At 43.1% G+C, this 230,686-nt stretch carries 173 protein-coding genes, 3 tRNA genes and 9 pseudogenes (2 of these 185 only partly in view); 86 read left to right on the forward strand and 99 right to left on the reverse strand.

From position 1 onward, the window contains the following. Positions 1–466: the 3' end of a diaminopimelate decarboxylase family protein gene (locus tag ACL6C3_RS15050; protein WP_413168029.1), read on the forward strand. The gene continues 761 nt to the left of window position 1, outside the view; 466 of the gene's 1,227 nt are visible here — the last part of the coding sequence; the start codon falls outside the window, past its left edge; the stop codon is at positions 464–466. Between the two features lie 39 nt (positions 467–505). After that, on the forward strand, positions 506–1,798 hold the full coding sequence (locus ACL6C3_RS15055; RefSeq protein ID WP_413168030.1) for a hypothetical protein: 1,293 nt from the start codon (positions 506–508) through the stop codon (positions 1,796–1,798). 15 nt (positions 1,799–1,813) lie between these two features. On the opposite strand, the gene ACL6C3_RS15060 is transcribed toward ACL6C3_RS15055, so the two are convergent. Further along, positions 1,814–3,580, reverse strand: coding sequence for an asparagine synthetase B family protein (locus ACL6C3_RS15060; protein WP_413168031.1), 1,767 nt, complete (start codon positions 3,578–3,580; stop codon positions 1,814–1,816). Positions 3,581–3,887: 307 nt separating this feature from the next. Here ACL6C3_RS15060 and ACL6C3_RS15065 point away from each other — a divergent pair, with 307 nt between their 5' ends. After that, entirely contained in the window at positions 3,888–6,863 is a 2,976-nt protein-coding gene (locus ACL6C3_RS15065) for a filamentous hemagglutinin N-terminal domain-containing protein (protein ID WP_413168032.1), read from the forward strand. Beyond that, positions 6,844–9,531, forward strand: coding sequence for a CHAT domain-containing protein (locus tag ACL6C3_RS15070; RefSeq protein ID WP_413168033.1), 2,688 nt, complete (start codon positions 6,844–6,846; stop codon positions 9,529–9,531). Before ACL6C3_RS15065 ends, ACL6C3_RS15070 begins: the two co-directional genes overlap by 20 nt. A gap of 50 nt (positions 9,532–9,581) precedes the next feature. On the opposite strand, the gene ACL6C3_RS15075 is transcribed toward ACL6C3_RS15070, so the two are convergent. From ACL6C3_RS15075 to ACL6C3_RS15100, 6 genes are all read right to left on the reverse strand, one after another. Continuing rightward, entirely contained in the window at positions 9,582–9,767 is a 186-nt protein-coding gene (locus ACL6C3_RS15075; protein ID WP_413168035.1) for a hypothetical protein, read from the reverse strand. A 106-nt stretch (positions 9,768–9,873) separates the two neighbouring features. Beyond that, positions 9,874–11,316: a lipase/acyltransferase domain-containing protein gene (locus ACL6C3_RS15080; protein WP_413168036.1), complete on the reverse strand. Its 1,443-nt coding sequence runs from the start codon at positions 11,314–11,316 to the stop codon at positions 9,874–9,876. Positions 11,317–11,469: 153 nt separating this feature from the next. Continuing rightward, positions 11,470–13,515, reverse strand: a complete 2,046-nt coding sequence (locus ACL6C3_RS15085) for a caspase family protein (protein WP_413168037.1) — start codon at positions 13,513–13,515, stop codon at positions 11,470–11,472. An 88-nt stretch (positions 13,516–13,603) separates the two neighbouring features. Next, the gene (locus tag ACL6C3_RS15090) at positions 13,604–15,124 is read right to left on the reverse strand and encodes a WD40 repeat domain-containing protein (protein ID WP_413168038.1); all 1,521 of its coding nucleotides are present in this window, start codon (positions 15,122–15,124) and stop codon (positions 13,604–13,606) included. Then, positions 15,099–16,886 (reverse strand): CHAT domain-containing protein, encoded by a 1,788-nt coding sequence (locus ACL6C3_RS15095; protein ID WP_413168040.1) that lies wholly within the window; start codon positions 16,884–16,886, stop codon positions 15,099–15,101. The genes ACL6C3_RS15090 and ACL6C3_RS15095 overlap by 26 nt, the downstream gene beginning before the upstream one ends. A 285-nt stretch (positions 16,887–17,171) precedes the next feature. After that, positions 17,172–17,897, reverse strand: coding sequence for a C39 family peptidase (locus tag ACL6C3_RS15100; RefSeq protein ID WP_413168041.1), 726 nt, complete (start codon positions 17,895–17,897; stop codon positions 17,172–17,174). A gap of 819 nt (positions 17,898–18,716) precedes the next feature. Here ACL6C3_RS15100 and ACL6C3_RS15105 point away from each other — a divergent pair. The 4 genes from ACL6C3_RS15105 (at position 18,717) to ACL6C3_RS15120 (ending at position 21,766) form a co-directional block, all read left to right on the forward strand. After that, positions 18,717–18,902 carry a hypothetical protein gene (locus tag ACL6C3_RS15105; protein ID WP_413168042.1) on the forward strand — a complete coding sequence of 62 codons (186 nt, stop codon included), beginning with the start codon at positions 18,717–18,719 and terminating at the stop codon, positions 18,900–18,902. Positions 18,903–18,941: 39 nt separating this feature from the next. Continuing rightward, complete coding sequence (locus tag ACL6C3_RS15110; RefSeq protein ID WP_413168043.1) at positions 18,942–19,529, forward strand: LemA family protein; 588 nt, start codon at positions 18,942–18,944, stop codon at positions 19,527–19,529. Between the two features lie 2 nt (positions 19,530–19,531). Continuing rightward, complete coding sequence (locus ACL6C3_RS15115) at positions 19,532–21,451, forward strand: M48 family metallopeptidase (protein WP_413168044.1); 1,920 nt, start codon at positions 19,532–19,534, stop codon at positions 21,449–21,451. A 123-nt stretch (positions 21,452–21,574) separates the two neighbouring features. Further along, the gene (locus ACL6C3_RS15120; protein ID WP_413168045.1) at positions 21,575–21,766 is read left to right on the forward strand and encodes a hypothetical protein; all 192 of its coding nucleotides are present in this window, start codon (positions 21,575–21,577) and stop codon (positions 21,764–21,766) included. Positions 21,767–22,004: 238 nt separating this feature from the next. Here ACL6C3_RS15120 and ACL6C3_RS15125 read toward each other — a convergent pair whose 3' ends face one another. The 7 genes from ACL6C3_RS15125 to ACL6C3_RS15155 form a co-directional block, all read right to left on the reverse strand. Then, complete coding sequence (locus ACL6C3_RS15125; RefSeq protein ID WP_413168046.1) at positions 22,005–22,586, reverse strand: nucleotidyltransferase family protein; 582 nt, start codon at positions 22,584–22,586, stop codon at positions 22,005–22,007. Beyond that, positions 22,565–23,725, reverse strand: coding sequence for an XdhC family protein (locus ACL6C3_RS15130; RefSeq protein ID WP_413168047.1), 1,161 nt, complete (start codon positions 23,723–23,725; stop codon positions 22,565–22,567). The genes ACL6C3_RS15125 and ACL6C3_RS15130 overlap by 22 nt, the downstream gene beginning before the upstream one ends. A gap of 201 nt (positions 23,726–23,926) precedes the next feature. Further along, positions 23,927–26,056, reverse strand: coding sequence for a xanthine dehydrogenase family protein molybdopterin-binding subunit (locus ACL6C3_RS15135; protein ID WP_413168048.1), 2,130 nt, complete (start codon positions 26,054–26,056; stop codon positions 23,927–23,929). After that, a complete protein-coding gene (locus ACL6C3_RS15140; RefSeq protein WP_413168049.1) occupies positions 26,053–27,048 on the reverse strand; it encodes an FAD binding domain-containing protein in 996 nt (331 codons plus the stop codon). The genes ACL6C3_RS15135 and ACL6C3_RS15140 overlap by 4 nt, the downstream gene beginning before the upstream one ends. Continuing rightward, positions 27,045–27,683 (reverse strand): 2Fe-2S iron-sulfur cluster-binding protein, encoded by a 639-nt coding sequence (locus ACL6C3_RS15145; RefSeq protein WP_413168051.1) that lies wholly within the window; start codon positions 27,681–27,683, stop codon positions 27,045–27,047. The genes ACL6C3_RS15140 and ACL6C3_RS15145 overlap by 4 nt, the downstream gene beginning before the upstream one ends. A gap of 243 nt (positions 27,684–27,926) precedes the next feature. Beyond that, positions 27,927–28,409: an SLOG family protein gene (locus ACL6C3_RS15150; protein WP_413168052.1), complete on the reverse strand. Its 483-nt coding sequence runs from the start codon at positions 28,407–28,409 to the stop codon at positions 27,927–27,929. A 192-nt stretch (positions 28,410–28,601) separates the two neighbouring features. Next, entirely contained in the window at positions 28,602–33,803 is a 5,202-nt protein-coding gene (locus ACL6C3_RS15155) for a transporter substrate-binding domain-containing protein (RefSeq protein ID WP_413168053.1), read from the reverse strand. A gap of 71 nt (positions 33,804–33,874) precedes the next feature. Here ACL6C3_RS15155 and ACL6C3_RS15160 point away from each other — a divergent pair. Continuing rightward, positions 33,875–34,324: pseudogene (locus ACL6C3_RS15160) on the forward strand (IS630 family transposase); the annotation flags it as partial. A gap of 2 nt (positions 34,325–34,326) precedes the next feature. Here ACL6C3_RS15160 and ACL6C3_RS15165 read toward each other — a convergent pair. After that, the gene (locus tag ACL6C3_RS15165) at positions 34,327–34,446 is read right to left on the reverse strand and encodes a helix-turn-helix domain-containing protein (protein ID WP_413168054.1); all 120 of its coding nucleotides are present in this window, start codon (positions 34,444–34,446) and stop codon (positions 34,327–34,329) included. A 97-nt stretch (positions 34,447–34,543) separates the two neighbouring features. On the opposite strand from ACL6C3_RS15165, the gene ACL6C3_RS15170 reads away from it, so the two are divergent. Further along, the gene (locus ACL6C3_RS15170; protein WP_413168055.1) at positions 34,544–34,783 is read left to right on the forward strand and encodes a hypothetical protein; all 240 of its coding nucleotides are present in this window, start codon (positions 34,544–34,546) and stop codon (positions 34,781–34,783) included. A 411-nt stretch (positions 34,784–35,194) separates the two neighbouring features. On the opposite strand, the gene ACL6C3_RS15175 is transcribed toward ACL6C3_RS15170, so the two are convergent. Beyond that, positions 35,195–35,797, reverse strand: coding sequence for a hypothetical protein (locus ACL6C3_RS15175; RefSeq protein ID WP_413168056.1), 603 nt, complete (start codon positions 35,795–35,797; stop codon positions 35,195–35,197). A 471-nt stretch (positions 35,798–36,268) separates the two neighbouring features. Here ACL6C3_RS15175 and ACL6C3_RS15180 point away from each other — a divergent pair, with 471 nt between their 5' ends. Beyond that, positions 36,269–40,729, forward strand: coding sequence for a filamentous hemagglutinin N-terminal domain-containing protein (locus tag ACL6C3_RS15180; protein WP_413168057.1), 4,461 nt, complete (start codon positions 36,269–36,271; stop codon positions 40,727–40,729). Positions 40,730–40,795: 66 nt separating this feature from the next. Here the strand turns inward: ACL6C3_RS15180 and ACL6C3_RS15185 are convergent, their stop codons facing one another. Both ACL6C3_RS15185 and ACL6C3_RS15190 read right to left on the reverse strand, forming a co-directional pair. Then, on the reverse strand, positions 40,796–41,167 hold the full coding sequence (locus ACL6C3_RS15185) for a PD-(D/E)XK nuclease family protein (protein ID WP_413168058.1): 372 nt from the start codon (positions 41,165–41,167) through the stop codon (positions 40,796–40,798). Continuing rightward, complete coding sequence (locus tag ACL6C3_RS15190; RefSeq protein WP_413168340.1) at positions 41,130–41,333, reverse strand: PD-(D/E)XK nuclease family protein; 204 nt, start codon at positions 41,331–41,333, stop codon at positions 41,130–41,132. Before ACL6C3_RS15190 ends, ACL6C3_RS15185 begins: the two co-directional genes overlap by 38 nt. A 290-nt stretch (positions 41,334–41,623) precedes the next feature. On the opposite strand from ACL6C3_RS15190, the gene ACL6C3_RS15195 reads away from it, so the two are divergent. After that, entirely contained in the window at positions 41,624–43,204 is a 1,581-nt protein-coding gene (locus ACL6C3_RS15195; RefSeq protein WP_413168059.1) for an MFS transporter, read from the forward strand. Positions 43,205–43,661: 457 nt separating this feature from the next. Beyond that, entirely contained in the window at positions 43,662–44,093 is a 432-nt protein-coding gene (locus ACL6C3_RS15200) for a hypothetical protein (RefSeq protein WP_413168060.1), read from the forward strand. Between the two features lie 218 nt (positions 44,094–44,311). On the opposite strand, the gene ACL6C3_RS15205 is transcribed toward ACL6C3_RS15200, so the two are convergent. The 4 genes and pseudogenes from ACL6C3_RS15205 to ACL6C3_RS15220 form a co-directional block, all read right to left on the reverse strand. Next, entirely contained in the window at positions 44,312–44,509 is a 198-nt protein-coding gene (locus ACL6C3_RS15205; RefSeq protein ID WP_413168061.1) for a hypothetical protein, read from the reverse strand. After that, on the reverse strand, positions 44,490–45,017 hold the full coding sequence (locus tag ACL6C3_RS15210) for a tetratricopeptide repeat protein (protein WP_413168062.1): 528 nt from the start codon (positions 45,015–45,017) through the stop codon (positions 44,490–44,492). Before ACL6C3_RS15210 ends, ACL6C3_RS15205 begins: the two co-directional genes overlap by 20 nt. A gap of 180 nt (positions 45,018–45,197) precedes the next feature. Beyond that, positions 45,198–46,910 (reverse strand): annotated as a pseudogene (locus tag ACL6C3_RS15215) (hypothetical protein). Between the two features lie 213 nt (positions 46,911–47,123). Further along, positions 47,124–47,471: a hypothetical protein gene (locus tag ACL6C3_RS15220; RefSeq protein WP_413168063.1), complete on the reverse strand. Its 348-nt coding sequence runs from the start codon at positions 47,469–47,471 to the stop codon at positions 47,124–47,126. Between the two features lie 178 nt (positions 47,472–47,649). Here ACL6C3_RS15220 and ACL6C3_RS15225 point away from each other — a divergent pair, with 178 nt between their 5' ends. The 11 genes and pseudogenes from ACL6C3_RS15225 (at position 47,650) to ACL6C3_RS15275 (ending at position 62,979) form a co-directional block, all read left to right on the forward strand. Next, on the forward strand, positions 47,650–48,255 hold the full coding sequence (locus tag ACL6C3_RS15225; RefSeq protein ID WP_413168064.1) for a calcium-binding protein: 606 nt from the start codon (positions 47,650–47,652) through the stop codon (positions 48,253–48,255). A 111-nt stretch (positions 48,256–48,366) separates the two neighbouring features. Further along, the gene (locus tag ACL6C3_RS15230) at positions 48,367–48,588 is read left to right on the forward strand and encodes a hypothetical protein (RefSeq protein ID WP_413168065.1); all 222 of its coding nucleotides are present in this window, start codon (positions 48,367–48,369) and stop codon (positions 48,586–48,588) included. A gap of 190 nt (positions 48,589–48,778) precedes the next feature. Next, positions 48,779–49,519, forward strand: coding sequence for an RNA-guided endonuclease InsQ/TnpB family protein (locus ACL6C3_RS15235; protein WP_413168066.1), 741 nt, complete (start codon positions 48,779–48,781; stop codon positions 49,517–49,519). Between the two features lie 623 nt (positions 49,520–50,142). After that, positions 50,143–51,930 (forward strand): annotated as a pseudogene (gene ltrA, locus ACL6C3_RS15240) (group II intron reverse transcriptase/maturase). A gap of 98 nt (positions 51,931–52,028) precedes the next feature. Then, positions 52,029–52,304: pseudogene (locus ACL6C3_RS15245) on the forward strand (RNA-guided endonuclease InsQ/TnpB family protein); the annotation flags it as partial. Between the two features lie 651 nt (positions 52,305–52,955). Beyond that, entirely contained in the window at positions 52,956–54,803 is a 1,848-nt protein-coding gene (ltrA, locus tag ACL6C3_RS15250) for a group II intron reverse transcriptase/maturase (RefSeq protein WP_413168067.1), read from the forward strand. Between the two features lie 1,270 nt (positions 54,804–56,073). Then, on the forward strand, positions 56,074–56,346 hold the full coding sequence (locus tag ACL6C3_RS15255) for a DUF4278 domain-containing protein (protein ID WP_413168068.1): 273 nt from the start codon (positions 56,074–56,076) through the stop codon (positions 56,344–56,346). Positions 56,347–56,396: 50 nt separating this feature from the next. Then, positions 56,397–58,733: a caspase family protein gene (locus tag ACL6C3_RS15260; RefSeq protein WP_413168069.1), complete on the forward strand. Its 2,337-nt coding sequence runs from the start codon at positions 56,397–56,399 to the stop codon at positions 58,731–58,733. An 89-nt stretch (positions 58,734–58,822) separates the two neighbouring features. Next, positions 58,823–60,091 (forward strand): caspase family protein, encoded by a 1,269-nt coding sequence (locus ACL6C3_RS15265; protein WP_413168070.1) that lies wholly within the window; start codon positions 58,823–58,825, stop codon positions 60,089–60,091. Beyond that, positions 60,088–62,682 carry a WD40 repeat domain-containing protein gene (locus ACL6C3_RS15270; protein WP_413168071.1) on the forward strand — a complete coding sequence of 865 codons (2,595 nt, stop codon included), beginning with the start codon at positions 60,088–60,090 and terminating at the stop codon, positions 62,680–62,682. The genes ACL6C3_RS15265 and ACL6C3_RS15270 overlap by 4 nt, the downstream gene beginning before the upstream one ends. Before the next feature lie 42 nt (positions 62,683–62,724). Beyond that, positions 62,725–62,979, forward strand: a complete 255-nt coding sequence (locus ACL6C3_RS15275) for a hypothetical protein (RefSeq protein ID WP_413168072.1) — start codon at positions 62,725–62,727, stop codon at positions 62,977–62,979. A 69-nt stretch (positions 62,980–63,048) separates the two neighbouring features. Here ACL6C3_RS15275 and ACL6C3_RS15280 read toward each other — a convergent pair whose 3' ends face one another. After that, on the reverse strand, positions 63,049–63,351 hold the full coding sequence (locus ACL6C3_RS15280; RefSeq protein ID WP_413168074.1) for a transposase: 303 nt from the start codon (positions 63,349–63,351) through the stop codon (positions 63,049–63,051). A gap of 966 nt (positions 63,352–64,317) precedes the next feature. On the opposite strand from ACL6C3_RS15280, the gene ACL6C3_RS15285 reads away from it, so the two are divergent. From ACL6C3_RS15285 to ACL6C3_RS15295, 3 genes are read left to right on the forward strand one after another with little or no spacing between them, the layout of a single operon-like run. After that, complete coding sequence (locus ACL6C3_RS15285; protein WP_413168075.1) at positions 64,318–65,679, forward strand: VWA domain-containing protein; 1,362 nt, start codon at positions 64,318–64,320, stop codon at positions 65,677–65,679. Beyond that, on the forward strand, positions 65,676–66,131 hold the full coding sequence (locus ACL6C3_RS15290) for a hypothetical protein (protein WP_413168076.1): 456 nt from the start codon (positions 65,676–65,678) through the stop codon (positions 66,129–66,131). Before ACL6C3_RS15285 ends, ACL6C3_RS15290 begins: the two co-directional genes overlap by 4 nt. Before the next feature lie 28 nt (positions 66,132–66,159). Further along, positions 66,160–66,330: a hypothetical protein gene (locus ACL6C3_RS15295; protein ID WP_413168077.1), complete on the forward strand. Its 171-nt coding sequence runs from the start codon at positions 66,160–66,162 to the stop codon at positions 66,328–66,330. Between the two features lie 85 nt (positions 66,331–66,415). Here ACL6C3_RS15295 and ACL6C3_RS15300 read toward each other — a convergent pair. Further along, a pseudogene (locus tag ACL6C3_RS15300) lies at positions 66,416–67,692 on the reverse strand (ISL3 family transposase). A gap of 167 nt (positions 67,693–67,859) precedes the next feature. Between ACL6C3_RS15300 and ACL6C3_RS15305 the strand changes: the two are divergent. The 7 genes and pseudogenes from ACL6C3_RS15305 to ACL6C3_RS15335 all read left to right on the forward strand — a co-directional run. Then, positions 67,860–67,919 (forward strand): annotated as a pseudogene (locus ACL6C3_RS15305) (hypothetical protein); the annotation flags it as partial. A gap of 186 nt (positions 67,920–68,105) precedes the next feature. Beyond that, on the forward strand, positions 68,106–68,642 hold the full coding sequence (locus ACL6C3_RS15310; protein WP_413168078.1) for a hypothetical protein: 537 nt from the start codon (positions 68,106–68,108) through the stop codon (positions 68,640–68,642). Beyond that, positions 68,603–69,655 (forward strand): calcium-binding protein, encoded by a 1,053-nt coding sequence (locus ACL6C3_RS15315; protein WP_413168079.1) that lies wholly within the window; start codon positions 68,603–68,605, stop codon positions 69,653–69,655. Before ACL6C3_RS15310 ends, ACL6C3_RS15315 begins: the two co-directional genes overlap by 40 nt. A gap of 741 nt (positions 69,656–70,396) precedes the next feature. After that, positions 70,397–71,512: a patatin-like phospholipase family protein gene (locus ACL6C3_RS15320; protein WP_413168080.1), complete on the forward strand. Its 1,116-nt coding sequence runs from the start codon at positions 70,397–70,399 to the stop codon at positions 71,510–71,512. Positions 71,513–71,690: 178 nt separating this feature from the next. After that, positions 71,691–72,503 carry a leucine-rich repeat domain-containing protein gene (locus tag ACL6C3_RS15325; protein WP_413168081.1) on the forward strand — a complete coding sequence of 271 codons (813 nt, stop codon included), beginning with the start codon at positions 71,691–71,693 and terminating at the stop codon, positions 72,501–72,503. Then, a complete protein-coding gene (locus ACL6C3_RS15330) occupies positions 72,463–72,861 on the forward strand; it encodes a hypothetical protein (protein WP_413168082.1) in 399 nt (132 codons plus the stop codon). The genes ACL6C3_RS15325 and ACL6C3_RS15330 overlap by 41 nt, the downstream gene beginning before the upstream one ends. 337 nt (positions 72,862–73,198) lie before the next feature. Beyond that, positions 73,199–73,341, forward strand: a pseudogene (locus ACL6C3_RS15335) (transposase domain-containing protein); the annotation flags it as partial. Positions 73,342–73,762: 421 nt separating this feature from the next. On the opposite strand, the gene ACL6C3_RS15340 reads toward ACL6C3_RS15335, so the two are convergent. The 3 genes from ACL6C3_RS15340 to ACL6C3_RS15350 are packed head-to-tail and all read right to left on the reverse strand — an operon-like array spanning position 73,763 to position 74,665. Beyond that, positions 73,763–73,879, reverse strand: a complete 117-nt coding sequence (locus ACL6C3_RS15340; protein ID WP_413168083.1) for a WD40 repeat domain-containing protein — start codon at positions 73,877–73,879, stop codon at positions 73,763–73,765. 24 nt (positions 73,880–73,903) lie between these two features. Next, on the reverse strand, positions 73,904–74,101 hold the full coding sequence (locus tag ACL6C3_RS15345) for a WD40 repeat domain-containing protein (RefSeq protein ID WP_413168084.1): 198 nt from the start codon (positions 74,099–74,101) through the stop codon (positions 73,904–73,906). A 6-nt stretch (positions 74,102–74,107) separates the two neighbouring features. Then, complete coding sequence (locus ACL6C3_RS15350) at positions 74,108–74,665, reverse strand: WD40 repeat domain-containing protein (protein ID WP_413168085.1); 558 nt, start codon at positions 74,663–74,665, stop codon at positions 74,108–74,110. A gap of 142 nt (positions 74,666–74,807) precedes the next feature. Between ACL6C3_RS15350 and ACL6C3_RS15355 the strand changes: the two are divergent. Both ACL6C3_RS15355 and ACL6C3_RS15360 read left to right on the forward strand, forming a co-directional pair. Beyond that, a pseudogene (locus ACL6C3_RS15355) lies at positions 74,808–75,328 on the forward strand (transposase); the annotation flags it as partial. A 410-nt stretch (positions 75,329–75,738) separates the two neighbouring features. Beyond that, positions 75,739–79,029 (forward strand): filamentous hemagglutinin N-terminal domain-containing protein, encoded by a 3,291-nt coding sequence (locus ACL6C3_RS15360; protein ID WP_413168087.1) that lies wholly within the window; start codon positions 75,739–75,741, stop codon positions 79,027–79,029. Between the two features lie 376 nt (positions 79,030–79,405). Here the strand turns inward: ACL6C3_RS15360 and ACL6C3_RS15365 are convergent, their stop codons facing one another. The 3 genes from ACL6C3_RS15365 to ACL6C3_RS15375 all read right to left on the reverse strand — a co-directional run bounded on the left by ACL6C3_RS15365 (position 79,406) and on the right by ACL6C3_RS15375 (position 84,128). Next, positions 79,406–80,875: a hypothetical protein gene (locus ACL6C3_RS15365; RefSeq protein WP_413168088.1), complete on the reverse strand. Its 1,470-nt coding sequence runs from the start codon at positions 80,873–80,875 to the stop codon at positions 79,406–79,408. A 4-nt stretch (positions 80,876–80,879) separates the two neighbouring features. Continuing rightward, on the reverse strand, positions 80,880–81,176 hold the full coding sequence (locus ACL6C3_RS15370; RefSeq protein ID WP_413168089.1) for a hypothetical protein: 297 nt from the start codon (positions 81,174–81,176) through the stop codon (positions 80,880–80,882). A 276-nt stretch (positions 81,177–81,452) separates the two neighbouring features. After that, entirely contained in the window at positions 81,453–84,128 is a 2,676-nt protein-coding gene (locus ACL6C3_RS15375) for an Ig-like domain-containing protein (protein ID WP_413168090.1), read from the reverse strand. 855 nt (positions 84,129–84,983) lie between these two features. Between ACL6C3_RS15375 and ACL6C3_RS15380 the strand changes: the two genes are divergently transcribed. Further along, positions 84,984–85,163, forward strand: a complete 180-nt coding sequence (locus tag ACL6C3_RS15380) for a hypothetical protein (protein ID WP_413168091.1) — start codon at positions 84,984–84,986, stop codon at positions 85,161–85,163. A 128-nt stretch (positions 85,164–85,291) separates the two neighbouring features. Here the strand turns inward: ACL6C3_RS15380 and ACL6C3_RS15385 are convergent, their stop codons facing one another. Beyond that, on the reverse strand, positions 85,292–85,909 hold the full coding sequence (locus ACL6C3_RS15385) for a PEP-CTERM sorting domain-containing protein (protein ID WP_413168092.1): 618 nt from the start codon (positions 85,907–85,909) through the stop codon (positions 85,292–85,294). 224 nt (positions 85,910–86,133) lie between these two features. On the opposite strand from ACL6C3_RS15385, the gene ACL6C3_RS15390 reads away from it, so the two are divergent. Both ACL6C3_RS15390 and ACL6C3_RS15395 read left to right on the forward strand, forming a co-directional pair. Next, on the forward strand, positions 86,134–86,403 hold the full coding sequence (locus ACL6C3_RS15390; protein WP_413168094.1) for a hypothetical protein: 270 nt from the start codon (positions 86,134–86,136) through the stop codon (positions 86,401–86,403). A 299-nt stretch (positions 86,404–86,702) separates the two neighbouring features. Continuing rightward, the gene (locus ACL6C3_RS15395) at positions 86,703–88,514 is read left to right on the forward strand and encodes a hypothetical protein (RefSeq protein WP_413168095.1); all 1,812 of its coding nucleotides are present in this window, start codon (positions 86,703–86,705) and stop codon (positions 88,512–88,514) included. Positions 88,515–88,533: 19 nt separating this feature from the next. On the opposite strand, the gene ACL6C3_RS15400 is transcribed toward ACL6C3_RS15395, so the two are convergent. Further along, complete coding sequence (locus ACL6C3_RS15400) at positions 88,534–88,920, reverse strand: DUF4189 domain-containing protein (RefSeq protein ID WP_413168096.1); 387 nt, start codon at positions 88,918–88,920, stop codon at positions 88,534–88,536. Between the two features lie 526 nt (positions 88,921–89,446). Between ACL6C3_RS15400 and ACL6C3_RS15405 the strand changes: the two genes are divergently transcribed. From ACL6C3_RS15405 to ACL6C3_RS15430, 6 genes are all read left to right on the forward strand, one after another. Then, positions 89,447–89,842: a hypothetical protein gene (locus ACL6C3_RS15405; protein ID WP_413168097.1), complete on the forward strand. Its 396-nt coding sequence runs from the start codon at positions 89,447–89,449 to the stop codon at positions 89,840–89,842. Positions 89,843–90,286: 444 nt separating this feature from the next. Beyond that, positions 90,287–92,335, forward strand: a complete 2,049-nt coding sequence (locus ACL6C3_RS15410) for a CHASE2 domain-containing protein (protein ID WP_413168098.1) — start codon at positions 90,287–90,289, stop codon at positions 92,333–92,335. A 42-nt stretch (positions 92,336–92,377) separates the two neighbouring features. Then, positions 92,378–92,584 (forward strand): hypothetical protein, encoded by a 207-nt coding sequence (locus ACL6C3_RS15415; protein WP_413168099.1) that lies wholly within the window; start codon positions 92,378–92,380, stop codon positions 92,582–92,584. A gap of 99 nt (positions 92,585–92,683) precedes the next feature. Beyond that, positions 92,684–93,403: a hypothetical protein gene (locus ACL6C3_RS15420; protein WP_413168100.1), complete on the forward strand. Its 720-nt coding sequence runs from the start codon at positions 92,684–92,686 to the stop codon at positions 93,401–93,403. Between the two features lie 337 nt (positions 93,404–93,740). Then, positions 93,741–98,093: an Ig-like domain-containing protein gene (locus tag ACL6C3_RS15425; RefSeq protein WP_413168102.1), complete on the forward strand. Its 4,353-nt coding sequence runs from the start codon at positions 93,741–93,743 to the stop codon at positions 98,091–98,093. A 66-nt stretch (positions 98,094–98,159) separates the two neighbouring features. Continuing rightward, positions 98,160–98,396: a DUF4351 domain-containing protein gene (locus ACL6C3_RS15430; protein WP_413168103.1), complete on the forward strand. Its 237-nt coding sequence runs from the start codon at positions 98,160–98,162 to the stop codon at positions 98,394–98,396. A 40-nt stretch (positions 98,397–98,436) separates the two neighbouring features. Here the strand turns inward: ACL6C3_RS15430 and ACL6C3_RS15435 are convergent, their stop codons facing one another. From ACL6C3_RS15435 to ACL6C3_RS15450, 4 genes are all read right to left on the reverse strand, one after another. Next, positions 98,437–102,036, reverse strand: a complete 3,600-nt coding sequence (locus ACL6C3_RS15435; RefSeq protein ID WP_413168104.1) for a filamentous hemagglutinin N-terminal domain-containing protein — start codon at positions 102,034–102,036, stop codon at positions 98,437–98,439. A 237-nt stretch (positions 102,037–102,273) separates the two neighbouring features. Further along, entirely contained in the window at positions 102,274–102,963 is a 690-nt protein-coding gene (locus tag ACL6C3_RS15440; RefSeq protein ID WP_413168105.1) for a calcium-binding protein, read from the reverse strand. 134 nt (positions 102,964–103,097) lie between these two features. Beyond that, the gene (locus ACL6C3_RS15445) at positions 103,098–105,977 is read right to left on the reverse strand and encodes a CHAT domain-containing protein (RefSeq protein ID WP_413168106.1); all 2,880 of its coding nucleotides are present in this window, start codon (positions 105,975–105,977) and stop codon (positions 103,098–103,100) included. Positions 105,978–106,083: 106 nt separating this feature from the next. Then, a complete protein-coding gene (locus tag ACL6C3_RS15450; RefSeq protein ID WP_413168108.1) occupies positions 106,084–108,210 on the reverse strand; it encodes a S8 family serine peptidase in 2,127 nt (708 codons plus the stop codon). Between the two features lie 76 nt (positions 108,211–108,286). On the opposite strand from ACL6C3_RS15450, the gene ACL6C3_RS15455 reads away from it, so the two are divergent. After that, entirely contained in the window at positions 108,287–108,724 is a 438-nt protein-coding gene (locus ACL6C3_RS15455) for a hypothetical protein (protein WP_413168109.1), read from the forward strand. A gap of 224 nt (positions 108,725–108,948) precedes the next feature. On the opposite strand, the gene ACL6C3_RS15460 is transcribed toward ACL6C3_RS15455, so the two are convergent. From ACL6C3_RS15460 to ACL6C3_RS15505, 10 genes are all read right to left on the reverse strand, one after another. Further along, positions 108,949–109,926, reverse strand: coding sequence for a tetratricopeptide repeat protein (locus ACL6C3_RS15460; RefSeq protein ID WP_413168110.1), 978 nt, complete (start codon positions 109,924–109,926; stop codon positions 108,949–108,951). A gap of 18 nt (positions 109,927–109,944) precedes the next feature. Then, entirely contained in the window at positions 109,945–110,109 is a 165-nt protein-coding gene (locus tag ACL6C3_RS15465; protein WP_413168112.1) for a tetratricopeptide repeat protein, read from the reverse strand. Between the two features lie 664 nt (positions 110,110–110,773). Beyond that, positions 110,774–111,565 carry a CPBP family intramembrane glutamic endopeptidase gene (locus ACL6C3_RS15470; RefSeq protein WP_413168113.1) on the reverse strand — a complete coding sequence of 264 codons (792 nt, stop codon included), beginning with the start codon at positions 111,563–111,565 and terminating at the stop codon, positions 110,774–110,776. After that, entirely contained in the window at positions 111,559–111,762 is a 204-nt protein-coding gene (locus tag ACL6C3_RS15475; RefSeq protein WP_413168114.1) for a hypothetical protein, read from the reverse strand. Before ACL6C3_RS15475 ends, ACL6C3_RS15470 begins: the two co-directional genes overlap by 7 nt. A 20-nt stretch (positions 111,763–111,782) precedes the next feature. Then, the gene (locus ACL6C3_RS15480; RefSeq protein WP_413168115.1) at positions 111,783–112,091 is read right to left on the reverse strand and encodes a hypothetical protein; all 309 of its coding nucleotides are present in this window, start codon (positions 112,089–112,091) and stop codon (positions 111,783–111,785) included. 88 nt (positions 112,092–112,179) lie between these two features. Further along, the gene (locus tag ACL6C3_RS15485) at positions 112,180–113,148 is read right to left on the reverse strand and encodes a zinc-dependent alcohol dehydrogenase family protein (RefSeq protein ID WP_413168116.1); all 969 of its coding nucleotides are present in this window, start codon (positions 113,146–113,148) and stop codon (positions 112,180–112,182) included. A 137-nt stretch (positions 113,149–113,285) separates the two neighbouring features. Then, the gene (locus ACL6C3_RS15490; protein ID WP_413168118.1) at positions 113,286–113,423 is read right to left on the reverse strand and encodes a hypothetical protein; all 138 of its coding nucleotides are present in this window, start codon (positions 113,421–113,423) and stop codon (positions 113,286–113,288) included. A 378-nt stretch (positions 113,424–113,801) separates the two neighbouring features. Next, the gene (locus tag ACL6C3_RS15495; protein ID WP_413168119.1) at positions 113,802–114,293 is read right to left on the reverse strand and encodes a DsbA family protein; all 492 of its coding nucleotides are present in this window, start codon (positions 114,291–114,293) and stop codon (positions 113,802–113,804) included. A 300-nt stretch (positions 114,294–114,593) separates the two neighbouring features. Further along, entirely contained in the window at positions 114,594–115,328 is a 735-nt protein-coding gene (locus tag ACL6C3_RS15500) for an SDR family oxidoreductase (RefSeq protein WP_413168120.1), read from the reverse strand. Between the two features lie 63 nt (positions 115,329–115,391). Then, positions 115,392–116,033: a nuclear transport factor 2 family protein gene (locus tag ACL6C3_RS15505; RefSeq protein ID WP_413168122.1), complete on the reverse strand. Its 642-nt coding sequence runs from the start codon at positions 116,031–116,033 to the stop codon at positions 115,392–115,394. A gap of 162 nt (positions 116,034–116,195) precedes the next feature. On the opposite strand from ACL6C3_RS15505, the gene ACL6C3_RS15510 reads away from it, so the two are divergent. Then, complete coding sequence (locus tag ACL6C3_RS15510; RefSeq protein ID WP_413168124.1) at positions 116,196–117,116, forward strand: AraC family transcriptional regulator N-terminal domain-containing protein; 921 nt, start codon at positions 116,196–116,198, stop codon at positions 117,114–117,116. A gap of 36 nt (positions 117,117–117,152) precedes the next feature. Here the strand turns inward: ACL6C3_RS15510 and ACL6C3_RS15515 are convergent, their stop codons facing one another. The 3 genes from ACL6C3_RS15515 to ACL6C3_RS15525 all read right to left on the reverse strand — a co-directional run bounded on the left by ACL6C3_RS15515 (position 117,153) and on the right by ACL6C3_RS15525 (position 120,794). Beyond that, positions 117,153–117,782, reverse strand: a complete 630-nt coding sequence (locus tag ACL6C3_RS15515; protein ID WP_413168125.1) for a response regulator — start codon at positions 117,780–117,782, stop codon at positions 117,153–117,155. A 7-nt stretch (positions 117,783–117,789) separates the two neighbouring features. Further along, positions 117,790–120,072 carry a PAS domain S-box protein gene (locus ACL6C3_RS15520; RefSeq protein ID WP_413168126.1) on the reverse strand — a complete coding sequence of 761 codons (2,283 nt, stop codon included), beginning with the start codon at positions 120,070–120,072 and terminating at the stop codon, positions 117,790–117,792. 68 nt (positions 120,073–120,140) lie between these two features. Beyond that, the gene (locus tag ACL6C3_RS15525) at positions 120,141–120,794 is read right to left on the reverse strand and encodes a tyrosine-type recombinase/integrase (RefSeq protein ID WP_413168127.1); all 654 of its coding nucleotides are present in this window, start codon (positions 120,792–120,794) and stop codon (positions 120,141–120,143) included. Between the two features lie 1,400 nt (positions 120,795–122,194). Between ACL6C3_RS15525 and ACL6C3_RS15530 the strand changes: the two are divergent. The 3 genes and pseudogenes from ACL6C3_RS15530 to ACL6C3_RS15540 all read left to right on the forward strand — a co-directional run. Next, a pseudogene (locus tag ACL6C3_RS15530) lies at positions 122,195–122,743 on the forward strand (reverse transcriptase N-terminal domain-containing protein); the annotation flags it as partial. Beyond that, the gene (locus ACL6C3_RS15535; protein WP_413168341.1) at positions 122,717–122,941 is read left to right on the forward strand and encodes an HNH endonuclease; all 225 of its coding nucleotides are present in this window, start codon (positions 122,717–122,719) and stop codon (positions 122,939–122,941) included. The pseudogene ACL6C3_RS15530 and the gene ACL6C3_RS15535, both read left to right, overlap by 27 nt. Positions 122,942–123,063: 122 nt before the next feature. Next, positions 123,064–123,897 carry a GIY-YIG nuclease family protein gene (locus ACL6C3_RS15540; protein ID WP_413168128.1) on the forward strand — a complete coding sequence of 278 codons (834 nt, stop codon included), beginning with the start codon at positions 123,064–123,066 and terminating at the stop codon, positions 123,895–123,897. A gap of 90 nt (positions 123,898–123,987) precedes the next feature. Here ACL6C3_RS15540 and ACL6C3_RS15545 read toward each other — a convergent pair whose 3' ends face one another. From ACL6C3_RS15545 to ACL6C3_RS15565, 5 genes are all read right to left on the reverse strand, one after another. After that, a complete protein-coding gene (locus ACL6C3_RS15545; protein ID WP_413168129.1) occupies positions 123,988–124,167 on the reverse strand; it encodes a hypothetical protein in 180 nt (59 codons plus the stop codon). Between the two features lie 36 nt (positions 124,168–124,203). Beyond that, positions 124,204–124,833, reverse strand: a complete 630-nt coding sequence (locus ACL6C3_RS15550) for a GIY-YIG nuclease family protein (RefSeq protein WP_413168130.1) — start codon at positions 124,831–124,833, stop codon at positions 124,204–124,206. A gap of 98 nt (positions 124,834–124,931) precedes the next feature. Next, on the reverse strand, positions 124,932–125,321 hold the full coding sequence (locus ACL6C3_RS15555; protein WP_413168131.1) for a hypothetical protein: 390 nt from the start codon (positions 125,319–125,321) through the stop codon (positions 124,932–124,934). Positions 125,322–125,475: 154 nt separating this feature from the next. Then, complete coding sequence (locus ACL6C3_RS15560) at positions 125,476–126,783, reverse strand: DEAD/DEAH box helicase (protein ID WP_413168132.1); 1,308 nt, start codon at positions 126,781–126,783, stop codon at positions 125,476–125,478. 89 nt (positions 126,784–126,872) lie between these two features. After that, the gene (locus ACL6C3_RS15565) at positions 126,873–127,127 is read right to left on the reverse strand and encodes a hypothetical protein (protein ID WP_413168133.1); all 255 of its coding nucleotides are present in this window, start codon (positions 127,125–127,127) and stop codon (positions 126,873–126,875) included. A 272-nt stretch (positions 127,128–127,399) separates the two neighbouring features. Here ACL6C3_RS15565 and ACL6C3_RS15570 point away from each other — a divergent pair, with 272 nt between their 5' ends. The 4 genes from ACL6C3_RS15570 to ACL6C3_RS15585 all read left to right on the forward strand — a co-directional run bounded on the left by ACL6C3_RS15570 (position 127,400) and on the right by ACL6C3_RS15585 (position 137,189). After that, the gene (locus ACL6C3_RS15570; RefSeq protein ID WP_413168134.1) at positions 127,400–128,908 is read left to right on the forward strand and encodes a hypothetical protein; all 1,509 of its coding nucleotides are present in this window, start codon (positions 127,400–127,402) and stop codon (positions 128,906–128,908) included. Next, entirely contained in the window at positions 128,898–132,311 is a 3,414-nt protein-coding gene (locus ACL6C3_RS15575; protein WP_413168135.1) for a hypothetical protein, read from the forward strand. The genes ACL6C3_RS15570 and ACL6C3_RS15575 overlap by 11 nt, the downstream gene beginning before the upstream one ends. Before the next feature lie 2 nt (positions 132,312–132,313). Beyond that, positions 132,314–135,532: an RNaseH domain-containing protein gene (locus tag ACL6C3_RS15580; RefSeq protein ID WP_413168136.1), complete on the forward strand. Its 3,219-nt coding sequence runs from the start codon at positions 132,314–132,316 to the stop codon at positions 135,530–135,532. A gap of 439 nt (positions 135,533–135,971) precedes the next feature. Continuing rightward, a complete protein-coding gene (locus tag ACL6C3_RS15585; RefSeq protein WP_413168137.1) occupies positions 135,972–137,189 on the forward strand; it encodes a CPBP family intramembrane glutamic endopeptidase in 1,218 nt (405 codons plus the stop codon). Positions 137,190–137,363: 174 nt separating this feature from the next. On the opposite strand, the gene ACL6C3_RS15590 is transcribed toward ACL6C3_RS15585, so the two are convergent. Then, the gene (locus ACL6C3_RS15590; RefSeq protein ID WP_413168138.1) at positions 137,364–137,699 is read right to left on the reverse strand and encodes a hypothetical protein; all 336 of its coding nucleotides are present in this window, start codon (positions 137,697–137,699) and stop codon (positions 137,364–137,366) included. Between the two features lie 187 nt (positions 137,700–137,886). On the opposite strand from ACL6C3_RS15590, the gene ACL6C3_RS15595 reads away from it, so the two are divergent. Next, a complete protein-coding gene (locus ACL6C3_RS15595) occupies positions 137,887–138,123 on the forward strand; it encodes a hypothetical protein (RefSeq protein WP_413168139.1) in 237 nt (78 codons plus the stop codon). Positions 138,124–138,331: 208 nt separating this feature from the next. Beyond that, on the forward strand, positions 138,332–138,961 hold the full coding sequence (locus ACL6C3_RS15600; protein WP_413168140.1) for a calcium-binding protein: 630 nt from the start codon (positions 138,332–138,334) through the stop codon (positions 138,959–138,961). Between the two features lie 152 nt (positions 138,962–139,113). Here the strand turns inward: ACL6C3_RS15600 and ACL6C3_RS15605 are convergent, their stop codons facing one another. After that, positions 139,114–140,316 (reverse strand): glutathione S-transferase family protein, encoded by a 1,203-nt coding sequence (locus ACL6C3_RS15605; protein ID WP_413168142.1) that lies wholly within the window; start codon positions 140,314–140,316, stop codon positions 139,114–139,116. Positions 140,317–140,491: 175 nt separating this feature from the next. Between ACL6C3_RS15605 and ACL6C3_RS15610 the strand changes: the two genes are divergently transcribed. Then, on the forward strand, positions 140,492–140,803 hold the full coding sequence (locus ACL6C3_RS15610; RefSeq protein ID WP_413168143.1) for a hypothetical protein: 312 nt from the start codon (positions 140,492–140,494) through the stop codon (positions 140,801–140,803). Between the two features lie 827 nt (positions 140,804–141,630). After that, a complete protein-coding gene (locus ACL6C3_RS15615) occupies positions 141,631–141,888 on the forward strand; it encodes a hypothetical protein (RefSeq protein WP_413168145.1) in 258 nt (85 codons plus the stop codon). Here the strand turns inward: ACL6C3_RS15615 and xerC are convergent. From xerC to ACL6C3_RS15630, 3 genes are all read right to left on the reverse strand, one after another. Beyond that, positions 141,885–142,475, reverse strand: a complete 591-nt coding sequence (xerC, locus tag ACL6C3_RS15620) for a tyrosine recombinase XerC (RefSeq protein ID WP_413168147.1) — start codon at positions 142,473–142,475, stop codon at positions 141,885–141,887. The two genes, ACL6C3_RS15615 and xerC, sit on opposite strands and share 4 nt — an antisense overlap. Before the next feature lie 171 nt (positions 142,476–142,646). Further along, positions 142,647–142,943 carry an Arm DNA-binding domain-containing protein gene (locus ACL6C3_RS15625; RefSeq protein WP_413168148.1) on the reverse strand — a complete coding sequence of 99 codons (297 nt, stop codon included), beginning with the start codon at positions 142,941–142,943 and terminating at the stop codon, positions 142,647–142,649. A 209-nt stretch (positions 142,944–143,152) separates the two neighbouring features. Beyond that, positions 143,153–143,226 (reverse strand) — tRNA-Val (locus ACL6C3_RS15630). Between the two features lie 254 nt (positions 143,227–143,480). Here ACL6C3_RS15630 and ACL6C3_RS15635 point away from each other — a divergent pair. Next, positions 143,481–144,134, forward strand: a complete 654-nt coding sequence (locus tag ACL6C3_RS15635; protein ID WP_413168150.1) for a hypothetical protein — start codon at positions 143,481–143,483, stop codon at positions 144,132–144,134. Positions 144,135–144,327: 193 nt separating this feature from the next. Here the strand turns inward: ACL6C3_RS15635 and ACL6C3_RS15640 are convergent, their stop codons facing one another. Beyond that, on the reverse strand, positions 144,328–146,439 hold the full coding sequence (locus ACL6C3_RS15640) for a UvrD-helicase domain-containing protein (RefSeq protein WP_413168151.1): 2,112 nt from the start codon (positions 146,437–146,439) through the stop codon (positions 144,328–144,330). A 493-nt stretch (positions 146,440–146,932) separates the two neighbouring features. Between ACL6C3_RS15640 and ACL6C3_RS15645 the strand changes: the two genes are divergently transcribed. Continuing rightward, complete coding sequence (locus ACL6C3_RS15645; RefSeq protein ID WP_413168152.1) at positions 146,933–148,363, forward strand: MFS transporter; 1,431 nt, start codon at positions 146,933–146,935, stop codon at positions 148,361–148,363. A gap of 166 nt (positions 148,364–148,529) precedes the next feature. On the opposite strand, the gene ACL6C3_RS15650 is transcribed toward ACL6C3_RS15645, so the two are convergent. The 4 genes from ACL6C3_RS15650 to ACL6C3_RS15665 form a co-directional block, all read right to left on the reverse strand. Next, positions 148,530–149,234, reverse strand: a complete 705-nt coding sequence (locus ACL6C3_RS15650; RefSeq protein ID WP_413168153.1) for a polysaccharide deacetylase family protein — start codon at positions 149,232–149,234, stop codon at positions 148,530–148,532. Between the two features lie 101 nt (positions 149,235–149,335). Beyond that, on the reverse strand, positions 149,336–149,875 hold the full coding sequence (locus tag ACL6C3_RS15655; protein WP_413168154.1) for a type II CAAX prenyl endopeptidase Rce1 family protein: 540 nt from the start codon (positions 149,873–149,875) through the stop codon (positions 149,336–149,338). 69 nt (positions 149,876–149,944) lie between these two features. Next, positions 149,945–151,414, reverse strand: a complete 1,470-nt coding sequence (locus tag ACL6C3_RS15660) for an alpha-amylase family glycosyl hydrolase (protein WP_413168155.1) — start codon at positions 151,412–151,414, stop codon at positions 149,945–149,947. 300 nt (positions 151,415–151,714) lie between these two features. Further along, positions 151,715–152,140: a hypothetical protein gene (locus tag ACL6C3_RS15665; RefSeq protein WP_413168156.1), complete on the reverse strand. Its 426-nt coding sequence runs from the start codon at positions 152,138–152,140 to the stop codon at positions 151,715–151,717. Positions 152,141–152,545: 405 nt separating this feature from the next. On the opposite strand from ACL6C3_RS15665, the gene ACL6C3_RS15670 reads away from it, so the two are divergent. Both ACL6C3_RS15670 and ACL6C3_RS15675 read left to right on the forward strand, forming a co-directional pair. After that, a complete protein-coding gene (locus tag ACL6C3_RS15670) occupies positions 152,546–153,046 on the forward strand; it encodes a DUF4168 domain-containing protein (RefSeq protein ID WP_413168157.1) in 501 nt (166 codons plus the stop codon). Positions 153,047–153,098: 52 nt separating this feature from the next. Continuing rightward, on the forward strand, positions 153,099–153,593 hold the full coding sequence (locus ACL6C3_RS15675) for a DUF4168 domain-containing protein (RefSeq protein WP_413168158.1): 495 nt from the start codon (positions 153,099–153,101) through the stop codon (positions 153,591–153,593). Positions 153,594–153,598: 5 nt separating this feature from the next. On the opposite strand, the gene folB is transcribed toward ACL6C3_RS15675, so the two are convergent. Continuing rightward, positions 153,599–153,958 (reverse strand): dihydroneopterin aldolase, encoded by a 360-nt coding sequence (gene folB / locus ACL6C3_RS15680; RefSeq protein WP_413168159.1) that lies wholly within the window; start codon positions 153,956–153,958, stop codon positions 153,599–153,601. Positions 153,959–154,017: 59 nt separating this feature from the next. Here folB and ACL6C3_RS15685 point away from each other — a divergent pair. Beyond that, positions 154,018–154,090: transfer RNA gene (locus ACL6C3_RS15685), tRNA-Arg, on the forward strand. A gap of 130 nt (positions 154,091–154,220) precedes the next feature. Here the strand turns inward: ACL6C3_RS15685 and ACL6C3_RS15690 are convergent. Continuing rightward, positions 154,221–154,302: transfer RNA gene (locus ACL6C3_RS15690), tRNA-Leu, on the reverse strand. Positions 154,303–154,735: 433 nt separating this feature from the next. Between ACL6C3_RS15690 and ACL6C3_RS15695 the strand changes: the two genes are divergently transcribed. The 4 genes from ACL6C3_RS15695 (at position 154,736) to ACL6C3_RS15710 (ending at position 159,580) form a co-directional block, all read left to right on the forward strand. Further along, the gene (locus tag ACL6C3_RS15695) at positions 154,736–156,013 is read left to right on the forward strand and encodes an NAD(P)/FAD-dependent oxidoreductase (protein ID WP_413168161.1); all 1,278 of its coding nucleotides are present in this window, start codon (positions 154,736–154,738) and stop codon (positions 156,011–156,013) included. Positions 156,014–156,070: 57 nt separating this feature from the next. Next, the gene (locus ACL6C3_RS15700) at positions 156,071–156,568 is read left to right on the forward strand and encodes a hypothetical protein (RefSeq protein WP_413168162.1); all 498 of its coding nucleotides are present in this window, start codon (positions 156,071–156,073) and stop codon (positions 156,566–156,568) included. 14 nt (positions 156,569–156,582) lie between these two features. Next, positions 156,583–157,938 (forward strand): DCC1-like thiol-disulfide oxidoreductase family protein, encoded by a 1,356-nt coding sequence (locus ACL6C3_RS15705; protein ID WP_413168163.1) that lies wholly within the window; start codon positions 156,583–156,585, stop codon positions 157,936–157,938. 673 nt (positions 157,939–158,611) lie between these two features. Next, a complete protein-coding gene (locus ACL6C3_RS15710) occupies positions 158,612–159,580 on the forward strand; it encodes a protochlorophyllide reductase (RefSeq protein WP_413168165.1) in 969 nt (322 codons plus the stop codon). Positions 159,581–159,865: 285 nt separating this feature from the next. Here ACL6C3_RS15710 and ACL6C3_RS15715 read toward each other — a convergent pair whose 3' ends face one another. From ACL6C3_RS15715 to rppA, 3 genes are all read right to left on the reverse strand, one after another. After that, entirely contained in the window at positions 159,866–160,285 is a 420-nt protein-coding gene (locus ACL6C3_RS15715; RefSeq protein WP_413168166.1) for a DNA-binding protein, read from the reverse strand. Between the two features lie 229 nt (positions 160,286–160,514). Then, complete coding sequence (rppB, locus tag ACL6C3_RS15720) at positions 160,515–161,909, reverse strand: two-component system sensor histidine kinase RppB (protein ID WP_413168167.1); 1,395 nt, start codon at positions 161,907–161,909, stop codon at positions 160,515–160,517. 153 nt (positions 161,910–162,062) lie between these two features. After that, on the reverse strand, positions 162,063–162,764 hold the full coding sequence (rppA, locus tag ACL6C3_RS15725) for a two-component system response regulator RppA (protein ID WP_413168168.1): 702 nt from the start codon (positions 162,762–162,764) through the stop codon (positions 162,063–162,065). Positions 162,765–162,898: 134 nt separating this feature from the next. Here rppA and ACL6C3_RS15730 point away from each other — a divergent pair, with 134 nt between their 5' ends. Both ACL6C3_RS15730 and ACL6C3_RS15735 read left to right on the forward strand, forming a co-directional pair. Continuing rightward, positions 162,899–163,543 carry a cobalt transporter gene (locus ACL6C3_RS15730; protein WP_413168169.1) on the forward strand — a complete coding sequence of 215 codons (645 nt, stop codon included), beginning with the start codon at positions 162,899–162,901 and terminating at the stop codon, positions 163,541–163,543. Between the two features lie 241 nt (positions 163,544–163,784). Continuing rightward, positions 163,785–166,937, forward strand: a complete 3,153-nt coding sequence (locus ACL6C3_RS15735; RefSeq protein WP_413168170.1) for an efflux RND transporter permease subunit — start codon at positions 163,785–163,787, stop codon at positions 166,935–166,937. A gap of 277 nt (positions 166,938–167,214) precedes the next feature. Here the strand turns inward: ACL6C3_RS15735 and ACL6C3_RS15740 are convergent, their stop codons facing one another. Both ACL6C3_RS15740 and ACL6C3_RS15745 read right to left on the reverse strand, forming a co-directional pair. After that, positions 167,215–168,264: a DMT family transporter gene (locus ACL6C3_RS15740; protein ID WP_413168171.1), complete on the reverse strand. Its 1,050-nt coding sequence runs from the start codon at positions 168,262–168,264 to the stop codon at positions 167,215–167,217. 468 nt (positions 168,265–168,732) lie between these two features. Then, a complete protein-coding gene (locus tag ACL6C3_RS15745) occupies positions 168,733–170,385 on the reverse strand; it encodes an ABC1 kinase family protein (RefSeq protein WP_413168172.1) in 1,653 nt (550 codons plus the stop codon). Positions 170,386–170,553: 168 nt separating this feature from the next. Here ACL6C3_RS15745 and ACL6C3_RS15750 point away from each other — a divergent pair, with 168 nt between their 5' ends. Beyond that, the gene (locus ACL6C3_RS15750; RefSeq protein ID WP_413168174.1) at positions 170,554–171,750 is read left to right on the forward strand and encodes an FtsW/RodA/SpoVE family cell cycle protein; all 1,197 of its coding nucleotides are present in this window, start codon (positions 170,554–170,556) and stop codon (positions 171,748–171,750) included. Here ACL6C3_RS15750 and ACL6C3_RS15755 read toward each other — a convergent pair. From ACL6C3_RS15755 to ACL6C3_RS15780, 6 genes are all read right to left on the reverse strand, one after another. Continuing rightward, a complete protein-coding gene (locus tag ACL6C3_RS15755; protein ID WP_413168175.1) occupies positions 171,747–174,938 on the reverse strand; it encodes a PAS domain S-box protein in 3,192 nt (1,063 codons plus the stop codon). The two genes, ACL6C3_RS15750 and ACL6C3_RS15755, sit on opposite strands and share 4 nt — an antisense overlap. Positions 174,939–175,131: 193 nt before the next feature. Next, positions 175,132–175,497: a DUF2237 family protein gene (locus tag ACL6C3_RS15760; RefSeq protein ID WP_413168176.1), complete on the reverse strand. Its 366-nt coding sequence runs from the start codon at positions 175,495–175,497 to the stop codon at positions 175,132–175,134. 209 nt (positions 175,498–175,706) lie between these two features. Then, entirely contained in the window at positions 175,707–176,273 is a 567-nt protein-coding gene (locus tag ACL6C3_RS15765; RefSeq protein WP_413168177.1) for a hypothetical protein, read from the reverse strand. 579 nt (positions 176,274–176,852) lie between these two features. After that, on the reverse strand, positions 176,853–181,760 hold the full coding sequence (locus tag ACL6C3_RS15770; protein ID WP_413168179.1) for an Ig-like domain-containing protein: 4,908 nt from the start codon (positions 181,758–181,760) through the stop codon (positions 176,853–176,855). Positions 181,761–182,278: 518 nt separating this feature from the next. Next, positions 182,279–186,112, reverse strand: coding sequence for an Ig-like domain-containing protein (locus tag ACL6C3_RS15775; protein ID WP_413168180.1), 3,834 nt, complete (start codon positions 186,110–186,112; stop codon positions 182,279–182,281). A 590-nt stretch (positions 186,113–186,702) separates the two neighbouring features. After that, positions 186,703–188,814, reverse strand: a complete 2,112-nt coding sequence (locus ACL6C3_RS15780; protein WP_413168181.1) for a recombinase family protein — start codon at positions 188,812–188,814, stop codon at positions 186,703–186,705. A gap of 87 nt (positions 188,815–188,901) precedes the next feature. Here ACL6C3_RS15780 and ACL6C3_RS15785 point away from each other — a divergent pair, with 87 nt between their 5' ends. Beyond that, positions 188,902–190,323 (forward strand): proton extrusion protein PcxA, encoded by a 1,422-nt coding sequence (locus tag ACL6C3_RS15785; protein WP_413168182.1) that lies wholly within the window; start codon positions 188,902–188,904, stop codon positions 190,321–190,323. A 152-nt stretch (positions 190,324–190,475) separates the two neighbouring features. Here ACL6C3_RS15785 and ACL6C3_RS15790 read toward each other — a convergent pair whose 3' ends face one another. The 6 genes from ACL6C3_RS15790 to ACL6C3_RS15815 all read right to left on the reverse strand — a co-directional run bounded on the left by ACL6C3_RS15790 (position 190,476) and on the right by ACL6C3_RS15815 (position 196,398). Beyond that, complete coding sequence (locus ACL6C3_RS15790; RefSeq protein WP_413168183.1) at positions 190,476–190,973, reverse strand: BON domain-containing protein; 498 nt, start codon at positions 190,971–190,973, stop codon at positions 190,476–190,478. Positions 190,974–191,119: 146 nt separating this feature from the next. Further along, positions 191,120–192,571, reverse strand: coding sequence for a general stress protein (locus ACL6C3_RS15795; protein WP_413168184.1), 1,452 nt, complete (start codon positions 192,569–192,571; stop codon positions 191,120–191,122). A gap of 380 nt (positions 192,572–192,951) precedes the next feature. Beyond that, positions 192,952–193,524 carry a hormogonium polysaccharide biosynthesis acetyltransferase HpsU gene (gene hpsU, locus ACL6C3_RS15800; protein ID WP_413168185.1) on the reverse strand — a complete coding sequence of 191 codons (573 nt, stop codon included), beginning with the start codon at positions 193,522–193,524 and terminating at the stop codon, positions 192,952–192,954. Between the two features lie 49 nt (positions 193,525–193,573). After that, complete coding sequence (locus ACL6C3_RS15805) at positions 193,574–194,536, reverse strand: glycosyltransferase family 2 protein (RefSeq protein WP_413168187.1); 963 nt, start codon at positions 194,534–194,536, stop codon at positions 193,574–193,576. Positions 194,537–194,763: 227 nt separating this feature from the next. Then, complete coding sequence (locus tag ACL6C3_RS15810) at positions 194,764–195,696, reverse strand: glycosyltransferase (RefSeq protein WP_413168188.1); 933 nt, start codon at positions 195,694–195,696, stop codon at positions 194,764–194,766. A gap of 42 nt (positions 195,697–195,738) precedes the next feature. After that, complete coding sequence (locus ACL6C3_RS15815) at positions 195,739–196,398, reverse strand: heme-binding protein (protein WP_413168189.1); 660 nt, start codon at positions 196,396–196,398, stop codon at positions 195,739–195,741. Between the two features lie 384 nt (positions 196,399–196,782). On the opposite strand from ACL6C3_RS15815, the gene ACL6C3_RS15820 reads away from it, so the two are divergent. After that, entirely contained in the window at positions 196,783–198,012 is a 1,230-nt protein-coding gene (locus tag ACL6C3_RS15820; RefSeq protein WP_413168190.1) for a retropepsin-like aspartic protease, read from the forward strand. Between the two features lie 407 nt (positions 198,013–198,419). On the opposite strand, the gene ACL6C3_RS15825 is transcribed toward ACL6C3_RS15820, so the two are convergent. The 4 genes from ACL6C3_RS15825 to ACL6C3_RS15840 form a co-directional block, all read right to left on the reverse strand. Next, positions 198,420–199,892, reverse strand: a complete 1,473-nt coding sequence (locus tag ACL6C3_RS15825; RefSeq protein ID WP_413168191.1) for an EH signature domain-containing protein — start codon at positions 199,890–199,892, stop codon at positions 198,420–198,422. 19 nt (positions 199,893–199,911) lie between these two features. Then, positions 199,912–200,640, reverse strand: coding sequence for an OmpA family protein (locus ACL6C3_RS15830; RefSeq protein ID WP_413168192.1), 729 nt, complete (start codon positions 200,638–200,640; stop codon positions 199,912–199,914). 10 nt (positions 200,641–200,650) lie between these two features. Further along, on the reverse strand, positions 200,651–202,858 hold the full coding sequence (locus ACL6C3_RS15835; RefSeq protein ID WP_413168194.1) for a hypothetical protein: 2,208 nt from the start codon (positions 202,856–202,858) through the stop codon (positions 200,651–200,653). Between the two features lie 385 nt (positions 202,859–203,243). Next, positions 203,244–203,729: a hypothetical protein gene (locus tag ACL6C3_RS15840; protein WP_413168196.1), complete on the reverse strand. Its 486-nt coding sequence runs from the start codon at positions 203,727–203,729 to the stop codon at positions 203,244–203,246. Between the two features lie 361 nt (positions 203,730–204,090). Between ACL6C3_RS15840 and ACL6C3_RS15845 the strand changes: the two genes are divergently transcribed. Beyond that, the gene (locus ACL6C3_RS15845; protein ID WP_413168197.1) at positions 204,091–204,393 is read left to right on the forward strand and encodes a hypothetical protein; all 303 of its coding nucleotides are present in this window, start codon (positions 204,091–204,093) and stop codon (positions 204,391–204,393) included. A 129-nt stretch (positions 204,394–204,522) separates the two neighbouring features. Here ACL6C3_RS15845 and ACL6C3_RS15850 read toward each other — a convergent pair whose 3' ends face one another. Further along, complete coding sequence (locus tag ACL6C3_RS15850; protein ID WP_413168198.1) at positions 204,523–205,350, reverse strand: calcium-binding protein; 828 nt, start codon at positions 205,348–205,350, stop codon at positions 204,523–204,525. Between the two features lie 256 nt (positions 205,351–205,606). Here ACL6C3_RS15850 and ACL6C3_RS15855 point away from each other — a divergent pair, with 256 nt between their 5' ends. Next, on the forward strand, positions 205,607–206,182 hold the full coding sequence (locus tag ACL6C3_RS15855; protein ID WP_413168199.1) for a GNAT family N-acetyltransferase: 576 nt from the start codon (positions 205,607–205,609) through the stop codon (positions 206,180–206,182). Positions 206,183–206,220: 38 nt separating this feature from the next. Here the strand turns inward: ACL6C3_RS15855 and ACL6C3_RS15860 are convergent, their stop codons facing one another. Then, positions 206,221–206,667, reverse strand: coding sequence for a T3SS (YopN, CesT) and YbjN peptide-binding chaperone 1 (locus ACL6C3_RS15860; protein WP_413168201.1), 447 nt, complete (start codon positions 206,665–206,667; stop codon positions 206,221–206,223). Further along, the gene (locus tag ACL6C3_RS15865) at positions 206,657–207,142 is read right to left on the reverse strand and encodes a CYTH domain-containing protein (RefSeq protein ID WP_413168203.1); all 486 of its coding nucleotides are present in this window, start codon (positions 207,140–207,142) and stop codon (positions 206,657–206,659) included. Before ACL6C3_RS15865 ends, ACL6C3_RS15860 begins: the two co-directional genes overlap by 11 nt. Before the next feature lie 158 nt (positions 207,143–207,300). Here ACL6C3_RS15865 and ACL6C3_RS15870 point away from each other — a divergent pair, with 158 nt between their 5' ends. Together ACL6C3_RS15870 and ACL6C3_RS15875 are read left to right on the forward strand one after the other, a co-directional pair. Continuing rightward, complete coding sequence (locus ACL6C3_RS15870; protein ID WP_413168204.1) at positions 207,301–208,122, forward strand: endonuclease/exonuclease/phosphatase family protein; 822 nt, start codon at positions 207,301–207,303, stop codon at positions 208,120–208,122. A gap of 37 nt (positions 208,123–208,159) precedes the next feature. Continuing rightward, positions 208,160–208,642, forward strand: coding sequence for a gluconokinase (locus ACL6C3_RS15875; protein WP_413168205.1), 483 nt, complete (start codon positions 208,160–208,162; stop codon positions 208,640–208,642). A gap of 422 nt (positions 208,643–209,064) precedes the next feature. Here the strand turns inward: ACL6C3_RS15875 and ACL6C3_RS15880 are convergent, their stop codons facing one another. Then, positions 209,065–210,033 carry a carbohydrate kinase family protein gene (locus ACL6C3_RS15880; protein WP_413168342.1) on the reverse strand — a complete coding sequence of 323 codons (969 nt, stop codon included), beginning with the start codon at positions 210,031–210,033 and terminating at the stop codon, positions 209,065–209,067. A 160-nt stretch (positions 210,034–210,193) separates the two neighbouring features. Between ACL6C3_RS15880 and ACL6C3_RS15885 the strand changes: the two genes are divergently transcribed. The 3 genes from ACL6C3_RS15885 to hisS all read left to right on the forward strand — a co-directional run bounded on the left by ACL6C3_RS15885 (position 210,194) and on the right by hisS (position 212,297). Further along, the gene (locus ACL6C3_RS15885; protein WP_413168206.1) at positions 210,194–210,496 is read left to right on the forward strand and encodes a helix-turn-helix domain-containing protein; all 303 of its coding nucleotides are present in this window, start codon (positions 210,194–210,196) and stop codon (positions 210,494–210,496) included. 16 nt (positions 210,497–210,512) lie between these two features. Further along, positions 210,513–210,842: a hypothetical protein gene (locus ACL6C3_RS15890; RefSeq protein WP_413168207.1), complete on the forward strand. Its 330-nt coding sequence runs from the start codon at positions 210,513–210,515 to the stop codon at positions 210,840–210,842. Between the two features lie 153 nt (positions 210,843–210,995). Further along, positions 210,996–212,297, forward strand: a complete 1,302-nt coding sequence (gene hisS, locus ACL6C3_RS15895; protein ID WP_413168208.1) for a histidine--tRNA ligase — start codon at positions 210,996–210,998, stop codon at positions 212,295–212,297. A gap of 364 nt (positions 212,298–212,661) precedes the next feature. Here the strand turns inward: hisS and ACL6C3_RS15900 are convergent, their stop codons facing one another. Next, positions 212,662–213,147, reverse strand: coding sequence for an N-acetyltransferase family protein (locus ACL6C3_RS15900; RefSeq protein ID WP_413168209.1), 486 nt, complete (start codon positions 213,145–213,147; stop codon positions 212,662–212,664). Positions 213,148–213,493: 346 nt separating this feature from the next. On the opposite strand from ACL6C3_RS15900, the gene ACL6C3_RS15905 reads away from it, so the two are divergent. From ACL6C3_RS15905 to ACL6C3_RS15915, 3 genes are all read left to right on the forward strand, one after another. Then, positions 213,494–214,336, forward strand: a complete 843-nt coding sequence (locus tag ACL6C3_RS15905) for a hypothetical protein (RefSeq protein WP_413168210.1) — start codon at positions 213,494–213,496, stop codon at positions 214,334–214,336. A 133-nt stretch (positions 214,337–214,469) separates the two neighbouring features. Further along, positions 214,470–214,949, forward strand: coding sequence for an ABA4-like family protein (locus tag ACL6C3_RS15910; protein WP_413168211.1), 480 nt, complete (start codon positions 214,470–214,472; stop codon positions 214,947–214,949). A 103-nt stretch (positions 214,950–215,052) separates the two neighbouring features. Then, positions 215,053–216,474 (forward strand): dihydrolipoyl dehydrogenase family protein, encoded by a 1,422-nt coding sequence (locus tag ACL6C3_RS15915; protein ID WP_413168212.1) that lies wholly within the window; start codon positions 215,053–215,055, stop codon positions 216,472–216,474. A gap of 38 nt (positions 216,475–216,512) precedes the next feature. Here ACL6C3_RS15915 and ACL6C3_RS15920 read toward each other — a convergent pair whose 3' ends face one another. The 3 genes from ACL6C3_RS15920 to ACL6C3_RS15930 all read right to left on the reverse strand — a co-directional run bounded on the left by ACL6C3_RS15920 (position 216,513) and on the right by ACL6C3_RS15930 (position 220,732). Further along, on the reverse strand, positions 216,513–217,115 hold the full coding sequence (locus tag ACL6C3_RS15920) for a DUF2059 domain-containing protein (protein ID WP_413168213.1): 603 nt from the start codon (positions 217,113–217,115) through the stop codon (positions 216,513–216,515). A gap of 58 nt (positions 217,116–217,173) precedes the next feature. Further along, on the reverse strand, positions 217,174–219,042 hold the full coding sequence (locus tag ACL6C3_RS15925; protein WP_413168214.1) for an ATP-binding protein: 1,869 nt from the start codon (positions 219,040–219,042) through the stop codon (positions 217,174–217,176). A gap of 292 nt (positions 219,043–219,334) precedes the next feature. Further along, a complete protein-coding gene (locus ACL6C3_RS15930; protein ID WP_413168215.1) occupies positions 219,335–220,732 on the reverse strand; it encodes a DUF1800 domain-containing protein in 1,398 nt (465 codons plus the stop codon). A 98-nt stretch (positions 220,733–220,830) separates the two neighbouring features. Here ACL6C3_RS15930 and ACL6C3_RS15935 point away from each other — a divergent pair, with 98 nt between their 5' ends. After that, a complete protein-coding gene (locus ACL6C3_RS15935; RefSeq protein ID WP_413168216.1) occupies positions 220,831–221,541 on the forward strand; it encodes a TenA family protein in 711 nt (236 codons plus the stop codon). 202 nt (positions 221,542–221,743) lie between these two features. Here ACL6C3_RS15935 and ACL6C3_RS15940 read toward each other — a convergent pair whose 3' ends face one another. Then, a complete protein-coding gene (locus ACL6C3_RS15940) occupies positions 221,744–223,051 on the reverse strand; it encodes a pentapeptide repeat-containing protein (RefSeq protein ID WP_413168217.1) in 1,308 nt (435 codons plus the stop codon). A 301-nt stretch (positions 223,052–223,352) separates the two neighbouring features. Between ACL6C3_RS15940 and ACL6C3_RS15945 the strand changes: the two genes are divergently transcribed. Next, positions 223,353–224,774: an adenylate/guanylate cyclase domain-containing protein gene (locus ACL6C3_RS15945; protein WP_413168218.1), complete on the forward strand. Its 1,422-nt coding sequence runs from the start codon at positions 223,353–223,355 to the stop codon at positions 224,772–224,774. Positions 224,775–225,279: 505 nt separating this feature from the next. Continuing rightward, entirely contained in the window at positions 225,280–225,492 is a 213-nt protein-coding gene (locus ACL6C3_RS15950) for a hypothetical protein (protein ID WP_413168220.1), read from the forward strand. Positions 225,493–225,569: 77 nt separating this feature from the next. On the opposite strand, the gene ACL6C3_RS15955 is transcribed toward ACL6C3_RS15950, so the two are convergent. Continuing rightward, positions 225,570–228,356 carry a CBS domain-containing protein gene (locus ACL6C3_RS15955; RefSeq protein ID WP_413168221.1) on the reverse strand — a complete coding sequence of 929 codons (2,787 nt, stop codon included), beginning with the start codon at positions 228,354–228,356 and terminating at the stop codon, positions 225,570–225,572. A 344-nt stretch (positions 228,357–228,700) separates the two neighbouring features. Between ACL6C3_RS15955 and ACL6C3_RS15960 the strand changes: the two genes are divergently transcribed. Beyond that, positions 228,701–228,889 (forward strand): hypothetical protein, encoded by a 189-nt coding sequence (locus tag ACL6C3_RS15960; RefSeq protein WP_413168222.1) that lies wholly within the window; start codon positions 228,701–228,703, stop codon positions 228,887–228,889. A 93-nt stretch (positions 228,890–228,982) separates the two neighbouring features. On the opposite strand, the gene ACL6C3_RS15965 is transcribed toward ACL6C3_RS15960, so the two are convergent. Together ACL6C3_RS15965 and ACL6C3_RS15970 are read right to left on the reverse strand one after the other, a co-directional pair. After that, a complete protein-coding gene (locus ACL6C3_RS15965) occupies positions 228,983–229,363 on the reverse strand; it encodes a hypothetical protein (RefSeq protein ID WP_413168223.1) in 381 nt (126 codons plus the stop codon). Positions 229,364–229,693: 330 nt separating this feature from the next. Next, positions 229,694–230,686, reverse strand: partial view of a GAF domain-containing protein gene (locus ACL6C3_RS15970; protein WP_413168224.1) — the 3' portion only. It continues 2,313 nt past the right edge of the window; the window shows 993 of its 3,306 coding nt (coding positions 2,314–3,306); the start codon falls outside the window, past its right edge — the gene reads right to left on this strand; it ends in the stop codon at positions 229,694–229,696.

Consider the following 230,686-nt stretch of genomic DNA (forward strand, 5'->3'; position numbering starts at 1 on the left):
CCAAGCTTTGCGTCCGCTTGCAGAACAAATTGAACTTATTATAGAACCGGGACGGGCGGCGTGCGCGCAATCGGGTACAATACTCGCCAAAGTTGTATCGGTTAAATGGCAAGAAAGTAAGCAAATTGTCGGCGTCGATACCACCGTTGCCAATTTATCGGTTCCCTCAGTTCATGGCGGTTATCGGGAAATTATCGCCTTTTCGTCGAATTCCAAACTCTACCAAACCGACGTGTGCGGAAATACGACCTATTCCCGGGATTATTTGGGCCGAAATTGTTCGCTTCCGGCTTTAAAACCCGGAGACATTTTGGCAATATTGGACTGCGGCGCCTACGGTTATGCAATGTCCTCTCATTTTCTACACCGCCCCCGTCCTGCGGAAGTGCTTGTCGTGGCGGGAAAACATCGATTAATTCGGAGGCGAGAAAATTATGATATATTGATGGCAAACCAAGTATTTTAGCTCAATTTTTTGGAGTTAAAATTCAAAAAAGGAGATGCCATGAAGTGCGTTGTTTGCGGTACTGATAATAATTTACAAGACCGCACTGCCAACCGGGGTCGCTGTAAAAACTGCAACCATCAATTTACTTTCGATCCCAAAAGTGGCAGTCGCTTCACCGATATATTTTTTAAAAACTGTCTCGATTTGATTTCGGCTAATGGCACTCTCTACTACACTCCCAAACAGTTGACCTATTTGTTAGAAAAACGGTTAAATCGCAAATCAATTCAGCCGGGCGTGTCGTTGTTTTTGTATATTATTTTATTAGCAATTTTTTCCTTTACCGGGCCTTTCTCTTTTGTGATTGTTTCGAGCTTATTTTGTTGGAACGCTTGGAGACAATCCAATTCGAGTCGAAATAATATTTCTTGGCGTCGATTTAATCTTCAAGCTTTAAGATTTGCCGGATTTTTCATTATAGGTATTGGGATTTTTCTCAGTTTCCAAGTTTCCCTACAACCTTTGGCAGCCTTCGGTTTGTTGGCGGCGAGTTCGGCTTTGGGATTGTTAGCAATCTATTTGGCAAATACAAGATTGTCGGGAAAAGAGATTTATACGGCTCAATCTTCACTATTATCTCAAAGACAAGTTGACGAATGGATGGAGCGCTGGACTCGCTATAATACAGTCGATAAAATGCTACCTCCATCGGTTCAACAACCAACAGCAGGAGAAATCAATTCGGAAATTACTTCCTATAGTTTTGATCGGGTTGTAATCTGCGATCATAACGAGATCGCCCACTTGTTAATTATGAACAATTTTCACTTTGAACATAACTGTGCTGTTTTGAGTATTCGGGGATATCCCCGAAGGATTTTTAACACGGTTTTAGAAATGCTCAAACGCAATCCCGATTTAAAAGTTTATGCTTTTCACGATGCGAGTCCTTCTGGTGTCAGTTTAGCCCATCTACTTCGCACCGATCCGTTGTGGTTTGGCGGAACTAATATAGTTGTTTATGATTTGGGATTGCTTCCCCGTCACGTTTTTCAAAGTCGCAATATGTTTATTAAACATGAATCCGATTTTAGTACCCAAGCAAAACAAATTATCGGCGAAGTTCGACGGAGTTTATCCGATGAAGAACTCGACTGGTTGGAAGCCGGAAATTATGTGGAATTGGAATCCTTTACGCCGCAACGGTTATTGAACATTTTATCGAACGGTATCGCCCGAAGCAGAACAACATTATCCGGTCAAATTGAAAGCGGCAGTTCTTCGATTTACGATCCCGACGAAGATATTAGAGTTGCCTCTACAATTACGTTTTCTGAGAGTTTTGGATAATTTATAAATTGAGGTTTAATATTTTTTGTTGACTTGCAACCACATTTCTAAACTGGTTAACAGCCAAAGCTTAACTCCGTAGCGATTGTATCGATCTCCGCGATAATTTAACCATTCTCTAATTATATTTTGATTGAAGTAAGGTGCAATTTCGGCTTTTTTATTCAGCAAAAGGCTTTGGGCGCGGCGTTTCCAACGGGAACGAAACCAATACCCGACCGGAACCATCATTCCACTCTTGGGACGGTTAATAATCACAGATGGAAGAAGATCTTCAACCGCTTTTTTTAAGACGGCTTTTTCATTGGCTCCCGAGAGTTTATATTTGGGTGGAATTTCCAAGCTAAGTTCTACAATTCGCCGATCAAATAATGGAGAATATCCAAGGATTCCGGCGGCAGCCGTTAGATTATTAACTTTAGTTAGAATATGGTCGGCTCCTTTAAATTTAATATTGAGCAGCATTAAACGATTCAAATAATCAATCCGGGCGGATAAATCCGATTCAAATACCGACGTTGCCGTTTTAATAGCATTCAAAACTTCCGGTTTAACGAGGTCAGGTAAATCCGAAAAACATTTTTTAAAAGAGTTTAAATAGGCGGCAATTAAATCGTCAGATTGGGGGGCAATATTTCCATAGAGTTGATTCAGCAGCATCGGTTTATTCTTCGGCCCGCCAAAGCAAGGATCGCCCCCTTCTCCATTCAAAATAATACCGACCGTTTGTTGTGCGAATTGTCCGAGAAGAAAGTTGGGAACGGTTAAAGGATCGCCAATGGGATCGTCCAAGTTTGCCAAAGTAATCGGTAGTTTTTCCCATAAATCATTCGGCGTAATTTCTAGGATATGATGTTGAGTTTGGCAGTGTTCGGCAACCTGGCTGGAAAATTCTAATTCGTTGGGATAATCGGAACCAAAATGAATGGAATAGGTATGAACTGGATCGCGATGAAATTGAGTTGTCAACGCGGTAATACAGCTAGAATCCAAGCCTCCAGACAGATAAACCCCTGCGGGTTGTCCGTTGGGGAGAGATTCTTGTACGACTTGATTGAGAAGCGATCTGAGTTTTTGAGCGTGCCACTCCGGGGATTGATCTGGGTTCTGAATTGTTTCTTTGGGTTGCCAATAAACTTCGGTTTTGGGATGCTTTAAAGAGGTTGAAAAGTTCAAAAGAGTTCCTGGACGCAACTCTTTTACCTCCCGCCAAAGTGTTCTTTCTCCCGGAACAAAAGCGCAGGATAAATAATCGCCCAATGCCACCAAATCTAATTCTCTAGAATGGTGAGGTAATAAAGTTTTTAATCGCGGGGCTATCCACATTGTGGGAGAGGGAAGCGTATAGTAAAGGGTTTTGCATCCCACCGGATCGCGGATTAAAGATAAATTTTGTTGCTGTCGATCCCAAACAACCATCTCAAACATTCCTTCTAATTGAGAAACTATAGACAAAATGCTGGCTTCATCGCAATGGCAGTCCAAGAGTTGAGCCACCAATTCATCATCTTTTTTGAAGCTTTGAGAATTGAGTTGCCACCGCCGACAAAGTTGAATTCGGTTGAGTAAATTTATTTCTCCAACCAGAACAAACCTTTGAGTGGGACTCAGCGTCGGTTGGGAGTGAAAGATAGCTACTTTTTCATCTTTCCAAGTTATTTTTGAATGGAAGTTCTGGATTTCTCCCCAACAAATTAACCAAGATGGATTTGTTGATAAGTTTTCATCTACTTTTTTTATTTTAAACTTAAAGGGTAAAGTCTTAAGCCAATCTGTTGACATAGTTAAAAACGGTTTAAAAATTTTGAATACTATCGATATTTTTTCAGGAAGTTGGGGTAAAACTAGGCTAAAAATCGTAGTTGCTGCCGCCACCCCCGAAAAGGTAAATAGACGCAAACCCATAAATTGATTTTAAAAACAACAAACGATTGATCGAGCCATCTTCGATTATAAACTCAAATTATCGAACCTCTCCAAATTAATTTTTGTTATGATCAAACCGGCTTAGGTCTACTACTCTGTAATACCAGGGATAGCATCAATAGGCTAGGGTACGCTAAATCCGTTCTACAACAAGGAAAATTCAATGCAAGTTAGTCTAAATCCCCTCGGATTGAAGCTTTTTTTAGCTGTAGTCAGTGTCTTTCTGTTTCCCATTTCTGCATCCTCTCAACCCATTACACCCGCTTCTGATGGTACTGGAACCCGTGTCAATACAGAAGGAAATCGCCATGATATTGAAGGGGGTTCTCTCAGTCAAGATGGTCGCAACCTATTCCACAGCTTTGAGAAATTTGGCTTGAGTGAAGGAGAAATAGCCAACTTTCTATCTAACCCCGATATTCGCAATATTCTCGGACGGGTTGTCGGTGGCGATGCTTCAATTATTCACGGTTTAATTCAAGTGACGGGGGGAAATTCTAATCTATTTTTAATGAACCCCGCAGGGATAGTTTTTGGTTCAAGCGCCAGTTTAAATGTTCCGGCTGACTTTACCGCTACAACCGCCACCGGAATTCAATTTAATGAAAATTGGTTTAATGCTGTTGGGAATAATGATTATCAAGCCTTGGTGGGGACTCCCAGTGGTTATGCTTTTGCAGTGTCCCAACCCGGAGTGATTTTAAACGAAGGAAATCTCATTCTAGAACCCGGAAGTCATCTCACTTTATTAGCCGGAACGGTTATTAATACGGGTCAATTATCCAGTCCTGGAGGTCAAATTACCCTGGCTTCAGTCGAAGGTGAAAATCTAGTTCGGATTTCCCAAGAAGGACAGCTATTAAACTTAGAAATATCTCCGATGGAAACAGCAAGCGGAGAATACCCCATTACACCCTTATCCCTTCCTCAACTGTTAACGGGAGGTGAAACGACAACTGAGGCTAATACAGTCATTGTCAGTGATAATGGTCAGATTATTTTACAAAATTCTAACACCGTAATTCCCGATGAAACCGGGACAGTAATTGTCTCAGGGAATTTAGATGTTTCTGACACTGAACAAGGCGGAAATATTAATATTTTTAGCAGGAATTTATTAATTATTGAAAGTGAAATTAATACAAATGGAGAGAATATTAGCGGGAATTTATTGATTAATTCGGACAATGATATTACCATTAATCAACTTCTAGCCGAAACAGAAGCCGTTGAAATCACAGCCGAACAAGATATTAACTTTAACCAGATGACCACAGAAGGGTCTCTAACCGCCACAACCACCAGAGGCAATATTAATCGGATTGATGATAACTCATTAATTACAGCCCCAACCGCCTTATTTAAAACCGGAGAAACAGGTAGCATTGGTAGAATTGAGAATCCTTTATTGTTAGATGTTGAAAACATTGAAGCTGTTGCTGGCAGTGGCGGAATATTTCTCAAAACGAACTCCCCGTTAACAGTTGGAAATGTTAGCGAAGAATTTACAGGATTTTCCACGACAGGAGGCGGTGAAATCAACCTCAATGTAGAGGGGGATTTAACAATTTTAGAAAATATTTCAACAGCCGTATATGATACAAATGCTGGAAACATTACTCTGAGTAGCAACAACGGTGAAATTAATACAACAGGTCTATTAGACTCTAGTTCCTCAACTGGAAATGGAGGAAATGTTAGTCTGACGGCTGAGGGGAATATTACCACAAATAATATTAGTTCCTATTCGTTGGGTACGGGTACGGGTGGAAACATTACTCTGAGTAGCAACAACGGTGAAATTAATACAACAGGTCTATTAGACTCTAGTTCCTCAACTGGAAATGGAGGAAATGTTAGTCTGACGGCGGAAAGCAATATTACCACAAATAATATTAGTTCCTATTCAGGGACTACAGGTACAGGTGGAAACATTACTCTGAGTAGCAATAACGGTGAAATTAATACAACAGGGGGTTGGTTAGACTCTTTTTCTTCAACCGAAGATACCGGAAATGTTAGTCTGACGGCTGAGAGGAATATTATCACAGGTGATATTACTTCTGGAGGTGGAGAAATTAGTCTTGAGAGTAGTAATGGTGATATTGATACAAAAAAAGGTAGGTTAGACTCTTTTTCCTCTAAGGAAAATACAGAAAATATTAGTTCTTCAAGCAGAAATGCAGGGAATGTTAGTCTGACGGCTGAGGGGAATATTACCACAGGTAATATTAGTTCTTTCTCAGAAGCAGGTAGAGGTGGAAATATCACTCTTGAAAGTGTTAGGGGTGAAATTAATACAACAGGTGGTTCGGCAACTCAAAGTCAAGTTTCACCGGGTGGTTCTTTTGAGGAAATTAAGGATACATTTGCATCTGACATAGCAAATCTTGATTCTTACTCTACCTCTGGTTCGGGTGGTAATATTACTCTAGAAGCTCAAGGTAATATTACTACTTATGATATCAGTTCTTGGGGCGGTCAAAATAGTGGTAATGTTAATATTACAACTCGTCAAGGTAATATTAATACCGCAGTTATTTTCTCAGTTCAAGGTATTGATACTGAAGTTGTTTCTTCAGTTTCAGAAACGAGTAGAGGCGGTCAGATTCGTTTAGATTCTCCTCAAGGAAATATCACCACTTCTCATTTACTATCCTCAGCCACACAGCAGGGAGGCGAGATTACAATTAATAGCGGTGGTCGTTTTAGTTTGGGTACTGCAACAATTAATTCTTTTGCGAGTGAAGGAGAAGCCGGAAATGTCACAATTAATGCTAATGATGGTGTAACTTTGGGCGGTGATGCTAACCGTAATTCAATTCGTTCTGATGGTTTACGACGAGGCGGTAACATTGAGATTACCAGTTCCGCAGGTGAAATTAATATTCCCGGTGAATTAAATTCTTTTTCCAGTGAAGGAGAAGCTGGAAATGTCACAATTGATGCTAATAACAGTGTAACTTTGGGTAACAACGATACTTCTGTTTATGCAATTCGTTCCTACGGTTCACAACAAGGCGGTAACATTGAGATTACCAGTTCCGTTGGTGAGATTAACATAGGGGGTAAACTAGATTCATATTCTGAACAAGGTAGAGCCGGAAATGTCACTTTAAATGCGGGCCGGACAGATTGAAATTCAAGGGATTTATTCAGATGGTTTGCAGCAAGGTGGTAATATCAGCATCACAAATGAGGGTGAAAATAATATTAATATTTTAAGTCCCTTACAAACCTTCTCCGAAGAAGGTATAGCCGGAGAAATTACACTCTCTTCTTCTGGAAATATAAACACTCAAAGCATGAATTCTGAGGGTTTACAGCAGGGTGGTAACATTAGTATTACCAGTTCCGCAGGTGAAATTAATACCATCGGTCAACTGAATTCTTTTTCTCTAGAAGGAACTGCGGGAAATGTAACTTTAAATGCGGCCGGACACATCGAAATTCAAGGGATTCGTTCTGAGGGTTTACAACATGGAGGTGATATTAGCATTACGAGTGATAGTCAAAATAGTATTAATATCTTAGGAAATTTAGATACATTTTCTCAACGGGGTGAAGCCGGAAAAATTACATTAGATTCTCCGGGAAATATTACAACTCAAAATGTTCGTTCTTATGGTCAAACAGAAAGTGGAGATTTAATAATTACCAGTCAAGGTAGTATTTCAACGGGTTCTGTGACAACTGAAGCGACTGGAGGTAGCAGTGGTAATATTATTATTAATGGTCAAGAAGTCGTCGCGGGAAATGTTAGTTCTATTGGAACGCTTAGTGCAGGAAAAATACAGATTGAGGCTACAGATGGTTCAATCCGAACGCTGGATCTGACTTCTCGTTCTACGGAGGGAAATGCAGGTGGAATTGATTTGGATGCTACAGAGGATATTAACACAGAAGATCAAATCGTATATTCCAAAAAAGGAAATGCAGAAATTGATATTAATGCGGGGAATGACATCAATATTAAAGGCGATCAAAGGGCTACTACTGAGGAGGGTAGTCCTAGTATTAGGAATAACGCAGAGAATAGGATCAATATTGACGGCGAACAAATGGCTACTACTAGAAATGGTAATGCTTTAATTCGTAATGTTGCACGTAATGGTATTAATGTTGGTGAACAAACAGCGATTGGTACAGAACGTGCTACCATTGAAAATATTACGACGGGTGGTTCAATCACAACAGGGCCGCAAAATGCCATAGAAAATGGACAACCCGGTACAATTATTAATCAAGAAGGAGACAGTAATCCCACGAATTTAGAACCGATACAGCCTACTTTTGATAATCCTGAAATAAACAGACCCGCGACACTTGCTGAGGACTCAAATCTGCCTAGACCAACTCCAGATCCTCCTGAAAATCCGCAGTTTAATTCAGAGAACCCCGGACTCATAAATAATGAAAATGTTGACAATCGTAACAATACTCTCGTTCAAAGAGCATCTGAAGAATTACGCACAGAGATATCTAACTCTCCAGAAGGAAATAACAGTGATGAAAAGCAAAGTTCTGATATTAGTTATTCTTCCTCAGAGGTTCTCAATGTCTTGAATTCCAATTCTGTTAGTCCTTTGGCGATCGCCTCTGCGGATATGGTAACAAATCTAGAATACAATCGGAATCAAGAATTTTCTAGGTATTTTGGTGATGATTTTGCAAATACTAATCTTTCTACTGAAAATGTTAGGACTGTATTAGATGATATTGCCCAACAAACTGGAATTCATTCGGCTGTTATTTACGTTACCGTACAAACTAATCAATTAGAATTAGTTGTCTTTACGGCGGAGGGTAAACCGAAGTTTCACCGAATTGAAGTGCCGCGAGAAGAGGTCTTGAAAGTGGCTAGAAATTTTTATAATGAAGTGGCCAGTCCGATCAGATCTAGACGTTATTTAAAGCCGGCTCAACAGCTTTATGACTGGTTAATTCGACCCCTTGAATCCCAACTACAAGCCGAAGGAATTGATACCATTTTATTGAGTTTAGATTCGGGTTTGCGAGGATTACCTCTGGCCGCATTGCACGATGGTCAACAGTTTTTAATTGAGAAATATAGCCTAAGTTTGATTCCCAGTATAAGTTTGATGGATACTCGTTATACTTCTCTGAAGAATAGTAAAGTCTTAGGGATGGGTGCGAGTGAATTTCTAGAACTTGATTCTTTACCTTCCGTCCCGGTAGAGTTGGAAACCGTCACCCAAAGATTATGGCAAGGTCAGCAATTTTTAAATCAAGAGTTTACCCGCGAAAATTTAATCAATCAGCGTAAAAAGTATCCTTATCAAATCATTCATTTAGCAACCCACAGTGATTTTACTGTTGGAAATCCCGCCGATTCTTATATCCAGTTGTGGGAGGATGACCAACTCAAGCTAGACGAATTAAGAACTTTGGGTTGGCAAAATCCCCCGGTTGAACTGTTAGTTCTCTCTAGTTGTAGAACGGGGGTTGGGGATGAACAAGCGGAAATTGGGTTTGCGGGATTAGCCATAAAAGCGGGAGTGAAATCGGCTTTGGCGAGTTTATGGTATGTTAATGATGTGGGAACTTTAGCCTTAATCACTGAATTTTATGCTCATCTGGATAACGTTGTGATTAAAGCGGATGCGTTGCGACAGGCACAATTAATGATGATTCAAGGACAGGTTAAAATTCAAGATAGTCAGTGGCAGGGTTCCGAACCGGATACTTCAATTGTGCTACCGCCTCAACTCAATTCTATAGGTAATTTCGACTTTTCTCATCCCTATTATTGGTCGGGTTTTACAATGATTGGCAGTCCGTGGTAAACTTATTTTTACATTAAATTTTTCTCTAAAACTAGATCAAATAATAAAATTCAAAGTCCGGCTTCCGTTCGTGCTTGTTGTAAATCTTGGGGAAATTCCCAACGATTCGACCAAGAGTTCAGATCATCAAAATCTATAGTTAAGCAAAAATAATACAAATAAACAACCAATAAAAATATTAAAATCACAAGAATATTAAAAAACGCTTCCTCTAATCGCCATGAGTTGGCAAACATTGACGTAAGAACCGGAAGCTTGGCTCAAAATCTGCGAATAGAAGGTGTTATCAAAGAACTCTCTCTACGAGGCGACAATCATTCATTGAGTCGAAAGTTCGTCTATCTATGGCTTGACCACTTCAAAGATATCGTGAACAGGACTGGGTGCTTGATCGCTGGTATTTTCAGTTTGTACACTGACTCGATATAATCCCGGTTTCAAGTCATCAATTGTTAACATCCATTCTTGTTCCTGTTCGTGAAAATCAAGATTTATCGGGGGTTGTTCGTGGGAAATTGATGTGATTTTTGCGTGAAGTTTTCCACTGATAAACCCTGGCGTACTGATGACTCTCGCACGCATGGCGATCGCTTCATCTGTCAAGTATAAATCATCTAAAGCGAGGCTAATTGCAGTTTGTGAGGCTCTAACACTCGCCAAATCTGATTGATTAAATTTAATTCGATTCTTCAAATCTTCTAGAATTTGATTCTGGTTTTGTAAGGAGCTATGACGTTCGGCAATAAAGCTATTATTAAAACTATTAGACAGTTCAATTGGAATCGCAGAAACTTGAGGAACGGTGCCGTCACCGTCGGCAAGATCGGGGCGATTTTGTAAGATTTTTGGTAATTTTTCGCTCACCGTGAGTTTTCCATTAATGAACTCAGCCGATTGAAAAGTAGCTTGCTGAATACCTGCAATGGGAATCGTTTTAAATGAATTGTGGTAAGTTTCATCTTGGCGATGTTTGTTAACTGCATCTTCAATTTCCCGATGAAATTTTAGGGCATCTTCAGCGCGACTTTTGACAATATTTGGCAGATTGTCGGCTTCGGCAATTCGCAGATAGTTATCGCCAATTTTAACCATTTCATAGATCGGAAGCAGTTGATAAACTGACGTAAAGGAGCGTAAAACTTCGGTTAAATCTCCGAATAGCATCTTGTAGCCATTGGCGAGAAAATTGACCGCATGAACCGAACCGCGATAGGGAGTACCAAAGGTAAATAAAGCCCTGCAATCTCGCCAACCTTCTAATACTTCCAAATAATAACGAGACACCAATCCCCCCATACTATGAGCCAATAAAATCACTTTGGCATCCTCCGCACCACTGGCTTCTCGCCATCGTTTTAAGCGTTTATCTAATAGTTTTTTGAGTAACTTTGCGGAAGCGCGATTATCCCGTCGCCAGTCATAAGGAAAGTGATAAAAATTGGCAGGTTTGTCATTGGAATCGGTGTAAATATTGCCCGAAGTTACATCGAAGTTATCGGTAATTAACCGTGCTGTTTTGGTATAGCCATCAATTTTCCATAAACCGGGAATCAGATGGGTGTCTTGAATGAGCGAAGTTGCTTGAATACCATCCCCCAAACTTTCCGCGTCTGGGTCATCTTGGTCTATTTTAAGTTGTTCAATAGTATCCCCTAAATTGGTTAGTGCTTGCCAAATTGCCTGACCTGAAACCGCCCAAATATCTTGACCATTTTTTTGTAAGACGCTCCCCGTAATTCCGGGGATAATTACAACCATGTCTTTCATTTTACTTTTTTCTGTCATCGTATTTTTCCTCAAATAATGTTGATGTAGTTTAGAAAAGGCTCTGATTTGTGTTTATTAGCCGAAAATGAGTTGGTTTTTCAGCTAAAGTATTTTTAGAACCGAGCCATTAACTTAAGTTGTGTGTTCAAGGCTGACTAATGCGATGATTATTTAGATATTTTTAAGCACAAATTCCACCTTTTCCGTCGTCCATTCATTACTCGCTTTAGTCACAATCTCCGCCTTTTTCAGATTTAAATCCCCGTCTAATGGCAGCAATTCCAACAAGTGATAATTCGTTGCATATACATTCGCAAATACTTTTATTACATTTACCCCTTCCTCATAATTTTTTTCCAGTGATAGTTTGAGGTCTTCTATTATTTCTTGTCCCGGTTCTACCACTTCATAATTCGCACCTTTGGGATAGATTTTTGTAATACTAAAATCTTCAGCAAAGAGCAAGGCAGTGATATTTAAAGTTTGGTTAGTTGATTGATTATGAATGTGAAAGGTAATATTTTCTTCGTCTACTTTCAGTTCAGGAACCTTATCATCAGTATTCAAAACTACAGGTTGCCGTTTTACTGATTTAACCAATTCTACCTTAAGTTTACCATTTAAGCGAGAGAAAGCATCTTCATTATCAATATTCAAATAATTTTGATAGATGGTCATATGGATTAAGCGATTAATCAACTTTTCGCTTGATTTGGCATCGTCGATATTGATCGGAAAAAGAATCTGTTTTATCGGTTCTTTATTAGCATCTAAGATCCAATATTCTCCTTCTGAATTCAACGAAACAAAATAATCTACATTCTCATCTGGTTCTTCCGGGGAACAGAATTCTATCCAGTAACGATTATTTCTCATAGTGTCTTTTATTTCCTTAATCTGAGTTGGTAACGATAACAAATCGATATCCGGAAATTTAGGCAATGAGTCAGGTAAAAGAACACGAACTTGTTTTACATCTAGACTTAAACATACAGCAGGTGAACCGATTTCAATCATTCTTTCTTCTAATTTAGGAATGGGTTCTCTGCGTATAAATTCGTTGTGTAGCTCCGTTGGTTCTGCCCAACAGTCCGATGCTCCCACTTCTACAACTTTAACGGTAGCAATTTTATTTTGGCTGTCTTGAAAATTTCGGGTTCCGAATTTAAAAACATCAAAACAGACACCTTTTTTGATACCGCTTGCTTCCCCCATTTGTAGTTTAACTCGATTCTTGGTAAGGTCTACATCCATTACCGCAGTGTTACGGTTAGCAGTAACAGCTTTCCCCCCAAAAAAAGTTCGTTCTATCTCTCCCATCAACATCGGGGTTTGTCGGTCAAATTTATTGTGAACGAAGTTAGAAATACGATTAAACAGTTCTTCAACAGCAATTTCTTTTCCGAAGTCTCGCAGAGATTTTAGTAAAAAATAAGTTAACGCGCCGTTGCGTTCTGTGCCTTCAAAGACATCTTCATAAGCAAATTCATTATCCCGACAAGCGGCTATTAACGTATAACCTTTAGGTTCGGGTAACAAACCATTAACAACGGTCATATTGCGGCTATTATTTCCTGTTGAATTTTGCCAATTTTGAGCTAATTCTTCAAGCGGTGCAACTAAACTATTAGTGGGTCGGGGAGTCTTATCAATAAAACCTTCACCGCGAATTCGGTCATCTCCGCTCATTTCTCGGGTGGCGCCACCGGAATGACAACTATCCAGTACCAATGTTATCACTAACTCTTTGTTCACCATTTCTTCGAGGAGTTTTGCGAATTCTATATCCCGCAAATACTGAGAATTTTGTTGACCGATATCGCAGGGAACTAACGCTTCATCGTTACCACCAGAACCTTTAATATCTTCAAAAATTGTTTTGGCTCGTCCGCCATGACCCGAATAGTGAATATAAACTTGATCTTGCGGTTGTGCTTTGGCGGTTAATTCTTGGAATTTGGCGACCATATTTTCATAAGTCGGTAACAGTTCGGGGGGTTCTTTGGGTTGAGTCGGATTATCGGAAGCCGTCGCCGTGAGTTTAATAATTTGTTCGGGAGTCAGGTTGAAAGTTTCTGTTAAATAGGTTTCAACGTGGTTAATATCTCGCACACATCCCCGCAAGTTTTTGTAGTAGTAACCTTCCGGTAAACGATGGGGAAAATAGAAATCAATTCCAATTAGGAGGGCGTAGAAGTTAGGAGTTGAGTTGGTCATGGTTAAATCCTCAATAAAGGGTTTGGGAAAATCTACATTTAGAGAAATCTGAACTCGAAGCGTTTATTCAGTTTTTCATGGAAAGTTGTCAAAGTTTCCTGCATAACTCCCTGTTAATTTTTAGGGCATCTTCATCCTCGGGATTGGGTTTGAGATAATTCTCTATATACTTGCATCCTTCCTGAACTAAATAATCAAAATCCAACCTCCACAGCCTGACTTTATTGTCAAAACTGGCTGTTGCCAATCTGTTACCATCGGGACTGAAACTCACCGCATAAACCCAGCCCGTATGGCCACTGAGGGTTTTGATTTCTTTGCCTGTAGCGATATCCCACAGTTTCACTGTGTTGTCACGACTACCTGTAACCAGCCACTTACCATTTTGGCTGAAACTGATGCTAAAAACCCAGTCTGCATGACCATTAAGGGTGTTGATTACTTTGCCTGTGGTTGCATCCCAGAGTTTCACAGTCTTATCACGACTGGCAGAAGCCAGTAGCTTGCCATCACGACTGAAACTGACTTCCAAAACCTCATCTTTGTGCTTATCTAAGGTGTTGATTACTTTGCCTGTGGTTGTATCCCAGAGTTTCACGGTGCTATCATCACTGCTAGTAGCCAGTAACTTGCCATCAAAACTGAAACTGACACCCCTAATCTGTTTCGCGTGTCCACCCAAGGTGTTTGGTACTGCAACATTGGAAACGGTATGTAATAACGACAGTTCGACCTGAGTGCGGGTATCGGCATCTACTAAGGGTATCCGTCGCATTTTTATAACTGCCTGCAAACTCGTTTTGAGTGCTTTCGACCCGTTTGAACTTAAAACTGCGTCGGAATATTGAGTTAGAGATTTTATTTCATTAATAGAAGCACGCCAAAAACCCCAACCTGCTATTCCTGCCAAGCCCAAAGTCACCAGAAAGCCGCCAGCCAGACCCCCAACAGCGAGTTGTCGTATCCGTTTCTGTCGGTTTTGGTCTTTGAGGCTTGCTTGAATAAAATCTCGTTCCTCCTGGGTCATCTCATCGGCTCGTTTTTGCAACCATTCTTCGGCTACCGTCAACGGCGCCCCCCGCAACAAATTCCCGGCGTCATGGTTATTCTTTTTCCACTCCCCTAACGCTATCTTTAACCGTTCTTGCCAGGTTCTAAACTCGCGGTTAGCATTCATCCACTCCCGCAGCGTTAACCATTCTCGAATGAGCGCTTCATGGATGACTTCTACGGTATCTTCTGCAAAAGTGACCTCTCCCCCAACCCCTCTCCTGCGAGGCGAGGGGCTTTGATGTTGTTCCTTCTCTTCTGCAAAAGTGACCTCTCCCCCAACCCCTCTCCTGCGAGGCGAGGGGCTTTGATGTTGTTCCTTCTCTTCTGCAAAAGTGACCTCTCCCCCAACCCCTCTCCTGCGAGGCGAGGGGCTTTGATGTTGTTCCTTCTCTTCTGCAAAAGTGACCTCTCCCCAAACCCCTCTCCTGCGAGGCGAGGGGCTTTGATGTTGTTCCTTATCTTCTTTAGAAGCAGAAACGCTTTCATTCTCCCCATTCCAAATAAAAAACTTTCTTTCTTTTCCCTCTCGACTAATAAATAGTCCCGCGAGGGACACCTTTCCCCTCTCCTTTTAGGAGAGGGCTGGGGAGAGGTAGGAGAGGGCTAGGGAGAGGTCGGGAAGGGGGCAGGGGGGTTAGGTCTTTTTGATGCCGTCCCGTTACCACCAACCGGGCTTGATATCCCGCTAAATAACTCACCAAATTCCAGTTTTCTTCCCCGACTTCTTCACGGGTCGCTACTCGTCGGGTGTCTTCGGTTCCTTCCCCCGGACGCACCAACTGCAAAAAGATTCGTTGGGCTTGTTGTTTCTCGGTTTCGGTCAGTTTTTGGTAAACTTGTTCTGCATGGTTGGCGATCGCTTTTTTAACGCCCCCAATTTCGCTATAGGCGGAGTGAGTTAACGTGCGGTGTTTCTGTTTTTCCCACAGGCGAGTTAGGGCAAATTCTAATAACGGTAAATTCCCCGGTTCTTGCCCGACATCATCGAGAATTCTTTCCGTTAATTGGTCTTCTAACTGCACGTCTAACTTTTGGGCGGGAAGTTCAATGGCCTGTTGTAATTCCTCCCGTTTCATCGAACTGAGTAACTTCGGAGTATAGGTTTCTAACGCATCCCGAAACGGGCGATAGGACAGCACATAACCGTAAAAATCAGCCCGTAACGTAAAAATCAATGTAATATTTTCTTGAGAAATTGCCGTTAGTAATTCATCGGCAAAGCGTTCCCGTTCTTCCTTGACTTGGCAAAGGGTATAGAGTTCTTCAAATTGGTCGGCAACTAACAGTAACCGTTTCCCCGGATTTCGTTCTAAAATCTGAGAAATGACCTGTTGCACCGTGATTCTACCCCGTTGAAAATCGCTGGCGAGTCCCATTGCTTCCCGCATTTTGTGAGTTTCTCCCGCTTCCGGTTCGAGTTGTCTCACCAAGGCAAAAGCCAAGGGTAAAAACGGGTCTTTTCCGGGCTTGAAAATTTCAATTAACCAGTTTCCTTCTTTTCTCAATTTCGGAATTAATCCCGCAAATACTACCGAAGATTTACCGCTCCCACTCGGCCCAATAACCCCCACTAACGGCTGTTGGTTGGTGGCTTCTACTAATTTATCAACAAAGTTTTCCTGTCCAAAAAAGAAGTCCGCATCTTCTTCTCCAAAAGCGGCTAATCCCTGATAAGGGTTCGGCGGAATGAAATCTTTAAAGGCGGTTAAATCGGGATTTTCCTCGGAATCAATCTCAGAATCTCTAGAGGGTTTTTTCTTGAAAACGGGAGTTTCATGTTCTAAGAAACTCATCATCTGCGAACAGCCCAACTGATAGGCTTCTTCGACTTCATATCCTGCGGCTAACCCATCATAAAAGGCGACGGAAAAGGCGAGGGCGGCTTTGTCTCCGACCGCTTTATTCATCCCCAATACATAATTTACATATTGACTGATGGCGTTAGCTTGAACTTCCGAATAACAAGCATTTAAAATAACGCACTCTACACCCTTTGTCGCAAATAATTTAAACATACTGGCGAGGGCATCGGTTGGCACCACCGCCATTTTCCCGGTATCATCTTCGAGAACAATTCCTTCCTGACCAACTCCGTGTCCGCAAAAGTGAACAATTGATGGTTTATAATCTAATATTGCCCGATAAAAATCACGAGAACGAACTGCTAACTTTTGTTCTAATTTATACTGATGTCGTTGATTGGCCCGTCGCAACCCCTCATCAATTTCCCGAATTTCTTCCTCCAGTCGCAACCGGGTGGTATTTTGGGGATTGGCCGCTAATATTAAAATCGTTTTGGGACTTGTTTGATTTGTCATAAATTAGCTTGCAGTTGCAATGGTGCTTTCTATTAAGTGGCCTATTTTTGAGTTTTGATGTCTCCAAAGCTTTTGACTTAATAATACAGTAATAAACTGCACCGAAGCCAATTGACAACTAAAAGCCTGAAATTCCCTTCAGCGTTGGGTTTGGGCATTGGGGGAACTGATTTGACTTCGGGGAATCCCCGAACTTTATTTGGATGTCCAATTGAATAAAACTGCAACCGAAGGCTGTTTCAGGTTCAAATAGTCCCGTTGGAAGTAATGAATAGCTTAAAAGGCTTAAGATAGGGGAAAATGACACCAACTTTCCCCATCAACATCCCAAACCGTGCGAACTTCAGCATAGCTATAGCGAACATCACCACCGCTAATATTTTCATCCGCATATCCGCCTCGATATCCTAACCATTTCCCGTTGGGGTCGTTACAAATCCAAACTTTGTCTTTTTCGTCGTATCCTTTAATGACAATAATATGACCGAAATTCGTAAAATAACCGTGAATAATAACGGGATGACCTTTGGCTAAATGTTGTTTGATTTCGGTTTCGGTTGTCACATATTTGAAGGTGGTATTTTGAAGTTTACCCGGCCCGTATTTTTCACCCCATTCTCGCAGTAATCGTTGAATAAACTCGGGAATATGACGAGTTTTGGTTGAACCTGTATATCCATACTGTTGATCCCATTCTTCGGTTTTACGAAACAGCACATCTTCCAGTTGTACACTATTATTAATGTCTTCTGCGGTGCGAGAATCAATCCCATAATATTTGAGAACCATTGCCACACAGGTTACATTACAAGCACCCGAAGGATGTTCTAAATTATTCAGTTGAGTATGATAAGGGACTTTTAAATCCACTTTCGGAGGAAGTATAGGCGGATATTGTTGACTGGGTTCTTCGCCGCGAGAAACTGCGGTTAATACAATTTCAACATCTTTACCATAACAGTAATATTGTTTGGGTGCTGTTTCAACCGAACGGGCATCAAATTCATCCAAATATACCCGAATATATTTTCCTTGTAAATTGGGAGTGTAAGCACTAATAGGGATTTCATCTCCGGCGTGATAGGTGAGAACTTCTTCTGGAGATCAAAGGGAAGTTTCTAAAGGTCTAACTTTCAGCAGAGAATCCGAGGTAAATCGTAACGTATACTCGAAGGTTTTCATCATTTTTTTCCAAAAAACTCCATAGTATCAACTTGTTTGTTAACACTTTTGTTTTTTACTGTTTTCAATGGTATCCGGGTAAATTGGGTTTGCTAATGAACTAAATTTAGGTTTAAATCAAAAAAAAATTAATTATTTTTTGGGTGGCTATCGGTTGTCTTCGGATCAAATGTCAAGCTGAACAATAATGTCCAGCCGAACAATTTGGAAAACTTATTCGTTAAAAAAGCTGCGAAAATAAGGAACAGTGAATCCTTGCCGAAGCAATTCATAACTGCTACAAAAAAATCACACACAATTTTGTTAATATGATTATTCAGTGGATTAATCTATCAAATATGAGCAAGTTGGATCTATGAATGAAGAATCTCCGCACTTCTAGGGCGGAGGGAGAGTGTCAAACTACCACGTCAATGGTTTGTTATCTTTGCGATCGCATTATTTGAGGATCACCAAGCACAGCCGGCGACCCCACGTTATTTGCAACTAAAGCAAAGCAGGTTTTTCTTGAATACTTGAAGCGGGGCATAAATTGAACATAAAATCAACTCCTCCCCAGCTTGCGTAGACTTGCATAGAGTAGAAACTGCATAAGCTAAGATTTGTTAGACATAAGTGTTAATGTATTGTTTGGCTCGCATCTCACCCATGAAACGTACCCTCAACCCCTTTCTCTGGCTAGCTGCTTTGGTTGGATGTTCCCGACTGTTAGCGGGACACCTCAACCTGTTATCGCACAGATTAATTCTTCTGTGTGATTGGTTACTCAGTCAGATGAACTCTCAGACCGCTGAACAACTCGAACAACAAGCAACTGAACTCGGTCAATATTGATTGAAACTGTAACAGCACAATCACAGTGAGAGCAAACTTATGGGCATACTTATCGCCAACGTAGTCATCATATTAGTTGTAGCCGTGATTATTATCAACACCTACAATCACCTCGTTACCTTAAAAAAACGCTACCAAAACGCCTATGCTCAAATTGACATTCAACTTCGACGCCGCCACGATTTGATTCCCAACCTCGTCGAAACCGTCAAAGGGTACATGGCCCACGAACGCGAAACCCTAGAAGCCGTCATTCAAGCCCGCAACGCTGCCGTTTCTGCCACCTCTCAAGCCGCATCTGCTCCGGGCGACCCCCAAGCCATGCAGCAACTCGGACAGGCTGAAGCCGCTCTGACGGGGGTTTTAGGACGGTTATTCGCCGTTTCAGAATCTTACCCCGATTTGAAAGCGGACCAGTCAATGGGACAACTGATGGAAGAATTGCGTTCTACGGAAAATCGGATTGCTTTTGCACGACAAGCCTTTAACGATGCGGTCACTTTATACAACACCAAACGAGAAGTTTTTCCGAGTAATTTGGTCGCCGGTACCTTGAACTTCCAAGAAGCAAAATTACTCGAAGAATCTTCCCCAGAAGTTAAAGAAGTCCCCCGCATTTCCTTCTAACTATGAATTTCTTTGAACACCAAGATCAAGCCCGACAAAATACCGTTTATCTGATCTTCTTATTTGCAGTTGCGATTATCTGCATGATTGCATTGTTGTATGGGGTAGCGGTCTGGGCGCTAATGGGAACACCGACTTGGGAACCCGAACTGTTTGGAATTGTAGCGGTGGGAACGATTGGCTGTATTGGCGCCGGAAGTGGTTACAAATTGATGGCATTGCGGGCGGGTGGGAAGGTGGTTGCTGAAGATTTGGGCGGGGAATTAATTGACCCCATGACTGACAATCCCTCAGAACAACAATTACTCAATATTGTTGAAGAAATATCTATCGCTTCGGGGGTTCCCGTTCCTCCCGTTTATGTTCTTTATGATGAACGGGGAATTAATGCTTTTGCTGCGGGTTTTACCCCCAACGATGCGGTTATTGGCGTCACCCTCGGCTGTATGGAACAGCTTAATCGGGATGAATTGCAAGGGGTAATTGCTCACGAATTCAGTCATATTCTCAACGGAGATATGCGGCTAAATTTGCGATTAATTGGCGTTCTTCAGGGGTTATTATTAATTCATATTCTCGGGCGGATGATGCTGCGGGGGAGTTATTATGGCGGTGGTTCCCGCTCGGATAAAGATGATAATTCCTGGTGGGCGATCGGTTTGGCTATGTTAGCATTGGGTTGGATTGGTTTTGTATGTGGACGGTTGATTAAAAGTGCTGTTTCTCGTCAGCGCGAGTTTTTAGCTGATGCTTCTGCGGTTCAGTTTACTCGCAACCCCGATGGTATTGGAAATGCGTTGCGAAAAATTGGCGGGTTGGCGTCGGGTTCAGATATTGAAAATCCCAATGCAGAAGAAGCAAGTCATCTGTTTTTTGGGGAGGCTACTCGGGGTGTTTTTGGCAGTTTTGAACAGGCTTTTTCGACTCATCCTCCTTTGCAAGAACGCATTAAACGCCTACAAAAATTTGCGGGTCAAACCTCTTTCATTCAAACACAAACTCCCCCTTCGGTTTCAACTTCTTCAACGGATGAACGACTATCTGGTTTCGCCGGAACTTCTTCCCCAACACCCCCAAAACCTCAACCGTCAAAAGAGTTATCGGTATCGCCGGATCGGGTTGTAGCCGGAATTGGAACAACTGACGTTAAACATCTTAACCAAGTTCATCAGTTTCTCGCCTCACTCCCCGAACCCGTGCGAAAAGCGACAAGAGAACCCAACGGGGCGATCGCTTTAATTTATAGTTTACTGTTAGATTCTGACCCCAAAATTTGCGATCGGCAATTAAAGCTATTACAACAGGTTCAGCCTTCAGAAATTGTCGCTCAAGTTCAAACCCTTCAGCCCCATTTAAAAAGCGTCGATCCGCGAACTCGTTTACCGTTAATTGACCTAACAATTCCCGCCCTTCGTCAACTGTCGCCTCAAGAATGCACCCAGTTTCTCAAGCAGGTAAAAGCCTTAATGCGGGTTGATAATAACTTAACTCTTTCTGAGTATGCGGTGTTTATTGTGTTGCGTCAACGACTGAGCGCCTATTTTGCGAAAAAACCGGATCAAAATGTTCAGTTTACTGATATCAAACAAATTTGGTCCGATTGTATCATTCTATTATCGGCGTTGGCAAAGGCCGGACATGACTCCTCTGATGCGATCGCGCAGGCGTTTCGAGCCGGACTGTTTCGACTGCCCAAAGCCAGCGAACAAACTCTGCCGAAAGAATCTGTCGAATATACTTTAGCGCAAATTGGTGACAGCCTCAAGCGCTTGGAATTGGCAACCCCAAAACTTAAACAAAAGCTGGTTGATGCTTGCGCTTATACGGTGTTGGCCGATCAAAAGGTAACGTTGGAAGAAGCCGAACTTCTAAGGGCGATCGTCATTTCTCTGAATTGCCCAATTCCACCCTTTTTGGGATAAAAAGCGGCATCGCTGTCACCAGCGGCAATCTAGCTTGAAAGCTTTACTCGTCAGGGTGAATTAGAAACCGATCGCATTCTGGATTTTCAAGTTAACATTGATTCAATTCAACTTCCAGATGGTTTGGGAACAAATAATATTCAAGTTTCTGGTTTAGAACTCAATCAAACTGTCATCACTGTAACTAGCACTGGAGAACAACTTGCTATTCTTGAGAATGTTTCACCCGAGGCTGTGGCTAATACTTTGGGGATTCAATTTCAACCCAATTTCATTTTGAGAGAAGAAGGATTTCTGGAAGAGGGGGATTTATAGCAAGTCGCGCTGGTCTATTTTAACTCTTATGGGAAAGTTGAGGAGTTTTTTGACTAAACTGAATCTTTAAGCAATGCAAAATTGGGGGCGAAATCCTTGATTTTTCCGATTACCCCACCGGGAATACTCAAAGATTTCTAATACCCCATTATCTGCAACGTTAATTAATTAAATCCTAGTATCAAACCTTTTTTCTTTCCCATTTGTCTAAGTATGGACTACTAGAGGGAACTTCAATCTAAAGAATATCTAGGTGTTGAGGGATGTCGAGATCGATAGCTCCTTCTGCAAAGGGAATGCCCAGAGAACGGGAGCGATGCCGGCGAATAATTGATTTTGCACCCACATCTGCGCGAAGCTGAAACAATTCTGGGAAAAATGTCCGGTCAAATAAAGCCGGAACACCCAGAATGCCAGCGTATTCAGAAGCAACGATCGCAGAATTTGAGGTTTGATATCCAGAAATCAATTGACGAATCAGATCCGATGAAACAAATGGCTGATCGCACACCATCAGAACAATCGCATCGAGTTCCGGTGAAATGGTCAGTATCTCCCCCAAGCCGCAGCGGATCGAACTCGCCATTCCCGTTGACCAGCGTTCGTTGTCAGCAATGTGGATGCTCAGATTTGCCAGATGGGGTTTGATTGTCTCGGAGTACGCTCCCAAAACCACCCCAACAGGCTCTCCGCCCGATGCGATCGCTACTTCTGCCACGTGTCGAATCAGGGATTTTCCCCGATAGGACAGGAGTTGTTTGGGCTGTCCCAGGCGTCTGGAAGCTCCCGCAGCCAAAATTAGGATACCAATTCCAGACATGACTGCTGCGAAGAAGAATGAATAGAACCGACGCGATCGCGCAAAAATCCGGCAGAACGCCCGCCCAGTACCGCTTGAATTTCTGCCACAATCGAAAGGGCGATTTCTTCGGGAGTTTCGGCCCCGATGTCCAACCCCACCGGATTATAAAGCCGCCGGTTCTGTTCGGGAACAGGTATTACACCCTGTTCGGCCAAATCTTCCCATAATTGCTGCATCCGTCGTTTCGGTCCCAGTACGCCCAGATAACGGAGTTGAGACGGAGCCAGGGTTTTGAGAAACGCCAGATCGCTGACGTATCGATGGGTCATTACAACGGCGACGGTTTGGGGTGTCAGCAAATGTTGGTAGGCGTCCGGTGGGTCGGGGATGCAACACAAAAGTTGATCGGCTTCCTGGAAGCGATCGCGGGTCAACTGCTCAGGTCGATGATCGATCACGGTAACGTGCCAGCCCAAATGTTTGGCAAACTGTACGACAGGAATGGCATCATATCCGGCTCCAAAAACCAGCAAGGAGACAGGCGGGCGGATTGCTTCGAGCAAGACATCCATTTGCCCGGAGGAGAGGGTGTAGGACTGTACGCGAGTTTGTTTCTCAACGAGGGTTTTATAAAGGTCTAACGCAATGATTTGAGCAACATCGGCGTTGGCAATTTGATTGTTCATCACGGTGTCAGATTGGATTATCAGTCGATCTCCGACTTTGACATTCGGCATCCCTTCTACAGAAAAGATAGTGGCAATCGCAGCCGGCTGTTGGGCGTTCAAACAGTCTTGAATAAAGGAAAGTTGGCCGACCGCAATATCGGAGTTCAAGGATTCAATCAGAACATCGACAATACCATTGCATCCCATCCCAAAACCAAACACAATGTCATCACTCGAAGTTGTGTCATATCTAACGAGAATAGAATCACCACCCTCGGCCAGAAGCAACCGCGATCGCTCCAGAATATCAGCTTCCAAACAGCCGCCACTAATTGCACCAACCATCTGCCCGTCTTCAGTTAACAACATTCGCGCCCCCGCTCTGCGATAAACAGAACCGCAGGTTTGCACAACTGTTGCCAAAACCGCCCGTTTTCCAGCCCGTTGACTCTGTTCAAAAGCTTGCAGAATTCGTTGTAATTCGTTCATAAGCTGTTCCGCATTAAAATGATATCAAATTCTAAAATTGTCGCTACAAATAACGGCCGGAGGAGGCGGGGGAAGTAGGTTGATCGGAGGAAATAATCTGCACCATTATTTATTTTTGAGATTTCCAAGGAGTTTACTCGGAACTCAAAAAAAATTACTCTCCCCCGCTCCCTACTTTATAAATTAATGATGCGCGATAATTTAAAACTGTGCGATCAACTTGTCCGGCGTAAGGGGCAAACTGCGAAGTCGCCGGCCGGTTGCGTGATAAACCGCATTGGCGATTGCAGCCGCCACCCCAGTAATGCCGATTTCACCCGCTCCCCGAACCCCCAAGGGATTAAATTCCAGATCCGGTTTGCCTACAAACGTCACATCAATGCGGGGAACATCGGCGTGGCAGGGATAGTGATAGGTTGCCAGGTCGTAAACGACGGGATGTCCTGTATTGGGGTCAAACAGGCACTCTTCCATGAGCGCTTCCCCAATTCCCATAATGATGCCGCCCCGAATTTGGCTGGCTGCTGCTTTCGCATTCATCACCCGGCCTATGTCCATTGCTGACACCCAGCGCGTGACTCGCAACCGTCCCAGTTCTTCATCCACCGTGACTTCACAAAAATGGGCGCCCCAGGATTGAAACGCCCACTGTTTGCCCTCTCGACTCGGAGCAGACGATCCCGTGGCTTCCAGTGCGGCTCTTCCGCACTGTTGCAGTTCCTTGAGCGCCTCGGCTGTGGTGGCAAAGTTCCCTGATTTCAGCAAGTTCTGACAGGCTTGTTGGACGGCAGGAGCGAGGGAGGCGGTCATTCGCGATCCTCCAGCTATACCCCCATCCGGGAAAAGAGAATCGCCGATTTCCACCTTTACGCGGTCTACCGACACCCCCAAGGTTTCAGCGGCCGTTATCGCCACCATCGTATAAGTTCCGGTACCGATATCATTGGCTGCCGTCAACACGTTCACCCGACCGTCGGGCAGCAGTCGCACCTTAGCCGAGGCGTTTCCCCGAAGTGCCGGAAAGGTTGATGCTGCCATTCCCCAACCGATCAACTGACCATCGGAGGCAAGGGTGCGGAGTTGGGGGGGACGATTTTGCCAACCGAAGCGTCTGGCTCCCTCTTGAAGACAATCGGCAAAGTGTTTGCTCGAAAACGGGAGATTGTTTTGGAGGTGGGTTTGGGTTTCGTTTTTGAGCCGAAGTTCGACGGGATCGAGGTTGAGTTTCCAAGCCAATTCGTCCATCGCCGATTCCATTGCCCACATTCCAGGTGCTTCTCCTGGCGCCCGCATGAATATCGGCGTACCGACGTTTAAGGTGGCGATGGTTTGGCTCGTCTGTATATTAGGGGCGGCGTACATCGCGGGGGTGATGGTGGTGCAGGGTTCGGCAAATTCCTCGACGGGGGAGGTGGCGGACTTGGCGGTATGAACAATCCCGGCTAATTTGCCATCTAGTGCTGCGGTGAGCCGCACAGTTTGCTCCGTTTCAGAGCGATGACCCGTGTTGGCGGTCATTTGGCGGCGGCTAACCACGACCTTTAAGGGACGCTGAATCTGACGCGCAACAGCCGAACACAGCACACCATGAGGCCAGGGGAAGGCTTTGGAACCAAATGCCCCACCAATATAGGGAGTCACAATCCGCACTTTTTCCGAAGGAATGCCAAACAGTTCGGCATAGGTGCGCTGCGTTCCCATCACCCATTGAGAGGCTTCGTAGACGGTGAGGGAATCTCCCTGCCAGTGAGCAATAATGGCGTGAGGTTCCATCGGGGTATGGAGTTCGGTGGAGGTGGTGTAAGTTGCCTCCAGGGACGCTCCTGAGGAGTCCGTTTCCTCTGTTCCGGCAGAAAACTCCCCGAAGCGAAACTCCATTTTTTGGCCAAATAAACTGACCGCAGGTTTGTAGGTAGCTTTGGAAGGATCAATTAAGGGAGTTTCGAGGTCATATTCGACCCGAACCAAATGGGCGGCATCCCTCGCCCGTTCAAAGGTATCGGCCACGACCAAACCGACGATCTGTCCGGCATAGTGTATTTGCTCATCGGCTAGGGGCAAGCGGGTTTCGTAAATTTTGCTGGAGATGAAGTTATTGGTGGGTTTGAATATCTGGGGGGCGTTTTTGTGGGTAATGACGGCAATTACCCCCGGCGCTTTTTCGGCGGCTTCGGTGGAAATCAAGCGAATTCGCCCGTTGGCGATCGCAGACGTTATCAAATAGCCATGCACCAATCCCGGAATCTGATGTTCGGCTGCATAAGTCGCTTTTCCCGTTACCTTAGCCAGCCCGTCCTTGCGGTTAACCGCAGTCCCAATTACCTTGTTCATGCCAGACCTCCTCCCGCTGCTGAAATGGTTAATGCTCGTTTGATTGCCCGTTTGGCCATATTAACTTTGAAACCGTTGTGAGTGAGCGGTTTTGCTCCCTCCAACGCCATCTCTGCTCCCTGTTGGAATGTCTTGACTGTGGCGGGTTTGCCCTTGAGAAACGCTTCCGATAAAGGCGATCGCCAGGGTTTATGGGCGACCCCGCCCAAAGCCAGACGAACATCCCGAATGCGATCGCCCGCCACGTCCACCGCCGCCGCGACAGAAACCAGGGCAAAGGAATAGGAAGCCCGATCCCGCAACTTCAGGTAAACTCCCGTTTTCGCAAAAGGCATCGGGGGTAAAATAACGGCCGCGATCAGTTCGCCCGTTTCTAAATTCGTATCCCGTTCGGGCGCCTCCCCCGGTAAACGGTGAAAGTCAGAAAACGGAATTTGACGCCGGCCCGCGTTGCTCACCACTTCAACGACTGCATCCAACGCCGCCAGCGCCACGCACATATCCGAGGGATGAACCGCTAGGCAGGCATCGCTGGCTCCCAAAATCGCGTGCATCCGGTTGATTCCGTCCAGTGCCGCGCAGCCATCTCCGGGTTGCCGTTTGTTGCAGGTAAATACGGTGTCGTAGTAGTAGGGGCAGCGGGTGCGTTGCAGCAAATTCCCCCCGACGGTTGCCACATTGCGAATTTGTTGGGATGCTCCCGAGAGAATGGCGCGAGATAATAGGGGATAATCCCTCCGAATTTGGGGGTGATCGGCAACTGCCGTGTTGCTGGCGAGGGCGCCGATGCGAATACCTCCTTCTGCCGTGACTTCGATTTGTTTTAAATCCAAACGGGAAATATCAATCAGTTGGGCGGGTTCGTCGAGAAAGACTTTCAGGCGATCGACGAGATTGGTCCCCCCCGCGATGAACTGGGAATTTTCGGCCGTTTGCGATCGCTTTACCGCATCTTCTGCCGAGGTCGCACGGACGTAAGCAAAATTCTTCATCCCGCTACCTCCTGAACTAAAATCGCCGCCGCCGGAGAGGGGGGAGTTTGTCCGGACGCCTGTTGTACGGCCGCAACAATACCGTTGTAAGCGCTACAGCGACAGAGATTGCCACTCAATCGCTCTTTGATTTCCGCTTCCGATAAATTCGCGAGTTCGGGGGGACGGGTCAAGTCGGCAGTTACGGCGCTGGCGCAGCCCCGGTTAACTTCATCGAGCAGCGCAACGGAGGCGCAAATTTGCCCGGGCGTACAATATCCACATTGAAATCCATCATTTTCGATAAACGCGGCTTGAACCGGATGCAGTTGTTCGCCGCAGGCCAAGCCTTCAATTGTTGTAATTGAGCGCCCCTCCTGCATGATGGCAAGGGAAAGACAGGAATAAATGCGATCGCCATCTACCAGCACCGTACAGGCACCGCACTGACCATGATCGCAACCTTTTTTTGTCCCTGTCAGTTCCAACCGTTCTCGCAATACATCTAGCAAGGTGACACGGGATTCGATGCTGACCGTATGAGATTCTCCATTAATGGTTAACGTGACAGGAGTTTCCCCTTGAATGGAAGAACTGTGATCGCTTAACATTTGTTGACCCTCAGCAACGTTAACATTATCAACGACTTTAGACATCTAACACTCAAGAGTCTTTTCTTTTTTTAATATTGGCTATCTGAATATCAAAGTTCTGTTTTTCCCGATTTAATGAGCTATCGTCCTGTCCATCGGGGTTGATGTGATGTCAATACCAGTTGTAGCCCCGTTCCCAATATTCTTGCCAAGATTCTAAACTATAGCGCTACTTGAATCGGGAACACCGGATCAGGGAACGCCGGATCAGTAGACTGTGAAAGGGTTTTAGGATCTAGAAATGTCCTAACTTAAATGCGTAGTGCTATATATGGTAGCGGTGAAGGGAGGATTAAAAATAATCAAAGGTTTTGAAACGTTCCTAGCCATTTGAATTGTCAGAAAAGCCCCGCCAGTTTCAGTCCCGTCCCAAACTGCTAATCCGAGTTGGGAATTTTTAACCAGAAATTGATTTCGAGCCTGCATAACTCCCCTCTGATATTTGGGGTAAAGAATTTGAATTTCTGAAGCTTTAGTCAATAATTTTCGATAATGAAGTTGTTGGTTGGTTGTCCAGAGAGCCGATTGATCTTGACAGGGTAAAATTGCCTTCCAGGGTAAGTAGCGACTACTCCAAACTTCAGCAGCGAGTTGGTCGGTTCCTATTGCCATTCCCGATAAGAAAGTTGTAGTTTCTCTCTCAATAGCAAGGTTAGTTAATTGTTCAATACCCTGGCGAACCACTGGATAATTGATTATTCGATGTCCCGTGATAAATGCCACTTTCATTTCTGATTTTGATAAACAGCAATAAAACAGAGCGGTAGAAAATAAAAAAACCTCCCCAGTTGGGAAGGTAGAATCAAAGCGAATTCAATTATTATCAGTTATTTACTCAACAAATTGAACAACTGAAAAATTTCATAACCGGGGGAAATTTTTTGGATAGGAACTTCCACCAATGCCACAATCGAGAAAACATTAAGCGGCAAATGTTGCGAAGTTTTCGGAAGTTATTAACCCAACCTCTACGCCTTCAAGAGTTGCCAATAGTTGGGAATTGAGTTGAACGAGAGTTGAACCGTTTTCTTGGGTCAGCGTCAGTTGCTCGAAAGTTAAACCGCCATCGAGAACAATAATATCTTCGCCATCGGTGAAGTCGGTAATTAAATCCTCACCCATACCGGAGGCGACAACAAAGCGATCGCTACCCTTACCTCCTGCTAAGGTATCAGCACCTTCGACACCTACAAGTAAGTCATTACCATCATCCCCCCGGAGAAAGTCATTACCTTCCCCACCCCCAAGAGTATCATCACCGCGATCGCCCCAGAGAACATCATCATCTTCACTACCGTCAATCAAATCATGACCCTGACCCCCATAGATCAGATCTTTACCAGAATTGCCCGATAGAGTGTCACTTTGTTGGTTGCCGTAAAGAGTATCATTTCCCTCATTACCTTCTACCACATCTGCTCCGATGTCTCCAAAAACGATATCATTTCCACTACCCCCTCGAACTTCGTCATTATCTTTGCCTCCATAGAGACTATCCTCACCATCACCACCATCAATCAAGTCATCTCCCTGGTTTCCATTAATCCAATCCCGACCTGAATTTCCGGCAATAGTATCATCGTCGAGGTTGCCGAAGACGCTATCATCTCCGCTTCCTCCCTGAATTTGGTCATCACCCTCACCACCAAAGACAGTATCATTTCCATTGCCAGCATCGATGAAATCATTGGCCTGATTGCCATTAATCCAATCATCGCCATCTTTGGCTTCAATATTGTCGTTGCCTTGTAAGCCAAAAATGATATCAGCTTCTGCGGTACCCAAAAGCGCATCATCTCCGTCACTGGAACTACCTGAAGTCGTTCCGGTGTTGGGTTCCAAACTCGTAAATGCGATCGCTTTGATAAAATCGCCCGGGTTGTAAATATCCCATGTGCCATCACCTTCAGTTTCCTCAGAAGAATCTTCAGTTTCGGCAAAATCACTAGCGGGAGGATTAATAATGAACCCGTCACTGTTAGTCCCTCCTGCCCCAGCATCCGCAAACGGTGGAACATACTGCAAGCCGAACTCGGCCGCCAATGCGTTGCTATCACGGCGCAGAATATCGGTATTAAAATGACGGTTATAAATTTCTCCGTAATTGCCCACCGCTTTGATAATATTCACCGCAAAGTCATCGGGTAAACCGAGGGAAGCACCTAGATTTCCTTCTAGCCCTAAGAATTGACGAATTGCAGAACTGGAGTCATTGTCGGGGTTGTCATCGGTATTTTCGGCAATCAACTCGTCAATATTTTCTGAAGTGATGCCATATTCTTCGGCCTGAACCAAAGCATAAGTCACCCAGCGAACCACATCGGCCCATTCCGACTGATTTTCATCGGTAATTAGGGCTAAAGGTTCTTTAGAAAGAACGTCATCAAGAATCCGATGTTCTTCAGGGTTCGATAAAGTGGGAATGCGAGCGCTGAGAATGGTTAGGTCGGTCGAAACCCCATCGACTTCTCCGGCTTCATAAGCCGCAAACATTTCATCGTTGGTTGCAAATGGAACCGGGATAAATGTACCGCCAAATTCACTTAAAGAATCTTTGAGATTTTGTAAGGCGGTGGCCCCTTCTAAAACACCGATGCGGCGACCGTTGAGGGCGGGCAACACCTTAATACCGCTATCAGCTTTAACCAAAATCCCCTGTCCGGTGTAAAGGTAGGTAGGACTGAAATCAATGCCCAGACTGGCATCACGCATGAGATTATGGGTGATTCCCATTGCCGAAACATCAACAACCCCATTGGCAGTGTTGGCAAAACTGTCTTTGAAAGACTGAACCCGAATTTCCAACTTGCTAGCATCGCCGAATAGAGCCGCCGCGATCGCCCGTCCCAAGTCAACATCAAAACCAACATACTCGCCGCCGTCATTCTGTACGGCAAAACCGGGGTTATTACCGGGAAGTCCGAGCTTCAACGAACCCCGCTCCAATACTTCTGTGAGCAAATTGCGGCTGTCGTTATCGACTAGAGTGGCATCGATTACACTACCGGAGAACGGAGGAGAGTAAAGCAAACCGCCATCAGTCCACAGGAGATTGCGATCGCGCTCTAATTCGGGGAAATGACGCTCGTAAATTTCGCCATAGTTACCGACCTGTTTAATCACGTTTACGGCGAAGTCATTGGGAAGCCCCAGAGTTGCCCCCAATTGCCCTTCTAAGCCCAGGAAACGGCGAACAGCCGGAACCGAGTCATTATTGGGATTTTCATCAGTATTAAGGGCAATAAATTCGTCGATATTTTCAGAACTGATACCAAATTCTTCCGCTTGAACGGGAACATAATTCACCCAGCGGACCACATCAGCCCATTGAGAATCATTTTCCGGTAAAGCCAGGGCAATGGGTTCTTTGGAAAATTCCACATCTAACAGGCGGTGATTTTCCGGGTCGGAGAGTTCCTTTAAGTTCTCAACAATGATGGCGCGGTCAATGGAGTAGGCATCAATTTCGCCTCGATCATAAGCTGCAACAATTTCTTCGATAGTGCCATAGAATTTCGGCGTAAACTCGACCCCTTGTTTGCTCAATTGATTTTGTAAATTGCCGAAGGAGGTACTACCTTTAAAGAAGCCAATCAGACGACCGCCCAGATCTAAAGCATTCTCAATCCCGCTATCTTTGCGAACAATGACCGCTTGATGATCGTAGAAGTAAGTTGGACTGAAATCAAGATTTAGGCTGGCATCCCGTCCTAGAGTTTGGGTACTGCGTTGAGACGTCAGATCTACAGTACCATCTGCTACCAACCCAAAGGCTTTCGAGAAAGTAGTGCTGACGGTTTCGACTTGGCTGGCATCCCCAAACAAGGCGGCGGCTAAAGTGCGGGCAAATTCCAGGTCAAATTCAGATCCTACAGAAGTGGCAACTTTAATCTGACCCCGTTGGATAATATCATCAAGGATGGTCAGTTCGGGATTTTCAATCACCGGAACCGAACGGGTTTGAGTTGCCGTTGTTTCGATAGAAGCGCTTTCAACCGAGAGGACGGAAGTCTTAGAGTTCAGACCTCCCGTCGGAATTTGAGCCGGTTCTTGGACGATTTCAATAATCTCGGAGAGATCAGTAAAGTAAGAGTAAGTTGGGCCGTTATTTTGAATCAGCGCCAAGTTCTGGCCGTTGAAGTCCAAAACTCCACTGATAAAGCGGAAGCCGTCAATATTGTCAATGCCAAAGCCCGCCGCCGACACCTGAATTTTATCCCCTTGGGCGGGATCGAAATCCAACACGGTATCGAAGCCCTCATTCGGAGAACTGAAGAAGAAGACATCGGCACCTTCGCCGCCGTTGAGGATGTCATCCCCCGTACCGCCGAAAAGAATATCATTGCCCGTCTCTCCTACCAGCCAGTCGTTATCTTCACCGCCGCTGAGTTCGTCGTCACCGGCACCACCTTCGAGTTGGTCGTTATTGGCATTTCCTTCGAGAGTATCATCTCCGGTACTGCCTGCGATCGCATCGACTCCTTCACCGCCTGAGAGAATGTCGTCACCGGAACCGCCGTCGAGAATGTCGTCACCGGATTTGCCTTCTAAAACATCATCTCCGAAATTGCCTTCTAAAACATCATCTCCTTCGTCGCCACCGAGAAAATCTTCGCCGTGACCGCCTTGCAGCCAGTCATCCCCCCCTTTACCGCGAAGGACATCATCACCATAATTTCCTCTGAGGCGATCATCTCCGCTGTCTCCGTCGAGGGTATCTTTTCCAAAGCCACCTGCTGCAACCGAACCGTTTGAGGTTCGATCCTCGGAGGTGTCGTCATCATCTAAAACCTGAAGTAATGCCACCGACGATAGGGGATCTAAAATATAACCCTCCCCGACCGATTTGAGGTTGATGACGATACTTTCGGTTGTTTCACCTATGGCATCGTTAAAGGCAGAAAGGGCGATTTTAGCGCTCTTTTCTCCGGGAGCGATGTAAACTTCTCCCAATTTCTCTCCCAAAACCCCATAATCTTCATCGACAGTTGCCGTTCCCGAAATTGAGTAGAGTACCTTTAACCCTTGATTGGGAGCGGGATGGCTGAGTTCCACCGTCATTTGAACTTCATTTAAGTTGGCTTCGCTGATGCTGTTGGCGGGAATTGTGATTTTTACACTGCGATTGCCAAATGCGTTAATATCCCCATCGACAAAGGTGTAATTTTGGTAAAGAATTTGTTCAAATTCCGTCAAGATTTCTTCGGGGGACTCAGAAGCGGCGGCGAGTTGCTCAATGAGTTGAGCCACATCTCCCTGAACAGCCCGTTTGACAGAAGCCAAAGCCGGCAAAGCTTCAGGCAAAGATTTAGAAGCGCCGACTTCCGCGACTTGAGCGAGGAAGCCATTGCTATCGGCGATCATTTTAGCCGAAGTTTTCAATCGGTTTTCATCGGAGGAAATGCCATATTTTTCGGTAAGGAAAGACAAAAAGGCTTCAATCTCTATCGTCTCTGCAAAGTTGTAGCCTTCCGTTGTCGATGCGGCTCGGTTTTGGAGAAACTCGGCAAATGCTTCTTGAACGAGTTGTAGGTTATTTTGATTAGCATTATCGCCTTGAAATCCATCCAGAAATGCCCGACCCTGATTAAAGAGTGCTTGAACTTGAATGTGGGCTAAATAAATATCTAAACCCAGTTCATTTTGTTGTCCTAGAGCGTTGAGAGAATCAAAACTTTCCAAATTGAAGCTCGGATCTAATCCCAACTGTTCTTTAATTAAAGTGTCGGCTTCGTCGGCAGTTAAGCCAGCTTGCACCAAAGGTACTTGTAAGCTCGTTAGGGGGGTGATAATTGTTGAACCGGGCAAACCGATAAATTTGCCTGCCGGCAAGCCGCTGGAGGTGTCGTCAATATTTTTGAGGGTAATGGTGACATCGGCAGCCGGTTGAGTTTTTAGGCGAATGCCAATTGTAGCTTGATTGTCTGGCCGCGGCAGTTGGATTTCAACCCGATCGCCGTTGATTTTAATATTGTCATTGTTGATAATAAAACCCAAATCCGCCTCTGCGGTTTCTTTGAGGTGGGCTTGCAGCAAATGCCGGTTTTCGGGCAGATTCTCTGGGGGTGTGATGGTGACTTTTCCAGAGTCGAGATCCGCTTGACGGATGGTGACTTTCCCCAAAACATTTCCCTGTACGTCTTTGAGTTCAACCCGATCTCCTACCTGCGGATAGGGTTCACTGGTAGTGACGGCGACGAAATTATCGGTGTAGCTGGGGGAAAAGAACAGAGAGAATCAGTTGGATAGCTGCATTAAAAGAAGGGAAACTTTTTGCGCCTTTGACCTTTGAGGGGTCATGTAATAGAAATTTATTTGAAATTTGGTTAAAGAATTGTTTGATTCCTCAACTCGAACCGAGAGACATTATTATTACTGATAATGCTAGCTTTCATCAAGGAGAGTATATCAAAGAAATTATTGAAGACGCTGGATGCGAAATTTGGTACTTGCCCTCATACTCTCCAGATTTGAACAAGATTGAAAACTGGTGGGCTGTTTTAAAGACATGGATGAAACAGCGAAAACTTGGCGGTGTCGGTTTCCGTCCCGCCAAAGTTTTTAAGAAGAGATTAAAGGAATTCAAGACCGTGAGAGAATGCGTAGACGCTGCCTTTTTAAATTGTCCTAATGTATGCGCGTAGCGCTATAAGTCTAAAGTGTTTCGACTAATTTTCAAAAAACGGGCGACTTGACTTTTCTTGTATCCATTTTTGACCGCCGCGATCGCGCGGAGCCGTAAATCGTCACTATAAGGTGCAGGCATAATCCCTTTTCGAGCTTCATTTCTATCTATTATATGTCCTAACCTACTCTCGTAGTGCTATAATTGGGCAACCTCACCTGAAAGTTCACTTCGGGAAGTGGAGGCTACTTCAAGAGATGGGGAAGCAAGTTCTCAACCTTCTACGGAATCTTCAAGTTCAACTCAAGCAGAACACCGGGAAATTCGAGCCGGCTCGCGCGTTGGGTTCAAAAACGTCTGGGGTCAGATAAAGACTGGAGTTGTCTTGCACTTGACGGACACCGACCAAGTTGTGACCCTGCGGTTGGACGATGGTACCGAAAAGCTGATTTACCTTGAAGAAGCTTTTCTATTGTGACCCCTTGTGACGGATACCGGAGAACGAACCACACCCAAATAAATGGGTCAAATCCTGCATTGGGTTAGATTACAACTGCTCACAGTGAACCCGTAGTGATTTGATGGTTGCAAAAAGCTGTGGTTTCCACGCACTGAAACTGGAGCAATACACGTTGTTGAGCAGTAGAAATGGTTGGATGTTCAAGAAAGACAAGAAAGATTCGAGGGAAAATCTAATTTTAATTTAACCAAAAAATCTAAACGGATTATTTGCTCTGAGAAGATACAACTTTTTTCTTCAAGGTTGTATTGAGACCTAATGCGGCAAGAACATTCAAGAAGCTACTCGGTTCAGAAACCGGTTGAACGTCATCATTTAAAGGTTTATAAAAACCTGCTGAAATTCGAGTTGTTTTGTGCTGATTTTCTGTCACATCGTCTTCTTATTGAACTGACGTTTGAATGTGGCTGCCAACCCCAAAGTTATACTTAAACCCAGAAGACCGCCGGAGGGTTCAGGAGTAGAAACCGGATCGGTTGCATCGGTAAATATTGCGTACATTTCAGTCCAATCAAGTCCTACATTATCTATACCACTTCCGCCGATGTTGGGGATTCTCCATTCTCCTTCAAAGAAGTCCCCAAAAGCCGAATCGATAGGTATGCTTGAATTTTCTCGCACCTCTATAGGAATATAAAATTGAAAAAAATCAATATCCTTTTCGTCATCATAAACTTGACTTGGAACGGGATTCAAAGTATTTAACTCGCGGTTGATTGCATTGCGGGCTGTGACTCCTAAATCTTTTTGATTCCAAAATGTTGGCTCGGTCTTGAAATCATCCAAATCTCCGAATAAGTTTTGGAACGTGTCAAATTGGAAGTCAACATCATAAAATTTTCCATCTACATTTAAGTCGAAGATATTTGTAACTCTCCCTTGATTATCTAGTTTGACTGTTGCTGCATCAGTAGAAATCGGGATTAAACTCAAACTAACTACGGTGGCTAAAGCGTAAAGCTTATGTTTCATATTTTTTATGAGAGCAGGAACCTTTTCTAGAACCCACTTACTCTCCTTGACGACATTTCAACTTTTGTTTCTGTATTTATAACTAACTTTCTATACCAAGTGCAACCGAATAGCTAAATTTTTACTGAATCTTTAAATCAATTTGAATTTGGGGGGTTTCTGTAAAATTTTAGATTGAACGATTCTCAAATCTGGTCATAATCTGAACCTCCCTAACCGCCAATCTAAGCAGTATTTGACTTACATCAATCCCCGTAATTCCTTCTATTCTCTTTCAACCTTTGCTTAATATTTTTTCATAATTGGCAGTAAAGTTAGGCTGGCGGGAGAAGAATATTGTTATAATACAAGGCTATGCGATTGAGCAAAGGAAACCAGCGTTACTGCGCCATTGCTAATCGGTTTTTGAGTAAGAATTTGAGTTTATAATCCAACTCAGTTCAACAATTCAATTGCTTTATTAATCAACTCATGGGTGATTATCTATCTACTTTTTCGGCTGTGGCGGCCGCAACTACGATTTTTAGCCTGACTCCCTTGGCAACTGTGGCACAAATTGTCCCAGATAACAGTTTGGGTTCAGAAAACTCCGTTGTTACCCCTAATGTTAATATTCGCGGAATAAATAGCGATAGAATTGACGGGGGTGCGGTTCGAGGAGGGAATTTATTTCATAGCTTTCAAGAGTTTAACGTAGATGAAGGACGGGGGGCGTACTTTTCCAACCCCGAGAATATTGTTAATATTTTAACTCGGGTTACGGGCGGAAATGTTTCGGAAATTTTGGGAACGTTGGGCGTTTTGGGGAATGCCAATTTATTTTTAATGAATCCTTCGGGGATTGTGTTTGGGCCTAATGCACGGTTAGATGTGGGCGGTTCATTTTTTGCCACCACAGCCGATGGGATTTTATTTGATGGGTTTGAATTTGCGGCGAGTAACCCCGAAGCACCGCCTTTATTAACGATTAATATGCCCGTCGGGTTAAACATTCGAGAAAATGCCGGAACAATTGTTAATCAAGCCGCACCTCAACTGGTTCGACCCGATGGAAGTTCGTTAAGAAATGATGCGGGATTTCTAATTTCGCAAGGCTTAAACGTTCCTCAAAATCAAACCTTAGCGTTGGTTGGGGGAGATGTATTATTTAATAATGGCTTTGCAATTTCTCCGGGTAGTCGAATTCAATTGGGGGGATTATCAGAACCGGGAATTATTCAAATTAATCCCGATAATAGTTTAACCTTTCCCGATAATATTCAACGCGGAAATGTAGCGTTAACCAATGAATCAGAAATTAACGTTCGTGGAAATGGAGGCGGAGACGTTAATATTAATGCGAGAAATGTTGAGATATCTGGTGATAGCGTTATTCGAGTAGGAATTGATGAAGGTTTAGGGTTTCTAGAAGCAAAAACTGGAGATATTAATATTAACGCTCAGGAAAATATTCTCCTAACAGGTGCAAGCAGTTCAATTACCAATAGAATAAATTTGGGTGGAACAGGTCTATCTGGAAACATTAACATCACAGCTAATTCACTGTCAATAAATGGTGGTGCTTTTATCAGCACTTCTATTTTAGGAAACGGAAACGCAGGGAATATCAATGTCAAAGCCGCATCGGTTGAAATTGCTGGTACTTCTCCTGATGGTGAGTTTGCAAGCGGTTTTTTTGCTAATGTTAATGGTACAGGTATTGGTAATGGAGGAAATATTTACATAGAAACAGGACAATTACGATTAACAGATGGAGCAAGAATTCAAAGCAGTACATTTGGACAAGGAAATGCAGGTTTAGTATCAATTTTAGCTACTGATTCAGTTGAATTATCCAACAGTAATATTTTTGGTAATGTTGGAGAAAATGCTGTTGGAAATAGTGGAACAGTTGAAATTAATACGGGGGATTTGTTATTGTCTGAAGGAGCGCGAATTAATACTAGCACTTCTGGACAAGGAAATGCAGGTAACATAAACGTAAAAGCTGCATCAATTGAGGTAACAGGTACTTCTCCAGACGGTGAGTTGTCGAGTAGTTTTTCTGCTAACGTCAACGAGACAGGGATGGGCGATGGAGGAAATATTTACATAGAAACAGGACAGTTACGAATGACTGATATAGCGATAATTTCAAGCAGTACCTTTGGACAAGGAAACGCGGGTTCTATATCAATTTTTGCAACCGATTCGGTGGAGTTAGCAGATAGTGGTATTTTCAGCAATATTGGAGAAAATGCTGTTGGGGATGGGGGAAATATTGAAATTTCAACCTCATCGCTTAATGCAGTAAATGGAGAGATTGGTTTAATTACATTTGGTAATGGAAACGCAGGAAATGTTCGGATTGAAGCCCAGCAGATTAATCTTTCAGATTCTATTGTAACGGGCGAAACTTCTGGAACGGGTAATGTTGGAAATATTATTATTAATACCGAAAATTTAATCCTTCGAGATGGTGCTGACATTCGGCTTGATGTCAACTCAGAAGCAACAGGTTCAACGGGGAATATAACCGTTAACGCTTCCGAATTTGTAGACATAATAGGCGTTTCGCCAACTGGTGTTCAAAGTCGAATCAACACCCGGACATTTGGTAGCGGCAATGCGGGAAGCGTTATTATCAATACTCCTAGATTAGCCGTTCGGAATGGAGGGACAATCTTTGCTAGTAGCTTCAACACCGGACAAGCGGGAGATGTGATTATTAATGCTTCAGAATTTGTTGAAGTTAGGGGAGGAAGCCTCATTCAATCAGATCTTGATTCTGTTGAATTTGTTATAGAACCTTCTATTAATCCTGAAGATAGAACTGTGATTTATAGCGATATATCAACAGGGAGTAATCGTGGAGAAGGAAGGGCAGGAAGCGTTTTCATCACGACAAATAAACTTACAATTCGAGAGGGAGGAAATATCGGAACTTCTACTTTAGGAAGGGGGAGTTCAGGTTTGGTAGAAGTCAAAGCAAATGAAGTGGAGATAGCAGGAAAGTTAAACCTTGATGAATTCTACTCAAGAAGTGGCTTAAGTGTTATTACAAATGGTACAGGAACCGCAGGAACCCTTAATTTAGAAACTGGACGATTAAGCGTTCGAGATGGAGGTCGTATATCAGTAACCAGTGTAAACGGCAGTAGCTCAGGTTCCATCAATATTCAAGCTTCTTTTGTTGAATTAATTGGTGATGGAAGATTTCCCAGTGAAAATGGAGAGACAATATTTCCCAGTGAAATTTATGTGACAGCAGGTACACTACCAGATGAAACATCTCCTAATATAGAATTTAACGGTACTAGCGTGGGAAGTATCACACTCGAAGCTGACCAATTAAGAATACGCAACGGAGCGCAGATATCAACTTTTTCAAGAGATATAAGCAGTTCGGGTTCAATTGATATTCGTGCAAATAGTGTCGAAATGAGTGGTAGGGGAACTCAAAGGATTACCTTATCAACCGGAAAAACTAGAATAATAGGCAGTCAAATTTTTGCTCAAGCTAGTAACGGAGGCAACACAGGAGATATTTCAATTACCACACAAAGATTAGTCGGACAAAATGGAGCATCCATTAGCACTTCTAGTTCGCGAACGGGTTCTTCGGGTTCAATCAGTATACAAGCTCAACAGGTTTTATTTGATGATCAAGTTAATATTTCCAGTGGAACGGCAGGTACGGGTAACGGAGGAGATATTACCATTGAAACGGAGCAACTTAGAATTCAAAACGGGTCTGTAATTTTTTCGGGAATTTCGTTACCAGATGAATCCGAAATCACTTCCATTGAAATCGCGCCAAGTCGCCGGGGAGGAACGGTCTTCATCAAAGCCTCGGAATCAGTTGTCTTTGACGGGGAAGAAACATTTATTATTGTTGGAGTTAATGAAGAAGGAACTATAGGCAATGGTGGAAATATTATTATTGAAACCGGAGATTTAACCGTAAGAAATCAAGCTTTCTTGTCTACCGCTACTAACGGGATTGGAGATGCGGGTTCGGTTAATATACAGGCTGCAAATATTGAGTTAAGAGATAGGTCTTTTATCTTTGCAAACGTTTCTGAAACCGGGGTTGGAAATGGGGGAACGATAACTGTTGATACAGACGAATTAACAGTTAGGGATCAATCTATTATTGGTGTAGGTAGTGAAGGTGAAGGTAATCCCGGAAATATAGACGTGAGTGCTTCTCAAGTTCGCTTAGAACAAGGGGGTCTATTTGCAGAATCAGTAACAGGTGAAGGCGGAAATATTACTATCAATTCACCGGATATTAGCGTGCGGCGTGGAAGTCAAATTTCGGCAGTAGGAAGTGAAAGCGGTCAAACGTTTGATGGAAATATTGATATTAATTCCAATTTTTTAGTGTTGTTGGAAAATAGCCAAATAGTTACCAACGCCTTTGAACCAACGGGAGGAAGCAATATTAGTATTCGTCCTTTTGGAAGTTCCGAACTCGGACTTTTACAATCTCAAAATAGTATTATTAATGCAGCCGGAGAACTTTCTATCGATACAACGCTTAATTTTGACCCCCCAGAATCATTAGAAGTTGAGGTTGTTGACCCCGCAGCGTTAATCGCTCAAGACCCCTGCAAACAAAGAGGAACTAGCGAATTTGTGATCACGGGTCGGGGAGGAATTGCACCGAATCCCGTTCAAGATTCATCAACAATTCCCCGGTTAGTTGAATTACAATCTCCCCTGATTGAACCCGTTACTTCTCAACCTAATCATTCCCCACGACCTTCTCAACAACAATCACAAAACCAAGAAAATAATACTGTTGATTCTAGAACGATTGTTCCGGCGAGGGGATGGATAAGAACCGAAGAAGGAGAGGTTATTTTGGTGGGTTACGACCCCACCCAGACGGGAGTTATTCGTCAGCAAATCCCAATTAATCAATGTAATTCTACCTCCGAAGAATAAAGGCTGTTGTGTTTGCATCAACAATTATCGGACAAAATACAATTCGATTCGCCTCGAAGAAAAAGTTTAATCGAGTCCTAGAGTCAACTGTAGAGGAGGGCGTTGTCTGGCGGTTTTGGGGAGAGGTTCTGGAAATTCACTCATGGCAGGACAATAACGAGTATAGCTACACTGTTTGCAATGATTTCCGGGTACAGGTTCCCAATCCTCATCCGCTCGAAGCTTCACCGCCAGTCCGCCAATGATTAATTCGGCTTGCTGTTTATGGCGGGGAGTTGCTTGAAAAACAATAAGTTCTCCCTGTTGAAGATAAATTAAACTCAACTGCACCAAACTTTTTTGATAGCGTTGTTCTAGCGCCAGATAATATAAACCCAACTGTAAATCAATCTCCGACGGTTCAAAATTCGGGATTTTTTTTTCCGGTTTTATAATCAATTAATTCCACCCCCTCATCAAGCCAGTCAAGGCGGTCGTAACGTCCTGTTATTTGAATTGGTACATTGCAATTGAACCGGAAACGGGAGTTTATTTTCTCGACCCGGACTATACGGGTATATTTCTCCGCAGCAAAATTTATTTTCCCAAAAGCACGCCCGAGTATTTATCAACTCAATCAATCCAACTATTTCGGAAAAATTTAATTAATGATTCGAGGACAAATTACGGAACGGGGCATTTATGCGCTCTTATTGAATTAGTAACCTCCGATGGCTAGCTTTACACCAAGTTGCTAGTTATTCATTTTCAAGGATTTTTTAGGCAGTAGGGTCTGTCAGAAACTTAAATTTAGTGATGCCCCGCAAAATGAATATAGCTAGCCCCTTGAGTTAATACACAATTTTTGCACCTTTTTAAGATATCCTCCTGATTTAGATCTATGAATCAAAAAAAATGACTCCTTCAATTACAACTCAAGAACGCGCTCCGGGGCGATGGATGGTTTTGTTAGCCTGTATCATTGCTGTGCTGATGGTAGCGATCGATTCAGGTATTCTCACTTTAATTGTGCCAGCGATTCAGAAAGACCTGAATGCCCCTCAAGCAACAATTGGTTTAATGTCGAGCATTTCCACTTTGATGCTGGCAGCATTCATTTTAGGTGGTGGTACATTAGGGGATATTTACGGGCGACGCCGGCTAATTTTAATTGGCACTGGGGGCATTGTTGCCGCAGCAATTTTATCAATGTTTGCATCTAACGCTGGCGCGTTGATTGGGATTCGGGCAATAGATGGGGTTTTTCAGGCATTAGTAAATCCTTTGGCGTTGGCAATTATTGTTATCACTTTTGACAAAGAAGAACGTCCAAAAGCGCTCGGCATTTACGGCGCAACATTAGGAATCATGGGAGGTTTATCATCCCTAGCCATTCAATATTTGAATCAAGCTTTTGGTTGGCGATCGGTTTTTACCTTAGTGATTGCACTCGGATTGTTAACTATATTTCTCATGTTGCGCTTTGTCTCAGAAAGTAAAGCATCTGTAAATAAAAAACTAGATTGGCTAGGAATTTTACTTTGTGCGGCTGGGTTATTTGCGCTGATTTATGGTATTAGTCAAGCAAGTGGGGAGGGTGGGTTTTTCAGTGCGGGAGTCGTGATTCCGGGAGTTATTGGACTGATAATTTTAGGAATTTTCATCGGGTGGGAAGCTCATGTAGAATCGCCAGCTTTAGAACTTTCACTATTTCAAAAACCTGCGTTTTCCCTTGGTGCTTTACTGATTCTCTTGTTTTCTTTTGCTCAAACTGGAGTCTTTTTTCACCTTTCTAATTACTTTCAAGTTTTACTAAAAAAATCTCCGGTTGAATCGGCTGTGATGCTATTACCTTTAACATTATCACTGTTTGTTTTTAGCATTATTTCTGGTAGTTTGGTTAATCGGTTTCCGATTCGTTCTTTAATTGTTACAGGCACTTTAATTTTTTCCTTTTCCCTGTTCCTCTTTTTCCTGTTAATTAATCCCGATTTAACAATGTGGACATTATTAATTCCGATGTTGTTGTTAGGGGGAGGTATGGCGATCGCAAATATTCCCCGAACCAATGCTTTATTAAGCTCTGCACCTCCAACTTTAGCAGGTGTAGCTTCCGCAACTAATAACGCATTCATGCAATTAGGAAATGCAATGGGGGTAGCGGTAACAGTAGCTTTGGTGACAACTTTTGGGCGGAATTATTATTTGGGTGAACTTACTAAAGCCGGATTAGATGAAGAGCGAATTAAAAAAGTCAACGAGTTATTGCAGAAGGTTTTAAGCAGCAATATTCCTTCAATTTCTGCTCAATTTGCCATTCCTCAAGAACAGTTAAAAGGGTTAGTGGGAAATTATCAGGCTGCTTTTACAACCGGGGTAACGCAGATGATGTTGGTGAGTGCGATCGGACTTTTCTTAGCAGCAATTCTCTCCTGGTTTTGGTTAAGTTCCTCTCAAAATAATCAAAATGTTGTCCGATCAAAAAATAAAAAATAATTTTATTCAAGAATATCAGTTTAGAAAACAACTGTTTATGTCAAGAGACTCGGAAAAAAATGTTCCTAATATGAACTGAGCGACTCTGCACCTTTTTTGCACTTTTATTGTTTAGAGTTTGGAACATGATTAACCCTCCTTTATCACTCTAGGCAGAGGAAAAGTAGAAATAAGGAATATTGCAGTTTGAGGGTAAAATAGCGTGCGCTGTTATCAGCCGCAAAGTAAGCAGTGGAAGTCTTATCTCAAAAGGATTTTAGCTACTTAATACGGTACGGATCAACCACGCTATGCGATCGCATTCCGATTTATCCCATAGACTTCAGAGCAGGTCGGCAGCAAGAAAATCGGGTTTTCGGGGATAGACGTTGATTATTTAGATGACGTATCTCGGGAAAAAGTTAAATTATTAAAACCAATTTTAGAACAAATTTTAAATCAAATAGAAGTAGAAATATTGAGTTTAAAAGATAATGCTGCGGGTGAAAATCATCGGTGGCACACCTACACGGTAAAGCGCGAACGCATTGCCGAAGGGGGAAAAGTGACCGATTCTAAAGTTATTGAACTGTTTAATGAACAATTTAAAGATAAAAAGAAAGAGACAAACGTGGCGATAGTTTTGTCCGGCTTTTGTTGGTCAAATTCCGGCGAACTTCATTATACCACCCCGGCTTACGAAGAATATCAATATCTAAAAGTTGTCGAAGAAACTGAGGGTAAAAAACGCCACCACCATATTAAGAATTACGGCTCAAAAACCGAGCGGGGGTCGTATGCTAGCAGCCCCGACTATCAGGAATGGGTGGAAAAATTTGCCGCCAGAGATGCCATTCGGGAGTTGACCCAAATGGCCAACAGCATAAGAGATTTGTTATCAGACTCTTGAAGAAAATCTCCTGAAATCCCCAACAGACAAGAGTTTGCAGAGGCTTCGTGTTTGTTATAGTAAATTACTAGCTACACATACTAGAACGAACAAAAACCAAATTGGAACAATTGGCTTCGCTTCGGGGCTAAACAGAGATTCCGCAAAACGCATACCACCAACTTAGGGCGGGGAAGAATTACTCCCCTCGCCTTCATTGAAAGGGGCTGGAGGAGAGGTCAACGAAATTCCTTTAACACCTCATCGGTAAACGGATTTTCACCTTTTTTCAGAGACTCTATCCAACCTTTTCGCTGTGCTTTTTCCTCCTCGTTTCCCGCCAACTGAACGAACTTTTCAAAGTCCTCAATAGCCCCATCAACATCACCCGTTAACGCCCTCGCCAAACCCCGACTATTATATATAAATCCATCCATTATCGGGCGCGAGTTCAACAGCTTTATTACAAGCAAACATCACCTTTTTTGCCTGTTTATTAACGCCACCTTCCCAACACAGTTTATTCCAATCCGAGGCGGTAATTTTAACATTATTATCAAATTTTTGAGCTTGATTAAAAGCTGCAATTGCTTCTTCAAATTGCTTACTCCCTACTAACGACTTTCCAATTCTAACTAAACTCGCTGCCGAATCTAAACTAAACTTCGGGTCTAGTTTAACCGCTTGTTGAAACTTAGAAACCGCTTTCTCAATATTACCCTGTGCGGCTTGATGTTCACCCTGCAAAAACCAAGCCGTTGCCGAAGGTTCAACTTCACCACAAATATTTCGTTTTTCTTCATTAAGGTTGGGGTTATTTTTCAGGTAGTCACTCATCCAACTGCAAGCGTGGGCGAGGAGTTCATCTCGGTTAAAGTTCCACAGTTTCACGGTGTTGTCAGCACTCGCAGAAGCAATCAATTCCCCGTCCCTGCTGAATGCCACACCGACGACATCTTTTTCGTGTCCCTCTAAGCTATTAATTTGTTTTTCTCCTGACCAGTTAACGATTTCTTCGAGGACGTTGGTAGCTTGTATCTGTTCTATTGTTCCATTTGCTCGTTTTTCGTGTTTGATAACTTCTAACTGTACGTCTAAGTTTTCCTCTTCAGAAACTAAGCGAGTTTATAAAGTTTTTGTCTGTGCTTTTAGTTCTCCCATAAGAGCATTGTTCCACTGCCAAACTGCTACTGCTGCCACACCAGAAATTGCCACAAATCCTGCGGTCAAAAAGCCGGTACTGCGCTGACGTTGACGTTGTTTGTATTGCTGACTTTTTTGAATAAATTCTCGTTCATCTGGAGGAAGTTCCGATCCCCGTTTTTCGAGTTGTTCCTCTGCTTGACTCAGCGCCGCCCCCCGCAATAATAATCCGTTATCTCGGTTTTTTTCCTGCCAATAACCCCTAGAAGCCCGGAGTCGTTCTTGCCAGGTTCTAAATTCTCGGTCGGTTTCCATCCATTGTCTGAGTTGACCCCAGTTTTTAATTAACGCTTCGTGAACGACTTCGACGGTTTCCTGTTCTTTGATATTGTCCGGTTGGGGTTGAGAATTGTCGGGTGTTTCACGGGTGATAACGGTGCGACTGGTAACAACTAACCGCTCATCTGCCAATTTTTTTACCAAATTCCAATTGCTGTCGTTTAATTCGGCTTTGGTGGCGACTCGTCGGGTGTCTTCGGTTCCGGCATCGGGTTGTACTAACTGCACAAAGATTCGCCGAACTTGTTCTTTTTCTTCCGGTTTGAGTTTACTAAATTTGTCATCAGCGTAGCGTGTTAAAGCGCCGGAAACTTCCCCAATTTATTCGTAGGCTTTATGGGTTAACTGTTTGCCGTTTCGTTTTTTCCAGAGTTCAGTTAGGGCAAATTCTAATAGGGGTAAATTTCCCGGTTGTTTATCCACATCATCAAGAATGCGTTCAACCAGTCCGCTTTCCAAACTCACCCCCAATTTTTGCGCGGGTTTTTCAATAATATCTCGGAGTTCCTTTTCATCCATCGGCCCTAACATAATATTACCTTTTTGCAAGACATCAGCTAAAGGTCGATAAGACAGCGCATTTCCGAGAAAATCCGCCCGCATGGTGCCGACTAAAACGGTTGATAAACAGGATTGTTCAGCTAGAGTTTTAAAAGTATTTAAGAGTAAATCTAGAAAATTACGTCGGGTTTGTTCGTCGGGACAAAGGGTATAAAGTTCCTCAAATTGGTCGGCTATCAGTAAAATTTTGTTCTTTGGAGGATTGCGTTGTATTGTTGAAAAAACATCCGATAAGGGAACCGTATTATCTTGAAAATATCCGACTAATTCACGCGCTTGACCGATAAGTTGAGTTTCATTCAAGTTGGGTGCGTAGAGGGGAACTAACGCTTGAGCGAGGGCATGAAACGGGTCATTTCCCGGTCTAAAATGGGTAAATTGCCAATTTCCAGCTTGAACCAATTTCGGCACCAAACCCGCTAAAATTACCGAAGATTTACCGCTCCCAGACGCACCCAATACGGGAATAAAATTGCGGGTTTCGGTATATTGAAATAGTTTTTCAACAAAGACTTCCCGCCCAAAGAAATATTCCGAATTCTCGTAACTAAAATGATACAATCCTTGATAGGGACAGATTAAATTATCTTCGGTATTGTCTTCGGGGGGTGTTGTAACGGTTTGTTGTTGATAATTATAGTTGTAGATAATTGTTCGAGATTGATTAATACTTGTGGTTCCCTCCGTTGTATTGACCAAGTTCACAAGCGGATCTTCATTGCCAGAAATTGTTACATCTCCAGCACTCTGACTTTTATTTAAGAGCCGTTTATCGTTTGTTTCTTCACTCATCATTTACTCCATCACTATTTTATTAATCTCATTCACGTTAAACAATTTGTTGGGTTTAAATCCCCCCTAGCCCTCCTTAGAAAGGGGGGAACTGGATTTTTAATTCTTTCCAAGTCCCCCTTTTGATCCCCCCTAGCCCCCCCTTAGAAAGGGGGGAACTGGATTTTTAATTCTTTCCAAGTTTCCCTTTTTAAGGGGGATTTAGGGGGATCAAACCTACATAGGCATCCAAACTTTTGCTAAAATTGCCGCAACTTTCATCACGGGTTCGGCAAGAGTTTCAACACTTTCCAATCCTTTTTTTAGCAACGCAACAGCTTGATCAATTGATGTTTTATTGGGTTGGGGTTTTTGTAATTCTGTTTCAATGATTTTAATGGGGACTTCCACCGATGCTTTTTCTACGGGATTTAAAGCCTCAGTTTGAGCAATTTCCCGCCAGCGTTTTGGTGTCAAGTCCCGGAATGGTGCATAAGCATATTTTTGTATTTTAAAACCTATTAATACCTGGCTTGAAAAATAAAATAAATTAGAATTATTGTTCTGTCCGAATAGATAACGCATCTTTTAAGTTTCTTTAAATTATAGACAAATAAGATTGTCTGATTTGTTGGAGAATGGGCTGCAAAAACGGATATTTTAACGGTAAAACTGCTGTCGCATAAATGAGCTACTTGCTAAAATGATTGCAAATATATTACTAATGGGTTGAAGAAAAAAATGCCATTCTGGGAGATTAATTATGTATCTTGTAAGCACTGGGAAAAATCCAATATATGGTACTTATGAAGACGATGTATTAACAGGAAATAATACGCAAACCTGGAAATATGAAGGGAATCAGTTAAGACTAGAATATGCTGACGATGCCATATATGGTTATGCTGGAGATGATCGTTTGTTAGGTCGTGGTGGAAATGATGATCTCTTCGGTGGCAGTGGAAATGATGATCTTTTTGGTGGTTCTGGAAATGACAATCTTTCTGGTGGTTCTGGAAATGATTATCTTTCTGGTGGTTCTAATGATGTAAATTCATCAGGCTATGATACTGTGACAGGTGGAATTGGCGAAGATAGGTTTGTTCTTGGCGATATTCAAGGGGTACATTATCGGGGTTCGGGTTATGCTACTATTGCAGACTTTGTGAAGGGAACTGATAAGATTCAACTATGGAGTATTGGTGACTATACGCTTCAAGTTTTGGGTCAAGATACTCGTATCAAAGAGGGAGAGGATTTAATTGGTGTGGTAGTGGGCAATACTAACCTCAGCTTGGAATCAGATTTTGTTTATGTTACTCCCCCGTTGATACAAGCTGAAATTGTTAATTCACAAATTATTTTGTAATTGTAAGCGTTGAAACACTTAGTTCATCCCAACCCTTCCAACTCGCGTTAAAGACAAAGGAAGCCGAACCCAAACGATGTTAGTTTCCAGTTTCAAAGCCAGGGTAAGGGTGTGTGGTTGGTTTTTGCGATCGCCAACGGAGAGAAAACCCAACTCGCCGGGGTGATGGAAGTCGGCAACTTCTACCGAGTACCCAACCTCAATAATGCGGACTTCGGCACCCTTGAAAGTGCGGCTAAAGCACTCTGGGAGCATCACCAACAGCGTCAAAAAGTTTTCGCCAACTTATGGTGGCGAAGCGTAAAACCCCCGCGATTCATCCGGGGGATATAAGCGATCTTAGCCAACTTCAGTTGGCAGTGGATGTTTTTATGCTATCAAGCGCGAGTATAGATTTTGAGGTAGCAAGTCAACCTTGATTGTACTTGAGTTCAAGGCAAAAGGAAAAGAGAGCCAGTATCAAGCAATAGATGAGGCGATACGCTCCTAGAAATTCGTCCGCAATTCTTGTCTAAGATATTGGATGGATAACAAGGGAGTGAACAAGTACGACCTCAATAAATATTGCAAGGTACTAGCCAAACAGTACCCTTTTGCAAGCCAACTCAACTCGTCACGGAGACAGTCTGCGGCTGAATGTACATGGAGTGCTATTAGCAGATTTTACGAGAATTGCCAACGTAAAATCCCAGGTAAGAGAGGGTTTCCAAGGTTTAAGAAACACGCTCGTTCTGTTGAATACAAGACTTCCGGTTGGAAGCTTTCAGAGAATAGAACATCTATTACATTTACCGATAAAAACAAGATCGGCAAGCTTAAACTTAAAGGAACCTACGATCTGCACTTCTACCAACTCGAAGATCTTAAAAGAGTAAGAATAGTGAGAAGGGCTGATGGGTACTACGTGCAGTTTTGTATTTCAGTCGATATCAAGATAGAGACTAAGCCGACAGGAAAAGCCATAGGCTTGGACGTAGGTATTAAGTATTTCTTGGCAGATAGTTTAGGGAATACAATAGAAAATCCTCAGTTCTATCGGAAATCTGAAAAACAGCTAAACCGTGCTAATCGCCGAAAGTCGAAAAAGTACATCTCTTGGGCTAAACCGCAGTCAAAAAACTACCACAAAGCTAGATGTAGATATGCCCGGAAACATTTAAGAGTAAGTAGACAGCGTAAAGAGTATTGTAAGCGAGTTGCATACTGCGTAATCCAGTCTAAGTGCGATTCGTTCAGTCGAAACCTGCTCCTAGCAGGGGGATGACTGGCCTCTGAGGGGTAACCGATAAGGTAGAGTTCGCACTTTAATCCCCTTCAGATGACAACTCTATGACCTTATAGGTGAGTGTTAGTATCCTAGAACGCACAAGTCCTATCGCCTAGGCACGAGGTCGAAAGCATATTCCCAAGGGTAGCGACTAGCCATCAATCTCTTAAGCGGGAATAGAAGCGGAAAGTGGAGGGCAACCTGTGTCCAAAGCCTGTGAGCAAGTCTTCACGGAGAGCGTAAGCAAAGGATATGTCTGAATCATCGTAAGCATTAACCAGTGAAATCAGGTTGTGACACTGGGAGACCTAAAAAGGCAAAGTAAAGGTGACGATAGGATTTAGACCGAATCGTTAAAGTGCTACCCCAAAACTCGGTGAAGAGTATCCCTCCTAAAGAGACAAACCAAAGGTCATAGGGAACGAAGTAACTCCCTCGTTTACTCTCAGTCAAGGTCGATTGGCTGAGTAGTCAGCTAAGACGCAACCATCTACTTCCATTAGGTAGGTAACAGGGGAGCAAGATTGAGTCAGAAGCAAACGCTCTCCGTAACAGGAGAGATACGCAGACGGACTCACGGTAAAACGGAAGGTAAAGCTACAAGTAGCAATGTATAAGTTATGAACACGGAATCAAAACCGATGTATAAATGGGGCGACATAAACTGGCGAAAGTTGGAGCGTGTTGTCTATAAGTTGCAAAAGCGGATTTACCGAGCGTCTCAACGTGGTGATGTCAAAACAGTTCGCAGACTCCAGAAACTGTTAGTTAAGTCTTGGTCGGCTAAGGCTTTAGCGGTGCGTAGAGTAACTCAGGACAATCAAGGCAAAAAGACGGCAGGAGTGGATGGGGTTAAATCCTTGTCCCCAGAAGCACGTATGAAGCTCGTAAACAATCTCAAACTGGGTACAAAGGTTAAACCTACCCGAAGGGTTTGGATACCCAAACCTAATAGGGAGCAACGACCTTTAGGAATACCTACCATGTATGACCGTGCGCTCCAAGCGTTAGTAAAGTTAGCCTTAGAACCTGAATGGGAAGCTATATTTGAGCCAAATTCCTACGGGTTTAGACCGGGGCGGTCAGCCCATGATGCCATTGAAGCCATCTTCAATGCGATCAAACAAAAACCCAAATTCGTGCTTGATACGGATATCTCCAAATGTTTCGACCGTATCAACCACAAACGGCTCCTCGAAAAACTTAACACCTTCCCCACTTTTCGGAAACAAATTCGAGCGTGGCTTAACGCGGGTGTTATGGATGGTAAGGAGTTCTCGCCAACATCTGAGGGTACACCTCAAGGTGGGGTTCTTTCTCCATTACTGGCTAACATTGCCCTACATGGTCTAGAAAGCGAAATCAAGGCAATTGCCCATACCTTCGATATGAAAGACCTCAGAGGACGGCAACGAAGCAGGACACAGAAACAAGATTCTGTAAACGTCATTCGTTATGCAGACGACTTCGTGGTTCTACACGAAGACATAACCGTTGTCCGAAGATGTAATAAGGTCGTATCCATATGGCTGGCAGATATGGGGTTGGAACTCAAAGCAAGTAAGACGAGACTCGCTCACACCCTTGAAAACTATGAAAACCAAAAAGCAGGATTTGATTTCCTAGGCTTTAATATCCGCCAATATAAGGTGGGTAAATATACATCAGGAAGGGATACAAAAGGGCGATTACTCGGTTTTAAAACACTCATCACCCCAAGTAAAGAAAGTCAGGAAAGGCACTACCGAAGGATATGTGAGGAAATAGAGAAACTTAAGGGACAGTCCCAAGCTGTCTTGATAAGCAAACTTAACCCTATCATCCGAGGATGGTGTAACTACTTTTCGACAGGAGTAAGCAAGAGAATCTTTACGAAACTCTCGTATCTGACCTCTTGGAAACTCTGGAAATGGGGGGTAAAACGACATCAAAATAAAGGAAGGAAATGGATTAGCTCCAAATACTTCCGAACCATAGGTGGAGATAATTGGACGTTTGCCACGTCTCGTGAAGGGTCGAACCCTATGGTGCTGATGAAGCATTCACAGACAGCAATCGTCCGTCATGTCAAAGTCAAGGGGGATAAAAGCCCTTACGACGGCGACTTAATCTATTGGAGTTCAAGACGAGGCACACACCCTGAGATGCCTAAGCCAACAGCATCGTTGCTCAAAAAGCAGAAAGGGAAATGCGCTCACTGCGGTCTGTTTTTCCGAGATGGAGACCTGATAGAAGTTGACCATATCATTCCTAAGTCACGAGGCGGAAAGAATTAATATAAGAATAATCAACTGCTCCATCGACATTGCCATGATGAAAAATCCAGAACGGATGGAAGCTACTCTAAGGGAGTTTCCATTATCCCAGAGAATTACCGATGGGAGAACGATATGTTGGTGACGTGCTGATGACAACAGCCGTTTTATTGAGGAGCGGTATGAGGTGAAAGTCTCACGTACCGTTTTGAAGAGCAGTGGAGGGGGTGACCTCTTCACTGACTTTAATTGATGTGGTCGCCTATGAAGACTTAAATGTCAAGGGTATGGTCAAGAATCGACATCTGGCTAAATCTATTTCAGATGTTGCCTGGTCAACTTTTCGCCATTGGCTAGAATACTTTGGAAGAAAATATGGGAAGCTAACCATAGCAGTCACTCCCCATAATACTTCACAAAATTGCTCTAATTGCGGCAAGAAAGTAACAAAGTCACTATCAACAAGAACTCACGTTTGTTCGTGTGGGTATGTCGCTGATCGCGATCATAATGCAGCTATAAAGGTGCGATTCGTTCAGCCGAAACCTAGAAATAGGGGGATGGCTGGCTTCTGTTGAGTAACCTACATTCAGGTTGAGTTCGCACTTTAATCCTCAGCAGATGACAACTTCATAATCTTGTAGGTGAGTGTAAGTACCCTAGAAAACACAAGTCCTATCCTCCAGGTACAGGAGTGAAAGCAGTTTCTCCAGGGTCGCGACTAGCCCTCAACCCCTGAAGCGAGAATCAAAGCGGAAAGATACTGATAGCCTAAGTTGGTATCCCGTCAGCAAGTCACTATGGATAACGAAAGTGAAGGTACGTGTGAATCATCGTTACCGCAAACCAGTGGAAAGGCTAATACACTGGAAGTCCCAAAAGGGCAAGGTCTGAGTGATAAGAGGATTTATCTCGACTTATCTGTACCACTCTAAAACCCGGTGAAGAGTATCATCCTAACGTGACAAACCAAAGATTATGAGGAACGAAGTAACCCACTTACTTACTCTCAGTCTAGGTCGATAGATTGAGTAGCCAGCTAAGGCGCAAACTCTACACACAAAGTAGGTAGTAAGTGGTGAAGATTGGGTCAGAAGCAAATGCCTAACTGTAATGGTTATGGATATGCAGACGGACTCACGGATTAACGGAGTGTAGAGGTACAAGTAGTAACAAATATGCCTAAAACAGATTCACCAAAGAATACTGTGGGATGCAAAACCGAAAATAATGCAAAGAAGGTCAACCCAATCCAGCAATGGAATCAGATTGACTGGAAAAACGCAGAAAAACGAGTTTTTAAGTTACAAAAGCGCATCTACAAAGCGTCACGTCGTGATGATGTACTGGCAGTTCGACGACTCCAAAAAACACTCATCAAATCCTGGACAGCAAAATGTCTCGCGGTGCGTCGTGTAACTCAGGAAAATACAGGTAAAAAGACGGCAGGAGTGGACGGGGTTAAATCCCTATCCCCAGTAGCACGAATGAAACTTGTTAATAAACTTAAACTGAGTTCAAAGGTCAGCCCAACCCGGAGAGTCTGGATAGACAAACCGGGGAAAGACGAAAAACGACCTTTGGGAATACCGACCATGTATGACCGCGCATTACAAGCCTTAGTAAAAATGGCTCTGGAACCCGAATGGGAAGCTAAATTTGAGCCAAATAGCTATGGCTTTCGTCCGGGACGCTCATGCCACGATGCAATCGGAGCAATATTTTTAGCCATCAAGCAAAAGTCTAAATATGTGCTAGATGCTGACATTGCCAAATGCTTCGACCGCATCAACCATGAAGCCTTACTCAAAAAATTGAATACATTCCCCACCATACGCCGACAAGTTCGTGCATGGTTAAAAGCGGGAGTGATGGATGGCAAGCGTTTATTTCCGACATCTGAAGGCACACCGCAGGGCGGAGTCATTTCCCCGTTACTAGCAAATATAGCCTTACATGGAATGGAAAACGCAATCAAAGAACTAGCTGATACTTTCGACATGAAACGTCCCGATGGCACACAATTAGCCAAGAGGGATAAACGAAAATCAGTGAATTTTGTGCGTTATGCTGACGACTTCGTGATTTTACACGAAGACCTAACCATTGTAAAAAGATGTCAGGAATTCATAGCGAATTGGTTAAAAGGTATGGGCTTAGAACTCAAGCCTAGTAAAACCCGACTAGCCCACACATTAGAGGAATATCTAGAGGAAAAACCTGGCTTTGATTTTCTTGGATTCAACGTCAGACAATATCCAACAGGTAAATACACCTCTGGACGGGTCAAGGGGAAATTATTAGGCTTCAAAACCATCATTACCCCAAACAAAGACAGCCAAAAGAAACACTACAAAAAGATAGCAGGAATTATTGAACAACACCAGGGGTTATCTCAGACAACTTTAATTAAAAATCTGAACCCAATCATCAGAGGATGGTGCAATTATTTCTCTACAGTAGTAAGCCAGAAAATCTTTGAACGAATCTGGCATCTAACGGTCTGGAAACTCATCAAATGGGGTATCAAACGTCACCGAAACAAAGGAAGAAAATGGGTATATCTCAAATACTTCCAAACAATCGGAGGGGACAACTGGACATTTGCAACCTGTACTGAAGGTAAAAACCCGACGAGGCTGCTAAAGCATAGCGAAACAAAAATCATACGTTATGTCAAAGTAAAAGACGATGCCAGTCCCTACAACGGTGACACAATATATTGGAGTACAAGACGAGGCACACACCCGGAGATGTTAAAGCGAACAGCATCATTGCTGAAAAAGCAAAACGGGAAATGCCTTCACTGCGGACTGTCATTCAAAAATGGAGATTTAATCGAATTAGACCATATCATTCCCAAGTCGAAAGGCGGAAGGAATGAATACAATAACTATCAACTACTCCATCGACATTGCCACGATGAAAAAACCAGAACAGATGGAAGTTTGCATAGAGACTTAATTAGTCAAATCAAACTACCAAGAAATTACAAATGGGTGCAAGATATGCTGGTGACGTGCTAATGACAACAGCCGTTTTTCTGAGGAGCGCTTGGGACGAGAAATTGTCACGTTCCGTTCTGGAGAGCAGCGGCTCTCGCGAGGGAGTCGCTGACTTTAATTATTCTGAAAAAAGCCCTAAGTACGGTCGGGCAGACCGGATCTTTAAAGCTTGCGGAGATTGAACCGCTTTTAATGTTGGAGCAATCCTGCATTGGAAAGTTCGATCTGTGAAGCAAGAATCCCCGTAACTTTAGTTCGGGGAGTGTCAAAACAACCAATTAAGGGGCTATTCCGGCCCCTTTTTTGTTGTCTAAATTTTTACGCCCGGACTGATTTTGATTGGCTAGGTAATCAACTGACCGATGTGATGGTGGTGAGATTTTCAGGTGCTTACTTTTAATGTAACGGTTGTGGGGAAGGCAGAACCGTAGCGAGTTATCTAGTCTCGGTAGAGTTTCCCAAAGGCAATTGGCTTCGCCACTGGCAATAGAGAGGGGGGGTTGAGTAGCAACTGTGCAAAAAGTCACGCGCTTGTACTGTACCAATCCTCTGAAAATTAGGAAGCTCAAACCCCTGAAATCTCGTTCTTTTTTTCTGTACCAAATAAACTACAGTTTTACTGGTACAGCAATTTAGATACAAAACTTCATCAATACGCTAAGTGTGAAATATTTTCACACTTAGCGTTTCAGCCAAGCGCGGGGTTTTCTGTACAGTTGCTACTCAAACCCCTATAATGGTTGTAGCGATCAATGTCCGGGGATATGTACCCATGTAACTCTAGACAGAATACAGCGATCGCTGTACAATGCAGAAAAAAGTGATCGCATCATTAATCCGCTTTTGGAGTCACGCATCACAGATGTACCCAGTAAGGAAAATTTCGCGCATGGCGCTCTACTCCCTTCAGAAAGGGATGCCGTCATTTTTGATCAGGGGAACTTCAGTCTTGACAATTTGGGAATGATTTAAAGTGCTACTTTAATAAGCGGATTTGGTATCAGCAATCTATTTTACCCGTTCCCCCTCGAATTCAATGGGTTTTAGACATTGTTTCAAGACCAATCTTCTGCTGAGATTGATAGTAATGACATTTGTCATGGGTGAGAAATGACAATTATCGGATGTCGTCAAAATATTCCTATTCTATAGTGTAAATATCGAAAGAAAAACACCAGAATTGTTCGCTCTAAATCCAATACTTTAATTGAATTAGCTATTCATTCTGGATTGTAAAAATAACTCTTTTTACAACTTTATCCTTTCGCACATCCATAATGGAGTTGATGTCATGCAACTAACCTATCGGGGTATTCCCTATCAAAAATCAAATTTTCCAACTCAACAGCCTCGCTCTGAAACGGTCTACACTTATCATGGCGTTACTTATCAGTACAATCCCAAAGATTTATTGGGTAAAGATGCACAAAAAACAGTCAATTTAACCTATCGAGGTGTTATATATACAACAGAAACCAAAGAATACAGAGAGACATTTCAATCTCATGTGAGTGAAGCTTTTCAATTTGATGAAAGCAAATCAATAGTCTTGAGCAGGAATTAATCATGCTATGGCAATCCGTTCTGAGTTGTGTGTAATCTCCCCTTGCAATCATGCAAGAGGCAAAAGGCAATCATACAAGAGGCGAAGTCGTTTCAGACTTTTTACCCGCTTTTAGATTTCTCACCAATCATTTCTGCTTGCTATGTGTCGATTCTTACCTCCGAGAGACGGGAGAACGGTTTGCTCAAAAATTGCTAATATTTTCAACTTTAGCCGACTCACAAATCAAGCTGACGAGCAATTCATTTTGTACTCTATCATCAATTAAGGAGAAAACAATGAGGACGACAAAAACTTCAGCCATCCATGCTATACTCATTGGAATTGACTATTACAAACCCAATCGTTTGTACAAAAATCTGACCGGGGCTGTACGAGATATTAATCTGGTTGAAACCTTTCTCAAAAATACGCTCAAAATTCCGGCCGAGCGAATTCATAAACTCGTCTCTCCCCATTTAGAAGATATTGGATTATTGACAAAGCGATCGGCTCAAAACCCCGATCCAACCTACGAAAATATTGTCAACATCTTTCGGCAAATTACCGCAACGGCCCAACCGGGAGAACAAGTTTACATCCACTATTCCGGTCATGGCGGACGAGCAAAAACCGTTTATCCCAACTTGAAACAAGGTAGCACCGACCAATTCGATGAAGGAATCGTGCCGATGGATATTGGCGATACAGAAGGCGGTCGTTACCTGCGCGATGTGGAAATGACGACGCTTCTAAAGCGGATGACAGACAAAGGATTGATCGTCACGGTCGTTTTGGATAGCTGTCATGCAGGCGGTTCAACCAAAGGAGATGCTGAAATTCGCAGCAGCGCTGAACCCGATCTCTTAGAACGAACCGATCAAAGTTTGGTCGCCAAAAGGGACGAACTCGAACGCAACTGGCTAGAACTAACCCGAGATCGAACGGTTCGCGTGGCGGGACTACCCCAAAGCAGAGATTATGTACTGCTAGCAGCCTGTCGAGATAATGAATTAGCCTACGAGTATGCCGTCAACGGCGGAACTGAACGTCATGGTGCGTTGACCTATTGGATGATTGATACATTGACCAGCATGGCGAACCGGAAACAAGCACTCACCTACAAATTACTCCATGACCGGGTAAATGCTCAGATTCAGAGCAAGTTTGAGAGTCAAACCCCCATGATAGTTGGTGAAAGCGATCGCTTTGTCTTTGGCAACGATCAATGGTCTACACCGTTTACCGTTTCAGTAATTACCGTCAATCGGGATCAAACTCAAGTCACGCTAAATGCGGGACAAGCTCAAGGCTTGAGCCAAGGGACTCGCTTTTCGATTTATCTGCTCAACACCACCGACTTTAGCGATCCAAGCGGTCAAGTGGCAATTGCAGAAGTCACCCGTTCTAATGCGTCTGAATCCATCGCCAAAGTTCTCAAACCCGCAGAGGGAGGAATTGCAACTCAAGACCCACCGGAACCGGGCGCTCCGGCCATTTTGCTCTCGGCTCCCGTGAATCTAATTCAACGAGTTCGGTTTTGGGATGAAAACATAGCCAGTCACCAACGAGAGGCTCTCAATAAAGTTCGACAAGCGCTCGCGGGGCAGGGTTGGGTTGTAGAAGTCACAGAAGATCGATCGGCTCAGTTTCAAGTCGCAATCGATCAAACAGGTCACTACGAAATTTGTCAGAACGGAATCGCGATCAAAAACCTCAGACCGTTGCTAGAAATTGATGATTCAACGGCTCCAAAACAAATTATTAATCGCCTGGTGCATTTGGCAAAATATCAGGCCGTACAAAGCCTAAATAACTCCGATTCTAAACTGGCTGAAGAGATAGAGGTGGAACTGTTGAAAAACGATGAAACTGCCTTTGACGATCCTCAAAATCCAGTGGTTCAAAATGGAGAAATTGTTCGCCTGCGCTTAACAAATCGGGGCAATCATACCCTCAAAATTGCCGTTCTCGACCTGGAGCCGACCTGGGCGATTTCACAGATCCCCATCGGTGGATTAGAGTCTCCTTTCTTCAATCTATCGAGCGGAGCCATAGTAGAAACTCCCCTAAGAATGAGCATTCCCGACGACATCACCTATCAACAAACTCGGGAAACCCTAAAAGTATTTGCAGTTCGAGAGGGATTGGCGGACTTTCGTTGGTTAATTTTGCCCCCACTGGATAAACCCCTCGTCAGTCGGAGCGCAGAACTCGAATCAGCATTAGCGGAATTTGTCAAGAGAAGCGTCGGAGAACCGGAAGGAGTGAATCCACTAAATAATCTGCTGAAAATGATCGGTGCGGATTGGGAGCAAGCGCCCAATGTATTTCGGGCGGCAACGGTTGTTGTTGACCCCAAGCAAGACTGGATGACGAAGCAAGTTCGGATTTTAGTGAGGCGGTAATTCTTGAGCGTTCCCAGAGCGTTTTACCGAACTCCAATTCACACCGTTCTCATCCGTAAATCCTTAAAAGCTTAAACAGGAGCAATGCCATGTCTTCCCCAATATTTCAACGCAATCTGGCAGTTGTTATCGGAATTAATAACTATCAAGATGGGGTTCCGACCCTGAAAACACCCGTTAATGATGCCCAAACTTTGGCAAAGATTTTGCAAACTCAACACGACTATAAAGTTGACTTGCTTTTAAATCAACAGGCTCAACGAAATAGCTTCATTCATTTGTTTGAGGAGGTGCTGCCCAAACAGATTGCAGCCAATGACCGTCTATTGTTTTACTTTGCCGGACACGGAATCGCACTCAACGGTGAAGATGAGCCGGAAGGCTATCTCATTCCCCAGGATGCTCGATTGGGGGATGTCAGCACCTACCTGCCGATGTCACAAATTCACGATGCCTTACTGAAACTGCCCTGCCGCCATTTTTTAGGCATTCTGGACTGTTGCTTTGCGGGAACGTTTCGGTGGTCGAGTATGCGAAAGTTAATTCCTCTTGAAGTGGGTGTCCTGCATCGGGAACGCTTCGATCGCTTTATCCAAGACCCGGCTTGGCAGATTATTACGTCCGCCGCTCACGACCAGGAAGCCTTTGATGTCTTCAATTTGCAAGAAGGGTTACGCGGTCAAGCCAGAAAGCATTCTCCCTTCGCAGTTGCCTTGATCGAAGCATTGGCGGGAAAAGCCGATACTTATCCTCCGGTCCAACCCGGCAAGTCCGCAGGAGATGGGGTGGTTACGGCAACAGAACTTTACCTCTATTTACGCGATCGCATTGAAATTGTCACGACAGCACGGGCAGTCCGTCAAACGCCTGGAATTCATCCCCTCAAAAAACATGACAAGGGCGAATACATTTTTTTCACCCCCGGACATCAACTGAATTTACCTCCCGCTCCCCCGTTGGATGAATCTAAAAATCCCTATCGAGGTTTACAATCTTTTGAAGAAGAACACCAAGATTTGTTCTTTGGTCGAAAGACAATTACCCAAAATCTCTATCAGTTTTTTCTTCAGCACAACCTAACCGTCGTTTTAGGGGCTTCCGGTTCGGGAAAATCCAGTCTGGTGAAAGCCGGATTAATTCCCCAGTTGCGCCATGACCGAGATATATCCTGGTCTATCTTGCCGATCTTTCGACCGGGAGATTCTCCGTTGAAGGCGCTCAACAATGCCCTCGCTTCAGCCAATTTGCCGACCATCAATCAACCGGGCGATGTCTCCGAGAGTTTAGGAAAGGTAAGGTATTCAAGAAAGACTCTCAAGCTCGTGTCAAACTCGCGGTCGATCAATTTGAAGAGTTGATTACCCTTTGTCAAGATCGACAAGAACGAGAACGGTTTCTAGAAATTTTAGCAACGGCTCTGTCTGCCTACCCCAAACAGTTTCATCTTCTCATCACCTTGAGATCGGACTTTGAACCCCAGTTTCGCAATACCCCTTTGGAACCTTACTGGACAAGCAGTCGATTTATTGTTCCAGAAATGGGCCGCGAAGAACTGCGAGAAGCCATTGAAGAACCTGCTTACAAGCGGGTAATCTTCTTTGAACCCCATAACCTTGTCGGGCAGTTGATTGATGAAGTGGTGAATATGCCGGGAGCATTACCGCTACTGTCGTTTGCTCTCAGCGAGCTTTACCTGAAGTATCTGCATCGACAAGAGCAGGCGAAACTGCGAGGTAACACCATTGAGCGTGCAATTACTCTGAGCGATTATCACGAGTTGGGCGGAGTGACGCGATCGCTGACCCAACGGGCTGATTGGGAATACCATGCTTTGGTGAATCAGGACTCAACCTACGCTCAAACCATTCGGAATGTGATGCTGCCGATGGTAGCAGTGGGGGGAGAACTGGCTCGCCGAAAAGTACCCGAGTCCGAACTGAACTATCCAGAACCCGAAAATACCAGGGTCAAACGGGTTATTCAACAGTTTTTGAACTCTCGCCTGATCGTTGTGGGAACTGATGCGAATCACAGCACTTACTTTGAACCCGCCCATGATGCTCTCGTCAGAGGTTGGGAAAAGCTCTTGATTTGGCAGAAGCAGGCGGAAGAACAGTTAACGTTGCAGCGACGTCTGACTCAGGCGGCTCTCGAATGGGAGAGTCTCAAAACCCAGAATAATGATGAACAAACGCCAATTTTCAAACGGGCGGATCGGGTTCTCAACTGGTTAGATGGGCAACTTTCGACGATTGAGAGTTTAGTCAATCAAATTTCAGAACAGGTTGTTCGGCGATGGCAGCAGACACCCGATCAACAGGGACGTTGGAGAGAGAAATCCGTGCAATTTCTCTGGAATGCGAATCCTTATCTGGAGGTCTTAAATGAAACTTTAAACTCCAATGATAATTGGTTTAATGAGGTAGAAGCAGAATTTGTTCAAAAAAGTATTCAGAAGAAACGTCAGAATGTCAGTTGGCGACGGCGGATTGCCATTGGTGTAATTCTGAGTTTAAGTGGGTTAACAACTGCGGCGCTGCTTTATCAAAGAGGCTCTCAGATCAGAGAAGCCAGGACTCTGAGATCGTCGGCAGAAATTAACTTGGCTGACAATCAATCTTTAGATAGCATGGTTGAGATTTTACAAGCAGGAAATACGCTAAAAAATCCCCTGTTAAAACTTTTTCCTCCAAATTCTCAGCTACAGCGAAAAATAGAAGGAACCCTGCAAACCGCAATATATACTGTTAGAGAACGGAATCGTTTACAGGGTCACGAACGTCCCGTTAGAAGCGTGGTACATAGCCCAGATGGTCGGCAATTAGCAACGAGTGGAGATGATGGTAAAGTTCGCTTGTGGAATTTGCCGGGTGAGAAATTGCAGGAATTTGGGGAACAGGGAGGTTCGATCAGAAGTGTTCAATATAGTCCTCAAGGGCAATTATTAGTAACCGTCGGAGATAATGGATTGATCGGTTTGTGGACTTTGCAGGGTCAGTTAGTCAAACAATGGAATACTAAACAAGGTAAATTGCAGGATGTTCAATTTGACCCCGATGGAGAGTTGGTAGTCAGTGCGGCAGATAATGGTACGATTCGTTTATGGAACTTGCAGGGTGAATTATTGAGAGAATTCAAAGGACATTTAAACTCTGTAAAAAGCCTAAGTTTTCACCCAAATGGTCAATATATAGCAAGTGCTTCGGATGATGGTACAGTGCGCTTATGGAACTTGCAAGGTGAGGAATTAAAAACAGTTATATCTTCTCAAAAGCCTTTAACAAGTCTCTGTTTTAGCCCGGATGGTCAATTTCTGGTCGGTACGGGAGAAGATAGCATTGTCCGGGTGTGGAGTATTAAAGGAAAACAAGCGTCAATAATTAAAGAGTGGAATACCAAACAAGGTAAACTTTGGGATGTTCAATTCACTTCAGATGGTCAACAGATAGCGATCGCCGGGGGAGATGGAACAGTTCGAGTTTTGAATTTGCAAGGTCAGGAGTTAGAAAAATTTGTCGGTCACAAAGGACCCGTTAGAAGTGTGAGTTTGAGTCCAGATGATCGGCAATTGGCAAGTAGCAGTGATGACACAATGGTTCGGATTTGGAATTTACAGCCTGTAGAATTTATATCCAGAGAATTCGACCGTTCAGAACCCAAAAGGTATACAAGAAATGTGAGTTTGAGTCCGGATGGAAAGAAAAAAGTGGTTGGCAACAAAGATGGTATCATCGGCTTGTACGACTCGCAAGATCGGCTTTTTAAAAAATTTGAAGGGCATTTAGGTAAGGTTAATAGTGTTGCCTTTAGTTCTAATAGTGAGAAAATCGTTAGTGGGGGTGAAGACGGTACAATTCGGGTGTGGAACTTGGACGGTAAATCGATCAGAATATTTCAAATTTACGGGCCAGAAGTTAGTTCAGTAATGTTTAGTCCGGATTCTCAATAAATTATTAGCAGTGATAGCAAAGGTCGCGTACTCCTGTGGAATTTGCCAGACGAAAATGCACAACTGCCCCTAGCACAATGGCAAACTCGACAATCTTTTATTACAAGTATTAGCTTGAGTGAAGATGGTCAATTTCTCACAACTTTGGGAAAAGACGGAAGCGAGAAAACTTGGGCGATTCAATCATCTGATGAATTACTAATGCAGCAGGCTTGTAGTTGGGTACGGGATTATTTAAAATATAATTCTGACCTAAACAACGGCGACCGTCGTTTGTGCAATGGTATCAAAGGTTAGTCGTAATTGATATCAAAAAATCTTGGTTTTTTAGTATCTAGTATACTATAGCGCTTCGCGCTGGTATATTTACAAATGCTGAAATGCGGCATCTGTAGCTTTGTGAATATTAAACTCATACTTAGGCAGTTCTTTTCTAATAGCCGTTTTGACTTTTTGCCACCAATGTTCTATTGGGTTAAAATCGGGAGAATCGGGAGGTAAAAATAACAATTCACATCCGGCTTTTTCAATTAATTGTCTAATTTTTAGGGAGTTATGAAAGGGGGCATTATCCATAATAATTACTGCCGGAGCAAGAACGTGGGGCAATAAGCTTTTTTCCAACCAAATTTCAATAACTTTAGCCGTACAATATCCCTGATACACCATGGTCGCGAAAAATTGGTCTTCACACAAAGCACCAATTATACTCAATCTTTATTGACGTTTTCCGGGTCGAATGCTGTAAAATCTTGTCCCTTTTTTACTCCATCCATAAGGGTAAGTTTCATTGTTATCTATTCCACTTTCATCTACATCTATTACCTTTTTATCCTGATAACTCTCTAGTTTTCGTTTAAATTCACGTCTGGCTTCTTCACTTCTTTCTTGATAATAAATCCGTTTTTTTTTCGGGTATAACCCAGTTTTTTCAAGGCTCTACTAATTGTATGATGGCTTACCCCTCCCCAGAGTTGTGCTAGAACATTGCTGAGTTTTATCTGCATTAAGATCTACAAATTCAGTAAATCTATTCCAATCTTTGATTTTTGACGGTTGAGGAGGGGGAACGCTCTTCATAGGAGCCGTTGAACCTGTTTTCTCCACCTGGTCTTTCCATCTATAAAGAGTTGGACGACTAATGCGTCAGTCCTCGACTTACTTGACTAATTGATATCCCATTCTTGAGCCACTCTAAAGCACGGACTCGTAAATCTTCACGCTCATGCGATCGCCATAAAATTTCCTACCTCTTTTTCTTGGACTTATCCTATTCTACCTTGTAACTAGACGAGCGCGAAGCGCTATAATTGCCCCAGATGGTACGATTTATTATCCCTGGCAGCTTGGTCATACCATTGTTGATGGTTTAGGAAATCCAATCCCGAACGACGCTCAACCTCCGGGTACAGCCATTCAAATTAATCAAACTATTACGGCAACGACAACACCCGCAACCACCAATGACTACATCCCCGCCAATGCTTTAACGGGAACCGGAGATTGGGTCGCCAGACGGGGTAAAGACCACCTCAACAATGTTGAACAGGTATTCGTTGATAGCGGCGATTTAGAATTAGGTCATTGGAAAGCGCGAGTTGTTGGCTTTAACGTACAAGCAGGTGCAGTGGCAGTATGGCATCAGAGGTTCCGGTTTCTAGCGGTTTCCGACCAAAAATTGAATTGCTGCAAGACTCTGCCAATTTATTTCTGGATTTAATGCGGTTAAATGCAGGCGATCGCTTGGGTGAAATCAGTTTTGCAAGTAGTGTCAGCACCGATTTTGGGCCGGGAGATGTCTTAACTGAGATTACTTCTAGTAACATTAATGATGCTAAAAACGAAGTCAATAACCTCAGTCCTGGCGGTTTAACCAATATTCAAGGTGCATTGCAAGAAGGACTTGATTTATTAACAGATGCTCCCGATGGAGAAGACCATCGCCGTGTGATTGTTTTTCTTTCTGATGGAATGCCAACAACAGGCGGCAACCCCACTGATGCGACTTTCCTTCAACAATTTGACGATGAAGATGTGAAAGTCTTTTCTGTTGGTTTTGGAACCGAAGGAGCAAGCGGTAATGCGGGAATTGATGTGGATCTATTGCAAACTTTAACCAACGTCGGCGAGCAAGGGTTTTACCAAGTGACTGAAAGCGCCTTAGAACTCGATAAGTTCTTCGTTAATGCTGTAGCGGGAGCGATTAGTTCTGATGTCATTGTAGACCCGATTGATGACATTGAACCCGGTGAAACTCATACGGTTGATATCACATTAGGCGAACAGGATGGGGTAGTTTCTTTTATTCTCACCAGTGATAATCCTGAGTTTCCTTTAGATTTAGCATTACGCAGTCCTTCGGGATTAGAAATTAATGCGGATAACTTTGGTTTATTTGGCGATCGCATTTCCTACATTGATGCGCCCACCCATGATATTTACCAAGTTCACCTTCCCATTGTTGCACAAACCAACACCGATCACGCAGAAACCTGGGAAATGGTAATTCGTAACCCCAATAATTCGACGGTTACTTATTCGGCTTCTGCCATTGGTCAGTCTACCGTTCATTTAGACTTTGTGCCTCCCCTAGTATCTGACGGCTTCTTTAATTCAGGAGAAGCGATTCCTCTGCAAGTTATTTTAGAGGAAAATAATCAAGTTCCGATTCGTGAAGCTTCTGTCAGTGTATCGGTAACGGCTCCCACCGTTGATTTAGGAAATTTGCTCTCATCAGGAGTTGTCAGTGAGGATGATTTAAAAAAAGTTCCGGTTGAAATTCAAGGTGAACCTTTGGGTTTGCGAGAACGGATGACAATTGCATTGCAGAATAAATTCGGTGACGAGAATCCGCTTTCTGCTATAAAACTTGACTCGATTGAGTTAACTGAATCAGCCAATGGTGGATTTTATTCTAGTCGATTTGTAGACACCAAAATTCCGGGGACTTATACTTTTGTTGTTAATATGGTAGCTACACCCAACAGTATAAAGTGAGTTCCAACCTCAAACAAACCTCACTTAATATCGAAGTGCTTGATGTGGAATTACCGCCTGTTGTCATTGATTCAGGTTCTTCTATTCCGGGAATTATTGATAATAAGCCGGGTATTATTTTCGATCCCATTGACGATCCGGGTATTGTGTTCAATCCACGAATTGGGTTGGATTTAGATAATCTGCCGATTAGTCGCCCCCTTAATAATGACGAACTTTCTAATGAGAGCATTTTAGATTCAGATGAAGATGCTCTTTTGTGGGGTGGTAATGGTCGTTTAACAGCTAATAATCGCTCAGGGAAGCCGGGTGAGGATACTGTTGGATTGGTTATCGGTGAAGGAACGCCTACAGACTTGAAAATCCGTACAGATTTTACGGGATTATTGAACAACCCAACGGTCGAACAACATTCTGTTATACGAAATCCGGTTGACAAAACCTTTGTATAATAAAGGAAAGGTAACGAGGAACAGATGAATGCCGAAAAAAGCGACTCTAGCTAACCATTATAGTTCTTCCGAACTGAAACAAAAGTACATAAAAAATCAAGATGCAGTCGAATCGAGAAGATGGCATCTCTTGTGGAAAGTGTCTTTGGAATGGACAATTAAACAGGCGGCGATCGCAGTAGGAATCAGTTATGAGTAGGGGAAAGAAATTGTCAAGAAATATAATGATTTAGGAGAGAAAGGAGTAGAAAACTTGGTTCTTCAGTACCTAGTATGCTAAAAATTTAGTTAAAATTCCAATTCAGTAAACATCTTGATTGAAAGTTTTTAAAATTTCTGAATCCATAAGCCGAACGTTTAATCAGTTTCAGCTTGTTATTAATTCCCTCAACTACACCACTGGTTGTTCTATGATCAAAGTAAGCAATAATTTCATCTAGCCATCGAATAATTGTCTTTTGACTGTTTGGGAAATATTTTTGAGCTTCATCTAACCACCTCCCTAATTGCCATAATCTCACTAACCAATCATTTGTTTCCTCAAAGATTTGACGAATTTTTTCTTTGAATTCGTGCATCCTTTTCAGGAGGGGAGAAACCTCTTTCACTTCGGCTAGTTTCTGGCTTTGTTGTTCATTCAAATCTTTTTCATTCTTCAAAAGGGCATATTTACTCTTCTTCAATCCTGCTAAAACTTTTTCGGAATTTACTTTTTCCAATTCCGACTTAGCCGTTTTTAGCAAATTTTCTGCCTTCAGCCTTTCTTGTTTCCTTTGCTTATCTAACTCCTGATTGATTTGTACCATTACATGAAATCTATCCGCTACAACTTGAGCATTTGGCATGAGTTTTAAGACTAAGCTTTTGTATCCTTTCCACAGAGCTATGCTAACTTCCTCTATCTTTTCTAACACTTCTTTCCCCCATCCCATCAATACTTTTTTGATTTCATCAGTTGTTCTTCCTGCGAGTAGGGCTATTAATTTTGACTTCTCTAAATCTATGAAAACTGCACAATAATTCCCTTTTCCTTTAATCAATGCTATTTCATCAATTCCTAGCTTTTTTAAATCTGCGGGTTTTAACTCGGCTAATTCTGATGATGCGTCTTTTAACTCGGGAATCGAGTCATCCGCGATTCCCCGCCGATTCTGCGGCGGTGAACGGATGACATTCTTTCTATTTCTTCTGTTGTGACTAACCCTTTTTGGGCAACAATGTTTATGTCCTTTTCTAAAACTTCTTGTAGGATTCTATCCGCCAATCTTTTTGTATAAGTCCTTCTTTTTCCCACGAACTCTAAATCCTCACTAAACGGCTTTTTACATTTCTTACATTTTAACTGCCTTCTATTTATTTCCAAAAATACTGGCGATTATCCCCAAGGTATATCTTTAATTATATATCTATGGTTTTGATGCAATTTATGACTTTTTTCCCCACAACGAGGGCAAATACTTTACTGATGGATTGGCTCTATCTCTAAAATTATTCCAATCCCTTTATGCTGATAACGTGACACTACTTTTACTCCTTCTAGCTCCAGAATTTCTGTGAGCATTTTAATTTCCTTTTTTGAAGCCATTATTACTGATTTACTCTTTTTCTGATTTCAGTTAACAGCACATATCGCTTAATTGTCAACCGGAACAAGCTCTTCAGCTATCACTTTGGGGGCCTAGTTTAATCAATTACAGGAATATCGAACGATTTAACCTCACCGGAACTATCTATGGAGATCATCTCTATGGCGGAAACCTCAACGATACCCTAGCAGGAACAGCAGGAGCAGACACTCTCAAAGCCGGTGCAGGTGACGATCTTTACCAACTTGATCCTACTCAAGCGGCAGGTAGCCAAATTCAAGATACCGAAGGAACTGATCTTCTCGAATTAGGAACTTCTGTAAACATCGATAACCCAACAGCAGGAAATTCAGCCTTCCTTTCCCCTTCCCCATTAACCGCAGGACAGATGGGTTTGGAACGTCGGGACAAAACTTTAGTGATTGACCTCAATAAAGACGGTGTTGCTAAAGCTAAAGATGATTTATTCGTCTTAGATTTCTTCGCCAGTTCAACTAATCAAGCTGGCACAGGATTTATGGAAACCGTTGCCAATCTTAATGGAGAAGATATCCTTAACTTAAACTTGCCAGACCAAGGCTACCTAAATCTTGAAGAAGATTTAACACCAATCACTCCCCAATTAACAGTAACCCAATATGCAGAAAGTTTCATCACTAATTTTCCTAAAGGGGAATTAATGACCAGCGAAGATGGAGAAAGCGCCGAATTTACAGTTGTTTTGGCGACTCCACCCACAGCTAACATTGTTATTGCTCTGAGTACCCTATCTGAAGCCGAAAATACAATTTCTGTTGATCGCCTCACCTTTACTCCCGAAAACTGGAATCAACCTCAGACTGTAACAGTAACAGGCGTTGATGATGATGGTCGAGTAGATGGTAATTGGGAAAAGAAGTTGATTTATACGAACCTGAAAGCTTAATTGCTGCGATCGCTTTACCCGTAACACCGTCTAACACTGCGGCTAATTTGAGTTCTGGTAATTCTAACCGTGAAGCCACTGATGGCGCAGATGTTATTGTTGGTGATGGGACAGATAATGAAATTGTTGCTCTTGCAGGTGATGATCGGGTTAACGGTGGCGATGACAACGACTGGATCAGCACCAACCAAGGCAATGATACTGTTGATGGCGGAGAAGGTAACGATACCATTCATGCTGGAAAAGATGACGACCTTGTTTTTGGTTCCGATGGCGACGACTGGTTGAACGGAAACAAAGGTTCGGATTTCCTTGATGGTGGCGAAGGTGCCGATACCGTGTTTGGCGGTCAAAACAGCGATACCCTCACAGGTGGTAATGGTGATGACTGGTTAAACGGTAACTTGGGTTCTGACTTGGTTGATGGTGGTGAGGGTCAGGACATGATTTATGGCGGTCAAGATGGTGATAGCCTGATGGGAGGAAGCGGAAATGATACCATCTTTGGTAATATTGGCAATGATTTAATTGAAGGAAATGAGGGTAATGACCTGATTTATGGCGGTCAAAATAATGACACGATTTCAGGTAATCAAGGTAATGATACCCTTTACGGCGACTTAGGAAATGACCTCATTGATGGTAATGAAGGTAACGACTTCTTAGAAGGCGGTCAAGGTGATGATACTCTCGATGGGGCTTCCGATGATGACCAATTGCTTGGCGGTGCCGGAGATGATTTACTTATCGGTGCTGAAGGTAATGATACCTTAACTGGAAATCAGGGACGCGATCGCTTTTTACTCCGCAGTGGAGAGGGTTCGGACTTGATTACCGATTTTGTCGATACCGAAGATGCGTTTGTTCTCGATGGTGGCTTAACGTTCGTTCAGTTGAGTATTGTCGAAGAAAATGGTTCAACTCTAATTAAGTTGGGAGAGGAACTGTTAGCAACAGTTGAGAATGTTAACGCCAGTCTAATTACAGCAGACGATTTCGCTAGTTTGTTCTAATTTCAATTGTTCGAGACTAACTCGTGAATTTGAGTTAGTCTCTTGTTGATCTGGGGTGATTAACCGAGGGGGATAATCAGCCGAATTGTTGAACCACCATTGGTTCGTTATGACGCGAAAGATGGGAAATTCTGCGCCAAGCGTTTTTTCGCTTCATCAGTTGGCGATCGCGCCAAGTTAAATCGCGGTCGTTGAGTCTTTAAAACTTTTTCACATTGCTGGCAAATTTGGATTATTCTGACAAGTTGAGAGCCACAAAGGTTCAACAGTTTGAATTTGGGTAATCCGCATCTGACTACTATCTGTTGCTACTCAAACCCCGATTTCTAAGCCTTTAAGGGAGTTGCGGCATCCAAGCGGTTTATTGACTTGCTTTAGTGAGAAAATCGGGAGAAATGCCCTTGGGAAAGTAATCACCGGAAAATAAATAAGAAATGTAAATAAATGGGATTAGTATTTATACTTATCTGCTAGAACAGTAGAAGATACATCAAGATGAAGTTAGGAGAAAACAAGAAAAAGGCAAAAAACGTCATACAGTTTTTTATATGGTTTGTTTTTTGCTGAAATGTTCTCTAAAATAAGCCATTGAGCATTTAAACGAAACTGCCCTTATACGGGATAACTCTCGCATCACAAAAGTTAAACAATTTGGGAATAGGCAATTAATTTAGATGGTCAATGGCTTTGGGTTTGACACTTAGTTTTTTAGCTACATAATTCGCAATTGGAGTAACTAAAATGTTTGAAAGATCTCGCCGAATTCTTTATTTTGATGGTAGCGGCATTCGAGGACTTTTAACTGCCACAATGTTAGAAGAAGTTGAAGATAAACTGAAAGCAATCAATCCTGATAAAGAGCTAAGAGACTATTTCGATATTATTGCAGGAACATCTTCGGGAAGTATTATTGCCCTAGCAGTCGCCCAGGGAATATCTGCACTAGAGATTAGAAGTTTTTTTAAAGGCGACGGAAATCGAATTTTTCCTGACCCTAAATCAACTTTATTCAGTTTGATTCAAAGATTCCTAGAACAAGATGTAGATTGGACTACTTTCAATCCCTTCAATGTTTTAGATGTAGACAATGCAAATATTAAGAAGATGATGAGTCAACCTGTTTATGATGACAAAGGCTTGGAGGAGGTACTCAGAGAAAATTTTTCGGAACAGCTATTCGGGGAGCTTAAACCTTTAGTGATTATTCCCAGCTATGATGTCTATAATCGTCGAGCAACAGTGTTTAAAAATAAAGACGACCTCTACAAAAGTTTACCAGTTTGGGAAGTTTGTAAAGCATCTTGTTCTGCTCCTGTTGCTTTTCCGGCTCATCTGATTAATAATGACAATTTTATTTATGGACTCAAAAAACAAGCTGAACAGGCGAAAAAATTTGGCAAAAAGTCTAACTTAAAAATTCCCAATGAAGGTCTTCCATTTATTGATGGGGGTCTAGTTGCCAATAATCCTGTACTTTGTGCTATTGCTGAATGTCGAAAAGTTTTCAAACGATTTCCGAGTTTAGTTGTATCTTTTGGAGTGGGTGCAGGCTTACATCGAATTACAATCCGGCAATCACAAGGATGGGGGGCTTTAAATTGGGCGAGTTTAATTAGAAATATTCCTTTAATGGATGTCTTTACGGATGGTTCCAGCGATGCAACAGATTACATTGTCGAACAACTTCTTGAACAAGAAAATGACTATGTAAGATTTCAACCTTTCTTGAAAGAAGATGTAAGTACATTTAGTGCCAATGAAAAAAACATGATAGCTTTAGAAGAAGCTGCCGATGATTATATGAAAACCAAAGAGTATCGAGATAAGGTGCAAAAAGTTGTTGAAGAACTGACCTAAAATTACCTGTTTTCTATTTGCCAGTATTTGACCGATACTGTGTCATTGAAAATCTCAATTTAATACCCTTTTAATTCTCCCTATTCTCAATCGGTGCAGTTCCTAGTGAGCGGGAATCTTTTAAAAGGGTTTCTATTTCTTGAAAGTTACAGTCAACTTCTTAAGAGGAGAACAGACGATGAAAAGATTAACTTCATCATTATTAATCGGACTAGGATTAGCCTTGGGAATCTCTAACGGTTCATTGTTAGCCCAACCAAAAGCAGAATTTAAAACCTTTACCGAATGGTGTGAGAATAAAAATCAACTGGCGGAGGAAACACAGCATACCATTGAAGTTTTATTGACTGAGGTAGGTACAACGGATTGTAATCGAGCGGAGCAAATTTTATCTAGCTCAAGATGGCTTGACCTAACTAGCAATGAAATAAGGGATATTACTCCTTTATCTTCTTTGACTCAACTGCAAAGCCTTGACCTTGGTTACAATCAAGTTACCGATTTTACTCCTTTATCTTCTTTGACTCAACTGACAGCCCTTGCTCTGTATGACAATCAAATTACAGATCTTAGTTCTTTATCTTCTTTAACTCAGTTGACACATCTTTACCTAAATGGGAATGAAATTAAGGATATTACTCCTTTGTCTTCTTTGACTCAATTGGCAATTCTCTCACTCGCTGGCAACGAAATTAGTGATATTAGCCCTTTATCTTCTTTGGTTCAATTGGTATACCTTGAACTTGGTTACAATGAAATTAATGATATTAAACCTTTATCTTCTTTGGTTCAATTGGTATACCTTGACCTGAATGGCAATCAAATTAGCGATATTAGTCCTTTGTCTCCTTTGACTCAATTAACAGAGCTTAACCTTGTTAGCAATCAAGTTAGGGATATTAGTCCTTTATCTTCTTTGGCTCAGTTGGCAGACCTTGACTTGAGTGGCAATGAAATTAGCGATATTAGCCCTTTATCTTCCCAAGGTTGAACTGTCAGACCGACAGTTGAATTTAGAGCTAGTTTACGAAGTACAGGAGCATGAAAGAGATCGGAATTTTGCTTTGACAATGCGTTGGTTTGGAAATGAACCTACAGGTCAAGTAAGCCGCTCTATTTTTGTTCCTCTCGGTCAGGAAGATGCGGCAAATAAGTTGGTGAAAATCTTCTCAAAACAATGTATTCCAGAACGTGAAGTTGTCACAGTTTATGAAAATAGTAGTGATGACTACTATGACTATCGTGACTACAATGATAATGATAACTTTTATGAGCGTGATGAGGATTGTCCTTCAGATGATTCCGGTAATTACGATGATTCTGGTGATAATTTTTGTGAAGATGATTAATTAAGTTAAGCTCAATCCTTCTAAACAATCTCAGTCAACAGTTGCTAAGACTCCTAATGTGACCCGAAAATTGACTTGTTTGCGAGCATGAGCGTTCTTGTTTACAAGCAACTATATGTAACCTCTCCATTGCTGCTCGAAAATTCAATTTATTGATATCTTCCCCCAACCCTTGGGCTTATAGTCCTCTGAAATGATGTTGAGTCGCATTTGCAATCTTTTCGTGAGCTTGTCCCGAAAAAATCAAGTTTTCAAGCAGAGCGAACGCGAACGCACCTCAAATATAGAAAGCAGTGATGTTCTCAAAGCAATAGAAACAGCGATTCCAGCAAAGGTAATTGAACAGGCGATCGCAAAAACTCAGACATTAGAAGATAGAAAGCGCTCGCTACCTGCTCAATTAGTAGTAAGTTTGGTCATAGCAATGAATCAGACTCGATGCGAGATGTACTGAAAAATCTTGTATATGGAATGTCCGATCACCCGTTGACAAAGTGCCAAGTCAAATCAATCGTGAGAGTTGAGTCTTTCAAACGTTTTCACATGGTTGGCAAATTCGGATCGTTCTGACAAGTTGAAAGCGGCAAGGGTTCAACAGTTTTAATTTGGGTAATCCGCATCCGACTACTTATCTGTGGCAACATGATTTAAACGAAACTTCCGTCCGACCGGGAATCCGGCGCGATACGCAAGCGCGGCCCACCTTTCGCGATCGCCAGATTTACTATCATAAAGACGTACCGGAGTGCGATCGCATATATTGAGCGATGCAACCCGATACGAGCCGACAAACGACCGAGAGAGTGGAAGATTAATTTGGAGAGCGCAAAACGAATCTCGTCTGTTCCCAATGCGGTGGCAAGCTGACGGCTAAAAAAGGCGGGAACTTGAAAAAACGAATCTACCGAGAGCGCCACAATTTAATTGTTTTATCATTACTTCCACTGGCTAAGGTGCAACTATCCGGGCTGAAGGCTACAGACCTAATAGAACTCGAATGTCCTTCCAAAGTCGTCATTTGAGAGCGAGTTTTTAGATCCCATCATTTTATATCCCTGTCATTGCTTCCACTGGCTAAAATCTGACTATCCGGGCTAAATGCTACAGACCCAACATAACTGGAATGCCCCCGAAAAGTCGTAATTTCAGTTTGGGTTTTCACGTCCCATAATTTAATGTATTTGTCGGAGCTTCCGCTAGCTAAAATGTTGCCATCCGGAGTAAAAGCGATGGAATTCACACAATTTTAATGGCCCCTCAAGGTTATAATTTTTGTTCTAGTTTCAAGATTCCACAGTTTGATAGTATTGTCAAAACTCCCACTGGCTAATAGATGACCATCCGGGCTAAATGCGACGGACAGAATTAAACCGGAATGCCTTCCTAAAGTTGTAATTTCTCGGTGAGTTTTCAGATTCCACAATTTGATAGTGCGGTCAAAACTCCCACTGGCTAAAATGCAATTATTGGGCTTGAATGCGATCGCCATGATCCAGCCGAAATGTCCTTGAAGACGTGCCATTTCGGTTTGGGTTTCGAGATTCCACAATCTGATGGTCTTGTCAAAACTCCCACTGGCTAAAGTCCGGTTATCCGGGCTGAATGAGACCGACTTCACAGAATCTAAATGTCCTGTTAACGTTCTAACGCCGTTTGTATTTTCCCAAGGATTTAATGAAGTATAAACTTCATTAAATTTGGCGGGTGAGCGCAAATCAGCCAAAATCTCGGCAGTTGATTGATAATAGCGGTTGTTATCAGGATTTTGAGGATGGGGACAATAGGGGTTTAGGCAGAAAGTCATAACTTTTTGGCTCGACTCCCGGCTGTTGTGGTTCTTCGGTACTGTATTAACTTAACCCTCTTTTGTCACTCTCGCCAAAGTATAATTAGTAGCGATTCTCCTTCCGAGACGCGGAGCTTCCGCCAAAATTAAGACAGAATGTATGGTTGAGCCACGCCCATCCGCGCCCACAGTCAAATTTGTGGACGAATACTGCCAGTTGTACAAAAACCTGTTTCCAGAGGTGAGAAGCTTTAAAGCTTTTAAGTATTTGCATCTAGGAATGATGTCCGATATAAAACGTAAAACGTTGCCAGCGAGCCTCCGTTCCGGAGGAGCTTCGCTAACGCGAAAGTGTTAGGACTAGAAAATCATCAAATATTACATCACTTTTTAACCTCATCAACTTGGGACGTAGAGGAGTTAAGAGAGCAGCGGTTATCATTAATTTTACAGAGACTCCAAGGTCGTCCAATTATCTTAATAATTGATAAAATGGGAGATAGAAATCTTGGAAAAACCACTGATTATGTGAAGAGACAATATATTGGAAATTTGGGAAAAATAGATTGGGAAATAGTTGCGGTAACTGCCTATGCAGTATTATCGGGAATAACATTTTCATTAATGTTTGATATTGACAAGCCCAGAGAAAGGCTGCAAGCAGGAGATCTATATCGTACTTTTGGCTTAAGAAATACGAAACAAACAACGCCGATAAATAAAGACTTTCCCCCAGATTGATATCTAGTTGACTTTCAACAGTTAGCAATTCAGAAGCACCTACTTTGAAATCAATATTTTGTGAAGTCCCCGCGTTATTAACCCAAATGTTTATCTTATGAAAGTCAGATGTGTCTCGTGTGAATAAAGATTCACAGTCGGTTTTTTTAGATGGGTCACAAGAGTAAGACGTTATAGATAGGAAATTTTGAAACGCTCGAACTCGGGGTATTCTTTAGAAGCCGACAAACTCTAAGTTACAGAAATCAATCATTTAATTAAAATCTTTTTTGAATTGTAAACTTACCTAGCCCTATTCAGAAAATCCCTATAAACTAACAAAGTTATAAAAATCGTTTATTAATTAGTCTATGCGTTTCCATCTATCTATATTTTCGGCTTGGGCAATGCTAACAACCATTTTGTGCGTAACTTCACCAACAAGCTTGGCACAAATTATCCCCGATCAGACATTGGGTGAGGAAAACTCTGTTATTATTCCCAACGTAAATATTGGCGGAATTGATAGCGAAGCTCCTGGCGGAGCCGCTACGCTACGCATTGACGGGGGTGCGGTTCGGGGGTCTAACTTATTTCATAGTTTTCAAGAATTTAACGTAGATGAAGGGCGAGGAGTTTATTTTTCCAACCCCAATAATATTATCAATATTCTCAGTCGTGTTACGGGCGGAAATATTTCACAAATTCTCGGAACGTTGGGGGTTTTGGGGAATGCAAACTTATTTTTAATCAATCCCAATGGAATTGTATTCGGGCCAAACGCTCGGTTAGATGTAGGGGGTTCGTTTTTTGCGACTACAGCCGATGGAATTTTGTTTGAAAATGGCTTTGAATTTGCCGCGAGTAACCCAGAAGCACCGCCCTTATTAACCATAAATATGCCGTTGGGATTGAATATTCGAGAAAATCCAGGAACTATTGTTAATCAATCCATTGCTCAGGATAACGAAGATAACTATGTAGGTCTTCAAGTTCCACCAAAAAGAACACTCGGTTTTGTCGGGGGCGATATTCAAATGCCAGGAGGTATTTTAACTGCACCTCAAGGGCGAATTGAATTGGGAAGCGTTGAAGGTAATAGTTTTGTCAGTTTAACTTCAATTGATAAAGGATATGCCACAAGTTATGAGGGAGTGCAGAACTTCCGAGATATTGCAATTTCTCAAGAAGCGTTAGTAGACGTTCGAGGTGAAGGCGGAGGAGATATTCAACTTCAAGGTCGGCGCGTAACATTAACAGAAGCTTCAGAGATTGAAGCAAGCACCCAAGGTTCTGAACCCGGAGGAATTTCAACAATACGAGCATCAGAGTCAGTCGAAGTTATTGGTAGTGGAATATTTGCCGATCTTGATTCCGGGGCTACGGGTACGGGAGGAACCTTGATCATTGATACTCAACGTTTAGTAGTTCGAGATGGAGCCAAAATATCAACATCTACTTTTGGTAATGGCAATGGGGGAAATTTAATTATTATGGCTACCGATGTGGAAATTGTGGGTAATTTTAGTGGTTTGTTCGCTTCAGTTCAACCGCAAGCAACAGGGAACGGTGGAACTTTAATAATTGATACTCAACGTTTGTCAGTTCAAGATGGAGCCAAAATATCAACATCTATTTTTGGTAATGGCAATGGGGGAAATTTAATCATTATGGCTACTGATGTAGAACTGATTGGTACTTCTGTTGATGGTCAATCTTCAAGTGGTTTATTCGCTTCAGTTGAACCGGGAGCAACAGGAAACGGTGGAACTTTAAAACTCAATACTCAAGATTTGTCAGTTCGAGATGGAGCGCAAGTATTAACTGAAACTTTTGGTAATGGAAATGGGGGAAATTTAACGATTAATACTCAAGATTTGTCAGTTCGAGATGGAGCGCAGATATCAACTGCAACTTTTGGCAATGGAAATGGGGGAAATTTAACCGTTACCGCGACCAATATCGAAGTAGTTGGTAGGCATAGTGCCTTGGGAGCTTCTGTTGAGGTTCAAGAAGAAGCAATAGGAAAAATAACAACAGGAAACGGTGGAACTTTAGTTCTCAATACTCAAAATCTGTCAGTTCGAGATGGAGCGCAGATAGGAACTGGCACTTTCAGCCAGGGAAACGGGGGAAATTTAATCGTTACTGCGACCAACGTGGAACTGCTAGGTCGTGGTAGCCAGCTAGAAGCTTCCGTTCAGCCAGGAGCAACAGGAAACGGTGGAACTTTAACACTCAATACTCAAAATCTGTCACTCAGAGATGGAGCGCAGATATTAGCTACAACTTTCGGTTCCGGAGATGGAGGAATTTTAATCATTACCGCGACTAATGCGGAACTGGTCGGTACTTCTGCTGATGGTCAGTCTGCCAGTCGTTTGGGAGCTTCCGTTCAGCCAGGAGCAATAGGAAAAGGTGGAACTATAATTTTCAATACTCAAAATCTGTCACTCAGAGATGGAGCGCAGATAGGAGTTGAAACCTCTGGTCAAGGGAATGCGGGAGATTTAACCGTTACGGCAACAAATATGGAACTGGTCGGTACTTCTGTTGATGGTGAAGTTCCTAGTGGTTTGGCTGCTTCTGTTCAACAGGGAGCAACAGGAAATAGTGGAGCTTTAACGATTTCTACTCAACGTTTATTGGTTCGAGATGGAGCGCAAGTATTAACATCAACTGTTGGAAATGGAAATGGCGGAAATTTAACTGTAACGGCTATTGATGTGGAACTGGTTGGTGATAATAGCGCCTTGTCGTCTTCAGCTTTTTCTCCATCTACGGGTCGAGCCGGTATGCTTACTGTTAATGCAGAAAACGTGACAGTTCGAGATGGAGCGATAATTGATGTTCGCTCTCAAACTTCAGAAGCCGCAGGAAACTTAGTGATTAATGCGCCTTCTATTCTCCTCGATAATGATGCCAGTTTGAACGCAAACACAACGGCAGGTCAGGGGAATATTATTGTTAATACAGAAGACCTCAGACTTCGCAACAACAGCAGCATCACAACGAACGCAACCGGAGAAGCCACCGGAGGCAATATCGAAATTAATACAGATAATTTAATTGCAATTGAAGATAGTGATATTTCTGCTAATGCTGAAGCGGCGTTTGGGGGTCAAGTAATTATTAACGCCAACGCTATTTTTGGAACCCAATTCCGTACTCAACCAACTAATGCAAGCGATATTACCGCCACCTCCGAACTCGGCCCAGAATTTAGCGGAACAGTTGACCTCAACACCGAAATTGACCCCAGTTCAGGATTAGTTGAACTTCCCCAAACCGTTATTGATCCTGCTGAATTAATCGCTCAAGATCCCTGCAAACAAGGGACTGATAGCGAATTTATTATTACTGGACGGGGGGGTTTACCTTCCAGTCCCGCAGATCTTCAAAGCGTTAATCTTTCTCGTGTAGAACTGATTGAACCTGCCACGCCTCAACCCAACCCGAATTTCACGCAACCTCCTCAACAACAGTCTCGAAAACGGGATCATAATCGTGATGATCATCCTGTTGATTCAAGAACAATTGTTCCGGCGAGGGGATGGATCAGAACCGAAGATGGAGATGTGATTTTAGTGAGTTATGACCCGACGACAACGGGAGTTCAGCGTCCACCTCAAAACTCATATCTTTGTCAACCCTCAAGATGATGGGAGAAAAACTATTAGCTTGTCTGATCACAAAAGCTACAGGGGAGCCTGCCGGATACTGAAACACTCAAATTCTCAATCACTTGATATACGCTATCGGCTCATTTACTTCAATTTAAACGAGTTTCGTACTCTTTTCGGGAATTGCGAACCAACAGTTCATAATCGGAGGGATTTGAGAAGGTTTGAGCGATTACATTCGCATAATCTTGCACCGACGCACTCAACGGTAAAGTATAACCCTTTTTACCCTTTTTAATTTGAAACTTTACCGTATAAAGCTTTTAGAAACTGAAACTTAATGGTTGGCAATCGTAAAGATATTGTAGCTTCTGGGTAATCCCTGCAAAACGTCGAACAGCTTAACAGGACTTAATCATCTCTTGAAGCTCTGTTTTAGGCTTGTGAAAACATTTCTTTTGAGCCGCACAATCACCCTATTCCCATTAAAAGGAATGGCGAGTAATTCCGGCCATTCTTGTTTAATCACATCTATATGTAATCGATTTTCCCGCTTATAAAAACTAGGTAAACCCAGCATAGCTTGAATAATCTCTCGATGGTTGAGAGGTAAAAGCAGAACCGCAGGTGAGATAAAACCGTAACGATTCGGTGAAAGGTAACAGCCAACGCGCTGTTCTAAGTAAAGAAGATCTAAAATCACTAATGAATCCGAGACGGTTAGTGAGTCCAACCAAGCTTGAGCTGATCTCTCTATGTCTCTTGTCTTGGGCAAGCGTAGGCATTTCAATATCCGCTCGGGAGTCAGATCAGTCTCACTACTATCGGTGTTTTTCCAATAAAATGCGCGGGCAATCTCGCCTGCTGAACCTGTAAGCGTAAAACTGGGCTGTTGATAGTAATCTACCATTTTGTGAGTTTTCCAAGCTACACCGGCTACACAGCGACCGACTCGCTCCTGCCAATTTTCTAATTCCTCTTCTGTGGCAATTGTTGAAGAAGATTGAGCAATCACTTCATGCTTTAAATGGAAGCGTCTGGCTAGACGAGTTGCGACTCTTATATCTTGAGCGACATAATCATCAAATCCTTCTCGGGTATGATACTGAATCCGATCTATATGTGAACGGCTGCAAGCAAGTATTAGACGGGTGTCCATACCTGCTGTTAAGCTGGCTTGTACTTTCTGGGTAGCCACCGCCGCACTCACAGCTTGTTTAATCCGTTGAGCGGTGACTTGAACGGCTCCAGTTCTATCAGAATGAGAAACTAAATTTGAGTTGGGCCAGTGGCGATGAGCTTGCCAAGTTTGTAGATCGAGAAAATGATTGGGAAGAAGACGGTAACAATTTCGTCGGGGTGTTAGTCCGAATGGATACCAACCATCTGTTTGCTCCGGTGACAGTGTAGATACTAATTCCTGATTGTATTGAACATTGGAACGATAGGGAATCAGTGCCGTTGTAGCCGATGCAATTTTGAGTAGGGGGCAATAAACTGTAGCTTGTGAACCACAGGGATCTAGATAAAGGCGCTGCTCATCGGCAGTGACTAATATCGCAATCCATCGGCCGCCAAGAGTATAGATAGCTTGCTCAAATGCTGTTTCTCCGGATTGAACCGGGATAAGTAGATGTTTTTTATTTAGAGCTAAAGTCAGACTCTCGGAGGGAATTTTACCTTCATTTGTAATTGGCCAACCTAAAAGCCAACCGACTAAACTTTCACAATTCGTATAAATGGACAACAGAGGAAGCCAGGGATGAGTGGCCAGATACAAACCTTTCAAGCTACAAGAATGCCAATTCGGGGGAAGATATGTTTCTTGAGGAGACAGGATATATTGGCGAGCTAAATTCAAACGATCAAGGTGATGAATAGACATAACTTTAATTGAATTTAAAATTATTTTGCTCCGGTTGCAATTGAAACTGTTTTCCCGACATTTTCAGCGCATCTTCCACCCCCGAAATTGTAAATGGCTTTTCCGACTCTCTATCGTGAAGATAAGCCGATAACTCCGGGTTGGTTTGTCGCACTTGGTCGAGAAACCAGGCATGAAGTCCGATGATATATTGAGAATACAGAAAATCCGGACTCTTCGGGCGCAGGGCTAAAACCAATCCAACCAATTCGGTATCGGCAAGCCAACTTATGGAATTAATTTTTGCTGAAGAGCATTTCACGCATTGAAGTTCTCATCAAATAGCGATTTCTAATATCATGTCCGGATAATTAGTGATCAAAAAACTTTCTCCTTCTCCTCCTCTTTCTTCTTCAAAATTTCCTCGGTCCTCGGTGACTCCTCCTCAGTCGTTTATTTATAACTGTTCAACCGGACATGACATCACTCAGTAGAAACCGTTCTTTACCTCAAATTACGGATTGATAGCCTGAAAACAAGGCAATTCTTTTCGAGTATCAGAAGCCCCCACTGAAAGCATAGCGTCTGTGTGGGTACATTACATAGAGGTAAAGTCGTTGTTTGTCAAAGTGGTGGTATCAATTCCATTGAGGATAGCAAGTGTCTCTCCATCCGAGATAATACTGTTTCCGGTCAAGCTCAGATTCACAAACGTCAAACCATCTGCCAATCCAATCAAGTCAACACCCGCTTCAAAATCTATGATGATGTCTGTTCCCTCACCAAGTGCCAGGATAAATGTGTCCGAACCGCTACCGCCTGAGAAGTCATCTCCGGTGAGAGTATCATTCCCCAAACCGCCTCGTAAGAGATCATCGCCATCGTCACCCCAGATACCGTCATCTCCTTCGTCGCCGAAGAGTTGGTCGTTGCCACCCTTACCGCCAATCCGATCATTGCCGGTGCCGCCAAAAATTACATCATTTCCTCCAATACCCACCTGGGAATCCCGCGAGTTCAGATCGCCCCGCAGGATATCATCAGCACCGCCTCCCAAGATAATGTCATCCCCAAGGTCGCCTGCAATTGTATCTTTGACATCAACTACCACTGTGGCTACCCCTGATGTGGTTACTACGGTACCGTTGGTGTCGGACGCATTCACCGTGACCTCATGGGTCTCTGTGATTTGCTGACCATTGAGGATGTCTGCTCCGGTGGTGCCTACTGTTGTGGCTACTGCATCAGACAGAGTAACCGGGTAGGTTCCCGTTGCCGAGTCACCAACTGAGAGGGTACTACCAATCAAACTGGATAGGTCAGAACCCGCAATGTCAAATTCGCTGTCTTGGATGTCGTCAATAGTGACGGCAACATCCCCGGTATTTGTCATCTCAACCTCGAAGGTGACGCTTCCCCCGGCAATCCCATTTTCAATGTTGGCAAAGATGCCATCGCCATCCGCATCTACAAGGGTTTCGACCTCTATAGCGGGTGGGACAGGCCCGCCAACAGTTACATTGACCGTCGCAGTATCAGTACCGCCATTACCATCAGAAACTTCGTAGATGAAACTATCAACGCCGTTGAAGTTGGAGTTAGGAGTATAGGTTAAGGTGTTGTCTGAATTGAGGGTAACGCTGCCGTTGGCGGGTTCGCCGACACTGTTAATCGTGAGACTATCGCCATCCACATCGCTGTCGTTACTGAGTACATCGAAAGTTGTCGGCACATATTCGTCTATGCTGAAAGCATCATCAATCGCATCGGGGGGATTATTGAGGTTGGGGTCTGGATCGCCACCAAACACCACGTAGCTTTGGTTGTTAGCCGCGATAATCAGGTCATCGAAGCCGTCGCCGTTGATGTCTCCCGCCCCGCTCACGGAACGCCCGGAGTTGTCGAGCGCATCAATGCCGTTAATCACAAAGCCGTTGATGCCATCGAGGTATGAGAGATTAACGCTGGCGCTGAAACCCAGGTCGCTACCCAACACCACGTAGCTATTTCCGGAACCTATATCTGCATTGGGTGCCCCGATAATCAGGTCATCGAAGCCGTCGCCGTTGATGTCCCCCGCCCCGCTCACGGAATGACCGGAGTGTTCAGAGTTGTCTAATATGTCAAGAGCATTGATAACAAAGCCGTTGCTACCATCTAGGTTGGAGGTCGTCAGGGTCTCACTAAAGCCTTGGTCACTGCCCAACACCACGTAGCTCTCGCCAGAATCGTACAGATCTCCCAAAGGTTCCCCAATAATCAGGTCATCGAAGCCATCATTGTTGATGTCCCCTGCCCCGCTCACGGAATGACCGAAGTAGTCCCAGACACTATCACCCTTAATCACAAAGCCGTTACTACCGTCTAGGTCGGATAACTCCAAGCTGGCATCGAAGCCTTGGTCGCTGCCCAACACCACGTAACTTTTCCCGGAACTGAAGAAAGACCAAGGTGCCCCGATAATTAAGTCATCGATACCGTCGCCGTTGAGATCCCCCGTCCCGCTCACCGAACGACCGGAACCGCTTGAGTTATTCACGATTGAGTTATAAAAGCCGTTGATGATAAAGCCGTTGCTGCCATCTAGGTCGGATAACTCCAGATTTGCATCGAAACCCTCGGCGCTACCAAACACCACGTAGCTCTCGCCTGCACCGTTGTTGCCGTTGGGGTCTGCATTGGGCGCTCCAATAATCAGGTCGTCGATACCGTCACCGTTGATGTCTCCCGCCCCGCTCACGGATTGGCCCGAGCGATCTCCGGCATCAATGCCATTGATCGCAAAGCCGTTACTGCCATCGAGGTCAGATAACTCCAGGCTGGCATCGAAGCCCTGGTCGCTGCCAAACACCACGTAGCTGTTGCCAGAACCGACAAACTCTTGAGGTCTGCGAGGTGCGCCGATAATCAAGTCGTCGATGCCGTCGCCGTTAACATCCCCCGCCCCGCTTACAGAATGACCAGAGTAGTCTTTTTCATTAATCCCCTCGATCGCAAAGCCGTTTCTGCCATTGAGGTCGGAGATCTCCAAACTTGCACTGAAGCCCTGATCGCTGCCGAACACCACGTAGCTCTCACCTGCGTCGGTATTACCGTTGGGATCTGCATTGGATGACCCAACAATCAGATCGTCGATGCCGTCACCGTTGATGTCTCCTGCCCCGCTCACAGAACGACCGGAATCGAATGTTAAGTCCCCTGTTTCAATGCCGTTAATTACAAAGCCGTTGCTGCCATCGAGGTCGCCAAGGTTAAAAATTGGATCGTATACCATGATTGCAACTCCTGGTTTTTGAGTTGATCCACCACTCAAAGCATCCTTGACCGAAGTTCCCACCTGTAAGTCTACTCAAAAGTACCTAAAATGCTTCTTAAATAAGCTTTGTAGCGATCAGTACCCCTGGAGATCTAACTATGTAGGCGGTTGATTTATAGCATTTTCATCTGATCTGAAAACAGCAGTACAAGCATATCGCTTGCCAGATGTCCGTTTCGGGTTAACAATTTTTCACAACTCACTTGAAAACGCTATATACAGTTGATTGATTGATTTGTATAAGAGATCGTGTTAGATTTGGAAAATGGTATGATCGCATCAAAATCACCTTCAGATTCAGGCTGAGAACAATTCTATCCAGTAAAGGCGACTTCAAAAGTAGGTGTAAGTATTTCAACTCAGAGTATACCACTGATTTCCAGAGGCAGGAAGATCTGTTACATTTTGACAAGAAAAAAAATAGGCTGTTGCAGTTGAAACTACTTAGGCTAATGCGCTGATTAAGCTGTCACCAAGTGCCAACAAACTAAAAGCAGTCGATCATAGTGACGGATCATAGCGATGTTGGAACAATTACCCCAAGTTGACCAGAACTAAGGCAGTTCCCACCACTGCTAGTAGTCCACTCAACTCTCAGTAAATTCACGGAGATCGATGAACTTTTGAATTTTCAATCATATCCGTAATTTCCACGTAGATCTTTCGGGTTGTCTAGGTTTATATTGAAGACAAGGATGAAAAACAAACCATCTGGGTTGCCACCAACAGTTCGCTTAAACCTTAAATAATATAAGTAGTTTTATACCTTACTCATGCTCTCTCTGTGATTCGCTCTAAGCTCCTTAAGTTGCAATGATCATTTTTCAAGACCCAACCTTATTGGTTTGGGGTTTTTTTATGGGTCGTTGCAGTTTAAAAAATCCGAGCATGGGTATAGCTTGCACCCAAGACGTTCTGCATTTGTTCGGGGCGGATCGATTTCCTGTTCTGCGGGAATTAAAGAAATGGGATGGTTTTGATGTTGCCAGTTGAGGTTTTACTAAAACAGTTTGGGAACTCAGTCAATAACCTTAAACCTGTGATTAAATATAACCCTCAAACTTTAATATCTCTTAGTCCAAGGGTTAATTTTATGAGGGAAGAAGCTTATGGTTCTCGTCCTACGCTTTAAATTTATCACGGCTATATAGTTTCTTTCTCATAAAATTGCTTAGAGCTAACGTTCCCAAACTAGCTAATCCTAGAATCGAAGAAGGTTCTGGAACTGAACTAACAAAAGTTGGCGAATTGGGATTGTTATCAAAGATATTCAAAGATACAAAATCATTGGTAATAGAAGATAAAAACTCCAAGTCAAATGATACTTTTTGTAAGGAAGAATCTTGAGGATCAATATCCAGATTTAATCCGATATCTAACGTATCATAATCCGAACCATGAATATTCCAGGGCGAAAGTAAACTAATATCTGTAATAGTAGCCTGTAAGTCACTTCCATTAAGCAAAAAACCTGTATCATCAACCGAAGACACCAGAGTGCTTCCACCAGAAAATTCAACTCCTAAAATATTAAATTGAGTTAGACCCGTATAAAATAGGTTTTCCGCATTAGTAAATGATTCACATTCTTGAGAATCGGAAATATCATACTTGAATTGATAGTATGTTGTGATCGGCTGGCCAGGGCGATTAGGGATAGAAAAAGAACTCAGCAAATTTGGAACAAAAAACTCGTCAAATTCACCCGTAACCATACAAGTATTCACACCAGCTCCCATCGCTGGACTAACTGTACACGAAAAATTAATGGCTTACCGAATCTCAATTAGATACGGATTCTGAACAAGATGATAGTTCTGAAGTTCCAGCTAACGTAAAATCTGAAGATCAATTCGTACCCGAAGAGGATGAATCTGTACTTCAAACTGTACCCGAACCCTCACCTCCAACAAATATTAGCAATAGTCAAACAGTTAAAGGAAGTAATGAAAATGACGAGCTAATGGGAACAGAAAATCGTGATGTAATTCGGGGTCTTTCAGGACATGATGTTTTGATGGGTTTGGAGTCAGAAGATAATATTTTCGGTTACAGTGGCGATGATTTGATGATGGGAAACCAAGGTGAGGATTTCATAGAAGGTAATGGTGGTGATGATACCTTCCGCTTCACTTTGTTGGGAAAGAGGTTAAGCTGTTCCACAAGTTTCTGCGGGAATATGGGGAATCACCAGACTAACATATTGTGGGTAAGGGTTGTTCTGCGCGAATAAGAAAGTGGGGCAGTAGATTTATTAATACTTGAAAGTGATTTGTTTAAATTATTGTTTGAGAACGTTTAAAGTTTTAAAATTTAGTTGGAGATGTTTGTTGACGAAATTATACATGAAATGTTTGAGATAATCTGTTCGCCTTATCTATCGGTCGATACAGAGATTCAGCGTTATTTAAAACTGTCTAATTTATAAAAATTGTCACTCGAATATGCGACTGTAATTCTACTTATAAAAAAATTAGGATTGAATTGGGTTGATCGACCTCACTAATTTATCAAAACGTAAAGGTGATCGTTATGAAACTTATAAGACATATGAAGCTGGAGATTACTAAATTATTCAATCCGCAAGATCAAAACAAGTTCAATCATAAAATTAATAATAAAAATTTTAATCAGCCCAAGGAAAATAATTTGAATCATCAAATCAATAACTTTTTCAATCAGCCCAAGAAAAAGAAGTTAAATCATCAAATTAATAACTTTTTCAATACACCTGAAGCCAGCAAAATATTTTGCCTTTTAATGATTTACTTGGCTTGCTTTGGGTCAATTTCTTTCTTGGTTATAAATCTTAAGAAGGAACAAGTTGAGGGATGGCTAAATAGCCAATCCGACTATTTCACAACTCCTATGAATAGTGAAATTGCGGAAAAAGCTATTAAAATCAATTTGTCATACAGAAACAAAATTTTTGATGAAATCGATCAATTAAAAAACAGTTTAACTAATTATTCTACTTTAGAAGCTTTCATAAAAGAAATCTATGATGATCTCAGTAAAATTATAGAAAAGGAGAAAGACTACTTTGAAGTTAACCAGAATGACTGTAAACCAGTGCTGGAAAACTTACTGTCAAACCCACCTACTACTATTACTCCAGGCTCAACAGAAGAAAAATGTCAATCCCTTGAGCGTGCTAAAGCTATTATTAATGGAAATATTGGTAAAATAGAAATCAACAATAAGACAGTCACAGAAATCAAGAGTGAGTTTAATGCGTTTTCTGAAGACATCAGAAATATTCAAAAATCAGACAGGCAGCAAGAAATATCTAAAGAACTAGAGAATATCAAAACAAAAATTGATGATTTCAAACCCCCTGAACTCCTTCAATCTTTAAATTCTTCGACAAATTCTTCGCTTATTAAACTTCTAGAATTATTAGATAAAGCTTATGGCAAAGAAACTCATATGTCCTATGAAAAATCCTTGATTGAATCTTTCTGTAAATCGGAAGAATATAGATCATTTTGCTCGGATAAAAAACAGAATTCAAAAGAGCAGGATTCACAAGATAACCGATATGGAAATACAACAAGTTATTCAAATAGTAATATTCCAGAAACAACAGAACATCAGTTTTTAGTATTTTTGAAATTTTCAATATGGAATAGTAACAACAGTAAGTTGAAAAAAAAATTTGAACAAGAGTTAAAATATATAGTTATGCTATCTGGTTTGGATGCTAGTCCTGCTCAGAAAGAAAGAATAACACAGCAACTTAATTTCGTCAAACAGCAAGTAGAGATAGTTAAAAATAAATTAATTTTCTATTATTCTTTAGATGTCAGCACAGGAATTCTAGCTTGGCCATTAGCTTTGATTAGTGGTGTACTTTTTGTTTTTTTAACTAAAGATGGGTTAGAAAATGTATTCAAATCAATAAATAATAATGCTAAAATTCCTGTAACTTTATTTATAGTTAATACTTTTTGTTTGATTTTAGTTATTCAAGTACCCCTTTTACTTCAAGTCAATCGAGGATATGAATACCACCTAAAAAGCTTAAAAGAAGGTGTAGAAATTGAACAGATAATTTTGAGTTATATAGCGACTAATGGAGAGTCTCAAGAATTTCAAGAAAAGGAAATAAATATACTAACTAAAAACAGTAGATTTATTCGATTTATAGATCAATCATTATTGACCTTACTGTCCCGATTTGATCCGGGGGTAAACTCGGAAGCTTTGCCTGACATCACTCGATATACTCGATATTTTTCACAGCCATATCTGTCAGATAATAAATCCAATTCCACTCCACCAATATCAGGTAATGATAATAGTGGAAACCAACAAAATAATTTTTCACACGGCCCTGGTTAGCAGAATTAGATCCAATTTATCATCTACTTGTACATAAAGTTCTGATAATTGTACAATCTGTGCATCCTTGTAGTGCATCGTTTTCTGCACTGGTTAAAGTTCTTCCATAACCGAAGCTATAATTTTTTGAATTATCTATGTTAGCAGCAAGAACCATACAGCCATTTCTAACCCATGTTGTATCACAATCTGATTCACCACAATTCTGTTTAGCTTCTTCGACTGCTTGCTCTTGTGAAGCCTTGTCGTTTGAAATACCATTAATTCCTTTACTCGGTGAATATGATATGGCAGCAAATAAATCCCTTTGCGCCCAAGTTTTTTCTGAATTTACAATCAGGAATGAAACTCCAACGATTAGAGCAACTCCAGAGTATTGAATGAGTTTTGTAGGTTTCAGAAGCATAATAAATAACTCCAATTAAATTGACTAGGTATATAAATGCAGACTTTATAGTATCTATAATTGTTTCTTTCTGACTTATTGTTATACAGAAATATTTAGATTTAGAACCTTTTGTTAACTATTGTTAAGTAAGTAGACACAATAAAGAATCAAACGAACAATCCTAAATGCTTTAAGTGCCTTATTATAAGAGACTTAAGCTTTCGGTTTGAACGCTTATCTATAACAGCCTACTTACAGATATTTCAATCTCTAATATAGATTGATTTGAGTCGAGAAGGTCGGCTTTATTAAAGTTTAGCTTAAGATCTGAACTCTCTTCCATCAAAGTTTAATTTATTACTCACTTTTACAAGAAACTTAACACAAAAAAGCCCCGGCATTGCCGGGGCTAACATTTTATTAAGGGGTTTTAATTATTGATCCGCTTCACCCATTTGGGGCTGTTCAACATTAGTCAAACTTACCTTGACCACACGGTTAACCGTTTCGGGCGCTTTGGGCAGAGTTAAGGTTAGAACACCACATGATGCTGATTCAATCATTACGGAAGATGTATGCTTACTATGGAGATGATTTCAAAGTCGAATGTCCGACGGGTTCCGATCAATGGATGACGCTGTGGGAAGTCGCCAATGAAATTACTCGCCGTTTGAGTAATATTTTTCTCCAAAATGATCAAAAACAGCGTCCTCTTTATGGAAATACTGAGAAGTTTCAAACCGATCCCCATTGGCGAGATTTGATTCTATTCTACGAATATTTTCATGGGGATAATGGCGCCGGATTGGGGGCAAGTCATCAAACCGGATGGACGGGTGTAATTGCTCGTTTAATGACAATTGTAGAGACTGTTAATCCTCAAGATGTATTGCGAGAAGGATATTTTTCAGCAGCCTTAACTGCACTTTCTCAAAGTTAGAGTCAGAAGCAGAGGAGATACCTATATTCCGGGGAATTTGAGCGTTCAAATTCCCGAAAATCGCTTCAAAAACTAAATTGAAGTAAACTACCCCAATCTAACTACTAAATTTTCAGGTTGAGAGCCATTTTGGTGAGCATCACACGGCGAGCGCAATCCCCCAGACCTCCGCGATCGCCTATGACTCGCGCCCTGAGTCTCGATGTCCAAGAACTTGAACTTGAAAAGAACGTTACAGAAAGTGATTTTTAAACATTCTTATAATCAGGTGTCCTTGATAATAGCGCACAAATATAATATTGAAAGAAATTGTTCCAAGTTTACTACCGGGTCTAAGAATTATCCAATTCGGAACATCTAAAATTGCATAAGTTCAGTCGCCTCAGAATATGTAGAAGTGGCAGGGCAAATTAAACGTCTATTTGGAGGTTATTGTTAATTCTCATGGGTTCTGCACTGCTATATTGGTGTTGGGTGAGATTAAATACCGGGGGTAAACGCCAGGTGGAGGAAATTCCGACCGCCAAAGCCTTCTTTCAACAACAGTTTCCCCACTTTAGCGATCGCGATGACATTCCAGATACCGCCATTCAAAAGCAATTGGTTAATTTGATGCGTTCACAATTCGCAGAGGAAGATTCACAAACCCGACTCGGGGCAGAATCTTGTTTACGGTGCTTTATTTCTCAGCAAATTGATCAAACCTGTTTGGAATTGGAGAGACGGTTTGGAGAAGTCGGCGGTTTTAATCGAATTGACTTGCTTCCCTTTGTTCTCAATGACTTTGAATGGTTTCAGCATTCCCGCCCAAAAATGAATAAAAACTATGAATCTTTGGCGGACAAAATACTGCGAACGTTCAACCCAGAACGCTCTCAACTCAATACTTGGACGGCTCGATTGGTAAAGTCTCAGCCAGAACTCAATCGCTTTCTTTGGGACTGTGGAGTACACTTGCAGAGTGATTGGTCAATTCTCAATAATTATCATCCCAAACAGCTAGAACGTTTGCTCGTGGAGGTTTATAATTATAGTTTGGTTCCGGCTCAAAAAGCCTCCGAACTTTTAGACAGTTATCAAGCGGTTTATTTGAGCGATCGCCTGCAAAAAAACCGTTCTCGTTCCCGTTCTCGCTGTCAGCTACCCACTTCCGAACAGTTAAACCGAATTCTCGCTAATTTGGAGGAAAAGGGAATCACAAATTATACTCCTGATGAGCTATTAGAACAGTTCGTCTCTCTGGCTGAGTTAATCCGGCGATCGCGTCAACCGCAACGGGAACCCCTGTGTGATGACAACTATGTTTCACCGTCTCCCGATGAAGCCGAAACCCAAACCCAGGAATTTTTGCAGCGTTATCGCCAATTACTGGTGACTCAACTTGACCAAACCATTTTACAGGTTTTGAATGACCGTTTGAGTTACTTAAAACAACTAAAACCGCCCAAAGATGGAAATTTTCTCCAAGCTTTGCAACTTAGTCGAAAATACTTGGCTCGTTTGCTCGATCATGCCGCCAAACTTAATGTTAATGTTATTGGTATCGATTACTTATTAAATGTTAGCTGGCCCGAAGAAGATCAAGTATTAGAAAAATCCCTGATGGCGATTAAAAACGAGCAGAAAATTCAATCTATTTTCATCACCAGTCGAGACTCAAAAAATGAACGTCGCTGGACACTTCCAAAATTTGCGGATCAAAAATGGCAAGGAGATAGCCGAGTTTGGGAAAATGGACGCTATATGACTTTGCTACCGTGCGAACATGAAGAACGACCTTTTCCCCTAAGTTATCTCTTGGCATTAGCTTATAAAACTCGGGAAAATCAAACCGATTCATTGCAGGAAACGAGTCCAATTTTACTAAGAAATAACTGTTTTTCTCCCTGGATGCGTCCCCGCCTGCTCACCCGATATTCTTACCAATATTATCAATACTGGTTGCATCCAATTGTAGACTTTTCTATCCCTCAAAGTCGGGTTTATGAAAGCATTTCTGCAAAGGAATTTTTGGAAACTCAACCGGAACAACTTCAAAAACAGTACCCACAATCTGTGATGATGATCGTACCCGGAGGATACGCCAACGCCGGAATTAATCGCCCCGGAGAAGATAATTTTCCCGCCCCTCCCGCTTTCTGCTACTGGCAAAAAAAATCCCAACCCAACTACCCCTGTCGCATTCTGTTGGGCGGAGAAATTCACGCCTACTTGTTTCACCATTTTCTAGAAAAAAAGTCAGTCGTACCCGTTCCCGACCTGTGGTTTTTATGGCTGTTTGCACTGGCTGCAAAAGGCTTAAAAGTTGCCGTTGAGCAATACGAAATCAGTCAAAAAAAAGTTATTATTTTTCTGTCGATCAGTACGCTGATTTACGGCTTCGTCTGTTTACAACTTTATATTTATGCCTCGGTTTTCTTACCGATTATCATTCCACTTTCTATTCTCTGTATTTATCTTCTACCCGAAGTTAATCCGAGAAAATCTCGATAATCTGATTGGTTCTTTGATACCCAATTGATCGGGAGATTCCCAATGAAACTTTACATGGCGATCGCGTTAGTTCAAGTTGGTTCTATTTTTATTAGTTCCGTTGTTCTGCTTTCGGCTTCACCTATCAATTATCAAAGGGTCTTAGCACAGGAGACCTCACCACAGGGGCGTAAGTTTTTTGAAAACAGCGAACCACCTACAGAACCCGGAGGAGGTTCGGGCGAAGCAGGTGGTGCTGGTAGTCGGTAGTCTGTGGCAATACGTTAAAAAAAATTGAGGACTAAAAAGCCACTGAAGCGAGTTCTGTTGCCGTATAATTCCTAAGCAAAAGTTATCGGGATATTGATTATGAAAAATCCGCCTAAACCGAGAACTTGCCTGAAATTTATGGGCTTATTATTTTCATGTTCTCTGTTTTTTAATTTAGTCTTTCCCCTCTTGGCACAGAATTCGTCGCCCCTGCCCTGGCATCGTTTTTTTGAAAATAGCGAACCGCCCACCGAACCCCAAGGAAATCCGGGTGATGGAGGAAGCAGGGGAGATGATATTTGTCCGATTGCTCCCAACAATTTGGCGGTTTTAAAGGTTTGGAATATTCGCCCCACGTTAACCTGGAGTGGAGAAATTACAAAACTGGAAATTCGAGAGCTTGACAGTCGAACGAATCTTTGGAATCAAAGAATTTCTGATAACAACAAAGTGCCATCCCTATCCTCAGACGAGCTAAAATTGTATCAAATCACCGTCGAAACCGACCTTCAACCCGGCCAAACCTACAAGTGGTATTTTTCCGATAAACCGGACGGCGAATACGATGAATATTTGCCCGTTGAGTTTACAATAATGACGGATCGAGAGCGAGAATCGATTGCTCAAGAATTACAACAATTAGAACAAGAATTAACCGCCCAAAATATTACTGGAGATGGGGCTAAATTGCGTCGAGCCGATTATTTTGCCAGTCAAAACCTTTGGTTGGACTTTTGGCAAGAAGTTCTGTCAGTGGAATCTCCTTCGGAGGATTTGAAAGCTCTGCTCACTTCCACTATCGGTGAACTTTGCGAGTAGGATGGTATGAACAGAGGGATGGGTTCAGATCAAAGAAAAACCGATCAAACGTCTGAAACCCCCTCTCCGTCTCAAGATTAAAAATTTCCAATACACGGGCAGAATCCTGATTAATTTTGAGTATTATCAGCAGTTTAACAAAACTTCAGTTTTCCACAAAGGTGTAACCGGAAACGCTCCCCCACAGCTTTGGTTCCCTTACTCGCCTCAACATCCCCTCGGAACTGAATTGACTGAATACCCGTTGGGAACTGGATTTCAGGCTCTCCTGCATAAGCTCCTCCCTACCAAAATATGTTCTGGCAGACCACACACAGTCAGGTCTTTCTGAACGATTATGCTACTATTTGATACTTTTTCAGACGATTTTATCTTTCCCGACGATGGTTTTGGTGGGGGACTAACGGCCAACCCATCCCTAAATAACTCGCTGAATCTTACGAACCCACTTTCAGGAGTTGAGACCATCACAAGTCAGCCTCTCAACAGTTTTGAATTAGCGCAAAATACAATTCTAGATGTTTCCGGTGTCAACATTTTAGTAGGAACTTCCGGTTCCGATCAAATTTTTGGCTTGGCGCGAGATGACCTGATATCTGGAGCAGAAGCGGACGATCTACTGTTTGGAAATGAAGGAGCCGATACGGTCTACGGACACCAAGATAATGATACCATTTACGGGGGTTCAGGAGCGGATTTATTATTTGGAGGTCAAGGCGATGACTTGATCGCAGGAGATCAAGGCAACGATACAATCTATGGGAATAAAGGAACAGATATTCTCATCGGTGGTCAGGGTGAAAATGTTTTTGTTCTGGAGATCGGATCGGGCGGCTATACTGTTGAAACCACCGATCTGATTGTGAACTTTAACCCCAGCGAAGATCGCCTGGAGTTGCCGGTTGGATTGACTTTTGAAGATTTACGCTTGGAACAAACCCCCGCAGGAGATACCGCCGTTCGAGATACTAACTCGGGGGAAATGTTGGCGTTATTGCAGGGCGTGAGTTCTGATTCTTTAACCGAAGATCGTTTTATTCAACAGGTAGAAACTGAATCGAATCCACCCATTAACGAACCGATTTCTTTATCTCTAGCCAACGATACCGGACTGGATAATCAGGATAATATTACATCCGATCCTACTCTAACGGGAAGGGTTGCAAATCCTGCGGAAGTGGCGGGATTGGAAATCAGTATCGGCGAAGAATTTGTTCCGATTTCAACCAATATTGACGGGGAGGGTTCATTTACTCTGACTCAACAACAGTTGGAAGAAACTCTGGGAATTTCCTTCGTTGACGGGATCTATACTGTAGAATTGCGAACTGTAGATGCTGCGGGTTTGCGATCGCCAGAAATCGCAGAAATTACGTTTACGATTGCTCCCGATGATAACAACGAGCTTCCGGGGGAATTATTACCTCCTGGAACCGATATATTTGAACCGACAATTACCGCAGAATTGGCGAATGATACCGGAACAAGTGATAGCGACGGTATTACTTCCGACCCCACGATAACGGGAACGGCTACCGATAATTTTGGCGTTGCAGAAATAGAAGTTAGCATTGGCGAAGAATTCGTTCCGATTTCAACCCATATTGCTGCGGATGGTTCATTTATTCTGACTCCAAACCAGTTGGAAGAAGCCTTAAATACTTCCTTCGTGGATGGTTCCTACACCGTGTTTTTACGAGCGGTTGATACTTCGGGATTGCGATCGCCAGAATTGGCAGAAGTTAACTTTACCCTCGATAGTGAACCACCAGAAATTACCGCACAACTCGCCAACGATACGGGTGAAAATAATAGTGACGGCATAACCACCGATCCAACGATAACGGGAACCGCTACCGATAATTTTGGCGTTGCAGAAATAGAAGTTAGCATTGGCGAAGAATTCGTTCCGATTTCAACCCATATTGCTGACGATGGTTCATTTACCCTGACTCCAAACCAGTTGGAAGAAGCCTTAAATATTTCCTTCGTGGATGGCTCCTACACCGTGTTTTTACGAGCGGTTGATCCTTCGGAATTGCGATCGCCAGAATTGGCAGAAGTTAACTTTACCCTCGATGGTGAACCACCAGAAATTACCGCACAACTCGCCAACGATACGGGTGAAAATAATAGTGACGGGATAACCACCGATCCGACTATTACCGGAACCGTTAGCGATGATAACGAAATTGTTGCTTTCCGAGCCGGGTTTGATGGCACCCTAACCAATATTTCCAGTCAACTCAATGCGGACGGCAGTTTTACACTCAATCCAACAGAATTGGAAGCAGTATTGGGAGACTTCTTCGCTGAAGGAAGTTACAGTCTGCAACTCGAAGCCGAAGATGAGTTGGGTCAGGTTTCCGAAGAAACAATTGACTTTACCCTCGATGTCGATGATGACGATCCACCCGTTTCTGATGACGATGATGACGATGATGATGATGTAGTTTTATCCGGGTCAGACTTTACAATTGATATGACAGAAGTACCTGGATTCGATCTTCTAGAGGAACCTTTAGAAGTCGAAGAAGGTATCTTTTTCCTGGGAACCGGGCCGAGTCCTGATGAACTGAATTTGTTACTACCATCTAATACAATTGCTGCTGATACAACCAATGCCGATCAGCTTTGGGATGGCGGTGAACTTGGTCTAGATCTGAGCGGTAACGGCATCACAGTTGGCGTTTGGGATGGAGGTAATGTTCTTGATACTCATCAGGAGTTTGGTAGTCGAGTTGTCTTGGGTGAAAATTCACCTGGTGGTTTTAGCGATCATGCGACCCACGTTGCCGGAACAATTGCTGCGTCGGGAGTTAATCCAGATGCGCGAGGGATGGCGAATCAGGTTCAGATTATAAGCTTTGATAACGCTAATGATTTGGCAGAGATAGAAGCAGCAACATCTCAAGACCAACTGTATCTATCCAACCATTCCTACGGCCCGAGTGTGGGTTGGGATTCTCGCATGGACTGGGGCATTGGCTTAGTTGATACTTGGTGGGGTGATCTCAGCCTTTCTACCGAAAGTTCGGATTTTGGTAAATATAGTGATCCTAGCGCAGAACTTGATCGAATCCTTTATGAAAATCCAGAACTCTTGAGTATCTGGGGAGCAGGTAATGAGCGAAGTGACGATTTCCAAGACTTATACCGTCGAGCAGGTCATAAGCAAGGTATTTCAAGAGGAAGTGCTTACGTCACATTTAGTAGTCAAGGTCCCGCCGGTGAAGGTTGGTATCAAATACAAGAGGGGGTATTTGCAGTTGATGCGAACACTAGCTTAGTTTCTCCTCCACCTCCAGACAACTTTAGCGATAACGGTTACGACACCCTCAACCCTAGTGGCAAGACTGCGAAAAATACACTCGTAGTTGGAGCAATTAATGATATCACCAACGATCCTTATGATAGTGGAGATGTTTCGATATCTAGTTTCTCCTCATGGGGGCCAACAGATGATGGACGGGTGAAACCAGATGTGGTCGCTAATGGCGTAGATGTCTTTTCACCAGTTGCAGAGTCAGACACGTCTTACAACGGTAAATTCTCTGGTACATCAATGGCTGCTCCAAACGTCACGGGAACGGCGGCGCTACTGTATGAACATTACAACGATCTCTTTGGAGAACTGCCGAATAGCGCGACTGGGAAAGCCTTATTAATTCACACGGCTAGTGATGCCGGAAACGTAGGGCCGGATTATGTCTACGGTTGGGGTGTTGTCGATGGCTCTCAAGCTGCCAACTTCCTCACAAATGTTGCGGATGGAAATCCAGACAAGTCGATCTTTGAAGAGACCTTTACTGGTGGTCAACTCACGGCTGATATTGAAGTTCAATCTGCCAACACTCCAGTTAAAGCAACGCTAGTTTGGACAGATCCTGCGGGTCAACCTCAATCTGGACTGGATGACCGTACCTCAGTCTTAGTTAATGATTTGGATTTGTGGATTACAGATGAAGAGGGAACAATCTACAATCCCTGGACTCTAAACCCTGAAAACCCAACGGCACCGGCTCAACAGGATGAACGCAATATTGTAGATAACGTTGAACAGGTGTTCTTTGATACGCCATCTGAAGGAACCTACACCATTCACGTTGGTAGTCGTACAGGGGAAACCTTTACTCAAAACTTCTCCTTGCTGGTGAGCGAAGGATCGGATGTTCCCCCCGTTGGAACAGAGCCACCCCCGGAAGATCAGCCGCCGGTTGAACCCCCCGAAAATCCAAATCCCGATCCGACTCCTCCCGCCGATCCCCCTGAACTTCCGCCGATCGCCACCCCCCAACCCCCTATTACATTTACGGGAGTTGATCTGTACCAATTCGGTTACTTCTACGGTAGCGGTGACGCCTACTATGGTTACACCTATGCTCCGTCAGGAACCTATTTTCCCGGAGAAGTTTTTGTAGATTCCTTCCTGAATGAAACATTTAATGGCGGATTTTACCAAATTGGAAATGTCTTTCCAGGTTGGGGAAATGATGCCACCAACGGTGATGTTTATGTAACATCCTACTTTGATGGAGATTTCACGGGATTGTTCTACCAACCCTATAACAACTTCTTCGGCTTACCATCCGGCGAATTGGGTCTGGGAAGCGAGTACGACTATATCTATAAGAACTCATTCTTCGGACCTTATTATGATGACTTTGGACTCCGTTTCTACTCGGCTTAGTTTTGGACTGATGCTGTCGATCAGATAAACTATGAAGTCACCCTCACCTATGCCTAGCTGGTGGGGGTGTCAGACTTTATAATCGCAGGTCGTCAGGAAATTATTCAGATGTTGGAATTGGCTACCGAGTCCAAGCAAACTAGAGTTGATCAAGAAGGACTAGAAGATGGTCGGCAACAGGAAGGGCGATCGCTAATTTTACGTCTGCTTACCCGAAAGTTCGGTCAGATCGATCCTCAAATTCCCTCTCAAATTGAATCCCTGTCTTTAGAACAGTTGGAGGCTTTTCGGAGATGTTATTAGATGTTTCCACGCCAGAATTAACCCGTTGGTTGCCGGAAAATCAGGGCAGTTGAGGTTGACAATTGTTGAAGTTGTAGGGTTGTCGTCGAACTCCCGTTTTTGTCGGATCATAACTAACTAAAATAACTTCCCCTTTTTCGTTGCGAATCCAACCCCGAGCCGGGATAATATTCTCGCTGGTTACTGGTTCTTTGTTGTTTGAAGATTGAGAGTGATCGAAGAATGGTTGTCGGCTCAGAGTATAGTTTTGATTGTTAATTGTGGAGTTTTGAGGGCTATTATTTGGAACGGTTTCAATCAGTCCCACGCGAGAAAGATTAACGCTTTGGAGATCTCTGGGGTTGGGAGGTAAGCCGCCCCGTCCCGTAACAATGAATTGGCTATCTTTTCCCTGTTCGCAAAAGTTTTGAGCAATTAGGGCGTTTGGATCGACTACATTGGCATCCAATTCAATTAATCCCGAACTGGGGTCAATTTCGGTGTTGAGTTCAACGGTGCCGCTAAATTCGGGGCCGAGTTCTGACGTTGCGGTAATATCGCTCGCGCCGCTTTGTTGAGTGCGGAATTGGGTTCCAAAAATAGCGTTGGCATTAATAATAACTTGACCTCCAAAAGCTTGTTGAGCGTTGGCGGAAATATCACTATCTTCAATAGCAATTAAATTATCTGTATTAATTTCAATATTGCCTCCAGTAGCAACTCCGGTTGCATTCGTTGTAATATTACTATTGTTGCGAAGTCTGAGGTCCGATGTATTTAGCGTAATATTGCCCCGATCTCCTGCCGCCGTTTCTGCTCTAAAACTAGCTTGATTATCGAGTTGAATAAACGGGGAATTCACCTGCAAATTTCCCGCCGCTCCGGTTCCCGCACTGCTAACCGTAATTTGACCCAAATTATTAACATTTAAAAAATTGGTGGCGGAAAGAATCACGCTTCCTCCATCCCCCGCAGAACCTCGGGTGGTGTCGGCAAATATTCCACTTGGAGTTTTGCCATCCGTCGAAATTCCCCCAATATCAACCTCCGAAACATCAATCACTGCATTTCCCGCATTTCCGACTCCTTGGGTGGTTGTTGAAATTCTCGCCCCCTCTTGAACGCTTAAACGACGGGCGTTGATGAGCAAAGTACCGCCCGTTCCATCGCCTCGGGTTCTCGTTTCCAACTGGCTGGGAAATGCCGGCACGCCTCCGACAAGTTCAATAAATTCGGCATTAACTCGCAGCGTTCCTCCCTGTCCTTCACTAGAAGTAGAAGCAGTGACTTGTCCTCCATCCCGAACAATGAATTGATTTGTAGTAATTATAATTTCTCCGGCTTTTCCTGTTCCGTTCGATTCGGTATCAATGGCGCTGGGAAAATTGCTAATGGGTCGAGTTCCGCTAACTTCAACCCGCTCAGAAGCATTAATTTCTATTGTTCCACCTGGACTGTTGCCAAAAGTGAATGCCGCAATTGTTGAACCGTCTCGAATCGTCAATTGACCTGTTTTAATGATGATATTGGCTGTTACTCCAGTTGTTCTGTCTTCTGCAATTGTTTCTGCACCAATAGAACTTGAAGATAACTGATCGGGTGTTGTCCCAAATATTTCGACGGATTCTGTAGCTTGAATTGAAATGTTTCCCGGTGCCGAAGCATTACCTAATGCGGCAGCTAATACATTTGCTCCATCACGAATAGTCAGTTTTTGAGTTCGGATTGATAAGTTCCCCGCATTACCATTCGCCGTATTACTTGCGGATAATCGACTGCGAAAGAAAACACCGGGAATCTCCTCGTTTGAACCCGCAATATCAACTGTTTCAGTTGCATTGATTATGAGATTTCCTGCCGGTTGGTTTCCTTCTATAACATCGGCAACAATAGTAGAACCGCCCCGAACAAATAATTGTCCTGTTGTCATAAAAACATTACCTCCAGCCCCACTTCCATAATTAGAAACAGAAAGTTCACTATCATTATCTAATGCCACGAAATCTCTTGTACTCACGGTAATATTTCCCGCATTTCCACCTCCTGAAGCGAAGGCTGTTATCCTAGAGTTATTAGTCAGAGAAAGAGAACTTGCTTTAATATCAATATCTCCAGCTTTACCGGAAGAATCTATAACAGAAGAAGTGAAAATATCACCATTATCAAATCGAATCAAGTCGCCGGCTCGTAAAGTGACTTTACCTCCATTACCAGAACCAGAAGATTGAGCATCAATAAAACTTTCTCCTGAGACGTTAATATCGTTTCTAGCATTAATTTCAACAGTTCCGGCATTGCCAGAAGCAAACCGATTTGAAGAGTCAATACTACTTTGATTTAACAATCTAACCGAATCCGCATTGATCACGATATTGCCCGCATTCTTTCCTCCATTAACTGTTCCTGACCAAAGATAACCGTTGGCACCGAATGATTGATATATTCCTGTGGCGATTGAAATATTTCCAGCATTACCTGTTGAAGATTCTAAAGCAAGACTCTCAATGTAACCCTCCGATAACTCGACGAATTCGGTTGAGATCAAATCAATATTTCCGGCATTGCCTAATCCGCCTGTGACAGAATTAACAGTCGCACCAGATGTTGCTCTAAATGACCGAGTGTTAATTAGGATATTTCCGGCATTTCCTAAACTTTCTGGCGTTGCACTGTTGTAAAAACCGCTGCCAAAATCTAACTCTCCCGTACCCAAAATCTCCAATTTGTTCGCATTGACAATAATATTTCCACCATTACCTTCTCCTTCAGTTCCGGCTACTAACCGACCCCCATTTGTAGCGGTGAAGTTATTCGCATTGACAATAATATCGCCTCCGCCTGTTCCCAAAACGCTGACTCTCGCATCATTATTGAGGTTAATATTACTAAAATTACTATTTTCTGGAACGTTTAAATTGATGTTGTTATTTTCAACGGCTAGTCCGAAGGTTCCTGGGGTTGAAAGTCCAGCGAGTTCGATACGACCTTCAGGAGCATTCAAACCGCCTCCATCAATGATAATATCTCCACCAACGAGGAGTAAACTGTTTCCCTTCGGAACCTCTAAACCTGTAATATTGCCTTGACTGTTGGTAATTGATGCTTTATTAACAATAGTCCCCGGATTTTCTCGAATATTCAAACCCAAAGGCATATTAATCGTTAATAAAGGCGGTGATTCCGGGTTACTTGCCGCAAATTCAAAGCCATTTTCAAACAATATTCCATCGGCTGTGGTCGCAAAAAATGACCCCCCTACATCTAACCGAGCGTTCGGCCCAAATACAATCCCATTCGGATTAATTAAAAATAAATTCGCATTCCCCAAAACTCCCAACGTTCCCAGAATTTGTGAGATATTTCCACCCGTAACCCGAGTCAAAATATTAACAATATTATCCGGGTTGGAAAAATAAACCCCCCGCCCTTCGTCTACGTTGAATTCTTGAAAACTATGAAATAAGTTAGACCCCCGAACCGCTCCCCCATCAATGCGCTCGCTGGGTATTCCCCGAATATTTTGGTCGGGAACAACGACCGAATTTTCATTCCCCAAGGTGCGATCGGGTATCACCTGACCCTGAACGGGAAGTTTCAGCAAAAGCAAAATTGCACTTACAAAACCCGCTTTACCCAAAAGCATGAAAAGAGTTAATCTCATAGTTCTAAGCCGGATCGGGGTCAAATTTTGCATGAATGATAAAACCTTACTCGATGTGTTCGAGCGCTTCGCTCATATTTAATTTTATTTTTATAAAAATCTGCGGTGTATTGTCTTTTCGGAATGCAGCCGACCCCAGTGAGTCAACCCTAGCATTTCTCACACCGATGGGGAACACCAGCAAATCTTTTTTGCGGTACTTTCCGAGTCCGAGAAATGCTATGTTTGGGACTTCTATTAGAGCAAGCTAAAGTTTAGCTCGCTGGAATTTGTGCCGGGAATAAAAGCAATCACATCATTATTTAGAGTAAAAATCCCCGCTCCAGTTCCCGCTTGACCCAAATTCAAATCGCTCAACGTTACCCGGTCGGTTCCGCCGACAAAAAGAATATCTTCTGCTGGATTAAAGTCCGTAATCAAGGCAAAATCTTCACTTCCCAATCCCACATAATACAACGAAAGTTCAGATCCCAAGTAAAAAAAATCGAATCCCTCACCGCCCGTCAGGGTATCGATTTCGCCGAGTCCGGGATTAGAAGTATTTGAATTATCAATTCCAAATAAAATATCATTGCCTTTATCTCCCGAGACCAAATCATTGCCGGCTCCACCAGTAATCAAATCATCTCCTTGACCGCCAAAAACTTGGTCATTTCCTTCTGTTCCGTTGATCAAATCATTCCCCAAATTGCCAAAAATTTGATCGTTTCCCCCTCCAATATCAACAATCTGGTCATCCCCCTGACCTCCAAAAATGGTGTCGTCTCCTTCGTCGCCATCCAGCAAATCTGACCCTTGATTTCCAAAAAGAAAGTCATTGTCAGCAAAGCCGAAAATCGCATCATCTCCCTCCAAGCCAAACAAAGTGTCCGGTCCAACATCACCAAGTAGTTCATCGTTGGCTGGGGTTCCAATAATTTCTGCCATGATCAAAACCTCCCGATCAACAAAACCGTTGAATCGATATGGATATCTGACCCGAGAACCCCCGAATTCAACGGGGCTTTTTCCCGGCTACCCCTACCTATTTTGGGCGGGGTAATGCTTATGCAAAACACCAATTATAACCAGTTTCCGATGAGGACAAAAGGCGCCCAATAGTGGGGCAATTTCCAGTTTTCGTTGGGAGAGTTTTTTAAAAACTCAAGCTGAACGGTTTGCAGCGCTTTAGCCTTATTAACGGTTCCGGTTTCGTTGGCTTTAAGCAGTTCTTGATAGAGTCGTTTCATAAACTCGGCAGTCGAGCGATCGTTAACTTTCCATAGCGTTGCAATTGTGCTTCGCGCCCCCGCCCGCACCGCAACGCCGGCTATTCCAAGTATAGCTCGATCGTCTCCCTCTGCGGTTTCACAAGCGCTGAGGGTGAGCAATTCAATGGGAATGGCCCGATCCGATCGCTGCTCCCGCAAGATGCGGTCAATTTTTCGAGCGGTTAGCAACTCCTTCCAAGCCACAACAAAGCTTTCATCAAGATTCGATCCAAACTGACCGTGAGTGGCAATATGAAGGATGGTCAAGTCGGTTTGAAGTAGCTGATTTTCTAGGTTCAATATGCTGAAATTTTCGTTGAATAACGGTGAATTGCTCTGGGGAAGTAATGTCTGGAGATCGTTTAATTCTTCCTGGACTTGGGGAAGCGGATCGAAGGACTCATTTTTTTCTCCAAATTCGATAGTTTGTTCTCGACTCACCCCCGCCAGCAGAGCGTTTAAACTAATTTTTGAAAAGGGTTCGGGGCTTAACAGTTGCAAGCCTGGAGCGAGGGCGATCGCATATTTTTCGATCAAGTATTTCTCCGCTTTGGAATCGTAAAGGGCGGCCATCGGAATGGTTCGGAATGCTCCATCCAGCACAAACACCAGGGTTGTTCCCTCCGATAACTTTTGTTGTTCTTCTGCGGGGCGAATCAGCCAGTCGTAAAGGGTTGAGGAGTCGTCAAGAAAGCTCTTTTCAGCCTTCTCGCTTCTGACCCGTTCTTGTTCGGAAGCGTCTTCTTTTAAAGCGGGATTAGATGATAGGTAGGCGCCCAATCCTTCGTTGATAATCTGCTGTACTTCTTGCCGTTTAACCGCCCGTCTGTAGTGGAAGAAATTATTGTCGCCGGGAAGTTTGAGAATCACTTCGATTCGGTCATCCAAAATGATAGGATAAATGATTGTTGTTGGGGCGGTTATCGTATCAACTACGGTATCAATTTCTTGGGGTCTGGCTTCGGTACAAGCATCTTGAAAAAAGTCATTTATTTCTGCGAGTTGTAACGCTTCGATAACGGTTCGGGCTTGTTTGAGGTTGTCTAAACTGGGCTTTTCTGGTTTTAGGAGCAAATCAACGTATTCTCGATACAAGGGTTCGATGCTATCTCGAAAAGAATACCGAACATCGGAACTAATTACTAGCAAGTCTCGCCGGAGGGAACCGAGAGTTTTAAAGGCAATATTGTAGGCGGGGATCGGGTCAATTTCGCCGTTTTTTTGGGCTTTTTGTAGCCGTCCCAATTGCCACTGCAACAGGTAGGTGATTTCGCCGGATTCGTAGGAGGAAATTGAGTCTAATTCCAAGGCTTGGCGAGTATATTTTTCGGCTTTTTTAAAGTCTTGAGTTTGTTGGTAGGTTGCTGCCAGGTAGCCCAAAGCATAGGCTTGGGCGCGAGTATTTTTCAGGGTTTTAGCATCTTGAATTGCTTCTTCGGTTAGGGTTATAATTTCTTGCCAGGAAACGGGATTAAAATCATTTTCTTCATAATTTTGAGCGTTTTCTAGGGTTGCCAAGCAACTTTGGAGTAGGGGTGAAAAGTCTTTGCGTTGAGACGGTTCTGTTCTCGATCCAGCAAAACACATTAAATTCTGCACCAAATTTAACTTGCCGTAAATTGTGGTTGTATTTTGGGGAACTTGTTTAAGTTGTTGTCGAATTTGTGTCTGTAAATCGTTGACTTTATTCCAGTCTTGAGTGACAAGGGATAGGTTTAATTGGTTGAGTTGGGCTTGAATTTTAGAGGTTGGGTCAGTTGCTATTTCGAGCGCATCTTGATAGTATTTTTGAGCTTTTTCGTTGAGTTCTGGATCGTTAAAACGGTTTTGACTTCGGGTCAAATTTCCTAAACTCATCAGAGCGGCAGCTTGAACTTCGGGTAAGTTCAGTTTTTTAGCAATTTCTTGACCGTTTTCGAGATAAATTTGAGACTCATCGGGATTTCCAATGACTCGAAAAATATCTCCTAAACTCACAAAGGCAATCGCTTTTTCGGATGAATCGGGCTGACTTTCTAGATGTTTGGCGGTTTGTTCTAAAATCTCTTCTGCTCGGTTATAACGTCCCAAGGTTTGCCAAGCTTGAGCCTGATTAATTTGATTTTGAGTGATATGGGTTAAGTTGCCCGTATCTTGATAAATTTTAAACGCTGTTTTCCAAGCATCTAAGGCAGCTTGTGGATTTCCTTTGGCGAGTTCAAGGCTTCCTTGAATGTCGAGAGTTTGGGCGAGAACTTGAGCCGTTTCTCGGTTTTCTTTAAGTCGCTCTAAAAGGTCAAGACTCTGATTAATCGCTTGAGTTGCTTCGTTCCAGCGTCCGAGTTGTTGATAGGTTAGAGACAGGTTACTCAGGGCAATTGCTTGATTTAACGGATCTTTTTGTTCGGCGAAGAATATCACAGCTTGTTGCCACGCAACGGCAGCTTGCTCAAACTGTTGTTGAGTGTAGAAAGATTTGGCTTGTTGGACGAAAATCGACTCGGAAACTTGGGCGAATTCGGGATAAGAATTAAAGAAAACTATATCGGGATGAGGCTGGGAGCGAGCAATAATCGGCGAAAAGCTCAGGGAGAAAATAAATAATAAGATAGCAATCCCAGTGGAGCGTCGATGAAATCGTTGTTTGACGCAAATCCCGAAGGCTGTCGTCAGTTTTGATCGCAGTTGATTCCAGAATTTAATCGGCTTCATTCTAACCCCCAGTAAAAAGTAAAATCCCTCTCATGTTTAGAGAAGGATACCCTATCAAAAAATACTTTGTACCTACAAGTCAAGATGTGACCTCGACCCCATTTTTCTAGCCAATGATTCGGTGTGAATCTGCGGTTTGTACCAGGATGTCTTCAACTTGAGTCGGAGTCAAATTCGGATTGGCACTCAACATCAAAGCGGCAATTCCAGCAACGTGGGGCGTTGCCATCGATGTTCCGTTCAAGAAAGCGTGTTGATTACCCGGAGTTGTAGAATAGATCTCAACGCCAGGGGCGACCACATAATCGAGCAATATTCCCGACTCATTGGAGAACTCCGCCAAACCATTTGTGATTTCAATTGCCCCCACCGCAATACCAAAATCACAGGCATAACGGGCGGGAAAATCGGGTTCAGAACTTGAATCATTTCCTGCTGCCATCGCCACAACAACACCTTGTTCATGGGCATATTGAAGCGCCTCTTCCACGATTTCATCCGGTGAAGTTGAACCCAAACTCAGGTTAATCACATCTGCACCGTTATCGACGGCATAGCGAACTCCATTGGCTATAGCATCAGACGTTTCATAGTCTCCAGCGCCGAAGACTTGCACGGGCATAATGGTGGCATCGGGAGCAATTCCAGTCACCGCAGAATCATTGTTAATGGCGGCAATGGTTCCGGCGACGTGAGTACCGTGAGCGTTCAAATCCATTGGGTCATTATTGGAGTCGGAAAAGTTCCAGCCGCGAATATCGTCAATGTAGCCATTATCATCATCATCAATGCCGTTATCGGCAATTTCTCCGGGATTTATCCAAATATTATTGGCTAAATCGGGATGGGTATAATCGACTCCGGTATCCACAACGGCAACGGTAATGTTTTCACCCGTGTAGCCCTGCGCCCAAACTTCGGGAGCATTCACCCATTCTACGCCCCAGGCGGTTTTGTCAACCGGAGGAACCTCCGGAAACGCGGACGGTAATCCTAATCCACGAGCAACGGCGCTAGCCGCATCTACACCCCCATAACCCCATTCAAAACTGTAGATATCCGGCAGCAAATTTAGGGTATATTCGGTATTACCCGAAAATTGAGCCACCCGAACGTAGTAAGTACCTGCCGCCAAGTTTGTGATTTGAATGGATTCGGGTAAATTTCCCATACTATAGGAACCCGCAATCACTTCTCCGGGATCGACTATTCCATTAACATTCATATCTTTAATTAATTCAACTTCTGCATCGGCTTCCAATCCCAACAAAGCTAAACTAAATTCACGGGTTTCGGGCAGGTTAAATCGATAGTAATCTTCCAAATCCTCGATGCTGATGAAGTCACTAGCGGTTTGTAGGCCATGAAGTCCGATTAAATTATGGGCGGTTTCTAAGGAATTTCCCGCTCCATCTAGAATTGGAGTTGCAGATAAATTCAGGCTGTAATCTGTGCTGTTCAATTCTTCTGGATAAACCCGCACGTAGTAGGTTCCGGTTGTTAGAGCTTCCCTTAATTCTTCGGGTATGCTTCCATAGTTGTCTGCGGTTGCCAACGTTTCTCCGGGATCGACAATACCGTTGTTATTGATATCTTGAATCAGGTCTACATTTACATTGGAACTCAACCCATAAACTAAAGATGTAACCCGATGAGTTCCGGTCAAGTCAAAGCGATAATAATCCTCCAAATCCACAGCGCTCACGGAATCGGTAATGATAGGAGCGGTATCGAGAGAAGCATTATGGGCTGTTGCCAAGGAATTTCCCCCCACATCGGGTTGCAGAGGAATGGGTGCGGGGTTAATTAATAAATCGTAGTCGGTATCGCCAATACATTGATCGACGTGAATGTAATAGGAACCCGCTTCTAGGATTTGATTGACTTCATCGGGATTACTTCCGGTGTAGTAGGAACTTCCGAGAATTTCATCGTATTCAACCTCTTCATTATTGTCCAAGTCTTGAATCAGTCTTAAGTCGGCATCGGATTCCAAACCATACAGCAAAACTTCTAGATTGGTGGGTGCAATCAACTGAAAATGATAGTAGTCATGGAGATCATTCTCGCCTACCGAATCCTGCAACATTTGAGGCGTTTCAATGATACCCAGATCCAATGCGGTAGCCAAAGTATTTCCAGCTAAATCCGTAGGAGTAAGAGATGATGCCAACCCACTTGAATGATTTTCAAGAGACAGTGAGGGGGTGCTATCGTCTTCCGTGTTGAACATCTTGGTTTCGGCAATTTGCCGTCTGAATTCTTCCTAAACCAACATATTTTTGAGGTGCAATCACATATGCACGATCTTGAATATTTTTAGGACTGAACAAGTCAATGGCTTTGTTGATATTTCGGGAAATGCTATACCGTTAACAATTGGCAGTTCAACCCGACTTTTTGATGTGGCTCCATCATCACAGCCTTTTTCTGGAGAAAACGCCAACTTTTTAGGAGATTATCTGGTCAGTGCTAATAATGATTTTACTCTGACGTTCTCCGAGCTTCCCAATGGAACATATGAGATTTTGACCTATACTGTTGGACGACAGGATGCTCCTCAAGAATCAACCGTTACACCCTTTGGAGACGCTTCATTAACAAAAACGAACAGAGGAGTTTGGTTTGGTAGTTTGCGCGAAGATGTTACTCATTCGCGACACGTATTAGAAATCACGGAGGGAGAGTTTTCGATAGATATCTTTGGAAAACCTACCCGGTGGGACAATCGTTTATCAAATTATTGAAGGAGAAGATGAATTGATTGCTGTTATTGAAGGAGTATTTTCTTTAACTCTGGCAGAAAACGCCTTTGTTTTTGTGTAAACCCCGGAGTCGAGAAGGTTAATTCGAGTGGGGATAAAAATTCACCGGATTGGGTGAAGTCATAAAATTGAGATTGAGGAATGATATAGAGTATAGATGGATAAAACAGATACAAACTTACGAACTCAATTCCCTTGGGTTCGTTTTATTGTTGCTGATTCGTAACTTTGGGAATTAGGGAAAACTCGTTAAATTGTTGTTTAACTTCCGTCAATATTTTATCTAATTGATCGCGCCGTTGTTGTTCAGAGGGCGTTAAATTTTCTTTCTGTTGAAGTTGCGTTAATTCTTTTCCAATTTCAATCACGTTCTGTTGCAGTTTGTTGTAACGGGCGAGAATTTCCTGTTCCGGTTGATAAAATTCGATTCCGCCAGCAGTGTTGGCATTTCCCCGAACATTTTTGAGGTAATCTTCCAACTCCTGAACTTTGAGTAAATCCAAAACTCGCTGTGCTTCTAATACTCGATTTTCTTTTAACAATAAATCGGCTAAACGACGATATCTCCCAGAAATACTATCTATATAGGATTGCTGAAGTTCTCTGGGCAAGTTTTGAAGTCGTTCATAACGAATAGATTCCGTAGCATTAACAGATTGTTTCAGCAAAGCAATTGCTAGTTTGGGTTGATTTTGTTTCTCTAATAAATAACCTATATTTTGGAGGGTAAGGGCTTCCATCCCCAGATTACCAATCTTTTTTGAAATTACTAAAGACTCTAGATAAGATTCTAATGCTTTCTGATACTGTCCCAAACCCTCATAAGCAGCGCCTAAATTATTTAAACTACAAGCTTGACAACCCCCAATCTCTCGGTTTATAACTAATGATTTTTCGTGGAACTCAAGTGCCTGCTGATATTGTCCCAAATTATAATAAGCACTGCCCAAATTATTCAAAGATGCAGCAATTTCTGCACGGTCGCCAAGCTCTTGTTTAACCATCAAAGACTGTCGGTGAAACTCTATTGCTTTCTGATATTGTCCCAAGCCCTCATAAGCGATACCCAAATTGTTGAGAGAAGTAGCAATTCCTGGGCGAAATCCAAGCTCTTGTGCAATTGCCAAAGACTGCTGATGAAATTCTATGGCTTTTTGATCTTGACCTAACCTATCATAAATCAACCCCAAAGTATTGAGGGTTCAAGCCTCTCTAAAGCGATCTCCGATTTTTCGTGTGATAACTAAAGACTGTTGATAGAATTCTATTGCCTGTTGATACTGCTTTAAATTGAAATAAACAATTCCTAATCTATATTTAATCTTTAATTTTCTATAGCCTTGAGCTTTGGGACAATTAAGCTCCACAGCATAAAGTCCCTTGCTTCTGCTGAATTGGCATACTCAGCAATACGTTCTTTGTACACGCTTGGCGATCGTAGACTCATACCACATCCGGTTATCAAAGAGGGCTTGTCCCTGCGTCCTCAAATCCTATGTCTAGCAAGGCGGCTAATTTTTCAAATGCCCTCTTGGGGTAAAGCCGAGATAAGCGCAAAATAGGACACGATGTAAATATTTGTAAAAAGCGGAACTCCGCACCTACTTGAGAATATTCGCACTTAATTGAGAATGGCAGCTTTAGGCAGCATTAGGCAACTTTAGGCAACTTTGAGATACCGATCCAAACTGCCGATCCGATCCATGACAGGGAGTCAAAGTCGTCTAAGAAGAATTGACCTTCTACTGAAGTTCCCCTGATAAAAAATGACGGAATTCCTTTCTGAAGGGAGTAGAGCGCAATGCGCGAAATTTCCCTTACTGGGTACATCTGTGATGCGTGACGACCGAAGCGGATTAATGATGCGATCACTTTTTTCTGCATTGTACAGCGATCGCTGGATTCTGTCTGGAGTTACATGGGTACATATCCCCAGACATTAATCGCTACAACCATTATACCACAGGAATTTTAAGCGTATTTGAGTACATTTACAGGGGGGAACTTCAGTTATGAGATCTATTCCAAAACTTAAGCCAACCTTGCCAGTAAACCGCTAAGAACAGAGGTAAAAGCATGAAAGCTGATATGGGCTAACATTGCAGCCTCTAGCGAATATTGCCAAAAGAGCCAGCCAAACGCGATTCCCATAATCCCATTCAGTAACAACGCCCGAATAATCACAACGGTCGTGAGAGGAACGATCGCGGCAGTCGCTGGCAGGTGTAGTAGTCCAAATACCAACGCGGCTAGAACGATCGCGCCCTGGTAAATTCCTTGACTTGGCAACGTAACGCCTTGTTTTAGCCCTTTCCACGCGAGCCAAATAAGCAGCGACATTAAACCCCAGCGCATCAAAATTTCCTCAGTGATGCCGCCATAGAACATTGCTGTGAGCAAATTCAACCAACTTGGCTCTGCATTATTGGCTGCCCGTAGCGCTTCAGGTAGGAATTGTTGCATCAACCGATCGAGCAACAAGAGAACAATCGCCCCCGCTGCGCCTACACCCAAGCTCCACTTCATCTCAACAGCAAAAGATAGAGACTTAGTAGTATGAAACACCCAATGATCAATCAAATGGGAGCTTAATCCAACACGGTAGGCACAGCCAATCCCAATCAGAATGCTGATTGCCAGTAGAATTGAATACTGTATTCCTTGCAGAAGCATTAAAATCCACAATGGCGGCACTTTTTCCAGTATTTCTGGAGACAGTTTCGCTAACTGTTGCTCGACTAAAGGAATAGACGCGATCGTGAACATGACAATTCCCACACTGCCCAATACAAATAAAATCCCAAATTGTTTCAGAATTACCATTGGTTTAATCTCCAGCGGATTGCCGTCTCCTGCCAACATGGGAAGGTGCTGAAAAGACAAACAAGGTAGGACGCTCCTGCATTGATGAACAGGTTGGTTTGAAGTCCCGAAGGCAGATTTTGGTATCCAAGCGAGATCGCCGTCAAACAAACTCCCAGCGCCAGATACAGGAAAGTAAACAAGGTAAATCGTTTCATTATTTCTTCTCCAATAAAGCTTATTCTCTGTACCAGACACGCACACATTGAAAGTAATTGATTGTAAGACCCTGACTGATCATCACTGGGTAGAAAGCATTACTGGTCGTCACTCCGTAGACACCATCACTTGTGCCTTCAATCCGATCGGGTAAAACAACAGTTTCAACATTGATCACCTGTATCGTTGTATTTTCAATCCACTGATTTACAGCACTCACAACCTCAGAGAAAGATTCATACTCGGAAGCTCCGCCGAAGGGTCCTCGTTTAGTAATCCGAGGCGCAAAATCTTTGTACTTAATTAAAGCCACTTTATCTTGTATCATTCTGCTTCTCCTGTTTTAATCAAGACCGACTTTCAGCACAAAATCAAACTCCGATCCGTTTAGCAATTACCAACGCCGTCAAGCTGGTCTAATTTTCTGTAAACTTCAGCACAATTTTGCCCCGTGTTCCTCCCTGCTCTAGACGCTGATGTGCCAGAACGACCTGATCCCAAGAAAATACTGAATCAATCACTGGGCGAAGCTGATGACGCTCGATGAGTTTTGTCAAAGCCTCTAATTTTGCTCGGTACTGGGGTGAAAAAACAAAATGAATCGTCAGATTCTTGCCCCATGCTTCAAGCAGCGATTGCGGAGTTGCAATGTCTACAATGCTTGTAAGCCTACCGAAGGGGCGAATGATTTCTAGACTACGCTGAATGGTTTCTCCGCCAATGGTATCTAGAACTAAATCCACACCCAGTCCATTTGTTTCTTGACGAATGACTTCTACGTAATCTTCATTTTTGTAATCAATCACCCGATCAGCGCCCAGTTCTGTCACGAAATCTCGGTTTCTAGAACTACACGTCGCAAAAACGTATGCCCCGATCGCTTTGGCGAGTTGAACTGCGATCGAACCCACTCCACCCGCACCCGCATGGATGAGAACTGTTTCACCAACTTGTAGATTGCCCCTAGTCACTATACAATCCCAAACAGTTCCGCCTGCCAGCGGAAAAGAAGCTGCTTCAATGTGCGATAGATTTGCAGGCTTCAATGCAACAATCGCTGCATCAGCCACATGATACTGAGCGTAGCTACCGGATTCTCCAAAAATTTGCGGCGAGTAATACACGTTGTCTCCCACCTGAAAATCGGTCACAGCTTCGCCAATTGCCTCAATCACCCCTGAAACATCGACTCCAAGGATAGCGGGTAGTTGAACCAGTTCCTTGTAATCACCACGACGAGTTTGGTAATCGACTGGGTTAATCGAGGTTGCACATACTCTGACTAACACCTGATTCGCCTTCAGCGTTGGTGTAGGAACCGTTTGAATCTCAAACTTCTCAGCATCACCAAACGCAGTTAATACGGCTGCTTTCATAGATTCCATCTGTGCCAACTCTCCTTAATTTAGAATAAACAGTGACGGATTTTAATACCATTCAGCGTAGGTAAGTTCTCCCTAACTACCGCGTGTAGAGTATAAATTGACAGACTTTGGCTCTCGCTTCGTTGAAATTCTGGATGTTATCGACAACTTGGAGGAATATCGTCAAAATCGGCGCTAAATCCTTGAGGTAGGGATTTTAATGCGTGAGTTGAAACGTAACCTAACACCGCGTTGAGCGTGCCGTTGTACAAACCGGCTTTATCTTGCAGTATCATTCTGTTTCTCCTGTTTCAATTTCGTCAGTTTGTATCGGGTAAGTTTGTCTCAGCAACTCAGTGACTTCTTGCGCGATCGCTTTGCAGGGCATGATTAACTGAGGAGTCGCGAAGAGAATCAGTCTGAGGTGTACCTTCATGCCCAGAATCATTCTTTCTTTGTACCCGTAAATGCGTCATATAATTAGCCTCAATGAAATACGAAATACTGATTTATAATGGACTAAATCAATACGAAGGAATTCAGTTGTTGGTAGGGTTGAAAAAAAAAACGGCAATTTTGTTCAGAAAAACAAGCAAAATCTAGCCGCCAAAATTAGATAGCTTACAACACTTACAGACAAGTCAGATACGAATTGAGAGCAAAAATCGGGGAACTTAATGACTTGCAGCAATCACGGCTGCCATCAACTCAGTAGTGTTCCAGCGCTCGGTATACCGAATTCTATTGATAAATAGGGCCGGAGCAGTCGTCACTCCACTCTGTATTCCGCCTTCGATATCTTCATTGATCCGATTGACATACACTTGTTTAGACAACTCTTTGAGAAATTGAGGAATGTCAAGCCCTAAATCATTGGCGTACTCGACAAGATAACCGTTCTCCAACCTTTGTTGATGGTCAAATAAAGTATCGCTCATTAACCAAAACTTTCCTTGGGCGGCGGCGGCAACGGCTGCTTGGGCTGCCCGTTGCGCCTGGGGATGAATCTGGATCTGTGGAAAATGGCGGAAGATAAAACATAAATAATCCTCTCCAAAAGAAACCGTAAGCTCTTGCCGAATGATTTTAATCAGCTTGTAAATGGCTGCACTTCTAGGACATTGATAATCCCCATACATCACTAACACCACGGCGGCACTTAGCACACCTTGACTGTGATCTTGGGTTGAAGCTGGCACAACTAAAGAACTGGAACTATGGTCGTCGATCATCTTTCTACATCTGTATCAAGCATGGAACCTTGCGATTCACTTGCTCAATCCACATGAGTTCAATATAAGCAATTGGCTTTTAGTTGTCGTCTACAGCGAGTTAACATTTTTAGGCTGCAATTTGATGGAGCAGCCGCTCCTTCTCAAAATAGAAGGCTGGCTATAACTCAAGTTAGATTTAACGCTTAATTGTACGGTCAATCCTATCCGTCTGACGTGATCAAGAGCTGTTGCCTACATCATCTGACGGATCGGGCGAACAATCACTTCGTTGACATCGACATCATCCGGCTGGGATACGGCATACAGGACAGCACTGGCGATCGTATCTGGGTTGAGTGCATCTTTGCGAAGTTCTTTCAAGAAGCCTTTTGTTGGCTCGTCTGTGATATCAGAGCCGAGTTCGGTCTCAACCACGCCAGGAGAGATGATGGTGACGCGAATCGTTTTCGACTCCTGCCGCAGTCCATCGGAGATTGCCCAAACTGCGTACTTGGTCGCGCTGTAAACTGCGCTAGTAGGTACTACCACATGGGCACCAATCGACGCGGTATTGATGATTTGTCCGCCACCTTGCGCTTCCATAATCGGCAAAGCTGCTGCAATACCATTCAACACCCCGTTGATATTCACGTTGATCATCGTGTCCCATTCCTCGACTTTCAAGGCATTCATCGGGGAGAGCGGCATCACGCCTGCGTTGTTAAAGATGACATCGACGCGATCGAACTTGTCTTTTGCAAACCCAATGAACGCTTTCACATCTTCTCGATCGGTGACATCTACGGCTTTAAATTCTGCTGTACCGCCTGAGGTGTGGATCTCCTCAACAATCTTTTCGAGCTTTTCGGTGCGCCGTGCGCCCAAAAGCACCTTTGCACCGTTTCGAGCGAGTAACTTAGCTGTGGCTTCGCCAATCCCGCTACTGGCTCCAGTGATCGCAATGACTTTGTTCTCAATGTTTAACATCGTTGTTTTCCTTTCTGTTCGAGTTGAGTGCTGTGAACTAAATATTGATTTCCATTTCCTGGGTCATGAAGGTGAAACCCTTGTCCACAATTCTGTAAACTTGCTCATGTCTAGGAAGGCGATCGCTTCGATTACTTGGTCGTCTTTCATGCGGAAATACCAGGTGTAGGTATTCCGATACGGTCTGCCGTCTCTGGCGGTCGCCTCCCCGTCCCATAGCACGATCACCATATCGCCGTCCGCCCAGATGCCGCGTACAGTCGGGACGATCCGGGCTGATAATCGGACACTGGTCGGGCTGACGACTTGATCGAGTAATGCTTGTCGGCTGCGATATGTACCCGCAGTTGCACCCGTCCCAGTAATTGTCCAGGTTACATCCGGGGCAAGCAGATCAAAGGCACTGCCCGTTCCGTTGCGCCATTGGTCGAAAGACTGCTGGACAGTTGCTTTGTTGCGTTGCTCGATCATCTGAGTTGCTTGTGCATCTGCTGGATTAGACGCAGTTGCTTGGGATAAGTCTGCGATCGCTGAAGGCTGAACCAGGAAGGACTGTTGATTCAATACTGTCGGGTAATCACTTGACCCAAACGCAGTCACATTCGATTGAATATTTGCTTGAGCCGTGCCAGCTTGCATCACTGCCGGAATAGCCAACAGCCCAACCAGCCCTACTCCAATGAAAATCTGACCTGAATAACGCATGATCTCAATCTCTTGTCTATTCGTCTGAGTTCAGCATAGGTTTGAAAAGCTGTGCTTGAAATGCCCAAACCTATCCAATGATTGCCTAATTCTCCACAATGATCGTTTGCAGAGATTCTATAATGGTCAACTGTAAGGTATTGAGTTAGTCGAGTCTCTGCTATGACAGTCGCAATCTCTCGCCCTGACGTAATTGCGGATCACCGCCAAGAAATCGCCACACGGATAATCCGGCATACCAAATCAAGCGGCAACATTATTCAACCTACAGCGATCGAGCAATTAGACTTTACGCGCTCAGATACAGTATCCAATGCACCTCATAGCGTGTACGAACCAATTCTGGCGATCGTTGTTCAGGGTCAGAAAAAAGCATTTCTGGGTGAGGAGATGTATCAGTATGGTGCAATGCAGTATCTTGTCGTCTCTGTTGATTTACCGCTGAGTGGCTTTGTGACTGAGGCGACACCTGACAAGCCGTATTTGGGGCTGAAGCTGAACTTAGACTTGATGCAATTGTGTGAGATGGTTGCCCAAATGGGTACCAGTTCGACAAAGAAAGAAAACTCTGTTCGAGGTGTATCAGTTAGCAACGTCGATCCAGCCTTGATGGAGTGTACTCTTCGCCTCATCAAGCTCTTGGACACCCCGCAACACATCTCCATGCTGGCACCGTTAATGATTCGTGAACTCTATTACCATCTGCTGTTGGGTGAACAAGGGGAAGCCGTGCGTCAAATTGCCACATCCGGCAGTAATATGCAGCGAATTGCTTTAGCGATTCAACAAATTAAATCTAATTTTACCCAGCCGATGCGGATCGAGGATTTAGCGAGTCAGATCGGTATGTCTACTTCGTCATTGCATCGGCATTTCAAGCAAGTTACTTCGATGAGTCCGCTTCAGTATCAGAAGCAGTTAAGACTGTTAGAAGCGCGTCGTCTGATGCTCGCTGAGGATTTCGATGCGACCTCTACTGCCTACCAGGTGGGATATGAAAGTCCGTCACAGTTTAGCCGGGAATATTCGCGCCTGTTCGGTGCGCCGCCCATTCGAGATATTGAACGGTTACGGACAACTTGAACGAAGACTGCTAGTTATCCATTGATTACAGCAACCCTATAAACTGACAATGCCGCGTTTAACCGCAACAATCACCGCCTGAGTGCGATCGCTGACATCTAACTTATTCAAAATCCGATTCACATGAGATTTAACAGTACCTTCACCAATACTCAAAGCCGCCGCAATATCAGCATTACTCATTCCCTGTGCCAGTGAGCGGAGTACATCTAGTTCTCGTTCACTCAGTTCTGGATTGCTGAGACGTTGAACTAACTTTGCTCCCACATCGGGCGGAATATACTTCTGACCCCGATAAACGGTACGAATGGCATTCAGAAGCTCGTCCGGTTCAGTTTCTTTTAACAGATATCCTTTGGCTCCTGCCTGCAATCCCCGATAAATATCTTCGTCACTATCATAGGTTGTCAGTACAATAATCCGAGCAGATTTAGCAATAGCACAAATTGCACCGATGGCTTCCACTCCTTCGACTTCCGGCATTCGCAGATCCATTAGCGTGACATCCGGTTGGTGTTCCTCAAATAGAGCGATCGCTTGTTCCCCATTTTCGGCTTGGGCAATCACCTGCATATCTGGGTCACGGTTAATAATCGTGGCTAATCCTTGCCGAAAAATAGCATGATCGTCTGCAATCAGAACCCGAATGGTCGTGGCTTGGCTCATCGTGTTGCTACTCCCGATCGACGGTAACAATCATCTCTGTTCCTTGTCCGGGTTGACTTCTAATCGTGAGTTGTGCGCCGATGCGCTCTGCCCGTTCGCTCATGCCAAGTAAGCCAAACCCCTCCGAGCAGGGAATACTTCCAACTCCAAAGCCTTGTCCATTGTCTTTCATACGCAAGCAAACTCGATCGCGATCGTAGACTAATTCTACTCGGATTTCGTCAGCATTGGCGTGTCTAATCGCATTGGTTAAGGCTTCCTGCCCAATCCGCAGTAGGTTACTCTCGACTTCAGTGGGTAGAGAATACACTGCACCCTCAATCTCATAATATAAAGTGATATCCATTGCGGCACTTCTGATTTGAGCGATGAGACGATGTAGAGCGCTCTGTAAACTGCCCTCCTCCAAAAGCTGAGGACGGAGTGCTACTACCGATCGCCGTGCTTCAGTCAGTCCAGTTCGCGCCAATTCTTTGATCAGGTCTAGGTGTGCCCCAGTTGCTTCTACATCATCCGTTAGCACCTGGTTTGCCGCTCCCACCTGAGCCAGAATACCTGTAAACGCCTGAGCGAGTGTATCGTGAATTTCGCGTGCCATGCGGTTACGCTCTTCTAAAATCGAGGCTGCTTCAGCCCGTTTGCAAGCGGTGATGTCTCGTGCCAGCCAAATCACCTGGTCGTGATTGATTGGGGCAATACGAGCCGAAAACCAGGCTTCTCGTCCATTTAGAAACGCACTGTACTCCACTGTGAGGATTTGTTGGGTTCTCAGCACCTGCTGAATATAACTTAGAAATTCATCGGCTTCTTCCCTTCCGAGTTGAGGCATGGTTTGACCAATCATCTCCTCAAAGGGGTGCCATAGCAGATTTGGTTCCAGGACCATTATTTCAAGGAATCGCCCTTCAGCAGACAGTACAAACAATGGATCGGGAATTGCCTCAATTAGAGTCCGTAGCTTTGTCTCTGAGGCTTGCAATGCTGCTTCTGCCTGTTTGAGATCGCTAATATCCGCAACCACCCCTTCGACGTATCCATCGGCTGCATTCATATAAGAAGAGGTAAGTCCCCAGAAAACTGTCCCATCTCGTTTTCGCAGTTGTGCTTCATAGCTTCGCAGTTCCCCATCCCGCTTCATCAACTCATGGGCTTGTTGGCGATCGCTGGGATTTACAAAATAGTCGATGCTGTGTTCTAGCCCAATGATCTCTTGGGGTGAATCAAAGCCCAACAGGTTGGCAAGGCGTTGGTTGGCATCGAGAATTAAGCCATCACCGATGCGGGTTCGGTAGATGCCAACCTGTGAGTTTTCAAAGATGTTGCGGAACTTGGCTTCACTGCGTTGTAATGCCTCTTCTGCTTGCCTACGCTGGGTGGTGTCGTTGCCCACCGATAAGATTTCAACGACCTCTCCCTGGTCATTGAAGATGGCTTGATTCGACCAGACCATCCAAACTCGCCGACCATCTCGACACAGGTTTTCACCCTCGCCTTGCGGGTACGATTGAGGATTACGAAGTAAATCACGGACAAAGGGTTTGACATCCCGCCCAGAGGTTTCGATGTCTGGAATGATAGTTTCAAATAAGGTTCGCCCTAAAATCTGATGTTCTTCATAGCCAAGAAGTTTTACCCCATAATCGTTGATGTAATGAATCTGTCCTTGCGGATCATAGCGAATGATAACGGAATTCGCGGTTTGTAGCAGATTGCGATAATTTGCTTCACTTTGTCTCAATGCGGCTTCGGTTTGTTGACGTTCAGCGATCTCCTGCTGCAAGGCTTGAGTTTGCTCTTCTACTTTTCGTTCCAGTGTTTCGGCATAATCTGCTAACTGTTTATACAGCCGAGCATTTTCTAGTGAAATTGCCGCAGTCGCCATCAACAGTTTAAGGACTTGTAAGCGATCGCTGGTAAACACTCCGGTACTGAGATTGTTCTCCAGATAAAGGATGCCGATCAGCTGACTTTGCTGGAGAATTGGCATACACAGGAGCGATCGCGTCTGTTGGTGTTGAATATAAGGATCAGTTGAAAAAGACGCTTCGCTGACTGCATCATCAAACACCAGAGTTTCAGATGTGCGTTCTACCGAGTGAATGACCGAGACAGGAATCGTTGCACACTCAGCAACAGCAAGCTTTTCTAGGTCACACTGTCTACTTCCGCTACATTGAGCCATCACAGTAAGTTGATCCTCTTCCAGGAGAACCAGAGCGCCAGTTTCGGCTCCTGCATTTTCTATCACCACCTGCATCAATGTGGCAATCAATTGATTGAGATGGATCATTAAACTCTCTCCGACGAAGGACTGCCAGTCATCTCAATCAAGTATATCGCTTGCCAAAATCCAGAAAATTAAACTTCTGGGTGGATTTTTGAAGGTTTTTTGTCAGGGGTATCGGAAACGGGAGAAAGCATGGACAGAGTGGCGATCGCACCCTTGACTTGTTGGGGTTGAATCTCCAAATATTGCTGCAACTGTTCGAGGTTTCGGTGGCCGGATATCTCTTGAATGGTTCTTAAAGGAATACCTACATTGGACATCTGGGTAAGGGCGGTTCGTCTCATGGAATGGGTGGATGCGCCATCAATATTCACCCGTTCAAAAGCCTTTCTCAGTACCCATGAGGCGGAATCGGGGTTGATGTGGTGGTCTTGTTCTTCCCTGAACACTCCCCCCGGAAACAGCCAAATCTTTCCTGCTTCGGGTTTGTACTTCTCTAAGTACCCTCTGAGTTCATCGAGTACCGGGATAGTGCGGGTTGCGAGTTGGCGCTTGGTGTGGGATTTTCGGAAGGTCAATTCCGGTCGGACGCGCCCTTTGCGATCATAAATGTCGGCTGTGTGGAGGGTGCAAGCTTCGTTAATTCGGACTGCGGTAAACAGGCAAACTGCAAACAATGTCCGATCTCTGAGGTTGTACAACCCTTGATAAAATAGCAGTTGAATTTCATCTGGGGATAGGATTTTTGCCTTCCCGTGTCGGTTAACTTTCACACCTGTATCCACAGCTAATGAATTAACTCTATGGGCTTGGGTCTAAATCTTCAAGTGGTTGAAAAAATCATCAAAAATTCTTCCTCTGATTGACGCTGGAAGTAACGGTTTAATCGCCAGCAGCGATTAAGTATTTGTTCTAAGTTTTAAAAAGTAAGAGTTAAAAGACTTAAACTTAAAGACCTCACCTGCGGATTTGGCTATTCGTTTTATAATTATTGTGATAAACGTTAACCCCAAAAGATTGAAATCTATCCCCACATAATCGCATTTCTATTATGACCTTTTAATCATTAAATAAGCACCCAATTAGACATCAACTAAATTTAAATAAACACTTTTTAAAGTTTATAAAATAACCCGATAACTTTAAAAATATTTTTCAGATTATAGAATGGTCATCAGTAGCTATAGGGGGTTAATTATTCACCTTCTTTTTAAATTGTTTTTTGTTATTTATTTTGTCAGTTTATTTTGTGGAATTTTTGATTAATTTTATAGATGAACAAGTTTTCGTACATTCTGAGTGTAGCGATAATTTGCTGACTCAAGATGCTTTTAGAACGTCTTGACCATAACAGCATCCCGATTGCAATAAACATCCTGAACACTTCAGCCTTAAGGCGGTACAAACTTTTGCTCCAAAGTTGCCTGCGGAACCATCAGATGTCTGATGCGTTGATTTTTAATGCCACGCTTGGCCCCAATCGTTACACTGTAATTATTGGTGCGAAACGTTCCTGTCAAAGTTTAGGGACAAAACCCGAAACGTAAACAGGGAAATAGGTTTAAACCAATTAAACCTATTTGAACTTTGAAAATGTGACCTTAAAGGAAGGTCAACCCCGGAGTCAATGGTACGGATTACCAAACCTCAATAGGTAGAGTATTCCAATCCCAAAGGGGTAAGGCAATTCCCACAGTGCCAGACTGATTATCAAAACACTGAAGCTGGGAATAACGAGAAATCGGGTATAAGTCAAATGCCTAAGCAGTTCTCTAGCTAATTGCCCAAGAATAACGAAAGTGAACATCTGGCTTGAACCGTCGTGAACAGTAAGTAGCGAAATGACTTGACTACGCTGCGTTCAAAAGAACAAGGGGAAAAGGTAGAAGTTTCAATACACTTCTTCAAAGAGGTAAGAGTCTTAGAATCAACACTTACACAAGACTCCCAAAAGTACCCCGGCGGATAGGATGATTCTAAAGGCAATAACCCCATTTTCAAGGAACGTTAAAACCCCTCATATACTCCTACAGAGGTCGAATACTGATAGGTAGCTACAAATTTAAGGCGTATGTTATGAGGGCGAGAGATGGAGTCAGAAGCTAAAGCCTAAAAGTAATATTTAGGATATGCTGATAGATTCCGGTTTAGTTGTTAGGTAAAGTTTCAATTAGCAGTTAAAACGGTGAAAACGAGTATAACCAAGACTACGACTGCATGGAATTCTATCAATTGGGCAAAAGTCCAACGGGTAGTATTTAAGCTGCAAAAGAGAATTTATCAGGCATCACTATCGGGACAAATTGCTAAAGCTCGGAAGCTCCAAAAACTTTTAGTTAAGTCATACTACGCCAAACTATTAGCAATAAGAAAGGTCACTCAAGATAATCAAGGCAAAAAAACAGCAGGGGTAGATGGAATCAAATCTATCACACCCAAACAACGATTAGAACTTGCCCAAAACCTGAGTAAATACCAAAAGGCAAAACCACTCCGAAGGAAATGGATACCCAAACCCAACGGAGAAAAACGTCCTTTAGGAATCCCAACTATGCAGGATAGAGTAAGGCAAGCCTTGGTTAAATCTGCGTTATAACCACAATGGGAAGCCAGATTAGAGGGTGAAAGCTACGGATTTAGACCCGGACGTTCAGCCCATGACGCAATGTCACGAATCTTCCAAAGTATCAATAAACGAGTAGCAACTTTGCTTAAAAAGCAAAAAGGCAAATGTAACTTCTGTGGGCAACATTTTACCCCAGAAGATATTGCAGAAATCGACCATATTATCCCAACGTCTCTAGGCGGTAAAGATGAATATAAAAATCTGCAATTGTTACGTCGCCATTGTCACGATAGTAAAACGGTAACTGATGGGTCTTACAACTCAAAAGAAACCGGATGTTCTGATGATAACAGACAACTAGATTAGGAGCCGTGTGCTGTGAAAGTAGCAAGCACGGTTCTGAATGGGAGTTGGGGGTTGTAAAGCCCCCCTCGACCCCTAATGGTAAATCAAATCGGGGCGCATCGGCGAATCTAGGAGGTTTAACGATGTGGCTGAAATATGGCGCTGACCCCAACGGTTGTTTGAAATCTGTTGATGATGTTGGTCGAGGAAAAACGAACTTAACCTGTCTTTATTGCGGTGGCCAACTGACGGCTAAGAAAGGACCCATAAAATCTCATCACTTCGCCCACACCGGAGAAACTTGCAAACCTGTTTCCATCCGACACAAGACTAAACAATTTCCTGGCTTGCCCCTGTACGACCGCTTCAATATCCAACTTCCGGGTCGGGAAATGGAGCAATTAAAAGTTCTCTGGAGAGAATACGGCGCTCAAGACATCTTAATTCCCAGAGATTTGATTAACCTCCGGTGGAAGTTTCAAGGTTTGGTACAGTGGGTTAATGATTGCTATCAGTTCAGCGATTTGGGCAAGATTCCGATGGGAGTCTTGGGGTTAAGTAAGTTCAATCAAATTCAGGAGCCGCTATTGTGGGAAACTTGGGAGAAATATCGACGGGCGGCTGAACGTGCAACTTTAGCTAATTATTCAAACGTTCAAGAATACCAAGCTGATTTAAGAATTTACGAAACTTTACTCAAGCGAATTTTAGTCAATTCCCTGTACTTTTTGGAAGTAAAAGCTGACGGGCAAACCCTTCATAAAATTGGGATTACCCAAAGAACAATTGATGAACGAATCTCGGAAATTTATCAAGATTTGAAATCGCATTACTCCCAAATTCAGGTTAGTCTACTGGGCTTGTGGGAACATCGGGGAAATGTGGAACTTTATTTTAAACATCGCTACCGGGAGTTCAATTATCGGGTGGGGAAGCTAACCGAATATTTCCAGTTTCCCAATGTCAAACTTGTCTGAAATGATTTGTACCAAATGGAACCCAAAATATTGTCCGATGCGGAGTTGGAGATAGTTGATAGAAGCGATTAATTAGCTTCAAACGTCCAGTTATTCTTCGTGATATGCCTCATTAATTTGCCTAATCCTGAGTTCAAGTTCAGGGTCGTTCATTGCTGCTTCCAGCACGCTCGAAATACCATCCATATCTCCGGCATCAAGGCACTCAACATAGAAGTCAACGGCTTTTTCTATCCAAAGTTTATCTTTGTGAATGTCTTTTAATTCCATTAGATTTTACTTCCTCATAAAAATCGCTTCTATTATCTACTTGCCATGAGAGCGACAAATTCTTACACGCAAAGGATAAACAGTCTGAAAAACTGGGTCGGCAAACTCCGAACTAAACAATTCGGCAAATACAAAAATTACCGATCTAAGATTAATTAAATAGCATACCGTTTCTTGATCATAGCTACAAAAGCGTTTCTTGGTTCGGTGTCTAACTCGTTGAAAAAGTAAACTTCCCATATTTTGTTTGCAGATAATGAGAATATGAGGAATATCTTGAGTCTTATCAACTCCGGCAATAAAACCTCGAATTAAATCCTCACCTTCACGGGGAACTCTGATACCATTTTTTACGGTAAATTCACCGGAAGGAAACCAGGGTGTATTCGCTGCTTTTAATAACCGTTGTAAATCAGATAACCTCGGACTTTTTTTAGGGAGATACTCTCGAACTCTGGTATCATTAAGCGGGGGTTTTAACTGTTCGATATATAGTTTCTCTAAAGTATTAATTTCACTAATTGGAGCTTCGATATAGTAGAGATAAACTTTGTCTAACCCCTTCCGAGAAAACTGTTTGTAACGGTGATGTCCTCGACCTGCCCAACGGCTACGCAAACTTTTCGCCTGACCAACATAAAGGATTTGATTGTGTTCATCAGCCACGAAATAAATACCGGGGATATTAGGGAGATAGTCCCGATTTCTGAGACTATACCTCCCTGAAAATATGGGTAAATTTTCCATTTCATTCTGAGTTTTAATTAAACCAAGCGATAAACAACGGCGCCATCCCGTTCACGGTTATCAACTCTCAGCAAATCTTCGCGTAGCAGTTTATCCAAAATGACCCGAACATCTTCAGGGTTCAAGCCCGTTTCTAATACACAGTCAGCAATCGTCATCTCTCCTTTTTTCCGGGCTAGTTTGATTAGCTGAACCTGAACATCTTGGCCGTGATTATTTTTAGTTTTCCCTGCGGGTTGACCTTTTAGTTGTTTGGCTTTATGGACAGCACGGGTATTTTCAACTGTGGCAGCAATGACATATAAACCTCCAATTGTGTCGGTAAAGTCTTCATCATCTTCGAGGGAGGGGTCGGCTATAAAACAGAGTACGAGTACCCCAAATAAAATTCCAAATCCTTTTAGCAATGCTCTATAACGTCAGGTATAAATATAGCCAACGGGTAGCAGAAAAAATGTTAATACTCCTGTTGCCCAGGTGCTTTTCTCAGCGAGTTTTTGAGCTTCAGTATTAGAGCTATCCATGAGAAATTCTCCTAAAATAAGTTAACAAATTAAGACCCTAAGCCACGTCAAAATGCTGGCATTCTTGCAAACCTTTGAGAAAGTCGAACCGACCAGACCCAAACAAGTGCAAAATCTCCTGGACGCGAGTCATTGAAACGTAAAGTTCCCGCTTGCCTTCTGCTTCATTCCCTACTCCGAACTGCTGAACCCACAAAACAATCAAAGCTTTGAATTCCAGCCCTAATGCAGACTTACTGGTAATCAATCTGATGCCGGGGTGACGACTGCTGTAGTTGTTCTTATCTTTGTTCACCCAGTAGCAACCCAGTCCCAACTCATCCAACTGTTGGGTGAGATAGCCAAACGGTTCCGCTTCACAACGCCCCAAGTAGCGGTAAATCACAGCGATGTCTTTCGATTCATAACCCTCGGAAACTAGCTGCTGAATTTGGGCGATCGCATTTTGGGTTTCTGCCATTCGGTCAGCGACCAGGTGAAGTACAGGTTTTTTGCCATGTCGGAGGGCAGCTTCCGGTTCGACCAATGGGAAAGCTTCATCGTCATCTTCGTCATCAGTGGAGAGCGACTGCACCATATCCCAAGCGGCCGATAAAATTTCGGAGGTATTGCGATAATTGCGGTTGAGTTTGCGTACTCGCCCCTGCGCTTTTACCCCAACTGATTTCCAGGTAAACTTCTGGCGATTGTAGAGACTTTGGCTTTTATCGGAGACAATGAGCAAGTCACCATTTTCGGGGTCTTTGAGAGCCGCAGCACAGCACTTGAACCAGGCCGGATAGAAGGTGTGGGCTTCATCGATGAGAACAGCGTCCCATTTTTCCTCCGGTGGCATTTCTGTCAGAGCATTCAGGAGGCGATCGCCTATCACCTCGTCATAGGTATCACTGCTTTCGTAATTCTTGGGATTGGGTAAACTGCCCATCACCGACTTTGCCCAATCGTGGAAGTGCAGAACTTCAATGCGATCCCGGTATAGGAGATTATTATCTGCTTCAATCAGGGAACGTAAGTAAGCCGCAAGGGTAATGTTGAAACAGAGGATGAGAACCCGTTGATTGAATACGCCCCCGGCGAGAGTTTTAGCACGACTGAGCAGGATTAAGGTTTTGCCTGACCCTGCAACCCCGCAGAAGACTCGATGACCCCTTCCGAGAGAACGAGCCAACTGTTCCTGTTTGTGGTCTAGGGTTTTGATAATGGTTGCGTTCGGTTGGATAACCTGCTTTTTGGGAGCGCTCGTTGGTTTGGCGGCTTCTTCCCATGAAACTGACCGGAGATTACAAACCGTAAGTGTTCTACCAAGCTCGGTGTGCGCTCCAATGCCAAATTGAAAATTTTCCAAAATTCTTCAAGTGCTTTACGAATTGCGCTATCTCAAAGAGTTCGTTTGACTTGTGTTAAAGTCACAACTGTCCCCGATTCAGTAATATCTCAAAGAGCTTCGGCAAGAATTTCATGGGCTGTATTTACATCTTGACGCTCTGCTTGAGATGCTTTTTTCCATCGACGAACAATTTTCAGCAGTGTCAAATGGAATTGGTGATCAAATCCGCTTAAAGCTGATTTCCCACCCTCCAAGCGCTCACGTTCCTTTTCTTCCCAAGCACTTCTTAGTTCCTGAAGTTGAGAAAACAGACGAAGTGAGGAAGCTGTGATAGTTTGGCTTGTTGTTCCTCTACTAACCATGCCCAACTCTTCCTCTAAAATACTTGCCTCTTTTGTTAAGAGTATTCACTATAATTGGGGAAGATTAAAAAGTCAAAAAAATGGCTTCGACCTAAAAAAAACAAAGGTGTTTAATACCACCGTTAGCAATTACCGCGAACTTACAAAACAAGTACAATTTCTCTATTCCAGTCACAGGGATTCGAGTCCGGTTGCTGACCCCCTATTGACTTTTAGTTTTACATTGTATACTGTAAACACTGAACGATGTAAACTTTTGGCTCGGTACACAGATGTATTTTGAAGAGGTTCGCCAGTGGGAAGGAACTGCTGAGGCTCTGACCAAACAGTTAAAGCGACAGATTGCCCAACTGGGATGGTCTGTAGACCCCCCAGCCCTACGAACGGTGCGACTGTGGAGAGCCAAGCAACTGCTATCGCAACCCAAAGGCCAAAAATTTGGATTTCGCCAAATCTTAGAAGGATTAGCGACAGCGCTGCTGCTGAAAAAAGGTTGGACACTGGCGGCGATCGCTCAAGTTTTACCCTCATTTTCCGATGTGATATTAGAACAACAAATTATCGCAGAAACCAATCATCAAGACGCCAATTGGTCGCCAACAATTCCGGGCGCAACATTACCATTACCGACGGGACACGCCAACAAATTCGACTTGGCAGAAGATGCGGTTATCTTGCTGGCTCAGGGAATTTTGCGACAATACACAAGAGTTCTCAACCGAGAAATTGTGCGCCAAGATGATAGTATGCCTTCGGAACTTTACCGCTCCCTCTGCAAATTGGGCCGCCTGTATATCGAGGAAGGATTACCCGATGAAGCCGCCTGCGTGCATACCGTTCTTGACCGGGCTAGACTGCCCCTTAAAGAGTGGAAATTAAAGATTTTTCAGCCCCCAAACTTTCGTTTTAGTGGGGCAATTCTCATCGATCCCGACCTGCGAGTACCCACTTCAGATTGTGCGGAAATTGCCAATATTACCGGATCATTTGGCGAAGATAACGTGATCGAATACCGCTTGCATCAACGCTTGCGGGAGTCAACAGAGCGCCTGGGAAGTCGTCACCAACACAAAGCTTATACCGCCGTGCGAGAACTATTTGGTCGGCGATCGCTAATTGGACAGCACGAACTTTTTGAATATTTAGAAGACAAAGAATTAACCCCATTGCAGGGAACAATTCTCGACAATTTTTTCGATTTAGTACCCGATATTTGGTTAATTAACGGGTACGCCCATCGCTGCGCCCACTGCGGTACATTAATGCGGCCTTACTTCGATCAAAAACTGTTTCCTCAAGGGCGGTGTCCCATTCGCCAATGCCCGGGTCACAACTCTTTTAAAGCCAAAGTGGGTGAAAAAATCGACCCGAAAGCAGACAGTTTGCTGATTGCAAAACCGCAAATTCTCACCTATTGGACAGGCCCCGCTATCGACGAAATCGCGATTTTTGATGCGGCAAAAAGCAACGGACTCGATGCCGAACTTTACCCCGATTCCGATATCTGCGATGTGGGAATTAATAACCGCAATATCGGTATTGATGCCAAATCTTACACCAGTCCCGTCTCTCTCGCTTTGCGCCTCAACCGCAGCATTGGGGGACTGATTTCCTATCGTCGCCGCATCGTTGCCATCGGCGATCAACTCCTCGAAGATCACCCCGATTATCGCTCAACTTTACTGTCGATATTGGAGAAAAAAGGCGAACAAAATACTTTAGAAATTCTCTCCGTTTCGGAAGTTATTAAATCGTTTAAGGAAATGAAAGATGAAAATTAAACCCGACTTTTGGACTGGCCCGAATCGTATTTGCTGGCTTTGCGTTTTGATGGAAGAATTTCTGAAGACAAATTCCCTCAAATATGCCCATTTGGTGATGTCCGGTTGGGCAAGTATTTTCAATGCGCCCGCTTTGGAAAACGCCCGTCAAGCTATTTTTAATCTCCGCCAAATTTCCGGGGCTTATGTTACAGAACAGTCAATTAGACACGCCATTTCTATTTATAGCGATCGCCACTATCGAAACCAAACTCAAGGAGCCTACAGAATCAACTCGGAAACCTTATCTTTTGAACGCACCGATTTTTTAGAAGATCCGAATATTACTAAAGCCCGCCAAATTTTGAGCCAGCCCCTCCCCCACCAATATTATACTATAAAAGTAGCCAATCCTCACCAACCAATGGTTATCAATTTGGGGGAAGAAAGCACCGCTATTAGAATACCAATCCCCCCGATAACAGCGCCTCTGGCTCCCCGTGTTACCCATTCATTCGACTTCAATCGCGAACCGAATGAAAACATTTGTATTCCCCTGTCGGAACTACAGGAAATCGCCGCTGAGATGGATAAAAGGGAAAACAATCATCCAGAAAAAAGAAAGGGAAACTGGAAAGAACGGTTTGAACATTTTGCCCTGATGGTACCGGATGAAAGCCGGGGATTGCGAGAAGAAAATACCCTGGAACTTGCAGACATTAAACACTTAATTGGATTGCCTGGTTCGGGAAAAACTACATTGCTGGTTTTGCTGGCGGTTTGGCTCGGAAAACGCAATTATAAAGCGATGTTTGTCTTTCCTTCTATTGAAGTTTCTCGGCAATACATGGCGGAATTAGCATTCCATGAAATTCGAGTCGGAATGCTCGTCGGTCAAAGCAATGAAACCCGTCGCCGGCACGCTGACAATATTGCAGAAGCCATTGCCGCATCTGGGAATAATGGCGGGTTTGCTGACAGTATAGAACGGGCGGAAATGTTCAGTTTAAACTGCGTTTTACCAGCCTTTTCAAATGCCGATACTTCCCCGTGGGGTTTTGGTTATGCGCCATGTCAGGACATTTTACAAACAGGGGATAATCGCCAGATGAAAAAGTGTCTTTGTCCGGTTTGGACGATGTGCGGGCGAAACAAAGCGCCCCGAGAATTAGTAAGCGCTAATATTTGGGTGGGTCACGTCCTTTCAATGGATACTGAAGTGCCACCCCATGCTATTAATGAACGCATCCGCTATTTTGAATTAATTGCTCGAACATTTGACGTGATTATTTTTGATGAAGCGGACATGGTGCAATCAACTCTTGATGGTTATGGGGCGGCAATTTTGAGGCTTTCGGGTGCGGAAGATTCCATTCATTTGGTGATTCAAGAACAAATTCACAGCCGTTTTGCTCGGGGAGAAAACTATCGACTTTTTGACCGGAATATAGAACTTTATAGCCTGGATTTAGCCGAATTTGGAAATCACAACACGACCCTGATCGCTGCGGTTCAAAACTTGCACTCGGAGAGAGTGAAAAATCGCTATGAAGGTCAGTTATTAACGGTGTTAAGAATTGTCAGCGATTTGTTAGATGGTTTTGAGAAAACACCCAAACGCGATCGCCTTTTGGAAGAAGATGTTAAACAATTCTTTCAGCAAAGCCGAGCGTTAACTGAATTTTGGACAACCGCCGCCTACCATGCTTTTTACGATCGCACGGGAATTGAAACCTACGACCGATTGAACTTAGATCTTTGCGCTCGAACCCTCAAAATTTCCCGCGATACTCTCAAACAGAAGTGGGTAAATTTGATCGGTAATTTTCGCCGATATTTGGCGGAAAACTTAATCGAACGGCGCGATAAAATTGTAGAAAATATTGCCCAATTATTTTTATCGCTGTGCTTTCCAAATCGTTCTCAAACCGGGGAAGAACGGGATACGATAACCTTATTGGTTTGCGTGACATTTGTAATATTAAGTTATCAGCGAATTGTGCCGGGAACAAGAACAATGGTCGCGGAAGGACTGATTCGGGAACCCATCGTTGAATCGACCGCAACGCCGGAACTGAGAAAAGTAATTCCCGAGAATCTTTTGGGGTCTTTATCGGGCGTTAAATACAATCTAAAATCCGCCCGAACCACCCGAACCAACGCCCGAAATGTCGAGTTATCTTATATTACCTTTGTCGGTGCGCCCCGGCTGTTGATGTATCGTTTTCATCGCTTATTTGAGGCGGATGGCGACCGAAAAAAACCCGCGATTTTAATGACATCAGCCACCTCGTTTTTAGAAGCAAGCCCCGCATATCACGTCAATATTGAACCGCATTATATTCTCAAACCCCGCCAAACAGAACTGAATTATAAAAACAGTATTTACCGCTTTAAATGGATTCCCGACCCTGAAAAATCAGATCGCCCGCTTCGATATAGTGGTGCGGGAGAGAGCAGAGAACACAATTTAAAAAAAATGGTCGATGCGTTGGTGCGAAGGGGAAGCAATTCGGAAATTTACAAAGCAATTCGTAATTTTGATGTGCGAGATGGCGTTCACCGCAAAGCGGCTTTAGTTGTTAACAGCTACGAACAAGCTCGTCAGATTATGAAATATTTGAATGATTATTACCCGGAAATCGGTAAGCGCTCGAAAGCGGTTGTTCGTTTTCTTAAAAATGGGGAGCAACCCAATGATTTTGTTACAACAGCGCAGTGTGAAGCTTTGGGAGATGATGAAACTTGTGATATTATTATTTTTCCCATGTTAGCAATTGGTCGAGGTGTAAACATTGTGTTTACCAAAGGAGCGAGGAAACTTGATGCAGCCATCGGTACAATTTATTTCCTAACTCGTCCCCATCCCACAATGGATGATATGCAGCTTTTGTATGGTTTAGCCGGAAAAGCAACCCAAGAATTTGATAGTTTAGAGTTTGCAGAAACTGACGATTTACCAGCAATTTATAACGCTTGGCAGGAGTCTCGAAAAAAACTGGTAAAAACGGCTCGCCGGCTATTACGAGAACCTTTGATGGCGAGTCGTTTGGGCGAAGATTTATTCAAGTCATTTACCGCCAATCAGATGGTTGGTATTTTGCAAACCATTGGCCGGGGAATGCGAAATGGTTGTCCGGTACAAGTTTATTTTGTTGATGCGGCTTGGGCGAATAAATCGACTCAAAATAAACCCGACTCGGGACGGGAGAGTATGTTGGTTCAAATGCGAATTATTTTAGAAGAATATGTCAAACATTCTGACCCCGTTAATCGTCAAATTTATCAAGAACTTTACAGCGCATTTCTCGATCCTTTACGGCGTATTCAGGGCGTAGTTTATCCGGCTGGTTTGCGTTCGGAGAAAGAATTGACTGATGATGAAGATGAGTTTGACGATTTTGATTCTTTATTGGAGATGTAACCATGAACAGCGAAATTTTTGACGAAATTGAGTTGAATAACGACGAAGTAACGGAAACAACCGTGCTTTCAGATAAGCTTTATATTCCTCTGGGAAATCCCAAAACTGTTAAACAGATTCCCCTGGCTTTTACCGTGCCGGATAATCTCCCCCCAGTAACCGTTGAAGGTTTTATACTGGCTTGGACAGAAGAAGCTTTGCGAGAGTTTTCAGCAATTCAAAATGCAACTAAAAATCGGGATAACTCAAGCGGAAAAAATCTACCCTATGCTTCTCTGCGAGGTCTTTTAGAAGTTGGACTGGATGGGGTAGCACGGATTCACTCTAACTTGGGTTTGAGTCAATTTAATTTGAGCGGTAACAATCAAAATAGTCCGCAACCTTTTGTCTACTTAAATAGTGGAACAGGGGAGGAAATTTATAAAAAATTGCGCTCAATTCTTAACGAGTGGATTGCCAACTTTATTCAACCTTTTGCTAAAAAACTAGAAGTTTCACCGGGAGTAATTGATCGTTTACAAGAGTTGAGAGAAAACGACGAATTACTAAAAGTTTGTTTAAAATCGCAAGTTTTACCCTGGAAAAAGATAGAAAAAAATCAAGATAGTAAGTATGATTATCGAATCTTAATTGAATATATCGCGTCTCAAATTGCGGGAAAAGAGATTTTTCAAGGATTGGGGTCAATGAAGCGCGTTATTTCCAGTGATGGAAGCTTTACAACTGGGATGGCGGAGTTAATTACCAATCCCATTCCCCAAAACAATGAGGAAGCGAACAATGGAAAGTTTAGTTTGGTTCTCCGTTTAGAAGTGGTAACAATTCCTGCTTTAAAGCAGCCACTCCTGAAGATTGATGTCTCAAAACGTCGATGGTTAAATGAGTTAAACCCGCCCGAATTTAACTCGAAAAGGATTGGCGGTTTTGTTTTCTCGGAAGCTTATCAAGATCGCGCTTTCAGTTATAAAGTTATTCCTCAGCAAGACAAGCAGCAAAAAGCCAAAACCAATCAAAAGAAAAAATATTTTTGGGCGATTGATAAAGATTTTGAAGCGTTGCAGCCCAAATTAAAACTCCCGACAAAAACGCCCGATGGCGAAAATATTGATGGCCAACAAATAGCGCTGGGTAAAGCTTCAACAGAAAATTGTAAAGTGATGCTAACCTACAGCAACGGGTTACAAGATAGCAAACACGGAATTGAAGCGGGTGTACCAGAAATTGATAAGTTAGAAGCATTTGAAAAGATAGCTGAAATTTTAGAATCAACGGGCTTTATACCCTTCGAGGATTATTCAACCGTGAAAATTAAAGGTGAAAGCCATAAGTTAGATGATACAGTTTCTCGCATGATTAATTTACCCACGCTGTTGAGTGCGATTCTAGAAGTGATTGAAAGTGAAAACAACATCAACTTTACTGAAAATTATCTTGAAGAACTCAGTGACGAACGGTTAAGTCAACTGTTATCTACTCACTTTGGCTTCGATTTACAAAGCATTGTGAGCGGGAGAAAATCTCTACAATTTGGAGGAAATAAGACCAAACCTCAGATGGTCGAACTTCAAGCTATGATTGAAAAAAATCAAGCGATTATGGACAATCTGCACGGCAAAAATAAACCATTACTCGTCATTTTCTATGAGGAAGAGTTGCAAACCGATTTAAAACTACTGAAGGCTTTCATCAATCTAATTTGGGGTGAAAAGATTGACGTAAAAACTAATCGTTTACCCGAAAACACTCACGGACCCAGAGAATTACTACCGGGTTCTAAATTAAAACAAAAAGAGCGCTCCCGTCGTCGAATTCAAGCTTGGGATTCTACCGTTCAACAACTCGCCGAACGCCCTGAAAAAACGTTCTGTCTCGTTATGGCGCGGGAATGGTATCCCGATACAAATTCAGAAAATAAGTACAAACATGACGACCGCGTTAATAAGCCCTCCACCCGTCAAGCTTTGGCTCAGATGGCTGACTGTCGGGTACAGTTTATTTTACCCATTGAGAAAACTAAAAAAGAAAAATTATTGAAACTCAGTGACTTTTTTCATCGGGCGCAAGCCGCTTTAAAAGATTTACTTTTTGCTCACTACGGCTACATTGAAGACGTTCAAGAAAAAGTAGATAAATGGTTGAAAGATATCCCCGAAGAAAATCGACCTAAAGAAATTATTGGGATTACCATTGTTCGCAAACAAAAAGGTCGCGCTCGCGGTCATATAGGAACCACATTTTTACCTGTTGCGATGCGCCTCCAAGTGAAAACGGGGGAGTGTAAGCTATGCTGCGCCTATGAAAAAGGGAATAAATTGGAAAGGAGTCCCTGGAGTAAATTTGCAGATGGGATTACTTATATTTCTAAAATATCACCCGTTAAACTGGCGGATAAACAGGAAATTCGTGAGGCTCGTTTCATGGAGTTTGTTCGAGAAATTATTTCAACTTCTGTTGAGGAAGGAAATCACCCCTTAGTAATGATTGATTCTTCTAACTGCGTGCAGCTTTGGCGCTGGCTTGCTGATGTTAGAATAGACCCGAACAATATTAATTTAGCACACAAATCCGGTTCGCCTTTATACGAACATCTAGAACAAGAGTGGAATAATGCACGAATAATTCGGATTCGCCAAGAGATCGCCCCCGGAATTATTGATAAAAAAGTTCGGAATTTAGCAGAAACTAAGCCGGATGATACCCGCAGAAAAGAGGAACTAAAGACGACTTTTGAAATTCCTTCAGCTTCCAGTGCAACCCAGCTATTTAAACTGAAAAATCAAACGAATAAAAAGAGTGAAATCAATCAAAAAGGTTGTGTTGCTTATCTGTCTGTGGGACGTAAAACGCTTCATCAAAAATCACGGGGTCAAAGTTGCTATCATCATACAGAAATTAACCGTGCTAAAAAGCTTGATGGTTCTAACCAAAAAGTTTTAAATCAAGCCGGGTTGGAAGTTCACCAACTTGAAGCTCGTCCCCCATTTACCGGACAATATCCAACGCCTAATCCTTTAGAAATTGTTGTTACCTTGAGACAAGCGGAAGATCATCCCGATTCCTTGGCTGCGCTGGTAGAATCTTTACGCTATGGTTTTGGTCATTACAGTGATTGGTCTAGTTTACCCGCTCCTCTGTTTTTCGAGCGGGTTATACGAGATTATATCAGCGAATTTGCAATGGAAGACGGAGAAATAGACGGAGAAGATGATTTGGAAGAATAATGTATTAGATATCGCCAAGAGAAAGACGGTTTACTGTTTGTTCTGGTTATTTATTCTCGAAGGTGAATACTAGAAAATACCGTCAGTTTATACTAATTTTAGCCAGTGATTGACAAAATCTGTTTTTAGCAAACATCTCGGCTTGACCCCACAAGCAAGCAATCATTCAGGGTTTAGTTCCGTTGGCATTTTAGGTGTTACCATAGCAGAGCTTGGACTTCCCTTGACTCCATTTTCCTTTACTGTTCTGTGCTTGGAAGCTTCCATCCTTATCTGTTATGGATTGTAGCGATCTAGGGTTGTCTAACGGGTGAAAGGTCAACAAAAAATTTTTCTTCAAAATTCATAAAATTGACATCTTTAACTGATAGAGAAGTTAGATGTTCCATTCACCCGGAATAACTTTCTAACCAATCCACTCGATTTTTAAGGTTGATCTATGAAAAGTTTAAAAGAAAAAGCTCTCGATAAAATTTTGTTAGGAGTCGGATTAAAGTTAATTCCACTGGCTAGCCTGGGATTTTTATCAGAAAGTTTTCCAGAACTATTATCTACCGATTCCAATTCTATTTTGAGTTTAGTTTTGAGTTTATTCGTTTTCATTTCGTGTTTGGTCGGATATATATTTTTTATTAAAGGATGTTGTCTCTATATCAAAAGTAAAGGTTATTCTTCTAACTGGGGATGGTTAGGAATATTGAGTTTGTTGATTTTACCTATTTTCTTTTTTATCCCTTCTCGACTTGAGCAATTTTCTGTTCAATCTGAGAACGCAGTAAATGAACCTTTTGAGCGAATCAATATTCCCGAAATCTTATTATTTATATTTTTGGGAATGTCTTTGTTAATCTATTTTTTCTTGGGAATTTTGTTTTCTTTCAAGACTTTACAAGAATCTCTTTTGATAGGAAACTCCGCTTTTCTATTTATTCAGTTGGCTTCGGGAGCGGTTTTGTTAGCCAAAATGAAAGAATTAAGATTTGATTTTAATAAAATTCTCGGGTTTCAGAATTCAATTAATTTGAAATTAGTTTTAATCATCAGTATTATGATGTATGCTTTGTTTCAGGGCTTAAATTCTTTAATGTTATATCAGCTATCGTTTATTTTTCCAAAATATGTAGAATCTTTTCTGAACCAAAAAATTTATACTAATATTTTAGAAATGGTTTGGTGGAATTTTTCAGTGCTTTTATTGGCTCCTCTCCTAGAAGAATTATTGTTTCGTGGAATAATTTTGCAAAAATGGGCAATAAAATGGGGAATCAAAACAGGTATTATAGCTTCATCCTTATTCTTCGCCATTATCCATTTTCGATTCGACATTATTTCTTTATTTGTTATCGGGATAATTTTATCAATTTTGTATTTTAAAACTCACAATTTAATGACTCCTATTTTGAGTCATCTTTTTTATAACACTCTGGTTGCAAGTTTTAGTATGATTAACTTTTTGACTACACCTTTAAATGAAAGGAATGCGTTTATTTCCGTTGAAAAATATCAAGATTTGATTCAGCCTTTGTTAAGTCAAAGATTTTTTTTAGTAGCTGTCTCTGCTCCTTTTCTAATTTATTTTATCTACAAAAACTTTCCTAAAAATAATGTAACTATTCCTTATTATGCTAAGTCAGCTAAAATTCTTGAAACGGAGTAACGATTGAGAAGGGATAAATGATTGTAACTGACGGGGCGACAAGGAAGCCAGAAGGGAAACTGAATAAGGGTCATGGTTCTGCAACCTCTCTGAGAATAGGGTGGCTTATTCTCGACTCACAATAAAATGTAACTATAATTTATGGCTTAGTATTTTTTAAACAACAACCCAGAATCATGGGCATCGGTAACGCACAAATTCACGATTACCGTTGGTTAAACTTGTCAAAGACTTCTGATCATCCGAAAGCCGAAAATAATAGTTGGAAATCCAAGTTTCTCCCTCGCCGGACAACTCCATGGTTAGCTCTAGGTCAGAATTACCATGAGTGACAACAGAACGAACAGAACCCATACTTTCATAGAACTTGATACGGTCTGCACTAATGATAAACCTTCCCTCAGATGTACGAGAACTACAGCTTTGCAAATCTAAGTCCCACTTCCCCCAAAACTGAGCCGGGATAGTTTGTTGCTGAACCGCAGCCGTTGCAGTGCCAGTGGTAAGCATCAAGATAAGTGTGAGCAATTTAATCATTTGATGAGTTCCTCAATATCTAGGCTTGTAATTGTTAATTGGTAGTGACCTGCAATCATAAATCACTACGGCTCAACCACGCGAAGCTCTCGACCCGCAATCATCGGCATGAGCGAGACCACATACGGACGAAGTTGCTGCCGCTTTGGATGGATTGTATGTGATTCGTACATCCGTAGAGACAGAAATTTTAGATGCTCCGTCAACGGTGAAAGCTTATAAAAAACTCTCTCAAGTTGAGCAGGCTTTTCGCTCCTATAAAACGATGGATTTAAAGGTGCGTCCGATTTATCATCATCTCGAAGAGCGTGTTAAGGCGCACGTTTTTCTTTGTATGTTGGCTTATTATGTCGAATGGCACAGGTCGCAGGCTTTAGCACAGTTAACTTCTCGTTAAAAGAGACAGAAAAACATTGATTTTACCGAATCTTTACATTTTTGAATTGGAAACTTTACAAAAGCTTACTGTTTTCACGGATATCAATGGGTTAACTTTAAGAAGCCGTTGTCAAATTTATACCAATAAATCATGGCATAAATTTTTGGAACAGAGGGCGCAGATAGTTTGGTTGGAAGTGACGAAGCAGATTCTATTTTTGGGCTAGATGGGAGTGATACCCTTGTGGGAAGTCGGGGGGGGGGACACCCTTATCGGTGGCTTGGGGACTGATTCTTTATTTTCCTTTGGGGATAATAACTGGCTTTTTGCGGGAAAAGGAGATGATATTGTTCAGGGTGATAGAAGTTTTGGTCGAAGTGGAACAGATACGATGTTTGGTGATATCGGAAACGACGTGCTGAGGGGATTCGATGGAAACGATTTAATCTTTGGAAATAATGACCAAGATGAGATTAGTGGCGGACGTGGAAATGATACTCTATATGGAGGTCAAGGTAATGATAATATCGATGCCGATGACGGGAATGACCTCCTGTTTGGAGATTTGGGAAACGATACGATGAGAGGACGCAATGGAAACGACCAGTTTGTAATTGGGTTTGGAACGGACATTATTATTGATTATGGCTTGGGTACTGATAGTATTCTCTTGCAAGGAAACATTACCGAAGCTGATTTAGAGTTTGTAGATGGAGCAGAAGTTAATGCAGGATTGAATTTTCGGGACGATATATCGATTAATTTGCGTTCAACGGGCGAAACTATAGCGATTCTTTCGGATATAACCCTTGAAGAATTCAATCGAATTAAGATTATTCAACCGCTAATCATTTAGTTTAATCGAACCTAAAAGAGTTCAGGGCGCATTGCAATGCGCCCCTACGGATTTTTTAAACCAAGTCGGACAGTCACCTATTTCGCTGAGTTTAGAAGCACCTTCCCTTTCTAAGTATCAGCCTATTATCTTCACACTGATCTTTCCTAAATTTAGGAAGCAAAATTGACTGGATCTTGATCTCGCCGATGTTGAACCGGAATCGGAGAACCTTGGCGATCGCCCACTAAAGCCGCCGTTTCTTCTAACGCTTCTCGCAGACGTTTAGCCGCATAGATCGACAGATCTCGTGGCACATTAATACGATCGCGCAAATATCGCAAAGCCACATCAGACCCAGAAGGCGGTGTCGAGATTTCACCCGTCATCATATACGTTAAAGCACACCGCAGCGCTTCATCAAACAACTGGTCATCAGCGGGGTTAACTTTAATAATATTGGTACGGTGTTTAATCACCCGTTGTAGAGCTTCAGCGCGAGAGTTCTCGGGTTCAGGATACTTCACATCCGGTAGTCCAGTCCAAGGACCGTTATCCACTCGTTTCTGATTGATTCGGGCTTGGGGTTCGCCGTTTTCGTAACAACCTCCCATTTGGGGCGGTAAGTCGTGAACATGGGTATGGAAGTCGCTCTGAGTTCCTCGGTAAGTAGGACGGCTTTCCATTGCATCAAACCAAGCACTCAAACCCGGATTTTCTTCTCGCATGGAATAGCCTTTGTAGTAGTACAGACTCGCATTCATTCGTTCAACATAGGGCGTAAAAACCACATCAGCCGTGGAAAACTCCTCTAGGAAGTAGGGGCCAGGTGTGCGACCGAGAGCCTCTTCAACCTTTCTCACTACCCCAATAAATTGTTCTTTGTTACGTTGATCTTGTCCCTGCGATCGCGTTGGATAACATAACCAACCACACCAAGCCCTAAACAAAAGTCGCTCCAACTGTCGCAACGGCAAAACTTTGGAGTCATTCATTCCGAAGACGTTGGGGCCAAATACCTGTTCGAGAGCCATCAATATATCATCACTTTCAGTAATCATACGACCATCAAGTTCAAGAGCAGGTAACATCCCAGAGGGGACTTTACGCTTGTACCAACTCTCTTTAGTGCCATAACAGAACATCGTGACTTTTTTGATGCGGTAAGGAATCTGTTTCTCCTCTAGCCATAGCCAGACTTTCTGACAGTAGGGACACCAAGCATGATTATCGCGATAGAGAGTTACGCGCACATCAGACTCGTTTTGACCAAATAAACGTAAACGTGCTTGAGCGTTTGTCGGGCCGTTAACGGTATCAATCTCAAAGTCAGTGAGGGCTTCTAGTTCTGTCCAGGTCAGAGGATGAGTCGTCATAACTATAGATGTATTAATATCAAAGAGATTTTATCAACTTTTCAGAAATTTAGCTTCAACGACTTGATATCAAGCTTTGAGGAATTCTCTACCAGCACTCGCGCCTTACTTAACCTTAATTAAGTTGTAGGGTAGGCGGTACGATATTCGGGTCTTCTCAAACTAGGGTTAAGTGATGAACAATCAATCCTACAAAACTGTGAGCCATCCTAATAATCGGCGGACTGATTTTAATCGTTTCTCTATTTTTTATGGGCTTCCAAATCTTGGTATTTCTCGGAGTCGGTGGGGAGCCGTTAAAAAATTAAAAAATCTCCCCGGTAAAGGAGAGAGAAGAACCCTCGATTTTGCTTTTGTTCCGCTTTATTCTATCACGTTAAAACTCACTGTTATCAATTCCAACTCCCAAGCTAATTTTTGGGTAAAGTTAAAAATTTTAATTGATCCGAAAATCAATGTTCATGCGATCGCGGGTGCGTGGTATTAGCTCTATCGCCGATGATGGAAACTTGCTCCCTTCACAATTGGTCTATACAAATTAAAGCCATCGGTACACAGCATTTATCCGGCGGTGTCTGCGTACAGCCGAACCGAGTTAAACTAGCTTCAAAATGTGAAAACTTCATCTACAATCTCGCGTCTCACCAATCAACTTTTATGAGAATGGATTCGATAGATAACCCAACGAGAAATATCTTGGGCAAATTTTTGAGCGTGGTTATTTAAACAGGACTCCCCAAATAGCGACATCACATCAATGGTATGAAAACTGTGCAGTTGCCCAATTTTACACCCGTCTATATCCGTCCGATTTAACCCCACATCAGAAAAATATCATCATCAAAAGTGGACAGATTTGCGAAAAAATCGGCTATAATCCAAATTGATCGGCTCAATTCTACTCACCTAGCAACTCCGAAGTAGAACCCGAAGCCGAAGATCAATTTTTTAGGGGAACTCGGATGAAAGCGGACTCAAACATTCACCCGGAGCCAAACCATGTATCATCTTTCAGCCAAAATTTCCAACTTACAGTCGGCAGTAAAACAACAGCAAATTAAGGCTTCACGCACGCAGATCAGTCGCTAATATTGCCTTCAGTTTACCTATCTATCGACAAATCAACCCAGAAATTCAACTTGTCAATCCCTCTTTAAATCGATCAACTACAAGAGATCAACACCTGCAAATCTTCAACAATTTAACCGGGGAATTCGGGAATTTTTTTCCTTAAAAGATTTTTTTCAAATGGCATCTATCAAATCTTTAAGGGGGTTTTAATTTCTGCAAACTTTACTCTGTTGCATTGAAACGATGTCTAACTTTCTGAACAAAAAAGCAGCTTGCGCTCTCCTCAGTGTGAGTTTTTCAACATTGAAAAGATACCAGAAAAAATACTGGCTCGAAGGCATTCACTTTATCCGGGTTAATTCTCGCAACGTTCGTTACAACGAGGACTTAATCAAAGACTGGATGCAGAATTCTCAAGCGGAAAAAGCCCATCAAAGGGCAATTGAACACTATCAAGCTTCCCTACTGAGCAATCAGAAGAAGACAAAAAAACGCACCTAAAATTCGGGCAACTTCGGACTGCTTTGAACGCACCCTGCGTAGTTATCGTAAAGCGTCTGAATGTCATGTCCGGTCATTGAGGCGACCGTTGCCGGGGTTAGTCCTTTTTCTAGAGCATGGCTGATAAAGGTATGGCGGGTATTGTAGGGTTTTCGGTACTTAATCTCCAACTGCTTGAGTATTGGTTCCCATGCTCGGTTTCTGAAGTTGTTTTCCTGAATCGCGCTCCCCCTCGGAGTCACAAACACCAAACTCTCCGGGCTGGGATTCTCCGGTCTGATTGACAGTAATATCCCCTTCAAACGTTCGGAAGTGTGAATTGTTCGCGCCTTGTTTGTCTTGGTACTTTTTCTGACTCCCTTGCTGAGAGTTTCTCCAATCCACAGCGTCGAGCAATCATCCGAAACGCTTCCCCAACGCAACCCAATCGCCTCTGCGGTGCGACACCCCGAATCAAACAAAAACTCCACATAGGGAGTCAAATAAAAGTAAATCGGATGGTTGCGAAAGCCCTCTACAATCCGGTTGATTTCTTCACAGGTGAAGGGAGCCGGAGCTTTTTTCGGAGGAATTTTGAAGGTCGCCACAACCGCAACCCAAGGATTGCCCCTGACAAATTCCTGCTATAAACCATACTCAAAGGCGGCTTTGAGCAAGCTGAGGTGTTCTTTCGCGGTTCGCGGCGACAGTTGGGCTTTCAACCATTGAGAGAAGGCGAAGGTCAGGGGTTGATCGATTTCACAGGCTTTGCGTGCGCCTCAGAAGCCCTCAATATATTTCAAGCAGGCTCGGTACTTTTCCAGAGTGCGGGGGTCTACAAACTGCTGTTTGTATTCGATAAATTGCTCGAATAGCTCAAAACAGGTGATTGCCTCTCCCTCGACTGAGGCTATGGATTTGTAACGCTTGAGAGAAGGATCAAAATTATCCGAAGCCATGTCCAATTGGATTTGATTGGCTTTGATTTGGGCAACGGAGCGATTAATTGGGGTATCGGGAACACCCAAGGCCATAACGTAGCGTTTGCCTTGGTATCGCCACAGCAGTCGAAGCATACCCCTATCCGATCCAATAGAAACAGATCCCTTTTTCGCCCGAACCAAATCCGCGTTCCTCCGTAGACTCTACGATCCAATTGCGATCCAATAATAGCTAAAAATGAGATAAAATGAACCAACAGATCGGGGTCGTGTAGAGCATTTGGCAATGCGATCCGGCGAAGGTTTCTCAACCAAACTCCAGTTTTGTAAGGGTTTGGGGGTAATGGACACAACAGGATTCGAACCTGTGGCCTCCACGATGTCAACGTGGCGCTCTAACCAACTGAGCTATGCGTCCGAACGATTTATAACTATAGCATAGACTTTCTAAAATTTGCAAGCTTGAGAGTAAAATTTTTCCAAATGGGTCTCCCAGAAGCTGTTTTGACGGAAGCGATCGCAGAATTTATTGGGTGGGACTGGCTCAAGTCTGACGCTAAGAGGGTAAACTTGGATGGAAGGATGTCAAAAACTTAAGTGGCGTAGAATGTTTAAAAGTATGAACTTTCGCCACTGAGCTACTCTACTATGATGTAATCTGAGGAAAACAGGATGGCTAAACAACGAAGTCTAGGGGATATGGTCAAGCAGGAAGCTCAAAAAGTCAACGACTCAGAAGTAAAAACTGTAGAAGCTGAAGTGGTTAATTCTGCTGAGGTGGAGGAACAAAAAGCAACTGAAAACTCATCAACATCTGAAGAAACTGAGACTCCTATGCGACGAAAAAATCCCACTAAAGCCGATCTCGAAGTTCAAATTACTGAGTTAAACTCTCAAATTACTGAGTTAACCTCTCAAATTACTGAATTAACTTCAAATTTAGAAACATCTCGGCAAAATGAACGCACTCTTCAAGAGAAAGTGTTACATTTACAGTCGGAAGTTGAGGAAAAAGGTCAATTTATTGATCGACTTCAAGAAGATCTCAAACGCAATGATGTTAAAGAAGAACTGGAGAAGGCTCAAAAAACGGCATTGCAACTGTCAGAAACAAATTCTAAACTCTCAGAAACCAATACTAAACTGATCGAAGAAGTGGAAACCCTGAGAAAAGAGAACCAAGAACTGAAAGACAAACAAGAGCAGAAAGCTAAACCCAATAAAAAACAGAATTTACCTCAGTTAGTTCATCGTCCCGAACACGTGAAAAATCAGCCTAAAACTTCTTCTAATGATGATTTTTCTCAAAGTACCTGGCTACTTTAATCGTTAAACTCACAACAGTACACATCTAATTCATCGCCTACTCTAGTTTTTTTGAACCCCGTCGAATCAATAGCTGTCTCTGCTGATTTCAAATGGCTTTACTTCTCAGCCGAAAAGGAGACAGAGAAAAAAATTCGGCTCATTGATATTATACTCGAATGAGCCTGGTTTTGACCTGAAAATCGGTTAATTATCAGAAGATTTGCTTTGTCCAATGATTCGATAACAGAGAATCTAGAAATTGAGAGGGAGAAGTTTTAGAACCGCAAACGGCTAAAGCTCTCATCGCTCGCGTACAACCGACGTAAAAAAGACGGCGTTGTTGATCGAGTTCGCCTTGAATTTCATCAAAGGGTAATGTTTTTTCAATATAGGGAAGTTGACCCGACTGTAAACCCATTACCGCAATAAAAGGAAACTCTAATCCTTTTGCTGAATGGAGAGTTAGCACTTTAATATAATGTGCTTTGAGGTCTATTTTTTTACCGGATACAAACTTCGCGTTTAAGCCGATTTTCTGGAGACGTTGAGCGATACTTTCGCAGAGTTGAGTGTTCGGACATAACACCGCACTTCCATGTAAAGGAAGACGAAATTGTTTGGCTGAAGCCATCAAAAACTTTGCAATTTCTTCGGCTTGTTTATCTAAATGATCTGCGAGTTGAATTGTAGGCCAATTTCCCAAATAGGGAGAAGATTTTTGGCGGATACAGTCCTCATCTCCGGCTCCTGTTCCGGCTAAAATTTCCTCGCAAGCTGTGGCAATTTGTTGAGTATTTCGATAGTTCCGTTTGAGGGTAATTGTGCGTCCTGCTACTTTTAAATCGCCGTGAATTTGCGTCCAGTTAAATCCCCGTTGATAAACGGATTGAGACGCATCAGCCGTGAGATAAACATTTTCTATTTTTGCAGTTAAAGCCAACAGAAATCTTAGGGAAACTGGAGACAAATCTTGAGCTTCATCGATAATCACTGCATCGAATTTTTTGCGGGAAGATTTCAGTTCTATTTCTAACGCTTTACACCGTAATTCTTCCCAAGTTATCCAGCCTTTTTCTTTCATTAATTTTTGCCAAGTTTGATAAATCATCCAAATGGCTGTGCGAGTATTACTTTGCAATGCCACCCCTCGTCCCTGTCGTTTGTGTTGGAGATAGTTGTCTAAGCTTTTAATCCCCCAAGCTTGAATTACATTCAAAATTTCTTCTAACAAATAGGAAACTCCCAAACGCTTTAAACTATCCCGTTTGACTTGTTTATCAAATTCATTTTTACCCGGTATTTCAGAGCATTTTACAGCGTCTTCAAGTAAGTCTAAACATTGTTTTTTGTTGGCTAAATGAGGCTTTGAAAACCGACTCATATAGGTTTTATAAATCAAAGCGTCTACCGTTGCGACTTTCACCCCAACTTGAGCGGGAGACTGTTTAAGAAGCTGTTCGAGAAGCTGTTCTGAATAATTCACCAAAGCGTTGGTGTAGGTGGTAAATAATATCGATTTGCATCCGGTTTCTAATAACTTTTGCACCCGATAAAGTGCGAGGGTAGATTTTCCGGTTCCGGGGCCACCTTTAACTAAAATTGGGCCTGTTCTGTTAAAGTTTATGAGTCTTTCTTGTTCGGGATCGAGTTGTAGTAAAAATCCCGTAATATCGCCTTCTAAAAAGCGTTCTATGTCTTTAATATCAAACAGTTTGTATTCGGGTTGGCTGCTAATTTCTTCGAGGGAACGGGGAAAGAGATTATCTAAAATGCGTTCAATGTATAAGTGAGGAACGGATTGATTTAATAAATCATCCTCACTTTCAACTTGAAGTAAACTTGACCAATAGTCCTGAGGAATTTTCCACTGTTTTAACAGAGTTTTTGTTATTTTTTTCGGTAACTTGATTGCGGAACTTTCTAGGGAAACGGTTTGAACTTCTGGCTCAACCCGAGTTTGAATTTCAGCATTAACCTTTTCGGGAATTATCTCAATTTCGGTTAGAGGAATATCGGGTGTTTCGGTATTCTGATGAGATAAATCGAGTTCATAGGTTCTTTCATTTCGCTTGCGAACACTCAACAGTTTAACACTATTTTTTCCGACTGCATAAATAAGTCGATAGTCACCCAGACGAACCCGATAGAGATTTTTATAGTTCTTCAGTTTCTTCGCATCACCTTGAGCAAAAATCGGATCTATCTCTAACTTTTTAACGGTTTTTGTGAGATTTTTACTCACCGTTTTGGGTAAGCTTAACGCCTCATTTAAAAATGTATTCGCCAGCGTAACCGTCCAATTGTTTTCCATAAAACTAACCATTGTATAAACCTCCAAAGAATGTGAACGATAACAAGTGAAAAAAACAGTGAAAAAAACAAAAGTAGAACCCGACTCAGAACTTTTAAACACTCTGAAGATTCACAGTTGCATCAATGATAGAGAAAACCCTAAAATTAATATTGTGCTGAACACTCAGTCAACCTTGTCAAAAACGTTCAACCCCAAAAACCCCAAAAATTTAGTTGACCGGGTTGTAGTGAAGACTCTAATACTATTAGTTTAAACTTCTAACCTTGGATTTGTAACGGGGATTCTACTGAAATTTGAGACAATTTTCAGTTCAAAAAACCTCTCCGTCTCCGTAAAATTACCGTAAAATTACGAAGAAGGGGTAAAATTTCTGCATAGAGATTTGCCCCAATAAAAGACCTAAGATAGATACTGAAACCGCAGAAAACGCGATATAGTATCATCCGTATCCCCCCCTGTAGAAACCCACACCATTATCAGTCCAGATTTCGGAAATTTGAGAATGACAAAAACCGCAACTCAACCCCTCTCTTTTGAACAACGCCTCGACGCCTCGCCCATTACCCGCGTGATGTGGCTGCTATGGGCGTTATCGGCGGGACTCATCGCTTTGGATGGCTTCGATTTTTTTATCATCGGTGTCGCCCTCCCCTTCCTACAGCGAGACTTTAACCTCGGATCGGCGCAGATCGGGGCGGTGGCGGTGGCGGCGATCGCCGGGTCGATGGTCGGCGCCTTTACCCTCGGCCCAATTACCGATAAAGTCGGACGTCAACTGATGTTAATGGTGGATGTCGCAATTTTTGTGATTGCAACTGCGGGAACTGCCTTGGCTTGGGATGCAACTTCACTCATTTTCTTTCGATTTTTAGTGGGTATTGGTATTGGGGCGGACTATCCGATCAGCGTTTCTTATATTACTGAAAATGTTCCCTCTCATTTGCGAGGTCGAATGGTAATTGGCGCCTTTACATTTCAAGCGGTGGGTGCGCTTTTGGGTGCTGTTACCGGACTAACGGTGATACATATTTTTCAAATTGTTTATCCCGACTCGCCTTTACCCATGATTCAATATTCGTGGCGTTGGATGTTGGGAGTTGGGTTAATTTTGGCGATCGCTGTGGGTGTTTTACGAATTAGTTTCTTACTCGAAAGTCCCCTTTACCATATTAATCGAGAAGAATACGACGAAGCTTCAAAAGCCGCCTCTACATTGCTGGATGAACCGATTATTATCACCCCGGAAACTGACCCCCCCAAACAAGAATCTCGTTTATCTTATTCTTCGTTATTTTCTCCCCAATATTTGCGCCGAACAATATTGGCTTCTGTTCCTTGGTTTTTACAAGATATTGCCACTTATGGAATTGGAATTTTTACCCCGACTATTATTGGCGCTTTGGCGTTTGCGGGAAAAGAAAGTTTTATCGCCAGAGAAAAGGCTTCGGCAATGGGATCGGCTTTTGTTGATATCTTTTTAATTGTTGGTTTTCTCATTGCCGTGCTATTCATTGAACGGGTCGGACGAATTCGCCTGCAAATTATCGGTTTTATCGGTATGGCTGTCGGCTTGTTAATTTTGGCGGCTTCTAATACGTTGGAATTGGGCAACGGAACAAGTATTATTTTGGTGTTTGTCGGTTTCTTTGTGTTTAATTTAATGATGAATTCCGGCCCCAATTCTACTACTTTTCTGTTATCTGGGGAAGTGTTTCCCACTTCTATTCGGGCGAGCGGTGCGGGGTTTGCTGCGGCTTTTGCAAAAGCTGGAGCGGTGTTAGGTGCGTTTACTTTGCCGATTTTACAGCATTCTATTGGTGTTCCTTTGTTGCTGTCTATTTTGGCTTTAATTTGTCTTTTAGCAGCCGTTTTGACTTATATCTTTCGGGTGGAAACGACTGGAAAAACCTTGGAGTCTGTTAACGCGGAATAGCTGATATTAACTCGGGTGTGAAGTTGCATTGATTCCCCCTTATATTACCCCTTGCCCCCCGATCAATCCCCCCGGCTTCGCCGGGGGGATTCCCTGAAAAAGGGGGGTGGGGAGAGGTTATAGCCAGCAAAAATTACTGGTTTTTTTTAGTTGAATTTTAGTTGACTTAATGTTGTTCAAACAGTTCGGTTAAACTGACGATTTTGTAATTCTTTTGGGTTAATTCTAGCAAGAGTTTCTCTAACGCCAAAACCGTGTTTTTCGACCTTATCATCGAACCGCCATGCAGCACTAAAATTGCACCCGGAAACACGAATTGAGAGACGTAACCGACCGTAAAAAGCGGATGTTCTGTTAACGTATAAGTATCAATGGGAATCATCGAAGCTAAAGCAAATTGACGATTATATCCTTCGGTTTCAGACAGTTTTAGCAAAGATTTTAGCATGGTTGGGTTGTAACGACCTCGCCCCGGTCTAAACCATTTTATTTTGGCTTCTGTATCTTCGGTTAATTCTTGATGGGCTTTCAACAATTCTTCTTCAAATTCTTGGGGTTCAAGGTCGGCGTGAGTGCGGTCAAAAACACCGTGATTGCCAATTTCATGCTGTTGTTCTAAAATATTAATGATTGTCTCTTTTTTTCCCATCAAATGACTTGTGGTTAGAAAAAAAGTGGCTTTGGCTTGGTGTTCGGGTGTATTAACGATTTGGTTATGTTTGTTAATTGCATCTAAAATAAATTGAGTTGAGGTATCTCCGACATCATCAATGGTGAGTGCAATGACGGGTTTATCTGTCGGTTTATAAAATAAAGCATCCGGGAAAGTTTGGGCGACGAAAGAAGCGAGAGGTTGAGTTATAAAAAACATAATGAATAATGCAAATATACAATAAAAACACTTAGAACAAGTTCATCCAAAAGGGACGGAGTTAAATAAAAGTCAATGATTATTTTAATTGGTTCTCCGTATTACTCAGAATCATTCACTTTAACCAGTTTGTTGATACCGTTTAAAACATACAACCAGACAAATACAATTAACCCGTGAATGATAACAATTCCCCACAAAGAACCTGTTAATCTGTAAACTACTGCACAAATGAGTCCGAGAAATCCGGCTAAAATTAAAAATATCGGATTCCAAAAGGTGGGGTTTCCTTCCGGATAAAAGATTAAAGCGTTTAACGGATGGTAAACCAGAAACAACCCCAAACTCAGCAGCATCCACAACACCCAGGTTTTCAGAGAAACTGCTTCTACAGGATGGGGAATGAGTTGGACTCGAAAGACAATTTCCTCAACTAACGCTGGGAAAAATAACACTTTGATGATAGCACTTAACACTTCCCCTGGCGATCGCAAACGGGGGTTCAACTGCAAAAAACCCGATAAAAATCCCAAAGGAATAGCCACCAACCCATAAATGACTAAACTCAGAATTACAATTTGCCAATTTTGCCAAGTTAGCGGTGTTAAAATAGCATGAGTGAGTCGTTGAATAATAATCATTCTTTTCAGTTGTCAGTTATCTGTTTTTTGACTGTTTCCCCCACTTTTGCGCTAAAGCGCAACTACAAGCTATTTCACATCAAAAACATGATAACCCCAAGCGGGTAAATCTAAGTATAAACCCGATGATAACAATTTATTCCCCTGGCGTTCATAATCAGCCGAATTCATTAAATCTTGGAGTTTATAGGTTTTGTTTTGTAAATCTTCAAAGGGAATTTGTAGATAACCTTGTGCAGAATCCGGCGAATAATTAACCACAATTAATAACCATTTATTTTCTCCATACCAACTAAACGCAATAAAATTATGACAGGTAAAATTATCTTCCGAAGCGGGCTGAAATTCAAGCATTTGCCAAGTTCCATGATGAAAAACAGGTAAGCGCAAACAAGCCAATAAGCGATTATAAAAAGACGCTAAAGTTGGATCGGTTAATTGTTGCGGTCCCCGTTGGAGATGAACGGATATTTTTTTGGGAAAACCCTGTAATTGTCCTTCGTGGAAAAAGCGCAAACCCGGACAAAGATATGTTAAAATAGCGGCAGCTTGATGAACGCCAGGGGGAAACGTTGCGGCGGCCCGAGGTTCATCGTGATTTTCAAGAAACCGGGTTAATTTGCTTTGATAATTGATCTCCGCCCAAAAATGTTTTAACACCGGATCGGCTTGTCGATCTCGCAGGCGATCATAGAGTCTTTTATCATAGGTAAAATCAAATCCTTGTTGTTGTAGCGTCCATTCCATATCCCAATAAACTTCCGCCATAAATACAAAATATGGATGTTGGTTTCGGACTTTTTCAATTGCTTCTGGCCAAAACAATTCTGTTGTCATTCCCCAAGTTTGTAGAAAGACTTCGGGAAGAATTAACATCGCCATATCGCAGCGAACCCCGTCACAAAGTTGAGCAATTTGTAATAATTCTGCTAACATTGCTTTGGGTACGGCAGGATTGTTATAATTGAGTTGTAAAGTATCAGGCCAACCGGGAAAATAAGGATCGCGTCCGTGAGCAAAAACTCGGTTTTCTCCGGCTAAGGGAATCTGTACATAATTTAGCTGTTCTCGTTTGAGATCATCAACTGTTGCTTCGATATAATAATCGGGATGTTCTTCCACCCAAGGAGAATCTATTGCGGTATGATTGGGAACAAAATCAACCATGAGTTTTAGTCCCCGTTGCTGAAGGCGCTTTTTTAACCGCAATAACGCTTCATTTCCGCCCAAAAGTTCGCTGACCCGATAGCGAGTAATTGCAAAACAAGATCCGCAAATATCATCTTCTTGTAAATCGCTCAAAAGTTCTTCGTATTCTCGACGCCAACCGGGATGAGTTCGAGAAACATTTTGTCCTAAAATGCCCGTTTCCCAAACGCCTAACAAGTAAATCCAATTAAACCCAAGATTGACCCATTCATCGAGTTCGGTATCAAGAATATCATCTAAAGTTGTCGGACGGTTTAATTGATCGGAAAGTTGTCTGAGTCGAACACGAGTGTTAACTTGATAGAGAGTCGGATAGTCAGGGGAATTCATCGCGGAGTTCTCCGGGTTAATGCGATCGCAGTTTAACAAGAAATCTGACCCGATTCAAATCCTTCTCTATTTTTTAAGTTCTTGAAATCAAAACGTTAGTGAGGAGAAGGGGCGCACCCGCCCCCGGTTTGGTTTGATTCTAGAGTTTCACCGTATTGATTGAGTTGAACCAACCCGAACGAAAGCTTGTTCGATCGCTTGACCGATATTCGTGTATGATAATAGAAAATAAATGTTCGTGCATTTTTCACTCCTGTAAACACCAATAATTGACCCGGAAAATACTATCAAAGCATAGGTTTAATTGGTCTTATTAAACAATTCTAAAACCTGACGACAAAAGTATTTTAGCTTATCTGCTGAATCGGAAGTCGGTTGAGTGGCACCTTCAAAACTCCAATTGTCTACAGTTGAAACTTTCCATTGTTGTCCGGTATGATCGTATCCTGCGGCTTCGACTCCAATCGCTCGCCGATATCCTTCTAAGGGGTCTTGATAGAAACGAATTTGAATCAGAATAGAGCGACTTTGCATTAAACGGCTTCTTCCGGGAAAATGGAAGCCAATGTCAATGGAATCAGGATCAACTAATTCCCGTGTATCTGGATCGTTCATCCAGGGTTTGAGATCGACTCGAACATCGGGAAACTGTGCTTTGAATAAATTGACCACCGATGCGATTTTGCTTGCTACTTGGACGTTATTTGCTTGTTCTGCTGCATTCACGAAATCATTCTCCTTGCGATCTACAATCTAACGAATCGGGGTGACTCAGTTTAATTACTCATGTTAACCGTAGACTCACGGTAAGAAGGGAGAAATCTGTTACAACTCCTGACTGATGTCAAGAAATCCTCAAAAAAGGGCGCCAGGCCAGGTGTCCCTAGGTCAAAATCTATTTCCCATCTCCCCCTGCACCCCCATCTCCCCTATTCCCTATCCCCTGACACCTGTTTTCAAACCAAGAGTCAAGATATAATTTCCACAAGCCATGATGGGACTGACCACCCTTTCGATTGGCTCTCGGTTTGTGCTGTGAGGAACTTCTTACTGTTAGAAACACTCAAAATTACTGAGCTTGCCATCTGTTGTGGGTAGCAATAAGTTTCTCAGCTTGGAGACTGAAATTACATGACCAATTTTTTCCGCAATTGTCTTGATCTGCACGTCAACTCGAAACGGGGCCAGTTGATACTGGTCAGCGTTTGTTCTATGATAGCGGCGATCGCTGGAATTGTCCCGGATCTAACAACGCTACCGTCTACAACACTCACTCCGGTTGCATCGGCTCAATCTCGTCAAGAATTCAGCGATGGGGAAATTCTCAACTATGCTCGTGCGGTGTTGGCTATTGAACCCAAACGTCAACAGACTTATGATGAAATTCGACAGATCGTTGGTGAGTCGGTGCCGATGGTGGTTTGTAGCGAAACGCGCAGTCTCAACCGCTTAAAGCAGGATGTGCGGGTGTTGGCGACGAATTACTGTTCTCACGCTCAAAAAATGATTGAGGACAACAATCTCACCGTTTCGAGATTCAATGAAATTACCCGCATTCAACAAACTGATGCTCAACTGCGATCTCGAATTCAGAATGCTTTGCGACAACTTCAACAACCCTCGGGAAACTAACTGACTCGATTTTCGATCATTTTATGTATCAATCACCTATAGCGCATTCACTATGAATACTCACACTCAACTGTTTTCTGGTATCTCCTCTCAATTGCTCTCAAAAGCTTTAAGCGTTAGTCTTCTTTCTGCTGTTAGCTTGCTTGCCGGGTTAACTCCAACCCTCACTGAACAATCTCCTCGCTTTGGCTTGAGTCCGGTTCACGCTCAAGTTAATCCCAATTTTACCAACGAAGAAATTACCAATTATGCCCGTGTGGTTTTGGCATTGGAACCGAGAAGAAATCAAGTGTTTAATGAGATTAAAAAAATCGTTGGGGAAGTTCCTCGGATTGTTTGCGATCAACCCAGTAGTATTAATGCTCTTCCGGGAAATGCACCCCAACTCGCTGTGAGTTATTGCGATCGAGCCAAACAGATTATTGAGTCTAGGGGGTTAACGGTGGCTCGATTTAATGAAATTACCCTTCGCCAACAAAGCGATGCTCAATTTAGGCAACGAATTCAGGCGGAAATCTTAAGACTTTCTGAGTCTTCTAATCCTTAATCGGCTTAACTTCGGGTTCGGGTGATATCAATTTGAATTTGACCCCCAAAATCCGGAATGGGAGGATTGGGTTTGGTTAACTGGACTCTAACCTGTTGAACCAGAGGCTGTTGTAACAACGCTTGAGCAATTTCACTCGCCAAGCGTTCTACTAGAGCAAATTTGCAGCTTTGAATCCGTTCCTTGACAATGGCGATCGCTTGCCGATAATCTAATGTATCTTCGATCGCGTCGCTTTCTCCGGCCTGGGTTAAATCTAACCACAAGGTTAAGTCTACCTCAAACCACTGACCGAGCTTTTGTTCTTCGGGTAAATACCCCGTGTAACCATAGCCGCGAATTTGGCGAATTTGAATGGCATCCATTAATTTAATCTTTTGAATTTCCCAATTAGTTAAAACTATGCTATAGTTTACAGATATGTGGGCATGTAGCTCAGTGGATAGAGCATCAGATTCCGGTTCTGAGGGTCGGGGGTTCAAATCCCTCCATGCTCGTTAGGTCAAAAAGCTTACCCTAACGTGATTTCAGCTTCTAACTCCAGCTTGAGTTACCTAATCGGTGAACGGAGTTAGAAGCTTTAAAGTCAATAGACTTTATGCAGGTTTACTCACTTTTTTTTTGAAGTGCGGACGAAAGGACTTGAACCTTCACACCTTGCGGTACTAGAACCTAAATCTAGCGCGTCTGCCAATTCCGCCACGTCCGCTGATTGCTAGTATTCCATCATAGCACAGTAGAAGGGAACGGGTGCAATGAATTTCACCAAAGCGAGAAAGAGGTTGAGCCATCTGCCGGAGTCGGAACCTGGCGCGAGCCTGTAAACAAAGCGAATTGATCACTCTAACAGTATAGTCGTCTAAAGGTTCGAGCATCAAGCTATATTCCCAGAACAATCCAGAGAGATTTTACAAAACTTTTACATAAATCCCCGGATAACTTTACATAAACACCTTTTCTTCAGTTCTATTAACAAGATAAATTGAAACGGATTGTTTCATCAAGTTCATTCAAGTTTTCCAATTAATCTCTGAAAAAACTCAGAGCCGTCATTATTGTCGCTTGCAGAGCGTTGATCTCGCCAATTCTTGATCGTTTCTTTCCAAGTAGTGACTCGCATCCTCTCCCGAGGAAACATAAATATGCTGCAAGACTTAAAATCAGGGTCGATCACTCCGACTCGAATTTGTATTTTGGGTGGTGGTTTTGCTGGATTATATACGGCTTTGTACTTAGATCATCTATCTTGGTCTAAAGGGAAAAAACCGGAAATTATTTTAATCGATCAAAAAGAGCGCTTTCTGTTTACTCCCTTTCTCTATGAATTAATCACCGGAGAACTGCAAACCTGGGAAGTCGCTCCTTCCTTTGAAAAGTTATTGATGGATACAGATGTTCAATTCCATCAAGCAACGGTGAAAGGAATTGATTTAAAAAAACATCAAATTCAACTGCAAGAGGGCGATCCTTTATTCTATGATTATTTAGTTCTAGCAGTGGGAAGGCGAAGCCATTGCGATACAGTTCCGGGCGTCTCAACTCATGCTTATGCTTTCCGAACCCTTGCGGATGCAATAGATTTGCAGGAAAAACTGCACAGGCTTGAAAATTCTAATCGGTCTAAAATTAGAGTTGGAATTATTGGAGGCGGTGCAAATGCCGTTGAATTAGCGGGTAAATTAGCAGATCGTTTGGGAGAACGAGGCGATATTTCTCTGATGGTTCGCGGTAAAAATATTCTCAAAAACTTTTCAAAATCATGCCAAAAAACGGCATATAAATCGCTGAATTATCGGGGCGTTAACATCAAGTTTCAAACCCAAGTTGAGGCGGTAGGCGAAGATTCTATTACCCTAATTCAAGGGAATAAAACTGATACTGTTGCTGTTGATTTAGTCGTGGGAACGATGGGAACTCAAGCCAGACAATGGCTGTATCTTCTCGACTGTCAACACAATCGTCAAGGACAACTCTTGACTCAACCGACATTGCAACTGCTGGATTATCCAGAAGTCTTTGCTTTGGGTGATTTAGCCGATATTCGCGATCGCCTTGGTCAACAAATTCCTACAACCGCTCAAGCCGCATTTCAACAGGCAAATTGTGCCGCTAAAAATCTCAAATCAGCAATAGAGAAACGACCATTACGAGCGTTTCATTATTTGCATTTGGGACAGATGTTAACGCTAGGAATTCACCAAGCAACTGTATCAAGTTTTGGAATCGAGTTAAAAGGATTTCTCGCTTGTCTCAGTCGAAAATGCGTTTACATTCTGCTCAGAATGCCCACAATTTCCCACCGCTACCAAGTCGTTTGCTACCGATTAAAACGATTCGGAATCAAAACTTATCAACAATTGATTCAAGGACTGAGACAAGGAGTTTATCGATTTAGAAAAGCGGTATCATTCTTCTTGTAATTCTGTTTTTATTTGATTATATTCCAGCCAAAAATTAGCATAAATCAGGGAAACACAATGAAAAAAACATTCTCAATAAATCTCGAAAACAATGCAAAAAAGCTGATTTCTCCTTTTATCCTTCTGTGTTTAATTTTGCAAGGTGGGGCTGCGGTCAGATTGTTTTGCTTGGGAGAAATCTTCTCATTTTTACCCGCGACGGTTAACGTCGGTTGCGACCCGGTACTTTATCCTTTTTTATCTTATGCCATGTACAGCAGCGCTAACTATGAAGGAGATACCGTTAAAAAGCATTCGCTGATGGCAAAATTAAACGATGGAACCGAAGCGGTTGTCAATCATAAATCACTGGGATTAAAAGACTACAAGTTCAAATTTTATGCGGCTAATCTAGAAAAAGATGAAAAGACCTTATCGGAAGTTCTCAAAATGTACGAAGCCAAAAATGGCAAGCAAATTCAGGAACTCTTTTTAAATGTTGACACTTATCAAATTACCAAAGATGGAATTAAAACCTTTCCCAAAACCTTGAACAAAACAATCTATAAAAAATAGTAGGGAGAACCCCGATGAGATTACAACAACATCAAAATTCAATTCTAGCAGCATGGAACGCTTACTGGTTTCGTCCCGCTCCCCTGTTTAACCTTGCCATTTGTCGGATTATTTTTGTCAGCTTTCAACTCATCCTGATTCTAAAACCGAACTATTTAAACGGACTTTTTGAGCGGGCTTCATGGTCGGGTGCCGTTTATACTCCGTTACCTTTTGTTCAGTTACTCACTTTACCTTTTGGCTGGACGGAACCGCCCCCGGATATTTTTCTATCGATTATCTATTGGATTAGCGTAGGAACGGGTATTTTTGCGTTATTTGGTTTCAAAACAAATTGGAGTTTAATTCCCTTTTCTCTCGGCTGTCTCTGGATGCAACAATATCTCTACTCTTTTGGGAAATATCATCATCCAGAAGCCTTAATGATGATAGGTTTATTTGTCCTGGCGTTGAGTCCATCCGGTCGCGTTTTATCTGTTGATGACATCGGAAGAAGGATTAAATTTAACCTCAATAAACGCCAGTTTGAAGCCTTTAATATTGTCGATGAAAATAGCAATTTTGCCTTTTGGCCGTTGCTGTTTATTCAGTGGATGTTTGCACTGGTTTATCTGAGTGCAGGACTGGCTAAATTAACAAACGATGGATTGGATTGGTTTAACGGCTATACGCTGCAATACTATTTATTAACGGATGGTTTGCGGTGGGGAAGCGATATCGGAGTTTGGTTGGCACATAACCACACGATGGCGGTGCTTTCTTCTTTGATGGCGGTTTGGTTTGAAGCGACTTTCTTTCTGGTGCTTATTTTCCCGCAGCTAGTCTGGATTTATATCCCTTTGGGAGCGTCTTTTCACATCGGGATTTATCTGGCACAGAGAGCGCCTTTTTTCCAGTTTATTGCTCTTTATGCGGTGTTTATTCCTTGGGCTTCTATTGTTCAAAAATTCACCGCTCGCCCCTGGTCTTCCGCCTCAAACAACAAACCCGAAATTCTCTATGACGGTCAGTGTCCCCTCTGCATTCGCTCGATGACTGTTTTGTGTTATTTTGATTGGTTTAACCGTCTAATTTACAGTGACTTAGAAATGCGATGGCAAACGGTGGCTAAAACTCATCCCCAAATTTCCCTGCAAGCTTGTTTAGAGGAAATGCACCTAATTTTGCCGAATGGAGCGGTCAGAAAAGGATTTTTTGCTTTTCGAGAAATTTTGCGGTATATTCCAATTTTGTGGCCGTTACGACTGGTTCTCTATGTTCCGGGTTCATCAACTTTCGGCCCTAAAATCTACAAGTTTGTTGCTTCTCGAAGACAACGTTTTACCCCTTGCAGTTTTGAAACTTGCTCGATAAACTCTCGCCAGAAATAGGCCGATTTTTCTCTCGGGTGTCCTGGTACTCCAAACATGGATACCCGAACCCGCAAAATATTAAGAATAGTTACAAACTCTGGACAAAAATTCAATCAATGTGTATGTGAGTTAGACAGAAAAAAAAATAAGGACTGAGCAAATAACCCAGTCCCTTAAAACTACCCTCAAGTCTTTCTTGTCGATAAGGAACAAACAAACGCATTCATTCCTCTGAATTATCACACGCAGAAATCCAAATCCACGCCTATCTTTAGATAGAGTTTTTGATTTTTCTCTCTCTGTCGCCAGTCGGATAGGTGGTCGGGACGGATTTCGCTCAATCGGTTATCAGTGATTTTCCCGTCACCGGTTGACGCAGGGTACGAGTCGGCTTCAGACACCGCCTGGAAAAACCGATGTACCGATAACTGTTGACTGTAACCTTTTCAGTGAAATCTGAAAGCCAACCGCCAACCCCAATATTTCTTAACAATTTGAACGTTGTAACGCCAGGGGAAACAGTTCGTAATAGTTCTTCACTGTGGCTGTTTTCCAATAGCAGACAAGCTTCCTAAACACTTCACCCCCGCCACAAGCCCAGTAGACGATCAACAGTGAGACAATATAATCTCATAATTTAGTAGGATTAGATCCTGACAAAATCAACAGCGATCTACTCAGTCAGAACACAATGGAACAACATCAGAAGCCAACTGTCGTGATTACGGGCGCATCCTCGGGAGTGGGTTTACAAGCCGCAAAAGCTTTGGCTAAAAAGGGCTGGTATGTGGTGATGGCTTGTCGGAATTTGGAGAAGACGGAAAACGCCGCTCAAACGGTCGGAATTCCCGCAGACAGCTATACTATCATGCGTCTGGATTTGGCGTCTTTAAACAGTGTTCGCCAGTTTGTCAATACGTTCCGAGAAAGCGGTAAATCTCTCGATGCTTTGGTTTGCAACGCTGCGGTTTATCTTCCGTTGGAGAAGGAACCCCAACGCAGCGAGGATGGCTACGAACTCAGCGTGGCGACGAACCACCTCGGACATTTTCTGCTGTGCAACCTCATGTTGGAGGATTTGAAACATTCGGCGAGTTCCGAACCCCGACTGATTATTTTGGGAACCGTTACCGCCAACCCGAAAGAATTGGGCGGAAAAATTCCAATTCCCGCACCTCCCGACTTGGGAAATATGCAGGGGTTGGAAGCGGGATTTAAAGCGCCGATTGCGATGATTGATGGGAAAAAGTTCAAGTCGGGTAAGGCTTACAAAGATAGCAAACTCTGCAATGTTTTAACGATGCGGGAGTTGCACCGCCGCTATCACGAACCGACGGGAATTGTGTTTAGTTCTTTGTATCCCGGTTGTGTCGCAACGACGGCTTTATTCAGAAATCATTATCCTTTGTTTCAAAAGATTTTTCCCTGGTTCCAGAAGAATATTACCGGCGGATATGTTTCCGAAGAATTGGCGGGGGAACGGGTGGCGATGGTTGTGGCTGACCCCGAATATAATACCTCCGGCGTCTATTGGAGTTGGGGAAACCGACAAAAAGAAGGTCGAAAGTCTTTTGTTCAAGAAATGTCTAATGAAGCGCTCGATGATAAAAAAGCCCAGCGGTTGTGGGAATTGAGCGCCAAGTTGGTCGGAATGGGTTAATTTGTCGGTCCGAATTTGAATTTAAAACGCTTTTAGCGATCGCATTTTTTTCTCTGTTTTAAAGTTTGACTTTAAAGTTTGACAAGTTTAATATCGTGTTTTCACGAATAACAAGTTTTGCTTAAGTTTCATTGGCTCAGACTGCAAAGTTTGAGCTTTTTTATGGTTATATTTTTATGTTTTAGCCCAAGAAAAATAGATTAAAGGTCAAAAACCAGGTAAATTTTAAGATCAAGTCCCGTTGAATACCGATTATAAAACTGTGGGGAGATCAAGAGATTTTGACTAACCGACGACCTGAACATCATAAAAGGTTTCAATCCAAACCCTGGCACCACAACGGAGAGGTTTATCGGGACTATAGACAACACGACATCCTCCCTGTATTTCGACAGTATGCCCGTAAGTATTGGTGTTGCCCTCTCTGACCGTAATCACGGGAAGTCGTTCCTGGTGTTTTTGATTTTGGCGAATTCTGTGAGAATTAACGTGAACAATCTTTTTTGCACGCTTTTTGAGATTACACCAACGGGGAGCAGGCCCTCTTGTACCTCGCTCAATTATGGGTTCGCCCTTAACCAGGGGAATGAGCCACATTTTCCCGGTCTTATAGGCACCTTCGACTCGGCCTGCGCTTAGGAGAACTCGCAGTCGAGCGGTGGAGATTTTTAAAATACGGGCTGCTTCTGTAGTACCGACAAACATTGAACTAATAGGGAATCGCAATAGTTTTGAAACTGTATATCTAGATTATAAATTATCTGCGGATCAATGGTCAAGGATCTGCTATTCGGTGGCGCGGAGTAGCGCGGTTCGACCGAAACCTGTTGACTGGTCAGGTGATATGGGTCGGGTGTCTGTTCTTCGTTGATTATATAACCGGATTTGATATAAGAAACCAATTTTTTTAGGTAATTTGTGATCAAATAGAGGATTAATTGGGTAATTTTATCTGGCTAGAATCGGCTTTAAAAGCATGAATAGCTAACTGCAATGTAAAAATACTACCCCGACCCGGTTCACTTTCAACGCTCAACTGTGCCTTGTGAACTTGGGCGATCGCCCGTACAATTGCCAATCCCAAACCGGTTCCCCCCGTTTTGCGGGAGCGATCGCTATCAACCCGATAAAACCGTTCAAAAATGCGGGATTTTTCGCCGGGTGGAATCCCGATTCCAGTATCTTTTACCGCGATAACTGCCGTTAAATCATGCTGTTTTAAATCAATTCTAACGGAACCGCCCGAAGGAGTATATTGAATCGCATTCGCTATTAAATTGGAGACTAATCGATAAAGTTGCTGTTCGTTTCCGAGAACATAAATTAGATGTTCAGGAACAGAACTATAAAGCTGAATATTGGAGGCGATCGCCAGTTCTAAAAATTCTTCTGATAAATCACAAATTAAGTCGTTCAGACAGCAAACTTGAAACGGTTTTGAAACGGTATTTTGTTCGAGACTGCTGAGTAATAATAAATCCGAAATTAAATTGCTCAAACGCCTTCCTTGGCGCTCGATAGTATCCAACATCATATTAATATTTTCTCGCTCCGACGGCGGAACCCGCAAGAGCGCTTCTACCGTTGCTAAAAGACTGGCGAGGGGCGATCGCAATTCGTGGGCGGCGTTTGCTGTAAACTGTTGCTGCTGCTGATAAGATTGATAAATTGGCTGCATTGCCAACCCAGAAAGCCACCAACTAGAAGCCGCAACCAAACCCAATGCGATCGGAAACCCGACCGCCAAAATTATGTTAATTCTTCTCGTTTCCGCGTCAAAAGATGCCAGCGTTCGCCCAATTTGTAGATAACCCCAGGAGGTCGAATTATTCTCGGCAAAATTAACATCCGCCCCGTGCAGAATTGTGGTAAACTGGCGGTAACGTGCGCCATCAGATGCCCGAATTGTTTGCCACGACGTCGAATTTAAACGGTTGGGAATTTGGGCGGGTTGATTGGGCGAAAACGCCAAAAGTTTTCCCCGATAATCAAACAGTCGAATATAATAGGTGCTGCGATCGCTAATTCCGATTGTATGCCGCCGAATTAAACTCGCGCTGACGTGACAAGATTGCCCGGATAAACACAATTCGGGAAAAATTTGCTGTAAAATAACAACCGGATCGCCAGAAGCGGGTAACATGGGTTCAAGACTATCGTGAAGCGTTCCGGCAATTGATTCGATTTCCCGTTCCAAAGCCTTCCAATTCGACCGAATTAACGCCCGATACATCCCCAACCCGGACAGGCTTAAAATAACTCCCATCACAACCGCATACCAAAGCGCCAACCTGATCCGACTGCGGCGAAAAAGTTTGTGAGTGTTCATAATAGGCAAGAGGCAACCGTAGGGGCGCTCTTGCTTGCGCCCTCTTAAATTTACAGGATGATGGATAATGGATAATGGATAATGGATAATGGATAATTGATAATGGATAATTGATAACTGATAATGGATAATTGATAACTGATAATTCATCATTCAATATTCAATCAATGACGTATTAAATCGATAGCCCTGACCGGGAATCGTTTCAATCGGACAATCGCACCCGTAACTGGCTAATTTTCGTCTCAATAACCGCATTTGTGCCGCGACAACATTGCTGATCGGTTCCTCGTTGAGATCCCAAAGTTGGTGGCGAATTTTGCTTCCGGGAATAATGCGATCGCGATTTTGCATTAAATAAGCCAGAATTTGAAACTCCTTAACCGTTAACGGAATCGTTTGATAGGGTTCGGATCGCCCAATACACAGGGCATTATTGCCATAATCGAGGCTAAATGTACCAATAGTCAGCGAAGGCGGTTGCAACTGGGGCGATCGCCTTTGAAGCGCCCGCAGTCTTGCTAATAATTCTTCCATCACAAACGGTTTAACGAGGTAATCATCCGCCCCCGCATCCAGCCCTTTAACCCGGTTTTCCGCCTGTCCCAACGCCGTCAGCATCAACACCGGCAAGGGGTTTTGATGCAGTCTCAGACGCTGACACAACTCCAACCCCGACAAACCCGGAAGCAGCCAGTCAAAGATGGCGACGGTGTAATCTGTCCACTGACTTTCCAGGTAATCCCAGGCTTGAGTCCCATCAGTTACCCAGTCAACGACGTATTTTTCACTGACCAAAACTTGTTTAACAGCCAGTCCCAAATCGGTTTCATCTTCTGCCAACAAAATTCGCATTATCCCAAAACAACCCTCACGAGCTAAATTTTATCGAACTTGCTTCGATTTCACCCGAATTTCATCCCGCCTCTGGCAAACTGGGGAAAATTCTGATTCGGTTGCACAGTTTTGTGAATTTGTGAGGAGGCAGTATGAAAACTATCGCTATTATTAGTTCTATTCTGACTATCGGTTTGGCAGTGACTACCCCCAACCTTGTGCTGGCCCATGTCGGACACGGAGACGAATTTCAAGCCGAAGGCGGGATCGAACGGGTCCAGGTTAATCCCGAAACCGATTCAATGTTGGGGATTGTTGTCAACCCCATCGAACAAGCTACAGCAGATGGAAACGGGGTGATGGTTCCCGCAACGGCATTAGTTGACTCGGATGGCAAACAGCTTGTTTTTGTGCAGTACGAAAATTTCTATGAACCGGTTCCCGTGACGACCGGCGCCACCGAAGGCGAATTGATTGAAGTTACCGAAGGATTATCCGTTGGGGAACAGCTTGTTACTCAGGGGAGTTTGTCGCTTTACGCCGAATCCCGCAAAACCCAAACTGTTGATGTCGCAGCCAGTCCGGAGGCGATCGATCAACAAACCGATGAGACACCAGCCCCGGAAATAACCGAAATTGAAGAGATCTCTGATAACGTTGCCTTGCAGTCTGGCGAAACCACTCAAGAATCTGGCGGGTTCCCAATGGGAATTTTAGCAGCATTGGGCGGAGGAGTAGCACTTGTGGTTGGAGCATTCGCCGTTATGGGCAACCGCAACAAAAAAGGCGACCTTTAAAACAGTGAACAGTCATACCATTTCTTTCTAATCATGTAACTTTTGACGTTCGCGTAGCGTGCCGTCAGGCGTATCCCCCCGCTCACGCCACCCCCCTTTTTAAGGGAATCCCCCCGCTCACGCCACCCCCCTTTTTAAGGGAATCCCCCCGCTCACGCCACCCCCCTTTTTAAGGGGGGTTGGGGGGGATCAAGGGGGGATCGATTTTCGCTATTCCGTTGAACTTTCTCCGACGATTTCAATGCTAAATTCAATACTCAACAACACACTCAAAACTTCGATCGCCCACCGCTGGCTGATCGTTGCGGGTGCGATATTCGTTACCGTTTGGGGGGTTATCAGCGTCAGCCAAATGCCCCTAGACGTGTTCCCCGAATTTGCACCCCCGCAAGTCGATATTCAAACCGAAGCGGTGGGACTGGCGCCGGAAGAAGTCGAAACCCAAATTACCGTACCCATTGAAAGCGCCGTCAATGGTTTACCGGGTGTAACAACAGTGCGATCGTCTTCCAAAGTGGGGCTGTCGATGGTCCAGGTGGTGTTTGACCAAAATGCCGACATTTACAAAGCGCGTCAGGCGGTTACGGAGCGCCTCCAACAAGTCACCAACCAGCTACCAGAGGCCGCACATCCCCCGGAAATTTCGCCTTTGGTATCCCCCCTCGGCACGATATTGCAGTACGCTTTCACGGTCAACGAAGCGGGGCAAACGTCCCCGATGGATCTGCGCCGGCTGGTGGAAGTGACCCTCAGCAATCAAATTCTGTCGGTGCCGGGAGTCTCTCAAGTGACCATTTACGGGGGCGACGAACGCCAAGAACAGGTGTTGGTCGATCCGGCAAAATTGCGATCGCTGGACGTTTCCCTAACCGAAGTCACCGACGCCGCCGGGGGCGCAAATTCAAACGCTCCGGGCGGTTTTCTCATTGGTGGCGGCCAGGAACTTTTGGTGCGGGGGATCGGACAGGTGAACTCCATCGAAGACTTGCAGCAGTCGGTGGTGAAGGTGCAAAACGGCATCCCGATTTTGTTGGAAGACGTGGCGGAGGTGAAAACCGGTGCGGCCCTCAAGCGGGGGGATGCCAGTTTTAACGGGCAACCTGCGGTTGTTTTGATGATTAATAAACAGCCCGATGTGGATACTCCAACTGTTACCAAAGCCGTCGAAGCGGTGATGGCATCGTTGCGGCCAACGTTTCCCCCCGACGTGCAAATTGTCCGCACTTTTCGCCAGTCTAATTTTATTGATTCTGCCATTCGGAATGTTAGCGGTTCTCTGGTTCAAGGCATCATTATTGTGTCGGTAATTATGCTGCTATTTTTGATGAATTGGCGGACCGCTGCTATTACTTTGAGCGCCATTCCCCTTTCTTTATTGGTCGGGTTAATGTTTATGAAAGCCCTGGGTTTGGGCATTAACACGATGACTTTGGGCGGTTTGGTGGTGGCGATCGGATCGGTGGTTGATGATGCGATCGTAGATATGGAAAACTGTTATCGGGGACTGAGAACCAATCAGGCCGAGGGCAATCCAAAACACCCTTTTCAGGTGGTTTATGATACTTCTGTTGAAGTGCGTTTGGCGGTGATTTTTTCGACGGTAATTATTGTTGTGGTTTTCGCCCCTATTTTTAGTTTAACGGGCGTGGAAGGGCGAATTTTTGCGCCGATGGGGTTGGCTTATTTGTTGTCGATCTGCGCGTCTACGTTGGTGGCGATGACGCTTTCCCCGGCGCTTTGTGCGATTTTATTGGCTAATGAAACTTTGCCCCAAGAAGGCACGTTTATTTCCCGTTGGGCGGAACGTTTGTATCGTCCTCTGTTGAATGTGTCGCTACGATCGCCTCAAATTATATTAGCAATGGCGTTGGCTGCGTTGGTTGGAACTTGCGCGATCGTTCCCTCTTTGGGGCGGGTATTTCTGCCCGAATTTCAAGAGAAATCGCTGGTCAATTCAATGGTATTGTATCCGGGGGTTTCTCTGGATATGACGAACCGGGCGGGGATAACGTTATCGAATTTACTCCAAGATAATCCCCTTTATGAATGGGTGCAAGTGCGGGCGGGTCGAACTCCCGGCGATGCGGATGGGGCGGGGGTAAATATGGCTCATGTTGATGTCGAACTCAGCGATATTGCGCTCAAAAATCGCGAAGAAAGCGTTAAGAAACTGCGAGAAACATTTTTAAAATTACCGGGGGTTGCCCCCAATATTGGCGGGTTTATTTCTCACCGGATGGACGAGGTTTTATCGGGGGTGAGAAGCGCGATTGCGGTGAAAATTTTTGGGCCGGATTTGGCAGAACTCCGCGCAATTGGCGAACAGGTTCGAGATGCGATTAAGCCAATTTCTGGGGTTGTAGATTTGCAGCTAGAACCGCAATTACCCATCCGCCAGGTGCAGATTAAATACAATCGTAGATCGGCAGCAATTTATGGGTTGACGATGGAACAATTATCGGAGATTGTGGAAACGGCGCTTAACGGTCGGGTGGTTTCGCAAGTTCCAGAAAACCAGCAACTTATCGATATTTCTGTTTCTTTAACTGAGGATGATCGTAATAGTTTGGATGCTATTCGTGGGGTTCCAATTTCGACTCCGACGGGTCAAATTATTCCTCTGAGCGAGGTTGCCGAGGTTGAATATGGCATGGGGGCAAATGTTGTAAATCGCGAGGATGTTTCCCGGTTAATTGTGGTTTCTGCTAATGTTTCTGAGCGGGATTTGGGGAGTGTGGTTGGCGATATTCAAGCTGCAATTAAACAGAATGTTCAACTGCCAAAGGGTTATTTTATTCAGTATGGCGGTCAGTTTGAAGCCGAACAAAATGCGACCAATAACCTACTGATTTATAGCATTTTGGCGGCGTTTGTGATTGCGGTGTTGATGTTTTTTTCTGTTAAATCGCTTCCCGCAACAATTGCGATTATGATTAATTTACCGTTGGCGTTGGTGGGCGGTATTGTCTCGATTTTAGTGACGGGAGGCGTGATTTCTGTTGCTTCTCTGATCGGTTTTATTACGCTGTTTGGGGTGGCGGTTCGCAACGGGTTATTGCTAGTCGATAATTACAACAATAAATTTGCTCAAGGAATGCACCTCAAAGATGTGATTGTTAGCGGTTCTTTGGAACGGGTGAACGCCATCTTGATGACGGCTTTAACTTCGGCTTTGGGAATGTTACCTTTAGCGATCGCCACGGGTGCGGGAAATGAGATTTTACAACCGTTGGCGATTGTTGTTTTGGGCGGTTTAGTGACGTCTACGGCGTTAACGTTGTTGGTTATTCCCGCGCTTTATAGTCAGTTTGGTAAGTGGTTAATGCCCAAACAAAAAAGCAACACCGTTCGCACAAATTTTCCCGTAAATACCGCCAAAAAATCATCCGTTTGATAACCTATCATGTAGGGGCGGGTTCATTACAGTTTACAGTTTACAGTTTACAGTAATCAATTATCAGTGTTCACTCTTGAGAGTTGACTGATAACTGAAAACACTGGTAACAGTTCACTGTTTAAACCCGCCCCGCCCCCACAACACCCATTAATCAACCGGACGTAATATTAGAACTAGAAACAATAACCCATAGGAAATTATTAAAATTTTCTCGATTTGCTAGAACTTTTAAATTTCATATTGTTCTCAAGAAACAATCGTAAATTTCCATAAATTAGCAGCCCTTAAATCCGATGTCGCTTTCAAGTTCGTGGGTTTTTATTTCCTGCTGTTTGGCTTCTCGCGAACGTTTTTTATGCACTCCAATTTGACTAATTGCAATTCCAATTAAAACAATTGTTCCCCCGATTAATTGGGCGGTTGAGGGAACTTCCCCCAAGATTAAAAATGCGGCTAACACGCCAGCAACAGGAGTAAATGAACTTGCAATAGAAATTTGTACCCCGGAAGCCGAGTTAACTCCCGTGTACCAAGCCGACTGTCCGAGAGCGACAATAATCGCCCCGTAAATTAGCATCCATCCCCACAAAAAGGGCGAAAATAAATCGGAAAACTGATTTCCGCGATAAAGAATAGAAGCGGCAAAAAAGAACACAATTGTTCCGATAACTGTTCGCATGACGGTATACAAACCCGTTTGAATATCGGGCAAAGTTTGTTTGCTGATAATTCTAGAAACTGCCAAAGCAAAAGCGGCAGATGCGGCGAGTATTTCCCCAACTCCCAAACTGAAAAATTGTCCGGTTGTTTGCTGACTCCACAGCGTTTCTAGAACAAAAATACTCACGACTCCGCCAACGGAAAGAATACCGCCCAAAACTTGCAAACTATTAACTTTTTCGGATAACAGCCACACGGAAAAAGCCAATACTAAAGGCGGTTCCAAGCGACTGAGTAACACCACGTTTGTAACATTGGTTCGGGATAAAGCTTCAAAAATAAATCCCGGACCGACCGCCCCCGCCAGCACACCAACCGCCAACAAACACAGCCAATTTTTTCGGGAAAGATGACGAAAATTTCGGAATTTTAATTCCTGTTGATAGATAAATGTTAAAATGAGTAATGCACACAAATTCCCGACAAACAGAACGTTAGAGAATGATATCGGGTTTTCACCCTTGGTAAAGTTTTCTTGACCCAGTTGAACTAACCGGCGTGTTACGGCGTTGGCGGAACCAAATATAACCACAGCCAACCACAAATAAAACCAGCTTGGGAGTCGCCTGAGATGCTTAATTCCTTTATTCCACAGATGAGACATGGATGGTGAATTTTTACAGAAAGTTTCCTAAAATAATCGATTCCCGAGTCAATTTATCTCGATTGTTGTAATTTTGGTAACTTTCTTTTGGCAGATTCTATGTTAAAAATTATTATAGGAAATTGTTAAATATTTCCGTGCATATGACTGATAGGGACTAAAAAAACCCGGTTTCTGCTACGGTTCCCTAAAATCGGCGATTTGTATTATTAAATAAACCGGGTTGTTGGCTTGTAGCTGATCAATTAGGCGGGCGGGTTTATATAAATTAAACTAAAAAACCCGGTTTCTTCTACGGCTTCCTAAAATCGGCGATGTGTATTATTAAAGAAACCGGGTTTTTGACTGGTATCTCATCAATTAGGGGGCGGGTTTATATAAGTTATTGCTTGGAAATATAGATTTTTTCAGAACCCGCCCCTACAAAAGTTTTGATTGTATCGGGTTCTAATTGTTTCTATTTAATCGCTATTTCAAGCGTCCCGATCGCAATATACTAATAATTAACCACAGCCCAAAGAAACTGGCAACCCCAAACAAAGCGTTGGTTAAAATGGTGACTTGGGGAGTTTGGGCGCCGGTGGTGACAATAGCCGCCCCGATAATTAAAGCCGCAACCACAATACTAAAAGAAAGTCGGTTAGCCGAATCATCCAAACTGCGACGCAGGGGATCTAAATCCCGTATTGTGATATTCCATTTTAAGGTTTCGGAGGTAATTCGATCCAATAATTGTTCGACTTGGCGGGGAGACTGCAAGGATAAACTTTTCACATCTAAAGCAGTCCTCAAAACGGTTTCTAAAGGATTATCTCCGAACAATTGACGCTGAAACAAATCCGTCATTAACGGCTTAATTTCTTCCAACAAATTCAACTGCGGATCGAACGTTCGGGCGACTCCTTCTAAATTAGCCAGAGTTTTAGAATACAATCCCAAATTGCTGGGAAGTTTAATTTTATTTTCCCTCGCCAGGGCTAAAATCTCATAAAAGACCTCAGAAAATTTAATTTCGGACAGGCTTAAATTATAATATTTCCGCAGCATTGTAGCATATTGATTTTCCACCTTTGCCAAACTCGGAGGACGGGCGGACTCGGCAATTTTTAGGGTTAATTGAGTACAACGTTGGGCGTCGAGATCGACAATAGCAAGCAGAAGTTCTGTTAAAATGCGTTGGCTGCGGGGGTCAAGACGGCCGACCATTCCACAGTCGAGTAAAGCAACCCGACCATCATCAAGATAGAATATATTGCCGGGATGAGGATCGGCATGAAAAAAGCCATCAATATAAAATTGTTTAAAGAATGCCCGACAAACTAAGGTACTAATATCTTGGCGTTCGGCATTGGCATCTCCGTTATAATTTTTGCCTTCTATTTTCGCGGTTAAAATCGGTTTTCCCACCAGCCATTCTAAGACTAATACCTTCGGGGTTGTCATCTCCCAATAGACTTTGGGAACCATAATTTTCTCCGAATCAAACCAACGACTTTCGGATAAATTTTGCCGTAAGCTTTCGGTATGATGAGCTTCTTTGGTAAAGTCTAATTCGGCTCGGAGTGCATTGCCAAATTCATCGGCTAAGGCAACAATATCATAATCTTCGCCAAAGTCGGTTAAAGCGACTAATTCTCCCAACCCTCGGAGAATAGCAATATCTTTTTCAATTACTTTGTCAATACCGGGACGCTGAACTTTAACGGCGACTTCTTGACCACTTTTAAGAGTAGCACGATAGGTCTGAGCAATCGAACCGGCAGCGACGGCTTGGGTATTAATTTCAGCAAATACATTTTCTACCGGCTGTTGCAACTCCTGTCGCAGCAGGCCTTCTACTTCTAGCCAGGGTACGGGCGGAACTTGCGCTTGTAAAGTCGATAGGGTATCAATGTAATCTGCGGGTAAAATGTCGGGGCGAGTGCTGAGTAACTGCCCTAACTTGACGTAAACCGGGCCTAATTCAATTAAAATATTGCGAAGGACCGCAGGTGTTGGTAAATTGGGTTGATCGGGTTGGCCGCCCGTCAGCAGACGTCGCATATAATCCCAACCGTTGCGGAACACAACTTCAGCAATTTGGGCTTGGCGAGAACTGGTTTGAGCAAGGTTAGAGATCACGATGCCTTTTTGGTGGTACTGTTCTATTTTTAATATATTGTAATTGTTTTAAAATTAGATAGACACCAGATGATTTTTTCTATTATTTCCTCCTAAAGGGGGATTATTGGATGAACATCCTCTGGTCGCTACACCGAATTTGGTAATTTTAGGACTCAACGGACTTCTATGAACTGGCGATACCTAATTCCTTTTTTTGATCCCACTGTTGAACAATGGTCGATGGAAGCCCGCCTGTTGCGGTGGTTAACCTTTTTGTGGCTAAGTGTGGGGTTGGTGGTGGTTTTTTCTGCATCTTATCCCATTGCCAATGTTGAACAGGGAGATGGACTGTATTATTTTAAAAGACAGGTGCTTTGGATGCTGGTGGGAATGGTGGGGTTTAATGTGATTGTAGCCACTCCGATTCCTTCGATTTTAAGAACGGCAAAAATAGGTTTGTTTTCGGTTTTGGGGTTGCTGATTTTAACGTTAATTCCCGGTTTGGGAACGACAATTAACGGGGCGACCCGTTGGATTTCTATTGGGCCTGCGTTGTTGCAGCCGTCCGAGTTGATGAAGCCTTTTTTGGTGCTACAAAGTTCTCGATTTTTTGCTCAATGGAACCGCCTCCCTTGGAAAGATAGACTGGTTTGGTTGGGGATTTTTTCCCTGATTTTGTTGACGATTTTAACTCAACCGAATCTCAGTACAACCGCCCTGTGTGGGATGACGCTTTGGTTGATTGCGTTGGCCGCCGGATTACCTTTACTTTATCTCGGGGGAACGGCTGTAGGGGGGATACTTTTGGCAACAATTAGTATTAGTATTAACGATTATCAAAAACTTCGGGTTTTGTCTTTTTTAAATCCTTGGGCTGACCCGATGAATAATGGATATCAACTGATTCAAAGTTTGTTGGCGGTCGGTTCGGGCGGTGTTTGGGGTACGGGGTTGGGTTTGTCTCAACAAAAGCTGTTTTATTTGCCGATTCAATATAGTGATTTTATCTTTGCGGTTTACGCTGAGGAATTCGGTTTTTTAGGTGGTCTTTTACTGCTTTTGTTGTTGGGCTGTTATGCTACAATTTCCTTGAGAGTTGCTTTAAATGCCCGTCAAATTGAACATCAATTGGTGGCAATTGGGGTGATGGTTGTTATGGTGGGTCAGTCGATTTTAAATATTGGGGTGGCGACGGGTGCGTTACCGACGACGGGTTTACCTTTACCTTTATTTAGTTACGGTGGAAGTTCGATGATTGCGAGTTTAGCTTTGGCGGCTTTGTTAATTCGAGTCGCCCGTGAAAGTAATATCGCCGAAGTCGTTCCCCTCGAAAAATTCCCTTCTGAACCTCGGCGACGAAGAACCATTTCTCGCAGGCGTTAAAATCTAGATTTGTACTTCAATTGAGAGAAAATTAACTCGATACAGGTTCCCCCACTGGAATTTATGTTAAAATTTGCTCTCAATTGTTTCGATAAAATCTGCACGAGTTTTAGTCCTAATGTTGGGGAATTTTCCCAGTCGATATCCGGTGAAATTCCCACACCATTATCTCGAACTGTTAAGTGAAGTTTTTGTTCTAAATCTTGGTAAAATTCTACATAAACTTCTCCGGGACGACCATCAGGAAAAGCGTGTTTTAAGGCGTTGGTGATCAATTCGTTAATTAATAAACCGCAGGGAATGGCCGTTTCTAAGTTAATTTGAATCGGTTCTACATCAACAACAGATTTGACTAAACCTTGAGTATCACCCAAGGAAAAAAAGAGATTTTCAACTAAGCGATGAATATAATCCCCAAAGTTAACTTGTCCTAAATCTGTGGCTTGATACAGTTGTTCGTGAATTAATGCCATGCTTTGAATGCGGGTTTGACTATCGGAAAACAACGCCAGTAAATTTTCATCTTCAATAACATCTGATTGTAAATCGAGCAAGTTGGAAATAATATAAAGATTGTTTTTTACCCGGTGATGAATTTCCCGTAACAAGACTTCTTTTTCTTTTAGTGAAGCTTGCATTTGTTCTTCAGCTTGTTTGCGTTCGCTAATATCTCGGACAAAGCAAAAATTAAACTCTTGGGTTCCAAAGATGAGATGATTTGCGGTAATTTCAACCGGAAAAATCCGACCGCTCGCCGTCCGATGGCGAGTTTCAAATGTCATCGAACCTTGGGCTTGAAGCTGCTGCCAATGTTCCGACCAAACTTCTAGCGGAAAGTCCGGATCGATATCGTGAACTGTCATTTTTAGCAGTTTTTCTTGGGAATATTCTAAAGACTGACAAGCGGCTTCATTGACATAGAAAAAACGGGCATTTTTATCAACCCAAAACACGGCATCAATAGCCCGATCTACTCCAAATTGAGTCAGTCGCAATGTTTCCTCAACCCGTTGACGTTCTAAAGCAGAAACAAAAATCTCTCCGATTAATTTGAGAATGCTAATACTGGCTTCCGTCCAGGTTTTGGGCTGACGAATGGCATCAAATTCTACAAACCCAAAAAGTTGACTCCGAGAGACCATCGGAACGCAAAGAATAGATTGGATTGATTGTTTCATCCAGGTGGTTTTTTCTCGACTTGCGGCTTCGGGAAGATCGGCAATATTAGCAATATTTAGCACTTCAAAGTTTCTCAGTTTTTCGAGAAAATAGGGGAAATATTCCACCTCAAAATTTTGTAAGTAATGACATTTGGGTTCGATTTGAGTTGCACACCATTGATGAGTATTGCGGATTTGTTTGCCGTCTTCTGAGAGTAAAAACAGATAACAGCAATCCACTTGCATAAACCTAACCAATCGCTGTAAAGCGGCTTGAATTCCGCTGTCAATTTCGTCAGCATTGAGGTTAATAAATTGGGTGGAAATACTGGTAACAAGTTGTTCGAGTTCGACCCGATGCTGAAGTATACTTTCTGCTTCTTTCCGCGAGGTAATGTCTTCGGCAATTCCGGCGACTCGATAGATTTCTCCGGTTTCATTGCGAATGGGAAAAGAGCGATCGCGTATCCAGCGAATGTTACCGTCTGGTCGAATAATTCGATATTCTAATTCCTGATTGGATTGGAATTTTTCAGTCATTTTTTTCAAAGCAGACTGTCGATCTTCTGGATGAATTCCTTCGGCGAGATAAGAGAGGGGTTGACGATAAAGTTTTTGGCGACAACGACCCCAGATTTTTTCATAAGCCGGTGACACATAAATGGCTTGCTGTTGGTGAGGATCGATCATCCAAAAAATGCTTTCGATATTTTCTGCAAGTTGACGGAATCTTTCTTCACTCTGTCTTAATGCGGTTTCAGCTTTAGCACGATCGCGAGTTTCTAGCGCCAGAGATGTTATATAGGCTAAATAAGCCGCAAAGTTTTGTTCTTCTAACTGCCAAGTTCGCGGAGTTCCAATCTGTTCTAAGCAGATAATTCCGACTATTTTACCCCCCGAACAAATGGGAACATCTAACATTGATGTGATTCCATTGGGGATGAGATAAGGATCGCATAACTCTTGAGTTCTGAAATCGATTTGAGTATTTTCAACCGCAATCAATTGTTCACTTTCAATCGTTTTCAAGTAAGTTGAATCCTCAGAAAAATAAATTTCTTGACCTTGAGAATGTTGGCGCAGTAAGAGTTCGTACAAGTTAACGCAACGAATTTGAGAGCGTTCCTGATTATAAAACCAAATTCCAACTCGGCTAATATTTAAGGTATGAGCAGCAATTTGAGTGATAGTTTGTAGTGCGGCTTGCAAATTTCCATTGTGAATATCTGGACATTGAAATAATTCCATCATCACCACTTGTTGAAATTGCAAATGCACCTGACGCAATTCTCGCTCTTTTTGGGCTTGCTGACGTTGGGTAATATCTGAAGCAACCAGTAAAATTCGAGGCTCTCCACCGAAGTCAATCCATTCTCCAAATAGTTCGATATCAATCAGTTTACCCGTTTTTGTCCGCCATTGCAGTTCTTGATTTTCAATTCTTTTATGATGTTTTAATTGTTGAATAATTCGAGCGCGATCTTGATGATTATTCCAAAGATTTAACTCCAGACTACTTCGGCTAATCACTTCTGATTTTGAATAGCCAGTTAGTCGAATAAAACTTTCATTGACATCTATAATTTTCCCATCTTTTGGAGAACTGAGTTTGATTGCTAAGGGTAAATTTTGAAAGGCTTTTTTGAATTTTTTTTCGGATAATTGTAGATTAGCTGTTTTTTGATTGATGATGAATTCTAAATCTTGATTGGTTTGTTCTAGCCGTTCAGATAAAGTTGTTAACTGGTTAGTAATTTGAAAACAAGAATTCGCCAATCGTTGAATTTCTTTGATTTTAAATCCTTGAAAACTTTCTTGATTATTGTCTAATTTTCCCTCCGCGATCGCCGAGATCGCTTGACGAAGTTTATTTAAAGGTTTAGAAATAAAATTAGAGGTTAAAATCGCTATCAGTACCGCTATCAATAAGGCTACAAAATAGATAACAGTCCATTGATAAACGCCCAGAGTAATTTTTTTTTCAAGAATTAATTTTTGCAGATAAAAAAATAGTAATGATGTCGCCAAGGTCTGACAAATCAAAGAGAATAAGAGTAGATTTCGGATCGACATCTGGGGATTTTGTAAGTTGATTTTATTAAAAAAAGTTAAAATCACGATGAAATGACAAAAAATTCGGTAAAATTAAAACAATAAAGACCAGCAGAACGTTGGAATTTCGTTCTACTCAGTCTCAAAACAGAGGTTAACTTGTTAGCATTTAACCATCAACAGCATGAGCTTTTAGTTCTTCTAAAGAGACATATTCTAATGCGAGGGCGTGAGTTGATTCTAAGCGTACCGGTGGCGCCACTCCCGCATCTAAAGCTTCTTTCCAACGCAAAGCACACAAACACCAACAATCCCCAGGTTTCAAACCGGGAAAATTAAACATAGGATTGGGTGTCATCAAATCATTTCCTCGGGAGCGGGAAAACTCTAAAAATTCCGATGTCACTTGAGCGCAAACCACATGAGCGCCGACATCACCCGAACCGGTATTACACACGCCATCCCGATAAAATCCCGTCATCGGAGAGGTACAACAGACTTCTAGTTTATTCCCCAATACATTTGTTGCAGACATAACCTCGTTCTTGAAATTGAATTGCTTTTAGCAGTTTAACACTAATCAAAAATTTGTAGGGATGACAATTCATTTTCAAAAGGTAAGTTTTGCTTGTTCTAATATTTGATTTGTAGAAAAGCAAATTTTAAGGACTTACACATCGGGAAATTGTTGAGAATTCCGAACTGTATAAGTCCCGACATTTGATCTGTTTAAGTATAGGAAATTTAGGAACTGGGGGTGAGTTGAGGAAGGGATTCGCGCCAAGCTAAGTATTGGGGTGTTACCTCCGTTTCTAGCATAAAATCACCCTGTTGACCATAGGCTTCGACGAGCGCTTGATGAGCCTGTTGAGCGGTGGCTTTAAATTCCTCCATCGCTTGAGAATAAGCATTTTCGGTTTGTTTAACCGCCTCGGCTAATAATTCTAATCGTTTTAAAGCGGCGCTGGCTTCGAGTTTGCGTTGGTTAATTTCTGGTTCGAGTTTTTTGAGTTCCTCTTGTTTGAAAGCTAAAGTTTCCTTTGCTTTTATTAGGTTTTTGACCCGTTCTTTTTCAGCTTTGATAGACTGAAAATGCAGTTGCAAACGCTCCTCTAAAGGCATGAGTCGGTGCGGAGGTTGAAACACAGAAGGCGTCTCCAATTTAGAGATTGTATCCATTAATTGTTGGATATCAATTTGCAGTTGGGAGAACTGCTCCGCCATATTTAATCGTACAGTTTCAGATGTTGAATAAACATCAGAAAGGAGGGTTAATGAGGTTTGATTCAGGGGTTGAGACTGGACAGCCATAGTTAAAGTTTGTTCGTCTTTTGATCGGTTTTCAACGATGCCCCCTGACATTCAGGATAATTATTCTCAAAAATCTATTGATGTTTAAGGATAATGCACTCTCGGAAATATCCTGAATAATCTGGAGTGATTCCTGTTCAAAATTAAAACGTCCATAAACTTTGTTCCAGAACTAAAACCGCCACAATTCTGGAACAGAGAAAAGCTTTTGCGAAATATTTGTTATTTGTTTAACACTATAACAAACTATAACAATTATAAGATCATCTCTAATGAAAATCAAGGTTTTTCTCATAGATATGTTTGATTGACTTTTGGGGGTTGTGCTGTCGGTGTCAATCGAGAATTATACTTAGGGATATCTTCGCCTGAGTGGGTACTTCGGGAATGGGGAAAAGAGAATTTAATGCGATGGTTAGGGGGATTATACCCGGTGGAACCGGGACAAATTTGATTTGGCGATCGCCTATCCTGTCAGAGAAACTTACTCACAAGTTAACAATAAATAAAGTGGGCGTTGCTGAACACCCACTCTCTAATTTTCAATCAATATTGCTCTCTATCAGTAGAGGATTATGATTAGATAAAGATAATGTCAGACTGGGACAAGTCAGGGCCTAGTCCATCTACTAGCGGAAAGCGAGCAACATCAGTAGCAGGAAGTGGGCCAAAACCATCAGCATCGTACTGCAACAGACCGGAGTTGCGCTGATAAACCAGAACCCCCGTATTGATTTCTGCAACCACAATATTTTCAGTGTTGACATTAGTTCCAGGACTGGCTAAATAGACTTGAGAAGGCTCTAAATTGATCAATTCACTCGCGCTAGGACTATCAGGGGAGACAAAATTGAAACCCCCGTTTTCATCTGCGCGGCGAGTAAAAACAAGCTTGTCAACGCCAGTGGCGAAATCTCCAATCAAGTCCCCCAATGTACTACTGACTCCGTTACTATCAAAGACCTCTGCTTCCAATTGATAAAAGAAGGTATCGCTTCCTTCTCCACCAACTAAGGTGTCTCCAAAGACTACCTCATCTTGACCAGGATCGGAGTTGAAGCCACCTTGAAGGAAATCATTTCCAACACCTCCAAGAATGCTATCATCATCGTTATCTCCGCTTAAAGTATCGTTTCCTTCTAGACCAACTAAAGTGTCATTTCCACCCAAACCATTGAGGTTATCGCTGAGAGTTCTTCCGGAAAAAGATTGAGCATTGTCATTAGAAAAATTTTCTACTGTCACTCCAACCTGAGCGGTATCTATTCCACCCCGACCATCACTAATTGTGTATGTAAACTGACCGAATCCACGAGTACCGACCCGAATATATTGTATCAGGGTACCATCGGTAGTTACGTCGTTTGTACCGACACCGGTTATCGAAGTAATTGTTAACGGATCGCTATCAGGATCGCTATCATTTGCGAGAACATCAATGATGAAAGGATCTCTGTTATTCGTAACAAAAGTACCCTCATCAGTAGCTATCGGAGGACGGTTAATTTCCACCAGCGTTGTTGCAGTATTGCTGTTGAGTTCGCCATCATTCAAAACCAATTGAACGGTGCGATCGCTTAAATCGGGATCGGGATCTTCATTCTCATAAATAACCCGTCCCAAAATTGCCTCATACTGTGCTAAAGTTGCACTTCCGGTAATACTCAAAACCCCCGTAGAGGTATCATAATTTCGAGTCACACCGGAAGGTAATCCGCTCACAGATAGACTCTCATTTTCACCATCTAAAGGATTAACTAACGTCACTGTTGCTGACTCAATATTCGTATCATCCGGGTCAACAATACTGGTACTTCCAACGTTAACAACGGCTGTCCCCGTTCCACCCGTTGTAAAAATAGTAGCGAAGTTTGTACCCTCTGTAGTCGTGTCTACATCCAAGAAAGGCGGGTCATTAACCGCCACAACATTAATGTTTGAAGTCGCCGTATTGCTACTGAGTTCACCATCATTCAAAGACACTTCAATAGTGCGGGTTGTGGTGTTGGGATTTTGAGAGAGGTTGTTATAAACCACTTGACCGAGGGCGGTTTGATACTCCTCTAACGTTGCCGATCCGGTTAAATCTAAAATCCCGGTTTCACTGTTGTAATTAGCAGTAATTCCACCGGATAACGCGCCATCAACCAACAAAACATCATTCGTACCATCTACAATGTTCGTCAAAGTAACGGTCGCCGAATCAATATTAGTATCATCGGGATCGACAATACCAACATTTCCCGAATTAGCAATATTAACCCCGCCTCCATCTTCGGTAAAGGTATTGGTAAAGTCGGTATTGGTTGCGGTGGTATCGAGGTCAAGTTCCGGCGGATCATTAACCGGAATAATCTCAAGATTTGTAACCGCACTGCTACTACTCAAACCATCACTCACTGTTACCTCAATTAAACGAATTTCATCGCTTGGATTTTCCGAGGTATTTTGGTAAACAATTTGTTCAAGTGCTGTTTGATAATCTTCTAGCGGTGCGCTACCGGTCAGCGAAAGAATACCCGTAGACGTGTTCAAATTGGAAGTAATTTGAGCGGGTAAAGTTCCACTAATTGATAAACTTTCAGCATCTCCATCTAGCCGATTTGTAATCGCAAGAGTCGCCGATTCTAAATTGGGATTATTCAAATCAGAAATACTAACAGAATTGGCAAGATTAACCCCAGTATCCCCCTCGGTAAAACTGGCGTTAAAACCTGTTCCTTCTGCGGTTGTATCCAAGTCTAACTGCGGTGTAAAATTAACCCGTACCGTTGCAGTCGCGATCTCACTATTCTCAATTCCATCATTAACAACCACGTCAATAATACGGTCAGTTGTATCAGGAATTTCCGCAGTATTATTGTAGACAATTTGGCTAATTGCGCCCGCATAAGTGGCGAGAGGTGCCGTACCCGTTAACGTAATTTGTCCGGTTTCCGGATTAAAATTACCAACAGTAATTCCGCTCGGTAAAGCACCCGTAAAAGCGAGGGTTTCACTGTCATCTTGAGCGTTTGTGAGCGTCACCGTTGCCGAGACTAAATTCGTATTATCCTGGTCGGTAATCTCGACTTGATTTCCGATAGAAACCGCAGACTCTCCGACAGTAAATGTAGTGGTTAAATTGGTTCCCTCCGCTGTTCCATCAAGGTCTAAATCGGGCGGTTCATTATCCACCTCAACGTTAACAAAAACGGTTGCAGTTCCCGTTTGACCCGTGCTATCAACGGCTGTATAAGTAAACGAATCAACACCCGAAAAACCTTCAGGCGGCGTATAAATTAACGACTGACCATTAATTGTAACCGTTCCGCCATTTTCTGTGGGGTTCTCAACCCGATTAATCGTCAAAAGATCGAACAGTCCACCGGCTGCTGAATCATTATCCAACAGTTGAGTTGTACTGATAGTCAACGAATCATTTTGTGTTCCCGTTAAGGTATCATCGCTGACTTCTGGAGGGTTTGTATTCGGTGTTGGACTCGGTGCCGGAGGAGGTGTGGGCGCCGGAGAAGGGGCGGGCGTCGGACCCGGAGAAGGGGCGGGCGTCGGACCCGGAGAAGGGGCGGGCGTCGGACCTGGGTCTGGATCGGTTCCCGGATCGGGGTCAGTTCCCGGGTCTGGGTCTGGGTCTGGGTCAGTTCCCGGGTCTGGGTCTGGGTCTGGGTCTGGGTCTGGGTCAGTTCCTGGGTCTGGGTCTGGGTCTGGGTCTGGGTCTGGGTCTGGGTCTGGGTCAGTTCCCGGGTCTGGGTCAGTTCCTGGGTCTGGGTCTGGGTCAGTTCCCGGGTCTGGGTCGGTTCCCGGGTCTGGGTCTGGGTCGGGTGTGATGGGACTATTTGGGTTTTCAATCAACTCAGTATTGGTGAAGTTTTCAACACTAACATTTTGAAGAACCGCCAAAAATTCCCCGGTATTCTTATCAATCAGAACCGTATTACCATTCTGTCCTTCTATTGATAAATCTTCAAAAACAAGCCCACCGGTTAACCCAATTTGGTCAACACCCGGATTAAAATCGGTAATAATATCAGCCTGTTCGATGGTTTGACCGCCTGTGGTTCCGATGACAATACTGGCGCCGGACTCAGACTGAGTTAATACTAAACCGATAGAGAAAATATCGCTTCCTTCCCCACCGATGAGAACATCGGCACCGCGATCGCCAACTAACAGATCATTACCCAAATCCCCCGATAAAGTATCAGGACCTTTACCCCCATTTAAAATATCTTCGCCTTGACCGCCAAAAACCGCATCGGCGCCAATATCACCACTGAGAACATCATCACCCTGATTTCCGAGAACTTGATCGTTCCCCGATCCTCCAAAAGCGGTATCATTTCCGATATCGCCAAAAATAATATCATTACCCTCGCCACCGATCGCACTATCATCATCTTGACCGCCATAAAGCTGATCATCGCCAATACCGCCATCGAGGAGATCCGTCCCGGAGTTTCCAAACAAGATATCCTGATCATCACCCCCGAAAACAGAATCAACTCCCTCACCGCCAATAACGGTATCATTCCCCTTGTCGCCTAAAACAACATCATCGCCAAGACCGCCATTTAAACTATCATTACTCTGACCGCCATACATACTATCGGCGCCAACTCCCCCAAGCAGAGTATCGGAGTCTTTATCGCCAAATAGAGAGTCATCGCCTCCATCTCCCAAGATCAGATCATCATTTTGACCCCCTCGCAGACAGTCTATCCCTTCACCGCCTTGAATACCATCATTACCCTGATTTCCGTTAATAACATCATCACCCCCATTCCCGGCGAGAATATCATCTCCGGCTAAACCAAAAACGGTATCATCGCCTTCTAGTGCGGAAATATTGTCATTGAAATTACTCCCTAAAATGGAGTCGCCGTCTTCGGTTCCCACCCCGGCGCCTTGAATAGAAATAAATTCAGGTTCTTCGGGTTCGGGGTCAGGTGAGGGGGTGTCTTCGTCCTCGTCGTCCTCGTCGTCCTGATCGTCCTCGGAGTCTTCGTCCTCGGAGTCGTCGCTGTCGTCGGGTGAGGGGTCGGGTGTGGGTTCGGGTTCGGGTTCGGGTTCGGGTTCGGGTTCGGGTTCCGGTTCCGGTTCCGGTTCCGGTTCCGGTTCCGGTTCGGGGGGTTCAAAGTCATCGGGAGTAAACAAAAACGAACCCGCAGGCCCCGGTGTAACCTCTCCCGCATCGCCATCAACCGTTTCAAAACCGCCATCTTCTAGAGGGACTAAAATAATGACCGTCCCGGTTTCAACAGATACCGCTTCTAACCACGTTTCATTGGGAACAAAGACCAAGTTTCCGGCTTGTTCGACTAAGGTTCCAAACCCTAATCCTTCTGGACTAATACTCTGAACAATACCGGGTGTATCTGTCGGAACAAGAACAGCAATTTCACCCGTAGATATTAATCGGTTACTCGGTTGTACTCGTCGTGCAACTGGGGCAGAAGTTTCGGGAACACCAACACCTGTAGAGGTCATAATTTTAACTCCTTTTATAATAGTTTAAAAATCAAGGCAGGAGGCAATCTTGGGAAAGGGAAAAGGGGAAAGGGGAAGGGGAAAGGGGCAAGAGGAAGGGGAAAGGGGCAAGAGGAAGGGGAAAGGGGCAAGAGGAAGGGGAAAGGGGCAAGAGGCAGCTATGCTGAAGAATGGAGGATTAAAAAGGAAGGATTAAGGCATAAAATTCTGAAGTTTTTAAGTTTTAATTTTGCGTCCGTTTGATTGATTTTGAGATTTAATTGGGGCGAGTTTTTACAGTTGACAGTTGACAGTTGACAGCGAAAACTGTAACGGTTACAGGTGACGAGTAATTGCTGAAAATACGGATAATTGATTGCTGTAAAAACTGATAACTGCATAACTGATAATTGTAAACTTTAATCAACCCGCTTCTACACAATTATTATTGCTTAATCAAAGCGGATAGTCGGGAATTTGAAAGCGGGGTAATCAGCTAAAAAATTTGATAAAAACTCCCAACTGATTACCCAAATTAGCTAGATAATCGTGAAATCATCCGAACCTATAATCGTACTAATATTATCAGTAGACGGATCGATAGACGAGAAAATAGCCAAGTTAAAAGCGGGCAAACTATCATCGCTCAAGTCGGGGTCAAAAGCGAGAACATAGTTTCCGGGGAAACCGGGGAAACTCAAGTTATTTCGATAGACAATTAACGCCGAATTATCATTAGTACCGTTTTGATTTGCCAGTTGAGCATTTACCGCTTGAACATCATCAAAAGTATCTCGGAAAATAATCAACTGTCGGCCAGTAATATCATCCCCTTCCGAACCCAAACTGCTAACAATAATGCTTTGCAGCGGTGTAGACGTACCCACATTTGAAACCAAACCGGGGAAATTATTCGTTCCAGAAACAATCAAGAATTGATCGTTACCCGCCTGATCAAAGTCATTGATCACATCAACACCTTCAAAGGGATTAAGATAATAGAAAACATCATTTCCGTCATCTGAAATCAGAAGATCGCCCCCGGCACCGCCGGCGAGGGTATCATCTCCAATTCCCCCTCGGATGCTATCATTACCCCCATCTCCGAACATCAGATCGCTATCTTCCCGTCCAAAGATAACATCATCATTATCTCCGCCAAAAATAGAATCCTGACCCTGTTCCCCAATTAAGGAATCATTGCCCTTTTCTCCGAAGATGCTATCATTTCCGATACCGCCACTGATGGTATCATTACCGCCACTGAGGGAATTAATACCCGTATCCCCCAACAGCGTATCATCTCCTTGGGCGCCGGAAATCGAATCACTTCCCTGATCGCCTGCAACCACATCACTATTATCTTGACCCTCGAGAGTGTCGTCACCTTCTCCACCCCGCATAAAATCACGACCGGCACCCCCGAGGAGAAGATCGTTACCATCATCTCCCCGTATAGTATCTTCTCCGGCATTCCCATTAACGGTATCATCACCAATACCGCCAACGAGAGAATCACTTCCGAGTCCAGAAGACAGGCTATCATTCCCCTTTCCACCGTCGAGGGTGTTGGTTTCATCGCCCCCAATTAAGGTATCATTGCCATCATCGCCTTGCAGGGTATTTAAACCGGCGGCGCCATCTAGGAAATCATTCCCCGATCCGCCGACCAGAGAATCATTTCCCTCTTGACCCAACTGAGTATCATCGCCGGAACCGCCTTCAATCACGTCATTTCCTGTACCGCCATCGAGGGAGTCATTACTACCCAAACCTCGAATTACATCGCGGCCGCCGCCACCCAAAATGGTATCATCAACATCGGTACCGACGATCAATTCACCCAACTCGCCCCCCGTCGTTGCTTTTCCGGGGGCTGTATTTAACGTGCGGTCAACCAGAGTAATATTAAACACCTTCTGGGGTAAAGTGCCAATATTATCTGTTACCGCAAAGATGAATTGATCTCCTCCGGCTGGACCATCACCATCGTAACGAATTGAACCGCTATCAATATTTTCCTGAGTAAAGCGATCGCCGACTCGCAAGGCTTGAGTTTGGCTTCCGAGTTGCAGTAAATCACCCCGTTGAGTCCCTTGTGTGATGATGTACTCTACTTCACTGGGGGGATCGTCAGGATCGACGGCTAACAATATATCTCGGCTAATGGTTGTCGCTTGCGGATCGCTCAAGTCTACCACTAACAGTTGATTATTCGCCAGAACCGGAGGCTGGTTCACGGGCAGGGTGACTAATGCGGTATCGGTGTTATTGCGACTGTCTGTAATCGTATACCTAAAGGCATCAGTTCCCAAAAATCCCGCGCGAGGAACATAAGTAAAGGTACCGCCGCCTTGGTTGATCAGTTCTCCGCCTGTGGTTGGACTAAAAGCAGTAATTTGAATGATATCACCATCAGGATCGGTATCATTGGCGAGGACGTTAAAGGTGACGGCTTGATCTTGGTTTCTGCTGAAAGCGTCATCATTCGCCACCGGTGGGCGGTTAACTGGTGTGGGTGGCGTTGGGGGTGTGGGTGGTTCTGTCGGTGTGGGTGGCGTTGGGGGTGTGGGTGGTTCTGTCGGTGTGGGTGGTTCTGTTGGTGTGGGTGGTTCTGTTGGCGTGGGTGGTTCTGTCGGTGTGGGTGGTGTCGGTGTGGGTGTGGGCGGTGTGGGTGTGGGCGGTGTGGGTGTGGGTGTGGGCGGTGTGGGTGTGGGTGTGGGAGGTGTGGGTAAATTATCGAGGGAAACGGAAACAAAGTTATTTTCGCTTAAGCTTCCACTATCAACGCCAAGCAAGACGGCTAAAAATTCTCCTTCTTCGCCGAGACGAATAATAGTATCTCCGGCGTTTTCGCTGCTTTGGGAAATATCGAGATCGCCGAAATTCAACCCTCCGGCTAACCCAATAAAATCATCAGGTTGGAAGTCTTGAACAATATTCGATTCTTCAATACTTGAACCTCCGGTCCCTGCGGCGATCGCAAAGGTATCACTTCCAGAACCCCCTGTTAAGGTATCGGCGCCTATTCCGCCAAACAGAAAATCCGATCCGACTTCACCGGAAATTTGGTCGTTTCCTTCTCCGCCCAAACCCGTATCGGAACCAGTGCCGGCAAAAATGGTATCATTGCCGAGATCGCCGAGTAACGAGTCGGCGCCATCATTACCAAAAATCAGATCTTCGCCACTGCCGCCATAAACGCTATCATTGCCTTCATCGCCCCAAGCGACATCACTATCTTTATCTCCAAAGACCAGATCATCATCTAGACCTCCCCGCAAGGAATCATTAGACTGTCCGCCATACATGGAGTCTCGACCTTGACCGCCGAGTAGGGTATCTTCGCCTAAATTCCCAAATAAACCATCATCCCCTTCATCCCCAACCAGGCGATCGCTTTGTTTTCCACCATAAATTTCATCGTTGCCGGTTCCGCCTTCTAAGGTATCATTATCCTGGTTTCCAAACAGCGTATCATTCCCTTCGTTTCCTCTAACTTGGTCGTTTCCTGCCAAACCAAAAATAGAGTCATTCCCTTCTAAACCGTCAATCACATCTTCGCCCGACGAACCCGTGATGGTATCATCTTCGACAGTTCCTTTACCGATGCCTTCGATCAAAATCGGCAGGTCTTGAGGAATAACGTTAATGATCACTTCGGCTAAATCTGTTGCGGTACCATCGGTAACGGTATAACTAAAGCCATCGAGACCAAAAAATTCCCGGTTCGGTTCGTAGGTAAAGATACCCGCCCCGGCAAAGGAGAGGGTACCGTTTTGAGTTTGGGTGAAAGTCCCAATATTGAGGGTATCTCCATTAAGGTCTGTATCGTTGGTTAAGACGTTAAAGAAGACCGGATCACCTTGCTTGGTCTGAAATTGATCGTTTTCGGCGACAGGCGGTTCATTGGATCTGAGGGTATCATCGCCGCCCCCGCCACCGCCACCGCCATCGGTGGTATCATCGCCGCCACCGCCATTGCTGGTATCATCGCCATTACCGCCATCGGTGGTATCATTGCCACCGTCATCGCCGCCACCGTCATCGCCGCCACCGTTATCGTCATCATCCTCAGTCACAAACGGAGGAAGACCGACTAAGGAAACAAACCGGACGCCTGTGAGTCCTCCCGGTAGAGTTGTCCCGAAGATCTCCTCGACGTCGAGATCTTCTTCAAATTCTAAGCCTTCACTTTCGATGCGGTTTGGGAAATTGAAGGTTTGAAATACTGTTTGACCTCCGCTGGTAAATTCGGTTTCGGTAATTTCAACTAGAATGGGTAAATTTGTACGCGGATTAACAACAACAAGCCCATCCCGACTGATGAGATCGGCGGCAACGGTCTGGAACCCTACCCCTACACCGGTCATAGTTTAACCTCCTAACAATTGACCAACTTTTTAACGATTTTTTGCAATTTTATCCCGCTTATTTTTGATTTAAAATTATCAAAAATATTTGCGTTTTTGGCTGTATTTTGAGAAAAAATTACAACTTTAAACACAAGTTTTTTTCATCGCTCTCTCCGAAGCGGATCGGTTTTTTCGGGTTTTTACTGGGTTTTAACCTCAGCTATTCTTGATTATTTTTCGCGCAATCAACCGAATTTTATGAAAAAATTCTCAAGGAGATTGACAGTTTTTACGCCCTACAGATTGACTTGTAAACTTTAAAAAAATCCGTCTAATATCTAGAATAACCCCTAATAAAATTAGCGGTGTTTTAAAGTTATTAAGCATTTTTGTGTTAATCATTATGATTTGATCTACTCGTCTGATTGAACAAAAAATCGGCACGGCAGAGGATAAAACGAGTCCAAATAAAAACGGGGAGAGTCCATAATATAAAATTTTACTGCACTTTTTAGAAAAATCAATTTTCAGGTGCAGTCCGAATCAAAAAATAATTGACAATAGACAATCCTCAATTCTGACACGGTTTCTATTATTCCCCATTCAGTCTAAAAAGGCATCAACTCAATTGATTTCGTAGAAGCATGAACCAGAGGCAAAAGGGGGCCGAGTTGTTCCTGACCATTAACAGCCAGATCGCTGTGACAAAGGTACAAGCGATCGCTGACTCGACTCAATAAATCTAGCAGAATTCGATGCAAACGTTGTCGATCCTCATTCATCTGATCTTCGGGAGTCCAAGAATCTCCCGACCATTCTCGCAAAAACAAAGGCGCACCCCAGAGGGTACTGGCCCCCCCACTCAACCACAAGGGCGACCCGATATCCAGCCAAAAATGCCAGCGATGGGACTGACGGTTAGCCCGATACTGAAAAATCGTGGCCAAAGTAACCGCCTCGTGGGGAATAACGGCTTTGACGGGATAGGGGTTGGCGCTGACGACTCCCCGACGCAACAGTTCAATAAAGGAACGAATGGTTTGGCTAGAAGTATCTGTAGCGGTGTAGCGATCGAGTCTGGCGTGTACTTCCCAATAATGAAGGGCGGTTTCCATCAATTCCCGCAAAACCGCCAGTTGATCGGACGGTAGGGACTGGGTGGGGATAAAAAAGCGTTGAATGGCGCGATCGAGGAAAGAAACCGGACTGGGAATGAGACGCTGTTGGTATTGTTCCCGTTGTTGGTCGATCCACTGCAAAATTTGATTGTAGCTGGTGGTGGCTTGATATCCCAAGCGATCCCAACGGGGAAAGGCGCTGACTTCCAGCAGGGTTGGCTGTTGGGGATGGGGACGGAAACAATAATCGGCCAGCAAACCCGCCCGCACGGGGTCAATTCGAGACAGGGGGGGCGGCAACTCATCGGTGGGTTTAGCGGTGTTTTGCTGAGGCTTGAGACCGCTTAAAACCACCAACATCTCGGCGATCGCTTCTCGTTCAATTAACCGCCCCAAATCGGGATAAACCAGGCCTAACAGGGTCAATAACGCCCGGACCAGAGGGGAACTTAACAAAGGTCGCTGTTCCTGTAGGGACTCGACGGCGATGCCCTCGTGGCTTAAAATTTCCCGCAGGGTATAACGGGCGATCGCATCCAAACCCGGTCCGATGACGGCGATCTCTTGGGGTAAAACCTGCTGGCTGTTGACGGCTTTAATAATCTCTTGGGCGGTGTGTCGGAGTAAGTCCGCCCTCGACTGGGTTTGGATCGAGGGAACATCGGATAAGGTGTAGGACAGTTCGCTTAATCCAATATTACTCTCGATGACGCTGTTGACAATCGGTTCAAACAGTTGGGGGGCTAAACCCGAGGGTAAATCCAAAAATTCGATCTGACAACGCGATTGTAACTCAGCCAGGTCGTTCGGGTCGGCGCCCAAACCCAGGCGAATTTTTCCGGTGGGGTTAAAGGTAAATGCTCCCATTTTTCCGCTTTCTAAGAGAAACTCAAACAGGTGGCGCATGATGGCGGGATATTCGTCCACATCATCGGCGATCACCATCTGATAGCGGCGAGTCAGGTGTTGCTGGTAGGCGGGATGACTCAACAAATGCCAGTAAAGTTCTGTAACAATACCGTAGGTGAGAAATCCCCGGTCTAAACACCAATTTCGCCAACGCACCAACAATTGACCCATGCAGGAGTAAAGGGAATCCGATCCCTCTGACGAACCAAATCCCCGTGTTAGAATTGTGGGGATTTCTTCGAGAGATTGACCGCTCATCGCTGCTAGTTGCATCAGATCGAGGGTTTGACGCACGATCCGATCGGGACTAACTCCTGCTCGGGCCAGAAGTCCGGTTTCGAGTTCTTGACTCCAAAGATGGGTTGCAAGTTCCTGTTCGGTTTCGGGGCGTAGTCTCACCGGAAATTGAGCTTTGAGATCCAACGACCGCACCAATAACGGCCAAAACAGGGTAACTTCATCCTGTAGTAAACCCAACGGTGTGGTTGAGTCAAACGCGGGGATTCCGGGGTAGGTTTCCCAGATGCGATCGATCAGATCGAGTCGGTTGTCACTATTGGCGGCTAATACTAAGGCGTTTGCTCGTTGGGGCTGTTTCGGATCGGACCGCAGGTGAAGACTCCAATCCCAAAATTGCTCGATCAAGCGAGTGGTTTTACCACTGCGAGTTTTTCCTGTTATCCACACAGACATGGACAGCCACACTTCCAGAAGTAAATTTGTTAAGATACCCAACACATTAACACGTTCTCCCTCGGCTTAACATTCCCTGGCAGTATTATGAAAACTTCGACCTGGACTCAGATTCATAAAGCTCTGCGTCGTGCCAATAGCTGGTTTAAAGATACTCCCGAGCGGGCTTTAGATCAAGCCTATGACGCAGCTTTGAGAATTAAAGCCATTGAAGATGAACATTTCCAAGGTGGAAAAATTACCAAAGATTCGGGCCAATATAGCGATCGCGTTTTGTCTTATTTTGATTCGGAGTTAAAAAAATGTTTGAATATTATTCAAACTCGTTTGGTTGTTTTTAACACCAGCCGTTCAATTTTTGGCTGGTCGGAACCGTTGGATTCTCACGAAACGAATGGCTCGTTGCCTTCGGATTTGTCGATGGATGATTTAAAATTACCCCATCACGTTTCTATCATTTGCGACAAGCTGGATTTTATTGATCGCGTCACCCGTCGCTATTCTCCTCCGAATCCTCAACCGAAACTGGAGAAAAAACCCCTTCAACCGACTTCTTTCGTGGAAGTGAAAAATAATTCTAAATCGGTTTCGCTGGCGGGAAAAATGAATGAGGAAAATACTCCCGTTTTGGGCGAAAATCCCGATACGATGAAGTTTTCTAATGGGTCGGCGAGGGACAAAGAAAACCTTCCCGATGAACTAACAACGGGTTCGGAAATGAGTTTTTTACCCCGCTCTCTTTTGCGAACGGTGGGGCGGATTCGTCGGGAATTGAATCCCGAATCCGAAGAAGAAGTAATTAAAAATTATCGCAAATCTAAAGTTAAAACCATTATTTCGGTTCGGTTTATTTTATTGTTAATCTTGGTGCCGCTTTTAACTCAACAATTGGCTAAAAATTTTGTGGTCGGGCCGATTGTTGATGCTTTTGTTTCTCGCCAAGAAAATGCGCCCATTTTTCTGAATCTCGATTTCGAGGAAGAAGCTTATATGGAGTTGCACCATTTCAAGGAACGGTTAGAATTTGAAAATATGATCGGTTTAACGCCCCATCTCGAACCGGAAGAAATAGAAGAACGGGTGAAGGAAAAAGCGGTGGAAATTGCCGAGGAATACCGCACATTTGGCTCCAGCGCTATTAAAAATATCTTCGCGGATTTGTTCTCGGCTATTACCTTTGGAATTATTATCTATACCAATAAACGAGAGTTGGAAATTCTGAAGTCTTTTTTGGGGGATTTGGTTTATGGTTTGAGCGATAGTGCGAAAGCTTTTATTATTATTCTGTTAACCGATATGTTCGTGGGTTTCCACTCTCCGCACGGATGGGAAGTTATTCTCGAAAGTATTTCCCGACATTTTGGACTCCCAGAAAATCGGGATTTTAACTTTCTGTTTATTGCAACCTTTCCGGTTATTCTAGATGCGGTGTTTAAATATTGGATTTTCCGCTATCTCAACCGCAGTTCACCTTCTGCTGTTTCCACTTATAAAACAATGAATGAGTAAGCCATACAAAACAAACCCGGTTTCTCAAATGGAGTGGGGTGGGTTGATCTCAATCTCTCAGTAGTAGTCAAGATGTTGTAGAACCCACCCCTACAAAGCGGATGATTGATTAGTCGGACATGATATAACACCCGAAAAACCCGGTTTCTATCCTATTGATTTTCTTCTAGATTTTCTAGATTTTCTTCGGGTTGAGCGGGAGCAACTATCGCCTGATTATTAACAGAATCAACGCCTTTGATTTCTAATGCTAAAGGTTCGATGCGGTCTAACTGTTCTGGGGTGGGAACGGTTCCCGATACAATCACCAAACCTTCTTCGGCTTCAACGACTAATTCGCTGGCGGGTAAATTGGCTTCTAATTTACTGCGAACTTCGCTAGCAATATCATCGCTATCTCGGTTTTCAGCGGCGCCGTTATTAAAGGCATTATTGCGCTCTTCTCTGGCTCGAATATCGGAATTTAATTGATTTCTCCGAATTTCACTTTGAGCGTCTTCTTGAGCGTCTTGAACCGCTTGGGCTTCGGGAATTTCTGGGGCTTCTTCTACCGTATTTGGCGCATCTGCACTGGTTTGAGCATCATCAGCACAAGCGACCGCACCGAACAGCAAAAGACTACCCAGCAGAAAAGGAGTTAATTTTTTCATGGTTTTTTTCCGACCTGAAACGTGGAAAATAAAGGGTTAAAAGTTGAGAAAAGTTGCGAAAATTTTGGAGTGAAAAGGAGCAAGTCGTTTAATAATCTTGCCCCCGATTTTCAGTTGTTAGAACGAGAAGGTGATTTGAATCTGGTTTATAATCGATCATCGCGATGATCGACAATTTTCACTTTCGGATCGCGGCTGACAACCCGAGCGTGTTCGGCATCGGTTTCGAGTCGTTGTGCAGTATAATTGTTAGAACTGCTATAATTCACCGCAGTCGGATCGTAGATTCCAAACTCTTGAATTCCTTGACGGTTGAGAATAGATTGCACTTGGCGCAGATCGTTATCTGTACCTCTAACAATCACTAAATAATGACCTTGACCGACATGATCGTGATAGCGTTTGGCGCGATCTTCAAAAATTCCTAAACCGGCATAATTATCAACTCGGTTCATGCGGTTAATATCAGGAATTCGATTCATTTGATCGGAGTCGTGAGCGACCACAGAAACATGATTCATCGGAAACTCAGCATTTCTCAGTTCGGTGAGGGCATATTCGGCCTCTCGACGGGTCGAAAAGATACCGACTCCATGTTTATAATTGGGCAACTCGGAATCGCTTCTCGGCTCGCTAAAGGTGGTAAAATGTTCTTGGTGTCGATCGTGTTCTGGACGTTTAAATATAGCCCATTCTTGAATTCCTCGACGGCTTAATAGGGTTTCGGCTCGGCGGATTTCTTCGGGACTTCCTTCCACAATCACCAGATAATCTCCGCGATCATAGCGATCGTTGAAGAAACGATTGCGATCGCCAAGAAATCCTAAAAATCCGTTATCAAAGCGGTTGTGAACCTGAAAACGGTGACGGTTGGGATGGTGGTCATAGTCGCGCCCGACCAGATTGATTTGATGAAGGGGAAAACCCGCACGGATCAGTTCATCGAGGGCATCATCGGCATCGCGGCGGCGGGGAAATATACCGATCGCCCGATAGTCGTGACGCTCGGGGGTGACAACCGCTTCCGGGGTGCGTTCGCGATATTCGGAGTCTGGAATGTCAAAAACGTTCCAATCTTCAATTCCCCGACGGTCTAAGAGGCGGTGGGCGTTTCGGATTTCGTCGTCTGTCCCGTCGATAATCACCAGGTAATGCCCTTTTGAAACACGTTCGTTGTAGGTTCTGGCGTGTTCTTCGGGTATTCCCAAACCAATGAGCGATCCAATTAAACCGCCTGCGGCCGCACCAATTGCACCGCCTGCTAGTGTGGTGGCAACGGCTGTAGCGGTTGCACCGGCGAGCATGATTGGCCCAATTCCCGGAATGGCCAAGGCTCCCAGACCGACTAATAAACCCGTTAAGCCGCCCAAAGCACCGCCCGTGAGCGCTCCGGCTTTGGCACCGTCATCGGCTTTGTTTCCGTGATCGTGATCGTGAACTTCGGCTTGGCCGATGCGACCGGGTGTTTCCGAGTCCCGTGCAATCACGGAGACTCTATCCATCGCAAAGCCAGAGTCTCTGAGTTCGTGAAGTGCTTTTTCTGTATCTCTACGGTGGGGAAATGTACCCACTGCTCTTTTATTCGGTCTTAAAATCATTTGTTTTCCTCTCGAATGGGAATTTAATTTATTTAGAACGCCTTTTTAGGAGTTATTTATATAATGTATTGAAAGAAAACATTATCTACCTCTATCGAAGTAGACAAAAATTTATCGCATTGAATCTATCAAAAGACAGATTAAGTAAATTTTTATGACTTTTAAAACGTTTTATAATCAAATTAATTTTTAATTCTAAAAGTTATCTTTTTAGATCCCAAAAACCCGGTTTCTCACAGAAACCGGGTTTTTTAATCCCCATTCCCCTTGCCTCTTACCCCTTGCCTCTTACCCCTTGCCTATTGCCTGTTGCCTGTTGCCTGTTGCCTGTTGCCTGTTGCCTATTGCCTGTTGCCTATTGCCTATTGCCTATTGCCTATTCACTGCATTTGACGGGCATAACGGGGACGACAGGGGGTTCCCATACAAACTTGACCGGGGGGCATATCGCTAAACACGCTACTCCGGGCGGCGATAACGGCGTTGGCACCAATAACCACGCCGGGGCCAACAAAACAGTCTGCGGCAACCCAGGCGCCATCTTCTACGGTGATGGGGGCGGTTTTTAGTCCAAAAGCGGGGTCGGTAATATCGTGACTTCCGGTACAAAGATAACTTTTTTGGGAAATAACACAGTGTTGACCGATATTAATTTGATCTAAACTATAGAAAACAACATCATCGCCAATCCAACTATAATTATCAATTTTAACTTTCCAGGGATAGGTAAAACGGGCGGTTGGACGGATAACAACCCCCTCTCCGATTTTAGCACCAAATTGCCTTAAAATCCAGCAGCGAATTCCGCTAAAAGAATGCAAAGTTAGGGGGAATGTAACGGCTTGGACTAACCACCAAAATAAAATAAACCAACCGGGTTTTCCCCGATCAAAATTCGATTGGTCGTACTGACGCAAATCAACCCAGGATTTTGTTTGTTGACTCTCTATCATAATCAAAAATTGGGTGCAGAGACGTTATGAAGAACGCCTCTACAAGTAACTATTTCTGAACAGCTTGGGGAACTGAGGGGACTTGGTTGGTGGTGGTGTTTTCAGCCTGGGGTTTGCTGACGTTTAAATGACCGCCAAATTTCCGCAATTCATACAATTTTACACCAATTTGATATTCATATTGACTGAGCAAACGCCCGTAAATATAACCCGCCCGACCGTCTAAAAAACCGAGTCTGAGGATATAAAACAGCACAAATCGTAAAAAGGGTTTAAAGGGAAGTCTGACCCATACTTTTTTCAAGAATCGTTTGCGTTGAACCGCATCTCCAAACAAGTTGGCGCCGATGGTATCGCTTTCGTCTTGTCCGGTCAAAATGTTATAATAAACGCGAGCTTCCCAGTTAGAATAACGGTTGTGTCGGGCTATCCAGTGGAACATATCTCGGAAGTCTTCATGGAGCATATCATTTTTGAGATAGCCAACTTTTTCGGGGCCTGACATGACAACGTGTTCGTGAACTTCGTTATCTCCGGTATTGCGAACGCCTTCGGTTTTTAGGTTTTCGTAGCGACCCTGTTTGTGTTTAAATAAACGCAGATTCCAATCGGGATATTTGCCCCCGTGACGAATCCAAGCGCCCAAAAAGAAAACCCGTCGATTGAGATAATAACCACAATATTCGGGATTTTTAATTACCTCTGCAATTTCATCCCAAAGTTCGGGGGTAATGCGTTCGTCACAGTCTACAATTAACACCCAATCATTGCGAAAGGGCAAATTTTCTAGCGACCAATTTTTCTTTTTCGGCCAGTTTCCGTTAAAATGAAATTGTACAACTTTGGCGCCGTGACTTTCTGAAATCTCGACCGTGCGATCTTCACTTTGAGAGTCTACCACAAAGATTTCGTCGGCTCGGGCAACACTGGCCAAACAAACGGGTAAGTTTTCTTCTTCGTTTTTTGCAGGAATCAAAACGGAAACCGGAATCTTAGATGCAGTTGAGGTCATAGCGAGAAGTTTCCAGTAGTGTAGTTTTACAAGAAATTAGATGCGCGTCCAAAGTGTTACAAACGTTTGGATCTAGAGAACAAATTAGGATACATCAAGAGAATATAAGATTGAACCTTTCCCCTCTTCACTCTAACCTTTCCCTACTTGCCTTGCCCAACCATCAACCTCGGCGATCTTTGTCTGTTTATCGGCTACAACCCTGATTAGCCCTTTTGTTGATTTTTTTAATGGTCTTGGGATTTTGAGGTGATTATTCCAGCAATGGCAGCCCCTAAATAACCAATCTGACCGTAAGCATACACGAAATTATCAAACCGTTGTGCAGGATCGCTTAAATTCTTAACGGATTTGTACAATCCTCTCACAATTCGTTCCCCTCCCCGGCCTAACTGACCCCAACCGGCTTGACCGGCGAGTTGTTCGCGATAACATTCGCTAATTCCCTGCCACCAGCCCCTTTCCATGAACCAACTGCGGTTGACTCTTTCGGGGGCGACGTTGTGGGCTACCAACGCTTCGGGGAGATAGGCGACTTTCCAGCCTTGTTTTAAGGCGAGTTCCGTCATGTGAAGTTCTTCGTTAGACAGTAGCCGTTTCCCGACCCGGCCTAAGTTGGGGTCAAACCCGCCAATTTGGTCTAAAAATGCCCGACGCAGGGAGTAATTTAAGCCTCTGGGGGTTAAACCGGGGTTGGTGATGTAGACCACCTCGTTTCCCAAGTCGTAGGCCCCCAAATTGCCCGCTAACCCCTCCGATAGCCATTGGGGGGGTTGAATGTCTTCCGGCCACAATAAGGTGACTTTTCCGCCCGCGATCGCCAATTTCTGATCTTGCTGATAGGCTTGATATAAGATCCGTAACCATTGCGGGCTGGCTACGGCGTCATCATCGAGATAGGCGAGTATTGGGCTTTTCGCTTCGGCGGCGCCTCGGTTACGGGCGACGGATAACCCCGTTACTTCTTCGTAAACGTAGGTTAATTTGGGGTGAGGTTGCCTCGCTTCGGTGACTTCCCGAGTGCGATCGCTAGAGGCGTTATCGACTACAATTATTTCATAGTCTTCAAAATCCTGTTGGAGTAAACTATCGATTGCCGCCCCCAAATAGCGATCGCGATTGTGAGTGCAAATAATGGCTGAAATCTGAGGATCTGTCATCGCTTAAGACTCCCAAGCGTAGCCTATTTTTATTCTAAGCGATTATGGATCATTTTCGGGAGTTTTTTGTGTTTCCTCTGTTTCTTCTATTTTGTCGATAGGGATTTGAATTTCGCTTCGTTTGAAGGTTTCGGGAACAAAAGGGGAGTCATAAAAAAACCGTCTGGGTTGTCCAACTACGGCATATTGGGGGTTTTCTCCCAACCAATTGTATAGTTTTTTGATATTTTCTTGATAACTGCTGTAGTCGTAACTTCCCCGCAGTCCCAAACTGACGACGGTCATCGGGGGAATATCTTCGACTTCGATATTTTCTGCTATTTCTTTGGGATAAATATCGGTATCTCGATAGAGGAAGGAAACCCAAGCTTCGCCGTTTGTATCAGTATTATCGGGGTCTAGAGTAGATGTGGGATAACGGGTTTCTACAGGAGAAGTCATGGAAATCTCGTTATCGCTGATATGGCGAAAAAGCGGATTAAAAGCCCGAAAAGTTGCCATCGATAAATCGCCCGTATACCGAACCGTTGCCGCCCGATAAGCCGGATAACGTTTCACTTCGATTTTACCTTCTTCGGTGGGGGCGGGAAAGCCTTTGGGTAATGGTGCGGCTACGGCGCTATTGTAAGCATACAATGCGATCGCGCCAATTGCTACAATTCCGAGAGGTAAGAGTAGTTTTTCGAGTTTAACGGGAAACATGGGTCTATTTCTGTAAAAACAAAAAAATTCAGTTCTCAACGATTGAACTTTTTTTAGGATATCACAGTCAACAGTTACCAGTTTTGTAGGGGCGGGTTCACCCAGATTTCTATTTTCTCAGAAATCACCTCACTAAACCCGCCCCGTTCCAACTGTTTATTATAATTTTTGTTTGGGTTTATGGATGTTTTCAGGAAAATACAATAAAATTCGGGGCGGGTTTATGAATTTTGTCTGTGGGAAATATAGATTAATGGGGAACCCGCCCCTACAGGATTGACTGTACAATTTGGGGCGGGTTTATGAATTTTGTCTGTTGGAAATATAGATTAATGGGGAACCCGCCCCTACAACCCGATTAAATTATCTCACATTTAACTCAAGATGAAACGTTTATCTTATCTGAAATCAGGTTTAACTGTTCTGACAGCTTTGGCTACAATTGCGTTAACGTTTTTGCCTTCTATTGCAGAAAATCCTCGAAATTCCAATAATCGATTTAATCGGGATTATTCCCCTTCTAATTCTCAGCCGAGTGTTCAAACACCAACCCCCCCATCTGAAGATTTGGGAAAACAACTGGTTCAAGAAATTTCTCAGTGTATGAGAAATGCCATTCCTAACAATGAACCGGAATCTTTGGAACAACTGCAAGCGGCATCGATGCAGTGTACCATTCGGGTGATTATTTTAACACCGGATGGCAAAGTTAGAACCGATGCTAACGAACGCATGAATGCCATTTTAACGGCGATGAATGTTTCCCTTCCCGCCACAGTCAGTCAGGGACAGGCTTCGGTAAAATTAGAAAGAATTCCCGATAGTTTTGTTTATACAGTTCCGGTGATTGTGGGCGGACAACCGCAAAGATTTTTATTAGATACGGGTGCGTCTAATTCGATTTTATCTGAACCGATTGTTCAACAGTTGGGACTGAAAGGAACTACCCTTCCTGGCGATCTTTTAGCTTATTTTGTTGTTGGGGATGACTGTTCTAATATTAAGGCAACTTTGCACAATTTACCTGCTATTGCAGTCGAACAAGCAAGGGTAGAAGGAATGAACGGAATGGGATTACCAAAGACGGCTATTCCGGGCGATGTTGCGGGGGTTTTGGGGTTGGATTTCCTCAAAGGTTTTGATGTTATAATTAATCCAAAAGATTCGAGTTTGCAACTTTTACCCCGTTCAAATTCGGTGGCGGGAGGGGTTCCTTTACAGGGAAAAATGGGTGTAATGACCACAGAAGTTTTTGTCAATGGTAAAGGGCCTTATCGGTTTTTGTTGGATACGGGGGCGGATGTGATGGTACTTTCCAACCGTTTGGCGAATACGTTATCGATTGATTTAGAAAAGGCTGAAAATATCGATGTTAACGGTTTTTGCGGTCTAGAAGTGGGTCAGAAAGTTAATTTATCTTCGGTGAAATTACAAACTTATGAATCGAGGAATTTAGATGGCGTTGTCTTAAATAATGAGTTGTTAGATTTGTTGGGTGTTGATGGAATTGTCGGTCAAAATTATCTCAACCAATATCAACAACATTGGCGGTTTGGCGACCCGAATAATTTGGGTTTTCCCGAGGAAGGAAGTTTGATGTTGAAGCCGTTGTAATACCCTTTATTTTTAAGGGTGAAACTAACTCTTTCCCTGATTATATGACCTCTCCCCTTAATCCCTCTCGACCCCTCTATAATCTCCCATCCCTCCGCCTGCGGCACCTCCCTTAAAAAGGGAGGCAGGGGAGATGCAATTGTTCCTTAATTACTCCCCATTTCAGCTAAAAATATTTTTCCTTTTCCCACTAACCCCTCTATAATCTCCCCGATCCCCCCTTGATCCCCCCTTAAAAAGGGGGGTTGGGGGAGATACAATCGTTCCCTCTCGATTAATTAATAGTCCCATAAGGGACACAATTTCCCTCTCCTCGTAGGAGAGGGTTAGGGAGAGGTAGGAGAGGGTTAGGGAGAGGAAAGAATATAACGTGATTTTCATTAATTTTTCGACATGAGATAACCGCACTATTCCGTTAAGGTTTTTAAGTCTTTTTGCCACTGTTTTAACTGAGAATCCCGCTCTTTTTGTTCGTTGGGTTCTGGGGGTCGAAGTCCGGTTTTTGGGTCATATTTCCCGTAATATTGCAGCATTCCTTGAAAACATTTAACATCTGCATTCGGATAAATTTTCTTCGCCGCCAACCAACGTTCACAGGAATATTGCCAAAAATACAAATGATCGTGAATTTCATTACCCAACTTTCGCAAGTGTTGAATTGTGGGTTGTTTTAAACGAAAAAGAACCCGATCGCTTTCTGCATTTTTAGGAATTAACCGGGATTCACAACCAATTCCCCGTAAAAATTCTATCACAAAATATTGACCAAAATCAAGGATTAAAACTTCGGTTTCATCGGGACAGGCTTTGAGAACATCACAAGATAAATCACCCCGTTGATAACCCAGGCGGTTCAAAGAAGTTTCAGGTAAAAGTAAACGAACCCGGCGAATACTATCGGTATAATTTGCCCAAAATTTTTGACGTTCTTCTAACTGTTTTCGTTCAAATTCTGTCGGCTGTAAAACTCTTAAAATTAAGTCAACAAATCTCTGAATATAACTATAATTTAGCGCACCGATCCAACGGTTTAAGCTGTTTTTAGCGGGTTTAGAAAGTTGTTCGAGTTGAGTTGAATATTCATCTCTGAGCCATTCAATTAATTGGGGACGGTGATTTTTTAAAACATCATCGGAAATTTGTGTCAGTAACAGTTCGACGGTGGGAAGTTGCTGTTCAGGTGACATTTGTTGCAGACATCGCAGCATCCATTCCACACCCGAACGATCCGAAACATTATTTTTAACAAAAATTTGACCCACACAATTTAACGCCAGTTCAACCGTCGGAAGGGAAACGGGTAATTGTGCTTTTTCGAGCAGTTCTTGCGGGGTTTTTCCATATTTCCAGCTTAAGTTAGCGATCTCATAATCGATTTCACCCTGAGAAATTGTTTTCAAAATTTGTATGGATAAAGCATCCCCCGAGGTGGCGGTTAAACTCCATTCTAAAAATTCTTCAACCAAACTTTCAGCAATCACTTGAAATGGCGATTTTTTTGATGTGGATAGCTGTTTTTTGTTTTGATAATAAACTCCAATCCTCCACAATATTTGCTGTTTTAACCAATCGGCTAACAAAAAATCATCGCTGATTGCTTGCCAAATTATTTGAGAGATTTGGCGGCTCGTTTCCCGATTTTTTTGTTCCCACTGAGGTTGAATCCAAAGATAATAAATCCACTCGGTTTTTGTCAATTTATATAAATTTTTGCCTTGAATATCGGTAACAATCTCATCGAGAGAACGAAGAAATCGAGCTTCAAAACCGGGTAAATTTAGGGATGTTTTAGATTGAATTTTGTTGACTTTATGCAGTTGAACGGGCGTGTTTTGGGGTGGATTTTGCGGGATTTTGAGCGGTCTAAATTCAACAGTCATCGGTTGACTACCTCTCGATTTATTTTATATTTATTGGTTGCTCTAGATTTAGACTCTCGCGACGGAATTGAAAGCGGAAAGTGACTTTGCGATCGCCAGGATTATCTTTGGTTTGATCGGCGTCAATTTCCCCCCGACCGGACACCAAAAGTTTTTCTTTAAATTGGGGTTGTTGAGCAAATTCTAGCTGATTAGATAGGATATAATTAGAAACAGCCAAAGCGCGTTCTAAACTCAGTTTCATATTGCGGTTGGGAGTTCCCGCAGAACTGGTATGACCTTCGATAATAATCCGAGAAACTTGATCGGAAAATTCGGAATTAGAAAAAACCACCTCGCTATAAACCGGAATAAAAGTGTTTAAAAACTCTTTCCCTTCCGTTTTTAGCACCGAACTATTATCATCAAATAAAATGCGATCGCGAATACTTACATCCCCCGTCGCCGGATCGACAGTAAAAGTATCTTCGGTTCCGACTTTCCCTTCTAACGCATTAATAATAATCTGCGGTAACGCTTTAAACGCCTGTTGATATTGTTCCAACTCCCGAGAAAGTTTTTCCACCTGAGCCATTTTTTCATCAAGCTTTCTCACATACTCATTGAGTTGAACTTGTACGGTGATAAACAGCAGCGCAAAAAACAGCAGCAAACCCGACATCAAATCCCCAATAGACAGCCAAACACTAGAATCTTGGTTGTCTTCTAAGTCTTCATTTGTTTCGATATCAAAGAAGTTTTTATTCATAGTTTTCTGATTAGTTTTTAGCTTGTTTGAGGCTTAAATTATCCGCAGAAGCGACCAAATATTGAGCGACTTGCATCAATCCATCCGAACTAGCCTGCAACCCTTTACAGACTTTTGCCATCGAACTATCGGCTTCTGTAAAGAACTGATGTTGGGATGCGCTCGCAGTTTCTAAATAGTGAATTAATTGTTGATTTCCTGACTCCAAAGCCTGATTAAATTGACTGACTAAATTTTGATAGGCGCTCTCAACTCGCTGCACTTGTTCCTGTTCGGCTTGCAAAGAAACTTGCAACTGTTCGACCAAATTTGTATAAGTATTTTGCAGGCGTTCACCCTCGGTATGGAACTGTTTTACCAAGTTCTCATAAACGCTTTCAACCCGTTTAACTTCCTCTGCGGTGATCTTCGCCAATTCTTGCAATTGAGCCATGCGATCGCTTGCATTTAACCCCACAGAATTGGCATAATCACCCACTTCTTTTGCGGTTTTTAAAACCATTGCCATACTTTCATCAACCTGTTGCGACATCAATTTTCGCTTTTCTGACTCCTCTTGAAATACCCGTTGCAATGCAATCACAACTTGAGCTAAACCTTTTTGTTGCTTTCCGAGCGTTCCCTCTAACAAATTATTTTGTTCTTCAAAGAAATGTTTGAGAGAGATTTGATAACCCACCCGAAACTTTTCCAATTCTTCCTGTACCGTTAAGCGGGTATTTTGCAGCATTTCATCGACATTTTGCAAACTACCCACCAAATTTTCTTGAGCTTGATTCATCAGTTGAGAAGCTTCTTCTCCGACGGCTTTAATCGTATTCGATTGAGTTTGAAATGCGCTGTGAGTTGCGGTTAAAATCTTCGTCATTCGTTGCTGCACTTGTTCGAGCATTTGTTTTTCTTGTTCGGCTTGAGTTTTTAAAGCCGCTTGCAAGTTTTCTTGAATTCCTCTAAAGGTATTCGCCGCATCTTCGGCGCTGTCTTGAAATGCTGTTCTTTGGGCTTTCATTCCCTCAATACTTTCCGCAACTCCCGAACGAATTTCTATCGCAACTTGCTGTAAAACCCCTTGAGTATCGCTTTGAAATTCTCCTAAAATAGTTTGCAATGAACCCGCAAAAGCTTGTAACTGAGTTAAGGTGTCTTCCTGAAAAGATTGAATCGTTAAAATTGATTGCGCCAAACTCGAAGAAATTCCCCCCAATTCACTTTTTAATTCCCGCACCGCTTGAGAAGCTTCTTGAGTCAATTGGGCGCTTTGATCGAGTCGTTCAACGACGGGTTCAATCACCTGTATTCGCAATTCCCGCAGCAAATTATTTAAGATGACTTCACCCTGATCGGCTTTAATTTGTTTTAATGTGGTTAATTCCTCGCGAATTTCTTGGAAAATTGGAGCCATCGCCAACCCGACTTGTGTTCCAATGGCGTGGGAATCTACCCGACTTTGGGCTTCTACCATTTGGGCGAAACCGGCTTGCATAATCTCTGCGATATTTTGATTTCCTAGCGTTAAATTTCCTTTGGAATCAGCCGGATTGGAGAGTTGGAATTGAGCAATTGTATCAAGTTTTTCTCGGAAATTATTTCTACTTTTCAGCCGTGTTTGTTCTCCCCAAACGAGTACAAGTGTCATCAAACTTGCCGAACCCAAACCCATGAGTGAACTCGAAAAAGCGGTTTTCATTCCTTCTAAAAGCTGTCGGATAGAAGGAAGTAATGCGGTGGTATTTTCTAAGTTCGCTAAACTAACATCTTGTAATCCGGTTTGAATCCCGTAAAAGGTTCCCAACACTCCAATTGCAATCAATAAACTCGGTACAAATCGCCATTGACTGCGAGGTATTGATCGCGTTAAAAATGATGGATATTGAAATAAAATAAATTTTCGACCTTGTATTTCTGTCCGATAGGTATCGCCCTCTGGGGAAATGTCACCCATTAGGTAGGTTCTAAACCACTCTAACAGCAGTCTCCAATTTCCCGAAAAAATATTAGTTGGTTCTAACTCTATTTTACCTTCGAGTTGACGTTCTAATTGATCGGATAAATAGGCGATCGCTTCTTGGGTAATCTGACTTTGGGCTTTGATATACTGTTGGTATTGTCGGACTAATCTATACTCGCCCCAGACCGAGATTAAGAGCAAGATTAAGGCGAAAAAATGAAAGAAGCTATTTTGCCAAATGACTGAAAACAAACCGTTCATAAACTGCATTTTAAATGATAATTTTTCTAAAATAAAATGGGCATTAACTGAGGTTAAAACCCGATTGCAAAAGGTCAGTAATTCACTTCAATTGTTTTTAATCTTGATGCCTGACTATAAAAAAAATGCGGATACTCGAATTCGGGGATAGGTTAGTTACTCAAGCTACCCCCGGATCGCGATCGCCAAACAAGCGGTTGTGTGATTATTATTGCACAATCATACCAGATGACAATCAAAAAAGTTCATCTGAGTAATATTAATTTTCTATACGGTTGATAGAGATTCAAAAACCCGTGCCGATTTTTCCCTTCCCTCCCCAGGGCGTCTAGTTTTGCGAATGTTGACCGTTTTCTGTTCATTAATCGCTTAGAATTGATGTTTGATCGCGCCCTTAACAAGTGGTCATTGCTGTTACTTTAGAAGGGGTATAATCATAAATTGTTTCTTCATATCTGCCGTCTAGATATTCGCGACGCAAACGAATGCGTCGAATTTCATAAACCGCTCTATCGGGAATAAAAATAATCCAAACATCCCGAGTAAACGCCCCAAATGAGGGGTCGCAGTATTGCAATTTATGGGTAATATTCCAGTTACTTTCTTGATGATAATAACAGTTTTTTCCTTGGGGAATATGACTAAAATTGTAAAAGGGATTTCGCCTCACACAATTCATTCCGGTTCCCATAAACACCCGGTCTTGTTCGGTAAAGTAATCGGTTAAGATTTGGAGTGTTTTTAGCCAAGATGCTTTAGTTCGTAAGTCCAAAAGATATCCGAACTGCCGCATGACAGACTTAATATATGAGGTCGTTATATCATCGGGATGACAGGCCAAAAGTTGGGCAATTTTTTTCTTGATTTCATAGAGAGTCATAACCCATTTCTCTTGTAACGCTCCGTCATCATAATATACAGTATAAAAGCCAAAAATAGAAGTTTTTATGGCAATTTTTTTGAGTTCGGGTCGGCTCCCTCGTCTATCATGCTGACATCAACTGTTACAGCTTTACGGATAGGATTGGGCCAAGGGTTCCCATCGGTTTTGATTGGAAGTGCGTCAATAAATAGAGAATGAGAGAACAACTGCATTCCCAGTGACCGAGACGATCTTATCACTAATGCGAACAATTGTTGAGCCTTTTTTTGAAAACATTTGTGAACGATAGCAGCCCTGAGATCGCCGAGATTGGTTCTGATACAATCTTATAATTATAGTTGTTTTAGCATTCAAAAGGATGAATCTATTCTCTTTATTTCTGGCGGTTCCCTTACTTTCTGCGAGTCCGTTACCCATACCTCCCGTTCGGTTTGAGGGGCCTGCTGCGGGTAATTTTATCTGTAATTATAAGTATAAAATGGGCGATAGTGACTGGATTTATGTCAACAGTGGCGGTTCAACTCGCGCCCGAGCCAGGGTCCGACGCACCAGAGATATTCGATATTTACAAAAAAAAGCGGAAGAAGCGAATTTGAGTTTTGAGGTGCGTAAACTTTTCTGTGAAAATCCCTGGGGTGGTGACGGAAATCGGGGAGATTAAATTGAATGTTTAGGGTTTGAAAAATTCGATAGCGTAGGAGCGGGTTCAGGCCTGCGATCTTTACTACGACTCTGAGATTAAGGTAAACCCGCCCCGATAACACGCATTAATTAACCGGACATCATATTATTAGATAATCGTGAAGTTTTGAGGCTGTTCAAACTGCTGAATAAAATCAACTTGATCTCCCCCAACGAACGCCACAAGTTCTCCGTTTGCTTCAACTTTTAAGACCTCTAAAATATTGCTAGAAAAAGCCCCAGACGCTCCCCCACCGAAAATACTATCAACCTCGGAACGCGAACTTGTACTAATCGTCAGTTGTTGAAATGAGAGTCCGCCGAGTGCTATTCTATCTTGACCCAACTCAAACTCAGTAATAATATCTGCATCCTCAGCACCAATATTAGCGATCAGAAACAGATCGTTTCCTCCACCTCCTCTTAAGGTATCTTGACCTTTATCTCCTGATAAGGTTTGATTTCCTGAAATTCCCTCTAAAGAATCATTACCCTGTCCGCCAAATAGGGTACTTCCAACATCAATAAAAATCGTATCATTTCCTAAGTTTCCAAAGACAATATTATTACTTCCACCAATTAGACTATCGTTATCTTTTCCGCCATAAACTGTATCATTTCCGCTGGTTGTAAAAAAAGTATCATTCCCTTCATTTCCGAAAATTAAATCATTTCCATCACCCGGAATAAGACTATCATTTCCTTCCATCCCAAATAGGGTGTCATTTCCTTGGAAACCCTGCAATACATCACTTCCTATATTCCCCAGTAAACGATCATTTCCATTTCCCGCGTCGATCGCATCATTTCCTAACGCTCCATCTAGGGTGTAAGAAATTCCATCGTCTGGAGTTTGAACTCTAAGAATATCATTTTCCGGTGTTCCAACAAATGGGTTTGGACTCCCCAAAGAAACGGAAATATTGAATTCGGCCATTTGTAGTTCTCCCGTAAAATCTATCTGGTCAAATGAGTCAACTTTTCGATTCTAGCATGAGATTTATTTCCCGCAAGAATTCGCAAAACATTCTTGATTAATTGTTCTAAGATCATTGGGTTAAACTTTTTAGCGTTTGGGGGTTTTAATGAGCGGAGTTGCAGTTAAGGATTAGATTAATTTTTTTTGAAATATTCGGTTCGGGCGAACAATAAAAATTTATAATTGAACCGATGATTGAGTTAAAGAAAAATTGATGAGCGAACGCACCCCTCCTCAACTGGAAACGGAAAGACTCATTCTTCGTTTAGCAACGACGGAAGATGTTCCCGAAATTCTGAGATATTATCAGGAAAACAAACAACATTTAACCCCTTTTGAACCGTTGAGAACCCCGGAGTTTTACACCGAACAATATTGGTGTTGTGAAGTGAGTCAGCGTTTGATGGAATTTGGGGGCGATCGCGCTTGTAAACTGTTTTTATTTAACCGAGAAAACCCGAGTGAAATTATCGGAGCGGCTAATTTTGCTAACTTTATTCGGGGAATGTCTTATTCTTGTACGTTGGGGTATAGTTTAGCCGCTTCTCAACAGGGAAAAGGCTACATGAGCGAAGCGTTAACAGTGGCGATTGATTATGTATTTAATGCGTTAAATTTCCGCCGAATTACTGCGGCTTATATTCCCCACAACCAACGCAGTGGAAAGCTGTTAAAACGCTTGGGTTTTCGCGTGGATGGCTTTTGTCAAGATTATGTTATGATTAACGGAGAATGGGAAGATCATATTCTCACCAGCTTAATTAATTCTAACTGGCAATTTCCCGACTAATTTAATTTGAATCCGGTCTTAAATTTCATCCAATCAATCTAACAGGGTGCAATATCTAGGGCGCGTTTTCCACCCCAAGTCTGAATTATTTTATCGTCATAATCATCGGAAACTTCTAAGACAGTCAGAACGGATGCTTCTAACTCTTCGGGATCGCAGGTTGAACCGACAATACTATGACCAAACAGGATTTCACCGGAGCGATTAATTGAAAACGCCCCAAACATCATTTCTGAATTTTCTTGCAGTAAAAAACTCGTTAATTCGGGTGTAATTTTGGCATCAATCACAACTTTTGACAGGGTTTTAATCACCGTTTCGTCTTCTTCCCAAGGACTAATTAACACTTCCACCCAAGCCGAACCGAGAAATAAACCAAATCCCGGTTCATCCAACTTTTCCCAAGGATAATTCTCGAACAATTCATCCATCCAGCCCAAAATTTTGTGATAGCAGTTTTCTTGGGCTTCGGTTTTAAACATCATGTTGATTTTCCTCCCATTGAGAGTAAGGATGTTTGACTAAGTTTGAGTTAAAATACCGAGGATCGTGGGAAACTTCTTCGCCGATCCAGTCGGGAATTTCAATGATTTGATTGGGGTCTGTCAGTTCAACTTCGGCTAAAATTAAACCTTGATTGTCTCCAAAAAATTCGTCAACTTCCCAAATTAAATCCCCAAAAGAAATTTTATGTCGGTTCTTTTCAATGAAGGGGCGATCGCACAACGTTTGTAACATTTCTTCCGCATCTTCGACGGGAATAACATACTCAAACTCGGAGCGAACTCGACTGGCTACAGGCCCTTTTATGGTTAAATAACCCTGATTTCCAATAATTCTAACCCGGACGGTGCGCCCTTTTTCGCTGGAAATGTAGCCCTGACAGTAGAGTACACCGATGGCCAAATCTCGCCAGCGATCGCCTTTGACCAAAAATTTTCGTTCGATTTCAATTCCCATTTTACGATAATTTAGAATTAAAATAACCTAGAGGAGATGTCACCTTCTGAGTGTTCCTGTTGCAATACAGATTGATTTGAATCAAGCCCCATCTCCCCGACTGCGATTGCTCCTATTTGGTTAGATTATCATATTTCACCCTCTTTTAAACGGCGATCATGCGATATCGATTTATTCCCCTGTTCATTGTTCTTTTGACTCTGCTGAGTGGCTGTCAGTCCGCGACTCAACTCTCGGTAATTGGCTTTAATGTCGAGTCTGGAGATGCCGACCCGAATTATATTGCTAATCAATATATTAAACCGATTCGAGGGGTTGATCTGTGGGGATTTTCCGAAGTTCAGAATCAGTCTTGGGCGGATCGGTTTGAAAGTGCTATCGAAATCAATAACCAAGCGGATTTTAAATCTTTGTTAGGAACCACCGGAAATGCGGATAAACTGGCTATTGTTTATAATAGCAATCAATTAAATCTGATCAAAAAAGAGGAACTGAATCAAATCAATATTGGCGGGTCAGTTCGTGCGGCTTTGGTCGGACATTTTCAAGTGAAATCAACCGGACAAGAATTTTTATTTATGGTGAATCATTTGTATCGAACCAATGACCGAAGTCGCCACGAACAAGCCCGTTTACTGAACCGATGGGCGCAAAAACAGACACTTCCGATTATTGCGGTGGGAGATTATAACTTTGATTGGGATGTCAAAAATGGGGATTCTAAACGCGATCCGGGTTATGATTTATTAACCGAAAATGATGTTTTTACTTGGGTTCGTCCTCAAGAAATCATTGCGACCCACTGTAGCACCCGCTATAATACGGTGTTAGATTTTGTGTTTATTTCTAGTCGCCCTAAACCGATATCTGCTTCTTCTAAAATCCTCTATCCCGAAGCGGATTATTGTCCAGATACGCCCCAAAAAAGCGATCACCGACCCGTACAAGCGACCTTTGTTTTACCGAAAGTTCAACCTTGATTTATAATAATAATCAGAGGTTATTTTGTTGGGAAACATGATTATTTTAGTGATGGGCGTTTCCGGTTCAGGAAAAACAACCATCGGTCAAAAATTGGCTGAGACTCTCAATTTTCAGTTTAGAGATGCGGATGAATTTCATTCCGATGAAAATATTAGAAAAATGGCTAATAATATTCCTCTAACCGATGAAGATCGTCAGCCTTGGCTGGAAAAAATGCAAGCCGCAATTGATCGGTGGTTACAAGAAAAGCAAAATGTTGTGTTGACTTGTTCGGGTTTGAAAGAAAAATATCGTCAAATGCTGTGGCGAGATTCCGAACAAATGGAATTAGTCTATTTAAAAGGATCGTTTGAACTGATTGAAGAACGAATGAAAAAACGTCAAGATCACTTTATGAAAGCCAACTTACTCAAAAGTCAATTTGAAGACTTAGAAGAACCAATTGTGGGAATTTGGGTGGATATTTCCCAAACTCCCGCAGAGATTGTACAAGAAATCAAAAAAGTTTTGAATTGAAGCTGATAGAATTAAACTCACCCCCAACGACCTCTCGACCTCTCCCCCAACGACTTCTCCCTAACCCTCTCTATCCCCCCTTGATCCCCCCTTAAAAAGGGGGGTGGCGAAGCCGGGGGGATTGGGGGGATGGGGTGATGGGGTGGTGGGGAGAGGTCTTTTTTCTGATGAAAAATAACTTTTTATTAATAAAAATTCTCCCAATCTCCCTACCTCCCTACCTCCCCACCTCCCCACAAATCAAGTTTTAGGGCTAGAACGAAACGGCCCTGCCCTTGATCCCCCCTTGATCCCCCCTTAAAAAGGGGGGTGGCGAAGCCGGGGGGATTGGGGGGTCGAGAGGGGACAATTGTATTTCCCCTTGTAGGGGAGATTATAGAGGGGTCGAGAGGGAAGGGAAATAAAAGCAGAGGAATTTTTCTTTAGATAGATTTCAGAAAAGCTTCAACTTCCTCCGATGTGGGTTGAGCGGCGATCGCCCCCGGTTTAGTCACCGTTAAAGCCCCGACAGCGCTGGCATAAGCGATCATTTTCTTAATCGTTTCGGGGTTATTTAATCCCCGAATTCCATACTGATAGAGTTGATGAATAAAGCCGGCAACAAAAGCATCTCCGGCGCCGGTTGTATCAACAACATTAACCGGAAAAGCGGGTATTTTCCCCTGAAATTCTCCTAGAGAATAAGAACACCCCTTTTCACCATCAGTAATCATCACGCCTTCAACCGAATCGAGTTGAGAATGAATAGAAATCGGGTCGGTGGTATCAAAAAACAGTTGAGCTTCTTCGGTTGAAACTTTAACAAAATCAACCTGTTTGAGCAAGTCGGGAATCAAGCGCCTTGCATCCAAAGGATTCGACCAAAAAACCGGGCGCCAATTAAGATCAACCAAGATTTTCAGATTATAGCGATCGGCCATTTGTAGAGCATGAATACAGGCTTCGCGAGATTGGGGATAAGCCAGAGCGATCGTTCCCAAAACGAGAAAATCAGCATCAACAAATAAGCTTTCAGGAATTTGGCGGGCTTGCAGGTGAGTATCGGCGAACTCATGGGTCGGAATTTTTCCAAAACCGGCAAACTCCCGTTCACCGCGATCGGAACGCAAGACAAAAACCTTCCGGGTGGGGGCGGGGTACTGTTGAATTCCGGTGGTTTGTACGCCCACCTGTCGCAACAATTGTACAAGCTGCATCCCCGCTTCATCCATTCCGACTGCGGAGATCAAACCCGTAGGAATTCCGAGTTTGACTAAGCCACAAGCGACATTAGCGGGGGCGCCGCCGGGATAAGCCGTCCAAGATGCAACCTGTTCGAGCGATCGCCCCGGTTGATCGGCTAAACAATCAAATAAAATTTCACCTATGCAAAGAACACGAGCAGGATTGATCATAATCATAGAGAATTGTGCTTAGAGACAAAGATAGGATAGTCAAAATCCGGGAGGTTAGAAATAACAAAAATTAATTCTTACTTAACGGTTCGTTCTTAATTTATAGTTCACCTCTTAGAATTATAAATAGGTAATTATGCAGAGATAGGAAATCGTTATGGCGCATAGCAAGTCTCACACCCCCGTTTCCCTTTCAGAGCGGGAATTACAGGTTGTCGATCTGGTAGCGAGCGGGTTAACAAATCAGGAAATTGCCGAGCGGCTAGAAATCAGCAAGCGGACCGTGGACAACCACATCAGCAATATTCTCACCAAAACCGAGACCGATAACCGAGTCGCCTTGGTGCGTTGGGCGTTGCAATGGGGTAAAGTATGTCTGGATAACATCAACTGTTGTCTTTTGCCTGAACCATCCCAACAGGCCGAAGAACAGCAGGTTTCCGTCGAGTCAAGCAACTAAACTCACAAAAGCGTTGATGGAGACAGCCAACTCAAAACAACTGCGCTATCAAATCAAATGCCCCCGCTTACCGTTCGCCGTCTACCGAGAAGTGGCGGCTCATTTGCGTCAGGTAGAGGGGGTACAAACGGGTTTAAACCCGGCTTCAAGTGTTGGTGAACCCTCACCACCTCCATTTGACTACAAACGCAGTCAAGTGGGAAGTCTTTGGTTACAATTTCCAGACAATGCCACCCCTGGCATTCGTCAACAGGTCGATCGGATTTTGGCTTATTATGGCGATCGCTATGGCAAATGGGAGGTTTTTCAGTCACTCATTACCAGTCACCAGTCACCAGTGTTGTAGGGGCGGGTTCGACATGAATTTATGTTTTCCCAGGAATAACTTACATAAACCCGCCCTAACCACCTCACCAGTTAATAGGTGTCGGGTGTCGGGTGTGGGGAAAAAACTGTTGCAAGAGTGCCTTTTGACTACTGATAACTGATAACTGTAGAGATGGAACGAATTCAAGCTATACGCGGAACAAGGGATATTTTGCCGGAGGAGGCGGGTTACTGGCAATGGGTGGAGTCTATTGCCAAAAATCTCCTCAGCAAAGCCAATTATCTCGAAATTCGCACCCCCATCTTTGAACAAACTAGCTTGTTTGAACGGGGAATTGGGGAAGCCACCGATGTGGTCGGTAAGGAAATGTATACTTTTAGCGATCGCGGCGATCGTTCGATTACCCTGCGACCGGAGGGAACGGCCGGAGTTGTCCGCAGCTATATTGAAAATAAACTCCATGTCGGGGGGGTTCAACGTCTCTGGTACACGGGGCCGATGTTTCGCTATGAACGCCCCCAAGCCGGACGACAGCGCCAATTTCATCAATTGGGTGTCGAGGTTCTCGGAAGTAACGATCCCCGTGCCGATGTGGAAGTGATTGCGATCGCCACCGATATTTTACAGGGGTTGGGGTTAAAAAATCTCCACCTGGACTTAAATTCTGTCGGAGATTTAGAAGATCGGGGGCGTTATCGCCAAGCGTTAATTGATTATTTAACGCCTTACAAAGATGAACTCGATCCCGATTCTCAAGATCGTCTTTCCCGCAATCCTTTAAGGATTCTCGATAGCAAGGACAAACGCACTCAAGAAATTGCTCAAAATGCACCCAGTATTATCGATTATTTGGGTGAAAAATCCCGCACTCATTTTGAAAAGGTACAGCAATTATTAGCCGGATTAGGGATTAGTTATACTCTCAATCCCCGTTTGGTTCGGGGGCTGGATTATTACACTCATACCGCCTTTGAAATTATCTCCGATGATCTCGGCGCCCAAGCAACGGTTTGTGGAGGCGGACGGTATGATGGTTTAGTTCAAGAACTCGGTGGCCCGGATACGCCGGCTGTTGGTTGGGCGATGGGTTTAGAACGGTTAATTTTGCTGTTGCAGCAAATGCACACTATTCCTCAGTCTGAACTCGATTTTTACATCGTTTCTCGCGGAGAATTAGCCGAAAGTCAAGCGATTATTTTAGCTCAAAAATTGCGCCATGCTAATTTTAGTGTAGAAATTGATTTGAGTGGGAGCGCTTTTGGTAAACAGTTTAAACGGGCTGACCGCAGCGGGGCGGTGGCTTGTTTGGTGTTGGGAGACGCAGAAGCCGCCAATCAAACCGCCAATTTGAAATGGTTGAAAACCGGAGAACAAAATACGATTTCCCAATCCGAACTGCTCACAAAAATGGAGGAAATTCGCTCACAAATTCAAGCACAAAAACAGTCCCAAACTGTTAACAGTTCAACTTAGTTATCTGTTAAACTCAACCTCATCCCCGCCAATTTAACCCTCTCTATTTACTCCCCTCTCGACCTCTCCCCAAACCCCTCTCCGAGGCGGGGAGGGGCTTAAATATCTTTAAAGCTCAACCCAGAAAAATTAAGATTTTAAAGCCTCTCTCCACCTCACCCTACCCTCTCCTACAAGGTGAGGGAAATAGTGTCCTATTCAGGACTATTTATTAATGGAGAGGTTTGGAGAGGGGTTTTTTCTATTGGTCGAATTTATGTTAGTTTAATGGAGGGGCTGAAGCCCCTTATTTTTTCTTTGGGGTTTATTTTTAAAAAATAATGTTAAAATGTCGGTTAAAGTTTAGGCTAAAATAATCATCAAATTACAATTCTTGATACATCACATAAACATCAACAAAACCCAATTCTTGATGTAAAAAAGCATTGGGTAAAGTTCCGACAATTTGAAATCCTAACTTTTTCCACAATTTAACCGCCCGTTGGTTTGTACTCACTACAAAATTAAATTGCATCGCTTTAAACCCCAAATTTCGGGCGGTTTTTAACGAATGTTCCCCCATTAATCTCCCAATTCCTTGACCCCGTGCGGATGCGGCGACCATAAACCCGGCGTTACAGACGTGGGAACCGAGTCCCGGTTGGTTGGGTTTGAGATAATACGTTCCTAAAATGTTATCAAGATTCGCCGCAACATAGGTAATTTGCGGGACTTTCATCCAAATTTGTTCGGCTTCGGATTTTGAGGTCTTCGGTGAGAAAGCATAAGTATCTCCCCGACTGACAACCTCAGAAAAAATTAGCCAAATTTCCTCAAAATCTGACTCGGTTGCTGGTCGAATTTCAATCACCGGTTAGAATTGTAATGATATTAATCGGGTGCCGTCGGTTGGGTTGAGACACGAAACCCAAAATGAGTTAAAACTTCTTAAAAATTAATGCTCAAAGGGAGACATCCGCCTCCCTCATTCAACACTGGATTAACCTCCAGCCGCAAACGTTCCGATAATCAGGATTGACAGTGCCATACCCGGTAATAGAAGCAATCCTAACAATAAAAGTTCGTGTCCAGTCATGGCTTTTTAGACCTACAATCACTATAGGATGTAACATAGCATTGATTTTTGAAGCATCAGCCAAATCTTAACCTTGATTTTAGAACCGTTTTCTGGGAAGAATTAATCGGAGAATTAATTAATGAAACGACGCATTAAAATCTTATCATTCACCGTAGCAACCACCATCGCCCTTTTATTGGTTGGTGCGACTTTAGTTGTGTTAGGAATCTTTGACGAAATTCTCAATTGGGATATTTTTAGCGCCAAAGTAGAAGCGGTTTTAATGGGAATATTTTGGGCGAGTGTGTCTTTAAGTCTGTTTGGGGTGGCGATCACTTTTGTCTTGGGAATTCAAGAAATTGTTGGCGCAATTGGTTCTTTAAAACGAAATCCAGATTTAGATAGTTCCAGCGTTATTCCTGAAGCCCCCAAAACAACTTATCTGCTGTATATGGTGGGATTAGTTTCGGTATTTTCGGCTTTAATTGGTGTTCTTTCTTTGGTTAATCATCGGATTACCGTTCATCGCACCCGAGTGTTTAAAGAAATTGCCGCCGAACAAATGAATAGTTTACAAAATAAATGGGTGCAACAAGTTAGTCAAATTACCGCACCGCCCCGCAATAATGTACCGCTATCTTTGCACGACTTAATTATAAGTATTAGAGGGTTATCTTTCATTAATAATATGACCTTATATTTACCGGATACTGAAGATGAAACAGTGATTTGGAGTTATGCTCCTGGGTGGAGTTTTGAAAAAGAAAAAGGCTTTGAACGGACTTTTGTAGCCAAAGAATATGAACGGGCTATTCAAGCCGCATTTTCCGGAAAACCCGAACTTTTAAATGTGATTAATGATCGCACCGGGTTTACTTGGTATTATGTCGTTAAAAATCCCCAAGACCAACCGATAGCGGTATTAAGAATTAATGGAAATTCTCAAGAAAACTTTCGAGAATATCGTCTCGACGGCGAATGAAGTTAGACTTTAAAATAAAGCCTTTTTTAAAAGTTAATTAAAACCGTCAAACTGATGGAAATGCTGTCGGGGTTGAAAAATTGAAAAAAAATGATAAAATAATAACGCAACTTCTCTCAAAACACTGCAAAAAATGCTGATTCCCATCGAACAAATTTTCACGGGCGCCAACCTGTTTGTCCTGCCGTTCTGGGCCTTAATGATTATTCTGCCCAACTGGGGAATTACCCGAAAAGTCATGCAATCCTATATTCCCTTTGTCCTGCTGGCTGGGGTCTATATCTATTTATTTGTCAGCAGTATTACCCCAGAAAACGCTGCGGCATTATCCGATCCCAAATTAGCAGATATCGCCCGATTTTTTGCCGATGAAACCGCTGCGGCGACGGGATGGATTCACTTTTTAGTGATGGATTTATTTGTCGGACGTTATATCTATTTAGAAGGACAAAAAACCGGAATTTGGACAATACATTCTCTGGCTTTGTGTCTATTTGCAGGACCAATGGGATTATTATCTCATATCCTGACCACCTGGATCAAGCAGAAATTTTTCCCCGGTTCGGAAACTGAACCCACATCCGCCAAGATTTCTCCCGCCCAACAATCTTAAGCCCAAAAAATTTTAACTTATACCCAGTGATTTCTCAGAGAAAATTCAGCTTGTTAAGATGAAATAAGAGAATCAATTCAAACAACAAACTGGGGTTAAAATTATGGCGGTTGAATACGATTTAGTGATTATTGGGGGCGGTTCGGGAGGGTTGGTTGTCGCCAGTGCAGCCGCCCAATTAAAAGCAAAAGTTGCACTGGTTGAACGCGATCGCTTGGGAGGGGATTGTTTGTGGTTTGGTTGCGTTCCCAGTAAATCTTTAATTCATGCGTCTAGAGTCGCCTACGAAGTCAAAAATGCCGCCCGTTTTGGCATCTATACCGAACACCCCAAAATCGATTTTTCTAAAGCCGCCAACCACGTTCAAAATGTGATTAAAACCATCGAACCCCACGACTCGCCGGAACGGTTTAGAGGGTTGGGAGTCGAGGTGATTTTTGGAGAAGGAAAATTTAGCGATCGCCAGACTTTTGAAGTCAACGGACGCCAACTCAAAGCCCGGGCGTTTGTTATTTCTACCGGTTCTAGACCCGCCATTCCGCCCATTCCCGGTTTAACAGAAGCGGGTTTTTTAACCAATGAAAACGTCTTTTCTCTGCAAGAACGTCCCGAGAATTTTGTGATTATTGGCGGGGGTCCGGTCGGGTGCGAATTGGGACAGGCTTTTTCTCGGTTGGGTTCAAATGTCACCCTCATTGAAAGCGGGGATTATCTATTACAAAAAGAAGACCCGGAAGCCGCCCAAGTTGTCCAAGAACAACTGATTTCAGAAGGAATTAAAATCTTCACTCAAACTCGCGCCGAACAAGTCGAATTCAAAGACGGTAAAAAACACATTAAAGCCGGAGAAAATACCATTATTGCCGATGAAATCTTACTCGCCGTTGGGCGGGTTCCCAATGTAGAATCTTTAAATTTAGAAGCCGCAGGGGTTGCGGTTGGAAAGGGCGGAATTCAAGTTAATGATAAACTGCAAACCACCAACCCCCGAATTTATGCTTGTGGGGATGTTATTGGCGGCTATCAATTTACTCACGTTGCGGGATATGAAGCGGTAGTTGTGTTAACAAATGCCCTATTTTTTCCGGTGAGTAAAGCCAACTATCGAGTTATCCCTTGGGCGACATTTACCGACCCCGAATTAGCCCGAGTTGGGTTAACTGAAAAACAAGCCCTTCAACGCTACGGTAAGGATGTTTATGTGTTAAAACAGCCTTTTTCCGGTGTAGATCGCGCCCAAGCTGAGGGTAAAACTCAAGGGTTTGCAAAGATTATAACACGGGGAAATGGTGAGATTTTAGGCGCTCATTTGGTCGGGCCGTCAGCCGGAGAATTAATCCATGAAATTGTGCTGGCAATGTCGAACAATTTAAAGGTTTCTGCTTTGACGGGGATTCATATTTATCCGACGTTATCAGAGGTTAATAGTAAAGCCGGATTGCTGTTGAAAAAACAGAAGTTTGCTCAAAATAAATGGCAACAAAATCTATTAGAAAAGTTCTTCAACTGGCGGCGTTCATTTTAACCAAACCGAACCCAGAAAAACCTCATCTAGATTCGAGATCATCGGTTAAAACGTTCCAATTCTTCGGCGATAATCTCTTGCATAATCCCGGTAATTGTTGGCCCGATTACTTGAGTTGTGCGTTGAATCGATTCTTGCAATAATTGGGGCATAACTTCAATGGTTTTTTGTCCGGTCGGACTTTTGTAAAAATCAATTAATACCCGCAAATCTTCTTCGGTAAAGTATTTATCATACAGGGGATAATATACTTCTTCAACAATTTGTTGATAGTCCACCCGTTCGAGAAACAACCGATTATATTTTTGGGTAATTCGGTTCATTTCTTGGCTGAGATTGGCGACAATTCGTTGACGTTCTTGGGGTGAAAGTTGTTCCGCTCCGGCCAAATCTGAACTTAACATGGCGCCAAATTGTTGTTCCATTTGAGACAACATGGCTTCGCTAACTTGCCGAAACGTTCTTTCTCCTCCCGTCAGTTCGAGAAATTCTTCAATCAGTTGTCGTTTACTTTCGGAAATTCTCTGAGATACTCTCACTCCCGGTTGAGAAGAACGAGGGGAATTTTGAGCCTTGGAAACTTCAGGACATAGAAGAAACGAAGAGGAGATTAAACCAATGAATAAGATCCGCTTAAACATGATAATATTTAAGTTGCCAGTGATTTTCTCCTCTTATTTTAAACTAGACAACCGATGTTTAACATTTTCCCTGACATTGCTGGCGGGGTTGGGGTTTATTTTTGCAAGTGGGGTTGTTAATGATACGTTGAGTGAATTCAAAAATTTTATCATAGCGAAATTCATCGACAATTTGAATTAAAGCTTTAGCCAAATGAGAATGTTGGCTCGGAATTTGTTCGATCAATTGTAAAATCAAAAAATCGCTACACTGGGCGGCAGATTCAGAAAGTTGCTCAACCCATTCTCTCGGCATTACTTCCAGGTCGTGGAGGTCAAGCAGAGAGTCTAACTGTTGAGTTTCGTCATGGCCGTTGTTATTTTCAGGGGGGGTTGAGGAGTCTTCTTTATAGCAATAATATTCATCCTGTAAATGTCGGCTAATTGCGGCGAGTATGTCTTGTTGCTGAAACGGTTTGCGGATGAAATCATCGCATCCAATTGAAAGAATATATTGTCGATCTTCTTCAAAAGCCTGAGCCGTTAAAGCGATAATTACGGTGTCTTCACCTTGCGGAGAAACTCGAATCTTTTGGGTGGCGGTATAACCATCCATCACCGGCATTTTCATATCCATAAAAATTAGGTTGGGTTTCCAAGACGAGAAAATTTCTACTGCTTCTTCACCATTGGAAGCTTCTCGGATTTCAAAGCCGATTGAACCCAAAATGTTCCTTAAAAGTAAACAATTTTTCGGGTCGTCATCAACAATCAAAATACGATACTTGGATTGATTTAAAGCCACTTCAGCGATGTTCTCCGAAGTCGGAGTAATTTCAATTTGACTATTTTTACAAATCTTGATCGGAATCTTGAATGAAAATTTAGTTCCTTTATTCAGTTCGCTTTTAACGGTAATTTCTCCACCCATTAACTGCACAAATTTTTGACTGATCGGCAAACCCAAACCCGTTCCTTGACCCGATTTGATTCCGGTTTCTGTTTGACTAAATGCTTCAAATAATTTATTTTGTTCGGCGGGAGCAATGCCCGAGCCAGTATCTTCGACTTCAAAAATTAAAGTATTTTGTTCTTTGAAATTATCGGTTTTAATTCGCAGCGTGACGCTTCCTTTTTCGGTAAATTTAATTGCGTTACTCACCAGATTAATTAAAACCTGACGCAGTTTGCTTTCATCACCGTGAATATTGGAGGGAACTTGAGGATCTTTTTCCACTACTAATTTTAAGCCTTTGGATTCAGCTTTTAAGCGTAACAATTCTTCCAAAGTTTGAATCAGGCTATTGAGATAAAAGTCATTTTCTCGGAGTTGGGTTTTTCCGGCTTCGATTTTTGACATTTCTAAAACATCATTAATTAAACCCAACAAATGTTCCCCGGAACGGTTAATAATCTCAACATATTTGTGATGTTTAACGGATAGGCTGGCATCGCGAGACATTAATTCAGTAAAGCCCAAAATTGCGTTCAGCGGCGTCCGCAGTTCATGGCTCATATGGGCAAGAAATAGACTTTTAGAATGGTTGGCTGCTTCTACAACTGCCAGTTCTTCCGGGGTTTTTAAAGATAAAAATTGAGGCAATAATACCATTAACTCTAAGGCGGTATAGCAAGAAATAAGAGCCGTAAAAGCCCGTTCTAATCCTGCTAACCAATAAGCGGGATGCCAAAGTGTCCAAATATCGAGGAGATGACCTACGCCGCAGGAAATAATAAATAAACTAAACAAAATGAAGACTTTATTAAACGGAACATCTCGCCTTTGATGTATGAAATAAATCAGCATTGCCGGAATGGAAAAATAGGCAATCGCAATCAATAAATCACTAATGACGTGCAACCCAATTAACGGTGTTTGCCACAAATAGCATGAGCCATGCGGCATATACTGTTTCGGCGAAAAGATAGTCTCTAAAATTTGCCACATTTGACAGGAAAGTGAATAAAAGTTGAACGGAGGTGGACTGGAAAGTAAATGAATGCCTTGAAAAGTAATATAGTCAGATTTTATCTCTGACTCTTGTTAATTTTATCAGAATAAAAAGTTTTTTTCAAGATAATTTCACGAAAAATTCACGAGCCTGAAAATTTGGATGAATTGATCAAGATCAAATGAAGACTAAAAACAACAGTAAATGTTGATATTTTTGTGAATTTGGGAGGAAAACACAGCCCAATGAACACCCTGGAAAAGCTTTGGCTGTGAGGAATTTTAGGTGTTAATACTTCATAAAATCTGGACTTCCCAAAATCAAAGCCGCTTTCAGATCCGGCGAACTTTTATTAATGACTTCTCGGGTGTTTTCCGAAAAATTATCACCCAAAGTTTCAATTAATTTTTGAGAATCTACCGGTTTTCTATCCTGAAATAGACCTTTAGAAAGCTGTACCGCTAAACTACTCCGACGAATCATGGTATCGGGGTTTAACCAAGCATCCTGAGTATTTTTATACCCATCCGGCGAAGGACACCCGTACAAAGGCATTCCCAACTGTCTCAGTAAACCCGTCGCCGAGTTAAAATTACTCACCTCACCCACCGCCCGCATAACCGATACAATATAACGATAAGGTGTTTTAAATTTGCCCTGATAAACGTCAGGGTTCCAAAATTCCGAACTGCTAAACAAAGTCTTGAGAACCAAACGAATTTCTCCCTCGGTTTCTAAGAATTTATCAGCCATTTTTTTGATTAAAGATTCTGGGGGATTATCCACCACAAACTCTCGAGCTAATTTATAGCTAATATATCGAGCCGTAGAAGGATGACGGGCTAAAATATCTAAAGCTTCCTCTCCTTCTTCTATGCCTCTGCCTTTGATTTGATGACCCAAAAAGACTTTATCCTCAAAATCATGGCGATCGCTTTCAAAGTAAAAACCATCTTCGTCTTCGATGCGTTTCCCTGATGGACGAGGAACTCCCCAACCGGTGAAAATCCGGGCTAAACTAATAATATCAGCTTGAGAATATCCCCCATCTACTCCCAAAGTATGAAGTTCTAACAACTCCCGTGCATAATTTTCATTGAGTCCTTTAAATCTTCCCTTCGCTTGGGGACTTCCGGGGGCTGTATTTTGCCAATTATCCAGATAAATTAACATCGCCGGATGCTTGGCCGTGGCACCCAAAAGTCGGCGAAATTTACCCAAAACATGAGGCCGAATTGCCTGCTGTTCATAGGCACTAAAATAGAGGCGAATTTGTCCTCCTTGTAAGGCATTAACATTAAAGTGATTATACCAGAAATCGACCATCACTTCTTCAAGCTGTCGGGGACTTTCATAAGCTCGGAGCAAACGGGCTTTTTCGGCTTGAGAGCGAATTTTTTGCTCAAAATCTCCTCTAATTTTCTGCTTGGTTTTTGCATCCAACTTGAGTTGTTTCGCTTCTTCGTTCAAGCGATGCTGTTGCTTATAAAGTTGACCGGGTGTTAAATTTAAAGTATCCAAACTTTGCAGTTGATTCGTTAAACTATCTGGAGTGGCTATAGATGCGGGTGTCAGTTGAGATTGAATATAAGCCTCCTCCCCGATCTTTTTCACCTGTTGAATCAGTCCGGGGGTAGATCCAAAAGTAAGGCGATTAATGGTATGAAAAATGCGAGTATCCTTCATAAAGGTTGTCAGTGTGAGAGCGTTTAAAATTAAGGGTAGATACAGCCCGGATTTTAAGATAAACTAATCAATGAAGTGTCAGAAAACCTTCTACTTCTATGATATCGAGCGATTTGTGGCAAGCCAACCAAGACCTGAGTATTGCTTGTCTTGAACATCCCTTTGTCGAAGGTATTGCTCAGGGAACTTTGCCACGCGGTTGCTTTGTGTTTTATGTCGGACAGGATGCCTTTTTTCTCAGAGCCTTTGCGAGAGCCTACAGCATTGCCTCCGCCAAAGCTCCCGACTGGGAAGGCTTTAACCTATTTCACGATCTCACCAACGGAGTTTTAGAAGAACTACAACTCCATCAAAATTATGCCCAGATTTGGGAAATTGACTTACAAACAACTCAACCCGGAGTCGCCACCCGTCGCTATACCGAATTTTTATTAGCTACGGCTTGGAGTCGAGATATCGGTGCGATCGCGGCGGCTATGACTCCTTGTATGAGATTGTATGCTTTTTTAGGTCAAAAACTCGCTGAACCGGAAATTCCCAATCATCAATACAGCGACTGGATCAAAACCTATAGCAGCGACGATTTTGAACAACTCGCTCAACAACTCGAAGATCTCAGCAACCGCTACATTGTAGACGAACCCCAAGCCCATTCCCTGTACCGCTACGCCATGTTATGCGAACACGAATTTTTTCAGTCCGCCTGGGAACAAGAACCAGTCACCAGTCACCCTTACGGGTTCGGCAGTTGCTCCTTGATGGAAACCACCAAGACCGCACTGCCTCACCAGTCACCAGTCACCAGTTAAAAGGCAAGAGTTCATGTGGCAAAAGTTTTGTAGGGGCGGGTTCACTCAGGTTGTTGATAATAGGAATAAATCTATATCAACCCGCCCCGACACCACACCTGAGACCGGGGCGGGTAATGGTCAGTTGTTTGTAGGAAACAGAGATTTTTCAGAACCCGCCCCTACAAACCCGACACCCGACACCCGACACCTGAAACCTGTTTTACCGTCCCAATTTGTTGGGAATGCCTTCACAACCACCGGGAATGGTTTTTCTGGACTGCTCACCACACCAAGCACAACAATAGTAGCGGTTTTCATCAGATAGACCGTCAACCCCGGTAAAATTAGCGTTTTCAATCACCGCTCCGGTATACTCACCGGTGTTGTAGTTCGGCATTTTGGTGCGACTGCGGGGAGTTGCCGTTTCCGCCGAACCGTAAAATAACTTTGTCGCTCGAAGAATCGCCCCAGAAAGATTGGCTTCATAGAGGATAGCACGGGATAAATTCGCCCGGACCAAATCGCAACGACTGAGATCGGTTTTGACTAAATTCGCTTCTGCTAAGTCGGTTCGACGTAAATCAGTTCCGGCTAAATCGGCACAGGCCAACATTGCACCCAAGTCTATCACCCGAATTCCTTCCAAACGATCTTCGGCGTAACTCCCATGACCATCAAGAATGGGCCGACCCAAATGGCGATCGCGTTTAAGCGGTGTAATCAGTTTAGCTTGGGAGAGAAACCGCAAAATCTTTGCTTTTCCTTCAGCATTCACACTGCGAATTATCGCCGCCGTTCGTCCTTCTGCAATTACCCGTTCTTGAGGCCAATCTTCGAGAAGACCCTGTTCTCCCAAGGCCAATTCAGAAACCCCTTGAAAGTAAGCATCAATGGTTTGCTGTTGGGTAATCAGGTTTTGTTGGATGGTTAAATCTCTGGAAATCACATATTGACGCCACGCCACATATACCGCCAAAATCGCAATTAAAATCTGACCCAACGCCCCGATCAGTTCCCCTAACGCACCGATCGCATCCCAATTAATTACTATATTGCGACTGCCAAAATCTTTGTTGGAACCGCTCAACATCAACAACCCGGCGATCGCGGCTAAAATCCCAAAGCTGGCAATAATCAAACTTCGCCACACGGGGGGAATGAGGGAAGTCCAAACATTTCCCCAACTCGGCCAAATCATCCGCAGGGAGGCAAATAAAGCTACGAAAGCGCAGAGATATCCCACCCAAACGTTATCGAGTGCCAACCCCAAAATCATCACCGCAACGGCAGCTAAAGTAATCACAGACGCCAGAAAGTTGCTTGGGGATTTAGCTTCTAATTCTCCGGTGAGTGTATATCGACTGGCGGATGCGGCTACCGCCTGTTCAAACTCGCCGCTGGCGATCATGGCCGACGTCTCCTCTGAATTGACCATTAATCCATTATTTGTCGAGAAGCCATTGGGACTGTCTCCAGTACCATTAGATTCTCTCGGGTTGGGTTGAGATGAGTTGGGTTGCTCGGTCATGGGTTCTACAAACTGGGTTTAAATGGCGATTCTTTCAGTTGATGCCATCCTTCTGTTGATTGTACCTAAACTCATCGGAACCTGACTAGAGCAAGCGATCGCCTGGGGGCGTTTGTGTTAAGCTCGAACTTGAGAGTGTGAAACCCCTGATCGCCTTTGGGTCTGATTGTGGCATGAATTCCAGGGTTTAGTACAGAGGCCCAATCTCAAAAGCTTATTAATCAGGGAAAAAGCTTCTGTTTTTTCAGTTCAGTTCTATTTTAATCTTATTTCTCTTTAACCTGAACAGGGGACGGTCGTCATGTCATCTCGTTTAAGGCTATTGCTTAGATTTTTAAATGCTGGTTTATCTAAGCGGATTTCGGTTTGGATTTTAGCCAGTATTTTCTTGATTGAGTTAATTATTTTAGTTCCTTCTGTTTATCGTCGGAAACAGGAACTTTTAGAACAACTTGCCGAAGTTTCTTCCGGTAAGGTTGCCTGGATTATTGCGACTTATCCCTATCAGTCCGAAGCCGAACTTTTACAACAATTAATTAATCTCAATGAGCTTGATACCAGCGTGAAAGGGGGTGCGGTTTACAAACTTCCCGAGGGAAAACTTATCGGTGATTTTGGGGAAATGCCTCAACTGTCTTTTGAGCAAGCGAAACTTGGTCAAGATATTTATCTGAGAACTCCATCGGGCGACCGCTATGATAGTGCTTGTAATCTTCAATCTTTAAAAGATGATTATTTGGTGGTTATTCGCCACGATGCCGATGAAATCATGCAAGAAGTTCGGCTGTTTATTGTTAGAATTGCCGGCTTAGTTTTAATTATTTCTATTTTTGTTGTGATCGGGACGATGATTGTTTTAGAGAAAATGGTGATCACTCCCATTTTAAATCTGAGACAGGATTTAATTCAAGCGGGAAAATCTATTTCTCAAAATCAAGAACCTCCCAAATTTTATTCGACTTCTCTGCAACGCCATGATGAGTTAGGAGAGGTGATTTCCGCTTTTATGGAAATGTTTACTCAAATTCATCAAGCCATTACCGAACGCCAACAAGCAGAAGCCGCTTTGCGAGTGGAAAAGGAAAAATCAGAACAGCTTTTACTCAATATTTTACCACAAACTATTGCCGAACAGCTTAAAAAAGAACCGGGTTTAATTGCCGATCGCTTTGAACAGGCGACCATTTTATTTGCTGATATTACCGATTTTACCGGACTCGCGTCTCAAATTTCCCCGACGGAATTAGTGAGTTTACTCAATCAAATTTTTTCCAGTTTTGATCGCTTGGCGGAACGACACGGGTTAGAAAAAATTAAAACTATCGGAGATGCTTACATGGTTGTTGGAGGACTACCCAAACCTAGAGAAGATCACGCTTTGGCGATCGCTGAAATGGCGTTGGATATGCAGCAAGAAATTTATCAATTTAAACGAGAAGATAATCAAATTCTCAATATCCGCATCGGTATTAATACCGGGCCAGTTGTGGCGGGTGTGATCGGGTTAAAGAAGTTTTCCTACGATCTTTGGGGTGATGCTGTTAATATTGCCAGCCGGATGGAATCTCACGGGAAAGTTGGCGAAATTCAGGTCAGCGCCAGCACCTATGAATTATTAAAGCACAAATATATTTTGGAAAAACGGGGCATTGTTAAAGTTAAGGGGCGGGGTGAAATGATCACCTATTGGCTGAAAAGTCGCCAACCTGCTGCTGTTGAATGATGAATGATGAATTATCAATGATGAATTTTAGACTAAAAAACCCGGTTTCGTAAGAGTTACCGGGTTTTTGGCTTGTACCTCACACGACTACAAAACTGGGGCGGGTTTATATCAGTTGTCTGTAGGAAAACATACATTTTTACAGAACCCACCCCTACAAACCCGACACCCGACATTGAGCAATTTTTTAATTGAAAATCAAGTTGGCTTGAAGACTTGACAATCGGATTAATTTGGCTTAATTTTTTCTTTATAAAAAGGAAAAACAAACACTTTCGCGAGGGAAAATAGAAAGCAAAATTGAGTTTCGAGGCTTGTTATTAGGATAGCATTTTTATTTTTTTAAATCCGTGAATATAGATACTGAACAAAAGTGGAAGAAGGCATAAAGTAATAATAAGAGCCAGACAAGAACACTGTATAGTAGGAGGTTTGGATGAAAAAGCTTGTAGGCTTCATCACAGTTGCTTTCGTCGGACTAAACATCGGTCTGCCTGCTCAAGCAATGGGTACAACCGGACAAGATATCACTTGTGGCTACAAGTACAAAGTTGGTGACGGTGGTTGGACAAACGGCAGCACAGGCGGCACCACCCGTCAAAATGCTCGCCTCAGCCGCGAACAAATGCTATCCAACCTAGAAAGCGAAGCTGCTGACTCTGGAGAAAGCTTCGATGTCACATACTTGGGATGCCGCGACCCCTATGGTCACAACTAAATTGGGGAAAAATATCCGGTTTTTCGGCACAACCCAACACCAATATTGTGTGGGATGCCAACCCGAGCATACCAGGCTTAACAGTCCCCTGGCAACGAATATTTTGCCTTAATAAAGGCTTCTGCGGACTTGCGATCGCATATCTGTTTATCTAGTGTTGCAACCAACAAATCATCGAGCATCTGCTTAAATTTCGGACTGGGTTTATACCCTAATTGTTTCAAATCATTGCCATTCAGCAACGGTTTGACGGTCCACCAATGGGTTAAATACTGCCAAATTCGACGTCGAACCCATCGCGGACTTTGAACTGCGATTAAAATCAACATTGGCAAATCATAAGGTGCTAACAGTCGATAAAATTGACTGGCTAATTGGCATTCTGGCATCCGTTTCATCACATCGGCTTTAGCAGATTCTAGCTGTTGAAGTCGTTCGATGCTGTCTAGAGTAAATTGCAACGTATCCGCCACATCGCCCCGATATTCGGGTGCCAAATGAGCAATTAAAACCTCTAACCGTACCTGCCAATGGGTTAACGTTTTTTCTGGATCAAAACGAATTAAACCCCGATCTACTAATCGAATTTGTCGCCACAACTCCTGATTCAATTCTAAGGTCGGGTGAATACAGCGCAATGCTTTTAATTCTCCCAAAAGTTGTAAAGCGGGTTTCCAGTAAGGCGCTTGCAAAATATATTTTAACTCACTTTTCAGCCGAGTTTCCAGAGCCGGAACCCGCTGTTGAGTCGAGTAATTTTCCGATTGAACTTTCTCATAAATCCCGCTATTGATGGCATAATGAATATAATCTTTGGTTTGAAATTCTAGTTCAAATCCCAACCGCACCGCAAACCGAACCGCGCGATAAATTCGGGTTGGGTCTTCAATAAAACTGTTGGCGTGTAAAACACGAATTTGGCGATTTTGTAAATCATTCATTCCCCCAAAAAAGTCTAAGAGTTCGCCCTGATAGGGTTCAGTTAGACGCAACGCCAAAGCATTAATTGTAAAATCCCGTCGGTACAAATCTTGACGAATAGAACTCGCTTCAACTTCCGGGTTAGCTGCGGGATAGGGATAAAATTCCGTTCTCGCCGTAGCAATATCAATCCACAGCGAATCTAAAACCGGGTCATTATGCCATAATAAAGCAGCCGTTTGAAACTGTCCGTGAACGTCCAAACGAGCGTTTGAATAAGTTTTTTGTAACGCAGAAGCCAATTCAACTGCGGGGGGATTTTTATCGTTTTGTTGGTTATTTTCTACGGCGTTATAACTTTGATGACAGCCATCAACCACCAAATCAATATCCGTCAACAACAGCGTTTTTTCCGGGTCAGCTAACAACAAATCCCGCACCGCTCCCCCGACTAAATAAAGTTGCCAACCCCGTTCTTGGGTGAGTTCCGCCAGCCGGTTCAAAAGTTCTAATAATGGCGGCGCCAAACGCTGTTCAAGTAGCTCTTGAATCGAATCACAAGTTGAACCGGGAATGCAGCCTTTACCCGCTTTTTTCTGCGGTCGTTGTTGTTGGTGAAGCAGCCTTAAAACATCGGTTCTGGTGACAATTCCGACCAAATTATTCCCTTCTAAAACGGGTAAACGTCCGATATCGTATGTCACCATTAAAGACTCAATTTCCGGTAAGGTTGTATCGGGTTTAATCGTCTTTAATTGCGGCGTCATATACCCTTTAACCGGAGCGTGACTAAAGCCGTGATGCAGCGCAATATCGAGGTCGCGCCTGGAAATAATTCCCACTAATTGATCTTGTTCGTCTACAACCGATAAACCCGAATGACCGTAGCGCAATAAAATCCGGTGTGCTTCAGCAATTGTTGTCTCTGGGCGAATAGTTCTAACCGGAGAAGACATCAACTCTTTAGCGGTGGGAGGATGGGGAATTTGTGCTTTAAATTCTTCGACAATTTCCGTTAATTTTTCTTGGGGATTCGTATCTTTAATGACTACAGAAGCCGCCTGATCGTGACCTCCACCGCCAAAAGGTTTAAACAATTGATTCAGGCTGGTTTGTTCGATGCGAGAACGTCCGATAATTGTTAAACGTTCGGTTTCTTTGTTCTTCTTCTGCTGACAATTTCCGAGCAATAACGCATCGCTTTCTGTTATTTCAATTAATTGAGAAGCCAAACTCGATAAACCCGGAACATAATCTTCTGTTTCGAGTAACACCCAAGCCACCTGATAACCGCGAACCGTGACTTGATTTAACTGTTCTAAAGCAACCGTTAATAAATCTTGTAATTGCGTTGAAAATCCCGGTTCAATATATTCGGCGATCACCTGCAAACTCGCGCCATTTTCCATCAACCACGCCAACGCTAAGGCATCTCTGGGCGTGCTTCCTTCAAAGGTTAACGAACCCGTATCCACATGAATTCCCAACGCCATTACCGTTGCTTCTGCTGCGGTTAACAGCCATTTTGTGTCTTCGGTTTGGCGGTGTTGTTTGGCATCTTTTAGCTTTTCAACCACTAAAGTTGTTGTCGAACCAACCAATTCGATTTGAGTGGTTGTTGCGGGAATATTTAACTCACTATCGGGATGGTGATCGCAGACGGTTATTTCATATAAATTCGGTAAATCAAACCATTCCGATGCTTTTCCCAAACGTTCGCGGTTTTGGGTATCAACAACAGTCAAATAGCGAATCTTTTCGGGGTTAACAGAACGCCGTTCAATGAGGGGAAATTCATCTCGATGTAAGGCTAAAAAATCTCGAACTCCCGGATGAGAACCGCCCGTTAGAACGATTTTACTTCCCGGATACAAACGCGACAGTCCAACAGCGGCGCCCAAAGCATCAAAATCTGCGGTGGTATGGCATAAAATTAGGTGCATAGGAATAGAAAAAATGACGTTAGACAGGAGGAACTTTATCTATATTAGTTCTTTTAGAGCCAAATTATAACTACCCGAAGACATGATATAATTTTAAATCAAGTAGAAATCAAGTAGGTTGGGTTGAGAAAACCCAACAAACCCGATATTGATTGAACCTAACAGGGTTGTTATTGTTGGGTTGAACTGGCGTTTAACCCAACCTACATCTACATCAATAATAGTTGGAGAAGAGTAGATAGGTTACAATAACACCCATTTTCTATTTGTAGGATTATAAGCGATAATGGATATGTGATATTTTCATTGTTAAATTGTAATAGCTATGACCGAGTTACTTGAACGTGCGTTCGCGTAGCGTCCCGGAGGGAATCGCTAAGTTAAGAACCTTATCCGCCAGCGAACAAGATGCGATGGCTTCGATGATTCTCGAAGAACTTGAAATTGAACCCAATCCCCCCCGTTCTCTGCTTTCGGTGTTAACCACATTGCCAGACATTACAGATAATTTTCCCGATATAGATGAGGAGTAAATTTTATTGATTCTATAATCAGTTTCAACTGACTTCAATATTAAGACCTGAGAAACCCGGTTTCTTGGTTGAGAAACCCGGTTTCTGATATTTTTAGTTTTTTCCCAAATGTTGAGATAATAATTTCTCACAAACCTCAACGGGAATCCCCGACAAACGACTCAATTCTTCGGCGTCGGGTACACCACCGGGAAGAGTGATAACTTCCCAATTTCTCCCATTATTAATTAACGCTACCATTCCCCCCGCTTCTCCCATCACCCAAGTTGCCAAACCAAATAAACCTTCTATGGTTACTTTGGTAACTTCAGGTGTGGTAAGTCCCGGTTTTTCAACGGCTTCTATAACCGCAGTTTCAAGGGGACTCGGTAAACTTTGAGCGAAAGTTTTAGGAATTTCTGATAAATTGATTAATACAATTATCGGAAAAATGATCAGCGATCGCCAGAAAGTGTTACAATAGTTTAGGCTCATTTTTTTAAGTTCCTCTAACCGTTTGGTGGGTCAAATTCTCAAGGCTTTCCTCTGTTGGGTGGGTCAAATTTTCAACGGTTTCCTCTGTAGAAAAACATTAATGGTTTGACCCACCCTACTATGATAATAAAATTTTCAACGGTTTCCTCTGTAGAAAAACATTAACAGTTTGACCCACCCTACTATGATAATAAAATTTTCAACGGTTTCCTCTGTAGAAAAACATTAACAGTTTGACCCACCCGACTCCTTAAATTTCCAGAGATTAATGACTCCCTTCTCCTCGTAGGAGAGGGGTTGGGGGTAAAGTTAATGTACAAATATAAATTATCACTGATGAATGGGAATTTCTATCGAAAACTCTGTTCCTTCTCCGACAACAGAATGACATTTCAGTTCACCTTTGTGCTGTTCTTTAACCACTTGATAACTAATTGATAAACCCAAACCCGTTCCTTTTCCGAGCGCTTTGGTGGTGAAGAAAGAATCAAAAATTCTATTTTTAACAGCTTCAGACATCCCAATTCCATTATCAATAATGCGGACAATCACTCGTTCATTAATCAGAAGTTCTGTAGAAATTTTAATGATACCGGGATGGTCTTTTTGTTCTTGAATGGATTTTTGTTTATTTTTATCTCTAACCGCATCAATTGCATTGCTTAAAAGATTCATAAACACTTGATTTAATTGTCCGGGATAACACTCAATTAGCGGTAAATCACCATATTCTTTAATGACTTTAATCTCGGCTAACTCTCCACTGGCTTTTAAACGATGTTGTAAAATCATTAACGTGCTATCAATTCCGTCGTGAATATTCACCGTTTGAACTTCGGATTGATCGAGACGAGAAAAATTTTGAAGCGATCGCACAATTTGACGAATTCGATCTACCCCCATTTTCATCGAGTCGATCACTTTTGGCAAGTCTTCGGCGACAAAATCAATATCAACATCTTGACTATATTCAACAATTTTTGAATCCGCTTGACAACTCTGTTTTTGATACAAAGACAGCAACGTTAATAAATTATCCGCGTACTCTGTAATTGGCGAAAGATTCCCATGAATAAAATTCACCGGATTATTAATTTCATGGGCGACACCCGCAACTAATTGACCCAAACTTGACATTTTTTCGGTTTGAATTAACTGAGTTTGTGTTTTCTTTAATTGGTGCAAAGCTTGAGTTAACTGTTCGGTTTGATTTTGAGTTTTTGTTAATAAATTAGCTTGCTGAATTGCCACCCCGAGTTGAGCCGCAATCTGAGAGAAAAATCCCACTTCTAACGATTGCCAACGCCTTGTATTTGCATGATG

This window comes from Capilliphycus salinus ALCB114379 (genome assembly GCF_047276495.1).
Taxonomy (GTDB): domain Bacteria; phylum Cyanobacteriota; class Cyanobacteriia; order Cyanobacteriales; family Microcoleaceae; genus Capilliphycus; species Capilliphycus salinus.

Coding starts and splice junctions, on each gene's coding strand:
- ACL6C3_RS15065 (WP_413168032.1), top strand. CDS start 3,888: ATGCAAGTTAGTCTAAATCCCCTCGGATTGAAGCTTTTTTTAGCTGTA.
- ACL6C3_RS15310 (WP_413168078.1), top strand. CDS start 68,106: ATGGGTTTGGAACGTCGGGACAAAACTTTAGTGATTGACCTCAATAAA.
- ACL6C3_RS15885 (WP_413168206.1), top strand. CDS start 210,194: ATGGCGCATAGCAAGTCTCACACCCCCGTTTCCCTTTCAGAGCGGGAA.
- ACL6C3_RS15180 (WP_413168057.1), top strand. CDS start 36,269: ATGGGTGATTATCTATCTACTTTTTCGGCTGTGGCGGCCGCAACTACG.
- ACL6C3_RS15930 (WP_413168215.1), bottom strand. CDS start 220,732: ATGAAGGATACTCGCATTTTTCATACCATTAATCGCCTTACTTTTGGA.
- ACL6C3_RS15220 (WP_413168063.1), bottom strand. CDS start 47,471: ATGCGTTATCTATTCGGACAGAACAATAATTCTAATTTATTTTATTTT.
- ACL6C3_RS15910 (WP_413168211.1), top strand. CDS start 214,470: ATGCTGATTCCCATCGAACAAATTTTCACGGGCGCCAACCTGTTTGTC.
- ACL6C3_RS15320 (WP_413168080.1), top strand. CDS start 70,397: ATGTTTGAAAGATCTCGCCGAATTCTTTATTTTGATGGTAGCGGCATT.
- ACL6C3_RS15695 (WP_413168161.1), top strand. CDS start 154,736: ATGCTGCAAGACTTAAAATCAGGGTCGATCACTCCGACTCGAATTTGT.
- ACL6C3_RS15365 (WP_413168088.1), bottom strand. CDS start 80,875: ATGTCTATTCATCACCTTGATCGTTTGAATTTAGCTCGCCAATATATC.
- ACL6C3_RS15060 (WP_413168031.1), bottom strand. CDS start 3,580: ATGTCAACAGATTGGCTTAAGACTTTACCCTTTAAGTTTAAAATAAAA.
- ACL6C3_RS15875 (WP_413168205.1), top strand. CDS start 208,160: ATGATTATTTTAGTGATGGGCGTTTCCGGTTCAGGAAAAACAACCATC.
- ACL6C3_RS15195 (WP_413168059.1), top strand. CDS start 41,624: ATGACTCCTTCAATTACAACTCAAGAACGCGCTCCGGGGCGATGGATG.
- ACL6C3_RS15865 (WP_413168203.1), bottom strand. CDS start 207,142: ATGGGAATTGAAATCGAACGAAAATTTTTGGTCAAAGGCGATCGCTGG.
- ACL6C3_RS15385 (WP_413168092.1), bottom strand. CDS start 85,909: ATGGGAGCTGGTGTGAATACTTGTATGGTTACGGGTGAATTTGACGAG.
- ACL6C3_RS15515 (WP_413168125.1), bottom strand. CDS start 117,782: ATGAGCCAAGCCACGACCATTCGGGTTCTGATTGCAGACGATCATGCT.
- ACL6C3_RS15520 (WP_413168126.1), bottom strand. CDS start 120,072: ATGATCCATCTCAATCAATTGATTGCCACATTGATGCAGGTGGTGATA.
- ACL6C3_RS15435 (WP_413168104.1), bottom strand. CDS start 102,036: ATGAGATTAACTCTTTTCATGCTTTTGGGTAAAGCGGGTTTTGTAAGT.
- ACL6C3_RS15795 (WP_413168184.1), bottom strand. CDS start 192,571: ATGATTTTAAGACCGAATAAAAGAGCAGTGGGTACATTTCCCCACCGT.
- ACL6C3_RS15850 (WP_413168198.1), bottom strand. CDS start 205,350: ATGGCCGAATTCAATATTTCCGTTTCTTTGGGGAGTCCAAACCCATTT.
- folB (WP_413168159.1), bottom strand. CDS start 153,958: ATGGATGCCATTCAAATTCGCCAAATTCGCGGCTATGGTTACACGGGG.
- ACL6C3_RS15645 (WP_413168152.1), top strand. CDS start 146,933: ATGACAAAAACCGCAACTCAACCCCTCTCTTTTGAACAACGCCTCGAC.
- ACL6C3_RS15610 (WP_413168143.1), top strand. CDS start 140,492: ATGAACAATCAATCCTACAAAACTGTGAGCCATCCTAATAATCGGCGG.
- ACL6C3_RS15235 (WP_413168066.1), top strand. CDS start 48,779: ATGGATAACAAGGGAGTGAACAAGTACGACCTCAATAAATATTGCAAG.
- ACL6C3_RS15855 (WP_413168199.1), top strand. CDS start 205,607: ATGAGCGAACGCACCCCTCCTCAACTGGAAACGGAAAGACTCATTCTT.
- ACL6C3_RS15765 (WP_413168177.1), bottom strand. CDS start 176,273: ATGGCTGTCCAGTCTCAACCCCTGAATCAAACCTCATTAACCCTCCTT.
- ltrA (WP_413168067.1), top strand. CDS start 52,956: ATGCCTAAAACAGATTCACCAAAGAATACTGTGGGATGCAAAACCGAA.
- ACL6C3_RS15650 (WP_413168153.1), bottom strand. CDS start 149,234: ATGTTTTTTATAACTCAACCTCTCGCTTCTTTCGTCGCCCAAACTTTC.
- ACL6C3_RS15130 (WP_413168047.1), bottom strand. CDS start 23,725: ATGAACGAATTACAACGAATTCTGCAAGCTTTTGAACAGAGTCAACGG.
- ACL6C3_RS15705 (WP_413168163.1), top strand. CDS start 156,583: ATGAGATTACAACAACATCAAAATTCAATTCTAGCAGCATGGAACGCT.
- ACL6C3_RS15325 (WP_413168081.1), top strand. CDS start 71,691: ATGAAAAGATTAACTTCATCATTATTAATCGGACTAGGATTAGCCTTG.
- ACL6C3_RS15580 (WP_413168136.1), top strand. CDS start 132,314: ATGAACAGCGAAATTTTTGACGAAATTGAGTTGAATAACGACGAAGTA.
- ACL6C3_RS15445 (WP_413168106.1), bottom strand. CDS start 105,977: ATGAAGCCGATTAAATTCTGGAATCAACTGCGATCAAAACTGACGACA.
- ACL6C3_RS15175 (WP_413168056.1), bottom strand. CDS start 35,797: ATGAAACATAAGCTTTACGCTTTAGCCACCGTAGTTAGTTTGAGTTTA.
- rppA (WP_413168168.1), bottom strand. CDS start 162,764: ATGCGAATTTTGTTGGCAGAAGATGAAACCGATTTGGGACTGGCTGTT.
- ACL6C3_RS15285 (WP_413168075.1), top strand. CDS start 64,318: ATGGCATCAGAGGTTCCGGTTTCTAGCGGTTTCCGACCAAAAATTGAA.
- hpsU (WP_413168185.1), bottom strand. CDS start 193,524: ATGATAGAGAGTCAACAAACAAAATCCTGGGTTGATTTGCGTCAGTAC.
- ACL6C3_RS15480 (WP_413168115.1), bottom strand. CDS start 112,091: ATGATACAAGATAAAGTGGCTTTAATTAAGTACAAAGATTTTGCGCCT.
- ACL6C3_RS15905 (WP_413168210.1), top strand. CDS start 213,494: ATGAAACGACGCATTAAAATCTTATCATTCACCGTAGCAACCACCATC.
- ACL6C3_RS15915 (WP_413168212.1), top strand. CDS start 215,053: ATGGCGGTTGAATACGATTTAGTGATTATTGGGGGCGGTTCGGGAGGG.
- ACL6C3_RS15655 (WP_413168154.1), bottom strand. CDS start 149,875: ATGATTATTATTCAACGACTCACTCATGCTATTTTAACACCGCTAACT.
- ACL6C3_RS15670 (WP_413168157.1), top strand. CDS start 152,546: ATGACCAATTTTTTCCGCAATTGTCTTGATCTGCACGTCAACTCGAAA.
- ACL6C3_RS15735 (WP_413168170.1), top strand. CDS start 163,785: ATGCTAAATTCAATACTCAACAACACACTCAAAACTTCGATCGCCCAC.
- ACL6C3_RS15615 (WP_413168145.1), top strand. CDS start 141,631: ATGTCTAACTTTCTGAACAAAAAAGCAGCTTGCGCTCTCCTCAGTGTG.
- ACL6C3_RS15375 (WP_413168090.1), bottom strand. CDS start 84,128: ATGGTATACGATCCAATTTTTAACCTTGGCGACCTCGATGGCAGCAAC.
- ACL6C3_RS15420 (WP_413168100.1), top strand. CDS start 92,684: ATGAAAAATCCGCCTAAACCGAGAACTTGCCTGAAATTTATGGGCTTA.
- ACL6C3_RS15380 (WP_413168091.1), top strand. CDS start 84,984: ATGATCATTTTTCAAGACCCAACCTTATTGGTTTGGGGTTTTTTTATG.
- ACL6C3_RS15570 (WP_413168134.1), top strand. CDS start 127,400: ATGTATTTTGAAGAGGTTCGCCAGTGGGAAGGAACTGCTGAGGCTCTG.
- ACL6C3_RS15820 (WP_413168190.1), top strand. CDS start 196,783: ATGAAACGTTTATCTTATCTGAAATCAGGTTTAACTGTTCTGACAGCT.
- ACL6C3_RS15505 (WP_413168122.1), bottom strand. CDS start 116,033: ATGCGTTATTCAGGTCAGATTTTCATTGGAGTAGGGCTGGTTGGGCTG.
- ACL6C3_RS15360 (WP_413168087.1), top strand. CDS start 75,739: ATGCGTTTCCATCTATCTATATTTTCGGCTTGGGCAATGCTAACAACC.
- ACL6C3_RS15510 (WP_413168124.1), top strand. CDS start 116,196: ATGACAGTCGCAATCTCTCGCCCTGACGTAATTGCGGATCACCGCCAA.
- ACL6C3_RS15125 (WP_413168046.1), bottom strand. CDS start 22,586: ATGTCTGGAATTGGTATCCTAATTTTGGCTGCGGGAGCTTCCAGACGC.
- ACL6C3_RS15415 (WP_413168099.1), top strand. CDS start 92,378: ATGAAACTTTACATGGCGATCGCGTTAGTTCAAGTTGGTTCTATTTTT.
- ACL6C3_RS15330 (WP_413168082.1), top strand. CDS start 72,463: ATGAAATTAGCGATATTAGCCCTTTATCTTCCCAAGGTTGAACTGTCA.
- ACL6C3_RS15700 (WP_413168162.1), top strand. CDS start 156,071: ATGAAAAAAACATTCTCAATAAATCTCGAAAACAATGCAAAAAAGCTG.
- ACL6C3_RS15640 (WP_413168151.1), bottom strand. CDS start 146,439: ATGGTTAGTTTTATGGAAAACAATTGGACGGTTACGCTGGCGAATACA.
- rppB (WP_413168167.1), bottom strand. CDS start 161,909: ATGAACACTCACAAACTTTTTCGCCGCAGTCGGATCAGGTTGGCGCTT.
- ACL6C3_RS15440 (WP_413168105.1), bottom strand. CDS start 102,963: ATGGCAGAAATTATTGGAACCCCAGCCAACGATGAACTACTTGGTGAT.
- ACL6C3_RS15770 (WP_413168179.1), bottom strand. CDS start 181,760: ATGACCTCTACAGGTGTTGGTGTTCCCGAAACTTCTGCCCCAGTTGCA.
- ACL6C3_RS15500 (WP_413168120.1), bottom strand. CDS start 115,328: ATGTTAAACATTGAGAACAAAGTCATTGCGATCACTGGAGCCAGTAGC.
- ACL6C3_RS15835 (WP_413168194.1), bottom strand. CDS start 202,858: ATGCAGTTTATGAACGGTTTGTTTTCAGTCATTTGGCAAAATAGCTTC.
- ACL6C3_RS15575 (WP_413168135.1), top strand. CDS start 128,898: ATGAAAATTAAACCCGACTTTTGGACTGGCCCGAATCGTATTTGCTGG.
- ACL6C3_RS15095 (WP_413168040.1), bottom strand. CDS start 16,886: ATGACAAATCAAACAAGTCCCAAAACGATTTTAATATTAGCGGCCAAT.
- ACL6C3_RS15395 (WP_413168095.1), top strand. CDS start 86,703: ATGAAACTTATAAGACATATGAAGCTGGAGATTACTAAATTATTCAAT.
- ACL6C3_RS15815 (WP_413168189.1), bottom strand. CDS start 196,398: ATGTTTCCCGTTAAACTCGAAAAACTACTCTTACCTCTCGGAATTGTA.
- ACL6C3_RS15760 (WP_413168176.1), bottom strand. CDS start 175,497: ATGTCTGCAACAAATGTATTGGGGAATAAACTAGAAGTCTGTTGTACC.
- ACL6C3_RS15625 (WP_413168148.1), bottom strand. CDS start 142,943: ATGCTTCGACTGCTGTGGCGATACCAAGGCAAACGCTACGTTATGGCC.
- ACL6C3_RS15135 (WP_413168048.1), bottom strand. CDS start 26,056: ATGAACAAGGTAATTGGGACTGCGGTTAACCGCAAGGACGGGCTGGCT.
- ACL6C3_RS15485 (WP_413168116.1), bottom strand. CDS start 113,148: ATGGAATCTATGAAAGCAGCCGTATTAACTGCGTTTGGTGATGCTGAG.
- ACL6C3_RS15600 (WP_413168140.1), top strand. CDS start 138,332: ATGGGAGTGATACCCTTGTGGGAAGTCGGGGGGGGGGACACCCTTATC.
- ACL6C3_RS15150 (WP_413168052.1), bottom strand. CDS start 28,409: ATGAAAGTGGCATTTATCACGGGACATCGAATAATCAATTATCCAGTG.
- ACL6C3_RS15810 (WP_413168188.1), bottom strand. CDS start 195,696: ATGACAGATCCTCAGATTTCAGCCATTATTTGCACTCACAATCGCGAT.
- ACL6C3_RS15080 (WP_413168036.1), bottom strand. CDS start 11,316: ATGACAGAAAAAAGTAAAATGAAAGACATGGTTGTAATTATCCCCGGA.
- ACL6C3_RS15085 (WP_413168037.1), bottom strand. CDS start 13,515: ATGACCAACTCAACTCCTAACTTCTACGCCCTCCTAATTGGAATTGAT.
- ACL6C3_RS15265 (WP_413168070.1), top strand. CDS start 58,823: ATGTCTTCCCCAATATTTCAACGCAATCTGGCAGTTGTTATCGGAATT.
- ACL6C3_RS15565 (WP_413168133.1), bottom strand. CDS start 127,127: ATGGTTAGTAGAGGAACAACAAGCCAAACTATCACAGCTTCCTCACTT.
- ACL6C3_RS15965 (WP_413168223.1), bottom strand. CDS start 229,363: ATGAGCCTAAACTATTGTAACACTTTCTGGCGATCGCTGATCATTTTT.
- ACL6C3_RS15750 (WP_413168174.1), top strand. CDS start 170,554: ATGAACTGGCGATACCTAATTCCTTTTTTTGATCCCACTGTTGAACAA.
- ACL6C3_RS15945 (WP_413168218.1), top strand. CDS start 223,353: ATGTCATCTCGTTTAAGGCTATTGCTTAGATTTTTAAATGCTGGTTTA.
- ACL6C3_RS15955 (WP_413168221.1), bottom strand. CDS start 228,356: ATGCACCTAATTTTATGCCATACCACCGCAGATTTTGATGCTTTGGGC.
- ACL6C3_RS15405 (WP_413168097.1), top strand. CDS start 89,447: ATGATGCTGATTCAATCATTACGGAAGATGTATGCTTACTATGGAGAT.
- ACL6C3_RS15890 (WP_413168207.1), top strand. CDS start 210,513: ATGGAGACAGCCAACTCAAAACAACTGCGCTATCAAATCAAATGCCCC.
- ACL6C3_RS15590 (WP_413168138.1), bottom strand. CDS start 137,699: ATGCTTACCACTGGCACTGCAACGGCTGCGGTTCAGCAACAAACTATC.
- ACL6C3_RS15920 (WP_413168213.1), bottom strand. CDS start 217,115: ATGTTTAAGCGGATCTTATTCATTGGTTTAATCTCCTCTTCGTTTCTT.
- ACL6C3_RS15790 (WP_413168183.1), bottom strand. CDS start 190,973: ATGAAAAAATTAACTCCTTTTCTGCTGGGTAGTCTTTTGCTGTTCGGT.
- ACL6C3_RS15165 (WP_413168054.1), bottom strand. CDS start 34,446: ATGCCTGCACCTTATAGTGACGATTTACGGCTCCGCGCGATCGCGGCG.
- ACL6C3_RS15925 (WP_413168214.1), bottom strand. CDS start 219,042: ATGTGGCAAATTTTAGAGACTATCTTTTCGCCGAAACAGTATATGCCG.
- ACL6C3_RS15585 (WP_413168137.1), top strand. CDS start 135,972: ATGAAAAGTTTAAAAGAAAAAGCTCTCGATAAAATTTTGTTAGGAGTC.
- ACL6C3_RS15400 (WP_413168096.1), bottom strand. CDS start 88,920: ATGCTTCTGAAACCTACAAAACTCATTCAATACTCTGGAGTTGCTCTA.
- ACL6C3_RS15540 (WP_413168128.1), top strand. CDS start 123,064: ATGTGGCTGAAATATGGCGCTGACCCCAACGGTTGTTTGAAATCTGTT.
- hisS (WP_413168208.1), top strand. CDS start 210,996: ATGGAACGAATTCAAGCTATACGCGGAACAAGGGATATTTTGCCGGAG.
- ACL6C3_RS15805 (WP_413168187.1), bottom strand. CDS start 194,536: ATGACCTCAACTGCATCTAAGATTCCGGTTTCCGTTTTGATTCCTGCA.
- ACL6C3_RS15635 (WP_413168150.1), top strand. CDS start 143,481: ATGGCTAAACAACGAAGTCTAGGGGATATGGTCAAGCAGGAAGCTCAA.
- ACL6C3_RS15605 (WP_413168142.1), bottom strand. CDS start 140,316: ATGACGACTCATCCTCTGACCTGGACAGAACTAGAAGCCCTCACTGAC.
- ACL6C3_RS15545 (WP_413168129.1), bottom strand. CDS start 124,167: ATGGAATTAAAAGACATTCACAAAGATAAACTTTGGATAGAAAAAGCC.
- ACL6C3_RS15075 (WP_413168035.1), bottom strand. CDS start 9,767: ATGTTTGCCAACTCATGGCGATTAGAGGAAGCGTTTTTTAATATTCTT.
- ACL6C3_RS15840 (WP_413168196.1), bottom strand. CDS start 203,729: ATGACTCTCTATGAAATCAAGAAAAAAATTGCCCAACTTTTGGCCTGT.
- ACL6C3_RS15055 (WP_413168030.1), top strand. CDS start 506: ATGAAGTGCGTTGTTTGCGGTACTGATAATAATTTACAAGACCGCACT.
- ACL6C3_RS15490 (WP_413168118.1), bottom strand. CDS start 113,423: ATGATACTGCAAGATAAAGCCGGTTTGTACAACGGCACGCTCAACGCG.
- ACL6C3_RS15295 (WP_413168077.1), top strand. CDS start 66,160: ATGCCGAAAAAAGCGACTCTAGCTAACCATTATAGTTCTTCCGAACTG.
- ACL6C3_RS15205 (WP_413168061.1), bottom strand. CDS start 44,509: ATGGATGGATTTATATATAATAGTCGGGGTTTGGCGAGGGCGTTAACG.
- ACL6C3_RS15110 (WP_413168043.1), top strand. CDS start 18,942: ATGGGCATACTTATCGCCAACGTAGTCATCATATTAGTTGTAGCCGTG.
- ACL6C3_RS15935 (WP_413168216.1), top strand. CDS start 220,831: ATGATATCGAGCGATTTGTGGCAAGCCAACCAAGACCTGAGTATTGCT.
- ACL6C3_RS15715 (WP_413168166.1), bottom strand. CDS start 160,285: ATGTTTGTCGGTACTACAGAAGCAGCCCGTATTTTAAAAATCTCCACC.
- ACL6C3_RS15425 (WP_413168102.1), top strand. CDS start 93,741: ATGCTACTATTTGATACTTTTTCAGACGATTTTATCTTTCCCGACGAT.
- ACL6C3_RS15710 (WP_413168165.1), top strand. CDS start 158,612: ATGGAACAACATCAGAAGCCAACTGTCGTGATTACGGGCGCATCCTCG.
- ACL6C3_RS15845 (WP_413168197.1), top strand. CDS start 204,091: ATGAATCTATTCTCTTTATTTCTGGCGGTTCCCTTACTTTCTGCGAGT.
- ACL6C3_RS15105 (WP_413168042.1), top strand. CDS start 18,717: ATGAAACGTACCCTCAACCCCTTTCTCTGGCTAGCTGCTTTGGTTGGA.
- ACL6C3_RS15870 (WP_413168204.1), top strand. CDS start 207,301: ATGCGATATCGATTTATTCCCCTGTTCATTGTTCTTTTGACTCTGCTG.
- ACL6C3_RS15225 (WP_413168064.1), top strand. CDS start 47,650: ATGTATCTTGTAAGCACTGGGAAAAATCCAATATATGGTACTTATGAA.
- ACL6C3_RS15860 (WP_413168201.1), bottom strand. CDS start 206,667: ATGATGTTTAAAACCGAAGCCCAAGAAAACTGCTATCACAAAATTTTG.
- ACL6C3_RS15660 (WP_413168155.1), bottom strand. CDS start 151,414: ATGAATTCCCCTGACTATCCGACTCTCTATCAAGTTAACACTCGTGTT.
- ACL6C3_RS15825 (WP_413168191.1), bottom strand. CDS start 199,892: ATGACTGTTGAATTTAGACCGCTCAAAATCCCGCAAAATCCACCCCAA.
- ACL6C3_RS15255 (WP_413168068.1), top strand. CDS start 56,074: ATGCAACTAACCTATCGGGGTATTCCCTATCAAAAATCAAATTTTCCA.
- ACL6C3_RS15830 (WP_413168192.1), bottom strand. CDS start 200,640: ATGAATAAAAACTTCTTTGATATCGAAACAAATGAAGACTTAGAAGAC.
- ACL6C3_RS15280 (WP_413168074.1), bottom strand. CDS start 63,351: ATGGTGTATCAGGGATATTGTACGGCTAAAGTTATTGAAATTTGGTTG.
- ACL6C3_RS15775 (WP_413168180.1), bottom strand. CDS start 186,112: ATGACCGGTGTAGGGGTAGGGTTCCAGACCGTTGCCGCCGATCTCATC.
- ACL6C3_RS15410 (WP_413168098.1), top strand. CDS start 90,287: ATGGGTTCTGCACTGCTATATTGGTGTTGGGTGAGATTAAATACCGGG.
- ACL6C3_RS15940 (WP_413168217.1), bottom strand. CDS start 223,051: ATGACCGAGCAACCCAACTCATCTCAACCCAACCCGAGAGAATCTAAT.
- ACL6C3_RS15350 (WP_413168085.1), bottom strand. CDS start 74,665: ATGACTTTCTGCCTAAACCCCTATTGTCCCCATCCTCAAAATCCTGAT.
- ACL6C3_RS15675 (WP_413168158.1), top strand. CDS start 153,099: ATGAATACTCACACTCAACTGTTTTCTGGTATCTCCTCTCAATTGCTC.
- ACL6C3_RS15070 (WP_413168033.1), top strand. CDS start 6,844: ATGCGGGCCGGACAGATTGAAATTCAAGGGATTTATTCAGATGGTTTG.
- ACL6C3_RS15140 (WP_413168049.1), bottom strand. CDS start 27,048: ATGAAGAATTTTGCTTACGTCCGTGCGACCTCGGCAGAAGATGCGGTA.
- ACL6C3_RS15950 (WP_413168220.1), top strand. CDS start 225,280: ATGGGTACAACCGGACAAGATATCACTTGTGGCTACAAGTACAAAGTT.
- ACL6C3_RS15340 (WP_413168083.1), bottom strand. CDS start 73,879: ATGACGACTTTGGAAGGACATTCGAGTTCTATTAGGTCTGTAGCCTTC.
- ACL6C3_RS15730 (WP_413168169.1), top strand. CDS start 162,899: ATGAAAACTATCGCTATTATTAGTTCTATTCTGACTATCGGTTTGGCA.
- ACL6C3_RS15145 (WP_413168051.1), bottom strand. CDS start 27,683: ATGTCTAAAGTCGTTGATAATGTTAACGTTGCTGAGGGTCAACAAATG.
- ACL6C3_RS15740 (WP_413168171.1), bottom strand. CDS start 168,264: ATGTCTCATCTGTGGAATAAAGGAATTAAGCATCTCAGGCGACTCCCA.
- ACL6C3_RS15260 (WP_413168069.1), top strand. CDS start 56,397: ATGCAAGAGGCAAAAGGCAATCATACAAGAGGCGAAGTCGTTTCAGAC.
- ACL6C3_RS15450 (WP_413168108.1), bottom strand. CDS start 108,210: ATGTTCAACACGGAAGACGATAGCACCCCCTCACTGTCTCTTGAAAAT.
- ACL6C3_RS15470 (WP_413168113.1), bottom strand. CDS start 111,565: ATGGTAATTCTGAAACAATTTGGGATTTTATTTGTATTGGGCAGTGTG.
- ACL6C3_RS15390 (WP_413168094.1), top strand. CDS start 86,134: ATGGGAACAGAAAATCGTGATGTAATTCGGGGTCTTTCAGGACATGAT.
- ACL6C3_RS15785 (WP_413168182.1), top strand. CDS start 188,902: ATGAAAACTTCGACCTGGACTCAGATTCATAAAGCTCTGCGTCGTGCC.
- ACL6C3_RS15780 (WP_413168181.1), bottom strand. CDS start 188,814: ATGTCTGTGTGGATAACAGGAAAAACTCGCAGTGGTAAAACCACTCGC.
- ACL6C3_RS15475 (WP_413168114.1), bottom strand. CDS start 111,762: ATGAAACGATTTACCTTGTTTACTTTCCTGTATCTGGCGCTGGGAGTT.
- ACL6C3_RS15115 (WP_413168044.1), top strand. CDS start 19,532: ATGAATTTCTTTGAACACCAAGATCAAGCCCGACAAAATACCGTTTAT.